Raw genomic sequence first — 166249 nt, 5'->3', positions numbered from 1 at the left:
GCGGCTTCGGCTTCCACACCGCCGACGCGATCATCGCCCTCGTCATGCTCACCCTCGCCGGAGACAAACCCACCCTCCCCGGCCGCCAACCCACAACAAGATGACCCACACATACGGCAGGAGAGCCTCATTTAGGGGGCGCGGAGCCGCATGGCCGACGAGATCAAGTACGAGCATAAGACCGTGCAGACAGTTCGCGGCACAGGCGGCTTGGCGATCTCGAAGATGGAGAAGGATGGATGGGAGCTCATTGAACAGACCCAGGTCATGCTTCGCTCAACTCTCAAATTCCGTCGGCCGAAGAAGCCGCAGCCGTGGCTCCTGATCGGCTCGGCAGCCGCCGTTCTTGTGATCCTGGCCATCGTCATCGGCGCTGCCTCTGCGCTCAGTGACGGAGATGGGAAGAAGGACGATGCACGCAAGTCGATGACTGCTGCGAGCGAGAAGCCTTCCACTACGCCGATGCCGACCGCGGCCGAGTCTGCTGCCGCCGAGGTGATCACGCCTGAGAAGAACCCGGAGTTCGCGGCATTGCTGAAGGCGGACTCGTGCGACGACGCGAACCTGGACTTCGCGACCGGGTATGAGGGCCAGACGGTCGCGTTCAACGGTTCGATCAGGCACATGGCGCCCCATGGTGACTACGAGACCCGCTACGACTTCCTTCTGGGCCCAGGCGACGAGGGGGCGAACACGACGATCGGCCCGGCCTTCAAGTACGAGGACGTCAACACCGGGAACCTGCACCTGACCGGCAAGAAGATCCCCGCCACCGTCGGCGTAGGCGACAAGTTCCGCTTCATCGCTGAGGTGCGCGAATTCAACGCGGCCCAGTGCCTCTTCTTCCTTCATCCGGTCTCAACGGAAGTCCGGTAGTCAAAATGGGCAGCCGCGTCAGCACGGGGCAGTGTTCCCGGCCGGTTAGCGCGGCCACTTTCCTTATCCTGGCCGCCGGTAGCCGCGCCGCGTCAGGTCGGGGCAAACTCGACCCGCCGATGCTGACGCGCATCCTGCTGCTCGGCTGGTCCGATCACCCGCCTCAGGGTATCCAGCCCGAGCACGTCCCTGCGGCACACGGGGCGCATGTATTTGCCGCAACGCGGACCACGTCGACTCTGTGAGCCAACGAGCCGCCGAACTGCAGTGCCCCTGCTTCCCCAGGCGCGGACAGTTGTGGTGAGTCGCCGCACCGCCAGGAGGGGGCCGTCGCGGAGTCAGTGAGGGCGAAGGGGGCGCGGACCCCTCTGGACGTGCCGACACGGGACAACATGAGCGCCCCTAGCTAGGGCCGTCTGACCAGGCGAAACGACATCTGGCGGCACTCCCGCGCACGGTGTGTCAGGATCGCTCGCGTACTCGCAATGCGTAGGTCCCGGGTCTGAGTCGCCAGGGACTTTTCAGGGACTTTCAGCTCTGTCGGAGGGACATCCGAGGGAGTTTTCGCAGTACAGGCACGGAAGGCTGCGACAGCGCTGAAAGGCTCAGGGCTTCGGGCTCGCGCATCCGCGCAGTCGCTCCGTAGCGCTCCGGCAGGGCACCGGGTCGGCAGTAGAAGAAGAGGCCCTTCGGGGCCGCACACGGTCCTTACCTCGGGGAACGTGTCCTGGCGGGCCCGGCGGCGCGAGCGCCGGGCCCGCAGGCGAGCCGTCACGCGTACGGGTAGAACCCCGACCCCGACTTCCGGCCCAGCCGGCCCGCGTCCACCATCCGCTGGAGCAGCGGGGGAGCGGCGTACAGGGGCTCCTTGTACTCGGCGTACATCGAGTCGGCGACCGAGGCCACGGTGTCCAGGCCGATCAGGTCCGCGAGCTTGAGCGGGCCCATCGGGTGGGCGCAGCCCATCTCCATGCCGTTGTCGATGTCCTCGCGGCTGGCGATGCCCGACTCGAACATCCGGATCGCGGAGAGCAGGTACGGGATCAGCAGGGCGTTGACGACGAAGCCGGAGCGGTCCTGGGCGCGGATCGGGTGCTTGCCCAGTACGTCCTGCACCACGGCCTCGGAACGCGCGATCGTCTCGTCCGACGTGGTCAGCGCGGGGATCAGCTCGACCAGCTTCTGCACCGGCGCCGGGTTGAAGAAGTGGATGCCGATGACCATGTCCGGGCGGGAGGTCGCGACGGCCAGCTTCACCAGCGGGATCGAGGAGGTGTTGGAGGCGAGGATCGCGTCCGGGCGGGTCACGACCTGGTCGAGTACCTGGAAGATCTCGGTCTTGACCTGCTCGTTCTCCACGACGGCCTCGATGACGAGGTCACGGTCGGCGAACTCGCCGAGGTCGGTGGTGAAGCTGAGGCGGTCCAGCGTCTCGTCCCGCTCCTCCGTGGTGATCTTGCCGCGCTCGGCCGCCTTCGACAGCGAGTTGTGGAGCCGGGTGCGGCCGATCTCCAGTGCCTCGCCGGTCGTCTCGGCCACCTTGACGTCGAGGCCGCTGCGGGCGCACACCTCCGCGATGCCGGCGCCCATCTGGCCGCAGCCCACCACTCCGACGCGTGCAATGTCGGCCATAGAGTCCGTCACCTCGTGCCTCTCGCTGTTCTCCGTTCGGCGGCTTCCGTCTGATTCCGGGCTCCACCACGACTCCACGACGTTACTCCGTCACTTACCGGGGATCGCGGGCCGGGGCGTGCATGCTCGGATCTGTGCCCTGGTTGCGGGGATATGAGCGAGTGCGGAGAAAGGGCAGGTGCGGCGCGATGCGAGGAATGGCCCGAAGAGGTTTTGTGACCGGCGCTGCCGGGACGGTCGCCGGGGTGGTGGGGGCGGCCACCGTGGCCGGTGACGCCGCCGTCGCGGCGCCCCGGCGGGCCCAGGGCCGCCCGGGACCGGCCGGCCGGCGGGATGTGGTGCGGCGCGAGTTGCGCGGCATGTGGGTGGCGACCGTCGCCAACACCGACTGGCCTTCGAGGACCGGTCTGTCCGCCGCCGCGCAGCGGGCCGAGCTGATCGCGTACCTCGACGCGGCCGTCGAGCGGAAGCTGAACGCGGTGATCCTCCAGGTCCGCCCGTCCGCCGACGCCCTGTGGCCCTCCCCGTACGAGCCGTGGGCCCAGTGCCTGACCGGGGTGCAGGGCAAGGACCCCGGCTGGGACCCGCTGGGCACCGCGGTCCAGGAGGCGCACGGCCGGGGGCTCGAACTGCACGCCTGGTTCAACCCGTACCGGGTGGCCAACCACACCGACCCCTCGAAGCTGGCCGCCGCCCACCCGGCCCGCCGCCACCCCGACTGGGTCCTGCCCTACGGCGGCAAGCTCTACTACAACCCGGGCCTGCCCGAGGTCCGCACCTTCGTGCGGGACGCGATGCTCGACGCGGTCCGCCGCTACGACATCGACGCGGTGCACTGGGACGACTACTTCTACCCGTACCCGGTGGCCGGCCAGACCTTCGCGGACGGCGCGGCCTACGAGAAGTACGGCGCGGGCTTCTCCGACAAGGCCGCCTGGCGGCGCGACAACACGGACAAGCTGGTGCGCGAGACCGCCGAACGCATCAAGGCGATCAAGCCGGACGTGCGGTTCGGGATCAGCCCCTTCGGCGTATGGCGCAACGCCGACACCGACCCGGCCGGCTCACCGACCAGGGCGGGTGTGGAGACGTACGACGACCTGTACGCCGACACCCGCGGCTGGATCAAGAAGGGCTGGATCGACTACGTCTGCCCGCAGGTCTACTGGAACATCGGTTACGCGGCGGCCGACTACGCCGTGCTCGTGCCCTGGTGGTCCGACGTGGTACGCGGCACCGGCGTCGACCTCTTCATCGGTGAGGCCCTGTACAAGTGCGGCGACTCCGCCCAGCCCGCCGCCTGGCAGGACCCGGCGGAGCTGTCCCGGCACATCGACCTCGCCGCACAGCACGACCAGGTCCGCGGCCATGCCTACTTCTCTGCGAAGAGCGTGGTCACGGACCGGATCGGCGCGATGCAACGGGTGGTCGCCGACCACTACCGAACGCGCGCGAGGCCGCCGCGCTGACGGTCAGGTGATGTCCGCGTCCCGGCCCGACGCGCAGCCCGTGTGCTGGACGACGGTGTCGGGGCCCGGTGCGAGCAGATGTTCGTGTCCGTCGTCGAAACGGACGCGGTACGGGGGAGTGCCCCCGTCCCCGAGCACTTCGACGATCTCCGCGACCCGGTCGTGCTGACCCACGGTCCTGCCGTGTGTCAGCAGCCGGTCGCCCGTGTGTGCCTCCATCGGGAGTGACCTCCTCACGGGGTGGCGTTCCGTGCTCAACAGTCTAGGACCGACCGGCCCCCGCGCGCTGGGTGAGCGCGATGCATACCAGGACCGCGACGGCGGCGATCGGCGCCGCCGTCGCGACCTGTTCACCCAGCAGGAAGAACGACCAGAACAGGGTCAGCAGCGGCTGGGCGAGCTGGAGCTGACTGGCCCGGGCCACCCCGATCTCCGCCATGCCCCGGTACCAGACGTACAGGCCGAGGAAGGTCGAGACGGCCGACACCCAGACCAGTCCGACGACCCCGTGCACGGTCGGCCGCACCGGCTCGTACACCAGCGCGACGGCGGCCCCCGTCAGCGCGAGGGGCAGCGTGAGGATCAGCGCCCAGCCGGTCACCTGCCACCCCGGCATCGCCTTCGCCAGCCTGCCGCCCTCGGTGTATCCGGCCGCGCACACCAGCAGCGCGCCGAACAGGAAGGCGTCACCGGCGGACAGCGCCCCGCCGCTCTGCGCCACGGTGAAGGCGATCACCACGACGGCCCCGGCCACCGCCGCCACCCAGAACGCGCGGGGCGGGCGCGCCCCGGTCCGCAGCGAGGAGAACACCGCCGTGGTCAGCGGCAGCAGCCCGACCACCACCGCGGCGTGCGAGGTCGTGGACGTCCGCAGTGCCAGCGTCGTCAGCAGCGGGAAGCCGACCACCACACCGCCCGCCACCACGGCCAGGCCCGCCCAGTGCTCCCGGGCCGGCACCCGCACCCGGGCCGCCAGCAGCAGCCCGCCCGAGAGCGCCGCCGCCAGCAGGCTGCGCAACGCCACCAGGGACCAGGGCCCGAAGCTCTCCAGGCCCCACGCGGTGGAGGGGAAGGTCAGCGAGAACGTCACCACGCCCAGGAGGGCGAGCAGCGTCCCGCGCCGGGAACCCGTCTCGACGGGCTGCCCGGGGCCGCCTTCGACGGGCGGGACCGCTATCGTGACCTGTGAAGTAGCGCTATCCTCTGCTCTCATGTATGAGCGTAGCAGTGTGGCGGAGCTGGCCACGGCCCTGCGGACGGAACTGAACCGCTACTCTCCGGGCGAGAAGCTGCCCTCCAGTCGTGCCCTGGTCGAACGGTTTCGGGCCAGTCCGGTGACCGTGTCGCGGGCCGTCGCCCAGCTCGCCGCCGAAGGGCTCGTCGTCACCCGCCCCGGCTCCGGCGCCTACCGGGCCCAGCCCCTCGCGGACGCGGCGCCCCCGGCCGGCGACACCTCCTGGCAGGAGGTCTCGCTCAGCGGCGACGGCGGCCCCGAGGCGCTGCCCCGTACCGTCGACGTGTCCGGCCTCCTGGTCAGCCTCGTCGCCCCGCCCACCGGCGTCATCGAGTTCAACGGGGGCTACCTGCACGCCTCGCTCCAGCCCGAACGCGCCCTCGCCGCCGCCCTGACCCGGGCCGGCCGCCGCCCCGGCGCCTGGAGCCGCCCGCCCATCGACGGGCTCACCGAACTGCGCGCCTGGTTCGCCCGCGACATCGGCCCCGCGCTCGGCGCCGCCGACGTGCTGATCACCGCGGGCGGCCAGAGCGCCCTGGCCACCGCGCTGCGGGCGCTCGCCCCGCCCGGCGCCCCCGTGCTCGTGGAGTCGCCCACCTACCCCGGCATGCTGGCGGCCGCCCGGGCCGCGGGGCTGCGCCCGGTACCCGTCCCCGTGGACTCCGACGGTGTGCGCCCCGACCTGCTCGCCGCGGCCTTCCACGCCACCGGTGCCCGCGTCTTCGTGTGCCAGCCCCTCTTCCAGAACCCCACCGGCACCGTCCTGTCCGAGGCCCGGCGCCCGGAAGTCGTCCGGATCGCACGGGAGGCGGGGGCCTTCGTCATCGAGGACGACTTCGCCCGCCTCCTCGCCCACGACGACGCGGGCGCGCTGCCCCGGCCGCTGGCCGCCGACGACCCCGACGGAGTCGTCGTCCACACCCGCTCCCTCACCAAGGCCGCCTCGCCCAGCCTGCGCGTGGGCGCGCTCGCCGCCCGGGGCCCGGCCCTGGAACGGCTGCGCGGCATCCAGATCGTCGACAGCTTCTTCGTCCCCCGGCCGCTCCAGGAGGCCGCGCTCGAACTGGTCGGCTCGCCCGCCTGGGGCCGCCACCTGCGTTCCGTATCGACCGAACTCCGGGCCCGGCGTACGGCGATGACGGCGGCGCTGCGCGAGGCGCTGCCCGGGCTCGGGCTGCCGCACATCCCGGTGGGCGGCGGCTTCCTCTGGCTGCGCCTGCCCGGGACCGAGGCCGGGACGGACGAGTCCGCCATGGTCCAGGCGGCGCTGCGCGCCGGGGTGGCCGTCGCGCCGGGACGGCCCTACTTCAGCGCCGAGCCCCCCTCGCCGCAGATCCGGCTGAGCTTCGTCTCCGTCGCCGGACCGGCCGAGATCGCCGAGGGCGTGCGCCGGCTGCGTACCGCCTGGGAGGGCACCCCGGCCGCCTCACCGCCCGGTGGCTGATCGCGGGTTTTGTCGTACGGGCGTGCGGCGGAACTCTTGACCGGGGCCGCGATCGGCTCCACGATCCGCCCATGGGTGTTCGCGTCTCGCTCGTCGCCGCAGCGCGCAGCTCCTCCCTGCTCGCCGAGCGCTTCGACGACGACCGGCCGCTCGACGAGGCCGGCTGGCACGCGGTGCGGTTCGCCGCCCCGGCCCTGGTGCCCCTGGGCGCCGCCGAACTGCGCTACTGCTCACCGACCCCGCGCAGCCGCGCCACGGGCGATGCGCTCGGCTTCCACCCGCTGGTCCAGCCGGCGCTGCGCGACTGCGACATGGGGCGGTGGCGGGGCCGCACGCTCGCCGATGTCGCGGCGCGCGAACCGGCGGCCGTCGACGCCTGGCTGGCGGACCCGCGCTCCGCGCCGCACGGCGGCGAACCGCTGCTCGCGTTCATCACGCGGATAGGCGGCTGGCTGGACACCCGCCCCGCCTGCGACGGCGCCATCGTCGCCGTCGCCGAACCGGCGGTCGTCCGGGCCGCCCTCGTCTACGCGCTGAAGGCCCCGCCGTCCTCGTACTGGAACGTCGACGTCAGCCCGCTCTCCACCGTCACGCTCATCGGTCTGCCGCACCGCTGGTCCCTGCGGCTGGAGACCGGGGTGCGCTGAGGCGGGAAGACCGGCGGCCGACGGGACGCGTCGGCCGCCGGTGCGGTTCCACCTCCGTTACGGAGGTCACCCCTCCTGGCCGGGGGCCTCCTGGTCCGCGCTCCCGGGGGCGGGCGGCTCCTGGGCGGCGACCAGGAGCGAGAGCGCCTCGGCGATGCCCCGCTCGGCGGCCGCCTTGTCGACGCCGAGACCGCTGAGCACGCCCGAGCCGTCCTCGTGCTCCAGCAGGGCGAGCAGGATGTGCTCGGTGCCGATGTAGTTGTGCCCCATCCGCAGGGCCTCGCGGAAGGTGAGCTCCAGCGCCTTGCGGGCGTCACCGTTGTACGGGATCAGCTCGGGGATCTCGCCGTCCGCGGCCGGCGGCAGCGCCTCGGTGGCGGCCTGCCGGACGGAGTCCAGCACCACGCCCTGCGCCCTGATGAACGCCGCCGCGAGCCCTTCCGGCTCGCTGAGCAGGCCGAGGACCAGGTGCTCGGTGCCGATCTCGGTGTTGGACGCGGCCCGGGCCTCGTTCTGTGCGGCCATGACCACGTTCTTGGCGCGCGGGGTGAAGCGGCCGAAGCCCTGGCTCGGGTTGAGGTCGGAACCCTCGCCGGGGTCCTTGGCCACGAAGCGCTTCTGGGCCGCCTGCCGCGTCACCCCCATGCTCTTGCCGATCTCGGTCCAGGAGGCGCCGGAGCGGCGGGCCTGGTCCACGAAGTGGCCGATCAGGTGGTCGGCCACGTCACCGAGGTGGTCGGCGGCGATGACGGCGTCCTGGAGTTGGTCGAGGGCGTCGGGGTGGACCTTCTTGATAGCTGCGATGAGGTCGTCGAGACGGACGGGATGCGTCGGACCTACGGGATTCGTCATGTGTCAACCGTAAGTTGACAGTACGGCACTGTCAACTATCGGTTGACAGTGCGTTGATCCCCCGGTGTCCTCCCTGCCCCTGTCCCTGTCCTGTCCCTGTCCTGTCCGCGAATGACGAACGCGCCGGTCGACGGTGTACGTCGTCCGGCGCGTCCGGTCGGCTGTCAGCCGAGGGGTGCGGGGCGTGGGATCAGAGAATCCCGGAGTCGGCGATGGTGACCTTCGCCTTGGTGCGGCCGCTCTGCGAGCCCAGACCCTCGATCCGCTTGACCAGGATCATGCTGTCCTCGTCGGCGACCTCGCCGAAGACGACGTGCTTGCCGTCCAGCCAGGACGTCACGATGGTCGTGATGAAGAACTGCGAGCCGTTCGAGTTCGGGCCGGCGTTGGCCATGGAGAGCAGGCCGGGCTTGGTGTGCGCCAGCTTGAAGTTCTCGTCCTCGAACTTGGCGCCGTAGATGCTCTTGCCGCCCGTGCCGTCGCCGCGGGTGAAGTCGCCGCCCTGGAGCATGAAGTCGGGGATGACCCGGTGGAAGGAGGAACCCTTGTAGCCGAAGCCGTTCTGGCCGGTCGCCAGCTGGCGGAAGTTCTCGGCCGTACGGGGAACGACGTCGTCGAACAGATTGAAGACGATCCGCCCGGCGGGCTCGTCGTTGATGGTGATGTCGAAGTAAACCTGACTCGTCATGGAACCATCCTGACATCTTCCCGGACCGCCCCGACGCCCGGGCGCCGAAACACCGCTCGGTGCGGCGGGCCGGGCCTCAGACCCCGGTGCTCCCGTCGATCCGCTCGCGCAGCAGGTCGGCGTGACCGCTGTGGCGGGCGTACTCGCCGATCATGTGGTGGTAGATCCAGCGGAGATTCACCTCGCCGCCCATGAAGGGCGCCGAGTCCTCCAGCGCCCGCTCGGCGCACACCGCGCGGGACACGGCGATCTCCTCCTGCCAGGCCGCGCGGGCGCCGGCGAAGGTGGCGCCCGCGGCGAGCTCGAACCCTCCGTCATGGCCCTCGGAACCGGCCGGCCCGCCGTGCACCGACGGCACGTCCTCGCCGGTCAGGACCCGGCGGAACCAGTTCCGCTCGACCTCCGCGAGGTGCTGGACGAGCCCCATCAGCGTCAGGGACGACGGCGGTACGGAGGCGCGGCTCACCTGCTCGTCGGTGAGGCCGTCGCATTTCACGGCCACGGTGGTCCGGTAGAAGTCGAGCCAGCTCTCCAGGCCGGTGCGTTCGTCGGCGTCCAGGGGCGGCATCGGGCGTGCGGTGTGCGTCATGGTCACCGATGCTGCCAGCAGGGTCTGACAATCGCGCCCGGACCGCCTCGCTACGGCCGTCGGCGGGGCTTGCCGCGCTTGGCCGCCGCGCCGCCCTTGGCTCCGCGCGCGCCCTTGGCCCCCTTGGCTCCCGCGGAACCACCGGCACCGCCCGAACCGCTGCGGGAGCCCTTCCCAGCCGCCGCGCTCCGCCGCGCTCCGCCGCTCTCGGCGTGCTTCGCCTTCGCCTTCGTCTTCGGCTGGTCGACGGACGCCGTGCCGCGGCCCCGCGAGCTGTTCACGGTCCGCCCGCGCACGATGCCGATGAAGTCCTCCACCTGGTCGGTGGTCTTCTCCTGCGGCCACGACAGCGCGATGCGCGACTCGGGAGCGTCCGACAGCGGGCGGTACGTCAGGTCCTTGCGGTGGTGCAGCCGGGCGAGCGACTGCGGGACGACGAGGACACCCACCCCCGCCGCCACCAGCTCGATGGCGTCCGCCGTGGTCGCCGGCCGTTCGATCGCCGGGCGGCCGGGCAGCCGCTCCCAGACCAGGGTGTCGTCCTGCGGGTGCAGCACGATCTCGTCGGCCAGCTCCGCCAGGGACAGCTCCTCGACGGCCGCGACCACGTGGTCCTTCGGGATCACGACGACGGTCGTCTCGGTGTAGAGGGGGATCGCGCTGAGGTCCGTGCCGTCGACCGGCAGCCGGACGAACCCGGCGTCGGCCCCGTCGGCGCGCAGCAGGTCCTGCGCCTCGGTGGCGGGCACCGGGACGAGGTTCAGGGGGATGCCGGGCAGGCGCTCGTTCCAGATCCGCACCCACTTGGTGGGCGTCACTCCGGGGACGTACGCCAGCCGGAACGAAGGGGATGCTTCCGGGCCTGTCACCCCGCCAGGTTACCGGTCGTGGTCGGAGGCACCGCACGCGCTGGATACCCTTGACACCATGAAGTCCCACCAGACCGCCCAGACCATGAAGCCCGCGACGGCGGCGAAGAAGCTGGGTGTGTACCTCGAGGCCACCCCCGCCGAATTCCAGGACGGTGTCGTCTCGCGCGCCGAGCTGGCGGCCCTCCAGGCCGATCCGCCCCAGTGGCTGCGCGACCTGCGGAGCAACGGCCCGCACCCGCGCCCGGTCGTCGCGTCCAAGCTGGGCATCTCCATCTCGGGCCTCGCCCGCGGCGGGATCACGGAGCCCCTGACCACGGAGCAGATCGACGCGCTGAAGCAGGACAACCCGGAGTGGCTGCGGAAGGAGCGCACCACCCAGGCGGACGTCCGCAAGGAGAACGTCCGCATCAAGGAGCGGAACGCCGAACGCGAGGCGAAGGCGCAGGACCCCCGCTCCTGACCGCCCGGTCGACCGCCTGTGGGTGGCCCCCGTCCCGTGCGTACGGAACGGGGGCCACCCACACGCCGTCCGGGCTCACCCGCAGACGGCCCGCTCGCCGAGGCCGGACGGCCCGCTCGCCGAGGCCAGGCGGCTCACCAGCCGAGACTCGGCCCGTTGTCGTTGGACAGGTTCCAGCCGAACCCGGACTTCTTCGCGAGGGCACCCAGGTCGACCGGGTTGAAGGCGAAGGCGCCCTTCGCGGTCAGCCCCGAGGAGGTGCCGCGCAGGGACCACACGGCACCGCCGTCCACGATCGCCTCCAGGTTCTCACCTGGCGCACCGGCCATCAGATCCGCCCTGCCGTCCCCGTCGACGTCGAGCAGTCGCACCGAACCGCCGAAGTGGTCACCGGTCTCCGCCACGCCCGGCACGCCCGCGGTGTCCTGGTGGAAGGCCTGCGAACCGGTGCCGCTCAGACCGCCGGGGCCGCCCTTCAGCAGCACCACGGCGCCCGCCGCCCTGGTCGTCCCGATGCCCTCGAACGGCACACCCACCGCGAGGTCGGCGTAACCGTCGCCGTTGACGTCGCCCGCGCTGAGCCGGGCGCCGAACTGGTCGCCCTTCTCGCTGACCCCGGGCACGCCCGCGGTGTCCTGGGTGATCGTCTTCGTCCGGGTCGTGCTGGGACCGGACGCGGAGCCGTAGTAGATCCTGACGGTGCCCGGGTCCGTGGGCAAGTCCTCCACGATGTCGCCCGGTACCACGCGGGTGGCGAGGTCGTCCTTGCCGTCCTTGTCGAAGTCACCCACCGCGAGGGCCGAGGCGCCGGGGAGCGGGGTGGAGACCGGCGACAGGCCTCTGGGGGTACCCGGCCACAGCTTGGCGCCCTCGGAGTGCTCCTCGTACGCGTAGGTGGTGCACAGGTCGTCGATGCCGTCGCCGTTGAAGTCGCCCACGGCCGTGGTGCCCATGTAGTTGTCCGTGTCGAACATCGTCACCAGCTGCTCGCGGGCGGGTGCCCCGGACCGGTCGAACGGCCCGTACAGCACGCTGCGTTCCTCGTACTCCCCGCCGTGGTCCAGCATCAGGTCCGTGTTGCCGTCGCCGTCGAAGTCGCCGGCGGTGAGGTTGTTCCCCACCTCGGTGTCGGGCGGAGCGGCCAGCCGCACGGCGCCCTGTCCCGTGAGGCCGCCGGTGCGGCCCCACAGGACGATCACCGAGCCGGAGTTGTTCGGCGACGTCAGCCATTCGTTGGCGTACAGCGCCAGGTCGGTCAGGCCGTCGTGGTCGAGGTCCTCGGCGACCAGCCGGGAACCGAAGCTGTTGCCGTTCTCGGGTTCGCCCGGCACACCGGGCGTGTTCTGGTCGATGACGGTCGTGTGCGCGGTGCTCAGGCCCTGTGCGGAGCCGTAGGCGACGGTGATGTACCCCGCCCACTCGTGGCCGTCGACAGCGGCGGCGGGGGCCGCGACGACGACGTCCTGGTAGCCGTCCCCGTTAAAGTCCTCCCGCACGGTGGTGGTTGCCGTTCCCCCGGCCGTACCCGCGTGCCCGCCGCCGGGCGCCGCGACGGCCGTGCCGCAGGACAGCGCCGTCGCGGCACAGACGGTCACGGTCAGCATGGTGCGAATGCCCACAGAACTCTCCTTGGTCGCGTACGCGGAGCCAATGGCGTACGAGGTGTGAGGGCTCACATGGGAGACAGCCGCGAACCGGAGAAGGTTGCCCGGCGAACGGAAGGTGAACTCGGCGCGAGGGAAAAGGAGTCGGGGCCCGGCGGAGGCGGTCCGTGGCCGCCCCCGCACCCGGCCCCGCGCCTGCTCAGCTGCCGGCCAGCAGGGTGAGCGTGTCGATCACCCGGTTCGAGAAGCCCCACTCGTTGTCGTACCAGGCGGACACCTTGATGTGGCGGCCGTCGACCCGGGTGAGCGCCGAGTCGAAGATCGAGGAGGCCGGGTTGCCGGTGATGTCGGCCGAGACGAGCGGGTCCTCGGAGTATTCGAGGACGCCCGCCAGGGGGCCCCGCGCCGCGGCGCGGTACGCCTCCAGCACCTGGTCACGGGTCACGTCGCGCGCCACCGTCGTGTTCAGCTCGACGATCGAGCCCACCGGGACCGGCACGCGGATGGAGTCGCCCGAAAGCTTGCCGTCCAGACGGGGCAGCACGAGCCCGATCGCCTTGGCGGCGCCGGTCGTGGTCGGCACGATGTTGACCCCGGCGGCACGGGCGCGGCGGGCGTCGCGGTGCGGGCCGTCCTGGAGGTTCTGCTCCTGCGTGTAGGCGTGCACGGTCGTCATGAAGCCGTGCTCGATGCCCGCGAGGTCGTCCAGCACCGAGGCCAGCGGGGCGAGCGCGTTGGTGGTGCAGGAGGCGTTCGACACGATCGTGTGCAGCTCGGGGTCGTACGCGTCGCTGTTGACCCCGTACGCGAGTGTCACGTCGGCACCGTCCGACGGCGCGGCGACGAGCACCCGCTTCGCACCGGCGTCCAGGTGGGCGCGGGCGGCCTTGGCGGAGGTGAAGCGGCCGGTCGCCTCCAGGGCGATGTCGACGCCGAGTTCGGCCCAGGGCAGTCGCGCGGGCTCCCGCTCGGCGAGCACCTTGATGCGGCGGCCGTCGACCACGAGGGTGTCGCCGTCCACGGTGACGGGGCGGCCCAGCCGGCCGGCCGTGGTGTCGAACGCGAGCAGCCGGGCCAGGGTGGCGGGCTCCGTGAGGTCGTTGACGGCGACGATGTCGAGGTCGCTGTCGCGTTCGAGCAGCGCGCGCAGCACGTTGCGTCCGATGCGGCCGAATCCGTTGATGGCGATGCGAGTCATGTGAGATGTCCCTTCTCTCTTCCCCACCACCATCGCGCCGGGCGGCCACCCAAGACAGCGGCGTGATCGCCATGGTCCGTAAGGATCTCGCCAGGCGCGCCGAAGGGCTGTATGCCCCTATTCGCCCTGGGCGAAGGTGCGCCGGTACTCGCTCGGCGTGGTGCCGAGGATGCGCTGGAAGTGCAGGCGCAGATTGGCGCCGGTGCCGAGGCCGACGTCGGCGGCGATCTGCTCGACGCCCCGCTCGGAGCGTTCGAGAAGTTCGCGGGCCAGGTCGACGCGGGCGCGCATGACCCACTGCATCGGCGTGTAGCCGGTGTCCTCGGCGAAGCGCCGCGAGAAGGTCCGGGGCGACACCGCCGCGTGCCGGGCGAGCGCGTCGAGGGTCAACGGCTCTCCGAGCCGGTGCAGCGCCCACTCGCGGGTGGCGGCGAACCGCTCACCCAGCGGCTCGGGCACGCTGCGCGGCACGTACTGCGCCTGGCCGCCGCTGCGGTAGGGGGCCGCGACCAGCCGCCGGGCCGCGTAGTTGGAGGCGGCCACTCCGAGGTCGCCGCGCAGCACGTGCAGGCAGAGGTCGATCCCGGAGGCGGCACCGGCCGAGGTGAGCACGCTGCCCTCGTCGACGAACAGCACGTTCTCGTCGACCCGGACCAGCGGGTACTTCGCGGCGAGCGCCCGCGTGTAGTGCCAGTGCGTCGTGGCCCGCCGCCCGTCGAGCAGCCCGGTCGCGGCCAGCGCGAACGCCCCGGTCGAGATGGCGGCCAGCCGCGCCCCCCGCTCGTGTGCGGCGACCAGTGCGTCGATCACGGCCGGGGGCGGGTCGTCCCGGTCGGGCAGCCGGTAACCGGGCACGAACACGATGTCCGCCCAGCCGAGCGCGTCGAGCCCGTGCGTGACGTAGTACGCCAGCCCGTCACCCCCGGCGACGAGCCCGGGCGCCGCCCCGCACACCCGCACCTCGTACGGCATGCTCGCCCGGGTCGTGAACACCTGGGCGGGAATCCCGACGTCGAGCGGCTTCGCACCGGCGAGCACGAGGACGGCGACGCGATGCAGACGGGGACCGGGGGCAGACGCAGACGCTGACATGGGCGGCAGACGGGGACCGGGGGCAGACGCTGACATGGGCGTGAGGGTACGCGGCCGGCCGGACGCCGCCGGTGGACGCTCCGGTACCTTTCCTCAGCCCGGCTGCTGCTCCGGCCCGCCGAAACCCGCAGCCGGCGCTTCCGGCGCCCGGGGCGTCCCGCCGAGCGCCAACGGCCCCAGGCCCGGCGGCAGTTGGGCGATGGCCGCAGGCCACCGCCTCCTCGGCGGTGGTGAATTCGCCGAGATCACTGGTAAGGGGTCCGCGCCCCACCCCGAACACACCGCCGCCGCCCGCGGCCAGGCACGGGCCGACCACCTTCAGGGCGGGGCGGGTCGTGGCGGAGAAGCGCAGCGCCCAATGTCTGGTGAACGGGTAGAGCGCGCGGAGCGCCGGCTCGGCGTACGCCGTCTCGATCAGGGACCGGTACGCCGGGGCCCACACGTACTCCAGCTCGGCCGCCTCCTGGCGCTTGCCCTGCCACTCCGACTCCGTGAGGCGTACGGGGTCGAGGCCGGGCACCTCGAACCGGCCGGTGGGGTGCGCGAAGGGGGCCGCCTCGCGGATGTCCGCCAGGGACGCCCCGTCGTGCCAGGCCCGCGCCGCCCTCGCGACCTGTGCCAGGTCGTTCGTCTCGCCGCCGACCAGGGGCAGGGACTGGAAGGCGTCCGTTCCGCTGATACGCCACTTCCGTTCGAACCGCCAGGCGCTGATCCCCATCGGCTCGCGGTGCGACAGCGTCGTGCCGACCGCTGCGTGGAGCAGCGGCTCGGAGCCGTAGGAAGTGACGGGGACGGCATCGAGGCGGCCCGCCGCCACGGCCCGGAGCGCGGCGGCGAGGCTGCCGTGCGCCGCGACGTCGGGTAGAGGGCGGCGGGGCCGGGGGCGTGGTCATGGTGCCGGTCCTGCCCGAGACGGGGCGAGCGAGGAACGGGCACCAGCCGTCAGTCGAGGCAGAACTCGTTGCCCTCGACGTCCTGCATCACCAGGCACGACTCGTTCTCCTCGTCGGCGACCAGCAGCCGGACACGCGTCGCGCCCAGCGGGACCAGCCGCGCGCATTGCGCCTCCAGCGCGGCGACCCGCTCCTCGCCGACGAGCCCCGTACCCACCCGCACATCGAGATGGACCCGGTTCTTGACGACCTTGCCCTCGGGGACGCGCTGGAAGTACATCCGCGGACCCGCCCCGGTGGGGTCGGAGCACGCGAACCCGGCGTTGCGGCGCTCGGGCGGCAGCGAGTCGTTGTAGTCGTCCCACGAGGCGAACCCCTCCGGGGGCGGCGGTGCGACGTACCCCAGCACCTCGCACCAGAAACGCGCGACACGCTCCGGGTCCGCGCAGTCGAAGGTCACCTGGACCTGCCTGATCGTAGCCATGGGGCCATCCTAGGGGAGGAGTTCTCGCACGCGTGTCCGGATGTGCGACGGCGGCCGGCGGCACGCGGAGCCTTCGTCGCAGGAGGCCGGCGCCGTGGAGCTTGTCGCGGCCACCGCCCTCCTGGGGCTGGGCCGTGATGCCGAGGCCCGGGTCCGGGCCGTGAGCGCTCACGATGCCTGCCTGGCCTCCTTCGGCCCGACCCATCGCCGCACCACCGAGGCCCGGGCCCTGCTCAACCGTTGCGACGGTGCTTGAGGTGACCGAGCACGGCGGTACGCGCATGCGAGGACGGTCGGCGACGCCCGCGCGGTGCGCAGGGCACGCCCGGGCGAAGCCGCCCCATCCGCCGGCCGACGCCGACCGTGCCCATTACCAGGGCACCACGCCCGCGTCCTCGAAGAACTGGCCGGTCGGGCCGTCGTCGGGCAGGGTCGCGAGTGTGATGGCGATCGCCGCACCCTGTTCGGGGGTGCGCACGCCGCGGAAGCCGTTGAGGTCGGTCGCGACGTAGCCGGGGCAGCCGGCGTTGATCAGGATGTTCGTACCACTCAGCTCCCTGGCGTACTGGAGGGTGACGGCGTTCAGGAACGTCTTCGACGGCGCGTACGCCACGGCCACCGGACCCGTCGTCTGCTCAGTCGCGGTCCCCGACTGCCGGGTGAGGGAGCCGACACTGCTGGACATGTTCACGATCCGCGGTGAGGCGGAGCGGCGCAGCAGCGGCAGCATCGCGTTGGTCACGCGGATGACGCCGATGACGTTGGTCTCCACGACCGTCCGGATGACGTCGGGATCGACCCGGGTGGGCTCCTGCGGCATGCCGCCGGTGATGCCCGCGTTGTTGACGAGCACGTCGAGGCGCCCGGCCTGCTCCTCGATCAGCCGTGCGGCGGCGGCCGCACTCGCGTCGTCGGTCACGTCCAGTGGTACGCCGAACGCGTCGACGCCGGCCGCGCGCAGTTTCTCCACCGCGGCCCCGCGGCGCTCATCGTCGCGGGCGCCGACGCCGACGCTCCAGCCGAGGGCGCCCAGGCCCGCTGCGATCTCGTAGCCGATTCCCTTGTTCGCGCCGGTGACCAGCGCAATCGTTCGTTCGCTCATGAAGACCATGCTGCCCTCGGAGCCCGGTGGGGGTCCAAGACCAATGGGGTGGCAATCGATACCGGCAGGGTATTGATCGGGGTACCGTGGCGCTATGGAGACCCGGGAACTGCGCTATTTCGTCGCTGTCGCCGAAGAGTTGCACTTCGGGCGCGCCGCGCAGCGGCTCGGGATCGCCCAGCCGCCCTTGTCGCGGGCGATCCAGCAGCTCGAACGCCGGCTCGGGGCGGCACTGCTGGACCGGACCAGCCGCACCGTCTCGCTCACCGAGGCCGGCGGGGTGCTGTTGGCCGAGGGCCGGGCAGCCCTCGACGCGGTCGACGCCGCGGAACGCCGCGCCCGCCGCGCCGCCCTTTCCGCGACCGGCCGCCCCGACCTGGTCCTGGTCACGAAGGCCAGTGCGTCCAGAGAGCTGCTGGCGAAACTGCTCGACGCGTATGCCGCCGAACCCGGCGCGGCCCCCGTCGACGTCATCCTGTGCGGCCCGGCCGAGCAGGGGCGACTCCTGCGTGACGGCCGGGCCGACGTGGCGCTGCTGCACCGGCCGTTCGACTCGACGGCCGGGTTCGACACGGAGGAGCTCGGCACGGAGGGCCAGGTGGTGATCCTGCCGTCCGGGCACCCGCTCACCGCCCGGGCCCATGTGCACATGGCCGATATCGCGGCGCTGCCGGGCCTGCCCCTGCCGCGCTGGCCCGATCCCGACGGCAGCTACCCGCCCGGCCCCGGCCCACAGGTCCGCGACCACGCGCAGCTGCTGCAGCTCGTCTCGCTCGGCCGTGCCTGCGCGGTCTCACCGGAGTCGTGCCGAGCCCAACTTCCCGGTGATCTCGCGGCCGTTCCGGTGCTGGACGCACCGGCGGTCACCACCGTGATCGCCTGGCCGTCGCACAGCCGGTCCAGGGCCGTCGCCGACCTCGTCCGGACGGCGGCACGTCTCCAGCCGGAAGCGCTCGATCGCACCTGAGCGGGCATACACCACACAGATTCTTTGCATAAAAGTGCATCACTGCGTATAGTCATGCCATCGACGAGGAGGCTTTTTGATGGCGGTACGTGCAGCAGTGGCGGGAGCGAGCGGTTACGCGGGTGGGGAACTGCTCCGTCTGCTGCTCGTCCACCCCGAGGTGGAGATCGGCGCCCTCACCGCCAACTCCAACGCGGGCCAGCCCCTCGGCGCCCTGCAACCGCACCTGCGGCCCCTGGCCGACCGGGTCCTCCGGCCGACCACCGCCGACGTGCTCGCCGGGCACGACGTGGTCTTCCTCGCGCTGCCGCACGGGCAGTCCGCCGCCGTGGCCGAGCAGCTCGGTGACGAGGTCCTCGTGGTGGACATGGGGGCCGACTTCCGCCTCCGCGACGCCGCCGACTGGGAGAAATTCTACGGATCGCCGCACGCCGGGACCTGGCCCTACGGACTGCCCGAGCTGCCCGGCGGGCGGGCCGCCCTGGCGGGGAGCAGGCGCATCGCGGTGCCCGGCTGCTACCCGACCGCCGTCTCGCTCGCCCTGTTCCCGGCGTACGCGGCGCGGCTCGCCGAGCCGGAGGCCGTGATCGTCGCCGCGTCCGGGACCTCCGGCGCCGGCAAGGCGGCCAAGCCGCACCTGCTCGGCTCCGAGGTGATGGGCAACATGTCGCCGTACGGCGTCGGCGGCGTCCACCGGCACACGCCCGAGATGATCCAGAACCTCAGCGCCGCGGCCGGCGAGCCGGTCACCGTGTCCTTCACGCCGACCCTCGCGCCCATGCCCCGCGGCATCCTCGCCACGTGCAGCGCGAAGGCGAAGCCGGGGGTGAGCGCCGAGACCGTACGCGCCGCCTACGAGAAGGCCTACGCGGACGAGCCGTTCGTCGATCTGCTGCCCGAGGGGCAGTGGCCCGCCACCGCCGCCGTGTACGGCTCCAACGCCGTGCAGATCCAGGTCGCGTACGACGAGGCGGCCGGCCGCGTCATCGTGGTCAGCGCCATCGACAACCTCGCCAAGGGCACCGCGGGCGGCGCCCTGCAGTCCATGAACATCGCCCTCGGACTGCCCGAGGACACAGGTCTTTCCACGATCGGAGTCGCACCGTGAGCGTCACGGCAGCACAAGGGTTCTCGGCGGCGGGCATCGCCGCCGGAATCAAGGAGAACGGCAACCCGGACCTGGCCCTCGTGGTCAACAACGGTCCGCGCCGCGCCGCCGCGGGCGTCTTCACCTCCAACCGCGTCAAGGCCGCCCCCGTCCTGTGGTCGCAGCAGGTCCTCAAGGGCGGCGAGGTCACCGCCGTCGTCCTCAACTCCGGCGGGGCCAACGCCTGTACGGGCCCGCAGGGCTTCCAGGACACCCACGCCACCGCCGAGAGGGCCGCCGAGGTGCTGGACGGCCACAGCGCGGGCGAGATCGCCGTCGCCTCCACCGGGCTCATCGGCCTCCTGCTGCCCATGGACAAGCTGCTCCCGGGAATCGAGAAGGCCGCGGCCGCCCTCAGCGAGCACGGCGGCGAGAAGGCCGCCATCGCCATCAAGACCACCGACACCGTGCACAAGACCGCCGTCGCCGGCGGCGAGGGCTGGACGGTCGGCGGCATGGCCAAGGGCGCCGGCATGCTCGCCCCGGGCCTGGCCACCATGCTCGTCGTGCTCACCACCGACGCCGACGTGGACGCCCCCGGACTCGACGCCGCCCTGCGCGACGCCACCCGCACCACCTTCGACCGGGTCGACTCCGACGGCTGCATGTCCACCAACGACACCGTGCTGCTCCTGGCCTCCGGGGCCAGCGGGATCGCCCCGGAGCACAAGGAGTTCGCCGAGGCCGTCCGTACCGTCTGCGACGACCTGGCCCGGCAGCTCATCGGGGACGCCGAGGGCGCCTCCAAGGACATCCGGATCGAGGTCGTGAACGCCGCGACCGAGGACGACGCCGTCGAGGTGGGCCGCTCCATCGCCCGCAACAACCTCCTCAAGTGCGCCCTGCACGGCGAGGACCCCAACTGGGGCCGGGTGCTGTCCGCCATCGGCACGACGAGGGCCGCCTTCGAGCCGGACGAGCTGAACGTCGCGATCAACGGCGTGTGGGTCTGCCGCAACGGCTCGGTGGGCGAGGACCGCGACCTCGTCGACATGCGCTTCCGTGAGGTCCGGATCACCGCCGACCTCGCCGCGGGGACCGAGTCGGCCGTCATCTGGGCCAACGACCTCACCGCGGACTACGTCCACGAGAACAGCGCGTACAGCTCATGAGCGCCGCGCGGAAGCACACCGCACTCCCGAAGGCGCAGACCCTCATCGAGGCCCTGCCCTGGCTGACCCGGCACAACGGCAAGACGGTCGTCATCAAGTTCGGCGGCAACGCCATGATCGACGAGGAGCTGAAGGCGGCCTTCGCCCAGGACGTCGTCTTCCTGCGGCACGCCGGCCTCAAGCCCGTCGTCGTGCACGGCGGCGGTCCGCAGATCAGCGCCCAGCTCGACAAGCAGGGCCTGGTCAGCGAGTTCAAGGCCGGCCTGCGCGTCACCACGCCCGAGGCGATGGACGTCGTACGGATGGTGCTCGCCGGCCAGGTCCAGCGGGAGCTGGTCGGCCTGCTCAACCAGCACGGGCCGCTCGCCGTCGGCATGACCGGTGAGGACGCCCACACCATCACCGCCGTACAGCACCGGCCCACCATCGACGGCGAACTCGTCGACATCGGCCGGGTCGGCGAGATCACCGCCATCGACACCGGCGCCATCCAGGCCCTGCTGGACGACGGCCGCATCCCGGTCATCTCCTCCATCGCCCGCTCCGCCGACGACAACCACGTCTACAACGTCAACGCCGACACCGCGGCCGCCGCACTCGCCGCCGCGCTGGACGCCGAGACGCTGATGGTCCTCACGGACGTGGAGGGGCTGTACGAGGACTGGCCCAACAGCGACGACGTGATCAGCCGGCTCACCGCCACCGAGCTGGAGAAGCTTCTGCCGGAACTCTCCAGCGGCATGGTGCCCAAGATGCAGGGCTGCCTGCACGCCGTACGCAACGGGGTGGAGACGGCCCGCGTCATCGACGGCCGGGTCCAGCACTCGATCCTGCTGGAGATCTTCACCGACGAGGGAATCGGCACGATGGTCGTGCCCGACGCGCAGGGGGAATCATGACGAACGCCGAACTCTCGCAGCGCTGGCAGCAGGCGCTGATGGACAACTACGGCACCCCGAAGCTGTCCCTCGTGCGCGGCGAGGGCGCCCGGGTGTGGGACGCCGACGGCACCGAGTACCTGGACTTCGTCGGCGGCATCGCGGTCAACGCCCTGGGCCACGCCCACCCCGCCGTCGTCGAGGCGGTCACCGCCCAGATCTCCACCCTCGGCCACGTCTCCAACCTGTTCGTCGCCGAACCGCCCGTCGCGCTCGCCGAACGGCTCCTGTCGATCTTCGGCCGCACCGGCAAGGTCTACTTCTGCAACTCGGGCGCCGAGGCCAACGAGGCCGCGTTCAAGATCGGCCGGCTGACCGGGCGCACCCACATGGTCGCCACCGACGGCGGCTTCCACGGCCGGACCATGGGCGCCCTCGCGCTCACCGGCCAGCCCAAGAAGCGCGAGGACTTCACCCCGCTGCCCGGAGACGTCACGCACGTCCCGTACGGCGACGTGGACGCGCTGCGGGCCGCCGTGACCACTGACACCGCACTGGTGATCATCGAGCCGGTCCAGGGCGAGAACGGCGTCGTCGTCCCGCCCGGGGGCTACCTGGAGGCCGCCCGGGAGATCACCCGGGCCACCGGCACCCTCCTCGTCCTCGACGAGGTGCAGACCGGCATCGGCCGGTGCGGCACCTGGTTCGAGCACCAGGCCCACCAGGGCGTCGAGCCCGATGTCGTCACCCTCGCCAAGGGGCTCGGCGGCGGACTGCCGATCGGCGCGGCGGTCGCGTTCGGCCCCGCGGCCGACCTGCTCGCGCCCGGCCAGCACGGCACGACGTTCGGCGGCAACCCGGTCGCCTGCGCCGCCGGTCTCGCGGTCCTGGACACCCTGGCCGCCGACGGCGCGCTGGACCGGGTGAAGCTGCTCGGCGAACGCCTCCGCAACGGTGTGGAGGCGCTGAACCACCCGCTGGTCTCCCATGTCAGGGGCTCCGGTCTGCTGCTGGGTATCGTGCTCACCGAGCCCCTTGCGCCCCAGGTGCAGCAGGCGGCTCAGGGAGCCGGCCTCCTGGTGAACGCACCCGCACCCGATGTCGTGCGGCTGATGCCGCCACTGACCATCGGGGACGCGGAGGTCGACGCGTTCCTCGGGGCGCTGCCCGGCGCCCTCGACGCGGCATACGGGGACGGACGATCCGGAGAGAAGCGCTCCGGAGAATGAGGCGACGACGATGACCGAGGCGCAGGAATCCGAGTTCGGCGGGCCGTCCGTGCCGCAGACCCGCACGGCGCGCCACCGCCGGATCGTGGACATCCTCAACCGGCAGCCGGTGCGCTCGCAGAGCCAGCTGGCCAAGCTCCTCGCGGACGACGGGCTGAGCGTCACCCAGGCGACGCTCTCCCGCGACCTGGACGAGCTGGGCGCGGTGAAGATCCGCAACACCGGGGGCGAGCTGATCTACGCGGTGCCGAGCGAGGGCGGGTTCCGCACCCCGCAGGCACCGCTGGGCGGCTCCGCCAAGGAGGAGCGGATGCGGCGGCTCTCCGCCGAACTCCTCATCTCGGCGGAGGCCTCGGCCAACCTGGTGGTGCTGCGCACACCGCCGGGCGCGGCGCAGTTCCTCGCCTCGGCCATCGACCAGGCCGAACTGCACGACATCCTCGGCACCATCGCGGGCGACGACACGCTGATGCTGATCAGCCGCGACCCGGCCGGCGGGCAGGCGCTCGCCGACCATCTGCTGCGGCTCGCGCAGAACGAGCGCTGACGGCCGCGCCGGCCGTCAGTAGCGCGTGATCGCGGTGGTGCCCGAGACGGTGCCGATCGCGATGTGGGGTGCGCGGGCCGGATCGGCCCAGGCCAGGATGCGGTCCATGGCGTCCGCCGGTACGGAGACGCAACCGGCGGTCGCCCCGCTTCCGTTGACGTGCAGGAAGATCCCGGCGCCCCGGCCGCGTACCGGTTTGTCGTAGTTGAAGCCGACCACGAGCGCCCGCGCGTACTGCGTGGGGTACGCGGTCAGCTGTTCGGACTCGGCGGCCCGGCAGTCGGCGGGCAGCGGCTCCACCCACCGGTTGTAGTCCCGCGCCTCGTTGTCCTCGCACCACCACGAGGCGCTGTTGGCCTGCCGGTACGGGTAGCGCGTCCCGGCCGGCGCCGCCTTGACCCCGAAGGCGTACGGCAGGTCGTACAGACCGGTGGGCGTCGTCCAGGTGCCCTGTGTGCGCGAGGCGCCCTCGGTCAGGCCCTTGGACCCGAACCGTGCCGTGGCCGTACCGGCCGCCACCCACTGCCCGCCGCTCAGGTCCCACCAGGTGAGCGTGCCCGTGGTGGACGAGGTGCCGTCCGCGACGGCCGTGATCAGCTGGGTGCCGCCGCCCGTGTCGGCCAGCCGCACCGGCAGCGGGGCCGTGGCCAGAGGGGGCCGCCCGGCCCCGACCACGGTGCCGAGGGCCAGCAGGACGGCGGCGGTTGTCATAAGTCTTCGCATGCCACGGACTTTAGGACGCTCGCCGCCCGGGCGCCCCGAGAACGGCTCCGATTGTGCGCCCCACTGGCAACCAGCTTTGACAAACCATGCATAGCTCTGCATAGTTATGCCTATCAGTGATCGTGGCACTTCCGAGGAGCACGCAGTGAGCAACGGCAACGGCAACGGCGACGTACGTCTCTGGGGCGCCCGCTTCGCCGACGGCCCGGCCGAGGCGCTGGCCCGGCTGTCCGCGTCCGTCCACTTCGACTGGCGGCTCGCGCCGTACGACATCGCCGGCTCCCGCGCCCACGCCCGCGTCCTCAACAAGGCGGGCCTGCTCACCGAGGACGAGCTGACCCGGATGATCGGGGGCCTCGACCAGCTGGAGGCGGACGTGGCCGACGGCTCCTTCACCGGCACCATCGCCGACGAGGACGTCCACACCGCTCTGGAGCGCGGCCTGCTGGAACGGCTCGGCCCCGACCTCGGCGGCAAGCTGCGCGCCGGCCGGTCCCGGAACGACCAGATCGCCACGCTCTTCCGGATGTACCTGCGCGACCACGCCCGCACCATCGGCGGCCTGGTCGCCGACCTCCAGGACGCCCTGGTCGGCCTCGCCGAGGCGCACCCGGACGTGGCCATGCCCGGCCGTACGCACCTCCAGCACGCGCAGCCGGTGCTCTTCGCCCACCACGTCCTGGCCCACGTCCAGTCCCTGTCCCGGGACGCGGAGCGGCTGCGGCAGTGGGACGAGCGGACCGCCGTCTCCCCGTACGGCTCCGGCGCGCTCGCCGGCTCCTCGCTCGGCCTGGACCCGGAGGCGGTCGCCGCCGACCTCGGATTCGAACGCGGCTCGGTGGGCAACTCCATCGACGGCACGGCGTCCCGGGACTTCGTGGCCGAGTTCGCCTTCGTCACCGCGATGATCGGCGTCAACCTCTCCCGGATCGCCGAGGAGATCATCATCTGGAACACGAAGGAGTTCTCCTTCGTCACCCTGCACGACGCCTTCTCCACCGGCTCCTCGATCATGCCGCAGAAGAAGAACCCCGACATCGCCGAACTGGCCCGGGGCAAGTCGGGACGGCTCATCGGCAACCTGACCGGGCTGATGGCCACGCTCAAGGCCCTGCCGCTCGCGTACAACCGCGACCTCCAGGAGGACAAGGAGCCGGTCTTCGACTCATGCGACCAGCTGGAGGTCCTGCTCCCGGCCTTCACCGGCATGATGGCGACGCTCACCGTCAACCGCGCGCGCATGGAGGAGCTGGCCCCGGCCGGTTTCTCGCTCGCCACCGACATCGCCGAGTGGCTGGTCAAGAAGGGCGTGCCCTTCCGCGTGGCCCACGAGGTCGCGGGCGAGTGCGTCAAGGAGTGCGAGCACCACGGCATCGAGCTGGACGAGCTGACCGACGAGCAGTTCACGAAGATCTCCGAGCACCTCACCCCGGAGGTCCGCTCCGTCCTCGACGTGGCCGGTGCGCTCGCCTCCCGCAGCGGCCGGGGCGGCACGGCTCCCTCGGCCGTCGCCGTCCAGCTCGCCGAGGTCAAGGCGGACCTCGCCGTGCAGCACGCCTGGGCGGACGCGGGTAAGTAGCCGGAAAGGCATCGCGGGCTACGTTGGAGGGTAGGCGCGTTTCCTGCCGACGACGAGGAGCCCGCGATGCCGTTCGCCCGACTTTCCGCAGCGACCACCCCGACCGCCCACATCGGGCTCGGCCTGGCCGCCGTCGGCAGGCCCGGCTACATCAACCTCCACCGCGACCGCGACCTGCCCGGAGACCGCTCGCCCGACGCCCTGCGCGACCGTACGCGCGAACTCCTCGACGCCGCCTACGCGCAGGGCGTCCGCTACTTCGACGCGGCCCGCTCCTACGGCCGCGCCGAGGAGTTCCTCGCCGACTGGCTGACGGCGCGTCCGGAGGTGGACGACGTCGTCATCGGCAGCAAGTGGGGTTATGCCTATACCGCCGACTGGAGCGTCGACGCCGAGGCGCACGAGGTCAAGGACCACTCCCTCGCCGCGTTCGAACGCCAGCGCGCCGAGAGTGCCGCACTCCTCGGTGACCGGCTCGACCTCTACCAGATCCACTCGGTGACCCCCGACAGCCCGGCGCTCACCGACAAGGAACTGCACGCCCGCCTCGCCGAACTGGCCGCCGAGGGGGTCAGCGTGGGCCTGTCCACCAGCGGCCCCGCCCAGGCCGAGGCGATCCGTGCCGCCCTCGCCGTCACGGTCGACGGCGCACCCCTCTTCCGCACGGTCCAGGCCACCTACAACGCGCTGGAGACCTCGGCGGGACCGGCGCTCGCCGACGCCCACGCCGCAGGGCTCACCGTCATCGTCAAAGAGGCCATGGCCAACGGCCGGCTCGCGGGCACCCAGGCGCCCGCCGTGGTGCGGGAGATCGCCGACGAGGAAGGGCTCGGCAGCGACGCGGTCGCGCTGGCCCTGGTGCTGCACGAGCCCTGGGCCGGTGTCGTGCTCTCCGGCGCGGCCACCGTCGGCCAGCTCTCCGGCAACCTCCACGCGGCTGTCCTCGGCCTGGACGAGGAACGGCGGGCCCGGCTGGACGCCCTGGTGGAGGAGCCGGAGGCCTACTGGCGCCACCGCGCGTCGCTCCCGTGGAGCTGACGCCTCCCGGGCCGGCCGGGGGAGGCGTTCAGCCGTCGCTTCCGCGGCCTTCCGCCCAGGCGGCCAGGGCGTCGAAGTCGGTGCGCACCAGCCCGACGGCGGGGTCGATCCACCGCAACGGGCTGTCCCCGGCCGCCCGCCGGGCGGCGACCCACTCCCGGTTCCGGTCGGTGATCTCGTCGTCGATCCGCGCGAACGGCCGCCCGGCCGCGTACGCGACCACGTACTGCGCCATGGTCTCCGCGCACGACGGCAGGGACGAGGACTTTCCCGCTGAGACGATCGTGTCTCAAATGGTTTAATGTCGTCTCGTGATTGTTGATCGTGAGCAGGTGCTGCGCAGCGCCGCCGCCCTGCTGTCCCGTAGACCCACCGCCACCATGGACGAGGTCGCCAAGGCGGCCGGTATCGGCCGCGCCACCCTGCACCGGCACTTCGCCGGCCGGGACGCCCTGGTCAGGGCGCTGGAGGAACTCGGCATCCAGGAGTTCGGCGCGGCGCTCGACGCCGCGGCGATGGACGAGGGCACGTCCGAGGAGGCGCTGCGCCGGTTCGTCGTCGCCGTCGAGCCGAGCGCCGGGCTGCTGTCCTTCCTGGTGACCGAGAATCAGCTCTTCGAGGGCGACGACCAGAACGCCGGCTGGGAACGGCTGGACGCCCGCGTCGCCGCCTTCTTCCGGCGCGGGCAGGAGCGCGGCGAGTTCCGCATCGACCTGACCCCCGCCTGGCTGACCGAAGCCCTCTACGGGCTCATCGGCACCGGGGCATGGGCCGTTCAGGCGGGCCGGGTGGCCGCGCGGGACTTCCCGTACATGATCGCCGAGTTGCTGCTCGGCGGCGCACGCCGGAGCGTGGAGCAATGAGCAGCGTCGAACAGCGCCCGGAGCCCGCCCCCGAGACGCACCGCCCCGGACGGTGGATCGCGCTGGCCGTGCTGGTCCTCGCCGTCCTGCTGGTGGCCGTCGACGCCACCGTGCTCGGCCTCGCGACCCCGTTCCTCAGCGAGGACCTGGAACCGACCGGCACCCAGCTGCTCTGGATCGGTGACGTCTACTCCTTCGTCATCGCCGGACTCCTGGTCTCCATGGGCAGCCTCGGCGACCGCATCGGCCGCAAGAAGCTGCTGCTGTGCGGCGCCACCGCCTTCGGCGCGGTCTCGGTGCTCAACGCCTACGCGCACACGCCCGAGATGATGATCGTGGCGCGGGCCCTGCTCGGCGTCGCCGGCGCCACCCTGATGCCGTCCACCCTCGCCCTGATCCGCAACCTCTTCCACGACCCCCGCGAGCGCAGCCTCGCCATCGGCATCTGGGGTGCGATGGCCTCGGCCGGCGCCGCCGTCGGGCCCGTGGTCGGCGGGTTCCTCCTGGAGCACTTCTGGTGGGGCTCGGTCTTCCTGATCAACCTGCCGGTGATGGCGGTGCTGGTCGCGGTCGGGATCAAGATGATCCCCGAGTCGAAGAACCCGGCGCCCGGACCCTGGGACCTGCCGAGCGTGGGGCTCTCCCTGGTCGGCATGTTCGCGGTCGTCTACGCCGTCAAGGAGCTGGCCGCGCACGGCGGCAGCTGGACGGTCGCGCTGGTGGGCGTCGCCGGGCTGCTGGCGCTCGTCTGGTTCGTACGCCGGCAGTTCCGGCTCCCCGCACCCCTGCTCGACATGCGCCTCTTCCACCACCGGGGCTTCTCCGGCGCGGTCCTCGCCGACCTGCTGACCATCCTCGGCCTGTCCGGCCTGGTCTTCTTCCTCTCCCAGTTCCTGCAACTGGTCCAGGGGCGCGGGCCGCTGGAGGCGGGGCTCGCCGAACTGCCCGCGGCCGCCGGCGCGGTCACCGCGGGCCTGCTGGCCGGCACGGTCGCACGGCGCTACTCCGTACGGTCGGTGGTGGCCGGCGGGCTCGGCGCGATCGGCGTGGCGCTGGCCGCGGTCGCAGCCGTCCACCGGGACACGGCCTACCCGCTGATCGGCGCGCTGCTCCTGATCGTCGGCGTGGGCGCGGGCTTCGCGTTCACCGTGACCTCCGACGTGATCCTCTCCAGCGTCCCCAAGGAGCACGCGGGCTCGGCCTCCGCGGTCTCCGAGACGGCGTACGAACTCGGCGCCGCCCTCGGCATCGCCCTGCTCGGCTCCATCGTGACCGGCGCCTACCAGAACTTCAACGCCCCCGCCGGCACCCCGCCCGCCGTCTCCTCGGCCGCCCACGAATCGCTCGGCGGCGCCGTGGAGTCCTCGCACCTGCTGCCGAAGCCACAGGCGGCCGAACTGGTCGCCGCCGCCCAGGACGCCTTCGTCGACGGGCTGCGGCTCGCCGCGGGCGTGGGCGCCGCCGTCCTCCTGGCGACGGCGGCAGCCGCCTGGTTCTTGCTGCGCGGGCAGGAGCTGGAGGAGGGCATCGTGCACGAGTAGCGCCCGGGGCCACCCGTCCGGGCAGCGGCCGGACGGGTGATCCGATCCGGAAGCCGGATGGGTGATCCGATCCGGAGAGACGACAGGGCCCGTCCCCCCAGCCGGGGGGGACGGGCCCTGTCGTACGCCGGGCGGGGTCAGGCCGCCTTGGCCTTCGTCGCATACATGTCGACGTACTCCTGGCCGGACAGCCGCATCACCTCGGCCATCACGGAGTCCGTCACCGCCCGCAGCACATAGCGGTCGCGGTCCATGCCCTCGTAGCGCGAGAACTCCATCGGCTCACCGAAGCGCACCGTGACCTTGCCCGGCCGGGGCAGACCCGAGCCGCCCGGCTGGAGCTTGTCCGTGCCGATCATCGCGAACGGCACCACCGGCGCACCCGTCATCAGCGTCAGCCGCGCGATGCCCGTACGGCCCCGGTAGAGCCTGCCGTCGGGGGAGCGGGTGCCCTCCGGGTAGATCGCGAAGGCCTTGCCCTCCTCCAGCACCCGGCGGCCCGTCATCAGAGCGGCGACCCCGCCGCGCCCGCCGTCGCGGTCCACCGGGATCATGCCCACGCCGGTGAAGAACCAGGCCATCAGCCGGCCCTTGAACCCCTTGCCCGTGACGTACTCGTCCTTGCCGATGAAGTACACCGGACGGTCGCAGCAGACCGGAAGGATCATCGAGTCGATGAACGTCAGGTGGTTGCCCGCCAGGATCACCGGCCCGGTACCCGGGATGTTCTCGATGCCCTCCACCCGCGGCCGGAACATCAGGCGCAGGATCGGTCCGAGCACTGCCTTGATGAGTGCGAGTCGGGACAACGCTTCCTCCGGTGTAGTGGCCGGGCCGGCCGAGGCGACGGATTGAGAGGGTCCATGCAGGTGAGGACGATACTCGCGGGTACTCGCTGATCGCACATCGGGTTCACACGGCGGATACGCCGTGTCGACACGTGTTTACGTCATGTTCGTCCAGGTGCCGCCGCCATGACCGTACCGCTGCCTACGCTCGATCCTCGCCCGACAGGTGCCGTACATCACATGCGAGGAGCATTCATGACAGAGCGTGCGCAGGCCGAGCCGGGACGACGGACCGTCATCGGGGCGGGGGCGGCGGTGCTCACGACCGCCGCCCTGGGCGTCACCGCAACGGCGCAGGCGGCCGGCGCGTCCGGCCGGCACGGCGGCGGCCACCGCCTCGACCTGTCGGTCCCGACGGTCATCGGCCACCGGGGCACCAGCGGCTACCGCCCCGAACACACGCTGGGGTCCTACCAGCTCGCGCTCGACATGGGCGCGCACATCATCGAGCAGGACCTCGTGCCCACCCGTGACGGCCACCTCGTCTGCCGTCACGAGAACGACATCACCGCCACCACCGATGTCTCCGCGCACCCCGAGTTCGCGAACCGCAGGACGACGAAGACCATCGACGGCGCGCCCCTCACCGGCTGGTTCACCGAGGACTTCACCCTCGCCGAACTGAAGAGGCTGCGCGCCAAGGAGCGCATCCCGGCCAACCGCCAGAAGAACACCCTCTACGACGGCCGCTGGGAGATCCCCACCTTCGAGGAGGTCCTGCGCTGGGCCGACCGCGAGGGCCGGCGCCGCTCCAAGCCGGTCTGGCTGTACGTCGAGACCAAGCACCCCACCTACTTCCGCGGCCTCGGCCTCGGCCTGGAGGAGCCGCTCGCCAGACTGCTGCGCCGCTACGACCGGCACCGCGCCCAGTCGCCGCTGATCCTCCAGTCCTTCGAACCCGGCAGCATCCAGCGGCTGTCGAAGCTCGTGGCCACCCCGCGCGTCGTCCTGCTCTCGGACGCGGGAACGAAACCCTGGGACTTCGTGGTGTCCGGCGACCCGCGCACCACCGACGACCTGGTGAAGCCCGCCGGTCTTAAGTGGATGGCCTCGTTCGCGCAGGGCATCGGCCCCACCCTGGACCTGATCATCCCCAAGGACGGCTCCGGCCGGCTCGCAAGGCCCACCACCCTGGTGCGGGACGCACACGCGCAGGGCCTGGTCCTGCACCCGTACACCATGCGCAACGAGAACACCTTCCTGCCCGCCGACTTCCGGCGCGGTACGGACCCCAACGCGTACGGCGACGCGTTCGGCGCCCTCGCCGCGTACTTCGCGACCGGGATCGACGGGATCTTCTCCGACAACCCGGACACGGCCCTGCTCGCGGCGGCGGACTTCGCCAAGAAGTAGCGGAGCGTTCGGGGCGCCGGCGCCGGACCCGGCGTCAGCACCCGGCCGCCGAGGCCCCGGTCGGGTGGTGATCACCCCGTTCGGCAGCCGGCGCCCCGCCAAGGGCGTCGGCTGGGGCCATGACCCGTGTCGACCTTCCCCAGGCGCCGCCCGCCCACGGCCACCTCGCCCTCGTCCGCACCCTGTACCCGCTGGTCAGGGCCGAGGCGAGGGCGGAAGGCGCCGCGTCCACGACCGGGGCCGCCATCGACCCCGCCGACCTCGAACAGACCGTCTGGGTACGGCTCCTGGAACGGCCGGCGCACCAGGGGCCGCCCACCGACCCCGCCCGCTGGGTGCGCGACACCGTACGGGCCGAGGCCCGCAGGGCCCGCCGCACCGCCCGGCACGAACACCCCTACCGCGACGACCGCGTCCCCGACCCGGCCGGCGGCCCGGAACGCGCCGCCCTCGGCGCCGACCAGCGCAGGATGCTGCGCACCGCCATGAACCGCCTGCCCGCCGGCTGCGCCCGTTTACTGGACGCGATGTTCGCGCCCACCGATCCCACCTACCGGCAAATCGCAGGGGAGTTGGGTATGTCACAGGGGAGTTTGGGCCCCATGCGTTCCCGTTGCCTTGGATGTCTGCGCAGAATGCTCGCGGCGGAGGTTGTAGCTCCTGAACTGCGGGGAAAGGAGCGGTAGACAACCGGCGGATCAGGTGAGCGGGAGGCATGCGCACATGGGCATGAGCGTGATCATCTCGGCGGCGGGCGCACAGGACGCCGAAGAGATTCTGAAGCTTCAGTACCTCTGTTTCCAGAGCGAGGCGGAGCTGTACGGCAATTACCGCATCGACCCGCTCGTCCAGACCCTCGACTCGGTGCGCGCCGAGATCGCGGAGAACCTGGTGTACGTGGCGCGGCTCGGCGACGAGACCGTCGGCTCGGTGCGGGGATCGACGGACCCGGAGGGCACCGGCCGGATCGGCAAGCTCTGCGTCCACCCCCGGCTGCGCGGCCACGGCCTCGGCGCCCGGCTGCTGCGGGCGGCGGAGGCGGGCCTCGCCGCCGAGCGCGCGGCCACCCGCTTCCGGCTGCACACCGGCCACCGCAGCGAGAGCAACCTGCGGCTCTACCGGCGGGCGGGTTACGCCGCCGTGGGCAACGCCACCGGCGACGACGGGGTCATGATGATCCTGCTGGAGAAGGAGGCACCGGCGCCCACCGCCTACGTGGCCAGCGCCTAGGGCCTGTCTTCAAACTGCCGTCTGCCGGGCGACGCCATGCACGCACTCTCGCCGCACCGGTCCCAGACCCCGGTACGTCCAGTACAGAGGCCTGGGGCCGGCACGCCGAGAGCACGCACCTGACGCCGCCCGGCCGCCCTTCGGGCGACGACGGCAGTTTGAAGACAGGCCCTAGCGGTACGTACGCGTGCCGCGCCCCGCCGTTACGCGGTCCGGGCGCGGCGCAGCCACATCATCCCGGTGACCGGCAGGATCACCGGGATGAACAGGTAGTCCCGGCCGCAGTACGACCAGACGGTGGCGTCGGCGAACGCGGACGGCTCCACCAGCGTCCACGTCCCCACGATCAGCACCCCGACCAGCTCCGCGGCACAGCACACCAGCGCTGTGCGGCGGGCCCTCTCGCCGCCGCGCACCAGCGAGTACGTGATGAAGCCGTAGACGATCGCGGCGACGGCCGAGAGTAGATAGGCGAGCGGCGCGCGGCCGAAGTCCAGGATGATCTGGACGATCGAGCGGGAGGCCGCCGCCACGGTGAACACGCCGTAGAACCAGACCAGGACGCGGCCCGGTCCGGTGCCGAGGTCGAAGGGCCGCTTCTCGCCGGCGGCCGTCGCCGGGGTGCGGTCGGTGTCGGTGTCGGTCACGGTCAGCTTCCCCAGATGTCGTAGAGCCGTACTTCGAGGACGGCCAGAACGACCGCGCCCGCCGCCACCGTCACCGAACCCCACCGGGTCCGCTCGCTCAGCGACAGGAACCCCGCCGCCGGCACGGCGAGGAAGGCCCCGGCCAGATACGCGATGAAGATGGCCATGCCCTGCTCCGGTCGCTCGCCGCGGGCCAGCTGCACGATCCCCACCACCAGCTGCGCCAGGGCCAGCAGCGAGACCACGGCCATGCCCATGAAGTGCCAGTCCTTGGTGGGCTGGTCCCGGTAGGCGGCGAATCCGCACCAGGCGGCGAGGGCGAGGGCGGCCACACCGACCGCGATCGTCAGGGCGTCAAGCATGAGCCGAGGGTATTACGGGGCGCCCGGCCCGCCGCGTGCGCCCCCGCGCCCGGGGAATCCGCGGCCCGCCCCCGCTGCCCGCGGGCCGGTACGGACGGTACGGGGGCGGGTGCCCCGGCCGGCGACCGTGGCCTTGACCACAGCGCCCGGCGCGTCCGGCCCGCCGGGAGACCCCGCCACGGGCCGTCAGGCGGCCATATCGGTGCAGGTCAGAGCGGTGCGGCCGGAATGCGTCGCGCAGACGGAGCCGCAGCCCACGCACCGTCCACGGCCGTCCGCTATCCGGACAGGCGGTCCGGGCGGAACGTTACGTCTGTTTTACTGGGGCCCATGACCACGACGAGCAGCCGCACCCTTGCGACCGAGGCGATCACGACGCCCGGTGCTCGTTGTACGGGTCGAATGCGCGCCTTCTGAGGGCCCACGACCGAGCCTCGCGCCCCGAAGCGAGACCCACTCCCGGCCGTCCGCACCAGCGGAACGAGCCCGCACGGGCGCCCGGCCGCGCGGCCACCGCCGCGCCCGGCCGCCCCGGGAACCCGCTCGGAACGTCCGATCGAAATGTCCGGAACAGTCCCCTCCGGATGAATGCCCCGTGCCCGGCGGACACCGCGCCGCGCACTCGACAGTGACGGAAACCCCTGTGATCACCACGACGGGCCTCACGAAGGTCTACCAGTCGCGCGACCGCGAGGTCACCGCCCTGGACGGCGTCGACCTGCACGTCCGCGAGGGCGAGGTGTACGGCGTCATCGGCCGCAGCGGCGCCGGTAAGTCCTCCCTGATCCGCTGCGTCAACCTCCTGGAGCGCCCCACCTCCGGCACCGTGACCGTGGCCGGCCAGGACCTCACGGCTCTCGCGGGCCGGGGCCGCCGCGCCGGCAAGGAACTGCGTGAGGCGCGCAGCCGCATCGGCATGGTCTTCCAGCACTTCAACCTCCTGGCCTCCCGCACCGTCCAGCGCAACATCGAACTCCCGCTGGAGATCCTCGGCGTCACCGGCCGCGAACGGTCCCGCAAGGCCCTCGAACTCCTCGACCTGGTCGGCCTCGCCGACAAGGCCAAGTCCTACCCGGGCCAGCTCTCCGGCGGCCAGAAGCAGCGCGTCGGCATCGCCCGCGCACTCGCCGGCGACCCCAAGGTGCTCCTCTCCGACGAGGCGACCTCCGCCCTGGACCCCGAGACCACCCGCTCCATCCTCCAGCTGCTGCGCGACCTCAACCGGCAGCTCGGCCTCACCGTCCTGCTCATCACGCACGAGATGGACGTCGTCAAGACGATCTGCGACTCCGCCGCGCTGATGCGCAAGGGCCGCGTCGTCGAGTCCGGCACCGTCGGCGAACTCCTCGCCACCCCCGGCTCCGAACTGGCCCACGAGCTGTTCCCCGTCGGCGGCGCCGCCTCCGGACCCGACCGGACCGTGGTCGACGTCACCTTCCACGGCGACGCCGCCGCCCGCCCGGTGATCTCGCAGCTCTCCCGTACGTACAACATCGACATCTCGATCCTCGGCGCCGCGATGGACACCGTCGGCGGCAAGCAGATCGGGCGCATGCGCATCGAACTGCCCGGCCGGTTCGAGGAGAACGTCGTCCCGATCGGCTTCCTGCGCGAGCTGGGCCTGCAGGCCGAACTCGTCGACGGAACGACCGCGCCCGCACCTGCCCCCGCACCCGCCCCCGCACCGCTCACCAAGGAGGCGGCGAAGTGACCTGGTCCGAAATGCAGCCGCTGCTCACTCAGGGCACCGTCGACACCCTCTACATGGTGCTGTGGTCGGCCTTCGTCACCGTCCTGGTCGGGCTGCCGCTCGGCGTCCTGCTGGTCCTCACCGACAAGGGCGGGCTCCTGCAGAACACCCCGGTGAACAAGATCGTCGGCGTGATCGTGAACATCGGGCGTTCGCTGCCCTTCATCATCCTGCTGATCGCCCTGATCCCGTTCACCACCTGGGTCGTCGGCACCTTCATCGGGCCCACCGCGATGATCGTGCCGCTCGCCGTCGGTGCCATCCCGTTCTTCGCCCGGCTGGTCGAGACCGCGGTGCGCGAGGTCGACCACGGACTCGTGGAAGCCGTCCAGTCCATGGGCGGTTCCATCCCGACGATCGTCCGCAAGGTCCTCCTCCCGCAGGCCCTGCCGTCCCTGGTCTCCGCCATCACGACCACCGTCATCGTGCTCATCGGCTACTCCGCGATGGCCGGCGCGGTCGGCGGCGAAGGGCTCGGCTCCAAGGCCGTCACCTACGGATTCCAGCGCTTCGACAACCGGTTCATGCTGATCACCGTCGCGCTGCTGATCGTCATCGTGACCGTGGTCCAGATCATCGGCGACGTAGCCGTGCGCCTGCTGGCCCGCCGCGGCCGCACCTCCTGAGACTTCCCGTCCCCACAAGCCCGCACTCCTTGTCCGGGCGCACCACCATCACCACCGAAAGAGGCACTTTTCGTGCGTAACACCAGCAAGTACACCGCCGCTGCCGCCGCGACCGCCGCCCTCGCCTTCGGCCTCACCGCCTGCGGCACGGACTCCGACCCGGCGTCCAAGAGCGGCACCGCCGCCGACAGCTCCAAGGCCCTCGTCGTCGCCGCGTCCCCGACGCCGCACGCCGACATCCTCGGCTTCGTCAAGAAGAACCTGGCCGAGAAGGCCGGCCTCAAGCTGGAGGTCAAGGAGTTCACGGACTACGTCCTGCCGAACACCGCCACCGAGACCGGCCAGGTCGACGCCAACTTCTTCCAGCACCAGCCCTACCTGGACGACTTCAACCAGAAGAACGACACCCATCTGGTCTCCGTCGGCACCGTCCACCTGGAACCCCTCGGCCTCTATTCCAAGAAGGTCAAGGGCCTCGACGGCATCAAGTCCGGCCAGACCATCGCCGTCCCCAACGACACCACCAACGAGGGCCGCGCGCTCCAGCTGCTCGCCGAGAACGGCCTCATCACCCTCAAGGACGGCGTCGGCACCAGCGCCAAGCTGAGCGACATCACCGACAAGAAGGGCCTGAAGTTCAAGGAGCTGGAGGCCGCCACGGTCCCGCGCGCCCTGAACGACGTGGACGCCGCCGTCATCAACGGCAACTACGCCATCGAGGCCAAGCTCAAGCCGGCGAAGGACGCTCTCGTCCTGGAGAAGGCCGACGGCAACCCGTACGCCAACATCATCGCGGTGAAGAAGGGCAACGAGAAGGACGCCCGCGTCCAGAAGCTCGTGAAGCTCCTCCACTCCGACGAGGTCAAGAAGTTCATCGAGGACACCTACCAGGGCTCGGTCATCCCGGCCTTCGGCGACACCAAGTCCTGACCTGCGCACGGCACTTGCCCGACGAGCCCCGCACACCCCGCCCGGGGGGTGCGGGGCTCCGCCGTACCGACCCGGCCATGCACGCCCTCCCCCCGATGCTGCATGCTGTGCATTTACACGGTCTTCGGCATGGAGCTGCGCATGACTTCCACCTTCCCGGACATCTCCATCAGCACGGACCGGTTGGTGCTGCGCCCATTCGACATGGCGGACATTCCCGCGTACATCGAGATGATGAACGACGAGCTCGTCACGGCCTGGACCGACGCCCCCCACCCCTACACGCGGACCGACGCCGAACGCTGGGTGCGCAGGATCGCTCCTGCACACCGCACCAAGGGCGACGGAATCGCCCTGGCCGTCACCGAGTTCCTCACCCAGCGCCTCGTCGGCTCGGTACGCCTGCACCACACCGACTGGCGCACCCTCGCCACCGAGGCCGACTACATCACCGCCCCCTGGGCCCGCGGCGAGGGATACGCCACCGAGTCCGTCCTCGCCCTCGCCCAGTGGATCTTCCGCGACCAGGGCTTCGAGCGGATCGAACTGCGCACCGCCGCCGACAACACCGCCTCCCAGCAGGTCGCGCAGAAGCTCGGCTGCATCAGCGAGGGCGTCCTGCGCAACGCCCGTATAGCGCGCTCACAGACCGAGGACGGAGGCTGGACCGACATCAGGACCGATCTGATCGTCTGGGGCCTGCTCCCCGAGGACCTCGAAGGCGTCGCCGAACAGCTCGCCGACGCCGGCGGGTACGGCACGTACAACGACTGGAACTGACCGGCACGGGGCCTCGGGGGGCTCTCGCCGCCCCGGCGGGGACCGGGTAACCTCACCCTGCCCGCTCCCGGGTACCCCGCCCCCGCCTGCGACGACTCCAGGAGAATGACACCAAGATGGCCGACCGGGTCACAGTGATCGGCTGGGACGGCTCACCGCTGACCAGAGCGGCCACCGCCGCACTCTCGGCCGCCACCCTGGTGGCCGGCGCCGCCCACCACCTCGCACTGCCGGAAGTGCCCCGGGACGCGGAACGCATCCGCCTCGGCTCGATCGACCTCGCCGCCCGCCGGATCGCCGGCCACCGCGGCAGCGCCGTCGTCCTCGCCGACGGCGACCCCGGCTTCTTCGGCGTCGTCCGCACCCTGCGCGCCCCCGAATACGGCCTGGAGGTCGAGGTGGTCCCGGCCGTCTCCTCCGTCGCCACCGCATTCGCCCGGGCCGGCATGCCGTGGGAGGACGCCCAGACGGTCGTCGCCCACCCCCGCACCCTGCGCCGCGCCGTGAACGTCTGCCGCGCCCACCACAAGGTCGCCGTCCTCACCTCGCCCGGCGCGGGCCCCGCCGAACTCGCCCTGCTCCTGGAAGGCGTGCACCGCACCTTCGTCATCTGCGAGGAACTGGGCACCGACCGCGAACAGGTCACCGTCGTCACCTCCGACACGGCCGCCGACCACGTCTGGCGCGACCCCAACGTCGTCATCGTCATCGGCGGCGGCCCCGAGCGGCAGGCCGAGGGCGCCTGGATCGCCGGCCGCCACCCCGCCCACCCCCTGGGCGTACGAGGCTGGGCCCTGCCCGCCGACGCCTACCAGGACACCGGCGCCCGCCCGGCGGGGGAGAGCGGCGAGGGCGAGGGCCCGGTTTTGCGCGCCGCCCAGCTCGCCCACCTCGGCCCCCGCACCGGCGACCTCCTCTGGGACATCGGCTCCGGCGGCGGCGCCCTGGCCGTGGAGGCGGCCCGGTTCGGCGCGGCGGTCCTGGCCGTGGACAGCGACCCCGCCGCCTGCGCCCGCACCACCGCGGCCGCCCGCGCCTTCGGCGTCCAGCTCCAGGTCGTCGAGGGCCGCGCCCCGCACGTACTGGAACGGCTGCCCGAACCCGATGTCGTACGCATCGGAGGCGGCGGCGTCCCCGTCGTCACCGCCGTGGCCGACCGCCGCCCGGAGCGGATCGTCACCCACGCCTCCACCCGCGACGAGGCCGAGGCCCTGGGCGCCGCCCTGGCCGGAAACGGCTATACGGTCGCCTGCTCGCTCCTCCAGTCCGTCGAACTCGACACGTCCGCATGGTCGGAGCGCGAACGCACGGTCGTGTTTCTGCTGTCCGCACTGCGTTCGGACCTTGCCCCCTGACCCGTCCGGACACGGTGCGAGGTAGGCTGGCCGATCGTCGCACCGCTCCGGGATGTTCGTCGCTTCGTTCATCAATGTCCGGAAAAGGGGACCGTTTTGGCCCTCGCTGTGGTACGGCAGAACCCTGGGACGCGCAACGTGGCGCAGTCCACAGTGAGCCGTGGCGAAATGACCTGCCGCGGCAACGAACGACCGCGAGAATGCAGGATGTCCGCGACCGATTCGTGCCGCGCGGCGCGCCAGCTCGTTCCACTGGACGAGTACCGGCGTGCCGTGTTCGGGCGTCCCGGGCGAAGGGCCGAAGGAGCACTGACGATGGGCGAGGGGAACGCATGAGTGACACCGGCCGGGTTCCGGGTGAGGGACTGCCGGAGAACGCAGGCATGGTGGAGCAGCCGGGAGCCCCCGCCCCCGACTCCTACACCTACCTCGAACCCTCCGCACACACACCCGAGGACGACGACCTCCTGCTGATGCCGAGCGCGCAGGGCGCCTGGGGCGAGCCCCAGCCCGCCCCGGCCCCCGGCCACTTCGTGGACGGTACGGCCGGGCAGGGCGTCCACCAGCCGGCGCAGGCCCCGCAGCCGCACGCCCAGGGCCCCGTCCAGCTCCAGGAGCAGGTCCCGGCGTACGCGATGCAGCAGGCCGCCGCCGAGCCGCTGCCGGAGACCGGCCGGGGCACCCACGAGTCCGGCACCCACGAGTCCGGTGGCCGCGATTCCGGCTCCGTCGACCTCGGTGCCGTACGCGTTACCGCCCCCGCCCCCGCCGCCCCGCAGCCCCAGGCCACCGTGCGCCGCCCGCTGCACCGCGGCCCGGCCTCGCCCGAGCCGTCCTACGGCGGTACGTCGGGCGTCGGCGTGGTCCGCTCGCTCGCCGACCGCGGCCCGGCCGGAGCGCCGCAGGCGCAGGCGCAGGCTCCCGCCCCGTCGCCCGCCCGCCATGCGGGCCCGGCGACCGCCGAACCCGAGTACTTCGAGGTCCCGTCCGACGAGCAGGCGCGGCTCCCGGGCCCCCAGCTCGGCGAGATCCCGCCGCAGAACGCCCACCAGTGGACGGCCCCGGAGCCCGTGACCCCGGCCCCCGCAGCAGAAACGGTCGTCCCGGAACCGGTGGCCGCCGACGCGGCGGAGGAGCCGGCCGCGGTGGTGGAAGCAGCCGCGGCGGTGGCCGCACCCGTGGATCAGCCGGTCGTGGCCGAGGCGCCGGCGTCCGAGGACGCGATGGCGGCGGTCGCGGAGCCGGCCCCCGTGCAGGAGGCCGCGCCCGCTCTCGTGTCGGCGCCCGCGGCCCCCGCCCCGGTGGCCGAGCAGTCGATACAGCCCGAGGCGGTGGTCCCGGCGCCGGTCGCCGAGCCCGCGGCCACGGAGCCGGAGCCCGAGCAGGGGCCCGAGGTCATCGAGACCCCGGACCTCAGCGACGAGGCGGTGCCGGCGGAGCCCGTACAGGCGGAGGTGCCGGCCGCGGCGGAGCGGGTACAGGAGCCGGAAGCGCCGACCACGCCGGCCGCCGCCCCGGAGCCGGTGGCCGGGGCCCCGACTGCTGCTGAGGTCCCGGAGACGACGGGGGCACCGGAGGCCGCTGAGGGCGCTGAGGCGCCGGTGGCTGCTGAGGTCATCGGGTCTCCTGAGGCTGCTGAGGTCGTCGGGTTTCCTGAGGCTGCTGAGCCCATCGAGGCCGCGGTGACGCCTGAGGCCGCCGCAGCTCCTGTGGCCGCCGAGACCACCGAGTTTCCGGAGGCCACGGCTTCCCCGGAGGTCGCGGTTTCTGCTGAGGCCACTGTTTCTGCCGAGGCCACGGTTTCTGTTGATGTCGCCGGAACGGCTGGACCCGCCGAGGTCACCGGGTCCCCCGAGACCACCGAGCTCAACGAGCCCACCCCGGCCCCGCAGCCCGCAGAGGTCTCCACAGAAGTTCCCGAAGAAGCTCCCGAGGTCGCCGAGGCCCCCGCCGTCCCGGAGGCACTTGCCGCCCCCGAGGCCCCGGAGGCTCCCCGGACCGAAGAGGCTGGGCCCGACTCCGAATCCGAACCCGAGCCCGAATCCGGCTCCAATGAGGCGGGGCCGGAAGAGATGCCTGTCGCCTCGCCGCCCGCACCGGGGTACGACGACGCCGAGCGCGAGGCCGTCCTGCGTGTGATGCGGGAGCGCCGCGACATCCGTAACGGCTTCCGCAGCGACCCCATCCCGCACGAGGTGCTGCTGCGCGTCCTGGAAGCGGCGCACACCGCGCCCAGCGTGGGGCACTCGCAGCCGTGGGACTTCGTCGTCATCCGGTCCGCGGAGACGCGCCGCTCGATGCACGAGCTGGCGCAGCAGCAGCGGGACGCGTACGCCAAGTCGCTGCCGAAGGCCCGGGCGAAGCAGTTCAAGGAACTGAAGATCGAGGCGATCCTCGACACACCGGTCAACATCGTGGTCACCGCGGACCCGACGCGGGGCGGCCGCCACACGCTGGGCCGGCACACGCAGCCGCAGATGGCTCCGTACTCCTCGGCGCTGGCCGTGGAGAACCTGTGGCTGGCGGCACGCGCGGAAGGCCTCGGGGTCGGCTGGGTGAGCTTCTTCGACGAGCGCGAGATGGTGCGGGCGCTGGGGCTGCCGGAGCAGCTGGAGGTCGTGGCGTACCTGTGCGTGGGGTACGTGGACGAGTTCCCGGAGGACCCCGAGCTGATGCAGGCGGGCTGGTCGAAGAGGCGTCCGCTGTCGTGGGTCGTGCACGAGGAGACGTACGGTCGCCGCGCGCTGCCCGGCGAGGCGCCGCACGACCTGCTCCAGGAGACGATCGCCAACATCCGGCCGCTGGACGCCAAGGCGCTGGGCGAGGCGTGGGAGCGCCAGAAGCGGATGACCAAGCCGGCCGGTGCGCTCGGCATGCTGGAGATCATCTCGGCGCAGCTCGCGGGACTGTCCCGGATGTGCCCGCCGCCGATCCCCGAGCCCGCGGCCGTCGCGGTCTTCGCGGGCGACCACGGGGTGCACGCGCAGGGCGTCACGGCGTGGCCGCAGGAGGTCACGGGCCAGATGATCGCGAACATGCTCGGCGGCGGCGCGGTCTGCAACGCCTTCGCGGCGCAGGTCGGCGCCGAGGTGTGCGTGGTCGACGTCGGCGCGGTGGCGGACCTGCCCGCGACGCCGGGTCTGCTGCCCCGCAAGGTGCGGGCCGGCACTGCGGACTTCACGACGGGGCCCGCGCTCACCCGCGAGGAGGTCCACGCGGCGATCGAGGTGGGCATCGAGACCGCCCGCGATCTGGTAGCGGCCGGCAACAAGGCCCTGCTGACGGGCGAGATGGGCATCGCCAACACGACGGCGTCGGCGGCGCTGATCTGTGTGTACACGGGGATGGACCCGGCCGAGGTGACGGGCCGGGGCACGGGCATCAACGACGAGATGCACGCGCGCAAGATCGACGTGGTGCGCCGCGCCCTCGAACTGCACCAGCCGGACCCGGCGGACCCGATCGGCGTGCTGGCGGCCGTCGGGGGCCTGGAGCACGCGGCGATGGCCGGGTTCCTCCTGGGCGGGGCGTCGCTCCGTACGCCGGTGATCCTCGACGGCGTGAGCGCGGGAGCGGCCGCCCTGGTGGCCCGTGCGATCGCCCCGGAGGCCCTGGCGGCATGCATCGCGGGCCACCGCAGCGCCGAGCCCGGCCACGTGGCCGCCCTCAACAAGCTGGGCCTGCGCCCCCTGGTCGACCTCGACCTCCGCCTCGGCGAGGGAACCGGCGCCCTGCTGGCCCTGCCGATCGTGCAGAGCGCGGCCCGCGCGATGCACGAGGTGGCAACGTTCGACTCGGCGGGCGTAACTGAGAAGTAGCGGACACCCCGCTCCTCAAGCGTCGGCGGAGATCCAGCCCCTCCGGCGCTTGAGGAGCGGGGTCCGGGGCGGAGCCCCGGTTACGGGCAGGGGCGGGGAGGGTACAAGCCCGCCGCTGGCGCCCACCCCCGCACCCACCAAGCCCCGCACCCCACCCCCCGCCCCGCCCACCCCGTATCGTGAACCCCGCACGTCACAGCCGCTCCACCGCCGCAGCGGCCGCGCACCCCGCATCGCACGAGGAGCCCGCACCGCCATGGCCGAGCACGCCGATCGCCCCGCTTACCCCGTCGGACTGCGCCTGAGCGGGCGCCGCGTAGTCGTCGTCGGTGGCGGCCAGGTCGCGCAGCGCCGTCTCCCCGCCCTCATCGCGGCCGGAGCCGACATCGTCCTCGTGTCCCCCTCCGCCACCGCGTCCGTCGAGGCGATGGCCGACGCCGGTGAGATCCGCTGGGAGCGCCGCCCGTACGCCGACGGCGACCTCACCGACACCTGGTACGCGCTCATCGCGACCGACGACCCGGTGGCCAACGACGCCGCCTCCGCCGAGGCCGAGCGCACCCGTACCTGGTGCGTCCGCAGCGACGACGCGGAAGCCGCCACCGCCTGGACCCCGGCCACCGGCCGCAGCGAGGGCGTGACCGTCGCCGTGCTCACCGCCGGCGCGCACGGCCGCGACCCGCGCCACTCGGCGGCCGTCCGCGACGCGATCGTCGAGGGCCTGCGCGACGGCAGCATCGCCGCCCCGCACCACCGCACCCGGACCGCCGGCGTCGCCCTGGTCGGCGGCGGGCCCGGCGACCCCGACCTGATCACCGTCCGCGGCCGCCGCCTCCTCGCCGAGGCGGACGTCGTCATCGCCGACCGGCTCGGCCCGCGCGACCTGCTGGACGAACTCCCGCCGCACGTCGAGGTGATCGACGCCGCGAAGATCCCGTACGGGCGCTACATGGCGCAGGAGGCCATCAACAACGCCCTGATCGAGCACGCCAAGGCGGGCAAGGCGGTCGTCCGGCTCAAGGGCGGCGACCCGTTCGTCTTCGGCCGGGGCATGGAGGAGGCGCAGGCGCTCGCCGCCGAGGGCATCCCGTGCACGGTCGTCCCCGGTATCTCCAGTTCGATCTCGGTGCCCGGCGCGGCCGGTATCCCCGTCACCCACCGAGGCGTCGCCCACGAATTCACCGTGGTCAGCGGCCACGTCGCCCCCGACGACGAGCGTTCGCTGGTCGACTGGGAGGCCGTCGCCCGGCTGCGCGGCACGCTGGTGCTCCTGATGGCCGTCGACAAGATCGGGGCCATCGCGCGCGCGCTCGTCGAACACGGCAGGTCCCCCGAGACCCCGGTCGCCCTCGTCCAGGAAGGGACGACGGCCGCCCAGCGCCGCGTCGACGCGACCCTCGCGACCGTCGCCGAGCGCGTGGCCGCCGAGGACGTCCGCCCGCCCGCAGTCATCGTCATCGGCGACGTCGTCGCGGTCGGCCCGGCCACCGCACCGACCGCCAGGTAACCAGCGGTAACGGATCTCCTCCAGACCGTTGGCACCACACACCGGACAAGGCAGTATCAAACCGTGGCTGATCTCATCACCGTCGACGACCCCGACGACCCCCGCCTGAGCGACTACACCGGCCTGACCGATGTGGAACTCCGGCGCAGACGGGAGCCCGCCGAGGGCCTCTTCATCGCCGAGGGGGAGAAGGTGATCAGACGCGCCCGGCACGCCGGGTACGAGATGCGCTCCATGCTGCTCTCGGCGAAGTGGATCGACCTGATGCGCGACGTCATCGACGAGGTCCCGGCCCCCGTGTACGCGGTCAGCCCGGAGCTCGCCGAGCGCGTCACCGGCTACCACGTGCACCGCGGCGCCCTCGCCTCCATGCAGCGCAAGCCCCTGCCGACCGCCGACGAACTGCTGCGCACCGCCCGCCGGGTGGTCGTCATGGAGGCCGTCAACGACCACACCAACATCGGGGCGATCTTCCGCAGCGCCGCCGCCCTCGGCATGGACGCCGTCCTGCTCTCCCCGGACTGCGCCGACCCGCTGTACCGGCGTTCCGTCAAGGTCTCGATGGGCGCGGTCTTCTCCGTCCCGTACGCCCGACTCGACACCTGGCCCAAGGCCCTGGAGACCGTACGCGAGGCCGGTTTCACGCTGCTCGCGCTGACCCCCGACGAGAAGGCCAGCAGCATCGAGGAGGCGGCGCCGCACCGGATGGACCAGGTGGCCCTGATGCTCGGCGCCGAGGGCGACGGCCTCTCCACCCAGGCCCTCGTCGCCGCCGACGAGTGGGTACGCATCCCGATGGCCCACGGCGTGGACTCACTGAACGTCGGCGCCGCCGCAGCGGTCGCCTTCTACGCGGTGGCGACGGGCCGCCCGGAAAGCTAGAACCGGACCCCGCTACCGGTCCTGCGCCTGGCTCTGACCCCCGCCGTGGCCGAGGTCCGCGCCCAGGCCCCGGGCCGGACCCTGGCAGCCCTGCGCCGCCGCGATCCCCAGCGCCACCAGCAGCGTCACCACCACGAAGACGACGAGCCGCTGCCGCAGCAGCCGGGGGTTGGCCGGGCGCCGGCCGGTCGAGGTCGTCCGGGTCCCCGGTCGCGTACGCGGCCTGCCGTTCGTCCCGTTGGTGCCCTGCGGACGCCTGCCGGGACGGGTCGCCCCGCGCGGCGGCTGCTGCGACGGACGCCCGCCGCCGGTGCGGGACGGGGCTGGACGCGACGACGGCCGGTTCTGCGGACGCGTCCCGGGAGCGGGACCGGCGGCCCGGCGGGTCTGCTGCTCCGTGTACGGGCCGTCCAGACGGCCGGTCGGCCGGTCCGCCTCCTGCGCCGAACGCTGGACGGGTGGCCGGCTCTCGTGCAGCCCCTGGGCCTCCCGCGCCGCGATCTCCTTGAGCCGCATCGACAGCTGGAGCGTGCTCGGGCGCTCCTCAGGGTCCTTCGCCAGACAGGCGCTCAGCAGAGGCGCGAGCGCGTCGTGCACGTCGAACAGCTGAGGCTCCTCGTGCACCACGCGGTAGAGCATGACCTCGGAACTTCCGTGCCCGAAGGGGGAGTCGGCCATCGCCGCGTACGCCAGTGTGGCCCCGAGCGAGAAGACGTCCGTCGCGGGGGTCACCGCCGCGCCCCGGACCTGCTCGGGGGCGAGGAAGCCGGGCGAGCCCACCGCCGTACCGACGTGCGTCAGCGTGGAGGCGCCCGTCGCCCAGGCGATCCCGAAGTCGATGATCCGGGGGCCCTTGGGGGAGAGGAGGATGTTCGACGGCTTCAGGTCGCGGTGGACGACACCGGCCTCGTGCACCGCCACCAGGCCCTCGGAGAGCGCGGCGCCGATCGAGGCCACCTCGGCGGCCGACAGCGGGCCCTCCTCGGCCACCTTGTCGTGCAACGAGGGGCCCGGCACGTACTGCGTGGCGAACCACGGACGGTCCGCCTCCAGATCGGCGGCCACCAGCCGTGCCGTGCATCCGCCGCGAATCCGGCGGGCGGCGGAGACCTCGCGAGCGAACCGCGAACGGAACTCCTGATCCTCCGCCAGGTCCGGGCGGATCACCTTCAGCGCCACCCGCTGGCCCCGGCGGTCCGAGCCGAGGTAGACGACACCCATCCCGCCGGCCCCGAGCCGCCGGTGCAGCCTGAACGAGCCGACGACACGCGGGTCCTCGCGCCGGAGCCGCATCATCGCCATGTCTGCCCATCCCCGCTGCCTGGTACGCCTGACGAGGCACAGCTTACGTACCCGTCGCCCGGGGCGCTCAGAGGCCGCGCCCTCGCCGGGGATTCGATTGTCAGTACCGGGTGGGAGACGTGAGGAGCGGTCAGGGAGCCGCGCATGCAGGCGCCCCGGGCCGTGCGAGATGTCAAAGGTGGACCGCAGAAGGGGGATTGGATCGGTGGAGGGCGACCGGGCCGAGAGGGTCGTGGACGCCGGCGACACCGTCGGGCCGTACGAGGCGGTGGCCTCCGGGGCCGGCGGCAGGGTGGAGAACGCGGCCCGCCGAAGTGTGGTCGAAGTGAGTGAAGTCACCCCTCCCCATAGCCAATGAGGCCGCGAGAGGCGACCCTGGCGGAATGACCGGTAACCAAGGAGGACGGCACCGCCGAGCATCCCCTCCGGGATGACCCCAACCCTGCGTAGCCCCGTCTCCACCCAGGGGAGTACACCGAGCACTCATGGCTCATCCTCCGGGAGGCCCGGCATTCGGTACGCGGGCATGACGCCGCGCGCCGCCCGAATCCCTAATGTTGAAGTCAAGCGGCGGGCGTCGCACTCGTCCCCCGAGGTCAAACGCCCGCCGCCCCACATCAGGTCAGGAGAGGAATCATGGCGGACACGGCAGCGCGGACCGTCATCCGCACGCGGGGACGCAGGGCTCACGCCGCGTTCGGCAGCCGCCCGTCGTCCGGCACGCGTCACCCGCTGGTGGCGACGGCCATGGTCCTTCCCCTGGCGGCCCTGCTCGTCGTCGTCTTCGGCGGCTGGGAAGCAGTGGTCACACAGGCGTCGTCCGTGGGCGTGATGCTGGGGCGCTGAGCGGCGCCCCGGGTCCGGAAGAGCGGTCCGGACCGGGACATCCGGCCAACAACCCCGTGGGGACGGGGGTGCGGCGGACGGCAGCGTTTGTCCGGTCAGCTGGGGAGCTGACCGGACATCGCGCTGTCCGGGCCCGTTCGCCGGGCACGAATCACCTCGCTGGAACCGGAGTTGGACGTCGAGCACTCGTCGTAGGGTGAACCGACCGTCGGCGGGCGTGCCTTCCGGCGAGGGCGAACCCGTCCGCTCCGGCGCCCGCCTGGGGCGCCCCGCAGCACCACGGCGGGCACCACGGTGACTACCGGCAGAAGAGCTTCGGCCGCATGCTCTTCTCATCCTGACCGGGTGGGGACGACGAAGCCCCGGTCGTCGAGACGACCGGGGCTTCGTGATGGTGCGCGATACTGGGATTGAACCAGTGACCTCTTCCGTGTCAGGGAAGCGCTCTCCCGCTGAGCTAATCGCGCAGGTGACCCTGCGTGTACTGCGTGCGCGATACTGGGATTGAACCAGTGACCTCTTCCGTGTCAGGGAAGCGCTCTCCCGCTGAGCTAATCGCGCGGGGGCCCTTGCGGACCGCCGATCCTTGCGGATCAGTGGACGATACTGGGATTGAACCAGTGACCTCTTCCGTGTCAGGGAAGCGCTCTCCCGCTGAGCTAATCGTCCTTGGAGGTGGAGACGGGATTTGAACCCGTGTAGACGGCTTTGCAGGCCGTTGCCTCGCCTCTCGGCCACTCCACCAGGGGTGGGGGCTCGGGAAGACCCCCCACCTTCTGCGAGCGGACGACCAGGTTCGAACTGGCGACCTCAACCTTGGCAAGGTTGCGCTCTACCAACTGAGCTACGTCCGCTTGTCGTTTCCGGCTCACTCGCGTGTCCCGGCGACGTGTTGAACTCTAGCGGATTCCGGGGCCAGTACAAAAACGCGTTTGTGCAGCGTGCTGAGGTGCACCGCCCCGGCGCAGGTCACCGAGCGCCGACCTAGACTCACCGACGTGCACGACCTCGCTCCCATGGCCCGCTTCGGCGGCCTCGTCGCCTCCGGTCTACGGGATGTGACCAATGATCCCGCCGCCCTCGACTCATCCGGTTTCTGGGCCGTCTGCGCCGGTTTCGAGGGCTCCTTCCTCTGCGCCCGCTTCGACACCGTACGCACCGCCGACGTGCCCGCCCCGGTGCCAGGCGCCTGGCGCGGCCCGGCGGCCGGCGACTGGACCTCCTCGCTCGACCGCGCCGCGTACACGGCGGGGGTGCGGCGCATCCGTGAGTACATCGCGACCGGCGAGGTCTACCAGGCCAACCTCTGCCGCGTGCTGAGCGCCCCGCTGCCCGACCCGGCCGGGGCGGACGTGGACGCCCTCACCGCTCTGCTGGCGCGCGGCAACCCCGCCCCCTACGCAGGAACGATTCGGCTCCCGGCGCACGGCGTCGAGATCGCCACCGCTTCGCCCGAACTGTTCCTGCGCAGGGACGGCCGCACGGTCGAGTCCGGGCCGATCAAGGGCACCGGACGCACCGAGGCGGACCTGCTGGAGAAGGACCACGCCGAGAACGTGATGATCGTCGACCTGGTCCGCAACGACCTGGGCCGGGTCTGCGCCACCGGATCGGTGACCGTCCCCGACCTGTGCGCCGTCGAGAAGCACCCCGGCCTCGTCCACCTCGTCTCCACCGTGCGCGGCCGCCTCGCCGAAGGCGCCGGCTGGCCGGAGATCCTGGCCGCCGCCTTCCCGCCCGGCTCGGTCACCGGAGCCCCCAAGTCCAGCGCGCTGCGGATCATCCGCGAACTGGAGACCGCCCCGCGCGGCCCGTACTGCGGTGGCATCGGCTGGGTGGACGCCGACCGCGCCACCGCCTCGCTCGCCGTCGGCATCCGCACCTTCTGGACCGACCGCACAGGCCCCACCCCCCTCCTGCGCTTCGGCACCGGGGCCGGCATCACCTGGGGCTCCGATCCGGAACGCGAATGGGCGGAGACCGAACTGAAGGCGTCCCGGCTGCTCGCGGTAGCGTCGGGCTCATACGAAGCGACCGGAAGGACCGCACCATGAGGATCTGGGTCAACGGCGAGCTGCACCCTGCCGACGACGCCCGGCTGTCCGTGCTCGACCACGGGCTCACCGTCGGCGACGGCGTCTTCGAGACGCTCCGGGTCTCCCAGGGCCGGCCCTTCGCCCTCACCCGGCACCTGGACCGCCTGACCCGCTCCGCCCGGGGCCTCGGCCTCCCCGCCCCCGACCTGGACGAGGTGCGCCGCGCCTGCACCGCCGTCATCGAGGCCAACCCGGTGGCGCTGGGCCGGCTGCGCATCACCTTCACCGGCGGTGTCTCGCCCCTCGGCTCCGACCGGGGCAACGACGGCCCCGGCCTCTTCGTCGCCCTCGGCGAGGTGAAGCGCCGCCCCGACACCACGGCGGTCGTCACCGTGCCGTGGACGCGTAACGAACGCGGCGCAGTCACCGGCCTCAAGACCACCTCGTACGCGGAGAACGTCGTCGCCCTCGCCCGCGCCCACGAGCAGGGCGCGTCCGAGGCCCTGTTCGCCAACACCGCCGACCGGCTCTGCGAGGGCACCGGTTCGAACGTCTTCGTCGTCCTGGACGGGCAACTCCACACTCCGCCCGTCGCCTCCGGCTGCCTGGCCGGGATCACCCGGGCGCTGGCGGTGGAGTGGACCGGGGCGCAGGAGACCGACCTGCCGTTCGACGTCCTGGACCGGGCCGAGGAGATCTTCCTGACCTCCACCCTGCGCGACGTCCAGGCCGTCCACCGGGTCGACGGCCGCGAACTGCCGGGTGCGCCCGGGCCGGTGACCGCCAAGGCGATGCGCGTCTTCGACGAGCGGGCCGCGGACGACCTCGACCCGTGACGGCGGCGCCCGCCGACCGGTCCGTGGGCGGAAAAACGGGTGACGGGCCCGTGCGCAGGGGATAAAAAACCTCTGATGACGACGACACTGCGGCCGACCGGGCCGATCCAGTCAGGCGCCGACGGCGCACAGCGGCGCACGTACGACGTCTGCGACAACGGCCGCCCCGTCGGTTCCGTCGCGCTCGCCGTCGAGCCGGGGACGGCCGGAGCGACGGGCCTGCTGAGCGCCCTGCGGATCGACGAGGCCGTCCGCAGGCGCGGCAGGGGCACCATCGCGGCGCTGGCCGCCGAGGAAGTCCTGCGCGGCTGGGGCTGCCGCCAGGCGAGCACGGAGGTGGCCGCCGACAACACCGCCGGGCAGCGGCTGGCCGCCGCACTCGGTTACACCGAGCGCAGCCGGAACATGGTCAAGACGCTGCCCGAGCAGCCGCCGGCCCCGGCGGACGGGCTCACCGCGCGCCCGATGACGCCGGAGGAGTTCACCGCCTGGGAGCGCGGGGCGATCGCCTCGTACGCACAGAGCCTGGTGAGCCGCGGCTTCCCGCCGGAGGCGGCGCTGCAGGCGGCCCGCACCTCCCACATCCGGCACCTGCCCGACGGCCTCGCCACCGAGGGGGTGCGGCTGGAGTACCTGATCCACGAGGGCGAAGCGGTGGGGCACGTCTGGGTGGCGCCGTTCGAGATGCACCCCGGTCTGCGGGTCGGCTACGTGTTCGACGTGGAGGTGCACGAGCGGTTCCGGGGGTACGGCTACGGGCGGGCCCTGATGCTCCGGGCCGAGCGGATCGCCCTGGCGGCGGGCGAGCGGAAGCTAGGCCTCCATGTCGTCACGGCCAACACCCCGGCGCTGCGGCTGTACGAGTCGCTGGGCTACGAGCCGACCCAGTACAACCTGGCCAAACCGCTGTAACCCGGCCCGACGCCCCCTGGGACCCCCGGCACTCAGCCCTGCTCGGCGAGCAGCCGGTCGGCGATCTCCTCGATCCGCTCGCGCAGCCCTTCCTGGCTCTTGCCGCCGTCGAGGCGCTCCCCGCCGATCACGTACGTCGGCGTGCCGGTCACCCCGATCGCCTTGCCCTCGGCCTGGTCCGCGTCGACGATCAGCGTGTGACGGCCGTCGATCAGCGCGGTGTCGAACTCCTCGGCCTCCAGACCCAGTTCCCGGGCCACCTCGATCAGCAGCTTCTCGCCGGTGGCCGAGAGGTCGGCGGTGCGCGCGAGGACCGCCTCGATGTACGGCCAACCGCCGCCCTGGGCCACGGCCTCCTCGGCGGCCTGGGCCGCGGCGTACGCGTGCCGGTGCTTCTCCAGGGGGAAGTGCCGCAGCCGTACCTCGATCCGGTCCCCGTACCGGGCCCGCAGGGCGTGCACATCGGTGAGGGCGTGGTGGCAGTCGGGGCACTCGAGTTCGCACCAGATGTCGAGGACGACCGGTGCCGCGGAGGAGGAATCGCTCATGGGGCCAGTCTCGCAGGGTGCGCCGCGCGGCAGCCGCCCGGCACCTGGGGAGGACTCCGGCCCCTGAGATCTCCCTGATGTGGGCCCGGGGCGTGGCCGCCCGCCCGGTGGACGGTGCAGGATGGAAGGGACGTTTCCCCTGCGCCTGGAGGCACGATGCTTGCCGAGACCATTTGTTCCGCGGCGTCCGCGGCGGGCCTGGGCATCGCCGCCGTCACCGCCTACCGCAAGCGGTTCCTCACCGCGACGAGGATCGCCGCCTATGCGCTGGTGCCGGTCGGGCTGGTGCTGACGGGTGTCGTGAAGTGGCTGTCGGACATCGCCTTCAAGCCGAGCGTCTGGCTGGGCTTCGGCGTGCTGGGGCTGGCCTGGCTGCTGTTCATGATCACCCGGGCGATCGAACGCCGGGGCGGCGGCAGCCGCAAGGAACGCAAGGCGGCCGCCCGGGCCGCGCAGGGCGAGGCCGTGGCCCCGGCCGCATCGGCCCCCTCGCTGGGCGCCGGCTCCTCGGCCGACACCGCGCGCTCGCGGCGCAAGCCGGACAAGCAGTCCTCCTCGGCCGGAGCGGGCGAGGACTTCAGCGACATCGAGGCCATCCTGAAGAAGCACGGCATCTGAAGCACGGCGTCCGAAGCACGGCGTCCGGCACGGCGGCGTCTGATGCCAGGAGCCGCCTCTTCCCGTGAGTCCCGTGAGCCCCGCCGCGCCACGCGGCGGGGCTCACGCTCTCTCACCCGGTGAATCGATTCACTAAGATCCTTTGACCCTGCCCCGCGAGGCCGCATAACGTCCCGATGTGCTGTGGACCGGTCCGTTCAGGCCCCACGGCACCAGGGGGCGGGACGCGTGGCGTACGACGGCGGCGGCGACCACGAGCGCCGGGGCGTGGCGCTCCCGCCCGAACGCCCCGTACGCGCCTGCGGTCCCACGCCCCGCTGAGCCCGGCTCGCGGCCCCGGACCTCCTGTACCGCACCAACCTGCCCTTTCCTTCCGCATGCCCGAAACGGAGAAGCCATGGCCTTGTTCGACCTGCCCCTGGACCAGCTGCGCACCTACCGCCCCGCCCTCGATGAGCCGGAGGACTTCGACGCGTTCTGGCAGCGCACCCTCGACGAGGCCGCGGCCCACCCGCTCGACGCCGCGTTCACGCCCTACGACGCCGCGTTGACCGCGGTCGACTCCTACGACGTGTCGTTCGCCGGCTGGGGCGGCCACCGCATATCCGCCTGGCTGAACGTGCCCGCCGGCGCCGACGGCCCCCTGCCGACCGTCGTCCACTACCTCGGCTACGGCGGCGGGCGCGGACTCCCGCTCGACCACCTGGTGTGGCCCGCCGCCGGCTGGGCCACGCTGCTCGTGGACACCCGGGGCCAGGGCGCGGTCAACCACCACTCGGCGGGCTCCACCCCCGACCCGTACGGTGCCGCCAACCCGCAGTCGCCCGGGTTCATGACCAACGGCATCCTCGACCCCGAGACCTACTACTACCGCCGGGTCTTCACCGACGCGGTCCGCGCCGTCGAGGTCGCCCGCAGCCACCCGTCCGTCGACCCCGCCCGCATCGTCGTGAACGGCGCCAGCCAGGGCGGCGGCATCGCCCAGGCCGTGGCGGCCCTCAGCCCGCACGTCAAGGCCGCGTTCGTCGACGTACCGTTCCTGACGCACTACCGCCGGGCCGTCGAGATCACCGACAAGGACCCGTACCAGGAGATCGTCCGCTTCCTGGCCACCCAGCACGGCGCGGAAGCCCAGGTCTTCCGGACCCTGTCGTACTTCGACGGCGTCAGCTTCGCCGCCCGGGCGACCGTGCCCGCCCTCTACTCGGTCGCCCTGATGGACCCCATCTGCCCGCCCTCCACGGTCTTCGCCGCCTACAACCACTGGGCGGGGCCCAAGGAGATCGAGGTCTACCCCTGGAACGGCCACGAGGGCGGCACCACGGTCCACCGCCAGGCCCAGCTGCGGATGCTGCGCGACCTGGCCTGATCCGGCGGGTTCGGCAGGGGGAGCGGGAGGGTGCGGGAAGAGTCCCGAAAATTTACTGGGCGATCGGACGCCGGAGCGATTACGACCGCCCCCGTGACGGGTGAACTCCCGTGACGAAAAGGCATGTTGGTACGCGGCATGGCCTAAACTGAGTCATGATCGTCCCGAAATGGTGGACACCTCTCGGGGCGATGCCCCCGCACCCCCTGGCGAAGAGCCGCGCGGCTGTCTCTTCGCGCTTTCCCAGCCCCCTCTGATGATCTTCCTCACGGTCATCGGCAGCCTGCTGCTGATGGCCGCGTTGCACGATCTCTTCGTGCTGTGAACGGTCAGCCGGCCGCTTCCCTGCGGCGCGCCCGGTACGCCGCCACGTGCAGGCGGTTACCGCAGGTGCGGCTGGAGCAGTAGCGGCGGGAGCGGTTGCGCGAGAGGTCGACGAAGGCGTGCCGGCAGTCCGGCGCCTCGCACCGCCGCAGCCGCTCCGTCTCGCCCGCCACGATGATGAAGGCGAGGGCCATGCCGCAGTCGGCCGCCAGGTGGTCGGCGAGCGAGGCGTCCGGCGAGAAGTAGTGCACGTGCCAGTCGTAGCCGTCGTGGTTACTGAGCTGCGGCGTGGTGCCCGCGGCGGCGACCAGGGCGTTCACGAGGGCGGCGGCGGTCCGGGCGTTCGGCGCGGCGAAGACCTCGGCGAACCGGGCGCGTACGTCGTGCACGGCCCGCAGGTCCTTCTCGTCGAGCTCGCCGACCCCGCTCACCCGGTGGCGCGCGGCGAACGCGTGGAGCGCCGCGGTGTCGCCGAGCCCGTCGGCCGGTGCCCCGCCCCCTTCCGGCTCGCTCTCCGGCGCGGTATTCACCAGATCGACCACCGTGTCGAGGGCGATCCGGGTGTCGTGAGGGATCAGCACGCTTTCGCTCCCTGGCCTCCGGCGGGCGGGCGCCCGCCGATGCCGCTCGACTCTACTGGCTCGGCCGGGGCGCACCGGGGTGTACGGGGGAGTGGGGGAGCGTACGGGGGCGTGCGGGGCCCTCGGCGGGGCCGCCGGGCGCGACGGCGCACACCGGCGCCGGTCACCACGGTGGCTTCCGTGATCACCGGCGCCGGTGCCAGCCGTATGAGGTTGTCCGCGCGACGCCGTCTCCCCGAGTCGGACGGCGTCGTGCAGCTCTCGGCCTGGCTCAGCTCTCGGCCAGGATGTGTGAGAGCTCCGTATCGAGGTCGAAGTGGCGGTGTTCGGTGCCCGGCGGAACCGCGGCGTCGGTCCTCTTCAGGAACGACTCCAGGGCCCTTGCCGGGGCCTCGAGCAGTGCTTCGCCCTCTGGGGAGCTCAGCGCGATACAGACGACGCCCTGGCCGTGACTACGGGATGGCCAGACGCGGACGTCTCCGGTGCCGGTGGGCCGGTGCAGCCCCTCGGCAAGGAGGTCACGGGCGAAAACCCACTCGACCGTCTCCTCCGCTCCGGTGTGGAAGGTGGCGTGCACGGCATACGGATCGGCCGTGTCATACCGCAGGCCCGCGGGTACAGGCAGTGAGGACTCGCTCGACACAACGAGGCGCAGGTGCAGCTCGCAGCTGACCGTGGTGTTCATAAGCGCCAGGGCCTTTCGCTCAGTGTGCGCTCGGGGATTCGCACGTCGGCGAAATCGACATGCCACCTACGGTGGCGTTGTAAACCCCTCTGACCCTTTTGTGATCCTTCAGGTAGCTCGTACAGCGGTGTGTAACTTTGAGTCATGCGGCCATTCCAGTGACGGAAGGCGGTCCGGTAGGTTGAACCCATGAATGCGGAGAGTGACGAGCGGGACGGGTCCGCCGCGGCGGCGGAACCGGCTCCCGCTACGGGGGAAGCGCCCCGCGGTGCGACGGGGGACGTCATACCGGAAGTGACCAAGGAGGACCCGGCGCTCGGCTCCAGGGCGCCCGGCTTCATCAAGGCGTCCAGAGCGCTGCACCTGAGCTGGCAGGTCGGCGTCTTCGTGGTCGGCCTCGCCGTGGTGGTGGCCGGCGTCATCATGCTGCCGCTGCCGGGCCCCGGCTGGCTGGTGATCTTCGGCGGCATGGCGATCTGGGCGACCGAGTTCGTCTGGGCCCAGCTGGTGCTGCGCTGGACCCGGCGCAAGGTCACCGAGGCCGCCCAGCGGGCGCTCGACCCCAAGGTCCGGCGACGCAACATCATCCTCACGGTGACCGGCCTGGTGATCATCGCGGTGCTGGTCGGGATCTACGTGTGGAGGTTCGGGATCGTCATGCCGTGGAAGATCCACGAGTGACCCGCTGATGGTCGTGGGGCGCCGCTGACATGGGGTAATGTTTGGCGTGCGCCGGGGCGATTAGCTCAGTGGGAGAGCGCTTCGTTCACACCGAAGAGGTCACTGGTTCGAACCCAGTATCGCCCACCCCGGACCGACGGCCCGGAAGCTTCCAGAGCTTCCGGGCCGTCGGCGTTCCCGAGGCCACCTCACCGCATCCGCCCCAGCACCTCCTTCAGCCGCCGGGCGTCGCGCAGCCGCTTCTCGTACGTCGCCCCCACCGCCAGCAGCAGCACCCCGGCCAGCGCCGGCGCCACCCACCGCGGCAGCGCGCCCGCCACCTGCACCACGTACGGCGCCAGCTCGTGCAGCGCGTCCAGCGCCAGCACCGCTCCGCCCAGCACCAGCAGCGCCTGGAGCCGCAGCCGCGCCCCCAGCAGCGTGATCACCAGCGCCGCGGCCCCCAGCAGCAGCGGCCGGGGCCAGTGCGGGTCCACCCAGGCCGCGAAGAGCGACGGCGCCAGCGTCACCGCCAGCCCCGCCCCGTACGCCGTCCACGACGAAGCAGAGCCATCGCGGCGCCGGCGCAGCACCCCGATCACGAGTGCCGGCACGGTCACCGGCAGGGTGTACGCCTCCGGGGCCGACACCCCCGACACCGAGAGCCGCACCCAGGCCGCCAGCACGAACAGCCCCGTCGCGAGGTACCCGGCGAGCGGCCGCCGCTCCGGGCGCAGCGCCGTCCCCGAGGCCAGCACCCCGCACAGTGCCAGCACCAGGGCCAGGAACCGCGCGTCGCCCAGCGCCATGGCGACGGCCACCGGACCCGCCGCCGCACCGCTCACCTCGACCGGCAGCGCCACGGGACGGCCCTCCAGCCGGGCGCTCAGCAGCGCCGTAACCGCGGGGACGGCCAGCAGCAGCGGAGCCGTCTGGTGCACCGAGAGGCCCAGCGAGGCACCCAGCGCCGCCGCCGGCACCACCGCACACACCACGGCCGCACACGCCGACGCCGCCTGCACCGCGACCGGCACGGAGGCCCGCGACCCGGCCACCCGCGCCTCCAGGGCGACCGCGACGGCCGTGAACACCACCAGCAGCAGACCGAACGCCGTGTACGTGGCCGTCTCCGTCGCCAGCGACAGCAACCCCGCCCCGACCGCGCCGGCCGACCCGGTCACCCCGGCCGTCAGCGCCACACCCGACGCGCCGCCCCGCAGCCCGCCCACCGCGACGGCGGACGCCCCAACCACCAGCACGAGCTGCCCGGCGAGAGCCGCCGCGAAGGACAGGTCCAGCGCGGCCGGCAGCACCGTGAGCCCCGCCCAGGCCAGCGCCACCCCCGTCGAACCCGCCGCACCCCGCCACGCGGCCCGGGGGCCGACCGCCGGGCCGGCCCACCGCAGCGCGTCCTCCCACCACCGGTACGCCGCCCCGAGCGCCAAGGCCACCAGCAGCAGCACCACGGGGGCCGCGACCATCTCCCGCCACGGCAGATCGCCCGCGCCCACCGCGTCCCGGGCACTGCGCGGAGCGCCGGACCACACACCGCCCAGCCGCGTCACCGGACCCACCGCGACCACCATCACCGACGGCAGCGAGACCAGCACCGCGCCCGCCGTCACCGACCCGGAGGCCCACACCAGCCCCCGGACCGCCGCACGCCCCAGCGGAGCCCGTACACCGGCGAGCAGCGCCGCACCGCACAGCAGGTACACCAGCACCGGCCAGCCGTCCGGCGCCCCGGCGGCCGCCACCCCGCCCACCGCGGCCACGACCGCCAGACCGGCCACCGTCCCACCGGCCACCGCGAACGACTCGGGAGCCTTGCGGGCCCCCGCCAGCGCGAGCCCCGCACCGGCCAGCAGCAGCGCCCCCGGCGCCACCGCATCTGCGGGCCCACCCGCCGTCAGCGACTCCACCAGCGCCACCAGCAGCCCGGCCGCACCCGTCACGCACAGACCGGCGCACGCCGAGACCCGTACCGAAGCCCTCGCGAACCCCAGGGCGATCACGCCGTCCAGCGCCGCTGTCACCAGCAGCGCCCCGGCGAACCACAGCGCCCCGGCGTCCTCGGCCCACGCCCACAGCACCAGCGGCAACTGCGCGGTGCACACCGCGAGCGGCAGCGGCAGCCGCAGCCGGCCCAGGAGCAGACCGTAGGCCGCCCACAGCACCGCCAGCACCGCCGAGGCGGTCGCCGCGTACCCTGCCCCGTCCGCATCCGGCACCGCCACCTCGTACACCGCGTACGCGTCGAGCACCATCAGCACCGAGGCCAGCCCGGCGAGCGCCTCGGCCGTCGAGGACAGCCCCCGGCGCAGCAGCGCCCCCGGCGCGGCCAGCGCCCCGGCCGTCACCGCGGTCAGCACCGCGCTGCGACCGCCGATCCCCATGTCCCCCCAGCTCACCAGGGTGAACGCGAGCGCGGCGACCGTCAGCAACAGGCCGCCGAGGACGAGCAGCACGTTCTGCGCGCTGTGGGTACGGGCCGCGGGTACCGGCGGACCGAACGCCGGAGCCGGGTGGCCCGGGGCCGGGCCCCAGGGCGCGACCGGCCCCCGGCCCCGGGGCGGGCCCCACGGTCCGGGAGCGGGGGCCGGGGCGGCGCTCCCCAGCACACTGAGCAGCCAGGTGCGACGCGTCAGTAGCTGGGACCGGCGGGCGTCCAGCCGGGCCAGTTCGCGGTCGAGGAGCACCAATTCCTCGGCGGGTGGCGGCACATGTTCCATGAACCGGAGTGTGCTGCGCGCCACGTCGGCGGACATGCGCACACGTACTCAGTTCCCCGACTGAGTACGCGCGTCGCACCGTTCGCGGCCGGGCACCCGCGGCCCCGCCGCAAGCGGTTTGAACGACAGCCACCGAGCCCTGTATGGTTCAACCCATTCCCGGGCGATTAGCTCAGTGGGAGAGCGCTTCGTTCACACCGAAGAGGTCACTGGTTCGAACCCAGTATCGCCCACCCCGGGAGAGGCCGGTCCGTCAGCACCACCGACGGACCGGCCTCCGCGTGTCCGGCCCCGGCCGGCCGCGCGCCCTCACGCGGCGGTACGCAGCTCCGGGCGCAGCGGCCACGCCGGGTCCACCGTCTCCGGCATCCCGCTCCTGGCGAACCAGGCCTGAACCCCCCGCGCCTGGGCGGCATTCCACACCGCCCGGAGCGTGTGCGGCTCCGCCGGGGGCAGCCGCTCCAGCCGGGTCGCGAACCCGCGCCCGACCGCCCGGACCAGCTCCAGCGACGCCGCCGGCACGTCCGGCTGGAGCTGGACGAGGAGGCGTACCGGATAGCGGGCAGGCCCACCTCGTGGGGCTGCCGGTCCGGGTGGAGGGCAGGCTGGAGGGCCGGGGCGGCTTCCGGCGGCCGACCGGGGCTTCGCAGGTCGTTCCGGTGCAGGTGGACGACGAGGAACGGGACCGGTTGACGAAGTCGCTCCAGGAGAACGTCGACTCCTTCGAGGAGGCGTGCGCGGGGGAGTAGCGCGGGCGGGGGCCGCCGGTATGCGGCCCTTTCGCAATGGGGACCGTCGGCTCGGTACGATTCCCTCTGCACTCGCTAGAGGAATGCGGTGCACCCCCTGAGTCAGGAGAGACCGGTGTCAGACGTCCGTGTGACCATCCAACGCGATTCCGAGCGGGAAGAGCGCGTGGTGACGACGGGCACTACGGCAGCCGAGCTCTTCCCCGGCGAGCGCACCGTCGTCGCCGCCCGCGTCGCCGGTGAGCTGAAGGACCTCGCCTACGAGCTCAAGGACGGCGAGACCGTCGAGCCCGTCGAGATCTCCTCCGAGGACGGCCTCAACATCCTGCGGCACTCCACCGCGCACGTGATGGCCCAGGCCGTGCAGGAGCTGCACCCCGAGGCCAAGCTCGGCATCGGCCCGCCGGTCAAGGACGGCTTCTACTACGACTTCGACGTCGAGAAGCCGTTCACGCCCGAGGATCTCAAGGCCATCGAGAAGAAGATGCAGGAGATCCAGAAGCGGGGCCAGAAGTTCTCCCGCCGGGTCGTGACGGACGAGGCCGCCCGCGAGGAGCTGGCCGGCGAGCCGTACAAGCTGGAGCTCATCGGCATCAAGGGCTCCGCCTCCTCGGACGACGGCGCGGACGTCGAGGTGGGCGGCGGCGAGCTGACCATCTACGACAACCTCGACCCGAAGACCGGCGAGCTGTGCTGGAAGGACCTCTGCCGGGGCCCGCACCTGCCCACCACCCGGTTCATCCCGGCCTTCAAGCTGATGCGGAACGCTGCCGCGTACTGGCGGGGCAGCGAGCGCAACCCGATGCTCCAGCGCATCTACGGCACCGCCTGGCCCACCAAGGACGAGCTGAAGGCGCACCTGGAGTTCCTGGAGGAGGCCGCCAAGAGGGACCACCGCAAACTCGGCAACGAGTTGGACCTCTTCTCCTTCCCCGACGAGATCGGCCCCGGCCTCGCCGTCTTCCACCCCAAGGGCGGCATCATCCGCCGGGCCATGGAGGACTACTCGCGCCGCCGCCACGAGGAGGAGGGCTACGAGTTCGTCTACTCGCCGCACGCCACCAAGGGCAAGCTCTTCGAGAAGTCCGGCCACCTGGACTGGTACGCCGACGGCATGTACCCGCCCATGCAGCTCGACGACGGGGTGGACTACTACCTCAAGCCGATGAACTGCCCGATGCACAACCTGATCTTCGACGCGCGCGGCCGCTCCTACCGTGAACTGCCCTTGAGGCTCTTTGAGTTCGGCACGGTGTACCGGTACGAGAAGTCGGGCGTCGTGCACGGCCTGACCCGCTCGCGCGGCTTCACGCAGGACGACGCGCACATCTACTGCACCAAGGAGCAGATGGCCGAGGAGCTGGACCGGACGCTCACCTTCGTCCTGAACCTGCTCCGCGACTACGGGCTCACCGACTTCTACCTGGAGCTGTCCACCAAGGACGAGTCCAAGTTCGTCGGCTCCGACGAGACCTGGGAAGAGGCCACCGAGACGCTGCGCCAGGTCGCCGAGAAGCAGGGCCTGCCGCTGGTCCCGGACCCGGGCGGCGCCGCGTTCTACGGCCCGAAGATCTCGGTGCAGGCGCGGGACGCCATCGGCCGTACCTGGCAGATGTCGACCGTCCAGCTCGACTTCAACCTGCCGGAGCGCTTCGACCTGGAATACACCGGCCCGGACGGCTCCAAGCAGCGCCCGGTCATGATCCACCGCGCGCTGTTCGGCTCCATCGAGCGTTTCTTCGCGGTGCTGCTTGAGCACTACGCGGGTGCGTTCCCGGTCTGGCTGGCCCCGGTCCAGGCGGTCGGCATCCCGATCGGCGACACCCACATCCCGTACCTCCAGGAGTTCGCCGCCAAGGCGCGCAAGCAGGGACTGCGGGTGGACGTGGACGCCTCCTCGGACCGCATGCAGAAGAAGATCAGGAACCAGCAGCGGGCCAAGGTGCCGTTCATGATCATCGCTGGTGACGAGGACATGGCCAACGGTGCCGTCTCCTTCCGCTACCGCGACGGTTCGCAGGAGAACGGCATCCCGGTCGAGGACGCCCTCGCCAAGATCGCCAAGGCCGTGGAGGACCGCGTCCAGGTCTGAGCCGCGTCTTCGAAGGGGCCCCCGGCGAGCTACCCGCTCCCCGGGGGCCCCTTCTCGTCCTCCCGCCGGAACACCTGGATCGGCCACCACGAGAACGCGCCCGTCACCGCCCCCGGCAACCCGAGGCCGCACACCATCAGGCCCGCCGCGACGACCCGGCCGCCCGCCGTCACCGGCACGGCATCCCCGTAGCCCACGGTCGTCGCTGGTCGTGCCGCTCCTGGACGGCCGTGCACACCTGCACTGCCCCCCAGCGGGTGAGAGCGGTAGGGGGCCGGTCCGGGGTGCGCGCTCATGGGCTCAGGATCGCGGTGCGTGAACGGGATCGGCCCCGGCGACACGCTCCGCACAGGTGAAGCAATATGCTGATCGGCATGACGAGTGAGCCGGAGCAGCAGATCGGAGTGGGGACGCCCGACGCGTTCCAGCGCCTGTGGACGCCCCACCGGATGGCGTACATCCAGGGCGAGAACAAGCCGACCGGCCCGGAGGCCGGGGACGGCTGTCCGTTCTGTGGCATTCCGGCGCTGTCGGACGAGGACGGGCTCGTCGTGGCGCGCGGTGAGAAGGTCTACGCCGTGCTGAATCTGTATCCGTACAACGGCGGGCACCTGATGGTCGTGCCGTACCGGCATGTCGCGGACTACACCGAGCTGGACGGTCCGGAGACGGTGGAGCTGGCCGACTTCACCAAGCGGGCGATGACCGCGCTGCGGGCGGCTTCGGGGGCGCACGGTTTCAACATCGGGATGAACCAGGGCGCGGTGGCGGGGGCCGGGATCGCCGCGCACCTGCATCAGCACCTGGTGCCCCGGTGGGGTGGCGACGCCAACTTCATGCCGGTGGTGGGGCACACGCGGGTGCTGCCGCAGCTGCTGGCGGACACGCGGAAGATGCTGGCGGACGCCTGGCCGGCCGCCGCTGCCTGATCGCCGGGCTCACCGTGTGGGGCACCCCGGAACGTTCCGGGGTGCCCCACACGCGTACGTGCGTGGTTACGCGTCGTACAGGTCGGCCTTGCGGGGAGAGGGGTCCTGGACGAGGCCGCTCAGTATCGAGGAGCGGTTGGTGAAGCGTTCGGTGTCGACGCCGTTCTCGTCCAGGACCTTCACGGCGGCGTTGTGCACGACGCGCAGGACGGGGGCGGCGGCGCGCATCGCGTCGTCGGCCATGAAGCGGTGGCGCCACGGCTTCTCGGCCCAGGCGTGCCGCAGGCCGAACGGCTCGGGCAGGGCGATCTTGCCGCCGAGGTAGTCCAGGAGCGGCGGGTACCAGGTGAAGGGGGCGCGCAGGGCGAGGCGGGTGACTTCGTGGGCGTCGACCAGGGAGAGGGTGATGTCGCGGGTCTCCCAGAACCTGACGGTCTTGTTGACCGTCCTCGTCTTGGCGGCGGGCTTGCTGGTGAAGAGGGAGTGGACGGGGCCGAGCGCGTGTCCGGTGACCTCGATGCGCAGGGTCTCGAAGAGGACGGTGACGGTGATCATCATGGTGATGACGAGCTGGCCGTCCCAGAGGGTGAACTGCACGCCGAGGTAGTGCCGGTCGCCGCCGCCGAACTGCTGGTGGTTGCAGATCCGCTGTATCTCGTGGGGCTTGATCTGGAAGGTGGCGACGTCCTCGCCCTCGCGGCGGGTGACGGAGTCGGCGTTCTCACCGACGGGCGAGACGATCCAGTGCGTGACCGAGGGGGTGGGAAATCCGCCGGTGTTCAGGGGGCCGCGCTCCAGCATCTTGAGCTGGTCGTGGATGACGCGGATCAGGTCCCAGCTGCGGAACTGGTGGAATTCCTTTCCGGGGTCCTTGGCGACGAGGTCCTCGGCGAGCTGCCAACTGCCCCAGCGGGTGCCCATGCCGAGGATGCCCTTGGGGCCGGCGTAGAACACCGAGTTGGACTGCTGTTCGGCGGAGAGCTTCTCCAGGCCCTGGCGCAGAGCCTCGCGGGAGGTCTCGCTGGGGTTCTTCGGGACCGCTTCGGGGATCTTGGCGGTGACACCGCCCCCGGAGAGCAGGCCCTCCCAGCGGGTGCGCAGGTCCTGGGCGGACTTCTCCGCGATCCGTTTGGCGAGGAACCAGCCGATGACCGGGGCGACGACCATGGCGCGGAGGTAGAGCCCGAGGAATCCGGTCAGCGGGAGCTTGATCAGGAGGAAGATCACGCCGATGCCGACGAGGGGCAGCAGGCTGTTGCCGAGGGTGGTGAGGAGCTTGTCCTTGGTCTTGGCGAAGCTGTCGCGCACACGGAAGGCGATGACCCACATCAGCATGCCGGGCAGGAACACGAAGCCGAACAGGGCGGTGACGGCGGTGAGTTTGGTGTCGCGGGCCTTGCGCAGGCGGGACGCGGAGAGGCAGTGCTCAACAACGGTCTGCGGGTCGCTGCCGAAGGACTGGATGAGGGCCTTGCGCGCACCGCCCAGCATGCGTTCCTGGACGGCGCGGGAGAAGGCCTCGCCGAGGTTGGGCTTGAAGTAGTCCGACTTCAGGAACTTGGAACGGCCCGCCTTCACCTCGGACTTGTGCCACTCGCTGTTGGCTTTGAGGATGTCCTCCACCGGGCTGTCGCGATACGCGGCGGAGGCGAGGGCGTTGGTCGCCACCGCCGCGCCTGCCGACCCCTGGAGCGGAATCTGCGCTCCGGGAGAGAAATCGAATCCGTTGCTGGCCACTGTCGCCCCCACTCGCCACCGAGGAACCGCTCCTGCGGCTGTTTCCCAACTGCCGTGCCCGGCACACTTTCTGAGCTGGGGCCCCAGCGTATCGTCCGGATACGTGCGCCGTCCGGCCCTGTGGACAACGTGCGGGGGAGTGGTGCCTCCAGGTCACCCGTCCTGGGCGCGGACGCGGTCGGCGAGCTGTGCGGGCACGGGTTCGTGGCGGGCGTACGAGCGGGCGAACCGGCCGGTTCCATGGGTCGGCGAACGCAGGTCGACCGCGTACCGCCCGATCTCCGGCTCCGGGACGTCGGCGCGTACGAGGGTGCGTCCCGAGCCCAGACTGTTCGGTGCCGGTGACCCGGCCGCGGCGGCCCGAGAGGTCGCTCATGACCGGGCCGACGTAGTCGTCGGGGACGAGGACGCGGACCTCGGCGACGGGTTCCAGGAACTGGCCGTGCGCGTCGGCGGCGGCCTCGCGCAGGGCCAGGGCCCATGATGCGTGCCTTCCGCCGACCGGTGGACGGGCACGGGAGCCGGCGCGGCGGCTACGGCGACGCCCGCGGTGGTTCGAGCTTTGCACTCCATTCCGGTCGCGTCCCTACGTCGCGGGCCGGGGTGCCCGGACGGTGACCGCTGCCGGGCGTGACTACGATGGGCTCGGAGGGTGCTGAAGGCCCTGGCCGGGCTCGCGGCGCCCGGCACGCGCGTCTGCGGCGTTGCCGAAACGCCGCCATGGCTCAGCCATGGCGACGCTCCGGCGCCTCGCAGCCGCACGCACCGGACGCCGCTCCCTGATCCGGCCAGGACCTTCAGCACCCTCCAGCCGGTGGCCGACGGGGCCACGCGGCCCACCGACCCCTCGGGAAGGCCATGCTGAACAAGTACGCGCGTGCCTTTTTCACGCGTGTCCTCACGCCGTTCGCCGCACTGCTCCTCCGCCTCGGCGTGAGCCCCGACGCGGTCACCCTGATCGGCACGGCCGGGGTGATGGCCGGTGCGCTGGTCTTCTTCCCGATGGGGGAGTTCTTCTGGGGCACGATCGTCATCACGATCTTCGTGTTCTCCGACCTCGTCGACGGGAACATGGCGCGCCAGGCCGGTATCTCCAGCCGGTGGGGGGCGTTCCTCGACTCCACGCTCGACCGGGTGGCCGACGGCGCGATCTTCGCCGGCTTCGCCCTCTGGTACGCGGGCAGCGGCGACGACAACATCCTGTGCGCGGTCGCGATCTTCTGCCTGGCGAGCGGTCAGGTGGTCTCGTACACGAAGGCGCGCGGTGAGTCGATCGGGCTGCCGGTCGCGGTCAACGGGCTCGTGGAGCGTGCCGAGCGCCTGGTGATCTCGCTGGTGGCCGCCGGTTTCGCGGGTCTGCACAAGTTCGGTGTGCCGGGCATCCAGATCCTGCTGCCGATCGCACTGTGGGTCGTCGCCGCGGGCAGCCTCGTGACGTTGGTGCAGCGGGTCGTCACCGTGCGCCGCGAGTCCGCCGAGGCCGACGCGGCCGCGCAGTGAGCGGCGCCGGCGGGGATGCGAAGCCCGGACCGGACCCGAAGCCCGGTCCCGGGGAGCGGCTGAGCGACGCGCTGTACGGGCTGGGCTGGGCCGCCGTCAAGACGCTCCCCGAACCGGCCGCCCGCGCCCTGTTCCGTACCCTCGCCGACCAGGTCTGGAAGCGGCGCGGCAAGAGCGTGCTGCGTCTGGAGGCCAACCTGGCGCGGGTCGTGCCGGACGCCGACCCGGCCCGGCTCGCCGCCCTGTCGCGGGCCGGGATGCGCTCGTACATGCGCTACTGGATGGAGTCGTTCCGGCTGCCCACCTGGAGCCCGGAGCGGATCAAGGCGTCCATCGACGTGACGGACGCGCACCGGCTGACGGAAGGGCTCGACGCCGGGAACGGGGTCATTCTCGCCCTGCCCCACCTGGGGAACTGGGACCTGGCGGGGGCGTGGGTCACCACGGACCTGAAGGTGCCGTTCACCACGGTCGCCGAGCGCCTGAAGCCCGAATCGCTGTACGACCGGTTCGTCGCCTACCGCGAGGGGCTGGGCATGGAGGTGCTGCCGCACAACGGCGGGGCCGCGTTCGGGATGCTGGCGCGCCGGCTGCGGGCGGGCGGTCTCGTCTGCCTGGTCGCCGACCGCGATCTGTCGGCGTCGGGCGTCGAGGTGTCGTTCTTCGGCGACACGGCCCGGATGCCGGCGGGCCCCGCGCTGCTGGCCCAGCAGACCGGTGCGCTGCTGCTGCCGGTGACCCTCTCGTACGACGACACGCCGGTGATGAAGGCGCGAGTCCACCCGCCGGTCGAGGTGCCCGGGTCAGGTGACCGGGCGCACAGGACGTCCTCGATGACACAGGCCCTGGCCGACGCGTTCGCCCTGGGTATCGCCGAGCACCCGGAGGACTGGCACATGCTGCAACGGCTCTGGCTCGCCGACCTCGAACCCCGCGGAGACCAGCAGGGCGGAGACCAGCAGTGAAGATCGGCATCGTCTGCCCGTACTCCTGGGACGTACCGGGCGGTGTGCAGTTCCACATCCGCGACCTGGCCGAGCACCTGATCCGGCTCGGCCACCAGGTGTCCGTGCTGGCGCCCGCCGACGACGAGACGCCGCTGCCCCCGTACGTGGTCTCCGCCGGCCGGGCCGTGCCCGTGCCGTACAACGGCTCGGTGGCGCGGCTGAACTTCGGTTTCCTGTCGGCGGCGCGGGTGCGGCGCTGGCTGCACGAGGGCACCTTCGACGTCATCCACATCCACGAGCCGACCTCGCCGTCGCTCGGGCTGCTGACGTGCTGGGCGGCGCAGGGGCCGATCGTCGCCACGTTCCACACGTCCAACCCGCGCTCCCGGGCGATGATCGCCGCGTACCCGATCCTGCAGCCCGCCCTGGAGAAGATCAGCGCGCGCATCGCGGTCAGCGAGTACGCGCGCCGGACCCTGGTCGAGCACCTGGGCGGCGACGCCGTGGTCATCCCGAACGGCGTGGACGTCGGGTTCTTCGCCGGCGCCGAGCCCCGGCCGGAGTGGCAGGGCGGCACGATCGGCTTCATCGGGCGCATCGACGAGCCCCGCAAGGGCCTGCCCGTCCTGATGCGGGCGCTGCCCGCGATCCTGGCCGCCCGCCCGGAGACCCGGCTGCTGGTGGCCGGCCGGGGCGACGAGGAGGAGGCCGTCGCCTCGCTGCCCGAACAGATGCGTGGACGCGTCGAGTTCCTGGGGATGGTCAGCGACGAGGACAAGGCGCGGCTGCTGCGCAGCGTCGACGTGTACGTGGCGCCCAACACCGGGGGCGAGAGCTTCGGCATCATCCTGGTCGAGGCGATGTCGGCGGGCGCGCCGGTCCTCGCCAGCGATCTGGACGCCTTCGCGCAGGTACTGGACCAGGGCGCGGCGGGCGAGCTGTTTACCAACGAGAACGCGGAGGCGCTGGCCGTCGCAGCGGTCCGGCTGCTGGGCGACCCGGAGCGGCGCGCACAGCTGCGCGAACGCGGCAGCGCCCACGTCCGGCGCTTCGACTGGTCGACGGTCGGGGCGGACATCCTCGCGGTGTACGAGACGGTGGCGGACGGCGCCGCGTCGGTCGCGACGGACGAACGCACCGGGCTGCGCGCCCGGTTCGGGCTGGCCCGGGAGTAGTCCGGGAGCGGCCGGGTGGTGAGCGTCCACCGGTAGCCTTGCCGCCCGTGACCGTAACCCTCATCATCTGGGCCGTCGTCGTGCTCGTCGCGATCGGCCTGTACCTCAGCTGGACCGCCGGCCGGCTCGACCGGCTCCACACCCGTATCGACGCGGCCCGGGCCGCGCTCGACGCCCAACTGCTGCGCCGCGCCTCGGTCACCCAGGAGCTCGCCACCTCCGGACTCCTCGACCCGGCCGCGTCCATCGTGCTGTACGAGGCCGCGCACGCCGCCCGTCAGTCGCCCGAGGACCACCGCGAGGTCGCCGAGAGCGAACTGAGCGCGGCCCTGCGCGCGGTGTTCGGCGAGAGCGCGCAGGTGGAGGCGGTGAAGGAGGTCCCGGGCGGTCAGGAGGCGGCGTCCGAACTGGCGGCGGCCGTGCGGCGGGTGCCGATGGCGCGCAGGTTCCACAACGACGCGGTGCGGGCCGCGCGGGCCCTGCGCCGCCACCGCACGGTGCGCTGGTTCCGGCTGGCCGGGCACGCCCCGTTCCCGCTGGCCTTCGAGATGGACGACGAGGCGCCGGTGGCCCTGGCGGACCGCCCCGGCAGCTGAAGCGGCCGGTGGGGGCGGGGCGCGGCCCCGCCCGTGCCCCGGGCCCACGGGGCACGGCCCGCCCGTGCCGGGGTCCGGTGTTCGCGGCGCTGCCCGACGTGGCCCCCGGCGGACGCGGCCCGCCCGTGCGGCCGTCCGGTGCCGGCCAGAACGATCCACCGGCCTCCTATTGGCCCTTGCTGTGGACTGGTGTCGGGGAGTTTGCTCGGCAGTGCGCCATTGAGCACGTTCCGCATCCGTTTCCCGCAGTGAGGTCGATCCGTGTCCACGCTTCCCACCACCCCGCAGTCCGCCGACACCCCCGCCACCGGCACCGCCCGCGTCAAGCGCGGCATGGCCGAGCAGCTCAAGGGCGGCGTGATCATGGACGTCGTCAACGCCGAGCAGGCGAAGATCGCCGAGGACGCGGGCGCCGTGGCCGTCATGGCTCTGGAGCGGGTGCCGGCCGACATCCGCAAGGACGGCGGCGTGGCCCGGATGTCCGACCCGAACATGATCGAGGAGATCATCGAGTCGGTGTCCATCCCGGTGATGGCCAAGTCCCGTATCGGGCACTTCGTCGAGGCGCAGGTCCTCCAGTCCCTCGGCGTCGACTACATCGACGAGTCCGAGGTCCTGACCCCGGCCGACGAGGTCAACCACAGCGACAAGTTCGCCTTCACCACGCCGTTCGTCTGCGGTGCCACCAACCTGGGGGAGGCCCTGCGCCGCATCGCCGAGGGCGCGGCCATGATCCGCTCCAAGGGCGAGGCCGGCACCGGCAACGTCGTGGAGGCCGTCCGCCACCTGCGCCAGATCAAGAACGAGATCGCCCGGCTGCGCGGCTACGACAACAACGAGCTGTATGCCGCCGCCAAGGACCTGCGCGCCCCCTACGAGCTGGTCAAGGAGGTCGCCGAGCTCGGCAAGCTGCCCGTCGTCCTGTTCTCCGCGGGCGGCGTGGCCACCCCGGCGGACGCCGCGCTGATGCGCCAGCTCGGCGCCGAGGGCGTCTTCGTCGGCTCCGGCATCTTCAAGTCCGGCGACCCGGCCAAGCGCGCCGCCGCGATTGTGAAGGCCACCACCTTCTACGACGACCCGAAGATCATCGCGGACGCCTCCCGCAACCTGGGCGAGGCCATGGTCGGCATCAACTGCGACACGCTGCCCGAGGCCGAGCGCTACGCCAACCGCGGCTGGTAGTCACCGATGAGCGACACCCCTGTGATCGGAGTCCTGGCCCTCCAGGGCGATGTACGGGAACACCTGATCGCCCTGGCCTCGGCGGACGCCCTGGCCAGGCCGGTCCGGCGGCCCGAGGAGCTCGCCGAGGTGGACGGCCTGGTCGTCCCCGGCGGCGAGTCCACCACCATCTCCAAGCTGGCCGCCCTGTTCGGCCTGCTGGAGCCGCTGCGCGAGCGGATACGGGCCGGGATGCCGGTCTACGGCACCTGCGCCGGGATGATCCTGCTCGCCGACAAGATCCTCGACCCCCGCTCGGGCCAGGAGACGCTGGGCGGCATCGACATGATCGTGCGCCGTAACGCTTTCGGGCGGCAGAACGAGTCGTTCGAGGCGGCCGTCGAGGTCGCCGGGATCGACGGCGGACCGGTCGAGGGCGTCTTCATCCGGGCCCCGTGGGTCGAGTCGGTGGGCGCCGGCGCCCAGGTGATCGCCGAGCACGGCGGCCACGTCGTGGCGGTACGACAGCAAAACGCCCTCGCCACGTCATTCCACCCGGAACTGACCGGAGACCACCGGATACACGCCTACTTCACCGAGATGGTGCGCGCGGTGGGCTGACTCGATCCCGGTAGGATCTCTCGGGTTCGTACGGAATTTGGTGACGCGAAGGAGAAGGCAGATGTCCGGCCACTCTAAATGGGCTACGACGAAGCACAAGAAGGCCGTGATTGACGCCAAGCGCGGCAAGCTCTTCGCGAAGCTGATCAAGAACATCGAGGTCGCGGCCCGCACCGGCGGTGTGGACCCCGAGGGCAACCCGACCCTCGTGGACGCGATTCAGAAGGCGAAGAAGAGTTCGGTCCCGAACAAGAACATCGACTCCGCGGTCAAGCGCGGTGGCGGTCTCGAAGCGGGCGGCGTCGATTATCAGACGATCATGTACGAGGGTTACGGCCCGAGTGGTGTCGCGGTACTCATCGAGTGCCTCACCGACAACCGCAACCGTGCCGCCTCCGACGTACGTGTCGCCATGACCCGCAACGGCGGCTCGATGGCCGACCCGGGCTCGGTCTCGTACCTGTTCAACCGCAAGGGCGTCGTCATCGTCCCCAAGGGCGAGCTGACCGAGGACGACGTGCTCGGCGCGGTCCTGGAGGCGGGCGCCGAGGAGGTCAACGACCTCGGTGACACCTACGAGGTCGTCAGCGAGGCCACCGACATGGTCGCGGTCCGCACCGCGCTCCAGGAGGCGGGCATCGACTACGACTCGGCCGAGGCCAACTTCCTGCCCACCATGCAGGTCGACCTCGACGAGGAGGGCGCGCGCAAGATCTTCAAGCTGATCGACGCGCTGGAGGACAGCGACGACGTGCAGAACGTCTTCGCCAACTTCGACGTCTCCGACGAGGTCATGGAGAAGGTCGACGCCTGAGCCGCGCCCCGCGCAGCTGCTGTGGACGGGCCGACGGGGACACACCCGTCGGCCCGCCGCATTGTCGGTGCCGCCCGATAGCCTGCTGGAACAGTTGACCGATCGGCAGGGAGGGGCGGACCGTGCGGGTACTCGGCGTGGACCCGGGACTGACCAGGTGCGGGGTCGGAGTCGTCGAAGGCGTCGCGGGCCGGCCCCTGACCATGCTCGGCGTGGGCGTCGTGCGCACCTCGGCCGACGCGGAGCTCGGCCACCGGCTGGTGGCCATCGAACGCGGCATCGAGGAATGGCTCGACACGCACCGCCCCGACTGCGTCGCCGTGGAGCGGGTCTTCGCCCAGCACAACGTGCGCACGGTGATGGGCACCGCCCAGGCCAGCGCGGTCGCGATGCTCTGCGCCTCCCGGCGCGGCATCCCGGTCGCCCTGCACACGCCCAGCGAGGTCAAGGCCGCCGTCTCCGGCAGCGGACGCGCCGACAAGGCGCAGGTGGGCGCCATGGTGACCCGGCTGCTGCGGCTCGACGCCCCGCCGAAACCGGCCGACGCCGCCGACGCGCTGGCGCTCGCCATCTGCCACATCTGGCGCGCCCCCGCGCTCAACCGCCTCCAGCAGGCGCACGCGGCCGCCGCCGCCCGCACCCCGCGCGTCCCGCGCACCGCCGCCGTTCCCGTCCGGAAGGTCCCCCGATGATCGCCTTCGTCAGCGGCCCCGTCGCCGCACTCGCCCCGACCACGGCCGTGATCGAGGTCGGCGGCATCGGCATGGCCGTCCAGTGCGCGCCGGGCACCCTGGCCGGCCTGCGCATCGGCCAGGAGGCCAGGCTCGCCACCTCCCTCGTCGTACGCGAGGACTCGCTGACGCTCTACGGCTTCGCCGACGACGACGAACGGCAGATCTTCGAACTGCTGCAGACCGCCAGCGGGGTCGGCCCCCGGCTCGCCCAGGCGATGCTGGCCACGCACACCCCCGACGCCCTGCGCGTCGCCGTGGCCACCGGCGACGAGAAGGCCCTCACCGCCGTCTCCGGCATCGGCAAGAAGGGCGCGCAGAAGCTCCTGCTCGAACTGAAGGACCGGCTCGGCGAACCGGTCGGCGCCCACGCCGCCGGACAGGGCGTCGGCGCCCCCGTCTCCACCTCCTGGCGCGACCAGCTCCAGGCCGCCCTGATCGGCCTCGGCTACGCCACCCGCGAGGCGGACGAGGCGGTCGCCGCCGTGGCGCCGCAGGCCGAGGAGGCCCTTGCCGCCGGCGGCCGGGCGCCCGTGCCGCAGCTGCTGCGCGCCGCCCTGCAGACCCTCAACCGCGCGCGCTGAGCGGGCCCGGGGCCACCCTTCACGCCCGGCCGGGCACCGCACGGCCGCGCACCGAGACATCCGAGGCGGGACAGACGAGATGAACTGGGACGACACCGGAGCCGACGCGGGCGAGCGGCTGGACGACCGGCTGGTCGACGCCGGCGCGGACGGCGAGGACACCGCGGTCGAGGCGGCGCTGCGCCCCAAGGACCTGGAGGAGTTCGTCGGCCAGGAGAAGGTCCGCGAACAGCTCGACCTGGTCCTCAAGGCCGCCCGCGCCCGCGGCGCCACCGCCGACCACGTACTGCTCTCCGGCGCGCCGGGCCTCGGCAAGACCACCCTCTCCATGATCATCGCGGCGGAGATGAACGCCCCGATCCGCATCACCTCCGGCCCCGCCATCCAGCACGCGGGCGACCTCGCGGCGATCCTGTCCTCGCTCCAGGAGGGCGAGGTCCTTTTCCTGGACGAGATCCACCGCATGTCCCGGCCCGCCGAAGAGATGCTCTACATGGCGATGGAGGACTTCCGGGTCGACGTGATCGTCGGCAAGGGCCCCGGCGCCACCGCCATCCCGCTGGAGCTGCCGCCGTTCACCCTGGTCGGCGCCACCACCCGGGCCGGCCTCCTGCCGCCCCCGCTGCGCGACCGCTTCGGCTTCACCGGGCACATGGAGTTCTACGCCCCCGCCGAACTGGAACGGGTGATTCACCGCTCGGCCCGCCTGCTCGACGTCGAGCTGGACGCCGACGGCGCCGCGGAGATCGCCGGACGCTCCCGCGGCACCCCCCGCATCGCCAACCGGCTGCTGCGCCGCGTCCGGGACTACGCCCAGGTCAAGGCGGACGGCAGGATCGACCGCGAGATCGCCGCCGCGGCCCTCAGGGTGTACGAGGTCGACGCCCGGGGCCTGGACCGGCTGGACCGGGCGGTGCTCGGCGCCCTGCTGAAGCTCTTCGGCGGCGGCCCGGTCGGCCTGTCCACGCTCGCGGTCGCCGTGGGGGAGGAGCGCGAGACGGTCGAGGAGGTCGCCGAACCCTTCCTCGTACGCGAAGGACTGCTGGCCAGGACGCCGCGCGGACGGGTCGCCACACCGGCCGCCTGGACGCACCTGGGACTCGTTCCGCCGCAGCACGGCGGAAAGGGACAACAGGGCCTGTTCGGGGCGTGATGCGTCACAGGTTGACCCGAAGCGGAACCACGGTGCCATGCTGGGCGTTGTTCCATCGATGCGGACTCGCTTAGACTCCGCCGATGCCGCCCTTAAAGGTCGGTGTACCCACCCCCGTATACCAGGCCGCTTCCCATGCGGTCGTGCGAAGGAAAATCGTCCCGTGAATCCCGTGACTCTCCTCCCCTTCATCGTGCTCATCGGGGCCATGTTCCTGATGACGCGGTCCGCCAAGAAGAAGCAGGCGGCGGCTGCGAACATGCGCAATGAAATGCAGCCCGGCACCGGCGTCCGGACGATCGGGGGCATGTACGCCACCGTCAAGGAGCTTCACGACGACACGGTCCTCCTCGAAGTCGCCCCCGGCGTCCACGCCGTTTACGCCAAGAACGCCATCGGTGCCGTCCTCGACGACGCGGAGTACAACCGCATCGTCCACGGCGACGAGCCGGAGCTCGACGTCGACGGCGCCATCGTGCCCGACGACGCCTCCTCGCTGACCGAGCTGGACGACGCCGACGAAGCCGACGAGGCGAAGACCGACCTGGTCAAGAAGACCGGCTCGGACGAGGACGACGAGCCGGCCGAGGCCAAGGACGACAAGAAGTCCGAGGGCAGGGCCGACGGCGAGACCGACGCGAAGTAGCACACGACCCGGGGGTGCCGTGAGTCCGCAGGCATCCGGCCATCCCCGGTCCGTGCGCTCCTTCACGGGGGCGGGTCCCCACTAAACTTCGTGGCCGCTTGGGCGCATACCCGGCGCGGGGCGGTTGGACTAGGGAGAAACGACAAGGTGGCAGCACCGAAGAAGGGCCGGGGAGCGACCGGCGGTCAGGGGAGGCCGGGGCGTTCCCTGGCTCTGATCCTGATCGCCATGGTCGCCCTCACCGGCGGGATGTTCCTGGCCCACCAACCGACGCCGCGACTCGGCATCGACCTGGCGGGCGGCACGTCCATCACGCTGGAGGCGAAGGCCGAGCCGGGCCAGGAAAAGGCGATCAACAAGACCAACATGGACACCGCGGTCGAGATCATGGAACGCCGCGTCAACGGTCTTGGTGTCTCCGAGGCCGAGGTCCAGACCCAGGGCGCTCGCAACATCATCGTCAACATCCCCAAGGGCACGAACTCCGCCCAGGCCCGCGAGCAGGTCGGTACGACCGCCAAGCTCTACTTCCGGCCGGTGCTGACCGTCGCCCAGGGCACGCCCACTCCCGAGCCCAGCGCCTCGCCCTCCGGCAAGGCCAGCTCCTCCCCGTCGCCCAGCGCCTCGGCCTCCGAGAAGGCGACGGGCGACAAGGACGCCGGCTCCTCCTCGACGCCGAGCGCGAGCGCCACCACGCAGGGCCGCGCTGTCACCGGTGCCCTGAAGGCCGACTCCTCGCCGTCGCCGAAGACCAGCTCCTCCCCGGAGGCCAGCGAATCCGCCTCCGCCGAGGACGAGGCCGCCGCCGCGAAGCTGCAGAAGCAGTTCGAGGAGCTCGACTGCTCCAGCAAGGCCTCCCGCTCCAAGGCCGCCCAGGGCGGCAAGTCCACCGACACGGTCGTGGCGTGCAGCTCCGAGGGCGACGCGAAGTACGTGCTCGGCCCGGCCGAGGTGTCCGGCACCGAGGTCAACAGCGCCAAGGCCAACTTCGACCAGCAGCGCGGCATGTGGATCGTCCAGATGGAGTTCTCCGGCAAGGGCTCCAAGCAGTTCCAGACGATCACCAAGAAGCTCTCCGCGCAGCAGTCCCCGCAGAACCAGTTCGCCATCGCGCTGGACGGCGAGGTCGTCTCCGCCCCCCAGGTCAACGAGACGCTGAGCGGCAGCGCCGAGATCTCCGGCAGCTTCACCCAGCAGTCCGCCGAGGACCTGGCCAACGTGCTCTCCTACGGCGCGCTGCCGCTCTCCTTCAAGGAGCAGAGCGTCACCACCGTCACCGCCGCGCTCGGCGGTGAGCAGCTGAAGGCCGGCCTCATCGCCGGCGCCATCGGCCTGGCCCTCGTGGTCATCTACCTGGTGGCGTACTACCGCGGGCTGGCGTTCATCGCCCTGCTCAGCCTCGTGGTCTCCGGCATCCTGAGCTACACGATCATGGCGCTGCTCGGCCCGGCCATCGGCTTCGCGCTGAACCTGCCGGCCGTATGCGGTGCCATCGTGGCCATCGGTATCACCGCGGACTCCTTCATCGTGTACTTCGAACGCGTACGGGACGAGATCCGCGAGGGCCGCACGCTGCGTCCCGCCGTCGAGCGGGGCTGGCCGCGGGCCCGGCGCACCATCCTGGTCTCCGACTTCGTGTCGTTCCTGGCCGCGGCCGTGCTCTTCGTGGTCACCGTCGGCAAGGTCCAGGGCTTCGCGTTCACGCTGGGTCTCACGACCCTGCTCGACGTCGTCGTGGTGTTCCTCTTCACCAAGCCGCTCCTGACGATCATGGCCGGCAAGAAGTTCTTCGCCAGCGGTCACCCCTGGTCCGGACTGGACCCGAAGCGGCTCGGCGCCAAGCCGCCGCTGCGCCGCTCCCGCCGTGTCAACGCCCCCACCGACCCGAAGGAGGCGTGAGATGTCGCGACTCGGCAATTTCGGCGCCCGTCTCTACCGCGGCGAGATCGGCTACGACTTCATGGGCAAGCGCCGGATCTGGTACGGCGTCTCCGTCCTGATCACCATCACGGCCATCGTCGCCCTGGCGGTCAGCGGCCTGAACATGGGCATCGAGTTCAAGGGCGGTGCCGTCTTCACCACCCCGAAGACGAGCGTGTCCGTCTCCGAGGCCGAGGACCTGGCGACGGAGGCCTCCGGCCACCAGGCCATCGTCCAGAAGCTCGGCAACGGCGGTCTGCGCGTCCAGATCACCGAGGTCGACACCGCCAAGTCCGACGAGATCCAGGACAAGCTCGCCGCCGACCTCGACGTCCCGCGCGAGAAGATCGCGGCGGACCTGGTCGGCCCCAGCTGGGGCGAGCAGATCGCCAACAAGGCCTGGACCGGTCTCGGCATCTTCATGGTCCTGGTGGTCATCTATCTGGCCATCGCCTTCGAGTGGCGGATGGCCATCGCCGCCCTCGTCGCGCTGATCCACGACATCACCATCACGGTCGGCGTCTACGCACTGGTCGGCTTCGAGGTCACCCCGGGCACCGTGATCGGTCTGCTGACCATCCTCGGTTACTCCCTCTACGACACGGTCGTCGTCTTCGACAGCCTCAAGGAGGGCACGAAGGGGATCACCAAGCAGACCCGGTGGACCTACAGCGACGTCGCCAACCGCTCCATCAACGGCACGCTGATCCGCTCGATCAACACCACCGTCGTGGCCCTGCTCCCGGTCGCCGGTCTGCTGTTCATCGGCGGCGGCGTCCTCGGTGCCGGCATGCTGAACGACATCTCGCTCGCCCTCTTCGTCGGCCTCGCGGCCGGTGCCTACTCCTCGATCTTCATCGCCACCCCGCTGGTCGCCGACCTCAAGGAACACGACCCGCAGATCAAGGCCCTGAAGAAGCGGGTCCTCGCCAAGCGCGCGGCGGCCGCCGCCAAGGGCGAGGCCACCGAGGCCGAGCAGGCCGAGCAGGGTGACCAGGGTGAGGAATCCGAGGACGCGGCACCCGCCGGCGTGGTCGTCGGACAGCGCCAGCAGCCCCCCAGGGGCCACGGCCGGACCGGCGGGAAGCGCCGATGACCAGCACCGCCGAGAGCACGCGGGAGCTCCTGCTCAGCCGCATCCGCGACGTGGCGGACTACCCGAAGCCGGGAGTGATGTTCAAGGACATCACCCCGCTGCTCGCGGACCCGGTGGCGTTCACGGCCCTCACCGACACCCTCGCGGAGCTGTGCCTGCGGCACGGCGCCACGAAGATCGTCGGCCTGGAGGCCCGCGGCTTCATCCTGGCCGCGCCCGTCGCGGTCCGGGCCGGCCTCGGCTTCGTACCCGTCCGCAAGGCCGGGAAGCTGCCGGGAGCCACGCTCAGCCAGGCGTACGAGCTGGAGTACGGCACCGCGGAGATCGAGATCCACGCGGAGGACCTGTCGGCCGACGACCGGATCATGGTCATCGACGACGTCCTGGCCACCGGCGGCACCGCCGGCGCCTCCCTGGAGCTCATCCGCAGGGCCGGCGCCCAGGTCGCCGGGGTCGCCGTCCTCATGGAGCTGGGCTTCCTGGCCGGCCGGGCCCGGCTGGCCGAGAGCCTGCGAGGGGCCCCGCTGGAGGCCCTGATCACCGTCTGAGAAGCATCGGCACCACCATCGGTGGGCACCCGGGAACAACCGGGTGCCCACCGGCGTTGTGAGGGCTCTCAGGTCCCCGGGGGAGGACTGGCCGTCGGGTCGTTACGATGGCCCTTCCGGGTGTCCGGATTCGCACGAGGAGCGCTCTTGCCAGACGAGGCCCAGCCAGTCGCCGCCCCGCAGCCCGAAAAGCCCGCGGCGGCCCCAGCCACGCCCGCGAAGCAGCAGCCCGCGGAGAAGCCGAAGCCTCCGGCCCCCGAGCCCGGCACGGGCCCGGCACCCGCCGAGGCGAACGGCCCCGCGCCCGCGTCCCCCACCCAGCCGGCCGCACCCGCCGCTCCCGCCCCGACCGCCCCGAAGCCACCGTCCAAGCCCTCGACCGGAGCCCTCGTGCCGGCCGGCGGCTCGGCGTCCCGCTCCGGCGGCTCGTCCAACCGCGTCCGGGCCCGCCTCGCCCGCCTCGGCGTCCAGCGCTCCAGCCCGTACAACCCGGTGCTCGAACCGCTGCTGCGCATCGTCCGCGGCAACGACGCCAAGACCGAGACGTCCACGCTGCGCCAGATCGAGCGGGCCTACCAGGTCGCCGAGCGCTGGCACCGCGGCCAGAAGCGCAAGAGCGGCGACCCGTACATCACGCACCCGCTCGCCGTGACGACGATCCTCGCCGAGCTGGGCATGGACCCGGCCACGCTGATGGCGGGGCTGTTGCACGACACGGTCGAGGACACCGAATACGGCCTGGACACCCTGCGCCGCGACTTCGGCGACCAGGTCGCCCTGCTCGTCGACGGCGTCACCAAGCTCGACAAGGTCAAGTTCGGCGAGGCCGCGCAGGCCGAGACCGTGCGCAAGATGGTCGTCGCGATGGCCAAGGACCCGCGCGTCCTGGTCATCAAGCTCGCCGACCGGCTGCACAACATGCGCACCATGCGCTACCTCAAGCGGGAGAAGCAGGAGAAGAAGGCCCGCGAGACGCTGGAGATCTACGCCCCGCTCGCCCACCGCCTGGGCATGAACACCATCAAGTGGGAGCTGGAGGACCTCGCCTTCGCGATCCTCTACCCCAAGATGTACGACGAGATCGTCCGCCTCGTCGCCGAGCGGGCGCCCAAGCGCGACGAATACCTCGCCATAGTGACCGACGAGGTCCAGTCCGACCTGCGCGCCGCCCGGATCAAGGCCACCGTCACCGGTCGGCCGAAGCACTACTACAGCGTCTACCAGAAGATGATCGTGCGGGGCCGGGACTTCGCCGAGATCTACGACCTGGTGGGCATCCGGGTGCTCGTCGACACCGTCCGCGACTGCTACGCGGCGCTCGGCACCGTCCACGCGCGATGGAATCCGGTCCCCGGCCGGTTCAAGGACTACATCGCGATGCCCAAGTTCAACATGTACCAGTCACTGCACACCACGGTGATCGGCCCCAGCGGCAAGCCCGTCGAGCTGCAGATCCGTACGTTCGACATGCACCGCCGCGCCGAGTACGGCATCGCCGCGCACTGGAAGTACAAGCAGGAGGCCGTCGCCGGCGCCTCCAAGGTGCGTACCGACGTTCCCAAGAACACCGGCCGCGGCCAGGACACCGTCAACGACATGGCGTGGCTGCGCCAGCTCCTGGACTGGCAGAAGGAGACCGAGGACCCGAGCGAGTTCCTGGAGTCGCTGCGTTTCGACCTCTCGCGCAACGAGGTCTTCGTCTTCACGCCCAAGGGCGACGTCATAGCGCTTCCGGCCGGGGCCACCCCGGTCGACTTCGCGTACGCCGTCCACACGGAGGTCGGCCACCGGACCATAGGGGCACGGGTCAACGGCCGGCTCGTACCGCTGGAGTCGACGCTCGACAACGGCGACCTGGTGGAGGTCTTCACCTCCAAGGCGGCCGGAGCCGGGCCCTCCCGCGACTGGCTGGGCTTCGTCAAGTCGCCCCGGGCCCGCAACAAGATCCGCGCCTGGTTCTCCAAGGAGCGCCGCGACGAGGCGATCGAGCAGGGCAAGGACGCCATCGCGCGCGCCATGCGCAAGCAGAACCTGCCGATCCAGCGCATCCTGACCGGCGACTCGCTGGTCACCCTCGCCCACGAGATGCGCTACCCCGACATCTCGTCCCTGTACGCCGCGATCGGCGAGGGCCATGTCGCCGCCGCGGGCGTCGTGCAGAAGCTGGTCCAGGCGCTCGGCGGCGAGGACGCGGCCAACGAGGACCTGGAGGAGAGCACCCCGCCCTCCCGCAGCCGCAACAAGCGCCGCTCCAACGCCGACCCCGGGGTCGTCGTCAAGGGCGTCGACGACGTCTGGGTCAAGCTCGCCCGCTGTTGTACGCCCGTGCCCGGAGACCCCATCATCGGCTTCGTCACCCGCGGCAGCGGGGTCTCCGTGCACCGGGCCGACTGCGTCAACGTCGACTCGCTCTCCCAGCAGCCGGAACGCATCCTGGAGGTCGAGTGGGCGCCCACCCAGTCCTCGGTCTTCCTGGTCGCCATCCAGGTCGAGGCCCTGGACCGCTCCCGGCTCCTGTCGGACGTCACCCGCGTCCTGTCCGACCAGCACGTCAACATCCTGTCCGCCGCCGTGCAGACGTCCCGCGACCGGGTGGCCACCTCGCGCTTCACCTTCGAGATGGGCGACCCCAAGCACCTCGGTCACGTCCTGAAGGCGGTACGGGGCGTGGAGGGCGTCTACGACGTCTACCGAGTGACCTCGGCCCGCCGGCCGTAGGGCGGGACCGGGGGCCTACGCGTCGACCTCGTACTGGCCGTGCTCCAGGAAGTACCGCATTTCCTCGGGCGTGCCCTGGATGGCCTCGATGACGGCGGCGCGCATCGCGTCGCTGATGTGCGGGTCGCCGAGCATGCGGAAGAGGGCGACGCTGTCGTCCTCGGCCTGGGCGATGCGGTAGCCGGTCTCCAGCCACTGGCGGATCTCGGGCGCGGTTCCGTTGTCGAGGAGTGCGTTGATCTCGGCGGTGACCCGCTTGCCGGAGGCCGGGTTGCCGAGGATGCGGATGAGGGCGACCTGGTCGTCCTCGGCCTGCGCCAGCGGGTAGCCGGTCTCCAGCCACTCGCGCATCTGAGCCGGATCGTTGCTGTCGAGGAGTGCGTCGACCTCCTTGATGATCCGCTTCCCGGAGTCCGGGTCGGCGAGAAGGCGGGCGAGCGCGACGCGGACGTCGTCGTCGGACATCTCGTCCACCGGGATGTCGGAGCCGTAGCCCGCCTGCGTCGCGGCGGCGGCCGTGGACGGGGACGCCGTCCCGGCGGCGAAGGCCGGGCCGGACAGGAGAAGGGCCGGGGCGAGTGCGGTGGCTGCTGCGGTCAGGGCGACGCGGGTCAGTCTCATCGGTGAACCTGCCTCAGGTACGTAAGTGAACTCGGCGAAACCGGCGAGTGCGCGAAGCGTGCCGGTGCGAAGATCGTCCCTTGCGGGACCGCCCCAATGCACTTCCGGATTCCGGCAGTTGTCACACTCTCCTCGTTGCCGCCCGCGCCGCCTCCCCGCACGCGAAAGGGGCCTTCCCGCGCGAACGCGGGAAGGCCCCTCGGGCGTACGCCCCGGCGTCAGCCGCCGAACTCCTCCAGGCCCTTGAGCGCCTGGTCCAGCAGCGCCTGCCGGCCCTCCAGCTCGCGGGCCAGCTTGTCCGCGCGGGCGTTGTTGCCCGAGGCGCGGGCCGTGTCGATCTGACCGCACAGCTTGTCCACGGCCGCCTGGAGCTGACCGGTCAGACCCGCGGCGCGGGCACGCGCCTCCGGGTTCGTCCGGCGCCACTCGGTCTCCTCGGCCTCCTGGAGCGCCCGCTCCACCGCCTGCATCCGCCCCTCGACCTTCGGGCGGGCGTCACGCGGAACGTGGCCGACGGCCTCCCAGCGCTCGTTAAGGGCCCGGAACGCGGCCCTGGCCGCCTTCAGGTCCTTCACCGGCACCAGCTTCTCGGCCTCGTCGGCAAGCTCCTCCTTCAGCTTGAGGTTCTCGCCCTGCTCCGCGTCACGCTCCGCGAAGACCTCGCCCCGGGCGGCGAAGAAGACGTCCTGGGCGCCGCGGAAACGGTTCCACAGATCGTCCTCGGCCTCGCGCTGGGCACGGCCCGCCGCCTTCCACTGCGTCATCAGGTCGCGGTAGCGGGCGGCCGTGGGCCCCCAGTCCGTGGACCCGGACAGCGACTCGGCCTCGACGACCAGCTTCTCCTTGACCTTGCGGGCCTCCTCGCGCTGGGCGTCCAGCGAGGCGAAGTGGGCCTTGCGGCGCTTGGAGAACGCCGAGCGGGCGTGCGAGAAGCGGTGCCACAGCTCGTCGTCGGACTTGCGGTCGAGCCGCGGCAGACCCTTCCACGTGTCCACGAGGGCGCGCAGCCGCTCGCCCGCGGAGCGCCACTGCTCGCTCTGCGCCAGCTCCTCGGCCTCGACGACCAGGGCCTCCTTGGCGTGCTTCGCCTCGTCGGCCTGCTTCGCCTTCTGTGCCTTGCGCTCCTCACGCCGCGACTCGACCGTCGCGACCAGCGCGTCCAGCCGCTTGCGCAGCGCGTCCAGGTCGCCGACGGCGTGGTGCTCGTCGACCTGGCCGCGCAGATGCTCGATGGCGGTCGTCGCGTCCTTCGCGGACAGATCGGTGGTCCTCACCCGCCGTTCGAGGAGGCCGATCTCGACCACGATGCCCTCGTACTTGCGCTCGAAGTAGGCCAGGGCCTCCTCCGGTGAACCGGCCTGCCACGATCCGACGACCTGCTCGCCGTCGGCTGTACGCACGTACACGGTGCCCGTCTCATCGACTCGGCCCCACGGGTCGCTGCTCACAGCGCCTCCTCCACCTGATGCCCGCGAGGGGATCACCCCCCTGGCATCGTCCACAGTTTCCTGGGGCGGGCAGCGCCCGCCCTGCACGACGCCAATCTAGGCGACGGGCCGCCCGGCTGTCCGCACTCAGCGCGGCCGAAATTATTCGGCCGCACCGCGTGCCCGCCCCGGGAATCAGCCCTGGCCCGCCGGGCTCACACCTTGTCGACGGTCAGCTTCGAGATCTTCACGGCCTTCTTCGGCGCACCGTCGGCGGCGCCGCCGTCCACCCCGGCCTTACCGATCGCCTCGACGGTCTTCAGCGACTTCTCGTCCATCGTGCCGAACGGCGTGTAGCCGGGCGGCAGCTTGCTGTCCTTGTAGACGAGGAAGAACTGGCTGCCGCCGGTGTGCTCCTGGCCGGTGTTGGCCATCGCCACCGTGCCCGCCGGGTACGTCACCATGCCGTTCGAGTCCGCCTTGCCCAGCGAGGCCAGGTTCTCGTCGGGGATCGTGTAGTCGGGGCCGCCGGTGCCGTCGCCCTTGGGATCGCCGCACTGCAGGACGTAGATGCCGTCCGTGGTCAGCCGGTGGCACTTCGTACCGTCGAAGAACTTCTCGTCGGCCAGCGACTTGAAGGAGTTCGTCGTGTGCGGGGTCTTCGACGCGTCCATCGTGAACGCGATGTCGCCCTGGCTCGTGCTGAGCGACATCGTGTACTCGGCCTTCTTGTCGATCTTCATCGCCGGCTCGGGCTTCTCGCTCTTCGTCGGCGTGGGCGAGGCCTCGGCGGACGGGCTCTGGCTCGCCGCCGCGTCCGTCTTGTCCTTGTCCCCGTCACCGCTGGTGGCGAAGTACGTGGCGCCGCCGACGATGGCCACCACGGCCACCGCGGAGGTGATGATGACCGTCAGTCGCCGCGTCCGGCGTCGGGCCTCCTCCCGCCGCTGCTGCTGCCGCTCGTACTTCTCCCTGGCGAGCTGCCGCCGCCGCTGATCGCTGCTGACCACCGGGTGATCTCCTTGTACGTCGTGTGATCGGGCCTGGGTTGCCCCGTACGGTATATGGGTTAGCTGTGGAATGAGGAGCGCCGGTAGGCTCTGAACTGCTGCGACCTCGCAGCCGCCTTCCCCGTAGGACGACCATTAAGGACGATCGTGCTGATTGCCGGGTTCCCCGCCGGGGCCTGGGGGACCAACTGCTACCTGGTCGCCCCCGCCGCAGGTGAGGAGTGCGTGATCATCGACCCGGGCCATCAGGCCGCCCCCGGTGTCGAGGAAGCGCTGAAGAAGCATCGGCTCAAGCCCGTCGCCGTCGTCCTCACCCACGGCCACATCGACCACGTCGCCTCGGTCGTCCCGGTGTGCGGCGCGCACGACGTCCCCGCCTGGATTCACCCCGAGGACCGCTACATGATGAGCGACCCGGAGAAGGCTCTCGGCCGCTCCATCGGGATGCCGCTCATGGGCGAGCTGACGGTGGGGGAGCCGGACGACGTCCAGGAGCTGAGCGACGGCGCCCGGCTGCTGCTCGCGGGCATGGAGTTCGGCGTCTCGCACGCGCCCGGCCATACCAAGGGGTCGGTGACGTTCAGGATGCCCGAGACCCCGGAGGTACCCCAGGTCCTCTTCTCGGGCGACCTGCTCTTCGCCGGCTCCGTCGGACGCACCGACCTGCCCGGCGGCGACCACGCCGAGCTCCTCGAGTCGCTGGCCCGTGTGTGCCTGCCGCTCGACGACTCGACCGTGGTGCTGTCCGGCCACGGCCCCCAGACGACCATCGGCCGCGAGCGCGCCACCAACCCGTATCTGACCGGTACGGACGCGCCCCGACGAGGAATGTGACGAGAGCGAAATCGTGAGCACCTTCAAGGCCCCCAAGGGCACGTACGACCTGACCCCGCCGGACTCCGCGAAGTACCTCGCGGTGCGCGAGGCCATCGCCGCCCCGCTGAAGAACTCCGGCTACGGCTACATCGAGACCCCCGGCTTCGAGGACGTGGCCCTCTTCTCGCGCGGCGTCGGTGAGTCCACCGACATCGTGACCAAGGAGATGTACACCCTCACCACCAAGGGCGGCTCCGAGCTGGCCCTGCGCCCCGAGGGCACCGCCTCCGTGCTGCGCGCCGCCCTGGAGGCCAACCTCCACAAGCTCGGCAACCTGCCGGTCAAGCTCTGGTACTCCGGCTCGTACTACCGCTACGAGCGCCCGCAGAAGGGCCGCTACCGGCACTTCTCGCAGGTCGGCGCCGAGGCCATCGGGGCCGAGGACCCGGTGCTGGACGCCGAACTGATCATCCTCGCCGACCAGGCGTACCGCGCGCTGGGCCTGCGCGAGTTCCGCATCCTGCTGAACTCACTGGGCGACAAGGAGTGCCGCCCCGTCTACCGCGACGCGCTCCAGGGCTTCCTGCGCGAGCTGGACCTGGACGAGGAGACCCGCCGCCGCATCGAGATCAACCCGCTGCGCGTCCTCGACGACAAGCGCCCCGAGGTCCGGACGCAGCTGGCCGGCGCCCCGGTGCTGCGCGACTACCTGTGCGACGCCTGCAAGGCGTACCACGAGGAGGTCCGCGACCTGCTCAACGAGGCGGGTGTGGTCTACGAGGACGACGAGAAGCTCGTCCGCGGCCTCGACTACTACACGCGCACCACCTTCGAGTTCGTCCACGACGGCCTCGGCTCGCAGTCCGCGGTGGGCGGCGGCGGCCGCTACGACGGCCTCTCCGAGATGATCGGCGGCCCGGCGCTCCCGTCGGTCGGCTGGGCGCTCGGCGTGGACCGCACCGTCCTCGCCCTGGAGGCCGAGGGCATCGACCTCGAACTGCCCTCCACCACCAGCGTCTTCGCCGTCCCGCTGGGCGATGAGGCGCGCCGGGTCCTGTTCGGCGTCGTCACGCGGCTGCGCCGCGAAGGGGTGGCGGCGGACTTCGCGTTCGGCGGCCGGGGGCTGAAGGGCGCGATGAAGAGTGCCAACCGCTCGGGTGCCCGGTTCACGATCGTGGCCGGCGAGCGCGACCTGGCCGAGGGCCACGTCCAGCTCAAGGACATGGAGTCCGGCGAGCAGACGCCCGTACCCGTGTCCGACGTCGTCGAGGCGGTCCGCGCGCGGCTCGCGTGAGGCGTACCCGGAGGTGGTGGGCACCCGGCCCGCCGCCTCCGGGACCTTGCGTCAACGCGGTGGGCGCGGATTCATCCCGAACGGTGATTCCGCGCGGAGGGGCCGGTCGTGCCCCCGGGGGTGGCCGAGAGGGCGCAACGCCCCTCGTCGCGGCTGCTGGGCCGGTTTCCGCCCTCTCACCGGCACCCGTCGATGCGCGCGTCTTTATGTGCATCGAACGGAAGAGCGGCCGGGCCGTACGGCACAATGACCGTGCCCCAGCAGGCTACTCAGTGACGGAAACGGCGATATGACGACTGCAGCGGTTGACCATCCCTCCTGTGACCAGGACGAGAGCGACGGGAAGCGGACGATCGGCGGCAGCCGCGCGCTGGCCCTACTGCTGATGATCACGGGCGCCGCCGGCACCCTCGCCGCATGGGTCATCACGCTGGACAAGCTCAAGATGATGGAGGACCCCTCCTTCATCCCGGGCTGCAGTCTCAACCCGGTCGTGGCCTGCGGCAACATCATGAAGAGCGAGCAGGCCTCCGCCTTCGGCTTCCCCAACCCCTGGCTCGGGATGGTCACTTACCCCGTGATCATCGGGATCGGCCTGGCCCTGCTCGCGGGCGCCCGCTTCCGCAACTGGTACTGGCTCGGCATGAACGCGGGCACGCTGTTCGGCGTCGGCTTCTGCACCTGGCTCCAGTACCAGTCGCTGTACAACATCAACTCGCTGTGCCTGTGGTGCTGCCTGGCCTGGGTCGCCACCATCTTCATGTTCTGCTACATCACCACCCACAACATCCGGCACGGGATCATCCCCGCGCCGGCCTGGCTGCGCAACGGGCTCACCGAGTTCCACTGGGTGCCCCCGGTGCTGTGGATCGGCATCATCGGCATGCTGATCCTGACCCGCTGGTGGGACTTCTGGACCAGCTGACCGGCCCTTCCCGCACTGACGATCCGGCCGGGCCGGTGGTCCGGCCCGGCCGGATTGTCAGTGCGGTGACATAGGCTTCGAGACGTGGAGCCCGACCTCTTTACCGCAGCTGCCGAAGACCGCCAGGAGAAGGACCCGTCCAGCAGCCCCCTCGCTGTCCGGATGCGTCCGCGTACGCTCGACGAGGTCGTGGGCCAGCAGCACCTGCTCAAGCCGGGCTCGCCCCTGCGCCGCCTCGTCGGTGAGGGGAGCGGAGGACCGGCCGGCCCCTCCTCGGTGATCCTCTGGGGTCCGCCCGGCATCGGCAAGACGACCCTCGCCTACGTGGTCAGCAAGGCCACGAACAAGCGATTCGTCGAGCTGTCCGCGATCACCGCGGGCGTCAAGGAGGTGCGCGCCGTCATCGACGGCGCCCGCCGCGCCACCGGGGGCTACGGCAAGGAGACCGTCCTCTTTCTGGACGAGATCCACCGCTTCTCCAAGGCCCAGCAGGACTCGCTCCTGCCCGCCGTCGAGAACCGCTGGGTCACCCTGATCGCCGCGACCACCGAGAACCCCTACTTCTCGGTCATCTCCCCGCTCCTCTCGCGGTCGCTGCTGCTGACGCTGGAGTCCCTGACCGACGACGACCTGCGCGGGCTGCTGCGCCGCGCGCTGACCGACGAGCGCGGGCTCGGCGGGGCGGTGACGCTGCCCGAGGACGCCGAGGAGCACCTGCTGCGCATCGCGGGGGGCGACGCGCGCCGGGCGCTGACGGCGCTGGAGGCCGCGGCCGGGGCCGCGCTGTCCAAGCAGGAGGCGGAGATCACCCTCCTCACCCTGGAGGAGACCGTCGACCGGGCGGCCGTGACGTACGACCGGGACGGCGACCAGCACTACGACGTGGCGAGCGCCCTGATCAAGTCGATCCGCGGCTCGGACGTCGACGCGGCGCTGCACTACCTGGCCCGCATGATCGAGGCGGGGGAGGACCCGCGGTTCATCGCCCGGCGCCTGATGATCTCGGCCAGCGAGGACATCGGCCTCGCCGACCCGACGGCGCTGCCCACCGCGGTGGCGGCGGCCCAGGCGGTGGCACTGATCGGCTTCCCGGAGGCGGCGCTCACCCTCAGCCACGCCACCATCGCCCTCGCGCTCGCCCCGAAGTCCAACGCGGCCACGCTGGCGATCTCCGCCGCCCGTGAGGACGTGCGCAAGGGGCTGGCCGGCCAGGTCCCGGCCCATCTGCGCGACGGCCATTACAAGGGCGCGGCCAAGCTGGGCCACGCCCAGGGCTACGTCTACCCGCACGACGTGCCCGGCGGCATCGCCGCCCAGCAGTACGCCCCGGACGCCGTGCGCGACAAGCACTACTACCGCCCCACCCGCTACGGCGCCGAGGCGCGCTACGCGGACGTGGTGGACCGGGTCAGGGAACGGCTCGGCCGCACGGCCGCCGAGGACGGTCCGGACCGGGCCTGATCCGGGCGGCCGCCCCCGGTCGCGGCGCCGGCCTGTCCGTACCCCGGCCGTCCTTCAGTGCGCGGCCGCCTCGAACAGCGTGTGCATGGCGTGGCTCAGCTCCACCACGTCGCGCACCGGCTCGGGGAACTCGAAGCGCGCGTCGAAGCAGCCGCCGTCCCGCTCGCAGAAGCGCACCCGCAGCCCGAGCCGGTCCAGCGCCAGGGGCACCACGGCCGGCCGGTGTGCGGCGCAGGTGCAGGCCGCCCGCTCGCCGAGCAGCCCGCACAGCGTCGCCAGCTGGTCGCCGTGCTCCGAGTACAGGTGCTGGAGCAGGTCCGCCTCGTGGGCGGCGAGGGGATCGGGGGCCGCGTCGCGGAAGTCCTCCGCGTCGACGCACTCCTCCCCCCAAAGGTCGTCGATGTGGGCCTCGCCCGTCTCCAGCCGCAGCAGCATCCGGCCGGGGCCCGCCATGCCGGGCACGGAGGTCAGCCAGCCGCCGACCCGGGCCCGGCCGCGGATACGGTGGGGTACGGAGACGGGGGCGACGTCCGTGATCTCCAGCACGGCCGACAGCTCGTCGTCCTGGGCGTGCGTCGCGGCCCGTACGGCCGGGGAATCGGCGGGGAACTCCAGGAACAGGTCCCCGTCGGGGCCCACACTGCGGGATAGCGGCATGAGCTGGTCCGAGCCCGCCCGTTCGAGCCCGGGAACGAGCAGTACCGCCGAGCAGGTACTCTGTACGAGAGTTCGTGTGCGCTCGGCTGCTGACGGCATCCGTGTGTTTTCAAGCCCGCTGGGACGCGGCTGACCACGATCTGATCGGTCCTCCGTCGTTTCGACGCCTTCAGGTGCGTCGATGCTGTCTGTGCTGTCCGTGACGTGTGTGGTGTTCCCAGGGCGAGACATGCGATCTCCTTGAGTAAGGTGAGCCTAACCTAACCTACAACGGAGGTCTGGAGAACGTGCCTAATCAGTCGCGTCCCAAGGTCAAGAAGAGCCGTGCGCTCGGCATCGCGCTGACGCCGAAGGCGGTCAAGTACTTCGAGGCCCGCCCCTACCCGCCGGGCGAGCACGGTCGCGGCCGCAAGCAGAACTCGGACTACAAGGTCCGTCTGCTGGAGAAGCAGCGTCTGCGTGCGCAGTACGACATCAGCGAGCGCCAGATGGCGCGTGCCTACGACCGCGCCAAGAAGGCCGAGGGCAAGACGGGCGAGGCCCTCGTCGTCGAGCTCGAGCGCCGCCTCGACGCGCTGGTCCTGCGCTCCGGTATCGCCAAGACGATCTACCAGGCGCGCCAGATGGTCGTCCACGGCCACATCGAGGTCAACGGCGGCAAGGTCGACAAGCCGTCGTTCCGCGTCCGCCCGGACGACATCGTCATGGTCCGTGAGCGCAGCCGCGACAAGCACCCCTTCCAGGTTGCTCGCGAGGGTGGTTACGACACCGACGGTGAGACCCCGCGCTACCTGCAGGTGAACCTGAAGGCCCTGGCCTTCCGCCTTGACCGGGACCCGAACCGCAAGGAAATCCCCGTGATCTGCGACGAGCAGCTCGTCGTCGAGTACTACGCCCGCTGATCCAGGCGTAGCCGCTCGTCACCGGCGCTCAGGCCCGCCCCTTCCCGATGCCGGGGAGGCGGCGGGCTTTCGGGTTCTGCCGGGCGCGGGCAGGGCGGCCCCCGCCGGCTCCTCGGCGCCGGGCTCCGCCTGCACCCGCCCGCCCGGCCGCCCCCTGAGCGCCCGGCCGACCGCCGCGTCCGCCCCCAGCTCCCCGCCCGCCCGCAGGGCGCCCGTGTACCGCGCCTCGCCCAGCTCGCGCAGGGCCAGCTCCTGGCAGCGGGCCCGGGGCACCCCGTAGTGCGCCGAACCGAACAGCGGCAGCCCCACCGATGGCCAGATCCGGTCGGCGGCCCCCTGGAGCAGCGCCGCCTCGGCCGCGTCGCCCTCGGTCACGGTCACGAGCGCCAGCAGCTCCAGGGACAGGACGGTGCCGAGCAGGTCGTGGAAGTCGTGGCTGATGGACAGCGACTCCGCCAGCAGCTTCCGGGCCCGCTCCGGATGCCCGCGCTGCAAGGTGGCGTAGGCCAGGACGTACAGCGCGTAGCTCAGGGCCCACCGCTCGCCGTGGTCCTCGCAGATGTCCCGGACCTCCTCGCAGATCGCCGCGGCCCGCTCCAGGTCGCCCAGGAAGCCGGTGGACATGGCCAGTTCGACCTGGGCCATCAGGACGTTGCTGTTCAGCTCGCCCAGTTCGCGATAGCGGCCGAGCGCGTCGTCCAGCAGGTCCCGGGCGCGCTCCAGGTCGTCGGTGACCAGGGCCAGGCAGCCGGTGCGGTGCACGGCGTACGCGGCAGCCGTGGCATCGCCCGCCGCATCCGCCTCCTCCCGGCACTCGGTGAGGGCGGAGATCGCGCCGACCGGGTCGCCCTGGAGCACCGCGACGTACCCCAGCACCCACAGCGCCTTCAGCCGCGAGGCGTCGTACGGGGTCTCCTCCTCCAGGACGTGGCCCAGCCAGTGCCGGCCCTCGGACAGCCGCCCGCAGCCGACCCACAGGAACCAGAGCGTGCCCGCCAGGTACTGGGCGAGGTGGGCCTCCTGCGGGGTCTCCAGCGAACACTCCATGGCCCGCCGCAGATTGGGCAGCTCGCACTCCACCCGGGCCGCCACCTCCGCCTGCCGGGGGCTGAACCAGTCCAGCTCGCACCAGGTCGCGAGCCCGAGGAACCAGTCCCGGTGCCGCCGGCGCAGCCGGTCGGTGTCCCCGGTGGCCGCCAGCCACTCGGCGCCGTACTCGCGCACGGTGTCCAGCATCCGGTAGCGGGTGCCCACGGGGGAGTCCTCGCGCAGCACCACGGACTGCGCGAGCAGCCCGCAGAGCACGTCGAGCACCGAGTCGGCGGGCAGCTCGGGGCCGCTGCAGATGTACTCGACCGCCTCCAGGTCGAACTGCCCGGCGAAGACCGAGAGCCGGGCCCACAGCAGCCGCTGCGCCGGTGCGCAGAGTTCGTGGCTCCAGCCGATGGCCGTACGCAGTGTCTGGTGCCGGTCCAGTGCGCTGCGGCTGCCGCCGGTCAGCAGCCGGAACCGGTCGTCCAGCCGTTGCAGCACCTGCTCGGTCGACAGGGCGCGCAGTCGCCCGGCCGCGAGTTCGAGGGCGAGCGGAATCCCGTCCAGCCGGCGGCACAGCTCCCGGGCCGGGCCGCGGCTGCGCTCGGTCAGCCGGAAGTCCGGCCGCACTCCGGCGGCCCGCTCGGCGAAGAGCCGCAGCGCGTCCCCGTCCGTCATGGTGGCGAGCGGGTAGACGGCCTCGCCCGCCAGTTCCAGCGGCAGCCGGCCGGCCGCGAGCACCCGCAGCCCCGGGGCGCGGCGCAGCAGATCGCGTACCAGCTCGGCGCAGTCGTCCACCAGGTGCTCGAAGCCGTCGAGGACCAGCAGGAGGCGGCGTTCGGCGCAGTGTTCGATCAGGGCCGTGCGGGGCGGCCGGTGGGTGTGGTCGGTGAGGCCCAGCGCGTCGGCGACGGCGTGTTCCAGCAGCCCGGCGTCGTGCACGGCGGACAGCTCCACCAGCCACACCCCGTCGCAGTACCGTTTCTCCAGAAGCGCCGCAGCTCTCGTGGCCAGCCGGGTCTTGCCCACGCCGCCCACCCCGATGACGGTGACGAGCCGGGACTCCTCCAGCGACCGGGCGAGATCGGCCAACTCGCTCTCGCGGCCCACGAAGTTGTTCAGCTCCGCCGGGAGGTTGCCCGGAGAGGCATGCGCACCGGCGCCCCCGGCGGCGGCCGGGGACCCGGAATCGTCGGCGGGCGGCAGAGGGCGCTGAGGGCGTCGCATGAAACACGCAGAGTACTGGCTTGAAAGCTCTCCGTACAATCTCGCCGCCCGAACTCCCGCGGCCCGCCCGGTCATGCGGTACGGGGCGCGAGCCCTGGCGCGATAGGCTCGGGGAACGGTGACCGGCCGCCACGGCGGCCCTCGCCGAGGAGCAGGAGAACAAGACAGACGACAAGCCAGAGAGCGCGGTGCACTGTGTCCGGTGGTGAGGTGGCCGGAATTCTGGTGGCCGTCTTCTGGGCGATCCTGGTTTCGTTCCTCGCCGTCGTGCTGGTGAGGCTCGCCCAGACGCTCAGAGCGACCACCAAACTCGTGGCGGACGTGACCGAACAGGCCGTCCCCCTGCTCGCGGACGCCTCCGCGACCGTGCGTTCGGCGCAGACCCAGCTCGACAAGGTCGACGCGATCGCGACGGACGTCCAGGAGGTCACCTCCAACGCCTCGGCCCTCTCGACCACCGTCGCCTCCACCTTCGGCGGCCCGCTGGTCAAGGTCGCGGCGTTCGGTTACGGGGTCCGGCAGGCCATCGGCCGCAAGTCCGTTCCCGAACCGGAGGCGCGTTCCCGGCGCTCGGTGATCGTCGGCCGGACCGTGCCGTCGGCGCGTGGCAGGAAGCGCAACGGCAGAAATTCCCGCGGATCGAAGGACTGACGCAGCGATGTTCCGCCGTACGTTCTGGTTCACCGCCGGCGCAGCCGCCGGGGTATGGGCCACCACCAAGGTCAACCGGAAGATCAAGCAGCTGACCCCCGAGAGCCTTGCGGCGCAGGCCGCCGACAAGGCTCTCGTCGCCGGTCACAAGCTCAAGGACTTCGCGCTGGACGTCCGCGAGGGCATGGTCAGGCGCGAGGCCGAACTGGGCGAGGCGCTGGGCCTGGAAGCGCCGGCCGGCCCCGAACTCCCCGTGCGGCGCCACCTCGCCGTCGAGGCGGCCGAGCCGGACGCGCACCCGGCCCCCGCCACCTACCGCAAGCTCCCCTACCACTCGTACAACCGGAATGAGGACCACTGATGGAGTCGGCAGAAATTCGTCGCCGCTGGCTGAGCTTCTACGAGGAGCGCGGTCACACCGTTGTCCCTTCGGCGTCGCTCATCGCGGACGACCCGACTCTGCTGCTGGTCCCCGCCGGCATGGTGCCCTTCAAGCCCTACTTCCTCGGTGAGGTCAAGCCGCCCGCCCCGCGCGTCACCAGCGTGCAGAAGTGCGTGCGCACGCCGGACATCGAAGAGGTCGGCAAGACCACCCGCCACGGCACCTTCTTCCAGATGTGCGGCAACTTCTCCTTCGGCGACTACTTCAAGGAAGGCGCCATCGAGTACGCCTGGGAGTTGCTGACCGGCTCCGTGGCGGACGGCGGCTTCGGGCTCGACCCCGAGCGCCTGTGGATCACCGTCTACCTGGACGACGACGAGGCCGAGGCCATCTGGCGCGACAAGATCGGCGTCCCCGCCGAGCGCATCCAGCGCCTCGGAAAGAAGGACAACTTCTGGTCCATGGGCGTCCCCGGCCCCTGCGGCCCCTGTTCCGAGATCAACTACGACCGCGGCCCCGAATTCGGCGTCGAGGGCGGCCCGGCCGTCAACGACGAGCGGTACGTGGAGATCTGGAACCTGGTCTTCATGCAGTACGAGCGTGGCGCCGGCGACGGCAAGGACGACTTCCCGATCCTCGGCGACCTGCCGTCCAAGAACATCGACACCGGCCTCGGCCTCGAACGCCTCGCGATGATCCTGCAGGGCGTGCGGAACATGTACGAGACCGACACCCTGCGCGTCGTCATGGACCGGGCCACCGAGCTCACCGGCGTGCGCTACGGCGCGGCCGACGCCTCCGACGTCTCGCTGCGTGTGGTCGCCGACCACATCCGCACCTCCGTCATGCTCATCGGCGACGGCGTCACCCCCGGCAACGAGGGCCGCGGCTATGTGCTGCGCCGCATCATGCGCCGCGCCATCCGCAACATGCGGCTGATGGGCGCCACCGGCTCCGTCGTGAACGAGCTGGTCGACGTCGTGATCGACACGATGGGGCAGCAGTACCCGGAGCTGATCACCGACCGCAAGCGCATCGAGACCGTCGCGCTCGCCGAGGAAGCCGCCTTCCTCAAGGCCCTCAAGGGCGGCACCAACATCCTGGAGACCGCCGTCACCGAGACCAAGGCCGCCGGCGGCCGGGTCCTGGCCGGCGACAAGGCGTTCCTGCTCCACGACACCTGGGGCTTCCCGATCGACCTCACCCTGGAGATGGCCGCCGAACAGGGCCTGTCCGTGGACGAGGACGGCTTCCGCCGCCTCATGCAGGAGCAGCGCGCCAAGGCCAAGGCCGACGCCAAGGCCAAGAAGACCGGCCACGCCGACCTGTCCGCGTACCGCGAGGTCGCCGACAACTCCGGCGTCACCGAGTTCACCGGCTACACCATGACCGAGGGCGAGTCGACGATCGTCGGCCTCCTCGTCGACGGTGTCCCCTCGCCCGCCGCCACCGAGGGCGACGACGTCGAGGTCGTCCTCGACCGCACCCCGTTCTACGCCGAGGGCGGCGGCCAGCTCGCCGACCAGGGCCGCATCCGGCTCGACAGCGGCGCCGTCATCGTGGTGCGCGACGTCCAGCAGCCGGTTCCGGGCGTCTCCGTCCACAAGGGCTCGGTCCAGGTCGGAGAGGTGACGGTCGGCGCCTCCGCCTACGCCGCCATCGACTCCACCCGCCGCCGCGCCATCGCCCGCGCCCACAGCGCCACCCACCTCACGCACCAGGCGCTGCGCGACGCGCTCGGCCCGACGGCCGCCCAGGCCGGTTCGGAGAACTCCCCGGGCCGCTTCCGCTTCGACTTCGGTTCGCCCGCCGCCGTACCCGGCACGGTCCTCACCGACGTCGAGCAGAAGATCAACGAGGTCCTGGCCCGCGAGCTCGACGTCCAGGCCGAGGTCATGTCGATCGACGAGGCGAAGAAGCAGGGCGCCATCGCCGAGTTCGGCGAGAAGTACGGCGAGCGGGTCCGCGTGGTCACCATCGGCGACTTCTCCAAGGAGCTGTGCGGCGGCACCCACGTGCACAACACCGCCCAGCTCGGCCTGGTCAAGCTGCTCGGGGAGTCGTCCATCGGCTCCGGCGTGCGCCGTATCGAGGCCCTTGTAGGCGTCGACGCCTACAACTTCCTCGCCAAGGAGCACACGGTCGTCGCCCAGCTCCAGGAGCTGGTCAAGGGCCGCTCCGAGGAGCTTCCGGAGAAGATCGCGGGCATGCTCGGCAAGCTGAAGGACGCCGAGAAGGAGATCGAGAAGTTCCGCGCGGAGAAGGTCCTCGCGGCCGCCGCCGGCCTCGCCGACTCCGCCAAGGACGTACGGGGCGTCGCCCTGGTCACCGGCCAGGTCCCGGACGGCACCTCGGCCGACGACCTGCGCAAGCTCGTCCTCGACGTGCGCGGCCGCATCCAGGGCGGCCGCCCGGCCGTGGTCGCCCTGTTCGCGACGGCCAACGGGCGCCCGCTGACCGTCATCGCGACCAACGAGGCGGCCCGCGAGCGCGGCCTCAAGGCCGGTGACCTGGTCCGCACCGCAGCCAAGACCCTCGGCGGCGGGGGCGGTGGCAAGCCGGACGTCGCCCAGGGCGGCGGTCAGAACCCGGACGCGATCGGTGACGCCGTCGCCGCCGTCGAACGCCTCGTCACCGAGACGGCGTGACGACGGACATGCCGCAGATGCGCCGCGGTCGCCGGCTGGCGATCGACGTCGGGGACGCCCGGATCGGGGTCGCCTCCTGCGACCCCGACGGCATCCTCGCCACGCCGGTGGAGACCGTGCCGGGACGCGATGTCCCGGCCGCCCACCGGCGGCTCGGCCAGATCGTCGCGGAGTACGAGCCGATCGAGGTCGTCGTGGGCCTCCCGCGCTCCCTTGGCGGCGGAGAGGGTCCGGCCGCCGCTAAAGTTCGCGCTTTCGCCGACGTGCTCGCCCGTGCGGTTGCACCCATTCCGGTGCGATTGGTGGACGAGAGGATGACCACAGTGACGGCCAGTCAGGGGCTGCGCGCCTCGGGCGTGAAGTCCAGAAAAGGCCGTTCCGTCATCGATCAGGCTGCCGCTGTGGTGATCCTCCAGAACGCTCTGGAGTCCGAGCGGGCGTCAGGCAATCCGCCCGGCGAGGGCGTCGAAGTGGTTGTCTGATCGCATTACGGTAACGTTCCGCGCGATGCGGCGGTGTTCGAATACACACACCGCACAGCAAAGAGGCGGAACCTCGTCTCGCGGCTCAAGGGGATCGATGACTGAGTATGGCCGGGGCCCCGGCTCCGAACCGTGGCATCCCGAGGACCCCTTGTACGGGGACCAGGGATGGGGCGGGCAGCAGCCTGCCCACGGCCAGCCCCAGTACGACGGCCAGCCCCAGTACGACGGCCAGGACCAGTACGGCGGGCAGGCTCCTCAGTACGACGGCCAGGGTCAGTACGGCGCTCAGCAGCAGTCCTACCCGCAGGGCCAGTACGACCCCTACCAGCAGCAGCCGCACGATCCCTACGCGCAGCAACAGCAGCAACAACAGCAGCAGCAGCAGTCGCAGCAGGACCCGTACGCCCAGCAGCAGTACCAGCAGCAGGCGTACGGGAACCAGCAGCACGACCCGTACAACCAGCAGCCCGCCTACGACCCCTCCTGGGACACGGGTCAGCAGGCGGCCGCGATGCCGCCGTACGAGGGCCAGCCCGTCGCGGCGTACGGCTACGGCGAGACGCACGACTACTACGGCACCCCTGACGCCTACCCGCCCCCGCAGCCCCCGGGCCGCCGCGAGGCCGCCGCCCCCGCCCAGGAACCCGAGCCGCACCCGGACTGGGACCCGGAGCAGCAGCCGGAGGAGACCCACCCCTTCTTCACGGGCGTGGACGAGAAGGACGGCAAAGGTCCCAAGGACGACGACTACGACGACGAGGACGACGAGGACTCCCGCGATTCCCGCCGCGGGGACGGGGGCGAGCGCCGCGGCAAGGGCAAGAAGAAGAAAGGCCGCAGCGGCTGCGCCTGCCTGGTCGTCTCCCTCGTCCTGGTCGGCGGCGTCGGCGGGGCGGGCTACTACGGTTACTCCTTCTACAAGGACAGGTTCGGCGCGGCCCCCGACTACTCGGGCAGCGGCTCGGGCTCGGTCGAGGTGGAGATCCCCAAGGGCGCGTACGGGTACGACATCGGCAACATCCTGAAGAAGCTGGGTGTGGTCAAGAGCGTCGACGCGTTCGTCTCGGCGCAGAACGAGAACCCCAAGGGGAAGTCGATCCAGGCGGGTGTCTATCTCCTGCACGAGAAGATGTCGGCGTCCGAGGCCGTGAAGATGATGGTCGACCCGAAGAGCCAGAATCTTCTGGTGATTCCCGAGGGTTCACGGAACGTCGCCGTCTACGCGAAGATCGACGCGAAGCTGAACCTCAAGAAGGGCACGACCGAGGGCATCGCCAAGTCCAAGAAGTCGGATCTGGGCCTGCCCGGCTGGGTGAGTAAGAACAAGGACGTCAAGGACCCGCTGGAAGGATTCCTCTACCCGGCCGCGTATCCGGTGACGAAGGAAACCAAGCCGGAAGCGATTCTCAAGAAGATGGTCTCGCGGTCCAACGAGGAGTACGAGGATCTCGACCTCGAAGGAACCGCCAAGAAATACAACCTGGACGGTCCGTGGCAGGTGCTCACCGTGGCCAGCCTGGTCCAGGCGGAAGGTCTCACCCATGACGACTTCCGCAAGATGGCCGAAGTCGTCTACAACCGCCTGAAGCCCGACAACACAGCCACGAACCGGTTGCTCGAATTCGACTCCGCGTTCAATTACCTCAAGAAGCAGAGCAAGATCGAGATCGGGTCGAAGGAGATCCGGACCAACCGCGACCCCTACAACACCTATGTCCACGCCGGTCTGCCGCCCGGCCCCATCAGCAACCCCGGGGACGAAGCCCTGCGGGCGACGCTCAATCCCACTGCCGGCGGGTGGATGTTCTTCATTTCGCTCGACGGCAAGAAGACCCAGTTCACCAAGACGGCCGCAGAGCACGAAGAGCTCAACAAGAAGTTCAAGGAAATGCATGACCTCGGCTGACCGACGTCACCGCGCAGCCGTCCTCGGCTCGCCCATCGCCCACTCGCTCTCCCCGGTCCTGCACCGGGCCGCGTACGCCGAGCTCGGCCTCGACGGCTGGTCGTACGACCGGTTCGAGATCGACGAGCAGGCGCTGCCCGGGTTCATCGAGGGGCTGGACGGGACCTGGGCCGGGCTCTCGCTCACCATGCCGCTCAAGCGGGCGATCATCCCGTTGCTGGACGAGATCAGCGAGACCGCCGCCTCCGTCGAAGCCGTGAACACCGTGGTGTTCGGCGAGGACGGCCGCCGCACCGGTGACAACACCGACATCCCCGGCATGGTCGCCGCCCTGCGTGAACGGGGCGTCGAGAAGGCGGAGTCCGCCGCGATCCTCGGCGCCGGCGCGACCGCGTCCTCCGCGCTGGCCGCCCTGTCCGGGATCTGCGCCGGACCTGTCACCGCGTACGTGCGCAGCGCGGCCCGCGCCGACGAGATGCGAGGCTGGGGCGAACGCCTCGGCGTCGACGTCAAGATCGCCGACTGGGCCGAGGCCGATCGGGCGCTGGCGTCCCCCCTCGTCGTCGCCACCACCCCGGCCGGGTCGGCAGACGTGCTGGCCGGTGCCGTGCCGGAGCGTCCGGGCACGCTGTTCGACGTGCTGTACGAGCCCTGGCCCACCCGCCTCGCCGCCGCATGGGCCGAGCGCGGGGGCGCAGTCGTCGGAGGTCTCGACCTGCTGGTGCATCAGGCCGTCCTCCAGGTAGAGCAGATGACCGGCCGCTCACCGGTGCCGCCGGCCGCCATGCGGAAGGCCGGGGAACAGGCGCTGGCCGCCCGCTGACGCCCGCCCGGCCCCGCCTCCCCGTCCGTCTGCTGGACCGGCGGCGGTCCGCGGGCCCGGGCCGTGGGAGGATCGGGGGCGGCGGGCCAGGGCCGCGCACCCGGTCGCGCCGTTGGATTTCAGGCGCGAGCATGAGGAGCACCGTTGAGCAGGTTGCGCTGGCTGACCGCGGGGGAGTCGCACGGCCCCGCACTGGTGGCGACGCTGGAGGGTCTTCCCGCCGGCGTCCCGGTCACCACGGAGATGGTTGCGGACGCGCTCGCCCGGCGGCGGCTCGGTTACGGCCGCGGCGCGCGCATGAAGTTCGAGCGGGACGAGGTCACCTTCCTCGGCGGCGTCCGGCACGGGCTCACGATGGGCTCCCCGGTCGCCGTGATGGTGGGCAACACCGAGTGGCCCAAGTGGGAGCAGGTCATGTCGGCCGACCCGGTCGACCCCCAGGTGCTGGCCGAGCAGGCCCGTAACGCCCCGCTGACCCGCCCCCGGCCCGGCCACGCCGACCTCGCCGGCATGCAGAAGTACGGCTTCGACGAGGCCCGGCCGGTCCTGGAGCGCGCCAGCGCCCGGGAGACCGCCGCCCGCGTCGCCCTCGGCGCCGTCGCCCGGTCCTACCTCAAGGAGACCGCCGGCATCGAGATCGTCAGCCACGTCGTGGAGCTGGCCGCCGCCAAGGCGCCGTACGGGGTCTACCCGGTCCCGGCCGACGTGGACCGGCTCGACGCCGATCCGGTGCGCTGCCTCGACGCCGACGCGAGCAAGCGGATGGTCGCCGAGATCGACCAGGCCCACAAGGACGGCGACACCCTCGGTGGCGTCGTCGAGGTGCTGGCATACGGAGTGCCGGTCGGCCTCGGCTCACACGTGCACTGGGACCGCCGGCTCGACGCCCGCCTCGCCGGAGCGCTCATGGGCATCCAGGCCATCAAGGGCGTCGAGGTCGGCGACGGCTTCGACCTCGCCCGGGTGCCGGGGTCCAAGGCGCACGACGAGATCCTGGTGACCGAGGACGGGATCAAGCGCGCCTCCGGCCGGGCCGGCGGCACCGAGGGCGGGCTCACCACCGGTGAGCTGCTGCGCGTCCGCGCCGCGATGAAGCCGATCGCGACCGTGCCGCGCGCCCTGGCCACCGTCGACGTGGTGACCGGCGAGCCCGCCAAGGCCCACCACCAGCGCTCCGATGTCTGCGCCGTCCCGGCGGCCGGCATCGTCGCCGAGGCGATGGTCGCCCTCGTTCTGGCCGACGCCGTCGCGGAGAAGTTCGGCGGCGACAGCGTCCCCGAGACCCACCGCAACGTGCAGTCGTACCTCGACCACCTCCAGATCCGATGAGCGCTCCGCTGATCGTCCTGGTCGGGCCGATGGGCGTCGGCAAGTCCACCGTCGGTGCACTGCTCGCCGCCCGCCTCGGCACCGGCTACCGGGACACCGACGCCGATGTCGTCGCCACGGCCGGCAAGCCCATCGCGGAGATCTTCTACGACGAGGGCGAGGAGCACTTCCGCGCGCTGGAGCGGGAGGCCGTCCGGGCCGCCGTCGCCGAGCACGCGGGCGTCCTCTCGCTCGGCGGCGGGGCCGTGCTGGACGAGCGGACGCGCGCCCTGCTCGCCGACCACCCCGTCGTCTACCTTTCGATGGACGTCGACGAGGCGGTCAAGCGGGTCGGCCTCAACACCGCGCGCCCCCTGCTCGCGGTGAACCCGCGCCGGCAGTGGCGCGAGCTCATGGAGGCCCGCCGCCACCTCTACACGGAGGTCGCCCGCGCGATCGTCGCCACCGACGAGCGCACACCCGAAGAGGTCGCACAGGCGGTCCTCGACGCACTGGAACTGCCGGACGCACCCCCGTCCGGCCGGGAGAACACACGCATGACCGAGCAGGCACCCACCCGCGTCCAGATCGCCGGCAGCGCGGGCACCGACCCGTACGAGGTGCTGATCGGCCGGCAGCTCCTCGGGGAGCTGCCCACGCTCATCGGCGAGCGCGCCAAGCGCGTCGCGGTCCTCCACCCCGAGGCACTCGCCGAGACCGGTGAGGCGGTCCGCCAGGACCTCGCCGACCAGGGCTACGAGGCCATCGCGATCCAGCTGCCCAACGCAGAGGAGGCCAAGACCGTCGAGGTCGCCGCCTACTGCTGGAAGGCGCTCGGCCAGACCGGCTTCACCCGCACCGACGTCATCGTCGGCATCGGCGGCGGCGCCACCACCGACGTCGCGGGCTTCGTCGCCGCCTCCTGGCTGCGCGGGGTGCGCTGGATCGCCGTACCGACGACCGTGCTCGGCATGGTCGACGCGGCCGTGGGCGGGAAGACAGGCATCAACACCGCCGAGGGCAAGAACCTCGTCGGCGCCTTCCACCCGCCGGCCGGGGTGCTCTGCGACCTGGCCGCCCTGGACTCGCTGCCGGTCAACGACTACGTCTCCGGCATGGCCGAGATCATCAAGGCCGGCTTCATCGCCGACCCGGCGATCCTCGACCTGATCGAGGCCGACCCGCAGGCCGCGCGCACCCCCGGGGGCCCGCACACCGCCGAGCTGATCGAGCGTTCCATCCGGGTCAAGGCCGAGGTCGTCTCCAGCGACCTCAAGGAGTCCGGACTGCGCGAGATCCTCAACTACGGCCACACCCTGGGCCACGCGATCGAGAAGAACGAGCGCTACAAGTGGCGCCACGGCGCCGCCGTCTCGGTCGGCATGGTCTTCGCCGCCGAACTCGGCCGCCTCGCAGGCCGCCTCGACGACGCCACCGCCGACCGGCACCGCGCCATCCTGGAATCCGTCGGGCTGCCGCTCACCTACCGCGGCGACCAGTGGCCCAAGCTGCTGGAGAACATGAAGGTCGACAAGAAGTCCCGCGGCGACCTGCTGCGCTTCATCGTCCTGGACGGCCTCGGCAAGCCCACCGTCCTGGAGGGCCCCGACCCGGCCGTGCTGCTCGCCGCCTACGGGGAGGTCTCGGCATGACCCGCCGGGTCCTCGTGCTCAACGGCCCCAACCTCGGCCGGCTCGGCTCCCGCGAACCCGACGTCTACGGCTCCACCTCGTACGCCGCGCTGGTCGACACCTGCCGCGCCCTCGGCCGGGACCTCGGCTTCGACGTGGACGTCCGCGAGACCAACGACGAGGGTGAGCTGATCCGCTGGCTCCACGAGGCCGCGGACGGTTCAATTCCGGTCGTTCTCAACCCCGGTGCCTTCACGCACTACTCGTACGGAATGCGGGACGCGGCCTCCCAGCGCACCGCCCCGCTGATCGAGGTGCACATCTCGAACCCGTACGCGCGCGAGGAGTTCCGCCACCACTCGGTGGTCGCACCGGTCGCCACCGGGACCGTCGCCGGTTTCGGCATCGGCTCCTACCGGCTCGCCCTGCGCGCGCTCGCGGACGAGCTGACGGACTGACACACCGCCCCGCACCGAAAGGCCGACTGGCCGACGGGGCACTGTGGACCCTCCCCGGCCGTTGTCCGTGTGGCGGCCGGGGAAGGTACGGTTGCCGTTCCACCAGCGCCAGTTGCCTGTACGAGACGGAGTTGCACCGGATGCAGCACGCAGTGGGGGCCCCGCTGCCTCCGCCCCAGGGACCCGGAAGCGGCCCCGTCGGCTGGTCGCACCAGGCCCAGCACCCCGGCCCGCCGGTCCCGCCCCCGGCCGGCCCGCCGTCCCGGCCCCCGGCCGGGCACCCGGGACCGCCGCCAGCCGCCCCGCAGGGCCAGGGCTGGTCAGGCCCCGCCCCGCAGCACGCCCCGGTCCCGGCCTCCCGCGAGACCACCGGGCACATCCAGCTGCCGCCGGGCCGGCCGGTGCCGCTGCCCGCGCCGCCCGCCGAGCCGGGGACCGGCAGCGCGACCCTCGCCGTGCTCCTGATCGGCCCGGCCGGCGCCGGCAAGACCACGGTGGCCAAGCTCTGGGCGGCCCGCCGCCGGGTGCCCACCGCCCACGTCAGCCTGGACGACGTCCGCGAGTGGGTCTGCTCCGGCTTCGCCGACCCGCAGGCCGGGTGGAACGACCAGTCCGAGGCCCAGTACCGCCTGGCCCGCCGCACCTGCGGCTTCGCCGCCCGTAACTTCCTGGCCAACGGGATCTCCTGCATCCTGGACGACGCGGTCTTCCCCGACCGGCCCGTCGTCGGCCTCGGCGGCTGGAAGCGCCATGTCGGCCCCGGGCTCCTGCCCGTCGTCCTCCTGCCCGGCCTGGAGATCGTCCTGGAGCGCAACGCCGCCCGCAGCGGCAACCGCCGGCTCTCCGACGAGGAGGTCGCCCGCATCCACGGCCGGATGGCCGGCTGGTACGGCTCCGGCCTGCCCATCATCGACAACTCCACGTACGACGTGGAGACCACCGCCCGGGTCCTGGACGACATACTCGCCCGGTCCCTGGCCAGCCCCCCGGCCTGGTGAGACGGCCGCCTCCCGGCCCCGCCCACGGCCGCCCGCCCCCCGGTCGGATGCGCTGACCGGGCGGGCCGTGCGCCGCGCTCGTACGCTCGACGCATGTCAGAGGTGTACGCCGTCCGACGCGGGCTGCTCCGCGACAGGTGCGCCGCCGTCGGTTCGGCGGCCGCCCTGGTATCCCGCCCCGCCAACGTCCGCTACCTGGCCGGCGGGGCGCCGCCGGGTGCCGTGTTGCTGCTCGGCCCCGGGGAGGACGTCCTGCTCTGCCCCCGCCCGCCGACCGGCGACCCGGCCGACGGGCGCACCGACGAACACCTGCGGGTGGACCTGCTGCCGGTGGCCGGCAGCGATCCGGTGGTCGCCGCCGCGGACCTGGCCGCGGCGGGCGGCGCGGAGTCCCTGGCCGTCGAGGAGCACGACCTGACGGTCTCGCGGCACCGGGCCATGGCCTCGGTCGCCCCCGGGCTCCGGCTGGCCGATCTCGGCGTCACCGTCGAGCAGTTGCGCATCGTCAAGGACGAGGAGGAGATCGGCTGCCTGCGGATCGCAGCCGAGATCACCGACCAGGCGCTCGGTGAGCTCCTGGAGTCGATCCTCGTCGGCCGCACCGAACGGCACCTGGCGCTGGAACTGGAACGCCGACTGGTGGACCACGGCGCCGACGGACCCGCCTTCGCGACCTCCGTCGCCACCGGCCCGCACTCCGGCCTGGGCCGCCACCGGCCCTCGGACCGGCGCGTGGAGGAAGGAGATTTTCTCTCCGTCCGCCTCGGCGCGAACTACCGCGGCTACCGGTGCGAGATCGGCCGCACCTTCGTCATCGGAACGGCCCCCGCGGACTGGCAGATCGAGCTCTACGACCTGGTTTTCGCCGCTCAGAGGGCCGGCCGCGAGGCTCTGCTGCCCGGCACCGAGTACCGCGACGTGGATCGCGCGGCCCGCCATCTCCTGGACTCGGCGGGGCACGGTGAGGGCCTCGCACCCTGGACGGGCCACGGGGTGGGGCTCGAAATCGACGAGGACCCGCAGCTGGCACCCGCTGCCATGGGTAAACTGGACGCTTGTGTGCCGGTCACCGTCGAACCGGGGGTCCACCTCCCGGGCCGGGGCGGAGTCCGGATCGATGACACGCTCGTCGTGCGCCCCGAGGCGGACGGCGGACCCGAGCTACTCACCATTACGACCAAGGAACTGCTCGCGCTCTAGCGCGCGTCCTCGGTCGTTCCACCAGCTTCAGTCCAGGAGATTCCGCAACCGTGGCTTCCACGAACGACCTCAAGAACGGCATGGTGCTCAAGCTCGACGGAGGCCAGCTCTGGTCCGTCGTCGAGTTCCAGCACGTCAAGCCCGGCAAGGGCCCGGCCTTCGTGCGCACCAAGCTCAAGAACGTGCTGTCCGGCAAGGTCGTCGACAAGACGTTCAACGCCGGCGTGAAGGTCGAGACGGCCACCGTCGACCGGCGCGACATGCAGTTCTCGTACATGGACGGCGAGTACTTCGTCTTCATGGACATGGACACCTACGACCAGCTCATGGTCGACCGCAAGGCCGTCGGCGACGCCGCCAACTTCCTGATCGAGGGCTTCACCGCCTCCGTCGCCCAGCACGAGGGCGAGGTGCTCTACGTCGAGCTGCCGGCCGCCGTCGAGCTGACCATCCAGCACACGGACCCGGGCGTCCAGGGCGACCGCTCCACCGGCGGCACCAAGCCCGCCACCCTGGAGACCGGCTACGAGATCGGCGTCCCGCTCTTCATCAGCACGGGCGAGAAGATCAAGGTCGACACCCGCTCCGGCGACTACCTCGGCCGGGTGAACGGCTAACCGTGGCTGCCCGGAACACGGCCCGCAAGCGTGCCTTCCAGATCCTCTTCGAGGCCGACCAGCGCGGCGAGTCCGTGCAGACGGTCCTCGCGGACTGGGTGCGGCACTCGCGGTCCGACACCCGTCAGCCGCCGGTCACCGAGTACACGATGGAGCTCGTGGAGGGGTACGCGCAGTACGCGGACCGGATCGACGACCTCATCGTCACCTACGCCGTGGACTGGGAGATCGACCGCATGCCGGTCGTCGACCGGAACATCCTGCGGCTCGGTGCGTACGAGCTGATCTGGGTGGACGCGACCCCGGACGCGGTGGTGATCGACGAGGCGGTGCAGATCGCCAAGGAGTTCTCGACCGACGAATCCCCGTCCTTCGTGAACGGCCTGCTGGCCCGCTTCAAGGACCTCAAGCCGAACCTCCGCCGGGAGAGTTGAGACCCGGCGGCGTTCCGCCGACGAAGGGCCCATGGCTGTCGCCGTGGGCCCTTCGGCACGTCCGGGCCGCGGCCCCGCTCGCGCGCGGCCCCGGGCATACGGACGCCGGGCCCGGCGGGGCGCCCCGAAGGGACCCCGCCGGACCCGGCGGCACGTTTCTGCGGGGGCTGGTCAGCCCTCCTCGTGGGCGACGGCGCGGCGCGCGTCCGCGTCCAGCACGCCCCAGCTGATCAGCTGCTCCGTGAGCACGGACGGCGACTGGTCGTAGATCACGGCCAGCGTGCGCAGGTCGTCCTGGCGGATCGAGAGCACCTTGCCGTTGTAGTCGCCGCGCTGGCTCTGGATCGTCGCCGCGTAACGCTGGAGGGGGCCGGCCTTCTCCGGCGGCACGTGGGCCAGGCGCTCCAGCTGGAGGACGAGCTTCGGCGGCGGCTCGGCGGCACCGCCGGGCGTCGTGCCCGGCAGGAGCTCCTGGACCGGCACGCCGTAGAAGTCCGCCAGCTCGGCAAGGCGCTGCACGGTCACGGCACGGTCGCCGCGCTCGTACGAACCGACCACGACGGCCTTCCAGCGGCCCTGGGACTTCTCCTCCACGCCGTGGAGGGAGAGGCCCTGCTGGGTGCGGATGGCACGGAGCTTGGCCCCGAGCTGTTTTGCGTATTCGCTGGACATAAGGCTCCCCGGACGCTGGAACGTTCGCGGCTGGGCCGCGTGGCTGGTAACTCACTGTGAGGTTACGCAGCGTTACTTGGGTGCGTCAAGCTGAGATGGTCCGTACCGGCTTCTCCCGGGGGTGGGGACGGGGACCGGCGCGGGCCCTGGTAGTGTTGACCGTGCAATTTCGACGTCCTTTAAGGTCCGTCCCGTGAGGCGGAGAAGGAGGTCCGTTTCTTATGGACGCACAGCACGACGCCACCGGCAATGCGGCACGCCCCGTTCTGGAGGCTCCCGACATCGCCCGGGCCCTGACCCGCATCGCCCACGAGATCGTCGAACGCGCCAAGGGCGCCGACGACGTGGTGCTCCTCGGCATCCCGACCCGCGGTGTCTTCCTCGCCCGCCGGCTCGCCGACAAGCTCGAAGAGATCACCGGCCGCACGATTCCGGTCGGCTCCCTCGACATCACCATGTACCGCGACGACCTCAGGCTGCGCCCCGCGCGCGCCCTGGCCCGCACCGAGATCCCCGGCGAGGGCATCGAGGGCCGCCTGGTCGTCCTCGTGGACGACGTCCTCTTCTCCGGCCGCACGATCCGCGCCGCCCTCGACGCGCTCGGCGACATCGGCCGGCCCCGCGCGGTGCAGCTCGCGGTCCTGGTCGACCGCGGCCACCGCGAACTCCCGATCCGCGCCGACTACGTCGGCAAGAACCTCCCCACGTCGCTGCGGGAGACGGTCAAGGTCCAGCTCGCCGAGGAGGACGGCCGCGACGCCGTGCTGCTCGGGGTCGAGCAGGCCGCCCCCGCGGTCGAGCGTTAGCTTCCCGCCCGTACGGCCCGTCTGCCGTACGGCGGCTTCCGCGCGCCCGCATGCCTGAAAACTCCAGCCACCCGGAGAACACCCAGATGATGCGTCACCTCATCTCGGCCGCCGACCTCACCCGCGACGACGCCGTCCTGATCCTCGACACCGCCGAGGAGATGGCCAGGGTCGCGGACCGGCCGATCAAGAAGCTCCCGACCCTGCGCGGCCGTACCGTCGTCAACCTCTTCTTCGAGGACTCGACGCGCACCCGCATCTCCTTCGAGGCGGCCGCCAAGCGGCTGTCCGCCGATGTCATCAACTTCTCCGCGAAGGGCTCGTCCGTCTCCAAGGGCGAGTCGCTCAAGGACACGGCACTGACCCTGGAGGCGATGGGCGCCGACGCCGTCGTCATCCGCCACGGCGCCTCCGGAGCCCCGTACCGGCTGGCCACCTCCGGCTGGATCGACGGGGCCGTCGTCAACGCGGGCGACGGCACCCACGAGCACCCCACCCAGGCCCTCCTGGACGCCTTCACCATGCGCCGCAGGCTCGTCGGGCCCGACGCCGGACTCGGCAAGGACCTCGACGGCCGCCGGATCACCATCGTCGGCGACATCCTGCACAGCCGTGTCGCCCGCTCCAACGTCCACCTGCTGAACACGCTCGGCGCCCACGTCACCCTGGTCGCCCCGCCCACCCTGGTCCCGGTCGGCGTCGAGCAGTGGCCCTGCGACATCAGCTACAGCCTGGACGACGTGCTGCCGGACTCCGACGCCGTGATGATGCTGCGCGTGCAGCGTGAGCGGATGAACGCCGCCTACTTCCCGACCGAGCGCGAGTACTCCCGCCGCTACGGCCTGGACGGCGAGCGCATGGCGAAGATGCCCGAGCACGCCGTCGTCATGCACCCCGGCCCGATGGTCCGCGGCATGGAGATCACCGCCGAGGTCGCCGACTCCGACCGCTGCACGGTCGTGGAGCAGGTCGCCAACGGCGTCTCCATCCGCATGGCCGTGCTCTACCTGCTGCTCGGCGGCTACGAGTCCGCCCACCCGTCGCCCGCCGCCACCCTTGATCGAAGCGCTGCGCGCACCCCCGCCCCCGCCCCCGCCGCCCGTACCGAGGAGAACAAGTAACCATGAGCAAGATCCTTATCCGCGGTGCGAAGGTGCTCGGCGGCGACCCGCAGGACGTCCTCATCGACGGCGAGACCATCGCCGCCGTCGGTACCGGGCTCGATGCCGGCGACGCCACCGTGATCGAGGCGGCCGGCCAGGTCCTGCTGCCCGGCCTGGTCGACCTCCACACCCACCTGCGCGAGCCCGGCCGCGAGGACTCCGAGACCGTCCTGACCGGCACCAAGGCCGCCGCGGCCGGCGGCTTCACCGCCGTGCACGCCATGGCCAACACCTTCCCGGTCGCCGACACCGCCGGCGTCGTGGAGCAGGTCTGGCGGCTCGGCAGGGAATCCGGCTACTGCGATGTGCAGCCCGTCGGCGCCGTCACCGTGGGCCTGGAGGGCAAGCAGCTCGCCGAGCTCGGCGCCATGCACGACTCCGCCGCCGGGGTGAAGGTCTTCTCCGACGACGGCAAGTGCGTGGACGACGCGGTCATCATGCGCCGCGCCCTGGAGTACGTGAAGGCGTTCGACGGGGTCGTCGCCCAGCACGCCCAGGAGCCCCGCCTCACCGAGGGCGCCCAGATGAACGAGGGCATCGTCTCGGCCGAGTTGGGCCTCGGCGGCTGGCCCGCCGTCGCCGAGGAGTCGATCATCGCCCGCGACGTCCTGCTCGCCGCCCACGTCGGCTCCCGGGTGCACATCTGCCACCTGTCGACCGCCGGCTCCGTCGAGATCGTGCGGTGGGCCAAGTCCAAGGGCTGGAACGTCACCGCCGAGGTCACCCCGCACCACCTCCTGCTCACCGACGAGCTCGTACGGTCCTACGACCCCGTCTACAAGGTGAACCCGCCGCTGCGCACCGAGGCCGACGTGCTGGCCCTGCGCGAAGCCCTCGCCGACGGCACCATCGACTGCGTCGCCACCGACCACGCCCCGCACCCGCACGAGGACAAGGACTGCGAGTGGGCCGCGGCCGCCATGGGGATGGTGGGCCTGGAGACCGCGCTCTGCGTCGTCCAGCAGACGATGGTCGAGACCGGACTGCTCGACTGGGCCGGCGTCGCCGACCGCATGTCGCTGCGCCCCGCGGCCATCGGCCGGCTCGAAGGACACGGCCGCCCCGTCTCGGCGGGTGAGCCTGCCAACCTCACCCTGGTCGATCCGGCATACCGTGGAGTCGTGGACCCCGCGGGATTCGCCTCCCGCAGCCGCAACACCCCGTACGAGGGGCGCGAGCTGCCGGGCCGAGTGACCCACACCTTCCTGCGGGGCCGTGCCACGGTCGTCGACGGGAAGCTCGCGTGACATCACTGACCCTGTACCAACTGGCCGCCGAGCAGAAGTCGGCGGAGGTGACCGACTGGTCCGCCCGCATCAGCTGGGTGATCGGCCTCGTCGTCCTCGTCCTCTTCGTCTACTGGCTGATGCGCCAGGGATGGAAGTGGCGAGGCAGCCTCCAGTCCGGCCTGCCCCCTCTCGCGACCACCCCGGACGGCTACGCGGACGGCGAGAAGCCGCTCACCCTGACCGGCCGCTACCACGCCTCGACGACCGCCGGGCAGTGGCTCGACCGGATCGTCGCCCACGGCCTCGGCACCCGCAGCCGCGTCGAGCTGACCCTGACCGCACAGGGCCTCGACGTCGTACGGCCCGGCGCGACGGACTTCTTCGTCCCGGCCGCCGACCTGCGCGGCGCCCGCACCGACAAGGCACTGGCGGGCAAGGTCCTGCCCGAGGGCGGCCTCCTCGTCATCACCTGGGCGCTCGGCGACCAGCTGATCGACTCCGGATTCCGCTCCGACCACTCGGCCGAGCACCCCGCCTGGGTCGAAGCCGTCAACCACCTCACCAGCACTACGGAAGGCATCGCACGATGACGACCTCCACCCGGGGAACCCAGGTTCCCGCCGTACTCGTCCTGGAGGACGGCCGCGCCTTCCGCGGCCGCGCCTACGGGGCTGTGGGGGAGACCTTCGGCGAGGCGGTCTTCTCCACCGGCATGACCGGCTACCAGGAGACGCTGACCGACCCCTCGTACCACCGCCAGGTCGTGGTGATGACCGCCCCGCACGTCGGCAACACCGGTGTGAACGACGAGGACCCCGAGTCCAAGCGGATCTGGGTCGCCGGCTACGTCGTGCGCGACCCCGCCCGCACCCCCTCCAACTGGCGCTCCCGGCGCTCGCTGGACGAGGAGCTCGCGGACCAGGGCGTCGTCGGTATCAGCGGCGTCGACACCCGCGCCCTCACCCGCCACCTGCGCGAGCGCGGCGCCATGCGCGTCGGCATCTTCTCCGGCGACGCCGTCACCGACGACGCCACGATGCTGGCCCGCGTCCAGCAGGCTCCCGAGATGACGGGCGCCGACCTCTCCGCCGAGGTCGCCACCGAGGAGACCTACGTCGTCCCGGCGATCGGCACCAAGAAGTTCACCGTCGCCGCGATCGACCTCGGCATCAAGGGCATGACCCCGCACCGGATGGCCGAGCGCGGCATCGAGGTGCACGTCCTGCCCGCCACCGCCACCCTGGAGGAGGTGTACGCGGTCGAGCCCGACGGCGTCTTCTTCTCCAACGGCCCCGGTGACCCGTCCACCGCCGACCACCCCGTCTCCCTCATGCGCGGTGTCCTGGAGCGCGAGACCCCGCTCTTCGGCATCTGCTTCGGCAACCAGATCCTGGGCCGCGCGCTCGGCTTCGGCACCTACAAGCTGAAGTACGGCCACCGCGGCATCAACCAGCCCGTGCAGGACCGCTCGACCGGCAAGGTCGAGGTCACCGCGCACAACCACGGCTTCGCCGTCGACGCCCCCCTCGACAAGGTCTCCGACACCGCCTTCGGCCGGGCCAAGGTCTCCCACGTCTGCCTGAACGACCAGGTCGTCGAGGGCCTTCAGCTGCTCGACCGGCCGGCCTTCAGCGTCCAGTACCACCCCGAGGCGGCCGCCGGCCCGCACGACGCCGCGTACCTCTTCGACCGCTTCGTTTCCCTGATGGAGGGCCAGCGTGCCTAAGCGCTCCGATATCCAGTCCGTCCTGGTCATCGGCTCCGGCCCGATCGTCATCGGGCAGGCCGCCGAGTTCGACTACTCCGGCACCCAGGCCTGCCGCGTCCTCAAGGCCGAGGGTCTGCGCGTCATCCTGGTGAACTCCAACCCGGCGACGATCATGACCGACCCGGAGATCGCCGACGCCACCTACGTCGAGCCGATCACCCCCGAGTTCGTCGAGAAGATCATCGCCAAGGAGCGCCCCGACGCGCTGCTGCCCACCCTGGGCGGCCAGACCGCGCTCAACACCGCGATCTCCATGCACGAGAACGGTGTCCTGGACAAGTACGGCGTCGAGCTCATCGGCGCCAACGTCGAGGCCATCAACAAGGGCGAGGACCGCGACCTCTTCAAGGGCGTCGTGGAGGCCGTCAAGGAGAAGATCGGATACGGCGAGTCCGCCCGCTCCGTGATCTGCCACTCCATGGACGACGTCCTCGCCGGCGTCGACACCCTCGGCGGCTACCCCGTCGTCGTCCGCCCCTCCTTCACCATGGGCGGCGCCGGCTCCGGCTTCGCCCACGACGAGGACGAGCTGCGCCGCATCGCCGGACAGGGCCTCACGCTCTCCCCGACCACCGAGGTGCTCCTGGAGGAGTCCATCCTCGGCTGGAAGGAGTACGAGCTGGAGCTGATGCGCGACCGCAACGACAACGTCGTGGTCGTCTGCTCCATCGAGAACTTCGACCCGATGGGCGTCCACACCGGTGACTCGATCACCGTCGCCCCGGCGATGACCCTCACCGACCGCGAGTACCAGCGGCTGCGCGACATCGGCATCGCGATCATCCGCGAGGTCGGCGTCGACACCGGCGGCTGCAACATCCAGTTCGCCATCGACCCGGCCGACGGCCGCGTCATCGTGATCGAGATGAACCCCCGCGTCTCCCGCTCCTCGGCGCTCGCCTCCAAGGCCACCGGCTTCCCGATCGCCAAGATCGCCGCCAAGCTGGCCGTCGGCTACACGCTCGACGAGATCCCCAACGACATCACCGAGAAGACCCCGGCCTCCTTCGAGCCGACCCTCGACTACGTCGTCGTCAAGGCCCCGCGCTTCGCCTTCGAGAAGTTCCCCTCCGCCGACTCCACCCTCACCACCACCATGAAGTCGGTGGGCGAGGCCATGGCGATCGGCCGGAACTTCACCGAGGCGCTGCAGAAGGCCCTGCGCTCCCTGGAGAAGAAGGGCTCGCAGTTCGCCTTCACCGGCGATCCCGGCGACAAGGCCGAGCTGCTGGCCGAGGCGGTCCGCCCGACCGACGGCCGGATCAACACCGTCATGCAGGCGATCCGGGCCGGCGCCACCCAGGAGGAGGTCTTCGACGCGACGAAGATCGACCCCTGGTTCGTCGACCAGCTCTTCCTGATCAAGGAGATCGCCGACGAGCTGGCCGCCGCCGACAAGCTCGTCCCCGAGCTGCTGGCCGAGGCCAAGCGGCACGGCTTCTCGGACGTCCAGATCGCCGAGATCCGCGACCTGCGCGAGGACGTCGTCCGCGAGGTGCGGCACGCGCTCGGCATCCGTCCGGTCTACAAGACCGTCGACACCTGCGCCGCCGAGTTCGCCGCGAAGACGCCGTACTTCTACTCCTCCTACGACGAGGAGAGCGAGGTCGCGCCCCGCACCCGGCCCGCGGTGATCATCCTGGGTTCCGGCCCCAACCGCATCGGCCAGGGCATCGAGTTCGACTACTCCTGCGTCCACGCCTCCTTCGCGCTCAGCGACGCGGGCTACGAGACCGTGATGGTCAACTGCAACCCGGAGACGGTCTCCACCGACTACGACACCTCCGACCGCCTGTACTTCGAGCCGCTGACGCTGGAAGACGTGCTGGAGATCGTGCACGCCGAGTCCCTCGCGGGCCCGGTCGCCGGAGTCGTCGTGCAGCTCGGCGGCCAGACCCCGCTGGGCCTGTCGCAGGCGCTCAAGGACAACGGCGTGCCCGTCGTCGGCACCCCTCCGGAGGCGATCCACGCCGCCGAGGACCGCGGCGCCTTCGGCCGCGTCCTGGCCGAGGCCGGGCTGCCCGCCCCCAAGCACGGCACCGCCACCACCTTCGCCGAGGCCAAGCAGATCGCCGACGAGATCGGCTACCCCGTCCTCGTACGCCCGTCGTACGTGCTCGGCGGGCGCGGCATGGAGATCGTGTACGACGAGACCCGGCTCTCCTCGTACATCTCCGAGTCCACCGAGATCAGCCCCACCCGGCCGGTCCTGGTCGACCGCTTCCTCGACGACGCCATCGAGATCGACGTCGACGCCCTCTACGACGGCACCGAGCTCTACCTCGGCGGCGTCATGGAGCACATCGAGGAGGCCGGCATCCACTCCGGCGACTCCGCCTGCGCCCTGCCCCCGATCACCCTCGGCGGCCACGACATCAAGCGGCTGCGCGCCTCCACCGAGGCCATCGCCAAGGGCGTCGGCGTACGCGGGCTGATCAACATCCAGTTCGCGCTGTCCGGCGACATCCTCTACGTCCTGGAGGCCAACCCGCGCGCCTCGCGGACCGTGCCCTTCACCTCCAAGGCGACCGCGGTCCCGCTCGCCAAGGCCGCCGCCCGGATCTCGCTGGGCGCGACCGTCGCGGAGCTGCGCGAGGAGGGCCTGCTGCCGAAGCACGGCGACGGCGGCACCCTGCCGCTGGACGCGCCGATCTCCGTCAAGGAGGCCGTCATGCCGTGGTCGCGCTTCCGCGACATCCACGGCCGCGGCGTCGACACCATCCTCGGCCCGGAGATGCGCTCCACCGGCGAGGTCATGGGCATCGACTCGGTCTTCGGCACCGCGTACGCCAAGTCGCAGGCCGGCGCCTACGGGCCGCTGCCCACCAAGGGCCGCGCCTTCATCTCGGTGGCCAACCGCGACAAGCGCTCGATGATCTTCCCGGCCCGCGAGCTGGTCGCCCACGGCTTCGAACTGCTGGCCACCTCCGGCACCGCCGAGGTCCTCAAGCGCAACGGCATCAACGCCACGGTCGTTCGCAAGCTGTCCGAGGGCGAGGGCCCCAACGGCGAGCGGACCATCGTCCAGCTGATCCACGAGGGCGGTGTCGACCTCATCGTCAACACGCCCTACGGGACCGGCGGCCGCCTCGACGGCTACGAGATCCGCACGGCGGCCGTCGCCCGCTCGGTGCCTTGCCTGACCACCGTCCAGGCGCTCGCCGCGGCCGTCCAGGGCATCGACGCCCTCACCAGCGGAGACGTCGGCGTCCGTTCCCTCCAGGAACACGCGGAACATCTCACCGCGGCCCGCGACTAGGAAGCCCACAAGGGGGACACCGGAAACGGTGTCCCCCTCTCCATGAGGACACCGTGATGTACAAGTTCTTCTTCCAGCTGGTCTTCAAGCGGATGGACGCCGAGCGCGCCCACCACCTGGCCTTCCGCTGGATTCGCCTGGCCGCCCGCATCCCCGTGCTGCGCACCTTCGTCGCCGCCGCCCTCGCCCCCCGCTACAAGGAACTGCGCACCGAGGCCCTGGGCCTGCGGATGCACGGGCCCTTCGGCCTCGCCGCCGGCTTCGACAAGAACGCGGTCGCGATCGACGGCATGGCGATGCTCGGCTTCGACCACGTCGAGATCGGCACCGTGACCGGCGAGGCGCAGCCCGGCAACCCGAAGAAGCGGCTGTTCCGCCTCGTGGCGGACCGCGCGCTCATCAACCGCATGGGCTTCAACAACGAGGGCTCCGCCGCCGTCGCCGCCCGGCTGGCCGCCCGCAACCCGGTCTTCCGCACCACCGTCGGCGTCAACATCGGCAAGACGAAGGCCGTCGCCGAGGCCGACGCCGCCGCCGACTACGTGAAGTCCACCGAGCGGCTGGCCGCCCACGCCGACTACCTCGTCGTCAACGTCTCCTCGCCCAACACCCCCGGCCTGCGCAACCTCCAGGCCACCGAGTCGCTGCGCCCGCTGCTCACCGCCGTGCGCGAGGCCGCCGACCGGACCGTCACCCACCGCCGGGTTCCGCTGCTCGTCAAGATCGCCCCGGACCTCGCGGACGAGGACGTCGACGCCGTCGCGGACCTCGCCGTCGAACTGGGCCTGGACGGCATCATCGCCACCAACACCACCATCGCCCGCGAGGGCCTGGGCCTGAAGTCCCCGTCGTCCCTGGTGAAGGAGACCGGCGGCCTGTCCGGCGCACCCCTCAAGGAACGCTCCCTGGAGGTCCTGAGCCGCCTGTACGGGCGCGTGGGGGACCGGATCACCCTGGTGGGTGTCGGAGGCGTCGAGAACGCCGAGGACGCCTGGCAGCGCATCCTCGCCGGCGCCACCCTGGTCCAGGGCTACAGCGCCTTCATCTACGAGGGCCCCCTCTACGCCCGCGCCATCCACAAGGGCCTGGCCGCGCGCCTGGCCGCCTCCCCGTACGCCACGCTCGCCGACGCCGTCGGCGCGGAAAGCCGGAAGGCAGCGAAATGACTCCGGAACCCTTCGGCGCCCGGCTGCGCCACGCCATGGACACCCGCGGCCCGCTCTGCGTCGGCATCGACCCGCACGCCTCCCTGCTCACCTCCTGGGGGCTGAACGACGACGTCGCGGGCCTGGAGAGGTTCACCCGGACCGTCGTCGAGGCGCTGGCCGACCGGGTCGCCGTGCTCAAGCCGCAGTCCGCGTTCTTCGAGCGCTTCGGCTCGCGCGGCATCGCCGTCCTGGAGAAGGCGGTCGAGGAGGCGAGGGCGGCCGGTGCCCTGGTCCTGATGGATGCCAAGCGCGGCGACATCGGCTCCACCATGGGCGCCTACGCGGCCACCTACCTGGACAAGGACTCGCCGCTGTTCTCGGACGCGGTCACCGTCTCGCCGTACCTCGGCTTCGGCTCGCTGCGGCCGGCGCTCGACGCGGCGGCGGTCTCCGGCGCGGGCGTCTTCGTACTCGCGCTGACCTCCAACCCGGAGGGGGCCGAGGTGCAGCGCGCCACGGCGGCCGACGGCCGTCCGCTGGCCCAGCTGATGCTGGACCACATGGCAGCGGAGAACGAGGGGGCCACCCCGCTCGGCTCGGTCGGCGCGGTAGTCGGGGCCACGCTCGGCGACGCGGGCGTCGACCTGGCGATCAACGGGCCGCTGCTCGCGCCCGGCATCGGCGCCCAGGGGGCGACGCCGGCGGATCTGCCGGGCGTCTTCGGCGACGCCGTACGCAATGTGGTGCCCAGCGTCAGCCGGGGCGTGCTGCGCCACGGACCGGACGCGTCAGGGCTGCGCGAAGCCGCCGGACGGTTCGCGGACGAGGTCCGCGCGGCCGTCTCGGACCGCTGACCCTGCCACGTAACAGCGTGTTGACGGAATCCTGACCAAAAAACTCAGGTGTTATGCCTGGAATGTCCTGGTCGGCTGAGGCTGACCAGGACTTTTCGTCTGTTCTCGCTGACTCCGGCGGCCTTGGCCGCTAGTCTCCGTCGAGGGCCGACGAGCACGGGTTGTTCGCGGCTCACCAGGTGAGGGGCGTTCCCGCCGCCTCACCGGTCCGTATCCGACAGATCGACATCCGAGGTGACGTAGGCGTGGCTCTTCCGCCCCTTACCCCTGAACAGCGCGCAGCCGCGCTCGAAAAGGCCGCCGCGGCTCGCCGGGAGCGGGCCGAGGTCAAGAATCGACTCAAGCACTCCGGCGCCTCCCTCCACGAGGTCATCAAGTCGGGCCAGGAGAACGACGTCATCGGCAAGATGAAGGTCTCCGCCCTGCTGGAGTCCCTGCCCGGCGTGGGCAAGGTCCGTGCCAAGCAGATCATGGAGCGGCTCGGCATCTCCGAGAGCCGCCGGGTCCGGGGTCTTGGCTCCAACCAGATCGCATCCCTGGAGCGCGAATTCGGCGGCAGCGCCGCCTGACGTTCTCAGGCACCCCTGAGAACCTGGATAATCGCTCCATGGCTGCAACATCCCGGGGGACGTCCCCCGTGCCCCCGGACGTACGTCCGCGGCTGACCGTGCTCTCCGGCCCCTCAGGGGTCGGCAAGAGCACGGTCGTCGCGCATATGCGCAAGGTCCACCCCGAGGTGTGGCTCTCGGTGTCGGCGACGACCCGCAAGCCCCGCCCCGGCGAACGCAACGGCGTCCACTACTTCTTCGTGGACGACGAGGAGTTCGACAAGCTCATCGCCAACGGCGAGCTGCTGGAGTGGGCCGAGTTCGCCGGCAACCGCTACGGCACCCCGCGCCGCGCCGTGCAGGAGCGGCTGGAGGCGGGCGAGCCGGTGCTCCTGGAGATCGACCTCCAGGGCGCCCGGCTGGTCCGCCAGTCCATGGCCGACGCCCAACTGGTCTTCCTCGCGCCGCCGAGCTGGGAGGAGCTGGTGCGCCGGCTCACCGGCCGCGGCACCGAGGCGCCCGAGGTGATCGAACGCCGGCTCGGAGCCGCCAAGGTCGAGCTGGCCGCCGAATCCGAGTTCGACACGACGCTCGTCAACACCTCCGTCGAGGACGTGGCCCGTGAGCTGCTAGCCTCGATGCTGGAGGCTTCCGGCCACCGTGCCGGAGGCGAGTGACCCACCGACGCGGGGGCCCGGCCACAAAGCCCCTGACTGTCAAAGATTTCTTTGATCTTCATCCCCTTCGGAAGGCAGAGCGTGTCCTCTTCCATCACCACGCCCGAGGGCATCATCAACCCGCCGATTGATGAGCTCCTCGAAGCAACCGACTCGAAGTACAGCCTCGTGATCTACGCCGCCAAGCGCGCGCGCCAGATCAACGCGTACTACTCGCAGCTCGGTGAGGGCCTCCTCGAGTACGTCGGTCCGCTCGTCGACACCCACGTGCACGAGAAGCCGCTGTCGATCGCGCTCCGCGAGATCAACGCGGGCCTGCTCACGTCCGAGGCCATCGAGGGCCCCGCGCAGTAAGCAGCGAAATCGCACCTTCACCTCAGGCCCGGCGGCACCCCCGCCGGGCCTGAGGCGTGTCCGGGGCGACGGACCCGCGCCCGCGCCCGTGAGGCAGCATGGGGGTGTACGTATGCCGGGTACGCAGCCGAGTGCGGGGAGACGCAGTGGACAAGCCGAAGGTCGTTCTGGGGGTCAGCGGCGGCATCGCCGCGTACAAGGCGTGCGAGCTGCTGCGCCGGCTGACCGAGTCCGGCCACGACGTACGGGTCGTCCCGACCGAGTCCGCCCTGCACTTCGTCGGCGCCGCCACCTGGTCGGCGCTCTCCGGCCACCCGGTCTCCACCGAGGTCTGGAACGACGTCCACGAGGTGCCGCACGTACGGATCGGGCAGCACGCCGACCTCGTCGTCGTCGCCCCCGCCACCGCCGACATGCTGGCCAGGGCGGCCCACGGGCTCGCCGACGACCTGCTCACCAACACCCTGCTCACCGCCCGCTGTCCGGTCGTCTTCGCGCCCGCCATGCACACCGAGATGTGGGAGCACCCGGCCACCCAGGAGAACGTCGCCACCCTGCGCCGCCGAGGCGCCGTCGTCATCGAGCCCGCCGTCGGCCGCCTCACCGGCGTCGACACCGGCAAGGGCCGGCTGCCCGACCCGGGCGAGATCTTCGAGGTCTGCCGCCGGGTGCTGGCCCGCGGCGCCGCCGCCCCCGACCTCGTGGGCCGGCACGTGGTGATCAGCGCCGGCGGCACGAGGGAACCGCTCGACCCCGTCCGCTACCTCGGCAACCGCTCCTCCGGCAAGCAGGGCTACGCGCTGGCCCGCACCGCCGTCGCCCGCGGCGCCCGGGTCACGCTCGTGGAGGCCAACACCGGGCTGCCGGACCCCTCCGGCGCCGACGTCGTCCACACCGGCACGGCCGTGCAGCTGCGCGAGGCCGTGCTCAAGGCGGCGGCGGACGCCGACGTCGTGGTGATGGCCGCCGCGGTCGCCGACTTCCGGCCCGCCCAGTACGTGACCGGGAAGATCAAGAAGAAGGACGGCCAGGAGCCCGCCCCCGTCGCGCTCGTCCGCAACCCCGACATCCTCGCCGAGGTCTCGGCCGAGCGCGCCACACCCGCACAGATCGTCGTCGGATTCGCCGCCGAGACCGACGACGTCCTGGCCAACGGCCGCGAGAAGCTGCGCCGCAAGGGCTGCGACCTGCTGGTGGTCAACGAGGTGGGGGAGCGCAAGACCTTCGGCTCCGAGGAGAACGAGGCGGTGGTGCTCGCCGCCGACGGAACCGAGACGCCGGTGCCGTACGGGCCCAAGGAAGCGCTCGCCGACACGGTGTGGGACCTCGTGTCGGCGCGCCTCGGATGAATTACCTGTGACACGCCGGTCCGGCCACAACCCTTGGGACACCGGGCCGGACCCCGTCCGCAGCGGCCCTTCCGGGGCTCCGACCACCGGTGGGGCAGGTCACATATCTCCCAAAGGGCGAGACACGTTGTCCGACGGCCGGAGCCGACCGATAAACTGCCCCGTGGACCGTACCGGGCGCAGCTCCCGGGCCCGTCCGCCAATGATCAGCCAGCAGCCGCTGCAACCCCAGGGAGCGATGTGTCCCGCCGTCTCTTCACCTCGGAGTCCGTAACCGAGGGTCACCCCGACAAGATCGCTGACCAGATCAGCGACACCATTCTCGATGCGCTCCTGCGTGAGGACCCGTCCTCACGCGTCGCCGTCGAGACCCTGATCACGACCGGTCTGGTGCATGTTGCGGGTGAGGTCACGACCAAGGCCTACGCCGACATCCCGACGCTGGTCCGCAACAAGGTCCTGGAGATCGGCTACGACTCCTCGAAGAAGGGCTTCGACGGCGCCTCCTGCGGCGTCTCGGTGTCCATCGGTGCCCAGTCCCCGGACATCGCGCAGGGCGTCGACACCGCGTACGAGAAGCGGGTCGAGGGGGACGAGGACGAGCTCGACAAGCAGGGCGCCGGAGACCAGGGCCTGATGTTCGGCTACGCCTGCGACGAGACCCCCGAGCTGATGCCGCTGCCGGTCCACCTCGCGCACCGGCTCTCGCGCCGCCTGTCCGAGGTCCGCAAGAACGGGACCATCCCGTACCTGCGCCCCGACGGCAAGACCCAGGTCACCATCGAGTACGACGGCGACAAGGCCGTCCGCCTCGACACGGTCGTCGTCTCCTCGCAGCACGCCAGCGACATCGACCTCGACTCGCTGCTCGCGCCCGACATCCGCGAGTTCGTCGTCGAGCACGTCCTGTCGCAGCTGATCGAGGACGGCATCAAGCTGGACACCGAGGGCTACCGCCTCCTCGTCAACCCGACCGGCCGCTTCGAGATCGGCGGCCCGATGGGCGACGCCGGCCTCACCGGCCGCAAGATCATCATCGACACCTACGGCGGCATGGCCCGCCACGGCGGCGGCGCCTTCTCCGGCAAGGACCCGTCCAAGGTGGACCGCTCGGCCGCCTACGCGATGCGCTGGGTCGCCAAGAACGTCGTCGCCGCCGGGCTCGCCGCCCGCTGCGAGGTCCAGGTCGCCTACGCGATCGGCAAGGCCGAGCCGGTCGGCCTCTTCGTCGAGACCTTCGGCACCGCCGCGATCGAGACCGAGAAGATCGAGCACGCCATCGGCGAGGTCTTCGACCTCCGCCCGGCCGCGATCATCCGCGACCTCGACCTGCTCCGCCCGATCTACGCCCAGACCGCCGCGTACGGGCACTTCGGCCGCGAGCTGCCCGACTTCACGTGGGAGCGCACCGACCGGGTCGAGGCGCTGCGCGCCGCCGCGGGCCTGTAAGGGCGCCCGAGGCCGTCTTCCGCCGGAGCCCGGACGCCGTCACGGCGTCCGGGCTCCGGCCTGTGGCGGGCCCGCGAAGGGCGGGCGCCGCTGTCAGAGGCGTCTGGTAGGACTGTGGCTGTGAGCAGGGAAGACGAGCGATCCGATGAGCCCGGGGCCGGGGCGCCGGAGCAGCTTGCGCTGATCCGGGAGACCGTGCGCCGGGCCGACGTGCCGCGCGCCAAGCCGCGCACCTGGCGCGGTGCCGCGCTCGCCAAGGACCTGCCCGTCGCCCGTGTCCTCGTCAACAAGGGCGCGCTCCACCTCGACCAGTACTTCGACTACGCGGTTACCGAGGAGCTGGACGCCGACGCCCGGCCCGGCGTGCGCGTACGGGTCCGGTTCGGGGCCGGCGGGCGCAATGTGCGGGGCGGCCGGCGCGAGGGCGGCGGGCTGATCGACGGCTTCCTGGTCGAGCGGCTGGCCGAGTCCGACTACAACGGCGCCCTGGCCGCGCTCGCCTCCGTCGTCTCCCCGGAACCGGTCCTCGGCCCGGAACTGCTCGCCCTCGCCCGCGCCGTCGCCGACCGGTACGCGGGCAGCCTCGCCGACGTCCTGCAGCTCGCCGTCCCCCCGAGGAACGCCCAGGCCGAGTCCAAGCCGTCCCCCGGACCGCTGCCGCCCCCCGCACCGCCCGCCCCCGCCACCTGGGAGCGGTACGAGCAGGGGCCGGCCTTCCTCTCCGCGCTGGCCACCGGTGGCGCCCCCCGGGCCGTGTGGACCGCGCTGCCCGGACCGCACTGGCCTGCCGAGATCGCCACAGCCGTCGCCGCGACCCTCGCCTCCGGGCGCGGCGCCCTGGTCGTCGTCCCCGACGGGCGGACCGCCGGCCGGGTCGATGCCGCGCTCACCGCCCTGCTCGGCGAGGGCCGGCACGCGCTGCTCACCGCCGGCTCCGGGCCCGGGAAGCGCTACCGGGAATGGCTCGCCGTGCGGCGCGGGTCCGTCCGGGCGGTGGTGGGGACCCGGGCCGCGATGTTCGCCCCCGTCGCCGACCTCGGCCTGGTCGTCGTCTGGGACGACGGGGACTCCAGCCACAGCGACGACCGCGCCCCCTTCCCCCATGTGCGGGAGGTCCTGGAGCTGCGTGCCACGCACGGCCGGTGCGCCTTCCTGCTCGGCGGCACCAGCTGCACCGTGGAGGCAGCGCAACTGGTCGAGAGCGGCTGGGCCCTGCCGCTGCGCGCCGACCGGGCACAGCTGCGGACGGCGGCGCCCGTGGTCCGTACCGTGGGCGACGGCGAGCTGGCGCGGGACGGTTCGGCCCGCGCCGCCCGGCTGCCCAGCCTCGCCTGGCAGACCGTAAGGGACGGGCTGCGCACCGGACCGGTGCTGGTACAGGTGCCCCGGCGCGGATACGCCCCCCGGCTCGCCTGCGAGCGCTGCCGGGAACCCGCCCGGTGCCGGCACTGCGCCGGGCCGCTGGAGGCGCCAGACCAGCAGGACCTGAACTGCGCCTGGTGCGGCCGGGCCGAGACCTCCTGGCACTGCGTGGCCTGCGGCTCCCGCCGGCTGCGCGCACAGATCATCGGCGCCCGCCGGACGGCGGAGGAGCTGGGCCGCGCGTTCCCCGCCGTGCCGGTGCGCACGTCCGGCCGCGACCACGTGCTGGACTCGGTGCCGGACCAGCCCGCGCTGGTGGTCAGCACGCCCGGGGCCGAACCGGTCGCCGAGGGCGGGTACGCGGCGGCGCTCCTGCTGGACGGCTGGGCGATGGTCGGCCGCCCCGACCTGCGCGCCGGCGAGGAGGCGCTGCGCCGCTGGACGGCGGCCGCCGCGCTGGTACGGGGCCGGCCCGAGGGCGGCACGGTGGTGATCGTCGCCGAGCCGACGCTGCGGCCCGTGCAGGCCCTGGTGCGCTGGGACCCGGTCGGACACGCCCGGCGGGAGCTGGCGGAGCGGGCCGAGCTGGGCTTTCCGCCGGTGTCCCGGATGGCGTCGGTGACGGGGACGCCGGAGGCGCTGGCCGCGTTCCTGGCCGGGGCGCGGCTGCCGTCGGACGCCGAGGTGCTGGGCCCGGTCCCGGTGCCGGCCGCCGAGCCGGGGCGGCCCCGCAGACCGTTCGAGGCGCCGCCGGGGGAGACCTGGGAGCGGGCGCTGGTCCGGGTGCCGCCGGGGAGCGGGGCGGCGCTGGCGGCCGCGCTGAAGGAGGCGCAGGCGGAGCGGATGTCGCGTGGCGGCGGGGGCGCGGGCGCGAGCGGGGGGCCGGTGCGGATTCGGGTGGACCCGGCGGACATCGGGTGAGCGGGGGCGCCCGCTGTGCGCCGCGGTGACGGGCGGCCGTGGGCGCGGGTGCGTCCCGCCGGGCGTTCTGTCCTCGATCGCCGGACGGGCTCGGGGTGCGCGAGGACGGGCTTGAAGTGTGCGAGGGCGCGCTTGAGGTGTGCGAGGACGGGGCTGAGGTGCCCGCGAGGGCGGGGTTGAGGTGTGCGAGGACGGGGCTGAGGTGCCCGCGAGGGCGGGGTTGAGGTGTGCGCTGCATGGGTCGGGGCCGTCCCGTGGTCCGGCCACGGGACGGCCCCGACCGGCGGGTCAGCCGTTGCGGGGGCCCGGGAAGGCGCCCGGGCGTACGTCCTCGCGCAGTGCGGGCCGCTCCGCCGACGGCTGCGGCGGCATCGAGCGTGCGGCCGGGACGGCGGCGCCCGGGGGCACCGGCGACGGGCGCTGCGCCACCACCTCGGCGGCGGCTTCGCCCGACGCCGGCTGCGGTGTGGCACGCCGTGCCCCGTAACGGCGGTGGACGGCCTGCTTGGTGACCCCGAGCGCGGAGCCCACCGCGTCCCAGGAGAAGCCCAGCGAACGGTCGAAGTCCACGGCCGCCGTGACCAGGGTCTCGACGCTGTCCCGCAGTTCCTGGGCCAGTCTGACCGTGGGGGCCGGGGCCCTGCCGTAGACGACGAAGCCCGCTGACGGGCCGGAGCGGCGCGGACGGTAGACGTTGCCCAGTTGGGCGGTGAGCGTGCGCAGTGCGTCCACCTGCCGCCGGACCCGCTCGATGTCCCGCACCAGAAGATGCAGACTGGCCCGCGCTTGGGCGTCGTGGGTTGCGTGGTCGGCCATGAAGAAGCCTCTCGAACCGGCGTTGAAAGGGATCGGGCCGCACCAGGGCGGCTCGCTTCGGTCAATCTCTCTTGACCAACGCGGCACCCGGGGATCTGGTCACGCTCGGGGGGCGTATGAGCACGTGCAAGGGGCGCGCGACTACGCGTACGCCCCCCGGCTCCATGACCCATAGACTTGTGCGTTGCTCGCCACCGTAACGTTTCGGCCTGAGAGTCCGGCCTGAGAGGCAGACAGCCACCCATGAAGCTCGTCTTCGCCGGCACCCCCGAGGTAGCCGTTCCCGCCCTGGACGCCCTGATCGCCTCCGGTCGCCATGAGGTGGCCGCCGTCGTGACCAGGCCCGACGCGCCCGCGGGGCGTGGCCGGCGGCTGGTGGCCAGCCCGGTCGCCCAGCGCGCCGAGGAGGCCGGGATCGAGGTGCTCAAGCCCGCCAGGCCCCGGGACGAGGACTTCCTCGCGCGGCTGCGGGAGATCGCGCCGGACTGCTGCCCGGTCGTCGCCTACGGTGCGCTGCTGCCCAAGGTGGCGCTCGACGTGCCGGCCAGGGGCTGGGTCAACCTCCACTTCTCGCTGCTGCCCGCCTGGCGCGGCGCGGCCCCCGTGCAGCACGCGGTCATGGCCGGCGACGAGGTGACCGGGGCCTCCACCTTCCTCATCGAGGAGGAGCTCGACTCCGGACCGGTCTACGGCGTCCTCACCGAGGAGGTCCGCCCGTCCGACACCAGCGGCGACCTGCTGACCCGGCTGGCGTTCGCCGGTGCCGGGCTGCTCGCCGCGACCATGGACGGCATCGAGGACGGCACCCTGCACGCCGTGCCGCAGCCCGCCGACGGGGTCACCCTCGCCCCCAAGATCACCGTCGAGGACGCCCAGGTCCAGTGGTCCGCGCCCGCCCTGCGCGTCGACCGCGTCATCCGCGCCTGCACCCCGGCCCCCGGCGCCTGGACACTGTTCCGGGGCGAGCGCCTGAAGCTGGTCCAGGCGGTCCCGGCCGTGGACCGGTCCGACCTGGCGCCCGGCGAGCTGTCCGCCGCCAAGAACAACGTGTTCGTGGGCACCGGATCGCACGCCGTCGAACTGCTCTGGGTCCAGCCGCAGGGCAAGAAGCCGATGCGCGCGGCGGACTGGGCGCGCGGGGTGCGCATCGTCCCGGGTGAGCTGGTCGGCAGCTAGTGCCGCGGCACTGGCGGACGGGCGGGCCGGGGCGGGGACGTAGGCTGGGAGGGTTCGTCCTCTCACCCCCAGCGGAGCACCTTTCACGTGAACGACCAGCCGCGTCGCCGTCCCGCCAAGCCGCACCGCCGCCCCAAGAAGGACCCGGTCCGCTTCCTCGCCTTCGAGGTCCTCAGGGCCGTCGACGAACGCGACGCGTACGCGAACCTCGTCCTGCCCCCGCTGCTGAAGAAGGCCCGGGGCCAGGGCGGCTTCGACCACCGGGACGCGGCCCTGGCGACCGAGCTGGTCTACGGGACGCTGCGCCGCCAGGGCACGTACGACGCGATCGTCGCCGCCTGCATCGACCGCCCGCTGCGCGAGGTCGACCCGCCGGTCCTGGACGTGCTGAACATGGGCGTGCACCAGCTGCTCGGCACCCGCATCCCGACCCACGCGGCGGTCTCCGCGAGCGTGGAGCTGGCCCGGGTGGTGCTGGGGGAGGGGCGCGCCAAATTCGTCAACGCCGTGCTGCGCAAGGTGTCGGCCGACGATCTCGACGGCTGGGTGGCGCGGGTCGCCCCCTCCTACGAGGACGACGCCGAGGACCACCTCGCCGTCGTGCACTCGCACCCCCGCTGGGTCGTCTCGGCGCTCTGGGACGCGCTCGGCGGCGGCCGGGCCGGGATCGAGGACCTGCTCGAAGCCGACAACGAACGGCCCGAGGTCACCCTCGTCGCCCGCCCCGGCCGCTCCACCACCGCCGAACTCGTCGAAGCGCTCGGCGAGGAGAACGCCCTCCCGGGCCGCTGGTCGCCCTACGCCGTACGGATGGCCGAGGGCGGCGAACCCGGCGCCCTGACCGCCGTGCGGGAGAGCCGGGCCGGCGTCCAGGACGAGGGCAGCCAGCTCGTCGCCGCCGCACTCGCCGACGCCCCGCTGGAGGGCGGCGACACCCGCTGGCTCGACGGCTGCGCGGGCCCCGGCGGGAAGGCCGCCCTGCTCGCCGCCCTCGCCGCCGAACGCGGCGCCACCCTGCTGGCCGCCGAGAAGCAGCCGCACCGGGCCCGCCTCGTGGAACGCGCGCTGGCCGGCAACCCCGGCCCCTACCAGGTGGTCACCGCCGACGGAACCCGCCCGCCGTGGCGGCCCGGCAGCTTCGACCGCATCCTGATGGACGTCCCGTGCTCCGGCCTCGGCGCGCTGCGCCGCCGCCCGGAAGCCCGCTGGCGCCGCCGCAAGGAGGACCTGGAGAGCTTCGCACCCCTCCAGCGCGGTCTGCTGCGCGAGGCGCTGAAGGCCGTACGGGTCGGCGGCGTCGTCGGGTACGCGACCTGCTCGCCCCACCTCGCGGAGACCCGGGTGGTCGTCGAGGACGTCCTCAAGGGGCGCGGCGGGGCGCCCGTCGAGGCGGAGTGGGTGGACGCCCGCCCGCTGATGCCGGGCGTGCCCGCGCTGGGAGACGGCCCCGACGTCCAGCTCTGGCCGCATCTGCACGGCACGGACGCGATGTACCTCGCCCTGCTGCGGCGTACCGCCTGACCGGCCCTTCGCCCCCGGCCCGGGGGCGAAAACGCCGGGAATGCGCGAACCGTAATGATCCCGTGAGGCTTTGGGGCGCACCGAGGCGGGGAAGTGACGCAGAACATGGCAGGCTTGGTCCATGGCCCAGATCAACCCCAGTATTCTCTCCGCCGACTTCGCGCGTCTCGCCGAGGAGGCGAAAGCGGTCGAAGGTGCCGACTGGCTCCATGTCGATGTCATGGACAACCACTTCGTGCCCAATCTGACCCTCGGCGTGCCGATCGTGGAATCGCTCAGCCGGGCCACGGACACTCCGCTGGACTGCCACCTGATGATCGAGGACGCGGACCGCTGGGCCCCGCAGTACGTCGAGGCGGGCGCGGGATCGGTCACCTTCCACGCGGAGGCCGCCGCCGCCCCCGTACGGCTGGCGCGGGAGATCCGCGCCAAGGGCGCCCGCGCGTCCATGGCGCTCAAGCCGGCGACGCCCATCGAGCCGTACGAGGACCTGCTCCCCGAACTCGACATGCTGCTGATCATGACGGTGGAGCCGGGCTTCGGCGGCCAGGCCTTCCTGGACATCATGCTGCCGAAGATCCGCCGCACCCGTGAGCTGATCTCCAAGCACGGCCTCGACCTGTGGCTCCAGGTCGACGGCGGGGTCTCCGAGTCCACCATCGAGCGGTGCGCCGAGGCGGGCGCCGACGTCTTCGTCGCCGGCTCCGCCGTGTACGGGGCCGCGGACCCGGCCGCGGCGGTGCGGGCCCTGCGCTCCAAGGCCGACGGGGCCATCGGCTCGGCCGGCTGGGCGTGCGCCCACTGAGGCCGTGCCGCTACGGGCCCGCGAGCGCGGGTCGCCCCGGCCAAGGGCAGATGAACGGGGTCCGACGGGACCGGTCAGGGATCGCCGTATCTGACAGGATGAACGGCGTATCAAGAGCGTGAACAGCAGTGAGGAGAACGCGGTGTCTGCAATGTCGGCGGGCCGGTCCGCCCTGCGGATGGGGCCCGCGGAGCTGGTGCAGGCGGCGGCCATGGCCCGCCGCTTCTACCTCGAGGGCAAGTCCAAGATCCAGATCGCCGAGGAGTTCGGGGTCAGCCGCTTCAAGGTGGCCCGGGTCCTGGAGACGGCCCTGGAGCGTGACCTGGTACGGATCGAGATCCGCGTCCCCGCGGAGCTGGACGCCGAGCGCTCCGACGCGCTCCGCGCCCGCTACGGGCTGCGTCACGCGGTCGTGGTCGAGTCCCCGGCCGAGGAGCAGGACGACGCGGCGGACCCGGAGAATCTGGGCGAGGTCGCCGCCGATCTGCTCGGCGAACTGGTGAACGAGGGCGATGTGCTCGGGCTCGCCTGGGGCCGGTCCACCATCCACATGGCGGCCGCCCTCGACCGGCTGCCGCCGTGCACGGTCGTGCAGCTCACCGGGGTGTACGACGCGGGCACCGCCGAGCGCGGCTCGGTGGAGGCCGTGCGGCGCGCCGCCCAGGTCTCCGGCGGCGAGGCGCACCCGATCTACGCGCCGATGCTGCTGCCCGACCCCGCGACGGCCGCCGCGCTGCGCCACCAGACGGGGATCGCCCGCGCCTTCGAGTACTTCGACAAGGTGACGGTCGCGGCCGTCTCCATCGGCTCCTGGGAGCCCGGCATCTCGACCGTCCACGACATGCTCTCCGACGAGGAGCGCGAGCACTACGCCTCGCTCGGTGTCGCTGCCGAGATGTCGGCCCACCTGTTCGACTCGGACGGGCGCCGGGTGGGCCGCGACCTCGGCGAGCGCTGCATCACCGTCGAGGCGGACCGGCTGCGCCGCATCCCCGAGGTGGTGGCCATCGCGGGCGGCCAGCGCAAGGCCGCCGCGATCGGTGCGGTCCTGCGGTCCGGCCTGGTCACCAGCCTCGTCACGGACACGGCGGCGGCCGACTATCTGCTGACGGAGTCCGCCGCCCCGCGCCGGCCGGCCCTGGAGCGGGCCGACCCGGACGGCGACTGAGGAGCCGCACGAGCGTACGCGGAGAGGGGCGGGCGGCCACGGCCGCCCGCCCCTCTCCGCGTGCCTCCCGGCTCAGTCCTGCGCGAGGCCCAGGACCGTGGCCTCCAGATACTGCTCAGGCTCCTCGTACTGGCTGACGTCGGCGGGGTTGTAGCGGGGCGTCTGCCGGGACCAGTCGAGATTCCCGCGCATCCAGCTCCGCATCCCGTCGAGATACGGCTCCAGCATCCACGTGAGCTGCGGGTAGGCGGCCAGCAGCTCGGCCTCCGCGGTCAGGAAGCGCTCCGTCTCCGTGGCGAGCTCCGCACAGACGTGCTCCAGCGCCTGCTGCTTGCCGTAGCCGCGGTGGTGCCGGACCAGGTGGACGAGGTTGTGGATCTCGCCGAGCACCTGCTCCTTCTCGTAGGAGTAGACGTCATTGGCCCAGCACACGACGTTGCACGAGGCCTCCAGCGCGGTGATGAACCGGGGATCGTTGTGGATCGACTGGGGCGCCTCGATGCCGGCGACGATCTCTATGAGGTCCATGCAGACGTGGATCGCGCCGGTGTGGCGGCGCTTCTCGATGTACGTCGCCTCCGTCGGCACGACGCCGGCCGCCCGGTTCCCGGCCTCCCATGTGGTGGTCGTGGTGAGGTACGTGATCAGGTGCCAGGCGAAGCGGCGGCGCCAGTGCACCGCGGCGGTCGGTGTCGTACGTTGCCACAGGTCGATGAGGGCGACCACCGCGGCGGGCAGCTTCTCGTCCTCCAGGACGCCCGTGCGGGTGCCGTCGACCACGGCCTGCATCAGGGCGACCACGTCGCGTACCCGTTCGGGGTCGCGGCCGAGGTGGCCGTCGTCGAGCTGGTCGTCGACGAGGAAGAGCCAGACGAACCAGTCGGCGACGAGGTCCAGATTCTCACTGTCGGCGGTCGGGTACACCATCCCGACGAATGCGCCGAAGTCCGCTTGCTCGAAGCGTTCCCTGGCCGAATCCCGGTGCACCAGACCGGTTTTGCGAATCCAGGCATCGAGATGGTCCCGTACGTGAGCGACGTGCGGGTTCGTCCGTTGGGTGAACGGGCAGTAAATGTCCGGCAGTTCGTTCTCCACGGGCGGGTCGTGATCCTCTCCGGTCGTACGGGTGACGGTAGTTGAGCATGATCCGTCCGTTCCTCCGGGGCTTGTGGTGACCCACGGGACCTGCGGGTTTGAAGCTACCTGACCCCCTGTCACCAGGTCCAGGGCAGATGTTCGGAAATGGTTGAAAGCTGTGCGGGTAAGGTCTGCGGGTAAGGCAGGTTCCACTTGCCCGGGACTCCCGCGACGGTTCCTTGGAGGAACATACGAGAGCGGGAGTCATTTGCTGTGTCTTCGTGGAAGCGACCTGCGCCATTTCGTATGAAAAAATGAGTGTTATGCGTTTTCTTGAGCCCGGCACCGGTCGCTATACAGAATCCCCCTCGGTCCCGTACGACCTCACGTACGACGACGTCTTCATGGTCCCGGGCCGGTCGGCGGTCGGCTCACGCCAGGCCGTGGACCTGTCCTCGCCCGACGGCAGCGGCACCACCATCCCGCTCGTCGTCGCGAACATGACCGCCATCGCGGGCCGCCGGATGGCCGAGACGGTCGCCCGCCGCGGCGGGATCGTCGTCATCCCGCAGGACATCCCGATCGAGGTCGTCACCGAGGTCATCTCCTGGGTCAAGACGCGCCACCTGGTCCTCGACACACCCATCGAGCTGTCCCCGGGCCAGACGGTCGCCGACGCCCTGTCCCTGCTGCACAAGCGCGCGCACGGCGCGGGGGTCGTCGTGGACGACGAGCGGCGGCCCGTCGGCGTGGTCACCGACCACGACCTGTCGGGCGTGGACCGCTTCACCCAGCTCTCCGAGGTCATGTCCAAGGACCTGGTCCTGCTGGACGCGGACATAGACCCGCGTGACGCCTTCAACAAGCTCGACGGTGCCAACCGCAAGCTCGCCCCCGCGGTCGACGCGGACGGCCGGCTCGTCGGCATCCTCACCCGCAAGGCCGCCCTGCGCGCCACGCTCTACACCCCGGCCACCGACGCGGACGGCAAGCTGCGGATCGCCGCCGCCGTCGGCATCAACGGCGATGTGGCGGGCAAGGCCAAGCAGCTCCTCGACGCGGGCGTCGACACGCTGGTCGTCGACACCGCCCACGGCCACCAGGAGTCCATGATCAGCGCGGTCCGCGCGGTCCGGGCGCTGGACCCGCGGGTGCCGATCGTGGCGGGCAACATCGTCGCCGCCGAGGGCGTGCGCGACCTCATCGAGGCCGGTGCCGACATCATCAAGGTCGGGGTCGGACCGGGCGCCATGTGCACCACCCGCATGATGACCGGCGTGGGCAGGCCCCAGTTCTCCGCCGTGCTGGAGTGTGCGGCCGAGGCGAAGAAGTACGGCAAGCACGTCTGGGCGGACGGCGGTGTGCGCCACCCCCGCGATGTCGCCATGGCGCTCGCGGCCGGTGCGTCCAACGTGATGATCGGCTCCTGGTTCGCCGGTACGTACGAGTCCCCGGGCGACCTCCAGCAGGCCGTCGACGGGCGCTTCTACAAGGAGTCCTTCGGCATGGCCTCCGCGCGCGCCGTGAAGAACCGCACCTCCGACGAGTCGGCGTACGACCGCGCCCGCAAGGCGCTGTTCGAGGAGGGCATCTCCACCTCGCGGATGTTCCTGGACCCGGCACGCCCCGGAGTCGAGGACCTGATCGACTCGATCATCGCGGGCGTCCGCTCCTCCTGCACGTACGCCGGTGCGGCCTCCCTCGCGGAGTTCACCGAGAAGGCGGTCGTCGGGGTGCAGAGCGCCGCCGGATACGCGGAGGGCAAGCCGCTGCACGCCAGCTGGAGCTGATCCGCCGGCCTGTCCCCACCGTGCCCCTTCCGGCCGTTCGCGCCGGGAGGGGCACCGGCGTACCCGGGGGCGCGAGGGGGTGGTGAGTTGGCCGGATACCGTGCTTGGACCGGCCTGGAATGCCCGTCAACTCGGGCCCGGGATAAGTAGTATGAATTTCCGTCAGCCGACCGCCTCTCTGCTGCAAGGGATCTCATGTCCTTCTTCACCGACCTGGCTCATCAGTACATCGACGGAGAGTGGAGGCCGGGCAAGGGCTCCTGGGACATCGTCGACTTCAACCCCTTCGACGGGACGAAGCTCGCCGCCGTCACGGTCGCCACGGCGGACGAGGTGGACCAGGCCTACCGGGCGGCCGAGAACGCCCAGCAGGCGTGGGCCGACACCAACCCGTACGCCCGGCGGGCCGTGCTGGAGAAGGCGCTGCGGATCGTCGAGGAGCGCGAGGACGAGATCGGGGACGCCATCGTCGCCGAACTCGGCGGCACCCGGCTGAAGGCGGCCTTCGAACTGCACCTGGCCAAGGAGTTCCTGCGCGAGGCCGCCGGGCTGGCGCTGCGGTGCACCGGGCAGATCCTGCCCTCGCCGACCGAGGGCAAGGAGAACCGGGTCTACCGGGTTCCGGTGGGCGTGGTCGGCGTCATCAGCCCCTTCAACTTCCCCTTCCTGCTGTCGCTGAAGTCGGTCGCGCCGGCCCTGGCGCTCGGCAACGCCGTGGTCCTCAAGCCGCACCAGAACACACCGGTCTGCGGCGGCACCCTGGTGGCCAAGGTGTTCGAGGACGCCGGGCTCCCCGCCGGGCTGCTGAACGTCGTCGTCACCGACATCGCGGAGATCGGCGACGCCCTGCTGGAGCACCCCGTCCCGCAGGTCATCTCGTTCACCGGGTCCGACAAGGTCGGCCGGCACGTCGCGACCGTCTGCGCCGCGCACCTCAAGCGCTCCGTGCTCGAACTCGGCGGCAACAGCGCGCTCATCGTGCTGGACGACGCCGATGTGGACTACGCCGTCGACGCGGCGGTCTTCAGCCGTTACGTGCACCAGGGCCAGGTCTGCATGGCCGCCAACCGCATCCTGGTCGACCGGTCGGTGGAGCAGGAGTTCACCGAGAAGTTCGTCGCCAAGGTCGCCTCGCTGACAGTCGGCGACCCCGCCGACCCGGCGACCCAGATCGGCCCGCTCATCAACGCCACCCAGGCCGAGGCGATCAGCACCCTCGTGGACCGGACCGTCGAGGCGGGCGCCACCGCGCTGCTGCACGGCCGGGCCGAGGGCAACCTCGTCAGCCCCTCCGTCCTGACCGGGCTCCCCGCCGACTCCCCGGTGCTCTCGCAGGAGATCTTCGGACCCGTCGCCCTGCTCGTGCCGTTCGACGGGGAGGACGAGGCGGTCCGGATCGCCAACGACACCCCGTACGGCCTCAGCGGCGCCGTCCACACCTCCGACATCGAGCGCGGCGTCCGCATCGGGCAGCGCATCCGCACCGGCATGATCCACATCAACGACGGCACGGTCCACGACGAGCCCGTCGTCCCCTTCGGCGGCGAGAAGAACTCCGGGCTCGGACGGCTCAACGGCGACTCCATGCTGGAGGCCTTCACCACCCAGAAGTGGATCTCCGTGCAGCACGGCCGCTCGCGCTTCCCCTTCTGACCCAGGGCCTGTCGTCACATTCCCGTCTGCCGTCCGGGCGAACGACGGGAATGTGACGACAGGCCCTGGCACCTACCGCGGTGAGCGCGCCCCGAGGGGCGGGCCCATGGTCTACTGCCGGGGGCGGCACGCGCCGCCCCCGGCACAGCCGTGCCCGCCCGCGCCACCGCAGAGAAGTGACCCGTACGACGTGCGACTGAACGACCTCGACGAACGCATCGTCCACGCCCTGGCCGAGGACGCCCGCCGCTCCTACGCCGACATCGGCTCGATCATCGGCCTGTCCGCGCCCGCCGTGAAACGCCGGGTGGACCGGCTGCGCGCCGAGGGCGCCATCACCGGGTTCACCGTCAGGGTCGACCCGGCGGCGCTCGGCTGGGAGACCGAGGGCTACATCGAGATCTACTGCAGCCGCAACACCTCACCGGAGTCGATCAAGCGGGGGCTCGCCCGCTATCCGGAGGTCGCCTCGGCGTCCACGGTCACCGGCGACGCGGACGCGCTCGTCCAGGTCTTCGCGGCGGACATGCGCCACTTCGAACAGGTCCTGGAGCGGATCGCGGGCGAGCCGTACGTGGAGCGGACGAAGTCCGTGCTGGTGCTGTCGCCGCTGCTCAGGCGGTACTCGTCGGGGTCGCCGGGGTAACCAGGGACACCCCGCGCCGGGCCCGCGCAACGAATCGTCGCCGGGAGCCGGTCCGGCGCAACGGATCAACGGTCGATGCGCAACGGTCGCGCCTTGTCCGGGCCGAATGGCGGAACGTACCGTCAATACGTCCCCGCCCCGCCCGCACCGTCCGAGGTCAGCCATGCCGTCGTTGCGCACCGCCCTGTTCCAGAGCTCCGGACGCCCCGGCTCCGTCGCGGGCACCGTCGAGCTGCTGGACGGAGCCGCACGACGGGCCGCCGAGTCCGGCGCCCGGCTGCTGGTCTGCCCCGAGATGTATCTGACCGGGTACGCGATCGGGGACGACGTACCCCGGCTGGCCGAGGCCGCCGACGGGCCCGCCGCCCGCGCCGTCACCGAGATCGCCGTACGGCACGGGATCGCCGTCCACTACGGCTACCCGGAGCGCGACGGCGACCTCCTCTACAACTCCGCGCAGCTCATCGGAGCCGACGGGACAGCGCTCGCCCACTACCGCAAGACCCACCTCTTCGGCGACTTCGAGCAGAAGTGGTTCACCCCCGGGGACGAACCGGTCGTCCAAGCCACACTGGACGGTGTCCGCATTGGCTTGCTGACCTGCTACGACGTCGAGTTCCCGGAGAACGTCCGCGCGCACGCCCTGGCCGGTGCCGATCTTCTGCTGGTCCCGACCGCGCTGATGCACCCCTTCTCGTTCGTCGCCGAATCCGTCGTCCCGGTCCGCGCCTTCGAGAACCAGCTGTACATCGCCTACGTCAACCGGACCGGCCCGGAAGGCACGTTCGACTTCACCGGGTTGAGCTGCCTGGCCGGCCCCGACGGCACGGTCCGCGCCCGTGCGGGGCGCGGCGAGGAGCTTGTCACCGCCGACGTCGATACTGCCCTGCTGGCCTCGTCCCGGGCCGCCAACCCGTATCTGAACGACCGCCGACCCGGCCTGTACGGCTCCCTCGTCTGAGCCAGCCGCCCCGTCCGCCCCCGCCTTCCTCCCCGCCTTTCCCGCAAGGAGTCCGTACCCCATGACGTCCGTGCCCCCCGCCGTCCAGCACACCGAGGAAGCGGCCCCGCCGATCACCATGTTCGGCCCGGACTTCCCCTACGCGTACGACGACTTCCTCGCGCACCCCGCGGGCATCGGCCAGATACCGGCCACCGAGCACGGCACCGAGGTGGCCGTCATCGGCGGCGGGCTCTCCGGCATCATCACCGCCTACGAGCTGATGAAGATGGGCCTGCGGCCCGTCGTGTACGAGGCCGACCGCATCGGCGGCCGGCTGCGCACCGTCGAGTTCGAGGGCTGCGCCACGGACGGCGAGCCGCTGACCGCCGAGATGGGCGCGATGCGCTTCCCGCCGTCGTCGACCGCGCTCCAGCACTACATCGACCTGGTCGGCCTGGAGACGAAGCCGTTCCCCAACCCGCTCTCCCCGGCCACCCCTTCGACGGTCGTGGACCTCAAGGGCGAGTCGCACTACGCCCGGACCATCGACGAACTTCCGCAGGTCTACCGCGATGTGATGGACGCGTGGAACGCCTGCCTGGAGGAGGGCGCCGACTTCTCCGACATGAACCGGGCGATGCGCGAGCGCGACGTCCCGCGGATCAGGGAGATCTGGGCCCGCCTGGTCGAGAAGCTGGACAACCAGACCTTCTACGGCTTCCTCTGCGACTCCGACGCCTTCAAGTCCTTCCGCCACCGCGAGATCTTCGGGCAGGTCGGCTTCGGCACCGGCGGCTGGGACACCGACTTCCCCAACTCCATCCTGGAGATCCTGCGGGTCGTCTACACCGAGGCGGACGACCACCACCGCTCCATCGTCGGCGGCAGCCAGCAGCTCCCGCTGCGCATGTGGGAACGCGAACCGCAGAAGATCGTCCACTGGCCGCTCGGCACCTCGCTGGCCTCGCTCCACGACGGCGAGCCGCGCGGGGCCGTCACCCACCTGCACCGCACGGCCGGCAACCGGATCACCGTCACCGACGCCTCCGGCGACATCCGCACCTACCGGGCCGCCGTCTTCACCGGCCAGTCCTGGCTGCTGCTCTCCAAGATCGCCTGCGACGACGCGCTCTTCCCGATCGACCACTGGACGGCGATGGAGCGCACCCACTACATGGAGTCCTCCAAGCTGTTCGTGCCCGTCGACCGGCCGTTCTGGCTGGACAAGGACGAGACCACCGGCCGCGACACCATGTCGATGACGCTGACCGACCGGATGACCCGGGGCACCTACCTCCTGGACGACGGGCCGGACCGGCCGGCCAGCATCTGCCTCTCCTACACCTGGTGCGACGACAGCCTGAAGTGGCTGCCGCTCTCGGCGGCCGAGCGCATGGACGTGATGCTGAAGTCGCTCGGCGAGATCTACCCGAACGTCGACATCCGGGGGCACATCACCGGCAACCCGGTGACCGTCTCCTGGGAGAACGAGCCCTGGTTCATGGGCGCGTTCAAGGCCAACCTGCCCGGCCACTACCGCTACCAGCGGCGCCTGTTCACCCACTTCATGCAGGACCGGCTGCCCGCCGACAAGCGGGGCCTGTTCCTGGCGGGCGACGACATCTCCTGGACGGCGGGCTGGGCCGAGGGAGCCGTGCAGACCGCGCTCAACGCCGTCTGGGGCGTGATGACCCACTTCGGCGGCGCGACCGACGCGAGCAACCCCGGCCCGGGCGACCTCTTCGACGAGCTCGCCCCGGTCGAACTCCCGGAGGACTGAACACCGCCTAAGCTCCCACTGACGCGGGGAAGGGAGCGGTCGGTGTCGGGGGTACGCGCACAACGCCGGGTCGCACGGCGGGAGTCCAGGCGGCGCAGGCTGCGGGCGCGCCGGCAGGCCATGGTCGTCGTCGCCTCGGCCGTGGTCGTCGCGGGCGCCGCCGCCGGCGTGATGTCCGCCCTCGCCGGTGAGGGGCGGCGGACCACCGCCGCCCCCGACACCTCGGCGCCGCCGACTGCGGCGCCGCTGCCGGCCGTGCCGAGCGCCACGGCCGCCCCGCGCACGCCGTCCGCGCCGGCGTCCAGTGCCTCGCGTGCGCCCCGGCCGTCAAACCCCGCGCCCTCGGCCACCCGGACCACCGCCCCGCCCGCCGGCGGGCTCCTCTACCGCCACCCGGACTCCCAGGTCCTGGACTGGGTCGCGGCGCACCCCACCGACCCGCGGCGCCCGTTGATCGAGGCACGGATAGCGGCGCGGCCCGCCGCCGTCTGGTTCGCCTCCTACAACCCCGGGGCCGTCACCGGCCAGGTCCGGGCGGTCACCTCGGCGGCGGCCCGGGCCGGCCGGACCCCGGTCCTGGTGCCGTACGCCATCCCCGGCCGGGACTGCGGCGGGGCTTCCGAGGGCGGCGCGCCGGACCTCGCCGCGTACGACGGGTGGATACGGGAGTTCTCGGCCGGGCTCGGCGACGGGCCGGTGATCGTGATCCTGGAGCCCGACTCCGTCGCGCAGTCCGACTGCCTGTCGGCCGACGACCTGGCGGCCCGTAACGCCTCGCTGGCACGGGCCGGCCGGGCGCTGCACGCGGCGAACCCGAAGGCCAAGGTGTACTTCGACGGCGGACACTCGGGCTGGCACCCCGCCGCGAAGCAGGCCGCGGCGCTGCGGGCGGCGGGGGCGGCGAGCAGCGGCGACGGCGTCTTCACCAATGTGTCGAACTTCCACCGCACCGCCGACGAGGCCGCCTACGCACGCCAGGTGCTTGCGGCGCTCGGCGGTCCGGAGCGGCTGGGCGCAGTCATCGACACCAGCCGCAACGGGAACGGGGCGCCGGCGGGCGACGCGTGGTGCGATCCGACGGGCCGGGCGCTGGGCCGGGCCCCCACCACGGAGACGGGGGAGGCCCGGATCGACGCCTACCTGTGGGTGAAGCTGCCCGGCGAGTCCGACGGCTGCCAGGGCGCGGCGGGTTCCTTCTCGCCGGACTACGCTTACGCGCTGGCGACCGGCTGACCGGTCAGGAACCGGCGGCCGGCGGCTCCTTGTCGTACGCGGACGTGCCCGAGTCGAGCAGCGGCTCCTGCGTCTTGAGGTGGGCCGGGGCGAAGGCGCGCAGCACGTGGTAGCCGGTGATCACGACGATGGTGCCGAGGGCGATGCCGCCCAGCTCGAAGTTGTCGCTGATCTTCAGGCTGACCCCGCCGACGCCGATGATGATGCCCGCGGCGGCCGGTACCAGGTTCAGCGGGTTGCGCAGATCGACCTTGGCGTTCAGCCAGATCTGGGCGCCGAGCAGGCCGATCATGCCGTACAGGATGACGGTGATGCCGCCGAGCACCCCGCCGGGGATGGCCGCGACGACCGCGCCGAACTTCGGGCAGAGACCGAACAGCAGCGCGAAGCAGGCCGCGGCCCAGTAGGCGGCGGTGGAGTAGACCCGGGTCGCGGCCATCACGCCGATGTTCTCGGAGTACGTGGTGTTCGGCGGGCCGCCCACCGCGGTCGAGAACATCGAGGCGGCGCCGTCCGCGGCGATCGCAGTGCCCAGCTTGCCGTCCAGCGAGCGCCCGGTCATCTCGCCGACCGCCTTCACATGCCCGGCGTTCTCGGCGATCAGCGCGATGACGACGGGCAGGGCGACGAGGATCGCCGACCACTGGAAGCTCGGGGCGTGAAACGACGGCAGCCCGACCCAGTCGGCCTTCCCCACCGCCGACAGGTCCAGCCGCCAGTGGTCGACGGCCTCGGCGCCGCCGGCGGGGGAGTGGATCTTCCCGAGGACGCGGTCGAGCACCCAGGACAGGACGTAACCGAAGACGAGCCCGAGGAAGATCGCGATACGGGAGAAGAAGCCGCGCAGACACACCACGGCCAGCCCGGTGAACAGCATCACCAGGAGCGCGGTCCACTGGTCCTGCGGCCAGTACGTCGACGCGGTCACCGGTGCCAGGTTGAACCCGATGAGCATGACGACCGCGCCCGTCACCACCGGCGGCATCGCCGCGTGGATGATCCTTGCGCCGAACCGCTGCACCGCGAGCCCGGCCAGGAAGAGCACCGCACCGACCACGAACACCGCACCGGTGACCACGGCGCTGTCGCCGCCGCTCGCCCGGATCGTCGCCGCGACCCCGACGAAGGAGAGCGAACAGCCCAGGTAGCTGGGCACCTGGCCGCGGGTGGCCAGCAGGAAGATGGCCGTCGCGACACCCGACATCATGATCGCCAGGTTCGGGTCGAGCCCCATCAGGACCGGCGAGACGAACGACGCGCCGAACATGGCGACCACGTGCTGTGCGCCGAGCCCGAAGGTCCGGGGCCAGGAGAGCCGCTCGTCGGGGCGGACCACCGCTCCCGGTGCCGGCGTCTTCCCGTCGCCGTGCAAGGTCCAGCGCACGCCGAGGCCCATGGTTGCTCCCTGTGTGTAGGTGCGTGAGCCCGGTACCTCGCCCGGTTCGGCGCTCATCGCGGAAAAGATCAGCGCCATGGTAGTGCCGCCCGGTGTGCGCCTCCCGGCCGGACCCGGTTGTTCCGGTTGCCCGGCGCCTCAGGGGCGGGGCTCGGCCACCGGCACGTCCTTCACCGCCGCGCCGGACCCCGTCACCTTGCGGTCACCGGCCCGCAGCACCCCGGCACCGAGCACCAGACCGAACGCCAGCACGGACACCAGACCGAACGACACGACCAGCGAGGTCGCCTCGGCCAGCGAACCGATCGCCGACGGGGCGATGAGCCCGGAGGTGTACGTGATCGTCGCGACGCCCGCGATGGCCTGGGCCGGCTTGGGCCCGCTGCGTCCCGCCGCGGCGAAGGCGAGCGGGACCACCACGGCGATCCCGAGCCCCATCAGCCCGAAGCCGCACAGCGCCAGGGCCGCGTGCGGGGCGGTGACCACCAGCAGGCCGCCGGCCGTGGCCAGGACGCCACCGGCGCGTACGGTGCGCACCGCGCCGAAGCGGTCGACGACCCGGTCGCCGGCGATCCGGGCGACCGCCATCGTCAGCGCGAACGCGGTCGTGGACGCGGCCGCGAGACCGGCCGAGCTGTCCAGCGTGTCACGGAGGTAGATCGCCGACCAGTCGAGGCTGGCCCCCTCGGCGAACACCGCGCAGAAGCCCACCGCACCGATGACCAGGGCCGACTTCGGCGGCAGCGCGAAACGCGGCGGCGGCTCCTCGTCCGGCTCGCTGCGCAGGTCCAGCACCCGCTGACAGGCGATCAGGCCCAGGACGGTCAGGACGAGGGCGGCGACGACGTGGTGCAGCCGGGCGTCGGTGCCCAGGTGGGCGGCCACCGTGCCCGCCGCCGAGCCGAGCAGGGCGCCCACGCTCCACATCCCGTGCAGCCCCGACATGATCGACTTGTCGAGGCGGTTCTCCACCTCGACCCCGAGCGCGTTCATCGCCACGTCGGACATGCCGGCCGACGCCCCGTAGACGAACAGCGCCGCGCACAGCGTGAGCAGTCCGGGCGCCAGCGAGGGCAGGATCAGCGCCAGCGTCCACAGGGCCAGCAGCCCGCGCAGGGCGGTCCGGGCGCCGAAGCGGTGGCTGACCGCACCGGCCAGCGGCATCGCGACCGAGGCGCCTATCGCGGGGAACGCCAGGGCTATGCCGAGCTGTCCGGCGCTCACCCCGGCGTGGTCCTGAATCCAGGGCACCCGGGTGGCGAAGCTGCCCGTCACCGCTCCGTGCACGGTGAAGACCGCCGCGACGGCATACCTGGCCCGCCTCACCTCGTGTGAGCCGAAGACCGTAGCCGTGGAATCCGTTGTCATACCCGTGCCCTCCCCTGAGTTCGTCGCCTCAATGCGGCCAGTAAACTATCAGGAACCCTGCCTGATAAATAGTCCGCCCGGTTCTCCACCGCGGCGGTGATCTGGAAGGATCTGCCGGCATGCCCGCATCACCGAGCACCGCCAGGGCCATCAACGACCGGCTCGCCCTGCGGCTCCTCCAGCAGGACGGCCCGCTGACGGCCACGCAGTTGAAGACCCTCACCGGGCTCTCCCGGCCCACCGTCGCCGACCTGGTGGAACGCCTCCAGGGCGCGGGTCTGATCCATGTGGTCGGCGAGTCCGGCGCCGAACGCCGGGGGCCCAACGCCCGGCTCTACGGGATCGTCGCGGACCGCGCCCTGCTGGCCGGCCTCGACGTACGCACCGACAGCGTCGCCGTCGTGGTCACCGATCTGCTGGGCACGACGCTGGCCGAGGCGACCCTGCCGATCGGCAGCGAGACCGAGGGGGAAGACGCCGTCGAGCAGGCCGTCGCCCTCCTGGCGGCCACCGCCCGAAGCGCGGGGAGCGCGCCCCTGCACAGCGTCGGCATCGGGGCGCCCGGCCTGGTCGACCCAGTCACGGGTGAGCTGAGGGACACCACCGGCCTGCCCTCCTGGCACCGCGGCCTGGTCCGCGTGCTCCAGGAGCGGCTGCCGGCGAGCGTGCTCGTCGAGAACGAGACCAATCTCGCCGCGGTCGCCGAGCACCGGGTCGGTGCGGCGCAGGACTCCGACACCTTCGTCCTGCTCTGGCTGGGGCACGGGGTGGGCGCGGCGGTCATGCTGGACGGGAAGCTGCGGCGGGGGGCCTCGGGCGGTGCGGGGGAGATCGGGTTCCTGCCGGTCCCCGGCACGGTCGGGACGCCGTCCGCCGTCAACTGCGACGGAGGCTTCCACTCCCTGGTCGGTTCGGTGCCGCTCTGCGAACTGGCCGCCGCGCACGGCATCGCCGCCCCGGTGGTGGGCCAGGAGCCGGGGGCGGCGGCGGCCGTGCGGGCGGCGCTCGTGGGGGAGGGGAAGGGTGAGGGGGACGGCGAGGCGTTCCTCGGCGCCCTCGCCGACCGCCTCGCGCTGGGCGTCGCCGCCGTCGCCTCGGTCCTCGACCCCGGCCTCGTGCTCCTGTCGGGCGAGGTGGGCCATGCGGGGGGCGACGCGTTGGCCGCTCGGGTGGCGGAGCGGCTGGGTTCGATGTCCCCGCTGCGGACGGGGGTGAGGGCTGGGCGGCTCGGGGGGACGGCGGTCCTGCGGGGGGCGCTGCTGGTGGCGCGGGAGGCGGCGCAGGACGCGTTGTTCGCCCCGGCGGGGTGAGGGTTCCGTCCTCAAGCGCCGGACGGGCTGGGTTTGTGCGGGTCGCCTCCGCGGGGTGCGGGTCGCCTCCTGTCCGGTGGGTGGGGGTGGGGGCCCTCCGGGCAGACTCCTCAAAAATGGCGTGTTCACCCGGGTACGCAGAGGACCCGGGTCGTACGCCATTTTCTGCGGGGACTGCCCTGCACGCCCCCACCCGCTCTCACTTGCGTCTGTACGCCGGTGGTACGTCTGCCGCAGACGCCGGCGGCCGGTCCGGGGCGTGCTTTTGAGCCCGTCCGGCGATTGAGGACGGAACCGGTCGTTCCGGGGCGGGGCAAGGCGACACGGATGCCGCCCGCCCAAGGGCCCCGCCCCGGAGGGGGATCAGCAGGCGCCCAGGTCCTGCCAGACGCCCCATTCGCCGGTGGACCCGGGCGTCTCGCCCTTCGTCCACCACTTCGCCTTCCACTGGTGCGACCCGTGGCTGACCGTCGTACCAGCGCCGTACTCCGCGCCCGCGCTCCAGTCCGCCGCCGTGCACGCCCCGCCGGAGGGGTCGGGGCTCGGGCCGGTGGAGCCGGACGGGTCGGGCGTCGGCGTGGTCTCCGTTGCCGGGTCGACGACCGTCGTGCCGCGGGCCAGGTCCGCCGCGAGCGCGTAGGACTTGCCGCCGAAGGTCACGGTCCAGTTGGAGGGCGTGGAGGTGGGCAGGTAGTAGACGAAGTCGACCTGGACCGAGGCGCCGGGCTCCAGGCTCTGCCAGGACGGCAGCTTCAGGGAGACGCGGTTGTAGTCGCCCTTGAGGCCGCCGATGTTGTTCGCCGCGGTGTGGTCGCTGCGCACGATCGTGGTGCCGAAGCCCGACTGGTCCTTGGCGTTGGCGGGCGCCGACGTCGAGTAGTCGAACTGGAACTCCGTACCGCCGGGCAGCGTCGTCCTCGTGTTGTTGGTGATCTTCAGCTTGGGGCTGATCGGGTAGTTGGAGTCACCGAGTGGGAACTGGTCGAAGGAGACGTCGATGTCCAGCGCCTGCGTCGGCAGGTCGATGGTGGAGCGCGTGGCCCCGTACGGCGCGGCCTTCTTGAAGGTGTCGTACATCGTGGAGGTGAGCGTCGAGCCGGGCTCGTACTGCCCCTTGGCGGCGTTCCAGCCGTAGTCGCCGGCCAGCTCCCAGATCATCGTGCCGCCGATGCCCTTGTCGGCCACGTAGTCCGCCTTGGCCTGCACGGACTGCTCGTCCTCGGTGGAGAGGAAGACCTTCTTGTCGGCGTTCCACAGCCAGGGCGCGACCAGGGTGGAGTCGTAGTTGCGGACGTAGGTGCCGGTCAGCTTCGTGTCGGCGGGGAACCCGTAGTCCGTGACGTAGTCGCCGACGACGCCCTTCTCCAGGTTCTTGGCATGCCACATCGGGTTGGAGCCTGCGGGCGACTCCTTGCCGTTGGTGTCCTCGTCGTGCCAGAGGTTGTCGATGCCGACGGCGCCGTCACCGCACTTGGTCAGGCCCGCGCCCGCCGGGCAGTCGGTGGAGGCCGCCTTGCCCCAGAGGCCGTTGGTGCCGCCCTGCACGTTCTTGAAGCCGCGGGTGTAGTACGGCAGGCCGATGTTGATCCGGCCGGACGGCATCGAACCGCGGAAGTAGTGGTAGGCCCAGTCGGTGTTGAGGTAGCCGGTCCCGCCGTACTGCGAGGTCGAGTAGACGCTCGCCTGGGCGAGCTCCGCGTCCTTGCCGTCGTCGAAGAGCGCGGCGTTCGGCCCGACGTACTCGTTCCAGGCGCCGTGCAGGTCGTACGACATGATGTTGACGTAGTCCAGGTACTTCTGGATCTGGAAGGTCTCCATGCCGCGCAGCAGGTAGCCCGACGAGGGGGCGGCGACGCTGAGCAGGTAGTGGGTGCCGTCGGCGGCGGAGGCCCGGTCGAGCTTTTCGCGCAGGGTCTTCATCAGTGCGGCGTAGCCCTTGACCAGACCGGCCCGGCGGGCGTTGGACAGCGTCCAGTCCAGCGGGTTGCCGGCGTCCTTCATGGTCGTCGGGTACTCGTAGTCGATGTCGACGCCGTTGAAGCCGTACTTCTTGATGAAGGCGACCGTCGAGTCCGCGAAGGTGTTGATCCCGGCCTGGTTGACCGAGCCGTCGGCGTTGGTGGCCATCGAGTAGAAGCCGCCGGAGTCGACCCGCTCGCCGCTGTCGTCGAAGTAGCCGCCGGTCTCGGCCCAGCCGCCGACGGAGACCATCGTCTTCACGTTCGGGTACTGCTTCTTGAACTTGGTGAGCAGGTTGAAATGGCCCTTGTAGGTGAGGGCGGGGTCCATCTCGGCACCGGCGACTCCCGGCCATGTCATGCCGGTCGATGCGTTGTCCGGTCCGTCGGTCCCGACCGAGATCTTGTTGGCGCCGTCGACGTGCGCGAAGGCGTAGTTGAGGTGGGTGACCTTGTCCCAGGGGATGTCGGAGGCGAGGTAGGCGGGCTTGCCGTCCTTGCCGGTCCGCCAGTTCGTGAAGTAGCCGATGACGCGCCGCGGGTGGTCGGCGCCCATCTTCTCGCGGCCCTCGGAGTCGTACACGGAGCAGTAGGGGACGGAGACGCCCGGCGTCTCGTAGAGCCCGTCGGGGCGACAGGACTCCTGGTCGGCGGCTTGTGAGGGGGTCGCGGAGAGCGAGCCGATCAGCAGCGCGGCGACGCCGGCGCCGGCGGCGAGGAGCGTGGCTCTCGCGCGGGTGGGGGACAGCACGTTCGGTTCCTCCTGGGGAGGTCGGCAGAACACAACTGACAAGGGGTTGGGTCGTGTTGGGCCCCCGGGCGTGCGCACACCCGGGAACCGGTCCTCGGAGGTGACGCAGAGATTAAGAGGACTAGACCAGTGCGTCAATAGGTCTGGACCATTCGTGGTCCATTCCTGTGCGGGTGTCCGAAAAGAGCCCTTGTCACGGGCTGTATGTGAGCCACACCACAGGGTTCGCCCGTATGGGTCATGCCCGGTCGTGGCACACTGATCGTGTACCAGCAGCAGCGCACTCCGGGGTCGGTGCAATTCCGAACCGGCGGTTATAGTCCGCGACCCGTCCGCATCCAGCGGCCGGTTGACCAGGTGGGATTCCTGGACCGACGGTTAAAGTCCGGATGGGAGGCAGTGCGCGGCGGGCCGTTTCGCGGGTACGCCGCCGTCGGCGGATGGTTTCCGGGCAACCGGACCATCCGGGTTTTCCGGCATCCGGCGTCCCCGCTGTGCGTCCCGTTCCTCTGTCGTCGTCGACAGGCCCCGGAGTCCGTGCCCGAAGAGGCAGGAGGACCCGGTGGACACCGCAGCCGACACCACCGCCATGCGCCGAGCCATCGCGCTCGCCGCCCGCGGCCTCGGCTCCACCAGCCCCAACCCGGTCGTCGGATGCGTCGTCCTCGACGCGGCCGGACAGACCGTCGGCGAGGGCTTCCACCAGCGCGCCGGCGGCCCGCACGCAGAGATCCACGCCCTGCGCGCGGCCGGCGACCGGGCCCGCGGCGGCACCGCCTACGTCACCCTCGAACCCTGTAACCACACCGGCCGCACCGGCCCCTGCGCCCAGGCGCTCATCGAGGCCGGCATCGCCCGCGTCGTGTACGCCGTAGGCGACCCGAACCCGCAGGCCACCGGCGGTGCCGACACCCTGCGGGCCGCCGGGGTCAGGGCCGAGGCGGGCCTCCTCGCCGAAGCAGCCGAAGCGGGCAACGCCGCCTGGCTGACCTCGGTGCGCCTGGGCCGCCCGCACGTCACCTGGAAGTACGCGGCGAGCCTGGACGGCCGGGTCGCCGCCGCCGACGCCACCAGCCGCTGGATCAGCTCCGCCGAGTCCCGCGCCGACGTCCACCGGCTGCGCGCCGAGGCCGACGCGGTCCTGGTCGGCTCCGGCACCGCCCGCGCCGACGACCCCCAACTCGCGGTACGCGGCATCGACGGGGCCGTCCAGCCCCTGCGGGTGGTCGTCGACACCCGGGCCACCGCCGTACGGCCCGGCGCCCGGGTCCTCGACGCCGGCGCGCCCACCCTGATCGCGGTCGCCGACGACGCCGACAGCCGCCACCTCCCCGACGAGGCCGTCCTGCGGCTGCCGCGCGCGGCCACCGGACCGGGCCTCGACCTGCCCGCCCTGCTCGCCGCCCTCCACGAGCGCGGCGTGCGTTCCGTACTCCTCGAAGGCGGCCCGGTCCTGGCCGGGGCCTTCGTCGCCGCGGGACTGGTCGACAAGGTCGTCGGCTATCTCGCCCCCGTACTCCTCGGCGCAGGCCCCGCGGCCCTCGCCGACGCCGGAATCTCCACCCTCACCGAGGCGTTGCGCCTCGATGTGACCGAGACCGTCCGCATCGGCCCCGATCTGCGCGTCACCGCCGTTCCCGGCCCCGCCCGGAAGGAAAACTGAGTGTTCACCGGAATTGTCGAAGAACTGGGCGAGGTCACCGCCGTCGAGAAGCTCGACGACGCCTCCCGCTTCCGTCTGCGCGGTCCCGTCGTCACCGAGGGCGCGGCGCACGGGGACTCGATCGCCGTGAACGGCGTCTGCCTGACCGTCGTGGACCTCGGCGAGCACGAGTTCACCGCCGACGTGATGGCCGAGACGCTGAACCGCTCCAGCCTCGGCGCCCTGACGACCGGCTCCCGCGTCAACCTGGAACGCCCCATGGCGCTCGGCGGACGGCTCGGCGGGCACATCGTCCAGGGCCACGTCGACGGCACGGGCCGCATCCTGGAGCGCCGGGTCTCCGAGAACTGGGAGATCGTGAAGGTCTCCCTGCCGGCCGACCTGAGCCGCTACGTGGTGGAGAAGGGCTCGATCACCGTCGACGGCGTCAGCCTGACCGTCGTGGACGCCGGACCCGACTACTTCACCATCAGCCTCATCCCCACCACCCTCGCGCTGACCACGCTCGGCATCAAGGAGCCCGGCGACCCGGTCAACCTCGAAGTGGACGTCATCGCCAAGTACGTCGAGCGGCTGCTCGGCGACTCTGCGCCGCAGAAGGGGGAGCCGGCCGAATGAGCGCCCTGCACTGGCTGAACTCCGAGGCGTTCACCGTCTTCGGGCAGCACATCATCTGGTCAGACATGATCGGCAACACCATCGGTCTGATCGCCCTGACGCTGGGCTGGCTGCGCTCGATCTGGACCTGGCCCGCCCAGCTCCTGTCCGGCGTCGTGCTCGTCGCCGCCAACGTCTCCGTCCACCAGGCGGGCAGCGTGGGCAAGCAGCTCATCGTCATCGCCGTCGCGGTCTGGGGCTGGCAGCAGTGGACCCGGGGCCGGCAGCAGGCGCAGGACGGCTCCATCGCCGTACGGTTCGCCACCTGGCGCGAACGCGGCTACCTGGCCGGCGGGGCCGCCCTCGGCACCCTCGTGGTCGGCGGCCTGTTCACCGCCTTCCCCTCGCTCTCCTGGAGCCCGTGGGCGGACGCGTACATCTTCGCCGGGACGCTCGTGGCGATGCTCGCCCAGGCCCGAGGCATGGTCGAGTTCTGGTTCGCCTGGCTCCTGGTCGACCTGGTCGGCGTCCCGCTGAACTTCCACAGCGGACTCGCCTTCTCCGGTCTCATCTACGTCGTCTACGGGGCCCTCGTCCTGTGGGGCATGCGCGACTGGTGGCTGCGTACGCGGACACCCGCTCTGGAAGGAGCCACGGCATGACTGCCCAGCCCACCTGGTTGCACCGGGAACACCGAGCCCCGGCCGAGGACCTTTCCCTCGACCCCGTCGAGCAGGCCATCGGCGACATCGCCGCCGGCCGGCCCGTCGTGGTCGTGGACGACGAGGACCGGGAGAACGAGGGTGACCTCGTCGTCGCCGCCGAGAAGGCCACCCCCGAGATCGTCGCCTTCATGATGAGCGAGTGCCGCGGACTCATCTGCGCGCCCATGGAGAGCGACGAGCTGGAGCGGCTCGAACTCCCGCAGATGGTCGACCACAACACCGAGTCGATGAAGACCGCCTTCACCGTCTCCGTCGACGCCTCCGCCGCCCACGGCGTGTCCACCGGCATCTCCGCCGCCGACCGCGCCACCACCCTGCGCCTGCTCGCGGGCGGCACGGCGGGCCCCGCCGACTTCGTGCGCCCCGGCCACGTCTTCCCGCTGCGCGCCCGCTCCGGCGGTGTGCTCGCCCGCGACGGCCACACCGAGGCCGCCGTCGACCTCGCCCGGCTCGCCGGGCTGCGGCCCGCCGGGGCGATCGTGGAGATCGCGGGCGAGGACGGCGTCATGCTGCGCCTGCCCCAGTTGGTGCCCTTCGCCCGCAAGCACGGGCTGACGATCATCTCCATCGCGGACCTGATCGCCTACCGGCGGACCTGCGAGCCGACCGTCCGCCGCGAGGCCGAGGTCCGGCTGCCGACCCGCTTCGGCGCGTTCACCGCGTACGGCTACCGCTCCACCGTGGACGGCGTCGAGCACGTCGCGCTGGTCCACGGCGACATCGGGGACGGCGACGACGTCCTGGTCCGGGTCCACTCCGAGTGCCTGACCGGCGACATCTTCCAGTCCGAACGCTGCGACTGCGGCCCCCAGCTGCACGCCTCGATGCGCCGCATCACGGACGAGGGACGCGGTGTCGTCGTCTATCTGCGCGGCCACGAGGGCCGCGGCATCGGCCTGCTGTCCAAGCTGCGCGCGTACGAACTCCAGGAGCGGGGCGTCGACACGCTCGACGCCAACCTGGAGCTCGGCCTGCCCGCCGACGCCCGGGACTACGCGGCGGGCGCCCAGATCCTCAAGGACCTCGGCGTGCGGAGCCTGCGCCTGATGACGAACAACCCGGAGAAGACCGCCGCGCTCGTACGCCACCGACTGGTCGTCACCGGCCGCGAGCCGATGCCCGTCCAGGCCGGCGAGCACAACCTGCGGTACCTGCGCACCAAGCGCGACCGCATGGGACACGACCTGCCCTGGCTCGACGCCGCCACCGCGTCGACCTGCGGCAACCAGTAGCACCAACCGTCACCCGTACACAGAAGCAGCAGGAGAGACATGAGCGGCAAGGGCGCACCCGAACTGTCCGTACGCAACTGCGGTGACCTCCGTGTGGCGGTCGTCGCCGCACAGTGGCACGAGAAGGTCATGGACGGACTCGTCGACGGCGCCCTGCGCGCGCTGCACGAGCTGGGCATCGACGAGCCGACCCTGCTGCGGGTCCCCGGCAGCTTCGAGCTCCCCGTCGTCGCGAAGGCGCTGGCCGGACGCGGGTACGACGCGATCGTCGCCCTCGGCGTGATCATCCGCGGCGGCACCCCGCACTTCGAATACGTGTCCCACGGCGTCACCAACGGCCTCACCCAGGTCGCCGTCGACACCGGCGTCCCGGTCGGCTTCGGCGTCCTCACCTGCGACACCGAGGAGCAGGCGCTCGACCGGGCCGGCCTGGAGGGGTCCAACGAGGACAAGGGGCATGAAGCGGTCACCGCCGCCGTCGCCACCGCGGCCACACTGCGCTCGGTCAGCGAACCCTGGCGCTGAGTGCGGGCCCGGCACCCCGTATTCTGAGCACATCATGGCGAACAAAACCTTCGAAGAGCTCTTCGCCGAGCTGAAGCTCAAGGCCGCCAACGGCGACCCCTCCACCTCCCGCACCGCCGAACTGGTGCACAAGGGGGTCCATGCCATCGGCAAGAAGGTCGTCGAGGAGGCCGCCGAAGTCTGGATGGCCGCCGAGCACGAGAGCAAGGACGCCGCCGCCGAGGAGATCTCGCAGCTGCTCTACCACGTCCAGGTGATGATGGTCGCGCGCGGGATCTCCCTGGACGACGTCTACGCCCACCTCTGAGCACGGCCCCGCACCCGCCCGTACGTATTCCGACACCCCTTTCGCAAAGGAAACCCGACCTCATGCTGCGCATCGCCGTCCCCAACAAGGGTGCTATCTCCGGGCCTGCGATGGCGATGCTCCATGAGGCCGGCTACCAGCAGCGCAAGGAGTCCAAGGAACTCGTCCTCGTGGACCCGGCCAACCAGGTCGAGTTCTTCTACCTGCGCCCCCGCGACATCGCGATCTACGTCAGCTCGGGCCGCCTCGACATCGGCATCACCGGCCGCGACCTGCTGCTGGACTCCGGTGCCGAGGCGGAGGAGATCCTTCAGCTCGGCTTCGCCCGCTCCACCTTCCGCTACGCCGCCAAGCCCGGCACCGTCGCGGGCCCGCAGGACTTCGGCGGCCTGACGATCGCCACCTCCTACGAGGGCATCGTCGCCGGGCACCTCGCCGAGGCCGGCGTCAACGCCTCCGTCGTCCACCTCGACGGCGCCGTCGAGACCGCCATCGAACTCGGTGTCGCCCAGGTCATCGCCGACGTGGTCGAGACCGGCACCAGCCTGCGCAACGCCGGCCTCGAAGTCATCGGCGAGCCCATCATGACCTCCGAGGCGGTCGTCGTCCGCCGTACCGGCGCCCCGGCCGACGAACCCAAGGTCCAGCAGTTCCTGCGCCGCCTCCAGGGCGTCCTGGTGGCCCGCAGCTACGTGATGATGGACTACGACTGCCGCGTCGAGCACCTGGAGCGCGCCGTCGCCCTCACCCCGGGCCTGGAGTCGCCGACCATCTCCCCGCTGCACCACGAGGGCTGGGTCGCCGTCCGCTCCATGGTCGCCGCCAAGGAGGCGCAGCGGATCATGGACGACCTGTACGACCTCGGCGCCCGCGCCATCCTCACCACGGCCATCCACGCCTGCCGCCTCTGACGGCGGGAGACGGAAGAAGAACATGTCAGCCCCCACACCCCCGCCCGGCCTCCCGGCCCTGCCGGTCACCTTCCGGCCGACCCGCACCCGGGTGGTCCTGCTGACCGTCGGAGCGGCGATGTTCGCCGTCATCACGGTCGTCGCCTTCACCCTCGAACAGCTCAGCGGGGGAGAACGGGTCAGCTTCGTCTTCACCGCGCTGCTCTTCTTCGGCGTCCTGGCGCTGCTCAGCCGCCCCAAGGTCGTCGCGGACGACGAAGGGGTGACCGTGGTCAACCTCACGCGCACCCGGCGGCTGTCGTGGGCGGAGATCGTCCGCGTCAACCTCCGGGCAGGCGACCCCTGGGTCTTCCTCGACCTCAGCGACGGCACCAGCATGCCCGCCCTCGGCATCCAGCCCGGAATCGCCAAGCAGCAGGCCATCCGCGACGCCCGCGCCCTGAGGGACCTCGCCGAGGGGCGCGGCACCGGCACGGACAACGGCTGAGCCCCCTGCCCCACAGGGCCTCTCGTTGATTACTCTGGAAGACGGCGGCGCCCCGTGCGCGCCCCGCCCCGCACCTGAAGGCCCATGAACGAGGCCGGCGGGGCTTTCCTGCGACCCGAGGAGTGACTCCCTCCAGCAATGGACGGATCGTCCGGTAGTACCTGCGCCGCCCCCTCCGTGGAGGCGGCGGCATGACAACCCCCTTGTTGCTGCTCTGCGCGGCATTCCTTCTCATCCTCGCCAACGGCTTCTTCGTGGCGGCCGAATTCGGCCTCGTCACCGTGGAACGGGCGGACGCCGAGCGCGCCGCCGCCGAGGGCGACCGGCGGGCCCGCACCGTCGTCGACGCCCTGCGCGAACTCTCCTTCCAGCTCTCCGGCACCCAGCTCGGCATCACCATCACCTCACTGGTGGTCGGCATGCTCGCCGAGCCGGCGCTCGCCCGACTGCTGAACGGCCCCCTCGTCCTGACCGGCCTGCCCGACGGAGCCATTCCCTCCGTCAGCGTGGTGTCCGGCATGCTGCTCGCGGCGGCCGTCCAGATGGTCATCGGCGAACTCGTCCCGAAGAACTGGGCGGTCTCCCGCCCGCTGCACGTCGCCCGGTTCGTCGCCGGACCACAGGCGCGCTTCACCCGCGTCTTCCGGCCGGTCATCGGCGCCCTGAACACCGCGGCCAACCGGCTGGTGCGCCTCCTCGGCGTCGAACCGACCGATGAGCTGGCCTCCGCCCGCACCCCCGGCGAGCTGGTCTCCCTCGCCCGGCACTCGGCCGAGGCCGGCACCCTCGAACAGGACACCGCGGACCTCTTCGTACGGACCCTGTCGCTCGCCGGGCTCACCGCCCAGCACGTCATGACCCCGCGCGTGAAGGTCAGCGCCCTCCAGACCTCCGCCACCGCGGCGGACGTCCTCAACCTCACCCGCGCCACCGGCCTCTCCCGCTTCCCCGTCTACCGGGAGCGCATCGACGAGGTCGTCGGCATGATCCACCTCAAGGACGCCCTCGCGGTCCCGGCCGCCGAGCGGCTGCGCACCCCGGCCGGCCGGATCGCCGTGCCGCCGCTGCTGGTGCCCGAGACGCTGCCCGTCGAACAGCTGCTCCAGCGGCTGCGCAAGGAGCAGCCGATCGCCGTCGTCGTCGACGAGTACGGCGGCACCGCCGGGGTCGTCACCCTGGAGGACATCATCGAGGAGCTCGTCGGCGAGGTCCGCGACGAGCACGACGCCGAGGGCGCCGACCGCCCCGAGCTGGCCCCCGCACCGCCCGAGGACGGCAGGCCCGCCTGGGACGCCGAGGGCAGCTGCCGGGTCCTCACCCTGCGCCGCATAGGACTCGACGTGCCCGACGGCCCGTACGAGACCGTGGCCGGGCTCGTAGCCGATCTGCTGGGCCGCATTCCCGCACCCGGCGACCGGGCCGAACTGCCCGGCTGGCGGATCGCGGTCCGCCAGGTCGGCCACTACCGGGCCGAGAAGGTCCGCTTCGTCCGCGCGGCCGGAACCTCCGGGGCGGACACCACGGAGCCGGCCGGGCACGGGGTCCTGGAGGCGGCGCGATGAGCCTGCTCCAGCTGCTCTTCGCCGGACTCCTCGTCCTCGCGAACGGCTTCTTCGTCGGCGCGGAGTTCTCCCTCGTCTCCGTACGCCGCAGCCAGATCGAACCCCTCGCCGCGGCCGGTTCCGGCCGCGCCCGCCAGGTGCTGTACGGCCTGGAGAACCTGCCGCAGATGATGGCGGCCGCCCAGTTCGGCATCACCGTCTGCTCCCTGACCCTGGGAGCCGTCGCCGAACCCACCGTCGCCCACCTCCTGGAGCCGGTCTTCACCGCCGTGCACCTGCCCGAGGGGCTGATCCACCCGCTCGGCTACGTGCTGGCGCTCGTCCTCGTCGTCTTCCTCCACCTCGTCATCGGCGAGATGGTCCCGAAGAACCTGGCGATGGCCGCGCCGGAGAAGACCGCGCTGTGGCTCAGCCCCGGCCTCGTCGGCTTCGCCCGGCTCTGCCGCCCGGTCACCGCGGCGCTCGGCGCCTGCGCCCGGCTGGTGCTCCGGCTCTTCGGCGTCGAACCGAAGGACGAGGTGGAGGCCGTCTTCACCAGTGAACAGCTCAACCGCCTCGTGGAGGACTCCGGCCAGGCCGGGCTCCTGGAGCCCGAGGCGCAGGAGCGGCTGGAGGACGCGTTGGAGCTGGGCAGCAGGCCCGTCACCGACGTGCTGCTGCGCCGGGCTTCGCTGGTGACGGTGGACCCTTCCGTCACCCCGCGCCGGATCGAGGAGCTGACGGTACGCACCGGCTTCTCGCGCTTCCCGGTCTGCGCCCAGGGCGGCGGACCGTTCATGGGCTACCTGCACGTCAAGGACGTCCTGGACCTGGAGGACGGCGACCGGGCGGTGCCGCAGCACCTGTGGCGCCCGATGGCGACCGTACGGGCCGAACTCCCGCTGGACGACGCCCTCACCGTGATGCGCCGCGCCGCCACGCACCTCGCCCAGGTCGCCGACGCCACCGGCCGGGTGCTCGGCCTGGTCGCCATGGAGGACGTCCTCGAAATGCTGGTCGGGGAGGTACGCGACCCGGCGCACCGGGTCGCCGAGCCCCGCCGCACCGAGGAGCGGACCGCGGACCCGGACGGGCTCACCGCCCTGGTCGGCTGATCCGCACCGCGCACCCGGCCCCCGGAGCGTTCCGGTGGCCGGGTGCGCGGCTCACATCGCGGGCGGCTCCTGCGGCCCCCGGCCCACCGGCCCGCGCCCCGACAGCACCTCGCCGTACGCCTGCATCAGGTCCGGCAGCCGCAGCGTCGCCAGATCGTCCCGGGTCGGCACCGTCGTACAGCTTGAGAGCCGCAGGTCGCGGTAGGCGCAGCTCTTCTCGTACAGCGTCCGCAGGAAGCGGCCGTTGCCCAGCTCGTCCAGCCAGCCCTGGTCGACCACATGACCGCTGATGGAGCGCAGCTCGTCCAACGACTCCTCGTCCCACACGTCGCCGTTCTCCGCGGCGAGCACCTCGCCGATCGCGGTGAGCTCCAGCGGCCGGTAGCTGGGGAAGTCCACCCGGGTGGTGAAGCGGGAGGAGAGCCCGGGGTTGGTGGAGAGCAGCCGGTCCATGCCCTCGGGGTAGCCGGCCAGGATGACGACGAGATGGTCCCGGTTGTCCTCCGCCCGCTTCAGCAGGACCTGCAGGGCCTCGTCGCCGTAAGCGTCACCCTTGCTGTACCCGGTGTTGGAGAGGCTGTACGCCTCGTCCACGAAGAGCACCCCGCCCAGCGCCGAATCGATCAGCTCATTGGCCTTCACCGCGGTCTGGCCCAGGAACTCGCCCACCAGATCCGCCCGTTGCGCCTCCACCAGGTGGTCCCCGCCGAGCAGGCCCAGCGCGTAGAACACCCGGCCCAGGATGCGGGCCACCGTCGTCTTGCCGGTGCCGGAAGGCCCGGAGAAGACGAAGTGCCGCTTCGGCGGCTGTACGGGCAGCCCCTGGCGGGCCCGCAGCCGCGCCATGTTCAGCTGCGCCGAGAGCGCCTTGACCTGACGCTTCACCGGCTCCAGGCCGACCATCCGCTCCAGCTCGGCCAGCGCCTCGGCCAGCAGGACCGGGTCGCTGGGCCCGGCCAAGAACGGCTGCGGCGCCGGCTGCCCCGGCACCGAGGTCTTCGCCCGCGCCCCGCCGGGCAACGGGGAGACGCCGGCCCCGGGCAGATCCTGTGGCTCGCCGCCCGGCGACAGCTCCCGGCCGTCCGGGAGATCGGCGCCCGGTGCGGAGTCGCCCTCCACCCGGCCCTCCGCGGAGGCCGCGTCCGCCTCCAGACCGGTCAGCGACACGGCGGCCAGGCCGAACGCGTCCTCGGGGCCGTCCAGACCGTCGTAGTCCGCGATGGCCGCCAGCCGCGCCGAGGTGTCCATGAAGGCGGGGTCGATCCGGTGCACGGCCCGGTAGAGCGGCAGGGCGGCGGCGCTGCGGCCGGTGCCCTCGTGGGCGCGCGCCAGCCAGTAGCGCAGCTCCTTGCGCTGCGGCTGCTCGCTGCGGCAGCGCATCAGGGCCGTCGCGAGCATCGGTTCGGCCTGCCCGTACATCTCCAGCCGCACCCGCGCCATCCCGCCGAAGAGCCCCGCCTCGATGCCGAGCATCGGGTCGTCCATCAGCTGCTCGGTGTGGCGTACGAGCTGCTCCCAGTCCTTGACCAGGTAGGAGCGGCAGGCGTGCAGGAAGCGGACCTGCGGGTCGGTGTCCACCGGTCCCAGGGCGGCGAGCGCCCGGTCCAGCTCCGGCACATGGCGGCCGTCCAGCCAGTGCGAGGCGTGTGCCAGCAGCAGGTCGCGCGGACTCTCCAGCACCGGCTGCACCCACCAGCCCAGCCAGTACCAGGAGTTGAGCGTGCGCCGGTAGCGGCCGCGCTGCTCGCCGAAGCGGTCGCGGTGGCGGTGCATGTGCAGCAGTGCGGACGCCGTGTCGACCCGCAGCGCGTGCAGACCGAGCCAGGCGTCGGCCATGCCGGGATCGTGGCGGACCGCGGACCGGAATTCCTCCTCGGCCTGCGGATAGGCGCCCATCGTGTAGGCGTCCACGCCCCGCAGCCACGCGAGGTCGGCGGGGGCCTGTGCGCCCTGCGTGCCGATGTCCATCAGGTCCCCCACAAACGTGCCCCCAGGATGTCCCGCCGCCCGAAAGCCCGCCGAGGCGCGCCGAAACACTGTGCCGTGGACGGGAATTGACCGCACCGAGAGGCATCGTACCGGTGCGGGGAGTATCCGACTAAGGGTGCCGCAGGCCGAACGCGCGTCGTGACCCAGGGTGAGGGAGAGGGGGCCGGTGAGGGCCGGAGAGGCGTGGGGAGCACAGGACGAAGCCCCCGATCACGGGGGAACAACCGGGGGCTTCGCGTCTGTGGGGGCTCCGAAAAGCCGCACATTGAGAACGTAAGACCTGTACCGCCCCCGGGTCAAGCGGAGTTGAGGTACTTCCGGTCCGATTTCCGGCGGCCCGGTATGGCGCCGCGAGATGGTCACACCGCGTGACGGAACGATTCAGCAGTGCTCCCGTACGGGCCCTTCCAGCCACTCGTACCCCACGGTCAACTGCCGTACCAGTGCGTCCGCGTGGGGGCGCGAGGGGTCGGCCGAGAAGTGTGCCGTCTCGGCGGCTGTCCAGTCGTCCCAGAACGAGCGGAGCGCGGGCCCGTCGCGCCGCCGCCCCCGTTCCCAGGCCACCTCGGCGGCCAGGTCCATCCACAGCAGCCGGGCCAGCAGGGGGCGCAGGGCGCGCCGGCCCGCGCCGACCCCCTCGATCAGGACCACGGGGGCGGGCTCCAGGGTCCGCGGCGGCCCGAAGGCCCTGGCCGTCCAGTCGTACGGCGCGTAGCGCGCGGGTTCGCCGCGCGAGAGGGGCCCCGTCACCTGCTCGCGGAGCCGGTCCGCCCAGGCGAACAGCTCCTCGTGCGTGGCCAGGTCGTCCAGGTGCAGCACGGGCGCGCCGCCGAGCGCCGACGCGAGACGGGCCGCGAAGGTGCTCTTGCCCGATCCGGCGTGGCCGTCGACGGCGATCAGCCGCACCGGTCCGCAGGAGGGCGCGAGGGCGCGCAGGCGCGCGGCGTGGTGCGGGAGGTCGTTCATGCGCCCAGCCTACGATCCGCCCGCCCCGCGGAGGCTCCCGCGCAGCCGCAGGTCACGCCAGTGGTCGAGACCAATATTGGTTGATCGACGCGGGCCGAATCGCTGGCCGAACCGGGACGCGACCCGCGATAGTTGGCGCACTGTTGTGCACCGCAGCCCCATTCCACTGACGACCGGGGGTCTCGCCCATGCCCAGTCCGACCTCACGCCGAACCGTGCTCACCGCCGCCATCGCGGCAGCGGCCGGCGCCGGAACGCTCTCGTCCGCCGCCTCCGCGGCGGCCGGCACCCCGCACCACCACCCCACGGCCCCGCTCTCCTCGGTGGACAACCACGCCTGGACCACGTACACCGACTGGCGCTGCGGCCACGGCGCAGGCACCCGCGCGGTCGCCGGCCGCCGGGCGGGGCTGGTCATCGGCCACCCGCTGGGCCGCACGGACTACACCGACCCGCACACCGGCACCACCGCCGCCTGGGACTACGCGACCTGGACCTCACCCGTCCACCGCTCGTCCGTCCCCGCGACCGAGGTGATCGCCTCCTGGAACGCGCACACCCCGGCCGGCACCTGGGTTCAGATCGAACTGCGCGGCCGCTACTCGGACGGCACCGAGACCCCCTGGTACGTCATGGGCCGCTGGGCGGCCGGCGACGGGGACATCCGCCGCACGTCCGTGGACGACCAGAGCGACGGCAAGAGCTCCATCTGGACCGACACGTTCTCGGTGGACGACGCCGCGAGCGGTCTGCGCCTGCTGTCCTACCGGCTCCGGCTGACCCTGTACCGCACCCCCGGCAGCCGGCTCACCCCGACGGTGTGGCGGATCGGGGCGATGGCCTCGGACATCCCCGACCGCTTCACCGTCCCCGCCAGCACCCCCGGTCTCGTCCGCGAGCTGCCGGTGCCGCGCTACTCGCAGAACGTCCACGTCGGGCAGTACCCCGAGTACGACAACGGCGGCGAGGCGTGGTGCAGCCCCACCTCCTCGCAGATGATCATCGAGTACTGGGGCCGCACACCCTCCGCCGACGACCTCGCCTGGGTCGAGCCCGGGCTCCAGGACCCCCAGGTCTGCCACGCCGCGCGCTTCACGTACGACAACCAGTACGAGGGCTGCGGCAACTGGCCCTTCAACGCCGCCTACGCGGCGACGTACCGCGACATGAGCGCCGCGGTGACCCGGCTCGGCTCGCTGAAGGACGTGGAGACCCTGGTCCGGGCGGGCATCCCGGTCATCACCTCGCAGTCGTTCCTCAAGGAGGAGCTGACCGGCGCGGGCTACGGCACCTCGGGCCACCTGATGACCGTCATCGGCTTCACCGCCGACGGCGACGTCATCGCCAACGACCCCGCGTCGCCGGACGACGAGGCGGTGCGCCACGTCTACCGGCGGCACGAGTGGGAGACCATCTGGCTGCGCACCAAGCGCTACGACGCGAACGGCCAGGTCAGGAGTGGTACGGGCGGCGTCTGCTACGTCTACTGGCCGTCTGACCCCGCACCGATTCAGCACCGCGCTCTGCGGTCGCTCGGCCTGCTGTGAGCATGTAGGGCCCCACGGCCATCTCGACCACCTGGCGGCAGCGCTCATGGCCGTTCTGCGTGAGGTGGTCGTATCGGTCCGCCGTGACCTTGACCGAGCGATGACTTACGAAGCAGGTCCGGGTATGGGAGGCCCCCGTCTGCGTTGTGGATGGGCATGCGGTTGATGAATGGTTGAAGGGGATCGCGAACGGGCTCTCTGGACCCGACCGGCAAGGGCCAGACACGCTGGACCATGCGCTGGAAGACCGCACTCAACGCCTTCGACGTCACCTTCGACGGCGGCCCACCGCTTCGAACCCACAGGCCGCTCGATCGTGTTCACGGGGGACACCGGACCGAGCACGAACGTCGAACGGGTCGCACGCGGCGCTGATCTCCTGGTCTTCGAGATCATCGACGTGGACGACGCCTTGGCCCAGCTGAAGGCGGGTCGGCAAGGGGTGTCGTGCGGCAGATCCAATGGGCTGCGTCAGTGGCGCGATTCGCCTCCTTTCCGCTCATCAAGGCAGCTCACTCCTGGGGTGTGAGCGGGTACGGAACTCATCCGGACGCGTGTGTGATGCCGAGTGCCTGGCCCCGGTGCGGGCGTGCGCTGGGCCGGTCGGTCGGTGGGCCGGAGGTGGGCCGGTGTGATTGGCCGGGGCATTTCGTATCGGCCTCGGGGGTGTGACCTGCGTCATCATGATGATCGGGAAGTGTGCGAACTTGTTTTTTTGGCGTGAGTCTTGACTGCAAAATCAACAGGACAACACACTGTGCACCAACTTCCTGGCGGCATTGGGCATGCTCCCGTCATCGAGTGAGCGGCAGCCGCCTCTACGGCGAAGGATGGACCATGCGCCGATTAGTGAGACTTGCCCCTTTATGGATACTGGCGTTGCTCGCTGCGTTGCTCGCCGTTGGCGTGACTCCGGCGAATGCCGCGACCACGTCCATCACGGTGGACGGGGCGCAGAGCGGCCGCACGTTCGACGGGATCGGTGCCATCAGCGGTGGCGGGGGCAACTCGCGTCTGCTGACCGACTATCCCGCCGCGCAGCAGGCTCAGATCCTGGACTACATGTTCAAGCCCGGCTACGGCGCGAACCTGCAGTCGCTGAAGATCGAGATCAGCGGTGACGCCAACTCCACCGACGGCTCCGAGCCGTCGATCGAGCACACGCGCGGCACGATCAACTGCGACGCCGGCTACGAGTTCTGGCTGGCCGAGCAGGCAAAGGCCCGCAACCCCGGCATCGCCCTCTACGGCCTCGCGTGGACCGCGCCGGGCTGGATCAACGGCGGGTTCTGGTCGACCGACACCATCAACTACCTCATCTCCTGGCTGGGCTGCGCCAAGCAGCACGGCCTGGACATCAAGTATCTCGGCGGCTGGAACGAGCGCGGACACGACGTCAACTGGTACATCCAGCTGCGTTCCGCCCTGAACAACGCCGGCTACTCCAGCGTCCAGCTCGTCGCCGACGACAGCGGCTGGGACGTCGCCGACGACATGGCTGACAACGCGGCATTCAACAACGCGGTGTCGGTCATCGGCGTCCACTATCCCTGCGGATACGGCAATGACAACATCGGCCAGACCTGCTCCACCACCAACACCGCCCGCAACAGCGGTAAGCCGCTTTGGGCCAGTGAGGGCGGCTCCAACGACATGGACAGCGGTGCCCCCGCAGTGATCAGGTCCATCATCCGCGGCTACACCGACGCCCGGATGACCAGCTACTACAACTGGCCGCTGATCGCGGCGATCACCCCCAACCTGCCCTACTCCACGGTCGGGCTGGCCACCGCCGGCTCACCCTGGTCCGGCCACTACATCATCGGCGCCAGCACCTGGGCCACTGCCCAGGTCACTCAGTTCACCAAGCCCGGCTGGAAGTTCATCGACTCCGCCTCCGGCTACCTCGGCGGCTCCAACTCCAACGGCAGCTACGTCACGGTCAAGTCCAACACCGGTCCGGACTACTCCACCATCCTGGAGACCACCACCTCCACCTCGTCCCAGACGGTCAACGTCCACGTGCAGGGCGGCCTGTCCACCGGCACCGTCCACGTCTGGGCCACCAAGCTCAACGCGCCCAGCAACGCGACGTCCTTCGTCCACACCCAGGACATCACCCCCTCCAACGGTTCGTTCTTCCTGACCATGCAGCCCGGCTACGTCTACACCGCCAGCACCATGAACGGTGCAGGCAAGGGCACAGCCGCCGCGCCCGCCGCGCACGCCCTCGCACTCCCGTACACCGACACCTTCGACAGCTACGGCAACGGCGCCCAAGCGAAGTACATGTCCGACATGCAGGGCTCCTACGAAGTCCAGCCCTGTACCGGCCGCTCCGGCAAGTGTGTGCAGCAGATGGCGCCGGTCAAGCCGATCGAGTGGCAGGACGACAGCGATGCCTACACCCTTGTCGGCGACCCCACCTGGTCGAACTACACAGTCAGCTCCGACGTCTACCTGCGCAGCGCCGGCACCACGGAACTGCTGGGCCGGGCCAACACCCAGCTGCGCCCGCAGTCGCATATGAACGCGTACTACCTGCGTGTCCGTGACACCGGCAAGTGGTGGATCGAGAAGATGTACACCGACGGGTCGAACCACACCCTGGCCACCGGCACCACCACCGCCCTGGGCACCGGCAAGTGGCACAACCTGTCCTTCACCTTCCAGGGCTCGCAGATCACCGCGAAGCTCGACGGCAACCAGTTCGGGTCGGTCACCGACACATCCTTCTCCACCGGCCAGGCCGGACTGGGTATCCAGGGCTACCGCACCGACCAGTTCGACAACCTGTCGATCACCCCCGGCGCCGGCGGCTCGGGCGGCATCGGGACCGGGCCGGTCACCTCCGCCCTGAACACCGCCAAGTGTCTGGACGACTACCAGGCGTCCACCACCGCCGGCGCCGTGGTCGACATCTGGGACTGCAACAATTCGCCGGCCCAGCAGTGGACGGTCGGCAACAACGCGGTCACCATCAACGGCTTGTGCCTGGACGTCGTGGGGGCGGCCACCGCCAACGGTTCGGCGGTGGGGCTCTGGAACTGCAACGGTCAGGGCAACCAGCAGTGGACCGTCGACAACGGCGCCCTGGTCAACACGGCCAGCGGGCGCTGCCTCGACATCCCCGCCTCCAACATGGCCAACGGCACCGTCCTCGCCATCTGGGACTGCAACAACGGGGCCAACCAGAAGTGGAACATCCCCGTTCCCTAGGTCCTGTCGTCACATTCCCGTCTGCCGTGCGACGCCACGCACGCATTCTCGCCGCACCGGGCCCAGACCCAAGTACATCCAGTACGAGGGCCCGGGCCCGGCACGCCGAGGAGTGGGGTCTCCCCTGTTCGAGCGAAGCCGAGAACTTGGGGAAGCACCTGACGCCGCACGGCCCGCAGCCCCTCGCCGACCGTCAGCTAGGACCGCGGCGGTCGGACTGACAACCCGCGCTTTTTCCCACACACACCAAAGGAACAAGCATGAGATATCGGATGGCAGGACCGGCGGCAGTGGCGGCGGTCGCACTGAGCGTGGGGGCTGCCTTGCCGGCGGCCGCTGCCGACGCGCCCTCGGGTGCCGGCGCCCAGCCCCGGGCCGCCGCCGCAGCCACCTCCTTGCGGGTGATGCCGCTGGGCGACTCGATCACCTGGGGCATAGGCAGCAGCACGGGCAACAGCTACCGCGGCGACCTGTGGAACAGGCTGACGTCAGAAGGCCACGCCGTGGACTTCGTCGGCACCCAACGCAACGGCTCCATGTCCGATCCGGACAACGAAGGCCACTCCGGCTGGCGGATCGACCAGATCGCCGGCATCGCCGACGCCGTGCTGGCCCAGAGCCGGCCCAACGTGGTCACACTGGAGATCGGCACCAACGACCTGGGCCAGAACTACCAGGTCCCCACCGCCACCGACCGGCTGCACGCGCTGATCGACCAGATCACCACGGACGCGCCCGACGCGACCGTGCTGGTCGGCACCCTCATCGTGTCCACAAGCAGCACCGAGGAAGCCCACCGGCCGGCTTTCAACCAGGCGATCCCCGGCATCGTCCAAGCCGAACAGGCTGCCGGAAAGCACGTTCGGACGGTCGACATGAGCGCCCTGACCACCGCCGACCTCTCCGACGGGCTGCACCCCAACGACCGCGGCTACCAGAAGATGTCGGACGCCTTCAACGCCGGCATCCAGGCCGCCGACGCGGCCGGCTGGATCAAAGCACCCGTGACGGCCGGGGGCGCCGGCGCGGTGCGTTCCGGCATCGCGGGGAAGTGCCTCGACGTCAACACCGGCAGCAGCGCCAACGGTACGGCCGTTCAGATCTGGGGCTGCAACAACGGCACCGCGCAGTCCTGGACCTCATCCTCCGACGGCACGCTGCGCGCGCTCGGCAAATGCCTCGACGCGACCGCCGGCGGCACCGCCAACGGCTCAAAGGTGGAGATCTGGGACTGCAACGGCGGCGACAACCAGAAGTGGCAGGCGTACAACGGCGGTTACCGCAATCCCGTCTCCGGCCGCTGCCTCGACGACCCCGCTGGTAGCACCACCGATGGCACACAGGTGGTGCTCTGGGACTGCAACGGCGCCGCCAACCAGAAGTGGTCCGCGCCCGGAGCCTGACCGGAATCGGGGACGCGGACCCCTGCCCGCCATGTGAGCCTGCCCGGACGGGACCCGACTCCCACGCGGTGATGCCGGCGGTCGATGCTTCTGCCGGGTTTGCAGCTCCGCGACGGCCTTCCTGCCCGGCGACAGCGGTCATCAGGCGTTCAGGCCGTCTGCCATGAGGGGCTGTATGGGCTCCGCGGGCACGGCCTCACGCACGCCGGGCCGCTCCCGCAGGGACCGGTCTTGACGCACGTCCCACGGCTTTGGTGCGCCGTGGTCATCCTGGCATAACTCCTGGACCATCTCTCCTGCGGACGCAGTCAGAGCTGCCACTCGCGCACTGTTCGGGTGGGACGCAGCCAAACACCGCTGTCGGTGGGCAGTTGCGGACCGTCCAAGGGCTGGGAGGAGAGCAGCACCTCGAGCCCCTCGGGGACGTCAATGCTGGTGCCGGACAGATTGACCATGCAGATGAAGTCGGAACCGCGGGTGTATGCCAGGATGCCGTCAGGGGCGGGCAGCCATTGGAAGGGGCCGTCACCCAGCGCGCTGTGTTTCGCGCGTAGGGCGAGTGCGGTCCGGTAGAGGTTGAGCATCGAGCCGGGGTCGGGGTCCTGTGCGGCGACGCTGAGGTCGGCCCAGGTGGCGGGTTGGGGCAGCCAGGGCTGAGCGGCGTCGTGGGGGCTGAAGCCGTAGGGCTCCTGGGTACCGGACCAGGGCAGGGGAACCCGGCAGCCGTCGCGGCCGGGGTCTTCGCCGGCTGTGCGGTGGTAGATGGGGTCGTCGCGGCGGTCGGCCGGGATGTCCTCGACTTCCGGGAGGCCGAGTTCCTCTCCCTGGTAGACGTAGACGGCGCCGGGCAGGGACAGCGTGAGCAGTGCTGCGGCACGTGCACGCCGGCGTCCTAGAGCTTCGTCGACCACAGGGTTGTACTGGCGGATGCCCGCAGCGGTGCTGGTGTCGGGACGACCGTAGCGGGTGACGTGTCGGGTGACATCGTGGTTGGACAGGACCCAGGTGCTGGGGGCGCCGACGCCCGCGTGGACGGTGAGGGTTTCATCGATGCAGGCACGGAGCGCAGATGCGTCCCAACTGCATGCGAGAAAATCAAAGTTGAACGCGGCGTGTAGCTCGTCGGCGCGGAGGTAGCGGGCGAAGCGGGCGGAGTCGGCCAGCCATACCTCGCCGATGAGGGCGCGGGGCTCGGGGTAGGAGTCGGCGACGGCCCGCCAGCCGCGGTAGATCTCATGGTTGACGTCGAGGTCGACGTAGGGATGTGGGACGGGCAGGTTGGCGTGGTCAAAGTCGGGCAGCTCGGGGTCCTTGCTGCACATGGCGGCGGAGTCGACGCGGATGCCGTCGACGCCCCGGTCGAACCAGAAGCGGAGGATGTCTTCGTACTCGGTGCGCACGAGCGGGTCGCGCCAGTTCAGGTCGGGCTGTTCGGGGGCGAAGAGGTGGAGGTACCACTGTCCGTCGGCGACACGGGTCCAGGCGGGGCCGCCGAAGATGGACTGCCATTCGTTGGGAGGCATCTCGCCGTTCTCGCCGCGGCCGTCGCGGAACCAGAACAAGTCGCGCTCGGGGGAGCCGGGCGCGGCCGAGAGAGCCTTGCGGAACCACTCGTGTTCGTCGGAGACGTGATTGGGAATGACGTCGACGATGATGCGCATGCCGCGTTCGTGGGCCTCGGCGATGAGAGCGTCGGCGTCGGCGTCGGTACCGAAGCGGGGGTCGATCTGCCGGAAGTCGGTCACGTCGTAGCCGGCGTCCGCCATGGGGGTCAGATACCAGGGTGAGAACCAGATGGCGTCGATACCGAGGCTCTCAAGGTAGTCCAGCCTGGAGCGCACGCCGATCAGATCACCGATGCCGTCGCCGTTGCCGTCGGCGAAGCTGCGGGGGTAGACCTGGTAGATGGCTGCGTGACGCCACCAGTCGGTGGTGCGCGGGGTCATGGGACCTGCCTTCTCTCATTGGGTGGAGCGTTGCGCGGGCCCGGCAGCGCAGTCTGGGCCGGGCCCGCGGATCTGGTTGCGTCGGCGGAGCGTGTGCCCGTGTGGTCAGGAGGACCGAACGGGCCCGTGGGCGGCCGCTGTTACCAGCCGGAGTTACCGCTTCCGCGCTGGATGGTGAAGCCGCCGGCTACATCGAGTGCGCCGTCGGCCGCATTGGTGATCTTGGTGTTGGCGAAGGTGCCCTTGCCGCTGGCGTAGACCTCGATGCCGTGGTGTCCGGCCTTGTCGATGGTCAGGCCATCCACGCGGAGGTCGGATATCTGCTTCTGCCAGGAGACGAGGAGGCCGCTGAAGGTGGAGTCCTCGACGGTGTTGTTCTTCAGGACGACTGGCTGGTTGATGTCGGACTGGTCGGCGTAGACCCACAGGGCGCCGAGCTTGGTGTTCCAGTTCACTTCCATGCTGCCGGTGCGGCGCAGGATGTTGCCGGAGACGGTGGTGGTGCCGCTGAACGGCTCACCGAAGCGGGTGGAGACGGCGATGCCCGAGGCAGCGACGACGGTGTCGGAGATGAGGTTGTTCTCGACGCTGTTGCCGCTGCCGCCGTAAACGGCGGCGCCGTTGGCGAGGGTGGGAAGCTGGACGGTGTTGTTGCGGAAGACGCTGTTGGTCACCGTGGCCCCGTCCGACCACATGGCCATGGCATCGTCACCGGTGCCGCGGATGCTGCTGTTGGAGACGACCGTGTTCTTCACCGCGCCGTGCAGGTTGACGCCGTCGGCGTAGGTGTTGCGGATGCGCAGGTCGCTGGCTTTGAGGCCGTCGGTGGGGCTGGAGATCCAGAGACCGACCTTGGTGTGCTGAATCCATACGTTCTTGATGACGGACCCGGTGCCGAAGTCGCCTTCGATCGCCGCCTGGCCGCCGGCATCGTCGCGGACCGTGTTCTGGCCGTCGATCATGAGGCCTTCGATACTGCTGGTGCCTCCCTGGCCGAACAGGCCGCCCTTGAGGCCGGTGCCGCGCAGCACGGTGTGCCACACTCCCGCGCCGCGCAGCTTTACGCCGGTGAGGTTGATGTGGTCGGAGATGTTGTAGGTGCCGGCGGGCAGGAACAGTCCCTTGCCCTGGTTCTTGGCCTTCTCCAGTGCCTGGTTGAGCCCGACGGTGTCGTCCTGGTTGTCGTTCGGTGTGACACCGAGGTCTTCGGCGGAGACGTAACCGCTGGGCAGAGTGCCCGCCGCTCCAGTCTCTTCGGCCTCGATGAGGTCAATGGTGTAGGAGGCGGCGGTGTCCCCGGCGTCCTTCTGCAGGCGCAGGACAGTGCCGGCCGGCAGCGTCTGACCGAAGGTGGCGCGGGTTTCGTCGAAGAAGCGGTGGCCCTGGCCCTCGCCGGGGTTGTTGGTGTACGGGTATCCGCCGTAGACCCAGGCGTAGCGCGACGTCAGGTGGAGGGCGGGCAGGGGCCTGCCGTCGGCGTAGGCGCTGAGTGTGGCGTCTATGCCCTTGCCGTCGCTGCTGTCGGGCAGCGAGTAGCGCAGGTTGATGGCGTTGGCGGGTTTGCTGAGCGTGATCTCGACGTAGTCGCCGGTCCGGGTCAGCTTGACGGCCTTGCGGCCGGATGCTTCAGAGGTGACGGAGAGGTAGGTGCGGTCGGAGCCGATGGTCGAACCCTTGACAGTGCCGGACTCGGCCTCGTAGGTGGTGAACGGCAGGGTGGCCCCTACGCCGCTCGGGTCCGGGTCGCCGGGGCCGCCCGGATCGGTGGGGTCGGTGGGGTCGGTGGTGGGAGTGGTGGCGGTGAAGCTGTCGATGTTGACGTTGCCGCTGTCATTGCCGGTGAAGGCCAGGGTGAGGGGGTTGGCCCCCTTCGTGAAGGTGACCGGCACGTTGACGCTGGACCAGCTCGCCCAGCCGCTGGTCGCCGGCAGGACGATCTGCTGTGCGGACCCGCCTGCCGTCAGGGTCAGCGTCTTGGCCGACCCGGTGCCGTTCGCGTAACGCACCGCCACGGTCCCCGAACCGGCGAAGGAGGACGACAGGCTGGTGGCGAGGAAAGCACGGCCCTTGTTGCCGCTGGTCGCCGGCAGGACGATCTGCTGTGCGGACCCGCCTGCCGTCAGGGTCAGCGTCTTGGCCGACCCGGTGCCGTTCGCGTAACGCACCGCCACGGTCCCCGAACCGGCGAAGGAGGACGAC

Annotated in this window: 147 protein-coding genes, 7 tRNA genes, 5 pseudogenes and 1 riboswitch; of the genes and pseudogenes, 112 read left to right on the top strand and 47 right to left on the bottom strand. The window is 71.6% G+C overall.

The window, feature by feature from the left end:
- The first annotated feature begins 150 nt into the window (after nt 1-150).
- Nucleotides 151-876, top strand: a complete 726-nt coding sequence (locus E6P78_RS16915) for a DUF4839 domain-containing protein (RefSeq protein WP_136204418.1) — start codon at nt 151-153, stop codon at nt 874-876.
- A gap of 771 nt (nt 877-1647) precedes the next feature.
- Here the strand turns inward: E6P78_RS16915 and E6P78_RS16910 are convergent.
- A complete protein-coding gene (locus E6P78_RS16910; RefSeq protein WP_136204417.1) occupies nt 1648-2508 on the bottom strand; it encodes a 3-hydroxybutyryl-CoA dehydrogenase in 861 nt (286 codons plus the stop codon).
- Nucleotides 2509-2723: 215 nt separating this feature from the next.
- Here E6P78_RS16910 and E6P78_RS16905 point away from each other — a divergent pair, with 215 nt between their 5' ends.
- Nucleotides 2724-3977: a family 10 glycosylhydrolase gene (locus tag E6P78_RS16905; RefSeq protein ID WP_136204416.1), complete on the top strand. Its 1254-nt coding sequence runs from the start codon at nt 2724-2726 to the stop codon at nt 3975-3977.
- Nucleotides 3978-3980: 3 nt separating this feature from the next.
- On the opposite strand, the gene E6P78_RS16900 is transcribed toward E6P78_RS16905, so the two are convergent.
- Both E6P78_RS16900 and E6P78_RS16895 read right to left on the bottom strand, forming a co-directional pair.
- Nucleotides 3981-4196: a DUF1918 domain-containing protein gene (locus E6P78_RS16900; protein ID WP_136204415.1), complete on the bottom strand. Its 216-nt coding sequence runs from the start codon at nt 4194-4196 to the stop codon at nt 3981-3983.
- Between the two features lie 43 nt (nt 4197-4239).
- The gene (locus tag E6P78_RS16895) at nt 4240-5190 is read right to left on the bottom strand and encodes a DMT family transporter (RefSeq protein WP_136204414.1); all 951 of its coding nucleotides are present in this window, start codon (nt 5188-5190) and stop codon (nt 4240-4242) included.
- Here E6P78_RS16895 and E6P78_RS16890 point away from each other — a divergent pair.
- Entirely contained in the window at nt 5189-6655 is a 1467-nt protein-coding gene (locus E6P78_RS16890) for a PLP-dependent aminotransferase family protein (RefSeq protein ID WP_136204413.1), read from the top strand. The genes E6P78_RS16895 and E6P78_RS16890 overlap by 2 nt on opposite strands.
- Before the next feature lie 71 nt (nt 6656-6726).
- The gene (locus E6P78_RS16885) at nt 6727-7302 is read left to right on the top strand and encodes a histidine phosphatase family protein (RefSeq protein WP_136204412.1); all 576 of its coding nucleotides are present in this window, start codon (nt 6727-6729) and stop codon (nt 7300-7302) included.
- 66 nt (nt 7303-7368) lie between these two features.
- Here E6P78_RS16885 and E6P78_RS16880 read toward each other — a convergent pair whose 3' ends face one another.
- The 4 genes from E6P78_RS16880 to E6P78_RS16865 all read right to left on the bottom strand — a co-directional run bounded on the left by E6P78_RS16880 (nt 7369) and on the right by E6P78_RS16865 (nt 10300).
- A complete protein-coding gene (locus E6P78_RS16880) occupies nt 7369-8154 on the bottom strand; it encodes a Clp protease N-terminal domain-containing protein (protein WP_136204411.1) in 786 nt (261 codons plus the stop codon).
- A 190-nt stretch (nt 8155-8344) separates the two neighbouring features.
- A complete protein-coding gene (locus E6P78_RS16875; RefSeq protein WP_136204410.1) occupies nt 8345-8842 on the bottom strand; it encodes a peptidylprolyl isomerase in 498 nt (165 codons plus the stop codon).
- 76 nt (nt 8843-8918) lie between these two features.
- The gene (locus E6P78_RS16870) at nt 8919-9431 is read right to left on the bottom strand and encodes a DinB family protein (protein WP_136204409.1); all 513 of its coding nucleotides are present in this window, start codon (nt 9429-9431) and stop codon (nt 8919-8921) included.
- Nucleotides 9432-9481: 50 nt separating this feature from the next.
- Entirely contained in the window at nt 9482-10300 is an 819-nt protein-coding gene (locus E6P78_RS16865; RefSeq protein WP_136204408.1) for a LysR substrate-binding domain-containing protein, read from the bottom strand.
- Nucleotides 10301-10358: 58 nt separating this feature from the next.
- Between E6P78_RS16865 and E6P78_RS16860 the strand changes: the two genes are divergently transcribed.
- Nucleotides 10359-10763, top strand: coding sequence for a DUF5997 family protein (locus tag E6P78_RS16860; protein WP_136204407.1), 405 nt, complete (start codon nt 10359-10361; stop codon nt 10761-10763).
- Nucleotides 10764-10897: 134 nt separating this feature from the next.
- Here E6P78_RS16860 and E6P78_RS16855 read toward each other — a convergent pair whose 3' ends face one another.
- The 4 genes and pseudogenes from E6P78_RS16855 to E6P78_RS33430 form a co-directional block, all read right to left on the bottom strand.
- Nucleotides 10898-12382 (bottom strand): FG-GAP-like repeat-containing protein, encoded by a 1485-nt coding sequence (locus E6P78_RS16855; RefSeq protein ID WP_240799234.1) that lies wholly within the window; start codon nt 12380-12382, stop codon nt 10898-10900.
- Nucleotides 12383-12566: 184 nt separating this feature from the next.
- Entirely contained in the window at nt 12567-13565 is a 999-nt protein-coding gene (gene gap, locus E6P78_RS16850) for a type I glyceraldehyde-3-phosphate dehydrogenase (RefSeq protein ID WP_136204406.1), read from the bottom strand.
- Between the two features lie 117 nt (nt 13566-13682).
- Nucleotides 13683-14657 carry a helix-turn-helix domain-containing protein gene (locus tag E6P78_RS16845; RefSeq protein ID WP_136204405.1) on the bottom strand — a complete coding sequence of 325 codons (975 nt, stop codon included), beginning with the start codon at nt 14655-14657 and terminating at the stop codon, nt 13683-13685.
- Between the two features lie 253 nt (nt 14658-14910).
- A pseudogene (locus tag E6P78_RS33430) lies at nt 14911-15099 on the bottom strand (DUF6193 family natural product biosynthesis protein); the annotation flags it as partial.
- Nucleotides 15100-15220: 121 nt separating this feature from the next.
- On the opposite strand from E6P78_RS33430, the gene E6P78_RS32790 reads away from it, so the two are divergent.
- Nucleotides 15221-15436 (top strand): hypothetical protein, encoded by a 216-nt coding sequence (locus E6P78_RS32790; protein WP_168712636.1) that lies wholly within the window; start codon nt 15221-15223, stop codon nt 15434-15436.
- A gap of 163 nt (nt 15437-15599) precedes the next feature.
- On the opposite strand, the gene E6P78_RS16835 is transcribed toward E6P78_RS32790, so the two are convergent.
- Nucleotides 15600-16034 carry a VOC family protein gene (locus E6P78_RS16835; protein WP_136204404.1) on the bottom strand — a complete coding sequence of 145 codons (435 nt, stop codon included), beginning with the start codon at nt 16032-16034 and terminating at the stop codon, nt 15600-15602.
- A gap of 94 nt (nt 16035-16128) precedes the next feature.
- On the opposite strand from E6P78_RS16835, the gene E6P78_RS32785 reads away from it, so the two are divergent.
- On the top strand, nt 16129-16290 hold the full coding sequence (locus tag E6P78_RS32785; RefSeq protein WP_168712635.1) for a hypothetical protein: 162 nt from the start codon (nt 16129-16131) through the stop codon (nt 16288-16290).
- Nucleotides 16291-16404: 114 nt separating this feature from the next.
- Here E6P78_RS32785 and E6P78_RS16830 read toward each other — a convergent pair whose 3' ends face one another.
- The gene (locus tag E6P78_RS16830) at nt 16405-17136 is read right to left on the bottom strand and encodes an SDR family oxidoreductase (protein ID WP_136204403.1); all 732 of its coding nucleotides are present in this window, start codon (nt 17134-17136) and stop codon (nt 16405-16407) included.
- Nucleotides 17137-17230: 94 nt separating this feature from the next.
- Here E6P78_RS16830 and E6P78_RS16825 point away from each other — a divergent pair, with 94 nt between their 5' ends.
- From E6P78_RS16825 to E6P78_RS16800, 6 genes are all read left to right on the top strand, one after another.
- Nucleotides 17231-18103 carry a LysR family transcriptional regulator gene (locus E6P78_RS16825; protein WP_136204402.1) on the top strand — a complete coding sequence of 291 codons (873 nt, stop codon included), beginning with the start codon at nt 17231-17233 and terminating at the stop codon, nt 18101-18103.
- 79 nt (nt 18104-18182) lie between these two features.
- On the top strand, nt 18183-19211 hold the full coding sequence (gene argC / locus E6P78_RS16820; RefSeq protein WP_136204401.1) for an N-acetyl-gamma-glutamyl-phosphate reductase: 1029 nt from the start codon (nt 18183-18185) through the stop codon (nt 19209-19211).
- Nucleotides 19208-20362: a bifunctional glutamate N-acetyltransferase/amino-acid acetyltransferase ArgJ gene (argJ, locus tag E6P78_RS16815; protein WP_136204400.1), complete on the top strand. Its 1155-nt coding sequence runs from the start codon at nt 19208-19210 to the stop codon at nt 20360-20362. Before argC ends, argJ begins: the two co-directional genes overlap by 4 nt.
- Entirely contained in the window at nt 20359-21261 is a 903-nt protein-coding gene (argB, locus tag E6P78_RS16810) for an acetylglutamate kinase (protein WP_136204399.1), read from the top strand. The genes argJ and argB overlap by 4 nt, the downstream gene beginning before the upstream one ends.
- Entirely contained in the window at nt 21258-22469 is a 1212-nt protein-coding gene (locus E6P78_RS16805) for an acetylornithine transaminase (RefSeq protein ID WP_136204398.1), read from the top strand. Before argB ends, E6P78_RS16805 begins: the two co-directional genes overlap by 4 nt.
- Nucleotides 22470-22479: 10 nt before the next feature.
- Entirely contained in the window at nt 22480-23016 is a 537-nt protein-coding gene (locus E6P78_RS16800; RefSeq protein WP_136204397.1) for an arginine repressor, read from the top strand.
- Between the two features lie 15 nt (nt 23017-23031).
- Here the strand turns inward: E6P78_RS16800 and E6P78_RS16795 are convergent, their stop codons facing one another.
- Nucleotides 23032-23739: a L,D-transpeptidase family protein gene (locus E6P78_RS16795; protein ID WP_168712634.1), complete on the bottom strand. Its 708-nt coding sequence runs from the start codon at nt 23737-23739 to the stop codon at nt 23032-23034.
- 145 nt (nt 23740-23884) lie between these two features.
- Between E6P78_RS16795 and argH the strand changes: the two genes are divergently transcribed.
- Together argH and E6P78_RS16785 are read left to right on the top strand one after the other, a co-directional pair.
- Nucleotides 23885-25318 (top strand): argininosuccinate lyase, encoded by a 1434-nt coding sequence (argH, locus tag E6P78_RS16790; RefSeq protein WP_240799233.1) that lies wholly within the window; start codon nt 23885-23887, stop codon nt 25316-25318.
- Between the two features lie 66 nt (nt 25319-25384).
- Nucleotides 25385-26356: an aldo/keto reductase gene (locus E6P78_RS16785; protein WP_136204395.1), complete on the top strand. Its 972-nt coding sequence runs from the start codon at nt 25385-25387 to the stop codon at nt 26354-26356.
- Between the two features lie 28 nt (nt 26357-26384).
- On the opposite strand, the gene E6P78_RS16780 is transcribed toward E6P78_RS16785, so the two are convergent.
- Nucleotides 26385-26591 carry a hypothetical protein gene (locus E6P78_RS16780; RefSeq protein WP_206307824.1) on the bottom strand — a complete coding sequence of 69 codons (207 nt, stop codon included), beginning with the start codon at nt 26589-26591 and terminating at the stop codon, nt 26385-26387.
- A gap of 76 nt (nt 26592-26667) precedes the next feature.
- Here E6P78_RS16780 and E6P78_RS16775 point away from each other — a divergent pair, with 76 nt between their 5' ends.
- Entirely contained in the window at nt 26668-27219 is a 552-nt protein-coding gene (locus E6P78_RS16775) for a TetR/AcrR family transcriptional regulator (RefSeq protein ID WP_240799232.1), read from the top strand.
- Complete coding sequence (locus E6P78_RS16770; RefSeq protein ID WP_136204394.1) at nt 27216-28760, top strand: MFS transporter; 1545 nt, start codon at nt 27216-27218, stop codon at nt 28758-28760. The genes E6P78_RS16775 and E6P78_RS16770 overlap by 4 nt, the downstream gene beginning before the upstream one ends.
- Before the next feature lie 137 nt (nt 28761-28897).
- Here the strand turns inward: E6P78_RS16770 and E6P78_RS16765 are convergent, their stop codons facing one another.
- Nucleotides 28898-29569 (bottom strand): lysophospholipid acyltransferase family protein, encoded by a 672-nt coding sequence (locus E6P78_RS16765; protein ID WP_136204393.1) that lies wholly within the window; start codon nt 29567-29569, stop codon nt 28898-28900.
- A gap of 234 nt (nt 29570-29803) precedes the next feature.
- On the opposite strand from E6P78_RS16765, the gene E6P78_RS16760 reads away from it, so the two are divergent.
- The 3 genes from E6P78_RS16760 to E6P78_RS16750 all read left to right on the top strand — a co-directional run bounded on the left by E6P78_RS16760 (nt 29804) and on the right by E6P78_RS16750 (nt 32191).
- Nucleotides 29804-30961, top strand: a complete 1158-nt coding sequence (locus tag E6P78_RS16760; protein WP_136204392.1) for a glycerophosphodiester phosphodiesterase — start codon at nt 29804-29806, stop codon at nt 30959-30961.
- 119 nt (nt 30962-31080) lie between these two features.
- Nucleotides 31081-31647, top strand: a complete 567-nt coding sequence (locus tag E6P78_RS16755; RefSeq protein ID WP_136204391.1) for a sigma-70 family RNA polymerase sigma factor — start codon at nt 31081-31083, stop codon at nt 31645-31647.
- Nucleotides 31648-31684: 37 nt separating this feature from the next.
- Nucleotides 31685-32191: a GNAT family N-acetyltransferase gene (locus E6P78_RS16750; protein WP_136204390.1), complete on the top strand. Its 507-nt coding sequence runs from the start codon at nt 31685-31687 to the stop codon at nt 32189-32191.
- A gap of 203 nt (nt 32192-32394) precedes the next feature.
- Here the strand turns inward: E6P78_RS16750 and E6P78_RS16740 are convergent, their stop codons facing one another.
- Both E6P78_RS16740 and E6P78_RS16735 read right to left on the bottom strand, forming a co-directional pair.
- A complete protein-coding gene (locus E6P78_RS16740) occupies nt 32395-32838 on the bottom strand; it encodes a hypothetical protein (protein WP_136204389.1) in 444 nt (147 codons plus the stop codon).
- Nucleotides 32839-32840: 2 nt separating this feature from the next.
- Nucleotides 32841-33200 carry a hypothetical protein gene (locus E6P78_RS16735; RefSeq protein ID WP_136204388.1) on the bottom strand — a complete coding sequence of 120 codons (360 nt, stop codon included), beginning with the start codon at nt 33198-33200 and terminating at the stop codon, nt 32841-32843.
- A gap of 643 nt (nt 33201-33843) precedes the next feature.
- On the opposite strand from E6P78_RS16735, the gene E6P78_RS16730 reads away from it, so the two are divergent.
- The 8 genes from E6P78_RS16730 (at nt 33844) to E6P78_RS16695 (ending at nt 44848) form a co-directional block, all read left to right on the top strand.
- Nucleotides 33844-34911, top strand: a complete 1068-nt coding sequence (locus tag E6P78_RS16730) for an ATP-binding cassette domain-containing protein (RefSeq protein WP_136204387.1) — start codon at nt 33844-33846, stop codon at nt 34909-34911.
- Nucleotides 34908-35576 (top strand): methionine ABC transporter permease, encoded by a 669-nt coding sequence (locus tag E6P78_RS16725; protein ID WP_136204386.1) that lies wholly within the window; start codon nt 34908-34910, stop codon nt 35574-35576. The genes E6P78_RS16730 and E6P78_RS16725 overlap by 4 nt, the downstream gene beginning before the upstream one ends.
- A 72-nt stretch (nt 35577-35648) precedes the next feature.
- Nucleotides 35649-36506 carry a MetQ/NlpA family ABC transporter substrate-binding protein gene (locus E6P78_RS16720; protein ID WP_136204385.1) on the top strand — a complete coding sequence of 286 codons (858 nt, stop codon included), beginning with the start codon at nt 35649-35651 and terminating at the stop codon, nt 36504-36506.
- A 102-nt stretch (nt 36507-36608) separates the two neighbouring features.
- A complete protein-coding gene (locus E6P78_RS16715) occupies nt 36609-37286 on the top strand; it encodes a GNAT family N-acetyltransferase (RefSeq protein ID WP_136204384.1) in 678 nt (225 codons plus the stop codon).
- A gap of 116 nt (nt 37287-37402) precedes the next feature.
- Complete coding sequence (gene cbiE, locus E6P78_RS16710) at nt 37403-38641, top strand: precorrin-6y C5,15-methyltransferase (decarboxylating) subunit CbiE (protein WP_136204383.1); 1239 nt, start codon at nt 37403-37405, stop codon at nt 38639-38641.
- A 332-nt stretch (nt 38642-38973) separates the two neighbouring features.
- Entirely contained in the window at nt 38974-42459 is a 3486-nt protein-coding gene (cobT, locus tag E6P78_RS16705; protein ID WP_136204382.1) for a nicotinate-nucleotide--dimethylbenzimidazole phosphoribosyltransferase, read from the top strand.
- A 256-nt stretch (nt 42460-42715) separates the two neighbouring features.
- The gene (cobA, locus tag E6P78_RS16700; RefSeq protein ID WP_136204381.1) at nt 42716-43966 is read left to right on the top strand and encodes a uroporphyrinogen-III C-methyltransferase; all 1251 of its coding nucleotides are present in this window, start codon (nt 42716-42718) and stop codon (nt 43964-43966) included.
- 63 nt (nt 43967-44029) lie between these two features.
- Entirely contained in the window at nt 44030-44848 is an 819-nt protein-coding gene (locus E6P78_RS16695) for an RNA methyltransferase (RefSeq protein WP_136204380.1), read from the top strand.
- A 12-nt stretch (nt 44849-44860) separates the two neighbouring features.
- On the opposite strand, the gene E6P78_RS16690 is transcribed toward E6P78_RS16695, so the two are convergent.
- A complete protein-coding gene (locus tag E6P78_RS16690) occupies nt 44861-46150 on the bottom strand; it encodes a serine/threonine-protein kinase (protein WP_136204379.1) in 1290 nt (429 codons plus the stop codon).
- Nucleotides 46151-46786: 636 nt separating this feature from the next.
- On the opposite strand from E6P78_RS16690, the gene E6P78_RS16680 reads away from it, so the two are divergent.
- Complete coding sequence (locus E6P78_RS16680; protein WP_136204378.1) at nt 46787-46996, top strand: hypothetical protein; 210 nt, start codon at nt 46787-46789, stop codon at nt 46994-46996.
- Between the two features lie 392 nt (nt 46997-47388).
- On the opposite strand, the gene E6P78_RS16675 is transcribed toward E6P78_RS16680, so the two are convergent.
- From E6P78_RS16675 to E6P78_RS16655, 5 genes are all read right to left on the bottom strand, one after another.
- Nucleotides 47389-47463, bottom strand: a tRNA-Val gene (locus E6P78_RS16675).
- A 22-nt stretch (nt 47464-47485) separates the two neighbouring features.
- A tRNA-Val gene (locus E6P78_RS16670) sits at nt 47486-47557 on the bottom strand.
- A gap of 36 nt (nt 47558-47593) precedes the next feature.
- Nucleotides 47594-47665 (bottom strand) — tRNA-Val (locus tag E6P78_RS16665).
- 1 nt (nt 47666) lies between these two features.
- Nucleotides 47667-47740: transfer RNA gene (locus tag E6P78_RS16660), tRNA-Cys, on the bottom strand.
- 37 nt (nt 47741-47777) lie between these two features.
- Nucleotides 47778-47850 (bottom strand) — tRNA-Gly (locus E6P78_RS16655).
- Between the two features lie 162 nt (nt 47851-48012).
- Between E6P78_RS16655 and E6P78_RS16650 the strand changes: the two genes are divergently transcribed.
- The 3 genes from E6P78_RS16650 (at nt 48013) to E6P78_RS16640 (ending at nt 50780) form a co-directional block, all read left to right on the top strand.
- On the top strand, nt 48013-49050 hold the full coding sequence (locus tag E6P78_RS16650; protein ID WP_136204425.1) for a chorismate-binding protein: 1038 nt from the start codon (nt 48013-48015) through the stop codon (nt 49048-49050).
- Nucleotides 49047-49868: an aminodeoxychorismate lyase gene (locus E6P78_RS16645; RefSeq protein WP_136204377.1), complete on the top strand. Its 822-nt coding sequence runs from the start codon at nt 49047-49049 to the stop codon at nt 49866-49868. The genes E6P78_RS16650 and E6P78_RS16645 overlap by 4 nt, the downstream gene beginning before the upstream one ends.
- A gap of 75 nt (nt 49869-49943) precedes the next feature.
- A complete protein-coding gene (locus tag E6P78_RS16640; protein ID WP_136204376.1) occupies nt 49944-50780 on the top strand; it encodes a GNAT family N-acetyltransferase in 837 nt (278 codons plus the stop codon).
- Nucleotides 50781-50812: 32 nt separating this feature from the next.
- On the opposite strand, the gene E6P78_RS16635 is transcribed toward E6P78_RS16640, so the two are convergent.
- Nucleotides 50813-51328: a DsbA family protein gene (locus E6P78_RS16635; RefSeq protein WP_136204375.1), complete on the bottom strand. Its 516-nt coding sequence runs from the start codon at nt 51326-51328 to the stop codon at nt 50813-50815.
- Between the two features lie 156 nt (nt 51329-51484).
- Here E6P78_RS16635 and E6P78_RS16630 point away from each other — a divergent pair, with 156 nt between their 5' ends.
- The 3 genes from E6P78_RS16630 (at nt 51485) to E6P78_RS32780 (ending at nt 53640) form a co-directional block, all read left to right on the top strand.
- Nucleotides 51485-51946, top strand: coding sequence for a hypothetical protein (locus E6P78_RS16630; RefSeq protein ID WP_136204374.1), 462 nt, complete (start codon nt 51485-51487; stop codon nt 51944-51946).
- A 397-nt stretch (nt 51947-52343) separates the two neighbouring features.
- The gene (locus E6P78_RS16625; protein WP_136204373.1) at nt 52344-53315 is read left to right on the top strand and encodes an acetylxylan esterase; all 972 of its coding nucleotides are present in this window, start codon (nt 52344-52346) and stop codon (nt 53313-53315) included.
- 169 nt (nt 53316-53484) lie between these two features.
- Entirely contained in the window at nt 53485-53640 is a 156-nt protein-coding gene (locus tag E6P78_RS32780; RefSeq protein WP_018551415.1) for a hypothetical protein, read from the top strand.
- 4 nt (nt 53641-53644) lie between these two features.
- On the opposite strand, the gene E6P78_RS16620 is transcribed toward E6P78_RS32780, so the two are convergent.
- The gene (locus tag E6P78_RS16620) at nt 53645-54220 is read right to left on the bottom strand and encodes a CGNR zinc finger domain-containing protein (RefSeq protein ID WP_136204372.1); all 576 of its coding nucleotides are present in this window, start codon (nt 54218-54220) and stop codon (nt 53645-53647) included.
- Between the two features lie 271 nt (nt 54221-54491).
- On the bottom strand, nt 54492-54905 hold the full coding sequence (locus tag E6P78_RS16615) for an SsgA family sporulation/cell division regulator (protein WP_003959770.1): 414 nt from the start codon (nt 54903-54905) through the stop codon (nt 54492-54494).
- A 189-nt stretch (nt 54906-55094) separates the two neighbouring features.
- Between E6P78_RS16615 and E6P78_RS16610 the strand changes: the two genes are divergently transcribed.
- Both E6P78_RS16610 and E6P78_RS16605 read left to right on the top strand, forming a co-directional pair.
- Complete coding sequence (locus tag E6P78_RS16610; RefSeq protein ID WP_136204371.1) at nt 55095-55586, top strand: TIGR02611 family protein; 492 nt, start codon at nt 55095-55097, stop codon at nt 55584-55586.
- 54 nt (nt 55587-55640) lie between these two features.
- Nucleotides 55641-55712: transfer RNA gene (locus E6P78_RS16605), tRNA-Val, on the top strand.
- A 62-nt stretch (nt 55713-55774) separates the two neighbouring features.
- On the opposite strand, the gene E6P78_RS16600 is transcribed toward E6P78_RS16605, so the two are convergent.
- Nucleotides 55775-58297 (bottom strand): hypothetical protein, encoded by a 2523-nt coding sequence (locus E6P78_RS16600; RefSeq protein ID WP_206307823.1) that lies wholly within the window; start codon nt 58295-58297, stop codon nt 55775-55777.
- Nucleotides 58298-58458: 161 nt separating this feature from the next.
- Here E6P78_RS16600 and E6P78_RS16595 point away from each other — a divergent pair.
- Nucleotides 58459-58530 (top strand) — tRNA-Val (locus tag E6P78_RS16595).
- A 76-nt stretch (nt 58531-58606) separates the two neighbouring features.
- Here E6P78_RS16595 and E6P78_RS16590 read toward each other — a convergent pair.
- Nucleotides 58607-58810: pseudogene (locus tag E6P78_RS16590) on the bottom strand (3'-5' exonuclease); the annotation flags it as partial.
- Between the two features lie 6 nt (nt 58811-58816).
- On the opposite strand from E6P78_RS16590, the pseudogene E6P78_RS16585 reads away from it, so the two are divergent.
- A pseudogene (locus tag E6P78_RS16585) lies at nt 58817-59046 on the top strand (hypothetical protein); the annotation flags it as partial.
- Nucleotides 59047-59161: 115 nt separating this feature from the next.
- Entirely contained in the window at nt 59162-61138 is a 1977-nt protein-coding gene (thrS, locus tag E6P78_RS16580; protein WP_136204369.1) for a threonine--tRNA ligase, read from the top strand.
- 29 nt (nt 61139-61167) lie between these two features.
- On the opposite strand, the pseudogene E6P78_RS33425 reads toward thrS, so the two are convergent.
- A pseudogene (locus tag E6P78_RS33425) lies at nt 61168-61341 on the bottom strand (potassium channel family protein); the annotation flags it as partial.
- A gap of 159 nt (nt 61342-61500) precedes the next feature.
- Here E6P78_RS33425 and E6P78_RS16570 point away from each other — a divergent pair.
- Nucleotides 61501-62067 (top strand): HIT domain-containing protein, encoded by a 567-nt coding sequence (locus E6P78_RS16570; protein WP_136204368.1) that lies wholly within the window; start codon nt 61501-61503, stop codon nt 62065-62067.
- A gap of 66 nt (nt 62068-62133) precedes the next feature.
- Here E6P78_RS16570 and E6P78_RS16565 read toward each other — a convergent pair whose 3' ends face one another.
- Nucleotides 62134-63804 (bottom strand): hypothetical protein, encoded by a 1671-nt coding sequence (locus tag E6P78_RS16565; protein WP_136204367.1) that lies wholly within the window; start codon nt 63802-63804, stop codon nt 62134-62136.
- Nucleotides 63805-63957: 153 nt separating this feature from the next.
- A pseudogene (locus E6P78_RS16560) lies at nt 63958-64282 on the bottom strand (elongation factor G-like protein EF-G2); the annotation flags it as partial.
- A gap of 380 nt (nt 64283-64662) precedes the next feature.
- Between E6P78_RS16560 and pgsA the strand changes: the two are divergent.
- The 15 genes from pgsA (at nt 64663) to E6P78_RS16485 (ending at nt 80014) form a co-directional block, all read left to right on the top strand.
- On the top strand, nt 64663-65304 hold the full coding sequence (gene pgsA, locus E6P78_RS16555) for a phosphatidylinositol phosphate synthase (protein ID WP_136204366.1): 642 nt from the start codon (nt 64663-64665) through the stop codon (nt 65302-65304).
- Complete coding sequence (locus E6P78_RS16550; protein ID WP_136204365.1) at nt 65301-66269, top strand: phosphatidylinositol mannoside acyltransferase; 969 nt, start codon at nt 65301-65303, stop codon at nt 66267-66269. Before pgsA ends, E6P78_RS16550 begins: the two co-directional genes overlap by 4 nt.
- Complete coding sequence (locus E6P78_RS16545) at nt 66266-67426, top strand: glycosyltransferase family 4 protein (RefSeq protein ID WP_136204364.1); 1161 nt, start codon at nt 66266-66268, stop codon at nt 67424-67426. The genes E6P78_RS16550 and E6P78_RS16545 overlap by 4 nt, the downstream gene beginning before the upstream one ends.
- A gap of 47 nt (nt 67427-67473) precedes the next feature.
- Nucleotides 67474-68022 (top strand): LemA family protein, encoded by a 549-nt coding sequence (locus E6P78_RS16540; RefSeq protein WP_136204363.1) that lies wholly within the window; start codon nt 67474-67476, stop codon nt 68020-68022.
- A gap of 261 nt (nt 68023-68283) precedes the next feature.
- Nucleotides 68284-69204 (top strand): pyridoxal 5'-phosphate synthase lyase subunit PdxS, encoded by a 921-nt coding sequence (gene pdxS, locus E6P78_RS16535; RefSeq protein WP_136204362.1) that lies wholly within the window; start codon nt 68284-68286, stop codon nt 69202-69204.
- A 6-nt stretch (nt 69205-69210) separates the two neighbouring features.
- On the top strand, nt 69211-69804 hold the full coding sequence (gene pdxT, locus E6P78_RS16530; protein ID WP_136204361.1) for a pyridoxal 5'-phosphate synthase glutaminase subunit PdxT: 594 nt from the start codon (nt 69211-69213) through the stop codon (nt 69802-69804).
- Between the two features lie 61 nt (nt 69805-69865).
- Nucleotides 69866-70618, top strand: coding sequence for a YebC/PmpR family DNA-binding transcriptional regulator (locus E6P78_RS16525; protein WP_136204360.1), 753 nt, complete (start codon nt 69866-69868; stop codon nt 70616-70618).
- Nucleotides 70619-70740: 122 nt separating this feature from the next.
- The gene (gene ruvC, locus E6P78_RS16520) at nt 70741-71310 is read left to right on the top strand and encodes a crossover junction endodeoxyribonuclease RuvC (protein WP_136204359.1); all 570 of its coding nucleotides are present in this window, start codon (nt 70741-70743) and stop codon (nt 71308-71310) included.
- Nucleotides 71307-71933: a Holliday junction branch migration protein RuvA gene (gene ruvA, locus E6P78_RS16515; protein WP_136204358.1), complete on the top strand. Its 627-nt coding sequence runs from the start codon at nt 71307-71309 to the stop codon at nt 71931-71933. The genes ruvC and ruvA overlap by 4 nt, the downstream gene beginning before the upstream one ends.
- A gap of 79 nt (nt 71934-72012) precedes the next feature.
- A complete protein-coding gene (gene ruvB / locus E6P78_RS16510) occupies nt 72013-73086 on the top strand; it encodes a Holliday junction branch migration DNA helicase RuvB (RefSeq protein WP_136204357.1) in 1074 nt (357 codons plus the stop codon).
- Between the two features lie 163 nt (nt 73087-73249).
- Nucleotides 73250-73732, top strand: a complete 483-nt coding sequence (yajC, locus tag E6P78_RS16505) for a preprotein translocase subunit YajC (protein WP_136204356.1) — start codon at nt 73250-73252, stop codon at nt 73730-73732.
- Between the two features lie 147 nt (nt 73733-73879).
- Nucleotides 73880-75631 carry a protein translocase subunit SecD gene (secD, locus tag E6P78_RS16500; protein ID WP_136204355.1) on the top strand — a complete coding sequence of 584 codons (1752 nt, stop codon included), beginning with the start codon at nt 73880-73882 and terminating at the stop codon, nt 75629-75631.
- Nucleotide 75632: 1 nt separating this feature from the next.
- Nucleotides 75633-76748, top strand: a complete 1116-nt coding sequence (secF, locus tag E6P78_RS16495; RefSeq protein ID WP_136204354.1) for a protein translocase subunit SecF — start codon at nt 75633-75635, stop codon at nt 76746-76748.
- Complete coding sequence (locus tag E6P78_RS16490; protein WP_136204353.1) at nt 76745-77296, top strand: adenine phosphoribosyltransferase; 552 nt, start codon at nt 76745-76747, stop codon at nt 77294-77296. Before secF ends, E6P78_RS16490 begins: the two co-directional genes overlap by 4 nt.
- A 147-nt stretch (nt 77297-77443) precedes the next feature.
- Nucleotides 77444-80014, top strand: a complete 2571-nt coding sequence (locus tag E6P78_RS16485) for a bifunctional (p)ppGpp synthetase/guanosine-3',5'-bis(diphosphate) 3'-pyrophosphohydrolase (RefSeq protein WP_136204352.1) — start codon at nt 77444-77446, stop codon at nt 80012-80014.
- A gap of 15 nt (nt 80015-80029) precedes the next feature.
- Here the strand turns inward: E6P78_RS16485 and E6P78_RS16480 are convergent, their stop codons facing one another.
- The 3 genes from E6P78_RS16480 to E6P78_RS16470 form a co-directional block, all read right to left on the bottom strand.
- Entirely contained in the window at nt 80030-80635 is a 606-nt protein-coding gene (locus E6P78_RS16480; RefSeq protein ID WP_136204351.1) for an ALF repeat-containing protein, read from the bottom strand.
- Nucleotides 80636-80853: 218 nt separating this feature from the next.
- Nucleotides 80854-82083 (bottom strand): DUF349 domain-containing protein, encoded by a 1230-nt coding sequence (locus tag E6P78_RS16475; RefSeq protein ID WP_136204350.1) that lies wholly within the window; start codon nt 82081-82083, stop codon nt 80854-80856.
- 194 nt (nt 82084-82277) lie between these two features.
- Nucleotides 82278-83072 carry a peptidylprolyl isomerase gene (locus E6P78_RS16470; protein ID WP_136204349.1) on the bottom strand — a complete coding sequence of 265 codons (795 nt, stop codon included), beginning with the start codon at nt 83070-83072 and terminating at the stop codon, nt 82278-82280.
- A 147-nt stretch (nt 83073-83219) separates the two neighbouring features.
- On the opposite strand from E6P78_RS16470, the gene E6P78_RS16465 reads away from it, so the two are divergent.
- The 4 genes from E6P78_RS16465 (at nt 83220) to E6P78_RS16450 (ending at nt 87568) form a co-directional block, all read left to right on the top strand.
- Entirely contained in the window at nt 83220-83906 is a 687-nt protein-coding gene (locus E6P78_RS16465; RefSeq protein WP_136204348.1) for an MBL fold metallo-hydrolase, read from the top strand.
- Between the two features lie 13 nt (nt 83907-83919).
- Nucleotides 83920-85182, top strand: coding sequence for a histidine--tRNA ligase (hisS, locus tag E6P78_RS16460; protein WP_136204347.1), 1263 nt, complete (start codon nt 83920-83922; stop codon nt 85180-85182).
- A gap of 289 nt (nt 85183-85471) precedes the next feature.
- Nucleotides 85472-86107, top strand: a complete 636-nt coding sequence (locus E6P78_RS16455) for a vitamin K epoxide reductase family protein (RefSeq protein WP_136204346.1) — start codon at nt 85472-85474, stop codon at nt 86105-86107.
- An 84-nt stretch (nt 86108-86191) separates the two neighbouring features.
- Nucleotides 86192-87568, top strand: coding sequence for a replication-associated recombination protein A (locus E6P78_RS16450; protein ID WP_136204345.1), 1377 nt, complete (start codon nt 86192-86194; stop codon nt 87566-87568).
- A gap of 54 nt (nt 87569-87622) precedes the next feature.
- Here the strand turns inward: E6P78_RS16450 and E6P78_RS16445 are convergent, their stop codons facing one another.
- On the bottom strand, nt 87623-88324 hold the full coding sequence (locus E6P78_RS16445) for a DUF2470 domain-containing protein (RefSeq protein ID WP_206307821.1): 702 nt from the start codon (nt 88322-88324) through the stop codon (nt 87623-87625).
- A 188-nt stretch (nt 88325-88512) separates the two neighbouring features.
- On the opposite strand from E6P78_RS16445, the gene rpsD reads away from it, so the two are divergent.
- Nucleotides 88513-89127, top strand: a complete 615-nt coding sequence (gene rpsD / locus E6P78_RS16440; protein WP_018103888.1) for a 30S ribosomal protein S4 — start codon at nt 88513-88515, stop codon at nt 89125-89127.
- 18 nt (nt 89128-89145) lie between these two features.
- Here the strand turns inward: rpsD and E6P78_RS16435 are convergent, their stop codons facing one another.
- Nucleotides 89146-91386 (bottom strand): AAA family ATPase, encoded by a 2241-nt coding sequence (locus E6P78_RS16435; RefSeq protein ID WP_136204343.1) that lies wholly within the window; start codon nt 91384-91386, stop codon nt 89146-89148.
- Nucleotides 91387-91596: 210 nt separating this feature from the next.
- Here E6P78_RS16435 and E6P78_RS16430 point away from each other — a divergent pair, with 210 nt between their 5' ends.
- The 13 genes from E6P78_RS16430 to nusB all read left to right on the top strand — a co-directional run bounded on the left by E6P78_RS16430 (nt 91597) and on the right by nusB (nt 104927).
- Nucleotides 91597-92037 carry a DUF948 domain-containing protein gene (locus tag E6P78_RS16430; RefSeq protein WP_136204342.1) on the top strand — a complete coding sequence of 147 codons (441 nt, stop codon included), beginning with the start codon at nt 91597-91599 and terminating at the stop codon, nt 92035-92037.
- A 7-nt stretch (nt 92038-92044) separates the two neighbouring features.
- Nucleotides 92045-92398, top strand: a complete 354-nt coding sequence (locus E6P78_RS16425; protein ID WP_136204341.1) for a DUF6167 family protein — start codon at nt 92045-92047, stop codon at nt 92396-92398.
- Nucleotides 92398-95067, top strand: a complete 2670-nt coding sequence (gene alaS, locus E6P78_RS16420; protein WP_136204340.1) for an alanine--tRNA ligase — start codon at nt 92398-92400, stop codon at nt 95065-95067. Before E6P78_RS16425 ends, alaS begins: the two co-directional genes overlap by 1 nt.
- An 8-nt stretch (nt 95068-95075) precedes the next feature.
- Complete coding sequence (gene ruvX / locus E6P78_RS16415; protein ID WP_206307825.1) at nt 95076-95549, top strand: Holliday junction resolvase RuvX; 474 nt, start codon at nt 95076-95078, stop codon at nt 95547-95549.
- A 97-nt stretch (nt 95550-95646) separates the two neighbouring features.
- The gene (mltG, locus tag E6P78_RS16405; RefSeq protein ID WP_136204338.1) at nt 95647-97458 is read left to right on the top strand and encodes an endolytic transglycosylase MltG; all 1812 of its coding nucleotides are present in this window, start codon (nt 95647-95649) and stop codon (nt 97456-97458) included.
- Nucleotides 97445-98281 carry a shikimate dehydrogenase gene (locus E6P78_RS16400; RefSeq protein ID WP_136204337.1) on the top strand — a complete coding sequence of 279 codons (837 nt, stop codon included), beginning with the start codon at nt 97445-97447 and terminating at the stop codon, nt 98279-98281. The genes mltG and E6P78_RS16400 overlap by 14 nt, the downstream gene beginning before the upstream one ends.
- Nucleotides 98282-98425: 144 nt before the next feature.
- On the top strand, nt 98426-99610 hold the full coding sequence (gene aroC / locus E6P78_RS16395) for a chorismate synthase (protein ID WP_136204336.1): 1185 nt from the start codon (nt 98426-98428) through the stop codon (nt 99608-99610).
- Entirely contained in the window at nt 99607-101241 is a 1635-nt protein-coding gene (gene aroB / locus E6P78_RS16390; protein ID WP_136204335.1) for a 3-dehydroquinate synthase, read from the top strand. Before aroC ends, aroB begins: the two co-directional genes overlap by 4 nt.
- The gene (gene aroQ / locus E6P78_RS16385) at nt 101238-101678 is read left to right on the top strand and encodes a type II 3-dehydroquinate dehydratase (protein WP_136204334.1); all 441 of its coding nucleotides are present in this window, start codon (nt 101238-101240) and stop codon (nt 101676-101678) included. Before aroB ends, aroQ begins: the two co-directional genes overlap by 4 nt.
- Nucleotides 101679-101818: 140 nt before the next feature.
- Nucleotides 101819-102676 (top strand): Pro-rich N-terminal domain-containing protein, encoded by an 858-nt coding sequence (locus tag E6P78_RS16380; RefSeq protein WP_136204333.1) that lies wholly within the window; start codon nt 101819-101821, stop codon nt 102674-102676.
- A gap of 93 nt (nt 102677-102769) precedes the next feature.
- Complete coding sequence (locus tag E6P78_RS16375) at nt 102770-103876, top strand: aminopeptidase P family protein (RefSeq protein WP_136204332.1); 1107 nt, start codon at nt 102770-102772, stop codon at nt 103874-103876.
- 50 nt (nt 103877-103926) lie between these two features.
- The gene (gene efp / locus E6P78_RS16370; RefSeq protein ID WP_136204331.1) at nt 103927-104493 is read left to right on the top strand and encodes an elongation factor P; all 567 of its coding nucleotides are present in this window, start codon (nt 103927-103929) and stop codon (nt 104491-104493) included.
- Between the two features lie 2 nt (nt 104494-104495).
- Nucleotides 104496-104927: a transcription antitermination factor NusB gene (gene nusB / locus E6P78_RS16365; RefSeq protein WP_136204330.1), complete on the top strand. Its 432-nt coding sequence runs from the start codon at nt 104496-104498 to the stop codon at nt 104925-104927.
- A gap of 171 nt (nt 104928-105098) precedes the next feature.
- Here the strand turns inward: nusB and bldD are convergent, their stop codons facing one another.
- Entirely contained in the window at nt 105099-105599 is a 501-nt protein-coding gene (bldD, locus tag E6P78_RS16360) for a transcriptional regulator BldD (protein ID WP_018551368.1), read from the bottom strand.
- Between the two features lie 221 nt (nt 105600-105820).
- On the opposite strand from bldD, the gene pyrR reads away from it, so the two are divergent.
- From pyrR to E6P78_RS16290, 14 genes are all read left to right on the top strand, one after another.
- Complete coding sequence (gene pyrR, locus E6P78_RS16355; RefSeq protein WP_136204329.1) at nt 105821-106405, top strand: bifunctional pyr operon transcriptional regulator/uracil phosphoribosyltransferase PyrR; 585 nt, start codon at nt 105821-105823, stop codon at nt 106403-106405.
- Between the two features lie 86 nt (nt 106406-106491).
- Nucleotides 106492-107526 carry an aspartate carbamoyltransferase catalytic subunit gene (locus E6P78_RS16350; protein WP_136204423.1) on the top strand — a complete coding sequence of 345 codons (1035 nt, stop codon included), beginning with the start codon at nt 106492-106494 and terminating at the stop codon, nt 107524-107526.
- Nucleotides 107527-107528: 2 nt separating this feature from the next.
- The gene (locus tag E6P78_RS16345) at nt 107529-108815 is read left to right on the top strand and encodes a dihydroorotase (protein ID WP_136204328.1); all 1287 of its coding nucleotides are present in this window, start codon (nt 107529-107531) and stop codon (nt 108813-108815) included.
- On the top strand, nt 108812-109387 hold the full coding sequence (locus E6P78_RS16340) for a hypothetical protein (RefSeq protein ID WP_136204327.1): 576 nt from the start codon (nt 108812-108814) through the stop codon (nt 109385-109387). Before E6P78_RS16345 ends, E6P78_RS16340 begins: the two co-directional genes overlap by 4 nt.
- Nucleotides 109384-110523 carry a glutamine-hydrolyzing carbamoyl-phosphate synthase small subunit gene (gene carA, locus E6P78_RS16335; protein WP_136204326.1) on the top strand — a complete coding sequence of 380 codons (1140 nt, stop codon included), beginning with the start codon at nt 109384-109386 and terminating at the stop codon, nt 110521-110523. The genes E6P78_RS16340 and carA overlap by 4 nt, the downstream gene beginning before the upstream one ends.
- Complete coding sequence (gene carB / locus E6P78_RS16330; protein ID WP_136204325.1) at nt 110516-113824, top strand: carbamoyl-phosphate synthase large subunit; 3309 nt, start codon at nt 110516-110518, stop codon at nt 113822-113824. Before carA ends, carB begins: the two co-directional genes overlap by 8 nt.
- A gap of 56 nt (nt 113825-113880) precedes the next feature.
- Nucleotides 113881-114990: a quinone-dependent dihydroorotate dehydrogenase gene (locus E6P78_RS16325; protein WP_136204324.1), complete on the top strand. Its 1110-nt coding sequence runs from the start codon at nt 113881-113883 to the stop codon at nt 114988-114990.
- Nucleotides 114987-115826, top strand: a complete 840-nt coding sequence (gene pyrF, locus E6P78_RS16320; RefSeq protein ID WP_136204323.1) for an orotidine-5'-phosphate decarboxylase — start codon at nt 114987-114989, stop codon at nt 115824-115826. Before E6P78_RS16325 ends, pyrF begins: the two co-directional genes overlap by 4 nt.
- Nucleotides 115827-116071: 245 nt before the next feature.
- Nucleotides 116072-116395 (top strand): integration host factor, encoded by a 324-nt coding sequence (locus E6P78_RS16315; RefSeq protein ID WP_018524251.1) that lies wholly within the window; start codon nt 116072-116074, stop codon nt 116393-116395.
- 38 nt (nt 116396-116433) lie between these two features.
- Nucleotides 116434-117051, top strand: a complete 618-nt coding sequence (gene gmk / locus E6P78_RS16310; protein WP_136204322.1) for a guanylate kinase — start codon at nt 116434-116436, stop codon at nt 117049-117051.
- 81 nt (nt 117052-117132) lie between these two features.
- Nucleotides 117133-117405 (top strand): DNA-directed RNA polymerase subunit omega, encoded by a 273-nt coding sequence (rpoZ, locus tag E6P78_RS16305; protein WP_003970369.1) that lies wholly within the window; start codon nt 117133-117135, stop codon nt 117403-117405.
- A gap of 146 nt (nt 117406-117551) precedes the next feature.
- A complete protein-coding gene (gene coaBC, locus E6P78_RS16300) occupies nt 117552-118754 on the top strand; it encodes a bifunctional phosphopantothenoylcysteine decarboxylase/phosphopantothenate--cysteine ligase CoaBC (protein ID WP_136204321.1) in 1203 nt (400 codons plus the stop codon).
- Between the two features lie 240 nt (nt 118755-118994).
- Complete coding sequence (metK, locus tag E6P78_RS16295) at nt 118995-120203, top strand: methionine adenosyltransferase (protein WP_136204320.1); 1209 nt, start codon at nt 118995-118997, stop codon at nt 120201-120203.
- A 120-nt stretch (nt 120204-120323) separates the two neighbouring features.
- A complete protein-coding gene (locus E6P78_RS16290; protein WP_136204319.1) occupies nt 120324-122486 on the top strand; it encodes a primosomal protein N' in 2163 nt (720 codons plus the stop codon).
- 288 nt (nt 122487-122774) lie between these two features.
- On the opposite strand, the gene E6P78_RS16285 is transcribed toward E6P78_RS16290, so the two are convergent.
- A complete protein-coding gene (locus E6P78_RS16285; protein ID WP_136204318.1) occupies nt 122775-123302 on the bottom strand; it encodes a hypothetical protein in 528 nt (175 codons plus the stop codon).
- A 243-nt stretch (nt 123303-123545) separates the two neighbouring features.
- Between E6P78_RS16285 and fmt the strand changes: the two genes are divergently transcribed.
- The 4 genes from fmt (at nt 123546) to E6P78_RS16265 (ending at nt 127972) form a co-directional block, all read left to right on the top strand.
- On the top strand, nt 123546-124478 hold the full coding sequence (gene fmt, locus E6P78_RS16280) for a methionyl-tRNA formyltransferase (protein ID WP_136204317.1): 933 nt from the start codon (nt 123546-123548) through the stop codon (nt 124476-124478).
- An 87-nt stretch (nt 124479-124565) separates the two neighbouring features.
- Entirely contained in the window at nt 124566-125999 is a 1434-nt protein-coding gene (locus tag E6P78_RS16275) for a transcription antitermination factor NusB (RefSeq protein WP_136204316.1), read from the top strand.
- A gap of 121 nt (nt 126000-126120) precedes the next feature.
- Nucleotides 126121-126804: a ribulose-phosphate 3-epimerase gene (rpe, locus tag E6P78_RS16270; protein ID WP_136204315.1), complete on the top strand. Its 684-nt coding sequence runs from the start codon at nt 126121-126123 to the stop codon at nt 126802-126804.
- Between the two features lie 151 nt (nt 126805-126955).
- A complete protein-coding gene (locus E6P78_RS16265; RefSeq protein ID WP_136204422.1) occupies nt 126956-127972 on the top strand; it encodes a sugar-binding domain-containing protein in 1017 nt (338 codons plus the stop codon).
- 72 nt (nt 127973-128044) lie between these two features.
- Here the strand turns inward: E6P78_RS16265 and E6P78_RS16260 are convergent, their stop codons facing one another.
- On the bottom strand, nt 128045-129067 hold the full coding sequence (locus E6P78_RS16260; protein ID WP_136204314.1) for a terpene cyclase: 1023 nt from the start codon (nt 129065-129067) through the stop codon (nt 128045-128047).
- A gap of 305 nt (nt 129068-129372) precedes the next feature.
- Here E6P78_RS16260 and E6P78_RS16255 point away from each other — a divergent pair, with 305 nt between their 5' ends.
- From E6P78_RS16255 to E6P78_RS16230, 6 genes are all read left to right on the top strand, one after another.
- Nucleotides 129373-130839, top strand: coding sequence for a GuaB1 family IMP dehydrogenase-related protein (locus tag E6P78_RS16255; RefSeq protein WP_136204313.1), 1467 nt, complete (start codon nt 129373-129375; stop codon nt 130837-130839).
- A gap of 195 nt (nt 130840-131034) precedes the next feature.
- Nucleotides 131035-132492 carry an aldehyde dehydrogenase family protein gene (locus E6P78_RS16250; protein WP_136204312.1) on the top strand — a complete coding sequence of 486 codons (1458 nt, stop codon included), beginning with the start codon at nt 131035-131037 and terminating at the stop codon, nt 132490-132492.
- Nucleotides 132493-132682: 190 nt separating this feature from the next.
- Complete coding sequence (locus E6P78_RS16245; RefSeq protein ID WP_136204311.1) at nt 132683-133138, top strand: Lrp/AsnC family transcriptional regulator; 456 nt, start codon at nt 132683-132685, stop codon at nt 133136-133138.
- 163 nt (nt 133139-133301) lie between these two features.
- Nucleotides 133302-134099, top strand: coding sequence for a carbon-nitrogen hydrolase family protein (locus E6P78_RS16240; RefSeq protein WP_136204310.1), 798 nt, complete (start codon nt 133302-133304; stop codon nt 134097-134099).
- Nucleotides 134100-134160: 61 nt separating this feature from the next.
- Nucleotides 134161-135861, top strand: a complete 1701-nt coding sequence (locus tag E6P78_RS16235; protein WP_136204309.1) for an NAD(P)/FAD-dependent oxidoreductase — start codon at nt 134161-134163, stop codon at nt 135859-135861.
- 120 nt (nt 135862-135981) lie between these two features.
- The gene (locus E6P78_RS16230) at nt 135982-137094 is read left to right on the top strand and encodes a glycoside hydrolase family 6 protein (protein ID WP_136204421.1); all 1113 of its coding nucleotides are present in this window, start codon (nt 135982-135984) and stop codon (nt 137092-137094) included.
- Between the two features lie 4 nt (nt 137095-137098).
- On the opposite strand, the gene E6P78_RS16225 is transcribed toward E6P78_RS16230, so the two are convergent.
- Together E6P78_RS16225 and E6P78_RS16220 are read right to left on the bottom strand one after the other, a co-directional pair.
- Nucleotides 137099-138490, bottom strand: a complete 1392-nt coding sequence (locus E6P78_RS16225; RefSeq protein ID WP_136204420.1) for a solute carrier family 23 protein — start codon at nt 138488-138490, stop codon at nt 137099-137101.
- A gap of 138 nt (nt 138491-138628) precedes the next feature.
- Nucleotides 138629-139858, bottom strand: coding sequence for an MFS transporter (locus E6P78_RS16220; RefSeq protein WP_136204308.1), 1230 nt, complete (start codon nt 139856-139858; stop codon nt 138629-138631).
- A gap of 119 nt (nt 139859-139977) precedes the next feature.
- Between E6P78_RS16220 and E6P78_RS16215 the strand changes: the two genes are divergently transcribed.
- Nucleotides 139978-141168 carry an ROK family transcriptional regulator gene (locus tag E6P78_RS16215; RefSeq protein ID WP_136204307.1) on the top strand — a complete coding sequence of 397 codons (1191 nt, stop codon included), beginning with the start codon at nt 139978-139980 and terminating at the stop codon, nt 141166-141168.
- Between the two features lie 363 nt (nt 141169-141531).
- Here the strand turns inward: E6P78_RS16215 and E6P78_RS16210 are convergent, their stop codons facing one another.
- Complete coding sequence (locus E6P78_RS16210) at nt 141532-143877, bottom strand: chitinase C-terminal domain-containing protein (RefSeq protein ID WP_136204306.1); 2346 nt, start codon at nt 143875-143877, stop codon at nt 141532-141534.
- Between the two features lie 276 nt (nt 143878-144153).
- Nucleotides 144154-144284: riboswitch (FMN riboswitch) on the top strand.
- Between the two features lie 155 nt (nt 144285-144439).
- Here E6P78_RS16210 and ribD point away from each other — a divergent pair.
- The 10 genes from ribD to E6P78_RS16160 all read left to right on the top strand — a co-directional run bounded on the left by ribD (nt 144440) and on the right by E6P78_RS16160 (nt 152980).
- A complete protein-coding gene (gene ribD / locus E6P78_RS16205; RefSeq protein ID WP_136204305.1) occupies nt 144440-145540 on the top strand; it encodes a bifunctional diaminohydroxyphosphoribosylaminopyrimidine deaminase/5-amino-6-(5-phosphoribosylamino)uracil reductase RibD in 1101 nt (366 codons plus the stop codon).
- Nucleotides 145541-146158, top strand: a complete 618-nt coding sequence (locus E6P78_RS16200; RefSeq protein ID WP_136204304.1) for a riboflavin synthase — start codon at nt 145541-145543, stop codon at nt 146156-146158.
- Nucleotides 146155-146799, top strand: coding sequence for a nicotinamide mononucleotide transporter family protein (locus tag E6P78_RS16195; RefSeq protein ID WP_136204303.1), 645 nt, complete (start codon nt 146155-146157; stop codon nt 146797-146799). The genes E6P78_RS16200 and E6P78_RS16195 overlap by 4 nt, the downstream gene beginning before the upstream one ends.
- Complete coding sequence (locus E6P78_RS16190) at nt 146796-148094, top strand: bifunctional 3,4-dihydroxy-2-butanone-4-phosphate synthase/GTP cyclohydrolase II (RefSeq protein WP_136204302.1); 1299 nt, start codon at nt 146796-146798, stop codon at nt 148092-148094. Before E6P78_RS16195 ends, E6P78_RS16190 begins: the two co-directional genes overlap by 4 nt.
- A 39-nt stretch (nt 148095-148133) precedes the next feature.
- Nucleotides 148134-148619, top strand: a complete 486-nt coding sequence (ribH, locus tag E6P78_RS16185; protein ID WP_136204301.1) for a 6,7-dimethyl-8-ribityllumazine synthase — start codon at nt 148134-148136, stop codon at nt 148617-148619.
- Between the two features lie 34 nt (nt 148620-148653).
- Entirely contained in the window at nt 148654-148926 is a 273-nt protein-coding gene (locus tag E6P78_RS16180; protein ID WP_136204300.1) for a phosphoribosyl-ATP diphosphatase, read from the top strand.
- Between the two features lie 62 nt (nt 148927-148988).
- The gene (hisG, locus tag E6P78_RS16175; RefSeq protein ID WP_136204299.1) at nt 148989-149837 is read left to right on the top strand and encodes an ATP phosphoribosyltransferase; all 849 of its coding nucleotides are present in this window, start codon (nt 148989-148991) and stop codon (nt 149835-149837) included.
- 22 nt (nt 149838-149859) lie between these two features.
- On the top strand, nt 149860-150324 hold the full coding sequence (locus E6P78_RS16170) for a PH domain-containing protein (protein WP_136204298.1): 465 nt from the start codon (nt 149860-149862) through the stop codon (nt 150322-150324).
- Nucleotides 150325-150515: 191 nt separating this feature from the next.
- Complete coding sequence (locus E6P78_RS16165) at nt 150516-151886, top strand: hemolysin family protein (protein ID WP_136204297.1); 1371 nt, start codon at nt 150516-150518, stop codon at nt 151884-151886.
- On the top strand, nt 151883-152980 hold the full coding sequence (locus tag E6P78_RS16160) for a hemolysin family protein (protein WP_136204296.1): 1098 nt from the start codon (nt 151883-151885) through the stop codon (nt 152978-152980). Before E6P78_RS16165 ends, E6P78_RS16160 begins: the two co-directional genes overlap by 4 nt.
- A gap of 51 nt (nt 152981-153031) precedes the next feature.
- On the opposite strand, the gene E6P78_RS16155 is transcribed toward E6P78_RS16160, so the two are convergent.
- Together E6P78_RS16155 and E6P78_RS16150 are read right to left on the bottom strand one after the other, a co-directional pair.
- Nucleotides 153032-154948 (bottom strand): AAA family ATPase, encoded by a 1917-nt coding sequence (locus tag E6P78_RS16155; protein WP_206307820.1) that lies wholly within the window; start codon nt 154946-154948, stop codon nt 153032-153034.
- Between the two features lie 402 nt (nt 154949-155350).
- Nucleotides 155351-155935, bottom strand: a complete 585-nt coding sequence (locus E6P78_RS16150) for a hypothetical protein (RefSeq protein ID WP_136204294.1) — start codon at nt 155933-155935, stop codon at nt 155351-155353.
- A 188-nt stretch (nt 155936-156123) separates the two neighbouring features.
- Between E6P78_RS16150 and E6P78_RS16145 the strand changes: the two genes are divergently transcribed.
- From E6P78_RS16145 to E6P78_RS16130, 3 genes are all read left to right on the top strand, one after another.
- Entirely contained in the window at nt 156124-157482 is a 1359-nt protein-coding gene (locus tag E6P78_RS16145) for a peptidase C39 family protein (RefSeq protein WP_136204293.1), read from the top strand.
- A gap of 906 nt (nt 157483-158388) precedes the next feature.
- A complete protein-coding gene (locus E6P78_RS16140; protein ID WP_240799229.1) occupies nt 158389-160701 on the top strand; it encodes an RICIN domain-containing protein in 2313 nt (770 codons plus the stop codon).
- Between the two features lie 260 nt (nt 160702-160961).
- Entirely contained in the window at nt 160962-162104 is a 1143-nt protein-coding gene (locus E6P78_RS16130) for an SGNH/GDSL hydrolase family protein (protein ID WP_136204292.1), read from the top strand.
- Between the two features lie 308 nt (nt 162105-162412).
- On the opposite strand, the gene E6P78_RS16125 is transcribed toward E6P78_RS16130, so the two are convergent.
- A complete protein-coding gene (locus E6P78_RS16125) occupies nt 162413-164050 on the bottom strand; it encodes a glycoside hydrolase family 13 protein (RefSeq protein ID WP_136204291.1) in 1638 nt (545 codons plus the stop codon).
- A 140-nt stretch (nt 164051-164190) separates the two neighbouring features.
- Nucleotides 164191-166249: right-handed parallel beta-helix repeat-containing protein (locus tag E6P78_RS16120; protein ID WP_136204290.1), on the bottom strand; the 2059-nt coding region annotated here is incomplete at its 5' end.

Source organism: Streptomyces sp. A0958 (assembly GCF_004795035.1).
Lineage (GTDB): Bacteria > Actinomycetota > Actinomycetes > Streptomycetales > Streptomycetaceae > Streptomyces.
The sequence above is the reverse complement of the archived record's forward strand: the minus strand, read 5'-3'. Positions and strand labels throughout refer to the sequence as shown.

What these genes read in the sequence shown, in the direction of transcription:
- E6P78_RS16225 (WP_136204420.1), bottom strand. Translation starts at nt 138,490, where the DNA reads ATGGGCCTCGGCGTGCGCTGGACCTTGCACGGCGACGGGAAGACGCCG.
- E6P78_RS16805 (WP_136204398.1), top strand. Translation starts at nt 21,258, where the DNA reads ATGACGAACGCCGAACTCTCGCAGCGCTGGCAGCAGGCGCTGATGGAC.
- alaS (WP_136204340.1), top strand. Translation starts at nt 92,398, where the DNA reads ATGGAGTCGGCAGAAATTCGTCGCCGCTGGCTGAGCTTCTACGAGGAG.
- E6P78_RS16180 (WP_136204300.1), top strand. Translation starts at nt 148,654, where the DNA reads ATGGCGAACAAAACCTTCGAAGAGCTCTTCGCCGAGCTGAAGCTCAAG.
- E6P78_RS16345 (WP_136204328.1), top strand. Translation starts at nt 107,529, where the DNA reads ATGAGCAAGATCCTTATCCGCGGTGCGAAGGTGCTCGGCGGCGACCCG.
- E6P78_RS16640 (WP_136204376.1), top strand. Translation starts at nt 49,944, where the DNA reads ATGACGACGACACTGCGGCCGACCGGGCCGATCCAGTCAGGCGCCGAC.
- aroQ (WP_136204334.1), top strand. Translation starts at nt 101,238, where the DNA reads ATGACCCGCCGGGTCCTCGTGCTCAACGGCCCCAACCTCGGCCGGCTC.
- pyrF (WP_136204323.1), top strand. Translation starts at nt 114,987, where the DNA reads ATGACTCCGGAACCCTTCGGCGCCCGGCTGCGCCACGCCATGGACACC.
- E6P78_RS16380 (WP_136204333.1), top strand. Translation starts at nt 101,819, where the DNA reads ATGCAGCACGCAGTGGGGGCCCCGCTGCCTCCGCCCCAGGGACCCGGA.
- E6P78_RS16145 (WP_136204293.1), top strand. Translation starts at nt 156,124, where the DNA reads ATGCCCAGTCCGACCTCACGCCGAACCGTGCTCACCGCCGCCATCGCG.
- E6P78_RS16190 (WP_136204302.1), top strand. Translation starts at nt 146,796, where the DNA reads ATGACTGCCCAGCCCACCTGGTTGCACCGGGAACACCGAGCCCCGGCC.
- E6P78_RS16650 (WP_136204425.1), top strand. Translation starts at nt 48,013, where the DNA reads ATGGCCCGCTTCGGCGGCCTCGTCGCCTCCGGTCTACGGGATGTGACC.
- E6P78_RS16600 (WP_206307823.1), bottom strand. Translation starts at nt 58,297, where the DNA reads ATGGAACATGTGCCGCCACCCGCCGAGGAATTGGTGCTCCTCGACCGC.
- E6P78_RS16455 (WP_136204346.1), top strand. Translation starts at nt 85,472, where the DNA reads ATGACGACTGCAGCGGTTGACCATCCCTCCTGTGACCAGGACGAGAGC.
- E6P78_RS16890 (WP_136204413.1), top strand. Translation starts at nt 5,189, where the DNA reads ATGTATGAGCGTAGCAGTGTGGCGGAGCTGGCCACGGCCCTGCGGACG.
- E6P78_RS16160 (WP_136204296.1), top strand. Translation starts at nt 151,883, where the DNA reads ATGAGCCTGCTCCAGCTGCTCTTCGCCGGACTCCTCGTCCTCGCGAAC.
- E6P78_RS16750 (WP_136204390.1), top strand. Translation starts at nt 31,685, where the DNA reads ATGGGCATGAGCGTGATCATCTCGGCGGCGGGCGCACAGGACGCCGAA.
- E6P78_RS32780 (WP_018551415.1), top strand. Translation starts at nt 53,485, where the DNA reads ATGGTGGACACCTCTCGGGGCGATGCCCCCGCACCCCCTGGCGAAGAG.
- E6P78_RS16425 (WP_136204341.1), top strand. Translation starts at nt 92,045, where the DNA reads ATGTTCCGCCGTACGTTCTGGTTCACCGCCGGCGCAGCCGCCGGGGTA.
- E6P78_RS16375 (WP_136204332.1), top strand. Translation starts at nt 102,770, where the DNA reads ATGTCAGAGGTGTACGCCGTCCGACGCGGGCTGCTCCGCGACAGGTGC.
- hisG (WP_136204299.1), top strand. Translation starts at nt 148,989, where the DNA reads ATGCTGCGCATCGCCGTCCCCAACAAGGGTGCTATCTCCGGGCCTGCG.
- E6P78_RS16770 (WP_136204394.1), top strand. Translation starts at nt 27,216, where the DNA reads ATGAGCAGCGTCGAACAGCGCCCGGAGCCCGCCCCCGAGACGCACCGC.
- E6P78_RS16835 (WP_136204404.1), bottom strand. Translation starts at nt 16,034, where the DNA reads ATGGCTACGATCAGGCAGGTCCAGGTGACCTTCGACTGCGCGGACCCG.
- carA (WP_136204326.1), top strand. Translation starts at nt 109,384, where the DNA reads ATGACGACCTCCACCCGGGGAACCCAGGTTCCCGCCGTACTCGTCCTG.
- E6P78_RS16880 (WP_136204411.1), bottom strand. Translation starts at nt 8,154, where the DNA reads ATGACGAATCCCGTAGGTCCGACGCATCCCGTCCGTCTCGACGACCTC.
- E6P78_RS16250 (WP_136204312.1), top strand. Translation starts at nt 131,035, where the DNA reads ATGTCCTTCTTCACCGACCTGGCTCATCAGTACATCGACGGAGAGTGG.
- E6P78_RS16895 (WP_136204414.1), bottom strand. Translation starts at nt 5,190, where the DNA reads ATGAGAGCAGAGGATAGCGCTACTTCACAGGTCACGATAGCGGTCCCG.
- E6P78_RS16860 (WP_136204407.1), top strand. Translation starts at nt 10,359, where the DNA reads ATGAAGTCCCACCAGACCGCCCAGACCATGAAGCCCGCGACGGCGGCG.
- E6P78_RS16830 (WP_136204403.1), bottom strand. Translation starts at nt 17,136, where the DNA reads ATGAGCGAACGAACGATTGCGCTGGTCACCGGCGCGAACAAGGGAATC.
- E6P78_RS16680 (WP_136204378.1), top strand. Translation starts at nt 46,787, where the DNA reads ATGGCGGACACGGCAGCGCGGACCGTCATCCGCACGCGGGGACGCAGG.
- E6P78_RS16230 (WP_136204421.1), top strand. Translation starts at nt 135,982, where the DNA reads ATGGTCGTCGTCGCCTCGGCCGTGGTCGTCGCGGGCGCCGCCGCCGGC.
- cobT (WP_136204382.1), top strand. Translation starts at nt 38,974, where the DNA reads ATGAGTGACACCGGCCGGGTTCCGGGTGAGGGACTGCCGGAGAACGCA.
- E6P78_RS16195 (WP_136204303.1), top strand. Translation starts at nt 146,155, where the DNA reads ATGAGCGCCCTGCACTGGCTGAACTCCGAGGCGTTCACCGTCTTCGGG.
- E6P78_RS16325 (WP_136204324.1), top strand. Translation starts at nt 113,881, where the DNA reads ATGTACAAGTTCTTCTTCCAGCTGGTCTTCAAGCGGATGGACGCCGAG.
- secF (WP_136204354.1), top strand. Translation starts at nt 75,633, where the DNA reads ATGTCGCGACTCGGCAATTTCGGCGCCCGTCTCTACCGCGGCGAGATC.
- aroB (WP_136204335.1), top strand. Translation starts at nt 99,607, where the DNA reads ATGAGCGCTCCGCTGATCGTCCTGGTCGGGCCGATGGGCGTCGGCAAG.
- E6P78_RS16635 (WP_136204375.1), bottom strand. Translation starts at nt 51,328, where the DNA reads ATGAGCGATTCCTCCTCCGCGGCACCGGTCGTCCTCGACATCTGGTGC.
- E6P78_RS16525 (WP_136204360.1), top strand. Translation starts at nt 69,866, where the DNA reads ATGTCCGGCCACTCTAAATGGGCTACGACGAAGCACAAGAAGGCCGTG.
- E6P78_RS16735 (WP_136204388.1), bottom strand. Translation starts at nt 33,200, where the DNA reads ATGCTTGACGCCCTGACGATCGCGGTCGGTGTGGCCGCCCTCGCCCTC.
- E6P78_RS16885 (WP_136204412.1), top strand. Translation starts at nt 6,727, where the DNA reads ATGGGTGTTCGCGTCTCGCTCGTCGCCGCAGCGCGCAGCTCCTCCCTG.
- E6P78_RS16800 (WP_136204397.1), top strand. Translation starts at nt 22,480, where the DNA reads ATGACCGAGGCGCAGGAATCCGAGTTCGGCGGGCCGTCCGTGCCGCAG.
- fmt (WP_136204317.1), top strand. Translation starts at nt 123,546, where the DNA reads ATGAAGCTCGTCTTCGCCGGCACCCCCGAGGTAGCCGTTCCCGCCCTG.
- cobA (WP_136204381.1), top strand. Translation starts at nt 42,716, where the DNA reads ATGGCCGAGCACGCCGATCGCCCCGCTTACCCCGTCGGACTGCGCCTG.
- E6P78_RS16240 (WP_136204310.1), top strand. Translation starts at nt 133,302, where the DNA reads ATGCCGTCGTTGCGCACCGCCCTGTTCCAGAGCTCCGGACGCCCCGGC.
- E6P78_RS16625 (WP_136204373.1), top strand. Translation starts at nt 52,344, where the DNA reads ATGGCCTTGTTCGACCTGCCCCTGGACCAGCTGCGCACCTACCGCCCC.
- pdxT (WP_136204361.1), top strand. Translation starts at nt 69,211, where the DNA reads ATGAGCGACACCCCTGTGATCGGAGTCCTGGCCCTCCAGGGCGATGTA.
- E6P78_RS16870 (WP_136204409.1), bottom strand. Translation starts at nt 9,431, where the DNA reads ATGACGCACACCGCACGCCCGATGCCGCCCCTGGACGCCGACGAACGC.
- E6P78_RS16715 (WP_136204384.1), top strand. Translation starts at nt 36,609, where the DNA reads ATGCTGTGCATTTACACGGTCTTCGGCATGGAGCTGCGCATGACTTCC.
- E6P78_RS16910 (WP_136204417.1), bottom strand. Translation starts at nt 2,508, where the DNA reads ATGGCCGACATTGCACGCGTCGGAGTGGTGGGCTGCGGCCAGATGGGC.
- E6P78_RS16125 (WP_136204291.1), bottom strand. Translation starts at nt 164,050, where the DNA reads ATGACCCCGCGCACCACCGACTGGTGGCGTCACGCAGCCATCTACCAG.
- cbiE (WP_136204383.1), top strand. Translation starts at nt 37,403, where the DNA reads ATGGCCGACCGGGTCACAGTGATCGGCTGGGACGGCTCACCGCTGACC.
- gap (WP_136204406.1), bottom strand. Translation starts at nt 13,565, where the DNA reads ATGACTCGCATCGCCATCAACGGATTCGGCCGCATCGGACGCAACGTG.
- E6P78_RS16235 (WP_136204309.1), top strand. Translation starts at nt 134,161, where the DNA reads ATGACGTCCGTGCCCCCCGCCGTCCAGCACACCGAGGAAGCGGCCCCG.
- E6P78_RS16845 (WP_136204405.1), bottom strand. Translation starts at nt 14,657, where the DNA reads ATGTCAGCGTCTGCGTCTGCCCCCGGTCCCCGTCTGCATCGCGTCGCC.
- ribH (WP_136204301.1), top strand. Translation starts at nt 148,134, where the DNA reads ATGAGCGGCAAGGGCGCACCCGAACTGTCCGTACGCAACTGCGGTGAC.
- E6P78_RS16220 (WP_136204308.1), bottom strand. Translation starts at nt 139,858, where the DNA reads ATGACAACGGATTCCACGGCTACGGTCTTCGGCTCACACGAGGTGAGG.
- E6P78_RS16630 (WP_136204374.1), top strand. Translation starts at nt 51,485, where the DNA reads ATGCTTGCCGAGACCATTTGTTCCGCGGCGTCCGCGGCGGGCCTGGGC.
- E6P78_RS16755 (WP_136204391.1), top strand. Translation starts at nt 31,081, where the DNA reads ATGACCCGTGTCGACCTTCCCCAGGCGCCGCCCGCCCACGGCCACCTC.
- E6P78_RS16480 (WP_136204351.1), bottom strand. Translation starts at nt 80,635, where the DNA reads ATGAGACTGACCCGCGTCGCCCTGACCGCAGCAGCCACCGCACTCGCC.
- argC (WP_136204401.1), top strand. Translation starts at nt 18,183, where the DNA reads ATGGCGGTACGTGCAGCAGTGGCGGGAGCGAGCGGTTACGCGGGTGGG.
- argB (WP_136204399.1), top strand. Translation starts at nt 20,359, where the DNA reads ATGAGCGCCGCGCGGAAGCACACCGCACTCCCGAAGGCGCAGACCCTC.
- ruvB (WP_136204357.1), top strand. Translation starts at nt 72,013, where the DNA reads ATGAACTGGGACGACACCGGAGCCGACGCGGGCGAGCGGCTGGACGAC.
- ruvA (WP_136204358.1), top strand. Translation starts at nt 71,307, where the DNA reads ATGATCGCCTTCGTCAGCGGCCCCGTCGCCGCACTCGCCCCGACCACG.
- E6P78_RS16165 (WP_136204297.1), top strand. Translation starts at nt 150,516, where the DNA reads ATGACAACCCCCTTGTTGCTGCTCTGCGCGGCATTCCTTCTCATCCTC.
- E6P78_RS16795 (WP_168712634.1), bottom strand. Translation starts at nt 23,739, where the DNA reads ATGCGAAGACTTATGACAACCGCCGCCGTCCTGCTGGCCCTCGGCACC.
- pgsA (WP_136204366.1), top strand. Translation starts at nt 64,663, where the DNA reads ATGCTGAACAAGTACGCGCGTGCCTTTTTCACGCGTGTCCTCACGCCG.
- E6P78_RS16780 (WP_206307824.1), bottom strand. Translation starts at nt 26,591, where the DNA reads ATGGCGCAGTACGTGGTCGCGTACGCGGCCGGGCGGCCGTTCGCGCGG.
- E6P78_RS16445 (WP_206307821.1), bottom strand. Translation starts at nt 88,324, where the DNA reads ATGCCGTCAGCAGCCGAGCGCACACGAACTCTCGTACAGAGTACCTGC.
- E6P78_RS16490 (WP_136204353.1), top strand. Translation starts at nt 76,745, where the DNA reads ATGACCAGCACCGCCGAGAGCACGCGGGAGCTCCTGCTCAGCCGCATC.
- E6P78_RS16255 (WP_136204313.1), top strand. Translation starts at nt 129,373, where the DNA reads ATGCGTTTTCTTGAGCCCGGCACCGGTCGCTATACAGAATCCCCCTCG.
- E6P78_RS16285 (WP_136204318.1), bottom strand. Translation starts at nt 123,302, where the DNA reads ATGGCCGACCACGCAACCCACGACGCCCAAGCGCGGGCCAGTCTGCAT.
- E6P78_RS16150 (WP_136204294.1), bottom strand. Translation starts at nt 155,935, where the DNA reads ATGAACGACCTCCCGCACCACGCCGCGCGCCTGCGCGCCCTCGCGCCC.
- bldD (WP_018551368.1), bottom strand. Translation starts at nt 105,599, where the DNA reads ATGTCCAGCGAATACGCAAAACAGCTCGGGGCCAAGCTCCGTGCCATC.
- E6P78_RS16265 (WP_136204422.1), top strand. Translation starts at nt 126,956, where the DNA reads ATGTCGGCGGGCCGGTCCGCCCTGCGGATGGGGCCCGCGGAGCTGGTG.
- gmk (WP_136204322.1), top strand. Translation starts at nt 116,434, where the DNA reads ATGGCTGCAACATCCCGGGGGACGTCCCCCGTGCCCCCGGACGTACGT.
- E6P78_RS16875 (WP_136204410.1), bottom strand. Translation starts at nt 8,842, where the DNA reads ATGACGAGTCAGGTTTACTTCGACATCACCATCAACGACGAGCCCGCC.
- E6P78_RS16610 (WP_136204371.1), top strand. Translation starts at nt 55,095, where the DNA reads ATGAATGCGGAGAGTGACGAGCGGGACGGGTCCGCCGCGGCGGCGGAA.
- E6P78_RS16915 (WP_136204418.1), top strand. Translation starts at nt 151, where the DNA reads ATGGCCGACGAGATCAAGTACGAGCATAAGACCGTGCAGACAGTTCGC.
- E6P78_RS16130 (WP_136204292.1), top strand. Translation starts at nt 160,962, where the DNA reads ATGAGATATCGGATGGCAGGACCGGCGGCAGTGGCGGCGGTCGCACTG.
- E6P78_RS16435 (WP_136204343.1), bottom strand. Translation starts at nt 91,386, where the DNA reads ATGCGACGCCCTCAGCGCCCTCTGCCGCCCGCCGACGATTCCGGGTCC.
- E6P78_RS16825 (WP_136204402.1), top strand. Translation starts at nt 17,231, where the DNA reads ATGGAGACCCGGGAACTGCGCTATTTCGTCGCTGTCGCCGAAGAGTTG.
- E6P78_RS16785 (WP_136204395.1), top strand. Translation starts at nt 25,385, where the DNA reads ATGCCGTTCGCCCGACTTTCCGCAGCGACCACCCCGACCGCCCACATC.
- E6P78_RS16350 (WP_136204423.1), top strand. Translation starts at nt 106,492, where the DNA reads ATGATGCGTCACCTCATCTCGGCCGCCGACCTCACCCGCGACGACGCC.
- E6P78_RS16690 (WP_136204379.1), bottom strand. Translation starts at nt 46,150, where the DNA reads ATGGCGATGATGCGGCTCCGGCGCGAGGACCCGCGTGTCGTCGGCTCG.
- rpe (WP_136204315.1), top strand. Translation starts at nt 126,121, where the DNA reads ATGGCCCAGATCAACCCCAGTATTCTCTCCGCCGACTTCGCGCGTCTC.
- E6P78_RS16170 (WP_136204298.1), top strand. Translation starts at nt 149,860, where the DNA reads ATGTCAGCCCCCACACCCCCGCCCGGCCTCCCGGCCCTGCCGGTCACC.
- E6P78_RS16645 (WP_136204377.1), top strand. Translation starts at nt 49,047, where the DNA reads ATGAGGATCTGGGTCAACGGCGAGCTGCACCCTGCCGACGACGCCCGG.
- E6P78_RS16155 (WP_206307820.1), bottom strand. Translation starts at nt 154,948, where the DNA reads ATGGACATCGGCACGCAGGGCGCACAGGCCCCCGCCGACCTCGCGTGG.
- pyrR (WP_136204329.1), top strand. Translation starts at nt 105,821, where the DNA reads ATGGACGCACAGCACGACGCCACCGGCAATGCGGCACGCCCCGTTCTG.
- E6P78_RS32790 (WP_168712636.1), top strand. Translation starts at nt 15,221, where the DNA reads ATGTCCGCCAGGGACGCCCCGTCGTGCCAGGCCCGCGCCGCCCTCGCG.
- E6P78_RS16400 (WP_136204337.1), top strand. Translation starts at nt 97,445, where the DNA reads ATGACCTCGGCTGACCGACGTCACCGCGCAGCCGTCCTCGGCTCGCCC.
- mltG (WP_136204338.1), top strand. Translation starts at nt 95,647, where the DNA reads ATGACTGAGTATGGCCGGGGCCCCGGCTCCGAACCGTGGCATCCCGAG.
- ruvX (WP_206307825.1), top strand. Translation starts at nt 95,076, where the DNA reads ATGCCGCAGATGCGCCGCGGTCGCCGGCTGGCGATCGACGTCGGGGAC.
- E6P78_RS16760 (WP_136204392.1), top strand. Translation starts at nt 29,804, where the DNA reads ATGACAGAGCGTGCGCAGGCCGAGCCGGGACGACGGACCGTCATCGGG.
- E6P78_RS16570 (WP_136204368.1), top strand. Translation starts at nt 61,501, where the DNA reads ATGCTGATCGGCATGACGAGTGAGCCGGAGCAGCAGATCGGAGTGGGG.
- E6P78_RS16615 (WP_003959770.1), bottom strand. Translation starts at nt 54,905, where the DNA reads ATGAACACCACGGTCAGCTGCGAGCTGCACCTGCGCCTCGTTGTGTCG.
- E6P78_RS16900 (WP_136204415.1), bottom strand. Translation starts at nt 4,196, where the DNA reads ATGGAGGCACACACGGGCGACCGGCTGCTGACACACGGCAGGACCGTG.
- E6P78_RS16215 (WP_136204307.1), top strand. Translation starts at nt 139,978, where the DNA reads ATGCCCGCATCACCGAGCACCGCCAGGGCCATCAACGACCGGCTCGCC.